196 protein-coding genes, 5 tRNA genes, 5 pseudogenes and 1 riboswitch (1 of these 207 cut by a window edge) are annotated in these 230686 nt (G+C 71.4%); of the genes and pseudogenes, 63 read left to right on the top strand and 143 right to left on the bottom strand.

Annotation, left to right across the window (positions count from 1 at the left end; all coding sequences use genetic code 11):
* On the bottom strand, positions 1–391 hold the 5' portion of the coding sequence (gene thyX / locus ACH4D3_RS32355; protein WP_398329518.1) for an FAD-dependent thymidylate synthase. It extends 350 nt beyond the left edge of the window; only the first 391 of its 741 coding nucleotides appear in the window; it begins with the start codon at positions 389–391; the stop codon falls past the left edge of the window.
* A gap of 205 nt (positions 392–596) precedes the next feature.
* On the opposite strand from thyX, the gene ACH4D3_RS32350 reads away from it, so the two are divergent.
* Complete coding sequence (locus tag ACH4D3_RS32350) at positions 597–836, top strand: hypothetical protein (protein WP_159330385.1); 240 nt, start codon at positions 597–599, stop codon at positions 834–836.
* Between the two features lie 116 nt (positions 837–952).
* On the top strand, positions 953–1507 hold the full coding sequence (locus ACH4D3_RS32345; protein ID WP_398329515.1) for a hypothetical protein: 555 nt from the start codon (positions 953–955) through the stop codon (positions 1505–1507).
* A 76-nt stretch (positions 1508–1583) separates the two neighbouring features.
* On the opposite strand, the gene ACH4D3_RS32340 is transcribed toward ACH4D3_RS32345, so the two are convergent.
* From ACH4D3_RS32340 to rpsO, 5 genes are all read right to left on the bottom strand, one after another.
* Positions 1584–2039 (bottom strand): hypothetical protein, encoded by a 456-nt coding sequence (locus ACH4D3_RS32340; protein WP_003973287.1) that lies wholly within the window; start codon positions 2037–2039, stop codon positions 1584–1586.
* A gap of 13 nt (positions 2040–2052) precedes the next feature.
* Complete coding sequence (gene dapB, locus ACH4D3_RS32335) at positions 2053–2805, bottom strand: 4-hydroxy-tetrahydrodipicolinate reductase (RefSeq protein ID WP_398329513.1); 753 nt, start codon at positions 2803–2805, stop codon at positions 2053–2055.
* Between the two features lie 39 nt (positions 2806–2844).
* Positions 2845–4224: a M16 family metallopeptidase gene (locus ACH4D3_RS32330; RefSeq protein ID WP_398329510.1), complete on the bottom strand. Its 1380-nt coding sequence runs from the start codon at positions 4222–4224 to the stop codon at positions 2845–2847.
* A complete protein-coding gene (locus tag ACH4D3_RS32325) occupies positions 4221–6440 on the bottom strand; it encodes a polyribonucleotide nucleotidyltransferase (RefSeq protein WP_398329507.1) in 2220 nt (739 codons plus the stop codon). The genes ACH4D3_RS32330 and ACH4D3_RS32325 overlap by 4 nt, the downstream gene beginning before the upstream one ends.
* 282 nt (positions 6441–6722) lie before the next feature.
* Positions 6723–7010, bottom strand: a complete 288-nt coding sequence (rpsO, locus tag ACH4D3_RS32320; RefSeq protein WP_003973291.1) for a 30S ribosomal protein S15 — start codon at positions 7008–7010, stop codon at positions 6723–6725.
* 398 nt (positions 7011–7408) lie between these two features.
* Here rpsO and ACH4D3_RS32315 point away from each other — a divergent pair, with 398 nt between their 5' ends.
* Positions 7409–7705, top strand: coding sequence for a DUF397 domain-containing protein (locus ACH4D3_RS32315; RefSeq protein WP_210918273.1), 297 nt, complete (start codon positions 7409–7411; stop codon positions 7703–7705).
* A gap of 83 nt (positions 7706–7788) precedes the next feature.
* On the opposite strand, the gene eccD is transcribed toward ACH4D3_RS32315, so the two are convergent.
* Positions 7789–9306 carry a type VII secretion integral membrane protein EccD gene (gene eccD, locus ACH4D3_RS32310; RefSeq protein WP_398329536.1) on the bottom strand — a complete coding sequence of 506 codons (1518 nt, stop codon included), beginning with the start codon at positions 9304–9306 and terminating at the stop codon, positions 7789–7791.
* A 322-nt stretch (positions 9307–9628) separates the two neighbouring features.
* Here eccD and eccCa point away from each other — a divergent pair, with 322 nt between their 5' ends.
* Positions 9629–13603, top strand: coding sequence for a type VII secretion protein EccCa (gene eccCa, locus ACH4D3_RS32305; RefSeq protein ID WP_398329504.1), 3975 nt, complete (start codon positions 9629–9631; stop codon positions 13601–13603).
* 143 nt (positions 13604–13746) lie between these two features.
* Here the strand turns inward: eccCa and ACH4D3_RS32300 are convergent, their stop codons facing one another.
* From ACH4D3_RS32300 to ACH4D3_RS32280, 5 genes are all read right to left on the bottom strand, one after another.
* Complete coding sequence (locus tag ACH4D3_RS32300) at positions 13747–14046, bottom strand: WXG100 family type VII secretion target (protein ID WP_136209272.1); 300 nt, start codon at positions 14044–14046, stop codon at positions 13747–13749.
* Between the two features lie 64 nt (positions 14047–14110).
* Complete coding sequence (locus ACH4D3_RS32295) at positions 14111–14458, bottom strand: WXG100 family type VII secretion target (RefSeq protein WP_398329500.1); 348 nt, start codon at positions 14456–14458, stop codon at positions 14111–14113.
* 55 nt (positions 14459–14513) lie between these two features.
* Positions 14514–15812, bottom strand: a complete 1299-nt coding sequence (locus tag ACH4D3_RS32290; RefSeq protein WP_398329497.1) for a S8 family serine peptidase — start codon at positions 15810–15812, stop codon at positions 14514–14516.
* A 24-nt stretch (positions 15813–15836) separates the two neighbouring features.
* Complete coding sequence (locus tag ACH4D3_RS32285; protein WP_398329494.1) at positions 15837–17531, bottom strand: WXG100 family type VII secretion target; 1695 nt, start codon at positions 17529–17531, stop codon at positions 15837–15839.
* Between the two features lie 2 nt (positions 17532–17533).
* Positions 17534–17983, bottom strand: coding sequence for a hypothetical protein (locus ACH4D3_RS32280; RefSeq protein WP_398329491.1), 450 nt, complete (start codon positions 17981–17983; stop codon positions 17534–17536).
* A 919-nt stretch (positions 17984–18902) separates the two neighbouring features.
* Here ACH4D3_RS32280 and ACH4D3_RS32275 point away from each other — a divergent pair.
* From ACH4D3_RS32275 to ACH4D3_RS32265, 3 genes are all read left to right on the top strand, one after another.
* A complete protein-coding gene (locus ACH4D3_RS32275; RefSeq protein ID WP_398329488.1) occupies positions 18903–19418 on the top strand; it encodes a hypothetical protein in 516 nt (171 codons plus the stop codon).
* 76 nt (positions 19419–19494) lie between these two features.
* Positions 19495–21804 carry a hypothetical protein gene (locus ACH4D3_RS32270; RefSeq protein WP_398329486.1) on the top strand — a complete coding sequence of 770 codons (2310 nt, stop codon included), beginning with the start codon at positions 19495–19497 and terminating at the stop codon, positions 21802–21804.
* A 35-nt stretch (positions 21805–21839) separates the two neighbouring features.
* Positions 21840–22343, top strand: coding sequence for a hypothetical protein (locus ACH4D3_RS32265; RefSeq protein WP_398329483.1), 504 nt, complete (start codon positions 21840–21842; stop codon positions 22341–22343).
* Positions 22344–22350: 7 nt separating this feature from the next.
* Here ACH4D3_RS32265 and mycP read toward each other — a convergent pair whose 3' ends face one another.
* Both mycP and eccB read right to left on the bottom strand, forming a co-directional pair.
* A complete protein-coding gene (gene mycP, locus ACH4D3_RS32260) occupies positions 22351–23622 on the bottom strand; it encodes a type VII secretion-associated serine protease mycosin (RefSeq protein WP_398329481.1) in 1272 nt (423 codons plus the stop codon).
* A gap of 29 nt (positions 23623–23651) precedes the next feature.
* Positions 23652–25178, bottom strand: a complete 1527-nt coding sequence (eccB, locus tag ACH4D3_RS32255; RefSeq protein ID WP_398329480.1) for a type VII secretion protein EccB — start codon at positions 25176–25178, stop codon at positions 23652–23654.
* A 144-nt stretch (positions 25179–25322) separates the two neighbouring features.
* Between eccB and eccE the strand changes: the two genes are divergently transcribed.
* From eccE to ACH4D3_RS32215, 8 genes are all read left to right on the top strand, one after another.
* Entirely contained in the window at positions 25323–26651 is a 1329-nt protein-coding gene (gene eccE, locus ACH4D3_RS32250; protein WP_398329477.1) for a type VII secretion protein EccE, read from the top strand.
* Entirely contained in the window at positions 26651–27361 is a 711-nt protein-coding gene (locus tag ACH4D3_RS32245; protein ID WP_398329474.1) for a hypothetical protein, read from the top strand. Before eccE ends, ACH4D3_RS32245 begins: the two co-directional genes overlap by 1 nt.
* A gap of 288 nt (positions 27362–27649) precedes the next feature.
* Positions 27650–30784, top strand: a complete 3135-nt coding sequence (locus tag ACH4D3_RS32240; protein ID WP_398329471.1) for an SCO5717 family growth-regulating ATPase — start codon at positions 27650–27652, stop codon at positions 30782–30784.
* 302 nt (positions 30785–31086) lie between these two features.
* The gene (locus ACH4D3_RS32235; protein ID WP_398329468.1) at positions 31087–32952 is read left to right on the top strand and encodes an ABC transporter substrate-binding protein; all 1866 of its coding nucleotides are present in this window, start codon (positions 31087–31089) and stop codon (positions 32950–32952) included.
* Positions 32945–33991, top strand: a complete 1047-nt coding sequence (locus ACH4D3_RS32230; protein ID WP_398329465.1) for an ABC transporter permease — start codon at positions 32945–32947, stop codon at positions 33989–33991. The genes ACH4D3_RS32235 and ACH4D3_RS32230 overlap by 8 nt, the downstream gene beginning before the upstream one ends.
* Positions 33988–34944 (top strand): ABC transporter permease, encoded by a 957-nt coding sequence (locus ACH4D3_RS32225; protein WP_398329462.1) that lies wholly within the window; start codon positions 33988–33990, stop codon positions 34942–34944. The genes ACH4D3_RS32230 and ACH4D3_RS32225 overlap by 4 nt, the downstream gene beginning before the upstream one ends.
* Positions 34941–36086, top strand: a complete 1146-nt coding sequence (locus ACH4D3_RS32220; RefSeq protein WP_398329459.1) for an ABC transporter ATP-binding protein — start codon at positions 34941–34943, stop codon at positions 36084–36086. The genes ACH4D3_RS32225 and ACH4D3_RS32220 overlap by 4 nt, the downstream gene beginning before the upstream one ends.
* A complete protein-coding gene (locus tag ACH4D3_RS32215) occupies positions 36083–37174 on the top strand; it encodes an ABC transporter ATP-binding protein (RefSeq protein ID WP_398329456.1) in 1092 nt (363 codons plus the stop codon). Before ACH4D3_RS32220 ends, ACH4D3_RS32215 begins: the two co-directional genes overlap by 4 nt.
* A gap of 40 nt (positions 37175–37214) precedes the next feature.
* Here ACH4D3_RS32215 and ACH4D3_RS32210 read toward each other — a convergent pair whose 3' ends face one another.
* The 9 genes from ACH4D3_RS32210 to rimP all read right to left on the bottom strand — a co-directional run bounded on the left by ACH4D3_RS32210 (position 37215) and on the right by rimP (position 49631).
* Positions 37215–38171, bottom strand: a complete 957-nt coding sequence (locus ACH4D3_RS32210; RefSeq protein ID WP_398329454.1) for a bifunctional riboflavin kinase/FAD synthetase — start codon at positions 38169–38171, stop codon at positions 37215–37217.
* Between the two features lie 144 nt (positions 38172–38315).
* Positions 38316–42227 (bottom strand): trypsin-like peptidase domain-containing protein, encoded by a 3912-nt coding sequence (locus ACH4D3_RS32205; protein ID WP_398329451.1) that lies wholly within the window; start codon positions 42225–42227, stop codon positions 38316–38318.
* A gap of 255 nt (positions 42228–42482) precedes the next feature.
* Positions 42483–43388: a tRNA pseudouridine(55) synthase TruB gene (truB, locus tag ACH4D3_RS32200; protein WP_398329448.1), complete on the bottom strand. Its 906-nt coding sequence runs from the start codon at positions 43386–43388 to the stop codon at positions 42483–42485.
* Positions 43385–43867 (bottom strand): 30S ribosome-binding factor RbfA, encoded by a 483-nt coding sequence (rbfA, locus tag ACH4D3_RS32195; protein WP_398329445.1) that lies wholly within the window; start codon positions 43865–43867, stop codon positions 43385–43387. The genes truB and rbfA overlap by 4 nt, the downstream gene beginning before the upstream one ends.
* Before the next feature lie 104 nt (positions 43868–43971).
* Positions 43972–44265 (bottom strand): DUF503 domain-containing protein, encoded by a 294-nt coding sequence (locus ACH4D3_RS32190; RefSeq protein ID WP_003973319.1) that lies wholly within the window; start codon positions 44263–44265, stop codon positions 43972–43974.
* Between the two features lie 153 nt (positions 44266–44418).
* The gene (infB, locus tag ACH4D3_RS32185; protein WP_398329442.1) at positions 44419–47487 is read right to left on the bottom strand and encodes a translation initiation factor IF-2; all 3069 of its coding nucleotides are present in this window, start codon (positions 47485–47487) and stop codon (positions 44419–44421) included.
* 174 nt (positions 47488–47661) lie between these two features.
* Positions 47662–47955, bottom strand: a complete 294-nt coding sequence (locus ACH4D3_RS32180; RefSeq protein ID WP_398329439.1) for a YlxR family protein — start codon at positions 47953–47955, stop codon at positions 47662–47664.
* A gap of 102 nt (positions 47956–48057) precedes the next feature.
* On the bottom strand, positions 48058–49080 hold the full coding sequence (nusA, locus tag ACH4D3_RS32175) for a transcription termination factor NusA (protein WP_011030401.1): 1023 nt from the start codon (positions 49078–49080) through the stop codon (positions 48058–48060).
* Positions 49081–49082: 2 nt separating this feature from the next.
* Positions 49083–49631, bottom strand: coding sequence for a ribosome maturation factor RimP (gene rimP, locus ACH4D3_RS32170; RefSeq protein ID WP_398329436.1), 549 nt, complete (start codon positions 49629–49631; stop codon positions 49083–49085).
* Between the two features lie 259 nt (positions 49632–49890).
* Between rimP and ACH4D3_RS32165 the strand changes: the two genes are divergently transcribed.
* Genes ACH4D3_RS32165 through ACH4D3_RS32155 form a run of 3 tightly spaced genes read left to right on the top strand, consistent with a single transcriptional unit; the run spans position 49891 to position 51918 of the window.
* Positions 49891–50466 (top strand): hypothetical protein, encoded by a 576-nt coding sequence (locus tag ACH4D3_RS32165; RefSeq protein WP_398329433.1) that lies wholly within the window; start codon positions 49891–49893, stop codon positions 50464–50466.
* 3 nt (positions 50467–50469) lie between these two features.
* A complete protein-coding gene (locus ACH4D3_RS32160) occupies positions 50470–50973 on the top strand; it encodes a ferritin-like domain-containing protein (RefSeq protein ID WP_398329430.1) in 504 nt (167 codons plus the stop codon).
* 39 nt (positions 50974–51012) lie between these two features.
* Positions 51013–51918 carry an aminoglycoside phosphotransferase family protein gene (locus tag ACH4D3_RS32155; RefSeq protein WP_398329427.1) on the top strand — a complete coding sequence of 302 codons (906 nt, stop codon included), beginning with the start codon at positions 51013–51015 and terminating at the stop codon, positions 51916–51918.
* A gap of 333 nt (positions 51919–52251) precedes the next feature.
* On the opposite strand, the gene ACH4D3_RS32150 is transcribed toward ACH4D3_RS32155, so the two are convergent.
* The 7 genes from ACH4D3_RS32150 to ACH4D3_RS32120 form a co-directional block, all read right to left on the bottom strand.
* A complete protein-coding gene (locus ACH4D3_RS32150) occupies positions 52252–53955 on the bottom strand; it encodes a proline--tRNA ligase (protein WP_398329424.1) in 1704 nt (567 codons plus the stop codon).
* 73 nt (positions 53956–54028) lie between these two features.
* Entirely contained in the window at positions 54029–54571 is a 543-nt protein-coding gene (locus tag ACH4D3_RS32145) for a GNAT family N-acetyltransferase (RefSeq protein WP_398329421.1), read from the bottom strand.
* A gap of 59 nt (positions 54572–54630) precedes the next feature.
* The gene (locus ACH4D3_RS32140; protein ID WP_398329418.1) at positions 54631–55479 is read right to left on the bottom strand and encodes a GNAT family N-acetyltransferase; all 849 of its coding nucleotides are present in this window, start codon (positions 55477–55479) and stop codon (positions 54631–54633) included.
* Positions 55480–55660: 181 nt separating this feature from the next.
* A complete protein-coding gene (gene ispG, locus ACH4D3_RS32135; protein ID WP_398329415.1) occupies positions 55661–56818 on the bottom strand; it encodes a flavodoxin-dependent (E)-4-hydroxy-3-methylbut-2-enyl-diphosphate synthase in 1158 nt (385 codons plus the stop codon).
* 195 nt (positions 56819–57013) lie between these two features.
* Complete coding sequence (locus ACH4D3_RS32130) at positions 57014–58306, bottom strand: M50 family metallopeptidase (protein ID WP_398329533.1); 1293 nt, start codon at positions 58304–58306, stop codon at positions 57014–57016.
* Between the two features lie 8 nt (positions 58307–58314).
* A complete protein-coding gene (gene dxr / locus ACH4D3_RS32125) occupies positions 58315–59571 on the bottom strand; it encodes a 1-deoxy-D-xylulose-5-phosphate reductoisomerase (RefSeq protein WP_398329412.1) in 1257 nt (418 codons plus the stop codon).
* A gap of 125 nt (positions 59572–59696) precedes the next feature.
* Positions 59697–61691 (bottom strand): acyl-CoA dehydrogenase family protein, encoded by a 1995-nt coding sequence (locus ACH4D3_RS32120; RefSeq protein ID WP_398329409.1) that lies wholly within the window; start codon positions 61689–61691, stop codon positions 59697–59699.
* A 292-nt stretch (positions 61692–61983) separates the two neighbouring features.
* Between ACH4D3_RS32120 and ACH4D3_RS32115 the strand changes: the two genes are divergently transcribed.
* A complete protein-coding gene (locus tag ACH4D3_RS32115; RefSeq protein ID WP_398329406.1) occupies positions 61984–62997 on the top strand; it encodes a LacI family DNA-binding transcriptional regulator in 1014 nt (337 codons plus the stop codon).
* An 8-nt stretch (positions 62998–63005) separates the two neighbouring features.
* On the opposite strand, the gene ACH4D3_RS32110 is transcribed toward ACH4D3_RS32115, so the two are convergent.
* Positions 63006–63467 (bottom strand): Rrf2 family transcriptional regulator, encoded by a 462-nt coding sequence (locus tag ACH4D3_RS32110; RefSeq protein ID WP_398329403.1) that lies wholly within the window; start codon positions 63465–63467, stop codon positions 63006–63008.
* Between the two features lie 125 nt (positions 63468–63592).
* Here ACH4D3_RS32110 and ACH4D3_RS32105 point away from each other — a divergent pair, with 125 nt between their 5' ends.
* Positions 63593–64330, top strand: coding sequence for an SDR family NAD(P)-dependent oxidoreductase (locus tag ACH4D3_RS32105; RefSeq protein WP_398329400.1), 738 nt, complete (start codon positions 63593–63595; stop codon positions 64328–64330).
* A gap of 29 nt (positions 64331–64359) precedes the next feature.
* Here ACH4D3_RS32105 and ACH4D3_RS32100 read toward each other — a convergent pair whose 3' ends face one another.
* From ACH4D3_RS32100 to ACH4D3_RS32080, 5 genes are read right to left on the bottom strand one after another with little or no spacing between them, the layout of a single operon-like run.
* Positions 64360–66594, bottom strand: a complete 2235-nt coding sequence (locus ACH4D3_RS32100; RefSeq protein WP_398329397.1) for a glycosyl hydrolase family 95 catalytic domain-containing protein — start codon at positions 66592–66594, stop codon at positions 64360–64362.
* On the bottom strand, positions 66591–68561 hold the full coding sequence (locus ACH4D3_RS32095; RefSeq protein WP_398329394.1) for a beta-galactosidase: 1971 nt from the start codon (positions 68559–68561) through the stop codon (positions 66591–66593). Before ACH4D3_RS32095 ends, ACH4D3_RS32100 begins: the two co-directional genes overlap by 4 nt.
* Positions 68561–69532, bottom strand: a complete 972-nt coding sequence (locus ACH4D3_RS32090; protein WP_398329391.1) for a carbohydrate ABC transporter permease — start codon at positions 69530–69532, stop codon at positions 68561–68563. The genes ACH4D3_RS32095 and ACH4D3_RS32090 overlap by 1 nt, the downstream gene beginning before the upstream one ends.
* On the bottom strand, positions 69529–70566 hold the full coding sequence (locus ACH4D3_RS32085) for an ABC transporter permease (protein WP_398329388.1): 1038 nt from the start codon (positions 70564–70566) through the stop codon (positions 69529–69531). Before ACH4D3_RS32085 ends, ACH4D3_RS32090 begins: the two co-directional genes overlap by 4 nt.
* Before the next feature lie 27 nt (positions 70567–70593).
* The gene (locus ACH4D3_RS32080; RefSeq protein WP_398329385.1) at positions 70594–72279 is read right to left on the bottom strand and encodes an extracellular solute-binding protein; all 1686 of its coding nucleotides are present in this window, start codon (positions 72277–72279) and stop codon (positions 70594–70596) included.
* Positions 72280–72528: 249 nt separating this feature from the next.
* Between ACH4D3_RS32080 and ACH4D3_RS32075 the strand changes: the two genes are divergently transcribed.
* Positions 72529–75381, top strand: a complete 2853-nt coding sequence (locus ACH4D3_RS32075) for a glycoside hydrolase family 3 C-terminal domain-containing protein (protein ID WP_398329383.1) — start codon at positions 72529–72531, stop codon at positions 75379–75381.
* A gap of 67 nt (positions 75382–75448) precedes the next feature.
* Here ACH4D3_RS32075 and ACH4D3_RS32070 read toward each other — a convergent pair whose 3' ends face one another.
* Both ACH4D3_RS32070 and ACH4D3_RS32065 read right to left on the bottom strand, forming a co-directional pair.
* The gene (locus ACH4D3_RS32070; RefSeq protein WP_398329380.1) at positions 75449–76141 is read right to left on the bottom strand and encodes a response regulator; all 693 of its coding nucleotides are present in this window, start codon (positions 76139–76141) and stop codon (positions 75449–75451) included.
* The gene (locus tag ACH4D3_RS32065; protein ID WP_398329377.1) at positions 76138–77352 is read right to left on the bottom strand and encodes a sensor histidine kinase; all 1215 of its coding nucleotides are present in this window, start codon (positions 77350–77352) and stop codon (positions 76138–76140) included. Before ACH4D3_RS32065 ends, ACH4D3_RS32070 begins: the two co-directional genes overlap by 4 nt.
* 142 nt (positions 77353–77494) lie before the next feature.
* On the opposite strand from ACH4D3_RS32065, the gene ACH4D3_RS32060 reads away from it, so the two are divergent.
* The 3 genes from ACH4D3_RS32060 to ACH4D3_RS32050 are packed head-to-tail and all read left to right on the top strand — an operon-like array spanning position 77495 to position 80314.
* Positions 77495–78625, top strand: a complete 1131-nt coding sequence (locus ACH4D3_RS32060; RefSeq protein ID WP_398329375.1) for a hypothetical protein — start codon at positions 77495–77497, stop codon at positions 78623–78625.
* Entirely contained in the window at positions 78622–79887 is a 1266-nt protein-coding gene (locus tag ACH4D3_RS32055; RefSeq protein WP_398329372.1) for a glycosyltransferase family 4 protein, read from the top strand. Before ACH4D3_RS32060 ends, ACH4D3_RS32055 begins: the two co-directional genes overlap by 4 nt.
* A gap of 13 nt (positions 79888–79900) precedes the next feature.
* Positions 79901–80314, top strand: a complete 414-nt coding sequence (locus ACH4D3_RS32050; protein ID WP_398329370.1) for a cytidine deaminase — start codon at positions 79901–79903, stop codon at positions 80312–80314.
* 9 nt (positions 80315–80323) lie between these two features.
* On the opposite strand, the gene ACH4D3_RS32045 is transcribed toward ACH4D3_RS32050, so the two are convergent.
* The 3 genes from ACH4D3_RS32045 to ACH4D3_RS32035 form a co-directional block, all read right to left on the bottom strand.
* Complete coding sequence (locus ACH4D3_RS32045) at positions 80324–81769, bottom strand: aldehyde dehydrogenase family protein (protein WP_398329367.1); 1446 nt, start codon at positions 81767–81769, stop codon at positions 80324–80326.
* A gap of 157 nt (positions 81770–81926) precedes the next feature.
* On the bottom strand, positions 81927–83597 hold the full coding sequence (locus tag ACH4D3_RS32040) for a PucR family transcriptional regulator (protein WP_398329364.1): 1671 nt from the start codon (positions 83595–83597) through the stop codon (positions 81927–81929).
* Positions 83598–83738: 141 nt separating this feature from the next.
* Positions 83739–85874, bottom strand: coding sequence for an ATP-binding protein (locus ACH4D3_RS32035; RefSeq protein ID WP_398329361.1), 2136 nt, complete (start codon positions 85872–85874; stop codon positions 83739–83741).
* Positions 85875–86127: 253 nt separating this feature from the next.
* Here ACH4D3_RS32035 and gabT point away from each other — a divergent pair, with 253 nt between their 5' ends.
* Entirely contained in the window at positions 86128–87462 is a 1335-nt protein-coding gene (gabT, locus tag ACH4D3_RS32030; protein WP_398329359.1) for a 4-aminobutyrate--2-oxoglutarate transaminase, read from the top strand.
* 437 nt (positions 87463–87899) lie between these two features.
* The gene (locus tag ACH4D3_RS32025; RefSeq protein WP_398329356.1) at positions 87900–88607 is read left to right on the top strand and encodes a phosphatase PAP2 family protein; all 708 of its coding nucleotides are present in this window, start codon (positions 87900–87902) and stop codon (positions 88605–88607) included.
* Here the strand turns inward: ACH4D3_RS32025 and ACH4D3_RS32020 are convergent.
* The 8 genes from ACH4D3_RS32020 to ACH4D3_RS31985 form a co-directional block, all read right to left on the bottom strand.
* Complete coding sequence (locus ACH4D3_RS32020; RefSeq protein WP_398329353.1) at positions 88546–90378, bottom strand: chitinase; 1833 nt, start codon at positions 90376–90378, stop codon at positions 88546–88548. The genes ACH4D3_RS32025 and ACH4D3_RS32020 overlap by 62 nt on opposite strands.
* Before the next feature lie 108 nt (positions 90379–90486).
* Positions 90487–90945 carry a hypothetical protein gene (locus tag ACH4D3_RS32015; RefSeq protein WP_398329350.1) on the bottom strand — a complete coding sequence of 153 codons (459 nt, stop codon included), beginning with the start codon at positions 90943–90945 and terminating at the stop codon, positions 90487–90489.
* Positions 90946–91067: 122 nt separating this feature from the next.
* Positions 91068–92495: an NAD(P)/FAD-dependent oxidoreductase gene (locus ACH4D3_RS32010; RefSeq protein ID WP_398329347.1), complete on the bottom strand. Its 1428-nt coding sequence runs from the start codon at positions 92493–92495 to the stop codon at positions 91068–91070.
* Between the two features lie 35 nt (positions 92496–92530).
* Positions 92531–93331 carry an ABC transporter permease gene (locus ACH4D3_RS32005; protein ID WP_136207684.1) on the bottom strand — a complete coding sequence of 267 codons (801 nt, stop codon included), beginning with the start codon at positions 93329–93331 and terminating at the stop codon, positions 92531–92533.
* Positions 93332–94267, bottom strand: a complete 936-nt coding sequence (locus ACH4D3_RS32000) for an ABC transporter permease (protein ID WP_398329344.1) — start codon at positions 94265–94267, stop codon at positions 93332–93334.
* Positions 94267–95442: an ABC transporter ATP-binding protein gene (locus tag ACH4D3_RS31995; protein WP_398329530.1), complete on the bottom strand. Its 1176-nt coding sequence runs from the start codon at positions 95440–95442 to the stop codon at positions 94267–94269. The genes ACH4D3_RS32000 and ACH4D3_RS31995 overlap by 1 nt, the downstream gene beginning before the upstream one ends.
* 5 nt (positions 95443–95447) lie before the next feature.
* A complete protein-coding gene (locus tag ACH4D3_RS31990; protein ID WP_398329341.1) occupies positions 95448–96695 on the bottom strand; it encodes a PotD/PotF family extracellular solute-binding protein in 1248 nt (415 codons plus the stop codon).
* A gap of 55 nt (positions 96696–96750) precedes the next feature.
* Positions 96751–98271 carry a gamma-aminobutyraldehyde dehydrogenase gene (locus ACH4D3_RS31985; protein ID WP_398329338.1) on the bottom strand — a complete coding sequence of 507 codons (1521 nt, stop codon included), beginning with the start codon at positions 98269–98271 and terminating at the stop codon, positions 96751–96753.
* A 178-nt stretch (positions 98272–98449) separates the two neighbouring features.
* Here ACH4D3_RS31985 and ACH4D3_RS31980 point away from each other — a divergent pair, with 178 nt between their 5' ends.
* The gene (locus ACH4D3_RS31980) at positions 98450–99091 is read left to right on the top strand and encodes an NADAR family protein (RefSeq protein ID WP_398329335.1); all 642 of its coding nucleotides are present in this window, start codon (positions 98450–98452) and stop codon (positions 99089–99091) included.
* A gap of 44 nt (positions 99092–99135) precedes the next feature.
* On the opposite strand, the gene ACH4D3_RS31975 is transcribed toward ACH4D3_RS31980, so the two are convergent.
* On the bottom strand, positions 99136–99585 hold the full coding sequence (locus ACH4D3_RS31975; RefSeq protein ID WP_398329332.1) for a DUF4190 domain-containing protein: 450 nt from the start codon (positions 99583–99585) through the stop codon (positions 99136–99138).
* 58 nt (positions 99586–99643) lie between these two features.
* Positions 99644–100336 (bottom strand): DUF4190 domain-containing protein, encoded by a 693-nt coding sequence (locus tag ACH4D3_RS31970; protein WP_398329329.1) that lies wholly within the window; start codon positions 100334–100336, stop codon positions 99644–99646.
* Between the two features lie 156 nt (positions 100337–100492).
* On the opposite strand from ACH4D3_RS31970, the gene ACH4D3_RS31965 reads away from it, so the two are divergent.
* The gene (locus ACH4D3_RS31965) at positions 100493–101554 is read left to right on the top strand and encodes an adenosine deaminase (RefSeq protein WP_164272066.1); all 1062 of its coding nucleotides are present in this window, start codon (positions 100493–100495) and stop codon (positions 101552–101554) included.
* 30 nt (positions 101555–101584) lie between these two features.
* On the top strand, positions 101585–102322 hold the full coding sequence (locus ACH4D3_RS31960; RefSeq protein ID WP_398329326.1) for a glycerophosphodiester phosphodiesterase: 738 nt from the start codon (positions 101585–101587) through the stop codon (positions 102320–102322).
* A gap of 12 nt (positions 102323–102334) precedes the next feature.
* Here the strand turns inward: ACH4D3_RS31960 and ACH4D3_RS31955 are convergent, their stop codons facing one another.
* The gene (locus ACH4D3_RS31955; RefSeq protein WP_398329323.1) at positions 102335–102874 is read right to left on the bottom strand and encodes an HXXEE domain-containing protein; all 540 of its coding nucleotides are present in this window, start codon (positions 102872–102874) and stop codon (positions 102335–102337) included.
* A gap of 185 nt (positions 102875–103059) precedes the next feature.
* On the bottom strand, positions 103060–104499 hold the full coding sequence (locus ACH4D3_RS31950; RefSeq protein ID WP_159329331.1) for a gamma-aminobutyraldehyde dehydrogenase: 1440 nt from the start codon (positions 104497–104499) through the stop codon (positions 103060–103062).
* A 165-nt stretch (positions 104500–104664) separates the two neighbouring features.
* On the opposite strand from ACH4D3_RS31950, the gene ACH4D3_RS31945 reads away from it, so the two are divergent.
* The 7 genes from ACH4D3_RS31945 (at position 104665) to ACH4D3_RS31915 (ending at position 111563) form a co-directional block, all read left to right on the top strand.
* Entirely contained in the window at positions 104665–105180 is a 516-nt protein-coding gene (locus tag ACH4D3_RS31945; RefSeq protein ID WP_007444925.1) for an Lrp/AsnC family transcriptional regulator, read from the top strand.
* A gap of 2 nt (positions 105181–105182) precedes the next feature.
* On the top strand, positions 105183–106556 hold the full coding sequence (locus ACH4D3_RS31940; RefSeq protein WP_398329319.1) for an aspartate aminotransferase family protein: 1374 nt from the start codon (positions 105183–105185) through the stop codon (positions 106554–106556).
* Positions 106557–106749: 193 nt separating this feature from the next.
* Entirely contained in the window at positions 106750–107526 is a 777-nt protein-coding gene (locus ACH4D3_RS31935) for an ABC transporter ATP-binding protein (protein ID WP_398329316.1), read from the top strand.
* Positions 107508–108947 (top strand): hypothetical protein, encoded by a 1440-nt coding sequence (locus tag ACH4D3_RS31930; protein ID WP_398329313.1) that lies wholly within the window; start codon positions 107508–107510, stop codon positions 108945–108947. Before ACH4D3_RS31935 ends, ACH4D3_RS31930 begins: the two co-directional genes overlap by 19 nt.
* 130 nt (positions 108948–109077) lie before the next feature.
* Positions 109078–109485 (top strand): VOC family protein, encoded by a 408-nt coding sequence (locus ACH4D3_RS31925; protein ID WP_398329310.1) that lies wholly within the window; start codon positions 109078–109080, stop codon positions 109483–109485.
* Positions 109486–109511: 26 nt separating this feature from the next.
* On the top strand, positions 109512–110702 hold the full coding sequence (locus tag ACH4D3_RS31920) for an LOG family protein (protein ID WP_398329308.1): 1191 nt from the start codon (positions 109512–109514) through the stop codon (positions 110700–110702).
* Between the two features lie 156 nt (positions 110703–110858).
* A complete protein-coding gene (locus ACH4D3_RS31915; protein ID WP_398329305.1) occupies positions 110859–111563 on the top strand; it encodes an LAETG motif-containing sortase-dependent surface protein in 705 nt (234 codons plus the stop codon).
* Between the two features lie 60 nt (positions 111564–111623).
* On the opposite strand, the gene ACH4D3_RS31910 is transcribed toward ACH4D3_RS31915, so the two are convergent.
* The 10 genes from ACH4D3_RS31910 to rpsB form a co-directional block, all read right to left on the bottom strand.
* Positions 111624–112424 (bottom strand): maleylpyruvate isomerase family mycothiol-dependent enzyme, encoded by an 801-nt coding sequence (locus tag ACH4D3_RS31910; protein ID WP_398329302.1) that lies wholly within the window; start codon positions 112422–112424, stop codon positions 111624–111626.
* Between the two features lie 43 nt (positions 112425–112467).
* A complete protein-coding gene (locus ACH4D3_RS31905; protein WP_398329299.1) occupies positions 112468–113496 on the bottom strand; it encodes an ABC transporter ATP-binding protein in 1029 nt (342 codons plus the stop codon).
* Positions 113497–113498: 2 nt separating this feature from the next.
* Positions 113499–115184: an ABC transporter permease gene (locus tag ACH4D3_RS31900; RefSeq protein ID WP_398329296.1), complete on the bottom strand. Its 1686-nt coding sequence runs from the start codon at positions 115182–115184 to the stop codon at positions 113499–113501.
* On the bottom strand, positions 115160–116254 hold the full coding sequence (locus tag ACH4D3_RS31895; RefSeq protein WP_398329293.1) for a thiamine ABC transporter substrate binding subunit: 1095 nt from the start codon (positions 116252–116254) through the stop codon (positions 115160–115162). The genes ACH4D3_RS31900 and ACH4D3_RS31895 overlap by 25 nt, the downstream gene beginning before the upstream one ends.
* Before the next feature lie 79 nt (positions 116255–116333).
* Positions 116334–116439, bottom strand: a riboswitch (TPP riboswitch).
* Positions 116440–116507: 68 nt separating this feature from the next.
* A complete protein-coding gene (gene rlmN, locus ACH4D3_RS31890) occupies positions 116508–117638 on the bottom strand; it encodes a 23S rRNA (adenine(2503)-C(2))-methyltransferase RlmN (protein WP_398329290.1) in 1131 nt (376 codons plus the stop codon).
* Between the two features lie 157 nt (positions 117639–117795).
* Complete coding sequence (locus ACH4D3_RS31885; protein ID WP_398329287.1) at positions 117796–118944, bottom strand: phosphatidate cytidylyltransferase; 1149 nt, start codon at positions 118942–118944, stop codon at positions 117796–117798.
* Entirely contained in the window at positions 118944–119501 is a 558-nt protein-coding gene (gene frr, locus ACH4D3_RS31880) for a ribosome recycling factor (RefSeq protein ID WP_059300879.1), read from the bottom strand. The genes ACH4D3_RS31885 and frr overlap by 1 nt, the downstream gene beginning before the upstream one ends.
* A gap of 178 nt (positions 119502–119679) precedes the next feature.
* Positions 119680–120438, bottom strand: coding sequence for a UMP kinase (gene pyrH, locus ACH4D3_RS31875; protein WP_054100839.1), 759 nt, complete (start codon positions 120436–120438; stop codon positions 119680–119682).
* Positions 120439–120644: 206 nt separating this feature from the next.
* Positions 120645–121481 carry a translation elongation factor Ts gene (gene tsf / locus ACH4D3_RS31870; RefSeq protein ID WP_104632535.1) on the bottom strand — a complete coding sequence of 279 codons (837 nt, stop codon included), beginning with the start codon at positions 121479–121481 and terminating at the stop codon, positions 120645–120647.
* Positions 121482–121575: 94 nt separating this feature from the next.
* Positions 121576–122499, bottom strand: coding sequence for a 30S ribosomal protein S2 (gene rpsB / locus ACH4D3_RS31865; RefSeq protein WP_398329282.1), 924 nt, complete (start codon positions 122497–122499; stop codon positions 121576–121578).
* A 271-nt stretch (positions 122500–122770) separates the two neighbouring features.
* Between rpsB and ACH4D3_RS31860 the strand changes: the two genes are divergently transcribed.
* A complete protein-coding gene (locus ACH4D3_RS31860) occupies positions 122771–123466 on the top strand; it encodes a murein hydrolase activator EnvC family protein (protein ID WP_398329279.1) in 696 nt (231 codons plus the stop codon).
* Here ACH4D3_RS31860 and ACH4D3_RS31855 read toward each other — a convergent pair.
* The 21 genes and pseudogenes from ACH4D3_RS31855 to ACH4D3_RS31755 form a co-directional block, all read right to left on the bottom strand.
* The gene (locus ACH4D3_RS31855) at positions 123420–123977 is read right to left on the bottom strand and encodes a TetR/AcrR family transcriptional regulator (RefSeq protein WP_398329527.1); all 558 of its coding nucleotides are present in this window, start codon (positions 123975–123977) and stop codon (positions 123420–123422) included. The two genes, ACH4D3_RS31860 and ACH4D3_RS31855, sit on opposite strands and share 47 nt — an antisense overlap.
* 128 nt (positions 123978–124105) lie before the next feature.
* A complete protein-coding gene (gene whiG / locus ACH4D3_RS31850) occupies positions 124106–124948 on the bottom strand; it encodes an RNA polymerase sigma factor WhiG (RefSeq protein WP_398329276.1) in 843 nt (280 codons plus the stop codon).
* Positions 124949–125230: 282 nt separating this feature from the next.
* Positions 125231–126550, bottom strand: a complete 1320-nt coding sequence (gene dprA, locus ACH4D3_RS31845; protein ID WP_398329273.1) for a DNA-processing protein DprA — start codon at positions 126548–126550, stop codon at positions 125231–125233.
* Positions 126547–127185: pseudogene (locus ACH4D3_RS31840) on the bottom strand (ATP-binding protein); the annotation flags it as partial. The pseudogene ACH4D3_RS31840 and the gene dprA, both read right to left, overlap by 4 nt.
* A gap of 108 nt (positions 127186–127293) precedes the next feature.
* A complete protein-coding gene (locus tag ACH4D3_RS31835) occupies positions 127294–127896 on the bottom strand; it encodes a DUF6262 family protein (protein ID WP_398329270.1) in 603 nt (200 codons plus the stop codon).
* Positions 127893–130532 (bottom strand): tyrosine-type recombinase/integrase, encoded by a 2640-nt coding sequence (locus ACH4D3_RS31830; protein ID WP_398329267.1) that lies wholly within the window; start codon positions 130530–130532, stop codon positions 127893–127895. The genes ACH4D3_RS31835 and ACH4D3_RS31830 overlap by 4 nt, the downstream gene beginning before the upstream one ends.
* Positions 130529–131722 (bottom strand): integrase, encoded by a 1194-nt coding sequence (locus ACH4D3_RS31825; RefSeq protein ID WP_398329265.1) that lies wholly within the window; start codon positions 131720–131722, stop codon positions 130529–130531. Before ACH4D3_RS31825 ends, ACH4D3_RS31830 begins: the two co-directional genes overlap by 4 nt.
* 124 nt (positions 131723–131846) lie before the next feature.
* Positions 131847–132833 (bottom strand): annotated as a pseudogene (locus tag ACH4D3_RS31820) (YifB family Mg chelatase-like AAA ATPase); the annotation flags it as partial.
* Positions 132833–133195: a YraN family protein gene (locus ACH4D3_RS31815; RefSeq protein WP_398329262.1), complete on the bottom strand. Its 363-nt coding sequence runs from the start codon at positions 133193–133195 to the stop codon at positions 132833–132835. The gene ACH4D3_RS31815 and the pseudogene ACH4D3_RS31820, both read right to left, overlap by 1 nt.
* Positions 133196–133283: 88 nt before the next feature.
* Positions 133284–133592: a DUF2469 domain-containing protein gene (locus tag ACH4D3_RS31810; protein ID WP_003993268.1), complete on the bottom strand. Its 309-nt coding sequence runs from the start codon at positions 133590–133592 to the stop codon at positions 133284–133286.
* A gap of 56 nt (positions 133593–133648) precedes the next feature.
* Positions 133649–134179 (bottom strand): NUDIX hydrolase, encoded by a 531-nt coding sequence (locus tag ACH4D3_RS31805; protein WP_398329259.1) that lies wholly within the window; start codon positions 134177–134179, stop codon positions 133649–133651.
* Positions 134169–134945, bottom strand: coding sequence for a signal peptidase I (gene lepB / locus ACH4D3_RS31800; protein WP_398329257.1), 777 nt, complete (start codon positions 134943–134945; stop codon positions 134169–134171). The genes ACH4D3_RS31805 and lepB (ACH4D3_RS31800) overlap by 11 nt, the downstream gene beginning before the upstream one ends.
* A 94-nt stretch (positions 134946–135039) precedes the next feature.
* Positions 135040–136050 (bottom strand): signal peptidase I, encoded by a 1011-nt coding sequence (lepB, locus tag ACH4D3_RS31795; RefSeq protein WP_398329254.1) that lies wholly within the window; start codon positions 136048–136050, stop codon positions 135040–135042.
* Positions 135941–137023: pseudogene (gene lepB / locus ACH4D3_RS31790) on the bottom strand (signal peptidase I); the annotation flags it as partial. The pseudogene lepB (ACH4D3_RS31790) and the gene lepB (ACH4D3_RS31795), both read right to left, overlap by 110 nt.
* On the bottom strand, positions 137016–137783 hold the full coding sequence (gene lepB, locus ACH4D3_RS31785; RefSeq protein ID WP_398329251.1) for a signal peptidase I: 768 nt from the start codon (positions 137781–137783) through the stop codon (positions 137016–137018). The gene lepB (ACH4D3_RS31785) and the pseudogene lepB (ACH4D3_RS31790), both read right to left, overlap by 8 nt.
* 45 nt (positions 137784–137828) lie before the next feature.
* The gene (gene rplS, locus ACH4D3_RS31780) at positions 137829–138179 is read right to left on the bottom strand and encodes a 50S ribosomal protein L19 (protein ID WP_016432403.1); all 351 of its coding nucleotides are present in this window, start codon (positions 138177–138179) and stop codon (positions 137829–137831) included.
* Between the two features lie 136 nt (positions 138180–138315).
* Positions 138316–139149: a tRNA (guanosine(37)-N1)-methyltransferase TrmD gene (trmD, locus tag ACH4D3_RS31775; protein ID WP_398329248.1), complete on the bottom strand. Its 834-nt coding sequence runs from the start codon at positions 139147–139149 to the stop codon at positions 138316–138318.
* Positions 139149–139715 carry a ribosome maturation factor RimM gene (gene rimM, locus ACH4D3_RS31770; RefSeq protein WP_398329245.1) on the bottom strand — a complete coding sequence of 189 codons (567 nt, stop codon included), beginning with the start codon at positions 139713–139715 and terminating at the stop codon, positions 139149–139151. The genes trmD and rimM overlap by 1 nt, the downstream gene beginning before the upstream one ends.
* A 113-nt stretch (positions 139716–139828) precedes the next feature.
* Positions 139829–140068 carry an RNA-binding protein gene (locus tag ACH4D3_RS31765; RefSeq protein WP_003973401.1) on the bottom strand — a complete coding sequence of 80 codons (240 nt, stop codon included), beginning with the start codon at positions 140066–140068 and terminating at the stop codon, positions 139829–139831.
* 2 nt (positions 140069–140070) lie between these two features.
* Positions 140071–140490 (bottom strand): 30S ribosomal protein S16, encoded by a 420-nt coding sequence (gene rpsP / locus ACH4D3_RS31760; RefSeq protein WP_007444852.1) that lies wholly within the window; start codon positions 140488–140490, stop codon positions 140071–140073.
* 255 nt (positions 140491–140745) lie between these two features.
* Positions 140746–141342: a hypothetical protein gene (locus ACH4D3_RS31755; protein ID WP_003973403.1), complete on the bottom strand. Its 597-nt coding sequence runs from the start codon at positions 141340–141342 to the stop codon at positions 140746–140748.
* Positions 141343–142014: 672 nt separating this feature from the next.
* Between ACH4D3_RS31755 and ACH4D3_RS31750 the strand changes: the two genes are divergently transcribed.
* The gene (locus tag ACH4D3_RS31750) at positions 142015–142902 is read left to right on the top strand and encodes an SAM-dependent methyltransferase (RefSeq protein WP_398329241.1); all 888 of its coding nucleotides are present in this window, start codon (positions 142015–142017) and stop codon (positions 142900–142902) included.
* Positions 142903–143052: 150 nt separating this feature from the next.
* Positions 143053–143670 (top strand): hypothetical protein, encoded by a 618-nt coding sequence (locus ACH4D3_RS31745; RefSeq protein WP_398329238.1) that lies wholly within the window; start codon positions 143053–143055, stop codon positions 143668–143670.
* Between the two features lie 40 nt (positions 143671–143710).
* Here the strand turns inward: ACH4D3_RS31745 and ftsH are convergent, their stop codons facing one another.
* The 6 genes from ftsH to ACH4D3_RS31715 all read right to left on the bottom strand — a co-directional run bounded on the left by ftsH (position 143711) and on the right by ACH4D3_RS31715 (position 153447).
* The gene (gene ftsH / locus ACH4D3_RS31740; RefSeq protein ID WP_398329235.1) at positions 143711–145657 is read right to left on the bottom strand and encodes an ATP-dependent zinc metalloprotease FtsH; all 1947 of its coding nucleotides are present in this window, start codon (positions 145655–145657) and stop codon (positions 143711–143713) included.
* A gap of 116 nt (positions 145658–145773) precedes the next feature.
* Complete coding sequence (gene ffh / locus ACH4D3_RS31735; protein ID WP_398329232.1) at positions 145774–147324, bottom strand: signal recognition particle protein; 1551 nt, start codon at positions 147322–147324, stop codon at positions 145774–145776.
* Positions 147325–147422: 98 nt separating this feature from the next.
* Entirely contained in the window at positions 147423–149909 is a 2487-nt protein-coding gene (locus ACH4D3_RS31730) for a [protein-PII] uridylyltransferase (protein ID WP_398329230.1), read from the bottom strand.
* 49 nt (positions 149910–149958) lie between these two features.
* On the bottom strand, positions 149959–150297 hold the full coding sequence (locus tag ACH4D3_RS31725) for a P-II family nitrogen regulator (protein ID WP_366531872.1): 339 nt from the start codon (positions 150295–150297) through the stop codon (positions 149959–149961).
* Positions 150294–151640: an ammonium transporter gene (locus tag ACH4D3_RS31720; protein ID WP_398329227.1), complete on the bottom strand. Its 1347-nt coding sequence runs from the start codon at positions 151638–151640 to the stop codon at positions 150294–150296. Before ACH4D3_RS31720 ends, ACH4D3_RS31725 begins: the two co-directional genes overlap by 4 nt.
* A 304-nt stretch (positions 151641–151944) precedes the next feature.
* Positions 151945–153447, bottom strand: coding sequence for a hypothetical protein (locus ACH4D3_RS31715; RefSeq protein ID WP_398329224.1), 1503 nt, complete (start codon positions 153445–153447; stop codon positions 151945–151947).
* A gap of 446 nt (positions 153448–153893) precedes the next feature.
* Here ACH4D3_RS31715 and ACH4D3_RS31710 point away from each other — a divergent pair, with 446 nt between their 5' ends.
* The gene (locus ACH4D3_RS31710; protein WP_398329221.1) at positions 153894–154565 is read left to right on the top strand and encodes a bifunctional DNA primase/polymerase; all 672 of its coding nucleotides are present in this window, start codon (positions 153894–153896) and stop codon (positions 154563–154565) included.
* Between the two features lie 89 nt (positions 154566–154654).
* On the opposite strand, the gene ftsY is transcribed toward ACH4D3_RS31710, so the two are convergent.
* Positions 154655–155863: a signal recognition particle-docking protein FtsY gene (gene ftsY, locus ACH4D3_RS31705; RefSeq protein WP_134112190.1), complete on the bottom strand. Its 1209-nt coding sequence runs from the start codon at positions 155861–155863 to the stop codon at positions 154655–154657.
* Between the two features lie 184 nt (positions 155864–156047).
* Here ftsY and ACH4D3_RS31700 point away from each other — a divergent pair, with 184 nt between their 5' ends.
* A complete protein-coding gene (locus ACH4D3_RS31700; RefSeq protein WP_398329217.1) occupies positions 156048–157529 on the top strand; it encodes a cytosine permease in 1482 nt (493 codons plus the stop codon).
* 124 nt (positions 157530–157653) lie between these two features.
* On the opposite strand, the gene ACH4D3_RS31695 is transcribed toward ACH4D3_RS31700, so the two are convergent.
* The 4 genes from ACH4D3_RS31695 to ACH4D3_RS31680 form a co-directional block, all read right to left on the bottom strand.
* The gene (locus ACH4D3_RS31695) at positions 157654–159072 is read right to left on the bottom strand and encodes a sugar porter family MFS transporter (protein WP_398329214.1); all 1419 of its coding nucleotides are present in this window, start codon (positions 159070–159072) and stop codon (positions 157654–157656) included.
* 188 nt (positions 159073–159260) lie between these two features.
* The gene (smc, locus tag ACH4D3_RS31690) at positions 159261–162869 is read right to left on the bottom strand and encodes a chromosome segregation protein SMC (RefSeq protein ID WP_398329211.1); all 3609 of its coding nucleotides are present in this window, start codon (positions 162867–162869) and stop codon (positions 159261–159263) included.
* A gap of 269 nt (positions 162870–163138) precedes the next feature.
* Positions 163139–163351: a hypothetical protein gene (locus ACH4D3_RS31685; protein WP_003973418.1), complete on the bottom strand. Its 213-nt coding sequence runs from the start codon at positions 163349–163351 to the stop codon at positions 163139–163141.
* A 378-nt stretch (positions 163352–163729) separates the two neighbouring features.
* The gene (locus ACH4D3_RS31680) at positions 163730–164011 is read right to left on the bottom strand and encodes an acylphosphatase (RefSeq protein WP_007444898.1); all 282 of its coding nucleotides are present in this window, start codon (positions 164009–164011) and stop codon (positions 163730–163732) included.
* 188 nt (positions 164012–164199) lie between these two features.
* On the opposite strand from ACH4D3_RS31680, the gene ACH4D3_RS31675 reads away from it, so the two are divergent.
* Complete coding sequence (locus tag ACH4D3_RS31675; RefSeq protein WP_398329207.1) at positions 164200–165390, top strand: CAP domain-containing protein; 1191 nt, start codon at positions 164200–164202, stop codon at positions 165388–165390.
* A gap of 20 nt (positions 165391–165410) precedes the next feature.
* On the opposite strand, the gene ACH4D3_RS31670 is transcribed toward ACH4D3_RS31675, so the two are convergent.
* From ACH4D3_RS31670 to ACH4D3_RS31655, 4 genes are read right to left on the bottom strand one after another with little or no spacing between them, the layout of a single operon-like run.
* Positions 165411–166652, bottom strand: a complete 1242-nt coding sequence (locus ACH4D3_RS31670) for a tyrosine-type recombinase/integrase (protein ID WP_398329204.1) — start codon at positions 166650–166652, stop codon at positions 165411–165413.
* Positions 166652–166846, bottom strand: coding sequence for a helix-turn-helix domain-containing protein (locus tag ACH4D3_RS31665; RefSeq protein WP_282089775.1), 195 nt, complete (start codon positions 166844–166846; stop codon positions 166652–166654). Before ACH4D3_RS31665 ends, ACH4D3_RS31670 begins: the two co-directional genes overlap by 1 nt.
* Positions 166843–168261, bottom strand: coding sequence for a replication initiator protein RepSA (repSA, locus tag ACH4D3_RS31660; protein WP_398329201.1), 1419 nt, complete (start codon positions 168259–168261; stop codon positions 166843–166845). Before repSA ends, ACH4D3_RS31665 begins: the two co-directional genes overlap by 4 nt.
* Positions 168258–168704, bottom strand: coding sequence for a hypothetical protein (locus ACH4D3_RS31655; RefSeq protein WP_398329198.1), 447 nt, complete (start codon positions 168702–168704; stop codon positions 168258–168260). Before ACH4D3_RS31655 ends, repSA begins: the two co-directional genes overlap by 4 nt.
* 273 nt (positions 168705–168977) lie before the next feature.
* Here ACH4D3_RS31655 and ACH4D3_RS31650 point away from each other — a divergent pair, with 273 nt between their 5' ends.
* On the top strand, positions 168978–169736 hold the full coding sequence (locus ACH4D3_RS31650; RefSeq protein ID WP_226486828.1) for a GntR family transcriptional regulator: 759 nt from the start codon (positions 168978–168980) through the stop codon (positions 169734–169736).
* Complete coding sequence (locus ACH4D3_RS31645; RefSeq protein WP_398329194.1) at positions 169706–170281, top strand: AAA family ATPase; 576 nt, start codon at positions 169706–169708, stop codon at positions 170279–170281. The genes ACH4D3_RS31650 and ACH4D3_RS31645 overlap by 31 nt, the downstream gene beginning before the upstream one ends.
* A 388-nt stretch (positions 170282–170669) precedes the next feature.
* Here the strand turns inward: ACH4D3_RS31645 and ACH4D3_RS31640 are convergent, their stop codons facing one another.
* Positions 170670–171071, bottom strand: coding sequence for a hypothetical protein (locus ACH4D3_RS31640; protein WP_398329191.1), 402 nt, complete (start codon positions 171069–171071; stop codon positions 170670–170672).
* 33 nt (positions 171072–171104) lie between these two features.
* Entirely contained in the window at positions 171105–171455 is a 351-nt protein-coding gene (locus tag ACH4D3_RS31635) for a hypothetical protein (RefSeq protein ID WP_398329188.1), read from the bottom strand.
* Positions 171456–171751: 296 nt separating this feature from the next.
* Here ACH4D3_RS31635 and ACH4D3_RS31630 point away from each other — a divergent pair, with 296 nt between their 5' ends.
* Positions 171752–172156 (top strand): winged helix-turn-helix transcriptional regulator, encoded by a 405-nt coding sequence (locus ACH4D3_RS31630; protein ID WP_398329185.1) that lies wholly within the window; start codon positions 171752–171754, stop codon positions 172154–172156.
* Here ACH4D3_RS31630 and mutM read toward each other — a convergent pair.
* From mutM to ACH4D3_RS31585, 9 genes are all read right to left on the bottom strand, one after another.
* The gene (gene mutM, locus ACH4D3_RS31625) at positions 172146–173006 is read right to left on the bottom strand and encodes a bifunctional DNA-formamidopyrimidine glycosylase/DNA-(apurinic or apyrimidinic site) lyase (RefSeq protein WP_398329182.1); all 861 of its coding nucleotides are present in this window, start codon (positions 173004–173006) and stop codon (positions 172146–172148) included. The genes ACH4D3_RS31630 and mutM overlap by 11 nt on opposite strands.
* A 108-nt stretch (positions 173007–173114) precedes the next feature.
* Complete coding sequence (gene rnc / locus ACH4D3_RS31620; RefSeq protein WP_398329179.1) at positions 173115–173963, bottom strand: ribonuclease III; 849 nt, start codon at positions 173961–173963, stop codon at positions 173115–173117.
* Positions 173964–173970: 7 nt separating this feature from the next.
* Entirely contained in the window at positions 173971–174144 is a 174-nt protein-coding gene (rpmF, locus tag ACH4D3_RS31615) for a 50S ribosomal protein L32 (protein WP_006139588.1), read from the bottom strand.
* Between the two features lie 2 nt (positions 174145–174146).
* The gene (locus tag ACH4D3_RS31610) at positions 174147–174800 is read right to left on the bottom strand and encodes a YceD family protein (RefSeq protein ID WP_398329176.1); all 654 of its coding nucleotides are present in this window, start codon (positions 174798–174800) and stop codon (positions 174147–174149) included.
* Positions 174801–174955: 155 nt separating this feature from the next.
* Positions 174956–176113 carry a cell division initiation protein gene (locus tag ACH4D3_RS31605; protein WP_398329173.1) on the bottom strand — a complete coding sequence of 386 codons (1158 nt, stop codon included), beginning with the start codon at positions 176111–176113 and terminating at the stop codon, positions 174956–174958.
* A gap of 133 nt (positions 176114–176246) precedes the next feature.
* A complete protein-coding gene (coaD, locus tag ACH4D3_RS31600) occupies positions 176247–176726 on the bottom strand; it encodes a pantetheine-phosphate adenylyltransferase (RefSeq protein ID WP_398329170.1) in 480 nt (159 codons plus the stop codon).
* 26 nt (positions 176727–176752) lie between these two features.
* On the bottom strand, positions 176753–177340 hold the full coding sequence (rsmD, locus tag ACH4D3_RS31595) for a 16S rRNA (guanine(966)-N(2))-methyltransferase RsmD (RefSeq protein ID WP_391907154.1): 588 nt from the start codon (positions 177338–177340) through the stop codon (positions 176753–176755).
* A 55-nt stretch (positions 177341–177395) separates the two neighbouring features.
* Positions 177396–179624 (bottom strand): ATP-dependent DNA helicase RecG, encoded by a 2229-nt coding sequence (recG, locus tag ACH4D3_RS31590; protein WP_398329167.1) that lies wholly within the window; start codon positions 179622–179624, stop codon positions 177396–177398.
* Between the two features lie 62 nt (positions 179625–179686).
* Positions 179687–181405 carry a DAK2 domain-containing protein gene (locus ACH4D3_RS31585; RefSeq protein ID WP_398329164.1) on the bottom strand — a complete coding sequence of 573 codons (1719 nt, stop codon included), beginning with the start codon at positions 181403–181405 and terminating at the stop codon, positions 179687–179689.
* A 266-nt stretch (positions 181406–181671) separates the two neighbouring features.
* On the opposite strand from ACH4D3_RS31585, the gene rpmB reads away from it, so the two are divergent.
* Both rpmB and ACH4D3_RS31575 read left to right on the top strand, forming a co-directional pair.
* Positions 181672–181857 (top strand): 50S ribosomal protein L28, encoded by a 186-nt coding sequence (gene rpmB / locus ACH4D3_RS31580; protein WP_003993230.1) that lies wholly within the window; start codon positions 181672–181674, stop codon positions 181855–181857.
* Between the two features lie 171 nt (positions 181858–182028).
* A pseudogene (locus tag ACH4D3_RS31575) lies at positions 182029–182534 on the top strand (hypothetical protein); the annotation flags it as partial.
* Here ACH4D3_RS31575 and thiD read toward each other — a convergent pair.
* Positions 182515–183315: a bifunctional hydroxymethylpyrimidine kinase/phosphomethylpyrimidine kinase gene (gene thiD / locus ACH4D3_RS31570; protein ID WP_398329161.1), complete on the bottom strand. Its 801-nt coding sequence runs from the start codon at positions 183313–183315 to the stop codon at positions 182515–182517. The pseudogene ACH4D3_RS31575 and the gene thiD sit on opposite strands and share 20 nt — an antisense overlap.
* The gene (locus tag ACH4D3_RS31565; RefSeq protein WP_398329158.1) at positions 183312–184280 is read right to left on the bottom strand and encodes a thiamine-phosphate kinase; all 969 of its coding nucleotides are present in this window, start codon (positions 184278–184280) and stop codon (positions 183312–183314) included. Before ACH4D3_RS31565 ends, thiD begins: the two co-directional genes overlap by 4 nt.
* Positions 184281–184525: 245 nt before the next feature.
* Between ACH4D3_RS31565 and ACH4D3_RS31560 the strand changes: the two genes are divergently transcribed.
* Positions 184526–184759: an Lrp/AsnC family transcriptional regulator gene (locus tag ACH4D3_RS31560; RefSeq protein ID WP_003973433.1), complete on the top strand. Its 234-nt coding sequence runs from the start codon at positions 184526–184528 to the stop codon at positions 184757–184759.
* Between the two features lie 178 nt (positions 184760–184937).
* Here the strand turns inward: ACH4D3_RS31560 and ACH4D3_RS31555 are convergent, their stop codons facing one another.
* From ACH4D3_RS31555 to ACH4D3_RS31545, 3 genes are all read right to left on the bottom strand, one after another.
* Positions 184938–186107 (bottom strand): D-alanine--D-alanine ligase family protein, encoded by a 1170-nt coding sequence (locus tag ACH4D3_RS31555; protein WP_398329155.1) that lies wholly within the window; start codon positions 186105–186107, stop codon positions 184938–184940.
* A gap of 92 nt (positions 186108–186199) precedes the next feature.
* Complete coding sequence (locus ACH4D3_RS31550) at positions 186200–187210, bottom strand: NAD(P)H-dependent glycerol-3-phosphate dehydrogenase (protein ID WP_398329152.1); 1011 nt, start codon at positions 187208–187210, stop codon at positions 186200–186202.
* Positions 187207–188001, bottom strand: coding sequence for a lysophospholipid acyltransferase family protein (locus tag ACH4D3_RS31545; RefSeq protein WP_398329149.1), 795 nt, complete (start codon positions 187999–188001; stop codon positions 187207–187209). The genes ACH4D3_RS31550 and ACH4D3_RS31545 overlap by 4 nt, the downstream gene beginning before the upstream one ends.
* Positions 188002–188144: 143 nt before the next feature.
* On the opposite strand from ACH4D3_RS31545, the gene cofC reads away from it, so the two are divergent.
* A complete protein-coding gene (gene cofC, locus ACH4D3_RS31540; protein ID WP_398329146.1) occupies positions 188145–188783 on the top strand; it encodes a 2-phospho-L-lactate guanylyltransferase in 639 nt (212 codons plus the stop codon).
* Between the two features lie 9 nt (positions 188784–188792).
* Entirely contained in the window at positions 188793–189044 is a 252-nt protein-coding gene (locus ACH4D3_RS31535) for a hypothetical protein (RefSeq protein WP_398329143.1), read from the top strand.
* Positions 189045–189161: 117 nt separating this feature from the next.
* Here ACH4D3_RS31535 and ACH4D3_RS31530 read toward each other — a convergent pair whose 3' ends face one another.
* The 4 genes from ACH4D3_RS31530 to leuC all read right to left on the bottom strand — a co-directional run bounded on the left by ACH4D3_RS31530 (position 189162) and on the right by leuC (position 192504).
* A complete protein-coding gene (locus ACH4D3_RS31530; protein WP_087807049.1) occupies positions 189162–189818 on the bottom strand; it encodes an HU family DNA-binding protein in 657 nt (218 codons plus the stop codon).
* A 137-nt stretch (positions 189819–189955) separates the two neighbouring features.
* Positions 189956–190186, bottom strand: a complete 231-nt coding sequence (locus ACH4D3_RS31525) for a hypothetical protein (protein WP_109036119.1) — start codon at positions 190184–190186, stop codon at positions 189956–189958.
* A gap of 288 nt (positions 190187–190474) precedes the next feature.
* The gene (leuD, locus tag ACH4D3_RS31520; protein WP_398329138.1) at positions 190475–191068 is read right to left on the bottom strand and encodes a 3-isopropylmalate dehydratase small subunit; all 594 of its coding nucleotides are present in this window, start codon (positions 191066–191068) and stop codon (positions 190475–190477) included.
* Positions 191069–191073: 5 nt separating this feature from the next.
* Positions 191074–192504, bottom strand: a complete 1431-nt coding sequence (leuC, locus tag ACH4D3_RS31515) for a 3-isopropylmalate dehydratase large subunit (RefSeq protein WP_398329135.1) — start codon at positions 192502–192504, stop codon at positions 191074–191076.
* A gap of 197 nt (positions 192505–192701) precedes the next feature.
* Between leuC and ndgR the strand changes: the two genes are divergently transcribed.
* Positions 192702–193418, top strand: a complete 717-nt coding sequence (gene ndgR, locus ACH4D3_RS31510) for an IclR family transcriptional regulator NdgR (RefSeq protein ID WP_011030305.1) — start codon at positions 192702–192704, stop codon at positions 193416–193418.
* Between the two features lie 69 nt (positions 193419–193487).
* Here ndgR and ACH4D3_RS31505 read toward each other — a convergent pair whose 3' ends face one another.
* Positions 193488–194060, bottom strand: a complete 573-nt coding sequence (locus ACH4D3_RS31505; RefSeq protein WP_398329131.1) for a DUF4188 domain-containing protein — start codon at positions 194058–194060, stop codon at positions 193488–193490.
* An 81-nt stretch (positions 194061–194141) separates the two neighbouring features.
* Here ACH4D3_RS31505 and ACH4D3_RS31500 point away from each other — a divergent pair, with 81 nt between their 5' ends.
* Positions 194142–194786: a MerR family transcriptional regulator gene (locus ACH4D3_RS31500; RefSeq protein ID WP_398329128.1), complete on the top strand. Its 645-nt coding sequence runs from the start codon at positions 194142–194144 to the stop codon at positions 194784–194786.
* Between the two features lie 60 nt (positions 194787–194846).
* Here the strand turns inward: ACH4D3_RS31500 and ACH4D3_RS31495 are convergent.
* The 10 genes and pseudogenes from ACH4D3_RS31495 to ACH4D3_RS31450 all read right to left on the bottom strand — a co-directional run bounded on the left by ACH4D3_RS31495 (position 194847) and on the right by ACH4D3_RS31450 (position 199320).
* Positions 194847–194919, bottom strand: a tRNA-Glu gene (locus ACH4D3_RS31495).
* Positions 194920–194963: 44 nt separating this feature from the next.
* Positions 194964–195035: transfer RNA gene (locus tag ACH4D3_RS31490), tRNA-Gln, on the bottom strand.
* A 20-nt stretch (positions 195036–195055) separates the two neighbouring features.
* A tRNA-Glu gene (locus ACH4D3_RS31485) sits at positions 195056–195128 on the bottom strand.
* A gap of 62 nt (positions 195129–195190) precedes the next feature.
* Positions 195191–195263 (bottom strand) — tRNA-Glu (locus tag ACH4D3_RS31480).
* Between the two features lie 39 nt (positions 195264–195302).
* Positions 195303–195374 (bottom strand) — tRNA-Gln (locus tag ACH4D3_RS31475).
* 92 nt (positions 195375–195466) lie between these two features.
* Positions 195467–196202: pseudogene (locus ACH4D3_RS31470) on the bottom strand (HAD family hydrolase).
* A 33-nt stretch (positions 196203–196235) separates the two neighbouring features.
* Positions 196236–196631: a RidA family protein gene (locus ACH4D3_RS31465; RefSeq protein WP_398329125.1), complete on the bottom strand. Its 396-nt coding sequence runs from the start codon at positions 196629–196631 to the stop codon at positions 196236–196238.
* A 110-nt stretch (positions 196632–196741) separates the two neighbouring features.
* Positions 196742–198226 carry a glutamate--tRNA ligase gene (gene gltX, locus ACH4D3_RS31460; RefSeq protein WP_398329122.1) on the bottom strand — a complete coding sequence of 495 codons (1485 nt, stop codon included), beginning with the start codon at positions 198224–198226 and terminating at the stop codon, positions 196742–196744.
* Positions 198219–199004, bottom strand: a complete 786-nt coding sequence (locus tag ACH4D3_RS31455; protein ID WP_398329119.1) for a fumarylacetoacetate hydrolase family protein — start codon at positions 199002–199004, stop codon at positions 198219–198221. Before ACH4D3_RS31455 ends, gltX begins: the two co-directional genes overlap by 8 nt.
* Positions 199005–199131: 127 nt before the next feature.
* Positions 199132–199320, bottom strand: coding sequence for a hypothetical protein (locus ACH4D3_RS31450; protein ID WP_398329117.1), 189 nt, complete (start codon positions 199318–199320; stop codon positions 199132–199134).
* Between the two features lie 602 nt (positions 199321–199922).
* Between ACH4D3_RS31450 and ACH4D3_RS31445 the strand changes: the two genes are divergently transcribed.
* The 8 genes from ACH4D3_RS31445 (at position 199923) to ACH4D3_RS31410 (ending at position 210727) form a co-directional block, all read left to right on the top strand.
* Positions 199923–203912, top strand: a complete 3990-nt coding sequence (locus ACH4D3_RS31445) for a nitrate- and nitrite sensing domain-containing protein (protein WP_398329114.1) — start codon at positions 199923–199925, stop codon at positions 203910–203912.
* Positions 203913–203921: 9 nt separating this feature from the next.
* A complete protein-coding gene (locus ACH4D3_RS31440; protein WP_003973453.1) occupies positions 203922–204335 on the top strand; it encodes a roadblock/LC7 domain-containing protein in 414 nt (137 codons plus the stop codon).
* Positions 204336–204446: 111 nt separating this feature from the next.
* The gene (locus ACH4D3_RS31435; protein WP_003973454.1) at positions 204447–204845 is read left to right on the top strand and encodes a DUF742 domain-containing protein; all 399 of its coding nucleotides are present in this window, start codon (positions 204447–204449) and stop codon (positions 204843–204845) included.
* Positions 204826–205401 carry an ATP/GTP-binding protein gene (locus ACH4D3_RS31430; protein ID WP_003973455.1) on the top strand — a complete coding sequence of 192 codons (576 nt, stop codon included), beginning with the start codon at positions 204826–204828 and terminating at the stop codon, positions 205399–205401. The genes ACH4D3_RS31435 and ACH4D3_RS31430 overlap by 20 nt, the downstream gene beginning before the upstream one ends.
* Positions 205402–205807: 406 nt before the next feature.
* Positions 205808–209074 (top strand): nitrate- and nitrite sensing domain-containing protein, encoded by a 3267-nt coding sequence (locus ACH4D3_RS31425; protein WP_398329110.1) that lies wholly within the window; start codon positions 205808–205810, stop codon positions 209072–209074.
* 10 nt (positions 209075–209084) lie between these two features.
* Positions 209085–209498: a roadblock/LC7 domain-containing protein gene (locus ACH4D3_RS31420; RefSeq protein ID WP_004983065.1), complete on the top strand. Its 414-nt coding sequence runs from the start codon at positions 209085–209087 to the stop codon at positions 209496–209498.
* Between the two features lie 94 nt (positions 209499–209592).
* Complete coding sequence (locus ACH4D3_RS31415) at positions 209593–210165, top strand: DUF742 domain-containing protein (RefSeq protein WP_398329107.1); 573 nt, start codon at positions 209593–209595, stop codon at positions 210163–210165.
* Positions 210146–210727, top strand: a complete 582-nt coding sequence (locus ACH4D3_RS31410; protein ID WP_030216560.1) for an ATP/GTP-binding protein — start codon at positions 210146–210148, stop codon at positions 210725–210727. Before ACH4D3_RS31415 ends, ACH4D3_RS31410 begins: the two co-directional genes overlap by 20 nt.
* Before the next feature lie 268 nt (positions 210728–210995).
* Here ACH4D3_RS31410 and ACH4D3_RS31405 read toward each other — a convergent pair whose 3' ends face one another.
* The 3 genes from ACH4D3_RS31405 to ACH4D3_RS31395 all read right to left on the bottom strand — a co-directional run bounded on the left by ACH4D3_RS31405 (position 210996) and on the right by ACH4D3_RS31395 (position 215279).
* Entirely contained in the window at positions 210996–211193 is a 198-nt protein-coding gene (locus tag ACH4D3_RS31405; protein WP_356862550.1) for an acyl-CoA carboxylase epsilon subunit, read from the bottom strand.
* Between the two features lie 17 nt (positions 211194–211210).
* A complete protein-coding gene (locus tag ACH4D3_RS31400) occupies positions 211211–212794 on the bottom strand; it encodes an acyl-CoA carboxylase subunit beta (protein WP_398329104.1) in 1584 nt (527 codons plus the stop codon).
* A gap of 154 nt (positions 212795–212948) precedes the next feature.
* Positions 212949–215279: a polysaccharide lyase 8 family protein gene (locus tag ACH4D3_RS31395; protein ID WP_398329524.1), complete on the bottom strand. Its 2331-nt coding sequence runs from the start codon at positions 215277–215279 to the stop codon at positions 212949–212951.
* A gap of 149 nt (positions 215280–215428) precedes the next feature.
* On the opposite strand from ACH4D3_RS31395, the gene ACH4D3_RS31390 reads away from it, so the two are divergent.
* Positions 215429–215986: a YceI family protein gene (locus ACH4D3_RS31390; RefSeq protein ID WP_398329101.1), complete on the top strand. Its 558-nt coding sequence runs from the start codon at positions 215429–215431 to the stop codon at positions 215984–215986.
* On the opposite strand, the gene ACH4D3_RS31385 is transcribed toward ACH4D3_RS31390, so the two are convergent.
* Positions 215973–216551 carry a cysteine hydrolase family protein gene (locus tag ACH4D3_RS31385; RefSeq protein WP_398329098.1) on the bottom strand — a complete coding sequence of 193 codons (579 nt, stop codon included), beginning with the start codon at positions 216549–216551 and terminating at the stop codon, positions 215973–215975. The genes ACH4D3_RS31390 and ACH4D3_RS31385 overlap by 14 nt on opposite strands.
* Positions 216552–216591: 40 nt before the next feature.
* A complete protein-coding gene (locus ACH4D3_RS31380; RefSeq protein WP_398329095.1) occupies positions 216592–217206 on the bottom strand; it encodes a TetR/AcrR family transcriptional regulator in 615 nt (204 codons plus the stop codon).
* A 75-nt stretch (positions 217207–217281) separates the two neighbouring features.
* Between ACH4D3_RS31380 and ACH4D3_RS31375 the strand changes: the two genes are divergently transcribed.
* Positions 217282–218262 carry a DMT family transporter gene (locus ACH4D3_RS31375; protein ID WP_398329092.1) on the top strand — a complete coding sequence of 327 codons (981 nt, stop codon included), beginning with the start codon at positions 217282–217284 and terminating at the stop codon, positions 218260–218262.
* Positions 218263–218277: 15 nt separating this feature from the next.
* Here ACH4D3_RS31375 and ACH4D3_RS31370 read toward each other — a convergent pair whose 3' ends face one another.
* The 7 genes from ACH4D3_RS31370 to ACH4D3_RS31340 all read right to left on the bottom strand — a co-directional run bounded on the left by ACH4D3_RS31370 (position 218278) and on the right by ACH4D3_RS31340 (position 227255).
* Positions 218278–219630 (bottom strand): hypothetical protein, encoded by a 1353-nt coding sequence (locus ACH4D3_RS31370; protein WP_398329089.1) that lies wholly within the window; start codon positions 219628–219630, stop codon positions 218278–218280.
* A 64-nt stretch (positions 219631–219694) separates the two neighbouring features.
* Positions 219695–221299: a citramalate synthase gene (cimA, locus tag ACH4D3_RS31365; protein WP_398329087.1), complete on the bottom strand. Its 1605-nt coding sequence runs from the start codon at positions 221297–221299 to the stop codon at positions 219695–219697.
* A gap of 434 nt (positions 221300–221733) precedes the next feature.
* Positions 221734–222822: a branched-chain amino acid aminotransferase gene (locus tag ACH4D3_RS31360; protein WP_398329084.1), complete on the bottom strand. Its 1089-nt coding sequence runs from the start codon at positions 222820–222822 to the stop codon at positions 221734–221736.
* A gap of 261 nt (positions 222823–223083) precedes the next feature.
* Complete coding sequence (locus ACH4D3_RS31355; protein ID WP_398329081.1) at positions 223084–224127, bottom strand: 3-isopropylmalate dehydrogenase; 1044 nt, start codon at positions 224125–224127, stop codon at positions 223084–223086.
* 75 nt (positions 224128–224202) lie between these two features.
* Positions 224203–224334 carry a hypothetical protein gene (locus ACH4D3_RS31350; RefSeq protein ID WP_011030289.1) on the bottom strand — a complete coding sequence of 44 codons (132 nt, stop codon included), beginning with the start codon at positions 224332–224334 and terminating at the stop codon, positions 224203–224205.
* A gap of 307 nt (positions 224335–224641) precedes the next feature.
* Positions 224642–226282 carry an L-glutamate gamma-semialdehyde dehydrogenase gene (pruA, locus tag ACH4D3_RS31345; RefSeq protein WP_398329078.1) on the bottom strand — a complete coding sequence of 547 codons (1641 nt, stop codon included), beginning with the start codon at positions 226280–226282 and terminating at the stop codon, positions 224642–224644.
* Between the two features lie 46 nt (positions 226283–226328).
* On the bottom strand, positions 226329–227255 hold the full coding sequence (locus ACH4D3_RS31340) for a proline dehydrogenase family protein (protein ID WP_087789452.1): 927 nt from the start codon (positions 227253–227255) through the stop codon (positions 226329–226331).
* 165 nt (positions 227256–227420) lie between these two features.
* Between ACH4D3_RS31340 and ACH4D3_RS31335 the strand changes: the two genes are divergently transcribed.
* Positions 227421–228662: a PucR family transcriptional regulator gene (locus ACH4D3_RS31335; protein ID WP_398329075.1), complete on the top strand. Its 1242-nt coding sequence runs from the start codon at positions 227421–227423 to the stop codon at positions 228660–228662.
* 122 nt (positions 228663–228784) lie between these two features.
* On the opposite strand, the gene serA is transcribed toward ACH4D3_RS31335, so the two are convergent.
* A complete protein-coding gene (gene serA, locus ACH4D3_RS31330; RefSeq protein ID WP_398329072.1) occupies positions 228785–230374 on the bottom strand; it encodes a phosphoglycerate dehydrogenase in 1590 nt (529 codons plus the stop codon).
* Positions 230375–230686: the final 312 nt, after the last annotated feature.

The following is a 230686-nucleotide window of genomic DNA, read 5'->3' as shown; positions in this document are numbered from 1 at the left end:
ACTTGCCGGGGCGGCCCTGCTGCACGAGCTTGCGCGAGGTGTCCGGGACGTAGAAGACCGGCTGGAGCTCCCGGTAGCGGCCCGACTCCTCGTTGTAGGACCAGCCGACGCGGTGCCGCATGAACTCCCGGAAGACGAAGATCGGGGCGCTCACGAAGAAGGTCATCGAGTTGTGCTCGAACGGGCTGCCGTGCCGGTCCCGCATGAGGTAGTTGATCAGGCCCTTGGAGCGCTCCGGGTCCTTCTTCAGCTCGTCCAGGGACTGCTCCCCGGCGGTGGAGACACGGGCGGCGAACAGCACGTCGGAGTCGGTCGCGGCGCTCTTGACCAGCTCGACGGTGATGTCACTGCGGAGGTCGATCTTGAAGTCGTCGGCGGGGGTGTCGGTCACGGTGTGGTGGGCCTTCCCATCTCGTCGCTTGGCGTCCATCGCGTCGCCCGGCGAGGCCACTCTACGACCCGCCAAGAGGCGTCGAATCGGGCGATCGGTGCCGTGCCGCAATCAAGTCGGCGAAACAGGGCACCTGAAGGGGCGTTCGTTCGTCTGTATGAGTAACAGCACTTCATTCCAGTCCCTGAAGGGAGACGCAGTACCTATGATCCGCCGGCGTGAACCCGTGCCGTTCGCCTTCGTCGCCGAGGCCGACAGGTTCCGCAGCAATGTCACACCCCCGCCGCGCGAGCGGGCGTCCTTCGGCCAGCTGGCCGGACGCTGGCTGCTCGGCGTCACCGTCGTCGCCGGTCTGGTCGGCTCCCTGGTGATCGGGATGCCCGCCCTGTCGGCCGACCAGCCCTCCTCGCACAAGCAGCCGTCGCAGGCGTCCGAGGGGCGCTAGGCGGGTCGGGCACGGCCGGCCCGGCTCCATCCGGACCCCCGAGGGTGGTGACCGGAGACACAGGTCGGTAGCCTCACCGGGCACAACACCTGCCTTGGAACGAGTGAGGACCAGCCGTGCCCCTGCCCTTCCTGACGGCCGACCGCGCCTTTGACACGGCCGACGACGTCGCGCTGCCGTACGACGACCGCGACCTCTGGCGCCGGCCCTACCGGCCGGGGCCGTGGCGCGTGGGGGCGGCGGCCCTGATGCTGCTGCTCGCCTCGTTCGTCCTGTTCGCGGCCGTCATCATCGCGGCGACGGGCGGGCCGTCCTCCGCCGGGGTGGTCTTCGGCCTCGCGGTCGTCGTCATCCTCTGCGCCCTGCGGATGCTGCGCATGGGCGCGTGGGTGAGCGCGCACGGAGTGCGTCAGGTGGGCTTCTTCACCACGCGGACGGTCGCCTGGCAGCAGGTCGCCAGCCTGCGCACGGTGCAGCAGCCGGTGCGCTGGCTGGGACTGCCGCGCACGGTGCAGGGGCAGGCGCTGCTGCTGGTGCGGCAGGGCCGGTCGGCGGAGCCCCTGTCCCCGCTGCTGACCTCGCACAACTCCGACTTCCTGGCCCGCGACGGCGCCTTCAACCGGGCGGCCGACGCGGTGGAGGCGTGGGCCGAGGAGTACCGACGGGGCTGACGCACCCGACAGCCGGACGCCGGGGCCCGGACCGCACAGCTGCGGTCCGGGCCCCGGCGTCCGGCGTGCGGTCCGCTCAGGCGGCCTCTACGTGCTTGCCGTCGTGCAGGGCGATCGCCCGCTGCATCGCCTTGCGGGCGCGCGGGGTGTCGCGGGCGTCGTGGTAGGCGACGGCGAGGCGGAACCAGCTGCGCCAGTCGCCGGGGGCGTCCTCGGTCTCGGCCCTGCGCAGGGCGAAGACCGCGTCGGCCGACTCCCGGTCGACGCGGCCGCTCGGGGTGCGCTTCAGCTCGTCGACGGGCAGTCCGCCCTCGGCGTCGAGTTCGGCGGCGAGCTGGTTGGCCCTGCGGACGAACTGGGTGTTCTTCCACAGGAACCACAGGCCGATCACCGGCAGGATCAGCACCGCGACGCCGAAGGTGACGGTGAGGAGGGTGCCGGTCTTGATGAGCAGGACGCCGCGGCTGCCGACCAGGAGGAAGTAGAAGACCAGGACGGCGGCCGTGACGAGATAGGTGATCTTCGCGCGCATCAGGGTGGGGGTCTCAGTTCAGGTCCAGGAAGTGTTCCAGGCCGAAGGTGAGGCCCGGGGTGGTGACCACCCGGCGGGCGCCCAGCAGGATGCCCGGCATGAAGCTGCTGTGGTGCAGGGAGTCGTGCCGCACGGTGAGGGTCTCGCCCTCGCCGCCGAGCAGGACCTCCTGGTGGGCGAGCAGGCCGCGCAGCCGGATCGCGTGCACCGGGACCCCGTCCACGTCCGCGCCGCGGGCGCCGTCCAAGGCGGTGGCAGTGGCGTCGGGCGCCGGTGCGGAGCCTGCCTTCTGCCGGGCCGCCGCGATCAGCTGGGCGGTGCGGGTGGCGGTGCCGCTGGGGGCGTCCACCTTGTTCGGGTGGTGCAGCTCGACGACCTCGACGGACTCGAAGTACGGGGCGGCGATCTGCGCGAACTTCATGGTCAGCACGGCGCCGATGGAGAAGTTCGGCGCGATGAGCACACCGGTCCCCGGGGAGGCGTCGAGCCAGCCGTTGAGCTGCGCCAGGCGCTCGTCGGTCCAGCCGGTGGTGCCCACGACGGCGTGGATGCCGTGGCGCAGGCAGTAGTCGAGGTTGTCCATCACCGAGTCGGGGGTGGTCAGCTCGACGGCGACCTGGGCACCGGACTCGGCCAGCGCCTCCAGGCCGTCGCCCCGGCCGAGGGCCGCGACCAGCTCCATGTCCTCGGCGGCCTCGACCGCCCGTACCGCCTCGGAGCCGATCCGGCCCTTGGCACCGAGGACGGCCACGCGCAGCTTGCTCATGTCACACGCTTCCTTCTCGAACTTTTCGCAACGGGACCGTCAGGCGACGGCGTCGTGCAGCCTGGACGCCTGCTTGTCCTTGATCGGGCCGATGACCGACAGGGACGGCCGACGGCCCAGGACGTCGCGGGCGACGGCGCGGACGTCGTCGGGCGTGACCGAGGCTATCCGGGCCAGCATGTCGTCGACCGACATCTGCTCGCCCCAGCACAGCTCGCTCTTGCCGATACGGTTCATCAGCGCGCCCGTGTCCTCCAGGCCGAGGACCGTGGAGCCCTGGAGCTGGCCGACGGCGCGGCCGATCTCGTCGTCCGTGAGTCCGTGCTCGGCGACGTGGTCCAGCTCGTCGCGGCAGATCTTGAGCACGTCGTGCACCTGGGAGGGCCGGCAGCCCGCGTACACGCCGAACAGCCCGCAGTCGGCGAAGCCGGACGTGTAGGAGTACACGCTGTAGGCCAGGCCGCGCTTCTCCCGGACCTCCTGGAACAGGCGCGAGGACATGCCGCCGCCGAGGGCGGTGTTGAGCACGCCCATCGCCCACCGGCGCTCGTCGGTGCGGGCCAGGCCCGGCATGCCGAGGATGACGTGGGCCTGCTCGGTCTTGCGGCCGATCAGCTCCACGCGCCCGGCGGCTCGGACGGTGCGCCGGCCGTCGCGCGGGGCGAGCGGCTGGGCCGCCGGGTCCTTGAGGGCGCCGGCCTTCTCGAAGGCGGCGCGGACCTGGCGTACGACCTTGTTGTGGTCGACGTTGCCGGCCGCGGCGACCACCAGGTGGGTGGGGTCGTAGTGCTTCTTGTAGAAGCGGCGGATGCGGTCGGCGGTGAGGGCGTTGACCGTGTCGACGGTGCCGAGGACGGGGCGGCCCAGCGCGTTGTCGCCGAACATGGTGTGCGCGAACAGGTCGTGCACGCAGTCGCCGGGGTCGTCCTCGGTCATCGCGATCTCTTCGAGGATGGCGCCGCGCTCGACGTCGACGTCCTCCTCCTGGATCAGCGAGCCGGTCAGCATGTCGCAGACCACGTCGATGGCGAGCGGCAGGTCGGTGTCGAGCACGCGCGCGTAGTAGCACGTGTACTCCTTCGCCGTGAACGCGTTCATCTCGCCGCCGACCGCGTCGATGGCGGAGGAGATGTCCAGGGCGCTGCGCTTGCGGGTGCCCTTGAAGAGCAGGTGCTCCAGGTAGTGGGTGGCGCCGTTCAGGGCCGGGGTCTCGTCGCGGGAGCCGACGTGGGCCCAGATGCCGAAGGTCGCCGAGCGGACCGAGGGGAGGGTCTCGGTGACGATGCGCAGGCCGCCTGGGAGGGTCGTCCTGCGGACCGTGCCGATGCCGTGCTCGCCCTTGATGAGGGTTTGGGTACGGGCGACGGCCCGCGCCTCCGAGGAGGTGCGGGCCGTCGCCGTGGCGCTACGGGACGTCACTTGTCGGCGTCGTCCTTCTTCTCTTCGCTGCCTTCCTCGCCCTCGATCACGGGGATCAGGGAGAGCTTGCCGCGGGAGTCGATCTCGGCGATCTCGACCTGGACCTTCTGGCCCACGCCGAGGACGTCCTCGACGTTCTCCACGCGCTTGCCGCCGGCCAGCTTGCGGATCTGCGAGATGTGCAGCAGACCGTCCTTGCCGGGCAGCAGGGAGACGAACGCGCCGAAGGTGGTCGTCTTGACGACCGTACCCAGGTAGCGCTCGCCGACCTCGGGCATGGTCGGGTTGGCGATGCCGTTGATCGTGGCGCGGGCGGCCTCGGCGGCCGGGCCGTCGGCGGCACCGATGTAGATGGTGCCGTCGTCCTCGATCGTGATGTCGGCGCCCGTGTCCTCCTGGATCTGGTTGATCATCTTGCCCTTGGGGCCGATGACCTCACCGATCTTGTCGACGGGGATCTTCACGGTGATGATCCGCGGCGCGTTCGGGGACATCTCGTCCGGCGTGTCGATCGCTTCCATCATCACGTCGAGGATGTGGAGGCGGGCGTCACGGGCCTGCTTGAGGGCGGCGGCCAGGACGGAGGCGGGGATGCCGTCCAGCTTGGTGTCGAGCTGGAGGGCAGTCACGAACTCCTTGGTGCCGGCGACCTTGAAGTCCATGTCGCCGAAGGCGTCCTCCGCACCGAGGATGTCGGTGAGGGCGACGTAGTGCGTCTCGCCGTTGATCTCCTGGGAGATCAGGCCCATGGCGATACCGGCGACGGGGGCCTTGAGCGGCACACCGGCGTTCAGCAGCGACATGGTGGAGGCGCAGACCGAGCCCATGGACGTCGAACCGTTGGAGCCGAGGGCCTCGGACACCTGGCGGATCGCGTAGGGGAACTCCTCGCGCGTCGGCAGCACCGGCACGATGGCGCGCTCGGCGAGGGCGCCGTGGCCGATCTCGCGGCGCTTCGGGGAGCCGACGCGGCCGGTCTCGCCGACGGAGTACGGCGGGAAGTTGTAGTTGTGCATGTAGCGCTTGCGGGTCACCGGGGAGAGGGTGTCCAGCTGCTGCTCCATGCGGAGCATGTTCAGGGTGGTGACGCCCAGGATCTGGGTCTCGCCACGCTCGAACAGGGCGGAGCCGTGCACGCGCGGGATGGCCTCGACCTCGGCGGCCAGGGTGCGGATGTCGGTGACACCGCGGCCGTCGATGCGCTTCTTCTCCTTGATGACGCGCTCGCGCACCAGGGACTTGGTCAGCGCGCGGTACGCGGCGGAGATCTCCTTCTCGCGGCCCTCGAACTCCGGGAGGAGCTTCTCGGCGGCGAGCCCCTTGACGCGGTCCAGCTCGGCCTCGCGCTCCTGCTTGCCGGCGATGGTGAGCGCCTGCGTCAGCTCGGGCTTGACGGCGCCGGTCAGCGCCTCGAGGACGTCGTCCTGGAAGTCCAGGAAGATCGGGAACTCGCCGGTCGGCTTGGCGGCCTTGGCGGCGAGGTCGGACTGGGCGCGGCACAGCACCTTGATGAAGGGCTTCGCGGCGTCCAGACCGGCGGCGACGACCTCCTCGGTGGGCGCCTCGGCGCCGCCCTCGACCAGCTTGATGGTCTTGTCGGTGGCCTCGGCCTCGACCATCATGATCGCGACGTCGCCGTCCTCCAGGACGCGGCCCGCGACGACCATGTCGAAGACGGCGTCCTCGAGCTCGGTGTGCGTCGGGAAGGCCACCCACTGGCCGCGGATCAGCGCGACGCGGACGCCGCCGATCGGGCCGGAGAAGGGCAGGCCGGCCAGCTGCGTCGACGCGGAGGCGGCGTTGATCGCCACGACGTCGTACAGGTGGTCGGGGTTGAGGGCCATGATCGTCGCGACGACCTGGATCTCGTTGCGCAGGCCCTTCTTGAAGGACGGGCGCAGCGGGCGGTCGATCAGGCGGCAGGTGAGGATCGCGTCCTCGGAGGGCCGGCCCTCACGACGGAAGAAGCTGCCGGGGATCTTTCCGGCGGCGTACATCCGCTCCTCGACGTCCACCGTGAGCGGGAAGAAGTCGAGCTGGTCCTTCGGGTTCTTGGAGGCGCTGGTGGCCGACAGCACCATGGTGTCGTCGTCCAGGTACGCCACGGCGGAACCGGCGGCCTGACGGGCCAGGCGGCCCGTCTCGAAGCGGATGGTGCGGGTGCCGAACGCGCCGTTGTCGATCACGGCTTCGGCGTAGTGGGTCTCGTTCTCCACTAGTGGTTTCTCCGATGCTTGTCGTCTTTTGTCCCGACCGCCCGTGTGGCGGAGGGGACGGTGCCGGAGAAGCGTTCCGTGCAATGCGGGCCGGTCTTCGATCGAAGCACCCGGGGATCTGCCCCCGGGGGCCACTACCGAGGACCGGCGGCGGCGGTGCGGTCCGCTTCTCCTCGTACGTCTTGTTCTTCTGTTACCACACTACAAAGGGGCGGCGACAGCGCGCACGTACAGCAAAGGGAGCGGCCCCCTTCGGACGGGAACCGCTCCCTTCACGGCGTACTAGCGGGCGCCCGCCGCACCGCGGCGGATGCCGAGGCGCTCGACCAGCGCACGGAAGCGCTGGATGTCCTTCTTGGCGAGGTACTGCAGCAGCCGGCGGCGCTGGCCGACCAGGATGAGCAGACCACGACGGGAGTGGTGGTCGTGCTTGTGGGTCTTGAGGTGCTCGGTCAGGTCGGAGATCCGACGAGACAGCAGAGCGACCTGGACCTCGGGGGAGCCGGTGTCGCCCTCCTTGGTACCGAACTCGGTGATGATCTGCTTCTTCACTGCGGCGTCGAGCGACACGCGTACTCCTCTGGGTCTGTGACTGGCCACCGAGTGCCCCCGGTCTACGTCTCGGGGGATCTTCCGTAACTCGGAAGGCGGGGATCCGCTGGGCGCGACCTCCAGGGCTCGGGGGCTCCGGGGGCGCGTACACAAACGGCCGTCACACAGGATACCAGCCGGGAGGTGCTGCCCTGCCCGTGCCATGCCTGTGCTCCGAAGGCATCCGGCTCGTACGCCGAGGTCCGTCCACCGTGCACCCCTGCCCCGGCGCTGTCCAGGAGTCGAGAGGTCAACGAGCCGCCGACGCCATCACTCCCTGCCTGGTGAGAGCGTGCGCGAACCGCGGATCGGGGAGGGGAGCAGCAAGTAGGCTGGCCGGACAGTTCGTTGGCACAGCAGGAAGGACCGGACCCGCGATGGCCGATGCCGAGGACAAGGAACTCCGAGCACGCAAGGACCGGGAGCGGGACGAGCTCTACGCCCTCGACATCTCGGGCGTCGAATGGCACAGCGCCCCCGGCACCGAGGCCCATGAGGAACGGGTCGAGATCGCCTACCTGCCGGAGGGTGCCGTCGCCATGCGGTCGTCGCTCGACCACGACACCGTCCTGCGGTACACGGAGGCGGAATGGCGGGCGTTCGTGCTGGGTGCGCGAGACGGCGAGTTCGACCTGGAGCCGGCCGCGGAGCGCTCCGGGGGCGACGTCGAGTAGGAGGGGAGGGTGTGCCGCACACCCTCCCCCGCTGCGCACGTAGGGGGCGGCGTCCGCGTTCCCCGTACGCTGCGCGAGCCGCCTCAGTCGCCCGTCATCGACCGCGCCGCCGAATAGACGTCGAACACGGCGAGAGCCAGGGGGATCAGCGTCAGGAGCACGAAGACTTCGGCGATCTCCATGAAGCGTCCCCAGAAGGGCGTCACACCGCGCCGAGGGGCGATCAGGCCGATCGCGGTGACCAGCGCCACAGCCGCGGCGACCGCCGCCGCCAACCAGACGCTGCGCATGTCCAGGGCGGCGGTCTCGCCCCGGAGCGCGTCCCGCACGTACTCCGCCGGGGGGTTCATGGCCAGTCCCAGGCCGAGGAAGACCAGGCAGGCCAGCCCGGCGGCCAGCGTGGCGGCAACCTGGGTGGTGTACCGGAACAGCTGCGCCCGCATCACCATCGCGACGCCGGTGGCGAGCGTCAGGAGCTGCGCCCACGCGTCGCCCGTGAAGCCGAGGACGACCGACGCCCCCACGGAGACCAGTGCGCAGCCGCCGACCAGTCCCGCGAGGAGCTCGTGGCCACGGCGGGCCTGCGCCGCGATGCGCCCGACGTCCACGGGTTCCGGCGCCTCGGTCTCGTCCGCCGAGTAGGAGCCGCGCGGCTGGTTGGGCGGTTCGAAGCCGATGGGCAGCCGAGCGAAGCGCAGCGACAGGCCCGGCAGGAAAGCGAGGGCGCACACCGACAGGACCGCGCAGACCGCGGCCGTCTCCATGGGCTCCAGGTCCGTCAGCATCGCCACGAACGTCGCGAGCAGCCCGACCACCGAAGAGAAGACAAACGCCACGAAGGCACTGTCACCGCTCGGTGACACCAGGGTGAGTACGACGGAGGCGACCAGGACCGCCGCGCACGCCAGCAGGAACTGGAGGCGCCCGATGCCCTGCCCCCCGGCGAGCGGAACCAGCCCTGAGCCCGCCACCGCGACGTTCGCCAGGGCGCCCAGGCCGAGGGCCAGGGCAGAGCCCCGATCCCCGTACACCCGCGCGCGCACGCACGCGAAGGTGACGAGCAGGACGCCGGCGACCGCGGCAATGATGCCCTGCACGCTGTGCATGTCGTGCCGGACCTGGGAACTCCAGGCCACGAACGCCAGCAGAACGGGGAACACGCCCGCTCCGACCAGGCAGGCGACGCGAGTGAGTGCGCCGTCCCACAGGGTGCGGTCGTGGACGACGGCGGAGGCGACCGCCTCCGAGACGTCGTCGAAGACCGCCGGAGGGAGGGAGTCGGCGAATGGCCGCAGCGTGAGCAGCTCGCCGTCCAGGATGCGCTGCGCCGCGAAGGACCGGGCGCTGTCGAGGACGGTCCCGTCACGGCGTACGAGGTGATACCCGACCGGCGCGCCCTCTGCCGGGCTCTGCTGGGAGAACCGCAGGATCTCCGGGTACAGGTCGGCGACGGGCACGTCGTCGGGCAGGGCCACGTCGATGCGGCTGTCGGGCGCCACGATCGTGACCCGGCAGAAGCCGAGCCCCGAACCGGCTGCGGCCGGGCCCCGGGCACCCGTGCCTGTTCCGCCTGGCGCGCCGGTCGGCGCGGAGGCCGTCATGCTCACCCGTTGTTCCCCCTCGTAGGTGATCTCGGCAAGGTACGGCACCGGCACGCCCTGCCGGTCGGTGGCGATCCTGCCCCGTTGTCCCGCGTCACCCCTCACCGCTGCGCGGCGCACGGAGGTGCTCGTATCGAGCGTGGTGCTCTCCGCGGGGTTGCACAGGGCCCCAGGCGGGTTCGCAACTGCTCACGCGTCTCACGGGCACCCTACCGCCCACTGGTGTCTCTGTGTGTCAGTAGGATCGCCCTTTGCGATCGACGTGCACCGGGAGACGGGCGGTGGGCGGAACAGGTCGGGCCGGCAAGGGAATTGGTGCGAAGTGAGCCACATCGTCGTCAAGCGCCCCCCACGGGCGCTGCCGAAGGACGTGCCCACGGAGGAGGTCCACCTGCAGTCACCGCCGGAGCTCCCGCGCGGGCAGCAGGAGGGCGCGTGGATGCAGCTCCTGCCCATGCTCGGCATGGGCGGGTCCGTGGTGTTCTTCTTCAACCCCTCGGCCCAGCCCATCATGAAGATCATGGGCATGGTGATGATCGCGTCCACGATCGCCATGGGCATCGCGATGCTGGTGCGCTACCGGCGCGGCAACCAGGGCCAGATGGCCGACACGCGCAGGGACTACCTACGCTATCTGTCGCAGACCAGGCGCACCGCTCACGAGACGGCGAAGGCCCAGCGTGACGCGCAGTACTACCTGCACCCTTCGCCGGAACAGCTGTGGGCGCTGGTCGCCGAGGGCAGTCGGCTGTGGGAACGGCGTACGGGTGACGAGGACTTCGCCCAGGTGCGCGTGGGTCTCGGCCCGCAGGCCCTGGCCACTCCCCTGGTGCCGCCCCAGACCGCTCCGGTGGACGAGTTGGAGCCGCTGACCGCGGGTGCCATGCACCGCTTCCTCGCCACGCACAGCACCCTTGAGGAACTGCCGATGGCGGTCTCCATGCGGGCGTTCTACCACGTGACGGTCAGCGGCGAACCGACGACCGTGCGGGGCACCGCCCGGGCCGTCACGGCCTCGCTCGCCGCACTGCACTCCCCCGAGGACCTGGTGATCGCCGTCGCCACCGGGCGGGAGTCGGCACCGGACTGGGAGTGGACGAAGTGGCTCCCGCATGCGCAGGCGGGCGACGCAGCCGACGGCGCGGGTTCCCGACGTCTGGTGACGGCCGACCCGACGGCCCTCGAAGAGCTGCTCGGCGCCCGTCTCGAGGGCCGCCCGAGGTTTCATCCGGCCGGCCGGCCGGTGCCCGACCAACCGCACCTGGTCATCGTGCTCGACGGAGTCTCCCTGCCGCCGACGTCGCTGCTGGCCAGTCCGGAGGGCCTGCAGGGAGTGACCGTCATTGAGGTGATCCCCGGCACCCTCTCCGCCGGGCGCGGGGACCTCTCGCTCGTCGTGCAGCCGAAGGAGCTGCGCCTGGAGGCGGCGCACGGTGCGGTCTACGAGGGCAATCCCGACGTCCTCTCCCAGGAGAGCGCGGAAGCGTTGGCGAGGCAGCTGGCGCCATTGCGGGTGGGAACGGGCGGGGACAACGACGAGCCGCTTCTGGCCAATCTGGAGTTCACCGATCTCCTCAACCTCGGTGACGCCGCTTCCGTCGATCCACGCCGGACCTGGCGGCCCCGCTCCCAGTCCGAACGGCTCAGGGTGCCGATCGGCGTCGGCGAGGACGGCCGGCCCGTGATGCTCGACCTCAAGGAGGCGGCGCAGGAGGGCATGGGGCCCCACGGCCTGTGCGTGGGCGCGACCGGTTCCGGCAAGTCGGAACTGCTGCGCACCCTGGTTCTCGGCCTCGCCGTGACCCACTCGTCCGAGACCCTCAATTTCGTGCTCGCCGACTTCAAGGGCGGTGCGACGTTCGCCGGTATGGCGCAACTGCCGCACGTGGCGGCCGTGATCACCAACCTCGCAGACGACCTGACGCTCGTCGACCGGATGGGTGACTCGATCCGCGGTGAACTCAACCGCCGCCAGGAGATGCTCCGGGACGCGGGCAACTACGCCAACATCCACGACTACGAGAAGGCCCGCGCGGCCGGCGCCGCGCTGCAGCCGATCCCCTCACTCGTTCTGGTGATCGACGAATTCAGCGAACTGCTGACGGCGAAACCGGATTTCATCGAGATGTTCGTGCAGATCGGCCGTATCGGGCGATCGCTGGGCGTCCATCTGCTGCTCGCCTCGCAGCGGTTGGAGGAGGGCCGCCTGCGCGGCCTGGAGACGTATCTCTCGTACCGGATCGGCCTGCGCACCTTCTCCGCGGCCGAGTCCCGGTCCGCGCTCGGTGTCCCGGACGCCTACGAACTGCCGAACGTCCCCGGCTCCGGTTTCCTGAAGTTCGGTACGGACGAGATGGTGCGCTTCAAGGCCGCGTACGTCTCGGGCGTGTACCGCACGAGTGCTCAGCAGGCAGCGTCCCCCGGCGGCCCTCGGCCGGTCGACCGGCGGCCCGTGCTCTTCACCGCCGCCGAGGTCCCTGTCCGGTACATGCCGGTGCCGCCGCAGCGCGAGGAGACTCCGGACGAGACGGGTGACGCCCTCGCGGACACCGTGCTCGATGTCGTCGTCCGGCGCCTGGAGGCGCAGGGTCCGGCAGCCCACCAGGTGTGGCTGCCTCCGCTGGACAGCCCGCCGTCGCTCGACACCCTGCTGCCCGGCCTCGCCCAGGTGGCGGGGCGCGGCCTGACCCAGCCCGGCTACGAGGGCGCGGGTCGGCTCGTCGTGCCCGTCGGCATCGTCGACAAGCCGTACGAGCAGCGCCGGGACCCGCTCTGGGTGAACTTCGGCGGCGCCGCCGGTCACATGCAGATCCTGGGCGGCCCGCAGTCCGGCAAGTCGACGCTCCTTCGCTCGGTCATCGCGTCGTTCGCGCTCACGCACACGCCGCACGAAGTGCAGTTCTACGCGCTGGACTTTGGGGGCGGCGGCCTGTCGGCCGTGGCCGGCCTGCCTCATGTCGGAGACGTGGCCTCGCGCCTCGACCCCGAGAAGGTACGCCGTACGGCGGCCGAGGTCTACGGCGTCATGACCCGCCGCGAGGAGTACTTCCGAACCGCCGGCATCTCCTCGATCGCGGAGTTCCGCGCACGCCGGGCGCGCGGTGACATCTCCGTGACCGACCAGCCGTGGGGCGACGTCTTCCTGGTCATCGACGGATGGGGGAACTTCCGCACGGACTACGAGGCGCTGGAGCCGGTCGTGCTGGACATCGCGGCACGCGGCCTCGGCTACGGCATCCACGTGATCCTCACCGCTTCACGCTCCATGGAGGTCCGCAGCAACCTCAAGGACCACCTGATGAACCGCCTCGAGCTGCGGCTCGGGGACACCATGGACTCCGAGTTCGACCGCAAGGTCGCGGCGAACGTGCCGACGGGTGTGCCCGGGCGCGGCCAGACGCCACAGAAGCAGCACTTCATGGCGGCGGTCCCGCGCATCGACGGACTGTCCTCGGACACCGACCTCGCCGAGGCGACACAGGCACTCGGGACCGAGGTCGCCCGGCACTGGCAGCAACCGGGGGCGCCCGCGGTGCGGTTGCTGCCGCGCGCGTTCCCGGCACACCAGCTTCCCCCGGGGGACCGCTTCCCCCGGCGGGGGGTGTCCTTCGCACTCGACGAGGACAACCTGGAACCGGTGTTCGTGGACTTCGAGCAGGACCCGTTCTTCCTCGTCTTCGGCGAGAGCGAGTCCGGCAAGTCGAACCTGCTGAAGCTCCTCATCCAACGGCTCTCCGAGCGCTACGACGGCGACTCCTGCAAACTGTTCGTCATCGACAACCGCCGCTCGCTGCTGGGGGTCACCCCGGCGTCGCACCTGGCCGAGTACGTTCCCATGTCGAACCAGATGCAGCACCACATGGACGCGCTGGCCGAGCTGATGCAGCGCCGGACGCCGACCGCCGACGTCACGCCGGAGCAATTGCGCGACCGCAGTTGGTGGCAGGGCCCGACGGTGTACATCATCATCGACGACTTCGATCTCGTCGCAACGTCGAGCGGCAACCCGCTGGCCGGCCTGACCGAACTTCTGCCCTTCGCCCGGGACGTCGGCGTGCGCTTCATCATCGCCCGCTCGACCGCGGGCGCGGGCCGGGCCGGCTACGAGGCCTTCATGCAGCGCCTCAAGGAACTCGGCGCCCAGGGCGTCGTCCTCAGCGGCGACCCGGCCGAGGGCGACCTGCTGGGCGGGGTGCGCCCGCGCCCGATGCCGTCGGGCCGGGGCGTGTTCGTGTCTCGGCGGCGGGGGAAGCCGTTGGTTCAGGTGGGGTTGGTGGAGGATGCCGACGAGCGGTGAGGAGGCCCGGCCGGGCCGCAGGACCGTCGCCGGCCGAACCGACCCGGACACGCAAGAGGGTGGGCATCTCCCGCGTACGCCCACCCTCGTCGCCGCGGCCGCTCGGGCCGCTGCGGCTGCTACCTCGCTTGCAGCATCTGCAACTACTGCAGGTACCTGGACGCAGCCAGGTCGCCCTCCATGTACGTACCGCCGGACGAGCCGACGACGTGTCCGATACCCATGAGGGCCTGGTGGATGTCGGTGGTTTCCTTGCGCCAGAGTTCCAGCTTCAGCGCGTAGGCCTCCTGAGCCTTGCCCGCCCAGTACTGCCTGCTGCTTTCCACCATCTTGGTGAGCTGCTGAATGTCCTCGTCGAGCAGCTTCGCCTCGTTGGCGAGGTTCGTCGCCGCGAAGTCGAGCCCGTCGTACGTCACTTGCAGGCCGTCGGCGTTACGGCTCATCTCTGCCTACCTCTTCTCGTTCGGAATGTGCTGCGGCTGTGGCTGCTGACGTCTGCCGCTCGCCTCAGAACGAACTGAGGGGCGACGACTGCACCGTGGGAGCGCCGTCGTTAACGTTGATCTTGTTCACGGCGGCGAGGACTTCGTCTTCCTTGCTGTCCTTGATGTTGCGCGTCGCGGTCATCGCCTCCACGACGTCCGCGAGGATGCGGCCCATGTTCTGCAGCGACGTGTTGATCTCGTACTGCTTCTTGTCGAACGCGGCACGGCCGATGCCCTGCCACTGACCCTCGAGACCGTCGATCACACCCTGCAGGTTGTGGACCCGCTTGCGGATGCTCTCGAACTTCTCGTACATGTCCTTCTGCAGCTTGACTACCGCTGCGTCTTCGAGCTTCTGGTCGACGGCCATGATCCGCCCCGCCCTCCCTGTTCCTTGTCTCCATACGACACCGACGACGCCGGTGTCAGTTCGCGCGCCGAGCCCGCAGCACGGCGAATGCGCCGCCACCGATCACGACCACGGCTGCGGCGGCGCCGAGTACGATCCACAGCGTGCTGCTGCTGTCGCTCGACGCGTCGGCCGCCACGGCCTCCGCGTCGTCCGTGCCTGCGGCCGCCTGCTTGTCCTCGGACGACCCTGCCGCGCCTTGTGACGAGGCCGTTGCGCCTGCGGAGGGCTCGGACGGCTTCGCGGATGCGGACGCCGGCGGAATCTCCGTGACCAGCTTCTCCCCCTCCTGCGTGTTCTCCTTCCGCAGTGGGTCGGAGTACGGCTCACCGGCGTCGTAGTTCGGGTCCGCCAGCACCGACCGGGGGCGGATGGTCCCGTAACCGGCGGTCGAGGTCGGCTCGTCCCTGGGCCACTTGCGACCGGCGGTGTCGATCAGCGCCCGGGTGACCTGGTTCGCCGTCCAGTCCGGGTGTGCGGACCAGATGAGGGCGGCTGCGGCGGAGGTGATGGCGGTGGCGGAGCTGGTGCCGGTCATGTCGCGGCAGTACTGGTCGAAGGTCGGCCTGCAGTAGCCAGGCATGTTCTCGCCCGGTGCCACCAGGTCAACGTAGTTGCCCGACTGGGCGAAGTCCGAAACGTGACTCTTCTTGTCGATGGACGACACACCGATGACGTACGGATAGGCAGCAGGGTAGCCGATATATCCGCTGTCCCGTCCCTCATTCCCCACACCCGAGACCAGCAGCTTCCCCTTGGACGCTGCGTACTCCACCACTTCTTCGAAGTCCGGCTCATAAGCGGGAGAGGTGAAGGACATGCTGATGATGCGTGCATCGCTGTCCGCTGCGGCCCTGACCGCTTCCATGGCGGTAGGAGCACGCTTTTCTTCCTCGGCGTCGAGTGAGCTACCCGTCGCGATGCGATACGGCACGATCTCCGCATCAGGCGCCAACCCCAGGATTCCCCCCTTTGCTCCGGTGCCGGCGATCAGCTCCGCCATTGTCGTCCCGTGCCCGTCGTAATCCTCAGTGGCACCGTACGCGACTTGCTTCGGAACTTCGTCAGCCAGGACCTGACCCTTGAGTGAAGGCGTGTCAGGGTTAACTCCACTGTCGATAACAGCGACCTTGATGCCCTCCCCCGTACTGGCCTTCCACATCTTCTCGGCCTGCATGGGTCCCAAATACCACTGCTCCGACTGCACGTCGGCCGCAGTGGCACCCGGAGCAAAGCTCACGCCGACGACAACCAGGGCACTCGCGACAGCGCCCCCCACGCGTACTCGCAGCCGGCGACGTGTTGCTGACTTCATGATGGGGTGAGTCCTCGCTCGCGCTCAGTTGACGGTCGGCGGCACATCGCGCCGCGGATTCGTAGGCAGGTGTGTCTCTTCGTCCTCGACCAGGTAGTCGGGTCGCTCGGCGCCTTCCTCCCTGCGTTCGTCGCGACGGCGCCCACGTCCTCCGGGACCGCGTACGAGCCCTGCACCACCGCGGGTCATACCGTTCCGTTCGGCACGGGTGGCAGACCTCGACCCCGTGGGCACACCGGTGATACCGGGCTTCGCCGTGGAGCGCCCCTTGCCCGACTGAGTCCCGGCGTCGGCCCCGACGACCGTGCCACGGGGGAGCTTCGGCCCACTCCGTCCCGTTGCACCTGTGGTGCTCGTCGGCCGACCGCCGACCACACCACCGGTCCGGCCGGCTCCGGTGACCGGTCCGCCTGCCGGTCTCGGCGCCATCGTGGGGTTGGGACGCGGTGTACCACCGCTCACCCCGGGCCCCATGAGGGACGGCTTGGTTCCTGACGTGAGCCCCTTCGCCACGGGCTGCTGCCCGGCAGGAGTCGGACGTCCCACCTGATTGAAGGGCCCCTGGTTGCCCGGACGCCCGGGGCCCGGGCCCCCACCCTGACCGGGAGGGGTCGCACGTCCCTGGGCCGGGAACGGCGCCCTGGTACGACCGGGTCCACCATCAACCCGGCCGGGGCGGCCAGAGGGCCCCGGAGGACCGAAACTCGGACCGAACGGGCCAGGCGGTCCTCCACCGTCGCCCGGAGGCAGCGTGGTCGGCAAAGTGGGACCGGGAACGGGAGAAGTGGGGGGTGTGGGCGTGCCAACACTGTCGATGGTCGTCGAAACAGGGATGTCAATGTCAACGAATTGTCGCGTTCTACCGTCTGGCGAAACAACCCCGTCGCCTGTGTTCCGCGGCTGGGACGGCCCTTCAGCACTTGTGCTTGAGTGGTCACCTGGGGGAACCCCAGTCCGGCTCCCGTCAACACCAGCAGTCGGCAGGGTTCCGTCCCCCTTGTCGACAAAACTCTGAGTGGGCTTCGGAATCCCGACGTCCGGCATAGTCGTGAACGTTGGCGGCTTCAATCGCGCCAGGAACTCTTCCGACACGGCGTAGTACGACGACAACCGGTTCATCTGGTTGATCGCCTCTTGGCGGTTCTTTTCGACGCGAACCGCTTCCACGTACTCGCTGTTGCCCTCGACCTGCATAGGCGTCGGGAGCTGCTCGGGCCGTAGCGCCTTGCTCGTCGGCCGCGAGTCACGTTCCGGCATGGCCGTGCGTACATTCGCCAGACCCACAGCCGCGGCGGTGATCTGGTCTCCCGCCCCGCCGGCGAAAGCACTCAGACCGTGCGTACTGGTGACGAGAGAACGCCCCCACTTGCGAAAGGCTTCACCCGCCTCGCCCACCCAGCGAACATTGCCGATGTGACCGTCCAGTTCCTTGGCGGCCTCCTTGATGGCGTCGCGCGCATCCCACAGCGCCTTGCCGGAGCTCTCCAGATCCTCCGGATTCGTCTGCTCGACGAGGTCGACCATCTCGTTGAGGTCGTGGTTCTCGAAGTTCGTCCGGCCGCGCATCGCCGAACCCAGCGGCGTCGACTCGACAGTTGACTTCAGCAACCCACCGAAGAGTCCGAACGAAGGCCGTTCCTCCAGGCCCCGCGTCAGGTCCGCAGCGGTGTTCTGCCGAGAGACTCGGTCGTAGTCCGCCTCGTGATGCTTGTCGGACATGTCTACAGGCCCCCGCTGACTGTCGATTCGGTGCGCTGCCTACCGCCGCTGTCGGCATCCTCGATCTGCTTGATCTCCGTCTGGATCTGTGCGAAGCGGCGGCGCTGCTCCTCTTCGAGGTTGTCGAAGCCCACGTGCGCACCCCTGACCGCGATGCCGATCGCCTCGATCTGAAGATGTAGCGTCTTCGAGAGGCTGGTGAGCTCTTCGTGGACCCGGTTGTACTGCAGGTACAACGCGTGGGCCTCCGGGAAGGCGGCCGTGCTGCCGCTGTTGAGGGAAGAGGGCTTGATCCTTTGTGCGCCGATGCGCGTCGGATCGCCCGCTGAGCCCTCGAGATTGCGAAGCGCGCCGTCCACCCGCTTCACGAACGTCGACAGTGCCTCGCCAGTGACCTCCAGGTTGGCCGCCCTGGCGGCGGACACCCCTCCCACCATTTCAGCTGGAAGCATGCTGCTACCTCCCCCGCGTCCCCGCACATCCATCGCCCGAGCTGGACCGACTCGCTCGCACGCGCAACTGATCGTAACCGCAAGAGATCGATACTGTAGCCACCGGGTAGGCGATGCCCAACCGCCATTCACGCCAGGCTTGTTGCTTTCACACACACTGGTTTCGACGTTCAACTATCGAGGCGGCATCCTGAACTCGCCTACGCTCCCTCCCCGCCCCACCGGTCGCCCAGCCGCACGCCGACCGCCCCAACAACGACGCTCCCGTTCATAATTGGCGTCCATGCCACCGGCGCAGAGATCTCATAGCCTGAAGACCCCACGCCAGGCCCACCCAGCGCCAAGGACAGCGTCCCGCAGAGGCTCGGTCGTCTCCCTCGTCGAAAAGCGGAACCCCTTCCCGTCCTGATACACGGCAGGAGCGTATCCACGCCCGTACTGCTCATTGCCCCCGCCGCCGGAACGCCACTCAGCGGGCAGGAGCCGCATCCTCGTCCAAGCGTGACCCCCACTCAAGGCACCCGGCACCCAAAACGGTGCCGGATCCCCGCCGAGGCCGAGCAGCGCATGTCGAACTTCCTCAACGGAGCGCGGAACAGTTCCGTTTACCAGCGAGCACGAACAGGAAGATCGTCAGCCCTGTCAGTTCTGGCATGCCCGGCCCCCCTCGTCCAACGTAGTTGCCGTGCACCGTGCCGAACCGCCCCAAGACCTCCCCCTCCGAGCGTCGCCGTCGCAGACGGTGTGGGACGGCGACGCTCGCCCCGCCGCCGGCGAAGGCGCGTACTTCTGTGGCTGGCCGAGGACCTACGTCGCCCAGTCCAGCCGTTGCTAGGTTATGGCAGAGTCCGGTCACCGTACGGCGCCCTCCGGTCCGCGACGGCGTCGGCGGTCCTGCACACGGGGAAGGTAGCCGTCCATGGCATGGGACGAGTGGGAGCAGCTCAAGGCCGACGCGTTGGAGCGGCAGCAGGGCGGCTCCGCGCACATGCAGTTGAATCAGCTGGACGGAAGCGGCCCCCTCAAACCGCCGAGCCGGTACGGGGACCTGAAGGTCAAGAACGACGCACTCACCAAGGTCAGCAAGGATGCCCACACCCTGTACAACCAGCTGTGGGACAAGGCCCGGGTTCACATCGTCAGCAGCGACAGCGCCGCAGGCGATCTGTCGAAGCAGGGCTTCGCACTGGGCGCCGGGCTCAAGCATGTGTCGACCCGTTGGGACGAGCAGTTGAAGTCCTTGATGGACGCCTGCGCACAGATCTCCAACCACATGCAGGTCACCAAGAAGACCCATGACGGTGACGAGGGCTACATCCTGCGTCAGATGAGCAGCATCGCGACGCTGGACGCGGGTTTCGACGAACGGGTCGGACCGCCTGGAAAGCACAACGACATCTACGGCGAGCAGAGCAAGGAGAAGAAGAAGGACTGACGCGCCCGCGTCCCGCTGTTGGGCGGGCGATCCCGGTTCTCTCTCTTCCCCCGACTCACGAGGAACAAATAGCTCCATGGAACTCGAAGCGCTGCGCGATGCCAACTTCAAGCTCGTCGATGATGCCCTGAAGGACTGGTCGACGCTGGTCGGCAGTCTCGCGGAGATGAAGAAGGATGCAGAGGACAATCTGCATCAGGGCGCCAACAAGGCGGACTGGGCCGGCGTGAACGCCAAGGTGTCCAAGGAGTTCATCGGGAAGACTGCGGGCGAGTTCGCTGACGCCCACACCCAGGCGAAAACTATCTACAAGATCCTCAACGACACCGTGGGCGAGCTGAAGGACTATCATCAGCAGCTTCTCGATGCCCTTGAAGGTGGTCGCAAGAAGAACCTCACGGCCATCGGCTTCGAGGGTGGTTTCACCGTCACCACGAACGCACCGCCCGAGGCCCGCAGCAAGATGGACCAGGACAACAAGGCCGACATCACCGCGCTGCGGGACCGGATCCAGGGCATCCTCAACAAGGCCACCGAGAGCGACGAATCGGCCAAGACTGTTCTCCAGGCCATCGCCGACCAGAGTTCGCTGGGCTTCTCCGATGCCGACTACAAGGACCGGGACTCCGCCGCGGAGGCTGTGAAGCAAGCCGAAGAGCTGGCGGCACTGGCGAAGAAGAACCCAGACGACCTCAGCGTCAAGGACTTCGACAGGCTAACCGCGGGACTGAAGAAGTACGCCGGCGACGAACTGTTCGCCGAGCGGTTCGCCACCGCGCTCGGCCCCAAGGGGACGCTGGAATTCTGGACCGGGATCAGCGATCCGCAGCGGGGAAACTGGGACTTGGGGCGTGAGCGCCTTGAGAGGTTCGACGACTTGCAGCGAAGTCTTGGCATGACGCTGGCCACCGCGACGCAGAGCGATTCGGCGGCGATGGGCACCTGGAAGCACACGATGATCGACATCGGTGACAAGCCGCTGTACGGCGAGCGTGGTGGTGGCCCGATGGGCTTCCAGGTCATGAGCAACCTGATGCGGACCGGCGACTACGACGACGGGTTCCTCAGGGATTACGGAACCAAGCTCATGGAGACCGAGCGGAAGCTCACAGGGAATGGGGAACACCGAAACCCCATGTGGGGCGTGAGTGGCGCCAGTTCGTGGCTCAACCGCATCGGGGAGGACAGTGGTACCGACCCGCTGACCGGTTACCTGAAGGGACTGTCCAACAGCCCCGCCGCGGCAACGGACTTCTTCAACCAGCAGTACGTGTCCAAGGACGACCCGGACAACCCCTTCGAGCGCACCGGGGACGACGGAAAGAAGGGCAAGGCCTCCTTGTCCAACTTCCAGTATCTGTTCGAAGAACGGGACTGGCCGCAGGAGTCGAACCTCAAGGGCGACGACCTGCATACCGGACAGAACAATCTGGCACTGGCGCTGGAGGCGGCGACCACAGGTCACGCTGCGGGTGAAATGCCCTCCGCGGATACGCCCCCTCACAACGCACAGCAGGCAAAACTCATGGAAAGTCTCGTGTCCTCTATCGCAGACAGTCCGGAACGTCTGACAGACCACGGTTACATGTCTGACAGTATCGGCCAGATCACTTCTGAGTATCTTCCCGACTTGAACCGCGCCATGAGCGATGAAGAACGAGGATCGGAAGATTGGAAGGACATCGAAAAGCTCTATCCAGTCGCTGGCACTGAGGCCAAGCTTTCACACACAGACGTTACCAAGCTCCTATTCACTGTCGGGCAGAATCCGGAAGGATACGCCGCGATCGAGGTTGGCCAGAAGGATTACATGGGGCGCCTTATGGACTATCACCTGAATCCTGATCTCCCATCAGATCGGCAAGCGTCTGACAACTACCAACTACTTGCCGAAAAAATCGCAGGGCGGTCGGGCGAGGTATCCGGAACCCTTGGACTCGGTGCGCAGGAGTTCATCGGAAAGGAAGCTTCAGATAAGGACAAGGGGTTTGAGCAAGCGATTTCCCAGCGAAAGAATATGATTTCTGGCGTGGTGGGTACCGCAGTCGGAGTGGGCACTTCCTTCATCGCGACGCCATGGGTGGGCGCCCTGGCGGGAGGGGGCGCAGGAACTGCGACGAGCGTTATCCTGGAGGAGCTTTTCCAGGATGCTGAGGGGAAGGCGAAAGCGGACGCTCAAATCACTGGCGGCCAGTACTGGCAACAAGGCCTGGTACGAGGGATGGATGTCACGCAGTTGGCCGTGCGCGAAGCGGCAGAGCGATATCACACCATAGACGCAAGTGACGCCGCATCGTCCGCCGGAGAGGCAAGTCGTCAGGGCTACATCAATGCTCGGGCGATCCTTGAGGGACTGGCGCCTGGAAGCATCACGGAGTATTCATGATTAGGCAAAGGAATCGCACATTCACTGCTTTCACTGTGCTCACCGGGCTGATTATGCTCTCAGGATGCAGTGACGAAGATGAAAAAGGGGAACGCGACTATGCGGTGCCCAGCAGCCTGTGTGGAACTGCAGTGAAATCCGACGAGATCAGCCCCTTCTTTCCCGCCGGAGCAGAGATCACAACACAAGAGGAAGATCACCTCGGAAGTGTAATCTGCAAGGTGATCGTCGATAAAAAGCTGATCCTTACTGCCACACAGGCATGGGTGGCAGAGGGAAAGACCACGGCCTACTTCGCTTCAGGACAGACCCTTGAGAAGATCAGCCACTCTTCCAATGCAGGTAAATACCGTTTTTCAGGGAACGAAGGTTTCGGAAAGACGGAAAATTGCGTTCGCAGTGACAACAGTCAAGAATTGTACACCGCGCTTCAATTCCAGGGGTCGAAGCACAATGACTCCGATGACATGAAGCATCTCATCACTTCCTACACCAAAGAGGTCGAGAGCTCCAGTCGGTGCACAACTGATGCATCGTGAGCCTCTGTCAGCCCTGATTCCTCCGCCGCCGTGAGTCCCGTACCGCCACCGCCGTCCCGCCGAGGCCGGCGGTGAGGAGCAGGGCGCCGACGGTCACGTACGTGGCCAGGCGGGTGTTGCGTTCCTCGGCGGTTTCGCCGAGGTGGAGCGGGGGGACGTCGGGGGCCTTGGCGTGGGTGGCGGGCTGTTCGGCTGTGGGGGATTCCACCGGGTGGGCGGGGTCCACGGCGGTCAGGGCCTTGACCGGGTCGATCACGCCCCAGCCGACGAGGCGGTCGTGACCGGGGATGGAGCGTTCGGCCGTCTGCTCGATCTGGGCGACGATCTGCTCGGCCGTCCACTTGGGGTACGCCGACTTCAGCAACGCCGCCACTGCCGCCACGTAGGGCGCGGAGAAGCTGGTGCCGTTGTCGGAGCAGTGGCCGCCACCGGGGACGGTGGAGATCATGTCGACGCCGGGGGCGGCCACGCCCACGAACTCGCCTGCCTGGGAGAAGGACGCGCGTTCGTTGTTGCGGTCGGAGGAGGCGACGGCCAGGACGCCCTCGTAGGAGGCCGGGTACGTTGTCTTGTCCTTGCCGCCCAGGCCGTCGTTGCCCGCCGAGGCGACGATCACCACCTCCTTGTCCAGGGCGTAGTCGACCGCCGACTCCAGGGTCGAGGCGGGTTTCACCGCCTTGGCCGTGTCCTGGGAGATGTTGATGACGTCGGCGCCCGCGTCCACGGCGTGCCGGATCGACGTCGCGAGGGTGTCGGCAGTGCCGTTGCCCTCCGCGTCGTTCTGCTTGATGGGGATGATCGTGGCCGCTGGGGCCAGGCCGACGAACCCGGTGCCCTTGGCGGGGCGGGCCGCGATGATGCCGGCCACGCGGGTGCCGTGGCCGACGGTGTCGGTGGTGCCGTGGGCGTTGCCCCGTTCGATCTTCTCGCCCTTGTCGTTCTTGTCCGGGAGGTAGTTCTTGCCCTTGGACGCGTCAACTGCGTCGGCGAGTTGGGGGTGCTTCGCGTCGACACCCGTGTCGATCACGGCGACCTGCACGCCCTTGCCCTTCGACTGTGCCCACAGCTCGTCCAGGTTGACGCGTTGGAGGGCCCACGGTCTTCCCTCGTACTTCTTGGAGGGGAAGGTGCACTGGCCGCCGTCCGCTGCCCGTGCCGCCGGGGCGGCGGGGAGGAGCGTGAGTACGGTCGGTGTGGCGAGCACGGTGGCGGCGAGCATTGCGGTCGCCAGGGTTCGAGGCGGGTGTCCGGTCGTCAGCTTCTGATTCGGCTTCCGCATCGTTTCGGTTCTCCGGGCGGCCATGGGCGTCACGAGCCCTGCGGCTGGCGTGCGGCTGCTTCGGACAGGCGGGGGCCGGTGGGCAGGAACGTCGACCACTTCGCCGGAACGGGTGAGGGTTCCACGTTCTCGTAGCCGAGCCTCGTTTGGGCGATCCGGGACTCGCGCAGTTCCTGCTCACGCTTCTTGTCGGACGTGCCGATGCCCTTGTCGTCGGTGGCGCTGTCGCTGTTGGACTGCAGGGCGTAGCGCAGTCCGGTGTCGGTGACCAGGAAGACGCCGCCCGCCTTCGTCTCGCTGCCCTGGAACTGGCGGTAGAGCTGCCCGGAGCCCGGGGTCACGTACGCGCTGGAGGAGCCGGTGGGCAGCTGGGCGGGGAAGTCGGTGCTCGCCCAGGTGGACAGGGTGGTGTCGCCGTTCTTGGCGTTCACCGAGCGCAGGACGTTGCAGACGGTGTTCCGGCCGGAGCCGGCGGAGGTGCCGTCGTTGACCGTCTTCGGGCGGTACGACGGCCAGGTCCGGCTGCCCGCGAACTCGACGCTGTCGACGACCGCGCCGGGGCTGACCTGCTGGGCCTCGCCGGCCTGTCCGACTTCGACGAGGGCGCCGCTGTTGAGGAGCAACGTGGCCGTGAACTCCGAGACGCGGGCCACGACGCCGCTCTGCACGACGTAGTACTGCATGCGCCGCCCGTCGTAGGCCTTGATGACCATGCCCACCTTGTCGTACTGCCCGAGCATGTCGGACGCGCCGGCGGCCGCGCCGGGAGTGCCCTTGATCTCCGGGATCGCGATCGGGTCGCCCTTGTGGAGCGTGTCCAGCCACTCCTGGGAGACGCGCTGCGGGGCCCGGCCCTGGGTGTCCAGGGCTTTGAGGAGTTCCTTGTCCGCCGGATCGGCCAGCGCGTAGGCGGAGCCGTGCGAGTCGACGACGTACTGGGATGTGCCGTCCGGACCGACGACGTACATCAGGTCGCCACCGGAGAGCCTGTTCTTGCCCTCCGTCCTGGACCAGTCCTTCTCCGCGAAGACGAACGCCGCCTTCTGGACGGCCCGGCCGCCCGGGCCGGGTCGTTCGCAGACGGCCCAGCGCTTGGCCTGCTCGGCGTCGTCGGGGCCGGGCAGGCGGTCGGGGGCGTAGGGAATGCCGATGGTGGCGCCGTGCGGTGGCTTGCCGCTGTCGAGGACGTTCTCGTCGACCGTGATGACGCTGTCCTTGTCGGGGTCGAGGAGGAGCTTGGCCGAAGCCATGTTGAGGACCGGATGCAGCTGCTTCTTCCTGTCGGTCTTCAGGACGACGTACCGTGTCGTGGAGTCGCTGGCCACGATCACGTGCCCGCCGGCCTCGTCCCAGCCCTTCGGTGCGGCAGGGCTGAACAGTCCGACCGCTCCGAACACGGCGAGCACCACGATGCCGACGACCGCACCGGGGACGATCGCGCGCAGCGGCCTGGGGGCGCCTTCCTCCGAACCGGAGGGGGACGGCTGCAGGAAAGACGCGAGTGTGCGGCGCTTCGCGAAGGTGTGGGCGTTCAGTTCATCGCGCCGTGATGCCATGTGTCTTCGTTCTCTCCCCGTACGAGTCAGACCCGGCCCCTACTATGCCTGTTGCCGGACGGTGCATGGGGCACCGGTAGGCTTCCGGAGCCTGCCGTGTGCTGAGCACAATATCTTCGGTGAGAGTTCGGGGGATTTGGAGTGATGGCTTCCGCGTCGCGGACCCGGTCACGCACGCATTCGGCGCCCCGTCGTACCAACGCGCCACCGGACAACGGGCGCACGACTTCGGCAGTCCGAGCCCCTGTCACCCCGCACCTGCAAGCGCGTCCGGCACGCGGCGGCTCCTCCGTCCTGCAGCGGCTGGTGCTGCTGGAGTTGGCCGCCGCGCTGGCGCTGTGCGGCTGGCTCCTCGGGCCTGTGGCGACCGTGCCGTCGGTCGCCGTCGCCGTGGTGCTGGTGCTCCTGGCCCTCGTACGTCGACGTCGGCGCTGGCTGCCTGAGTGGCTGGCCAGCCATCTCGCACTGCGGGCCCGCCGCCGAAACGCACCGCAGGTACAGGTGGAGCAGGGCATCGACGCCGGTCTGGCCCCGGCTGTGGAGTGCGAGCCGAGCCTGCGCACGTACAGCTTCGTCCACCGGGACGAGCACGACCGTCGGCCGGTGGGCATGGTGGGCGACGGAGGGTTCCTCACCGCCGTGCTTCAGGTGGAGGCCGACGCGGGGGCGCTGCGCGCCGAGCGCGGCCGCAGACCGGTCCCGCTGGCCCTGGTCCGGGACGCACTCGACGTGGACGGCATTCGCCTGGCGTCGGGGCAGATCGTGTTGCACACGCAGACCGCGCCCGCGCCCCACCTGCCGCGTCAGTCGGTCGTGGTGGCCAACTACGCGCAGTTGCAGTCCGAGGTCGCTGCCCCTGCCGTCCGCATCATGTGGATCGCGTTGAAGCTCGATCCCGAACTGTGCCCCGACGCGGTGGCCGCGCGGGGCGGTGGGCTGCCGGGGGCGCAGAAGTGCCTGGTGCGGTCGGCCGAGCACCTGTCGAGCCGGCTGACGGGTGCCGGCTTCCGGGTGAACCTGCTGACCGAGGAGGAGCTGTCGTCGGCCCTCGCCACCTCCATGTGCGCCAACCCGATGGTGACCGTCCAGTCCGGGCAGGGTGACACGCCCCGGCGACGGACCGAGGAGTCCAGTCGCAGCTGGCGTTGCGACAACCGGCGGCACACCACGTACTGGGTGCGTCGTTGGCCCCAGTTGGGCGGTCAGGGTGTCGGGTTGCCCCAGTTGGTGGCCCAGTTGACGGCAGTGCCCGCCCTGGCGACCACGTTCAGCCTCACCCTGACACCGAGCGGCCGCCACGACGTGGCGATCACCGGACACGTGCGGGTCACCGGTCGCAGCAGCACGGAACTGGCGGACGCACGCCGAAGCCTGGAGAACGTCGCACGCCAGGCGCGGACGGGTCTCGTGCGGCTCGACCGCGAACAACTGCCCGGCATGCTCGCCACCCTGCCCCTCGGAGGTGCCCGCTGATGGCCTTTACGCCGTCCACCGGCTTCGGTCTCCTGGGGCCCCGTCATCCGCGGCACACGCTCTCCATGGCTCAGGTCGACACGCTCGGCCTGCCCGTCGGGGACGACGGTGTCGTGGTGGGTGTCAACGGCGAGGGACAGCCCGCCGTGCTCGGGGTGAACCGCCCGACGCCCTTCGACATCCTGCTGATCGGCGGACTGTGGACCACTCAGGTCCTGGCGCTGCGCGTTGCGGCGACCGGCGCCCGGGTGGCCGTGGAGACCGGGCGCCCGGCGCACTGGGCACAGATGGTGCAGGCGGTCGGTGGCGGTCAGTCCGGCATGACCGTGCACGAGGTGGGGCGGGTCCCTCCGCAGGGAGCCTCGGCGACGGCACCGGTCCTGGTCATCCGGGACTGCGGCATGCGTCCGCCTCGCGGCCGGGTGGTTTCCGCGCCCTGGCAGTCGGTGCTGACGCTGCTGCCCTACCTGAGTCCGCTCGCGCCACGGTTGATGCGTCAGGCGCGCCTGGTCGGCGTGCAGCGCGTCTCACCGGACGAGGCGGTGGAGATCGGCCGGGTGACCGGCCTGCCACGCTCCGAGTACGAGGGGCTTCCCACCCTCGCCGACGGGGTCACCCTGTGGTGTACGGAACGGGACCGGCAGTACGTGATGACCCAGCCGACCGACGTGGAGGCCGGACTCCTGGGTACGCCCCGTCGGATGGACTGACTGAACCGCGCACGCCAGATCGCCCGATTACCTCCCATATGGCGTGAGAGCACATGTTTTTTGCGTCAGTTGTGACGTTGGGCACCGAGGTGGGCAGAGGTACGGGGGCCTGACGGGGTTGGGTCACTCGTGATTAGGCTGGTGTCGGGCGCGACACCAGAACCCGTGAGCGGGCGTCGGCGTCTCAGGGGGAGAACCGGTGGATCGGACGACCTCGGACAAATTCGGATGACAAGCAAGGGTCGCCCCAGCACGGCATGAGGGTGCTCGACCACACCAGGAGGAACTGTGAGCAGCGATCGGGACGGGATCCGCGGGGGCTGGGCTACACCCGGCGATGACCAACCCGACGCGGAGTCCTCCGTCGAGACGACCGGCGAGTTCACCATCGACTACGCGCCGCCCGCCTGGTACACGCAGAACGCGTCCGGCGACGGCGAGCAGGGGGAGGGCGAGGGGGCCGATCCGCCCGCCGGTTCGGCCGGTTCTCCCCCGGCTTCCGCTCCGACGGCTCCGCCCGCGCCTCGTGGTCCGGTTCCGCCGTTGCCGGGGCTGACTCCGCCGCCGCACGCGACGCCCCAGGGGGCTTCCTCCGCCCCGGCTCCCGCCCCGGGTGCGCCCTTCACGCCTCCGCCGCCGGCTCCGGGGGCCGCGTTCACGCCGCCTCCGCCGCCGGGGCCGGGTGCGCCGTTCACTCCGCCCGCGCCGCCGAGCGGGGGGCCGGCCGGGGTGCCCAAGTTGCCGGTGGGGAGTGGGTTCGAGCCGCAGCCGTCGTCGCCTTCGTCTTTGCCTTCGCAGCAGTCCGTTCCGCCTCAGCCCGAGCCGGAGCCGGAGGCCGTGACCGACCCGGCGCCTGCCGCGGATCTCGCGTCTCCCACTGCCCTGCCGACGTTCCCGGCCGGCGGGTTCCAGCTGCAGGCTCCCGCTCCGCCGCCGCCCGCCGAGGAGCCCGAGGCTGCGGCCGGGCCCGAACCTGAACGCGATCACGAGCCCGACACCGGCGACCTCGACAACGGCGACCTGGAAAGCGGCGCGACCATGCGCTTCTCGGCGGTCGCCCTCAAGCGTGAGATCGCCGAGCGGGCCGCCGCCGAGGACAGCGCCGGGGAGGGCCCGGCGGCCGGTACCGACGAGGTCCGTGACACGCCGGACGAGCCCCTCGTGAGCACGGGCTTCACTGACACTGATGCCGACGCAGACACCGACGCCGACGCAGACGCCGAAGTCGAAACTGACGTCGACACCGAGTCGGACTTCGAGTCGGTCTCCGACGAGACTCCCGGCGCGGTGTCCGGTGGCGGGCACGGCGACGTGGCCGACCCCCGCCTCGGTGGATCGGCCCCCGACGCCGAGCCGGAGCCGGAGCCGGTCGTCCCGGCGGCCGTCGCCGGGTCCGAGCCCGAGCCCGAGCCCGTGGACAGCGTCCCGGCGGCGGACGAGCCCGTGGACGCCGTGCCCGCGGACGCGGTGCCCAACGACACCCCGCCGCCGGCCGACAGCGTGCCGCAGGACGCCGTTCCGCAGGACGCCGTTCCGCAGGACGCGACGCCTCCCGCGCCCGAAGGGATGCCGCCGCTGCCTCCGTCGTACCCGCCGGTCGCGCCCGCGGCGGCCCACCAGTGGCCCGCACAGCCTCAGCCCCAGACACAGCCCCAGACCGCGCCCGCACCTCCCGAACAGCCGGGCGTAGCGGCGCAGCAGCCTCCCTTCCAGCCGCAGGCTCCGCAGCCAGCGCCCGCCGGATGGGACGCGCCGCCCGCGCCGCAGGCCGGTTACGGCTTCCCGCAGCCCGGTGCGCAGGCCCCCCAGCCACAGCCCCAGCCCCACTCCCCCGCCCAGCCGCCCGGCGGATACGGCTTCCCTCAGGCACCTCAGGCACCTCAGGCACCTCAGGCACCGCACGGGGGGCCGTCGCCGCAGCAGCAGCCGTATCCCGGTGTGCCGCAGCAGGCGCCGCCGCCTCAGGGCGGTGGTCAGGCTCCGCCCGCGCAGCCCGTTCAGCCCGGCCAGCCCGGCCAGCCGGGGCAGGCGCCCCACACACCCCAGGCACCCCCAGCGCAGCAGCCGGAGTACCAGGCGCAGCCCCAGCAGCCCCACCCCCAGCCGTACCAGCAGCCCGCCGATCCCCGTCTCGGGGCCGCCTGGCCGCAGCCGATGCAGCACGACCAGCGGCAGGCCACCAACCCGGGGGCGGCGCCGCTCGGTTACACGGCGGCCGTGGAGCTGTCGTCCGACCGGCTGGTGAACAACAAGCGGCAGAAGGCGAAGAGCAGCCGTCCGGCGGCCGGTGGTTCGCGGTTCAAGCTGGGCGGGAAGAAGGAGGAGGCCGAGCGGCAGCGGAAGCTGGACCTGATCCGCACCCCGGTGCTGTCCTGCTACCGCATCGCCGTCATCAGCCTCAAGGGCGGTGTCGGCAAGACGACCACCACCACCGCGCTCGGCTCCACGCTCGCCACCGAGCGGCAGGACAAGATCCTCGCGATCGACGCCAACCCGGACGCCGGTACGCTCGGCCGCCGGGTGCGGCGGGAGACCGGGGCCACCATCCGCGACCTGGTCCAGGCGATCCCGTACCTCAACTCGTACATGGACATCCGGCGGTTCACCTCGCAGGCGTCGTCCGGTCTGGAGATCATCGCCAACGACGTCGACCCGGCCGTGTCCACGACCTTCAACGACGAGGACTACCGGCGCGCGATCGACGTGCTCGGTCAGCAGTACCCGGTCATCCTCACCGACTCGGGCACCGGTCTGCTCTACAGCGCCATGCGCGGTGTGCTCGACCTCGCCGACCAGCTCATCATCATCTCGACGCCGTCCGTGGACGGTGCGAGCAGCGCCAGTACGACGCTGGACTGGCTGTCGGCACACGGGTACGCCGACCTCGTCTCGCGGTCGATCACGGTCATCTCCGGGGTCCGCGAGACCGGCAAGATGATCAAGGTCGACGACATCGTGGGGCACTTCCAGACCCGGTGCCGGGGTGTCGTCGTGGTCCCGTTCGACGAGCACCTGTCCGCCGGTGCCGAGGTGGACCTCGACATGATGCGGCCGAAGGTGCGGGAGGCGTACTTCAACCTCGCGGCGATGGTCGCCGAGGACTTCGTCCGCCACCAGCAGTCACACGGTCTGTGGACGTCGGACGGCAATCCGCCGCCGGTCGCCGCCCCGCCCATGCCGGGCCAGCAGATGCCCGGCCAACCGATGCCCGGTCAGCAGATGCCGCCGGGACAGCCGTACCCGCCGCAGCCCGGGCCCGGACAGCAGCAGCCGTATCCCCAGCCCGGTTACGGCCAGCCCTACGCCCAGCCCGGTTACGGATATCCGCAACCGGGACAGCAGGGACAGCCAGGACAGCCGGGGCAGCCGTCTCAGCCGCCGCAGCAGGGGCAGACGCCCCCTCCGCCCCCGCCCCAGCAGTAGCCCCACCATCTCCGAAGGCCCGCCCCGTCCTCGACGGCGCGGGCCTTCGGGCGTGTGCGAACGGCAACGCCCGCCCCAGCCGTCACGCTCTCACCAGGCAAGCGCCAGTGGTCTGCGCCAATGAGGGTCACGTATGGGTCAACTCCTCGTTTCCGCAGGCCACATGGGGTTTGACATACCGTTGACGCGCGCAGACTGCCGCTGGTAGACACACACTTCATTCCGCGTTCACCACCGTTCAAGCCCGCCTCACGCGAGGACGCCCGGCGTCTGCGCGTGCGATGACGCGAGGTCAGGTAGTCATGAACAGACACGATCAGCACGGCAGCGGACGTACCGCCCACCGGCCGTGGCGAACCCGTCTCCTCGCGGCAGCCGGCGCCGGTGCGCTGCTCCTCGCGTCGGGGGCGGTCGCACCCTCGGTCTCGGCGAAGGAGGGCGACGGGGGCGACGGCGGCGACAAGGTGCTCACCGTCGCCGTGGCGCAGAGCGTCGACTCGCTCAGTCCCTTCCTGGCGGTACGGCTGCTCAGTACGAGCATCCACCGGCTGACGTACGAGTACCTGACCAACTACGACGCCAAGGACAACCACGTCATACCGGGGCTCGCCACCGAGTGGAAGTCCTCGCCGGACAAGCTGACCTGGACGTACACGATCCGGTCCGACTCCAAGTGGTCGGACGGCGAGCAGGCCACCGCCGAGGACGCGGCGTGGACGTTCAACACGATGATGACCGACCCGGGCGCCGCCACCGCCAACGGCAGCTTCGTCGGCAACTTCGCGGAGGTCACCGCGCCCAGTCCGACCCAGCTGGTGATCCGGCTGAAGAAGCCGCAGGCCACGATGACGGCTCTGGACGTGCCGATCGTGCCCAAGCACGTGTGGGAGAAGGTCGACGACTTCTCCAAGTTCAACAACGACAAGGACTTTCCGATCGTCGGCAACGGGCCGTTCGTGCTCACCGACTACAAGCCGGACAGCTATGTGCGGCTGAAGGCCAACAAGGACTTCTGGCGCGGCGCCCCGAAGTTCGACGAGCTGGTCTTCCGGTACTACAAGGACCAGGACGCCGCGGTCGCCGCCCTGCGCAAGGGCGAGGTGTCGTTCGTCGCCGGGTCGCCGTCGCTGACTCCGGCCCAGGCCGACTCGCTCAAGGGCGAGGAGAACATCCGCGTCAACGACGCCCCCGGACGCCGCTTCTACGCCCTGGCCACCAACCCTGGCGCGCGGGCGAAGGACGGGACGAAGTTCGGTGACGGCGATCCCTCGCTGCTGGACCAGCGGGTGCGCAACGCGCTGTTCATGGCGGTGGACCGCAAGGCGATCGTCGACAAGGTGTTCCAGGGCCACGCGGTCGAGGGCGCGGGCTACATCCCGCCGCGTTTCTCCTCGTACTTCTTCGAGCCGTCGGCCCAGCAGAAGCTGGCCTACGATCCCGCGAAGGCGGCCCAGTTGCTCGACGAGGCGGGCTACCGGACGGACTCCGACGGCAAGCGCCTCGGCAAGGACGGCAAACCGCTGGACTACCGCATCCTGTGCCACGCCACCGACCCGAACGACAAGGCGGTCGGCAAGTACCTCCAGGAGTGGTGGGGCGAGCTGGGCATCTCGGTCACCCTCGACTGCCTGGACAACGTGACCGACCCGTGGCTGGCCGGCAAGTACGACCTCGCCTTCGACGGCTGGTCCGTCAACCCCGACCCGGACTTCGTGCTCTCCATCCACACCTGCGACGCGCTCCCGGCGACGCCGAAGGACACCGGGGCCACCGACAACTTCATCTGCGACAAGAAGTACGACGACCTGTACGCACGGCAGTTGGGCGAGTACGACGCCGGCAAGCGGGCGGAGATCGTCAAGCAGATGCAGTCCCGGCTCTACGACACCGGGTACATGAACGTCATGGCGTACCCGAACGCGGTCGAGGCCTACCGCACGGACCAGATCAAGTCGATCACCACGATGCCGTCCGACGCGGGCAACATCTACGGGCAGGACGGCTACTGGAGCTGGTGGTCGGCGGTGCCCGCGGACTCCGGTGACTCCTCGGGGAGTTCGTCGTCGACCGGGACCGTGATCGGGATCGCGGCGGGCGTCGTCGTCCTCGTGGGTCTCGGGGTGCTGTTCGCCGTCCGCCGGCGGGCGTCGGCCGACGACCGTGAGTAGCGCCACCGGCTCCGCCGTCGAGAAGCGGGCTCCCGCGGCCGCGGCGCCGCGGGGGCCGGGCCGCAGCGCGTACCCGCGGTACGTGGCGGGGAAGCTGGCGGGCGCGGCCGTCTCGCTGTTCGCCGTGCTCGTCACGAGCTTCTTCCTGTTCCGGCTGATCCCCGGCGATCCGGTGAAGTTCATGACCGGGGGCCGTCCGGTCTCGGCCGAGCAGCTCGCCGTGTACAAGGAGGAGTTCGGGCTCGACCTGCCGCTGTGGGAGCAGTTCACGGACTACTGCGCCAAGGCGCTGAGCGGGGACCTGGGCACGTCGTACCAGTTCCACGCACCGGTCGTCGACAAGATCACCGAGGCGCTGCCGAACACCCTGCTGCTCACCGGCACGGCCTTCGTGCTCTACACCGCGCTGGGCGTCTTCCTCGGCACCCGCTCGGCGTGGCGGCACGGCGGGCTCGGCGACCGGCTCAACACCGGGCTGGCGCTGACCCTTTACTCCATCCCGTCCTTCTGGCTGGGGCTGCTGCTCATCATCGTGCTGTCGGTGGGGGTGGACCCGATCCCGGGGCTGTTCCCGACCGGCGGCATGGAGTCGGGCCGCGAGGAGGGCTTCGCGTACGTGCTCGACGTGGCGCACCATCTCGTACTGCCGGTGGTGACGCTGGTCGCGGTGGAGTACGGGCAGACGCTGCTCGTCACCCGGTCGGCGCTGCTGGACGAGATGGGCAGCGACTATCTGACGACCGCGCGGGCCAAGGGGCTCAGGGACGATCTCGTGCGGCGCCGGCATGCGGTGCCCAACGCGCTGCTGCCGACGGTGACGCTGGTCTTCGTCAACCTGGGGCGGACCGTGGCGGGGGTCATCCTCGTCGAGACGGTCTTCTCCTGGCCGGGTCTCGGCGGGCTGTTCTACCAGGCGCTCAGTGTGCCCGATCTGCCGCTGGTGCAGGGCTTGTTCTTCGTCTTCGCCGCCGCGGTGATCCTCATGAACACCCTGGCCGACCTGCTGTATCCGATGCTCGATCCGAGGGTGGGCCGATGAGCGCCGAGACCACCGAGACCACGGAATCCACGTCCGGGCCGCCGGCGGCGAAGCCCGGTGAACCGGGTCCGCGGGCGCTCGCCCGTCGGCGGCGCCGCGCCTCCGTCGCGCGCTTCTGGAAGGAGTACCGCAAGCACCGGGCGGGGGTGTTCGGGCTGGCCACGCTGGTGCTGTTCGTGCTCGTGGCACTGACCGCGCCGCTGACCGTCGGGTCGGACGTGGACAGCGTGACCGACGCGCCCGGGCAGCCGCTGGAGAGCCCGAGCGGCCGGTTCCCGCTGGGCACCGACCAGTTCGGGCGGAGCCTGCTGGGCCTGCTGATCTGGGGCTCGCGCGTGTCGCTCATGGTCGGGCTGCTCGCGGCGGTGCTCTCGGTGCTGATCGGCGCGCTCATCGGGATCACGGCCGGCCACTTCCGCGGCTGGTACGCCACGGTGATGATGCGGATCACGGACTGGTTCCTGGTGATGCCGACGCTGGTGCTGGCGATCGTGCTGGCGACGGTGCTGTCCCGGTCGCTGGGCACGATCGTGCTCGCGATCGGCGTGACCACCTGGCCCACCACGGCACGCCTGGTGCGGGCGCAGACGCTGGCGGTGGAGTCGCGGCCGTACATCGAGCGTGCGAAGGCGCTCGGGGGCGGGCACTGGCACATCATGTCCCGGCACGTGCTGCCCAACGTCATGCCGCTGATCCTCGCGCAAACGACCTTGATCATCTCCTCCGCGATCCTGGCCGAGGCGACCCTGGCCTTCCTCGGGCTCGGGGACCCGGCGGTCGTGTCCTGGGGCGGGCTGCTGCAGGACGCGCGGGAGGCGGGGTCGGTGAGTTCCGGCGACTGGTGGTACCTGGTGCCGCCGGGCATCGGGATCGCGGTGGTGGCGCTGGCGTTCACGTTGTGCGGGCGTGCGGTGGAGGCCGTTCTCAATCCCAGGCTGGGGGTGTCCCGTTGAGTCTGCTCGAGGTGCGGGACCTGAAGGTGACGTATCCCGGCGGTGCGGCCGCCGTGCGCGGGGTCGACCTGGCCCTGGCGGCCGGCGAGAAGCTCGGCATCGCGGGCGAGTCCGGCTGCGGCAAGTCCACGCTGGCCCTGGCGCTGCTGCGGCTGCTGCCGCCGGGTGCGCGGGTCGGCGGGGAGATCCTGCTGGACGGCGAGGACGTGCTGACGATGAAGTGGGGGCGGGTGCGGGCGGTCCGCTGGGCGGGGGCGTCGATCGTCTTCCAGGGCGCGATGCATTCCCTGAACGCCGTGCACCGCATCGGCGACCAGATCGCCGAGCCGATCCTGCTGCACCGCCGGGCCACGCCGGCGGGGGCGCGCAGGCGGACCGGTGAGCTGCTGGAGCAGGTCGGTCTTCCGGCGGCGCGGGCGAGTGCCTACCCGCACGAGCTGTCCGGCGGCCAGCGGCAACGGGTGATGATCGCGATGGCGCTGGCCTGCGATCCGCGGCTGATCATCGCCGACGAGCCGACCACGGCGCTCGACGTGATGATCCAGGCGCAGATCCTGCGGCTGATCGAGGGGCTGGTGGGCGAGCAGGGCGTCGGCCTGATCATGATCAGCCACGACCTCGCCGTGCTCGCCGACACCTGCGACCGGCTCGCGGTGATGTACGCGGGCCGGGTGGTCGAGGAGGGCCCGGCCCGGCAGGTGTACGACGATGCCCGGCATCCCTACGGCCGGGCGCTGTCGGAGGCGTTCCCCACGATCGGGGACCCGGCCTCGAGGTTCGCGCCCCGCGGCCTGCCGGGCGACCCGCCCGACCCTGCGGCGGTGCCGTCCGGGTGCGCCTTCCATCCGCGCTGCCCGGTGGCGCTGGACCTCTGTGCCACCCAGGACCAGCCGCTGCGGGAGGCGGGCACACGGCGCCGGGCGGCATGCGTCCACGTGGGTTCGGACGGCACGGTGCCGCCGGACGGCGACGGGGCGACCGGCGCGACCGGGAAGGCCGCCGGGGGCGCAGCCGACGGCGGCAGCGACGGCGGCAGCGGCAGCGGGGCGGCCGACGGCCGCGGGAGTGGCGATGGACTTGGTGCGGGCGCGGGCGGGGTCGCGTCGGCGGAGGGCGACGGAGTGAGGAGCAGTGCCCCATGAGCAGCACCATGCCCGACGGCACACCCGGCGGCATGCCCGGCGGCACGCCCGGCGGCACATCCGACGGCACGCCCGGCCGCGCATCCGGCGCCGCACCCCCGTTGCTGAGCGTCCGGGGGCTGCACGTCACCTTCCCCGGCCGGCGCGGGGCATCCGCCGCGCGAGCCGTGGACGGGGTCGACCTCGACATCCGGCGGGGTGAGATCGTCGCGCTGGTCGGCGAGTCGGGCTGCGGCAAGACGACCCTCGCCCGTTCGCTGCTGGGCCTGGTCAGGCCCACCGGGGGACGCGTCACCTTCGACGGTGCCCCGCTCGGGTACTCCGCCCGGGCGCTCAAGGCGTACCGCAGGCGGGCGCAACTGGTCCTGCAGGATCCGAGCGGTTCGCTGAACCCGCGGCACACGGTGTACGACATCGTGGCCGAGGGCCTGCGCATCCACGGCCACGCCGGGGACGAGCGGACGGCGGTCGCCGACGCGCTGTCCCGGGCCGGGCTGCGGCCGCCGGAGCGGTTCTTCCTGCGCTACCCGCACGAGCTGTCCGGCGGCCAGCGCCAGCGGGTCGTCATCGCGGGCGCGCTGGTCCTGCGACCGGAACTGCTCGTCGCCGACGAGCCGGTGGCCTCCCTCGACGCGTCGGTGCGCGGCGAGATCCTCGCGCTGCTGCTGCGGCTGCGCACCGAGCTGGGGCTGTCCGCGCTGGTGGTGACGCACGATCTCGGTCTGGCCTGGAACATCGCCGACCGGGTCGCGGTGATGTACCTCGGCCGGATCGTCGAGACGGGCGCGGTGGAGCAGGTGCTGACGGCCCCGCGGCACCCCTACACCCAGGCCCTGCTGTCCGTGCTCCCGGAGGCGCCCGGAGCCCCGGTCGTGCTCACCGGCGAGCCGCCGGACCCGTCGTACATCCCCGGCGGCTGCCGCTTCCACGTCCGCTGCCCGGTGCTGGCGAGCGGCGAGGCCGGACGGGCCGGCGTCGCGGACGCCTGCCGGAACGGGGAGCTGGAGATCCTGCGCGGCGGCGACGAGTCCCAGGTCGCCTGCCATTGGGCCCGGGCGGAGCGGCCCGCCGCCGAACGGGCGGGCTGACCCCGACGGGCACGCCGACGCCGACGAGTGGAGGACGTCCTCAGGGCCTGGGGGCGTCCGCCGCGGTGATCTCCCGGCACCTGTCCACGTCCACGGCCATCTGCTCCAGGAGCGCGTCCAGCGTCTCGAACTTCGCCTGCCCGCGGACGAAGGCCACGAAGTCCACGGCGACGTGCAGGCCGTACAGCTCAAGGTCCACGCGGTCGATGGCGTACGCCTCGACCGTGCGCTCGGTGCCCTCGAACTGCGGGTTGGTGCCGACGGAGATCGCGGCCGGCATCGCCTCGCCCTGGGCGTGCAGCCAGCCGGCGTAGACGCCGTCGGCCGGGATCGCGGTGTGCGGGAGCGTCTCGACGTTGGCCGTGGGGAAGCCCATCTCGCGGCCGCGCTGGGCGCCCCGCACGACGACGCCCTCGACTCGGTGCGGGCGGCCCAGGATCTCCGCGGCGCCCGCCACGTCGCCCTCGGCCACCAGGCGGCGGGTCAGGGTGGAGGAGAACGGTTCGCCGCCGCCCGCGTCGCCGGTGACGTACAGGTCGACGACCTCGACCTCGAAGTCGTAGACCTTGCCCTGCTCGATGAGGAAGTCCACGTTCCCGGCGGCCTTGTGGCCGAAGCGGAAGTTGGGGCCCTCGACGACCGCCTTGGCGCGCAGCCGGTCGACCAGGACCTTGACCACGAAGTCGGCGGCGGAGAGCTTCGAGAACTCCTTGGTGAAGGGGAGGATCAGCACCGCGTCCACCCCCAGGTCCGCCATCAGTTCGGCCCGGCGGTGGTGCGGGGCGAGCAGCGGCGGGTGGCTGCCGGGGCGGACGACCTCACTGGGGTGCGGGTCGAAGGTGACGACTACGGCCGGGACGCCCAGCGCGCGGGCGCGGTCCACGGCGTGCCTGATGATCAGCTGGTGTCCGCGGTGGACACCGTCGTAGGAGCCGATGGTGACGACGCTGCGTCCCCAGTCCTCGGGGATGTCCTCCAAGCCACGCCAGCGCTGCACTGTGTCCGCTCCTCGGTGCTTCCGTGGTTTCCATGGTTTCCGTGGTGACCCTTACGCAGGTCTAAGGGTGCCATGCCGTCCGGCTCCGGTCGGCATCGGCATCGGTGCTGTGACCGGGTGCACCCCGCAACGCGCGCGGCCGGGTCAGGCGGGGACGCGGACGCCCGCCAGGTGCTCGATCGTGCGGCGGGTGCTGGGGCCCACCAGCGCGGCCCAGTCCTCGGGCGCGTCGGTGAGCCAGCCGGTCAGCCGGGGGGCGAACCCCGGAAGGTGCCGGGACAGGTCGACGAGGCCGCGGTCGAAGCGGGTGGCGCCCTCGGGGGTGCGGACGAGGAGCAGCCCGGTGCGGTGCACGAGGGCCCGCAGCTCCGCTCCGTCGCACCGGGCGGCGGCATGCAGCAGGGCGTCCAGGACGGCGGGTTCGTGCTCGTGGGCGAAGAGGTGCTCGCGCAGTGCGCGGCGCAGCGGGGCGCTCGCCGTCGCCCCGTCGGCGGCGAGGACTCCGGCCAGTGCGGCCCGCGCCGGCTCGGGGCCGTCGTCCAGGAGACGGGTGACCAGGGGGAGGAGTACGGCGCGGGGTGCCTGGTCCCGGTCGAGGCGCCGGTCGACGTACGCGGCCAGGTGCCCGGCGGTCTCGGGGCGCTCGGTCACGGTCCGGCCGACCAGGGCGGCCACCCGGTGGGTCAGCGGGGGTGTGGTGGCGTCGGCGAGCCTGCGCAGCGCCTCACCGGCGTCCGGGCCGAGCAGTCGGGCCCGGAAGGCTTCGAGGACGGGCTCGGGGTGGGTGGGCAGGGCGGCGGCCACCGCGCTCGGCGGAAGGTACGGATCGCAGGCGGCGAAGAGGTCGAGGGCCGCGGGGAGGTGGCGGTCGCGGCAGTCCGGGTCCTGGACGAGGAGGGCGAGCGCGCCGCCGCGCAGCGGGCTGTCGGACGGTCCGGCGAGCAGCACCAGGGCGGCGTGGCGGAGCAGGGTGCGGTCGGCGCCGGGGCGTGCGTGCGGGGCGGTGCGCAGGCCGTGGGCGACCGCCGCGCGCTGCCGCTCGGGGCGCTCGTCGCGCGCCCATCGCTCCACCGCGCGGCAGAGCGCGGACGGCTCCTCCTCGGCCAGGACGGCGAGCAGTTCGTCGGCGCGGCGGTGGGCGCTGTCGACGAGCACCTCGGTGAGTCCGTCCAGGCCGCGGTGGCGGTGGGTGTGCAGCAGCGCCTGCGCGGCCGTCGCCACGGTGGCGTGCGGGGTGGCGGGCAGCGGCCGTTCGTCGTCGAACCAGCGGACGAGGAGCGGCTGTACGGTCGTGGGGTCGGCGACGAGCAGCCCGGCCACGGTGTCCAGGTGGCGGGGGCCGGGTTCGTGCGGCGGGCCGTCCGCGAGGACGAGGCGGCGCAGCAGGTCCAGGCGGGTGGCCGCGGGCACGCGCGGCGCCGCCCAGAACCCGGGCCCGAAGACCCGGGGCGCCGGCTGCCCGTCCCCGGCCCGTTCCGCGATGCCGTCGGCGAGGAGCCGCAGCACCTCGGTGTACGGCGTGGCGTCGGGCACGCGGGTCAGCGCCTCGGCGAGCAGCCTGGCCGCCCACCAGGAGTGCGGGTCGAGGTCCAGGGCGTGCACCAGCTCTTCCAGGGTCAGGGCGAGCTGGGGGACGCCGTGCTGGCGGGCGAGGAGCAGCAGCGCCTCGACGACGGAGCCGATGCGGTGGTGCGGGACGGGGAGGGCGTGGGTGCCGAGTGCGGTGTCGCGCCGGTGGACGAGGGCGCGCAGGGCCTCGTCCAGGTCGAGGTGGGTGCCCTGGATCCAGTCGGCGAGCTCCTCGTGCGCGAAGCGGTAGCCGCTGCCCGCGGGTACGAAGAGGCCTTCGGCGAGCACGGCCGGTGCCCAGCCGGTACCGCCGCCCAGCCCGGCCGGGGCCGGTCCGCACGGGAACAGCGTCTCGAACGACTCCCGGTCCAGTCCGCCCTGCCCGGGCCCGAGACTGCGCCGGGCGGCCTCGTGGACCTGCCCGGAGACCTTCGCGGCGAGTCGGCGTACGGCGGTGCCGTGCAGCCCGTTCTCCCCGGCCAGGCGGGCGGCGACGCGCAGGCACATCAGGTCCAGGTACGCCGTGAAGACCGCGTCCCGGGTGACGGGCACGGGGGCCGGGGCCGGGGGGCCGGGGAGGGCGGCCCGGACCTCCGAGAGCAGACGGATCGTGAGGGGGTGCCCGGCATCCGGGCCGGCCAGGACGCCGTCCGGCACGCCGTGGCGGGCGCGCGCCTCCCGGGCCTCGTCGTCGCGCAGGTCGCCGAGGCGGACACAGGGCGGGAGCCCGGCCTGCCCGCGCCCCCGGGCGCCGCCCGCGGTCACCCGCTGTGCGGACGCGGGCCCGCCTTCGACGGCGCCCGTCCCGCCCGACGGCCCCGCGGCGGTCCCGGGTGCCGCATGCGGCCCGGCGGCGGTCCCGGGTGCCGCATGCGGCCCGGCGGTGCCCCCGGCGCGACTCGGCCACGCCGCCGCGCCGAAGGCCCCACCGCTCGCCCCGAACATCGGCACACCTCCGGCAGCGCCCGCCCCCGGCCCCGGCCCCCACAGGCCGATCCCGGGCGAGGACACGCCACCGGCCGCCTGCCGTCCCGGCCCCGGTGCCGTGGACACCGTCGGTCGTCGTGCCGCGCCCGAACCGGTCGGGCCGGGCGACGGCAGCCCGGGGTCCGGGTCGTGCAGCAGTTCCCTCGGGAACTCCGCCCCCGCGTGCTCCCAGCACTCCGCGCGGCAGGCCACCACGAGCCGTGTGTCCGTCTCCCGGAGCCAGGCGGCCGTGCGCTCGGTCCACTCGGGGAGGCGGTGGGCCAGGACGGGCGGCATCTCCTCCGGGCCGTCCAGGGTGACCAGGAGGGGCCGTCCGGCGGTGCGGGCCAGGTGGGCGAGGCGTTCGGGGCTGACGTCGCCCAGGCCGACGGGGCCCGGGTGGTCCGGGCGGGCCGGGTCCGGGCGGGCCGGGTCCGGGGAGGCGACGATGCGGGCGGCGCGGGCCAGCGTCCGGCGTGCCGCGTCCGCCAGCGACATGTCGTCGTCGTGCAGATCGGCCCCGCGCAGCCACAGCGTGGGGGCCGCCGCCGGTCCCCCGGAACGGCGGGCGGCGAGGGCCGCCAGCTCGGTCGTACGGCCGCTGCCCGGCGCGCCGACCAGGCCCAGGACGCGGGCGCCGCTCGCGTCGAAGGCGGCGAACTCGCGGGTCACCGCCGCTCGTTCGACCGTCTCCCGGAGACCGGGGCCGCCGTCCGGTCCGGTGGCGGGCCCGGCCTCCGCGACCGACGTCGCCGTGAGGGCGAGCACACCGGCCAGGTTGAGGTCGGCGCCGTGGGCCGGGACCGTCGCCGCGTTCTCGGCGAGGAGGTCGGCGAGCGGACCGGTGGCCGCGCGGCGCAGCGGCACGGCGAAGCCGACGTCGCTGTGGCCGGAGCTGAGGGCGGTGCCGAGGACGCCGAGGACGGCGCCGGTGGCCACGTCGAGCACCGGCCCGCCGGCCGCTCCCCCGCCCAGCCGGAGCGCGTCGCGCCCGCAGGTGCCGACGGCCAGTTCAAGGGCGTCGCCGAGGAGGTGGAAGCGGTCGGTGGCGGTGTAGGTGACGTCGGTGACGCCCAGCACCCGGGCCTCGCGCCAGCCCCCGGCGGCGATGCGGACGTAGGTCCCGGCCTCGACGCGGTCCCGCGTGCTCAGCGGCAGCGGGGCGGCGCCGAGGCCCTCGGTGCGCACGAGGGCCAGGCCGAGGGCGGGCAGCGGGACGACGTCGGCGGCGGCCACCACGCGGCGGCGGCCCCCGGCGGTGCTCAGGACCAGCCGGGTGAGGCCGTCGACCGCTTCGTGGCTGGTGAGCACCGTGCCGTGGTGGTCGGCGACGAATCCCGTGCCGCGCGGGCGGCCGGCGAGGTCGTGGACGCGGACGAGGGCGGCGTCGGGTCCGCCGTGCTCCGCCGGGTCGGCCGCCCGGACGGCCGGGGGGCCGCCTCGTGCCTCCCGGGAGCCGTCCCCGGGCCGCTCCCCCGCCCTGCCGCCCGTCGCCTCCCGGGACCGGTTCCGCGACGCCATCGTCGAACCTCCCCGCCGTACACCCGTGCTGTGTGTTCGACGGTAGGCGCGTGATGATCAGCCGGACAGAGCCTCTGGCGAACGCGCCCCCTTCCACTCCCCCGGTTCACTCCGAGCGCCTGCCCGGACGGGTGAACAGAAGGGGTGGGTTGGATACACCCTAGGGGGTGGGGGAACCGAGGGGGGACCGTGGAGCGGCGACAGTGGTAGTCCCCGTGTGCGCCGCTCCACGGGCGGACCTGACGGTGTGTGGGCTCAGCCGAAGACGGCCAGGCTCTTCGCCTTGCCCTTGTGTTCCTCGACGAGGGCGAGCAGGCGCCCCTCGGGATCGAAGACGGCGACGGCACCGGCGCCCGCGTACTGCTCGGGCATCTCCAGCCGTACGCCGTTGGTGAGCAGCTTGGCCCGCTTGGCGTCCACCCGCCAGCGCGGGAAGGCGGCGCCGGCCGCGTCCGCGACGGGCATGACGGTGAGCTCCTGCTGGAGCTGGTCCAGGGTCCGGGCGCCGTCCAGCTTGTAGGGTCCGACGCGGGTGCGGCGCAGCGCCGTGAGGTGCCCGCCGACGCCGAGTCCGGCGCCCAGGTCGCGGGCCAGCGCCCGGATGTAGGTGCCGGACGAGCAGGTCACCGAGACCACCAGGTCCAGGACCGGGGTGCCGTCGTCGGCGACGGCGTCCCGGACGTCGTACACCGCGAAGGAGGAGACGGTGACGGGGCGGGCGGGGATCTCGAACTCCTCGCCCTCGCGCGCCCGCTTGTAGGAGCGCACGCCCTTGATCTTGATGGCGCTGACCTTGGACGGCACCTGCATGATGGCGCCGCTCAGCTCGGCCACGCCGGCGTCGATCGCCTCCCGGGTGACCTTCGAGGCGTCCCGCGACCCCGTGATCTCGCCCTCGGCGTCGTCGGTGAGCGTGGTCTGCCCGAGCCTGATGGTGCCCAGGTACTCCTTCTCGGTGAGGGCGAGGTGCCCGAGGAGCTTGGTCGCCCGCTCCACACCGAGGACCAGGACGCCCGTCGCCATCGGGTCGAGCGTGCCGGCGTGCCCGACGCGCCTGGTGCGGGCGATGCCCCGCATCTTGGCGACGACGTCGTGCGAAGTGAAGCCCGACGGCTTGTCGACGATGACAAGGCCGTCGGGCGTGGTGTGCTTCTCGGTCATTTAGCGGTGTCGTCCGTCTCGTCGGCCTCGACGGCGCCTTCGGTGTCGGTCTCGTCCTCGCCCGGCTTGCGGTACGGGTCCGCGTCACCGGCGTACGCGGCGCCCGCGGACGCCTCGCGCACCTTCTCGTCGGACTGCCGCGCCCGGTCGAGGAGGTCCTCGATGTTGCGGGCGGTGTCCGGCAGGGCGTCCATGACGAAGGTCAGGGTCGGCGTGAACTTCACGCCGGCCGCCTTGCCCACCTCGGAGCGCAGGATGCCCTTGGCGCTCTCCAGGCCCGCGGTGGCGGCCTTGCGCTCCTCGTCGTCCCCGTAGACCGTGTAGAAGACGGTCGCCTCCCGCAGGTCACCGGTGACCCGGGTGTCCGTGATGGTGACGTGCGAGCCGAGCCGCGGGTCCTTGATCCCGCGCTGCAGCTTCTGGGCCACCACCTCTCGGATGAGGTCCGCCAGCCTTTTCGCCCGCGCGTTGTCGGCCACTGGTCCGTCTCCCGTTCTTTCTTCTCTTGCCCGATCCGGCTTCTCTTGCCCGATCCGGTCGATCCGGTCTTCTGCCCGGTCCGGTCAGTCGTCGTCAGTCGTCGTCAGTCGTCGTCGCCGTGGAAGCGCCGCCGCACCGACAGCAGCTCCACCTCGGGGCGGCCGGCCACCAGCCGCTCGCACCGGTCGAGCACGTCGCTGAGATGGCCCGCGTCGCCGGACACCAGGGCCAGGCCGACGACGGCCCGGCGATGGAGGTTCATGTGCTCCACCTCCGCCGCGCTCACCGCGTACTTCCGCTGGAGTTCGGCGACGATCGGGCGGACGACGGAGCGCTTCTCCTTCAGCGAATGTACGTCGCCGAGGAGAAGGTCGAAGGACAGCGTCCCCACATACATGTGAAACCGGTTCACCCGCCGGTCCGGGATCGATGGCCCCGCCGCGAACGGGCGGGATCATCTGAACCGTACAACGAACGGCCGGGGCCGATCGACGGATATTCGTGCTCCGCCGACCGGCCCCGGACCGGTCACTCCCGGAAGTCGCGGTACTTACACCCGCGGCTTCTCGCGCATCTCGTACGTCGCGATGACGTCGTCGACCTTGATGTCGTTGAAGTTTCCGAGGTTGATACCGCCCTCGAAGCCTTCGCGGATCTCGGTGACGTCGTCCTTGAAGCGACGCAGACCCTCGATGTTGAGGTTCTCCGCGATGACCTTGCCATCGCGCAGGAGGCGCGCCTTGGTGTTGCGCTTGACCTCGCCGGAGCGGATGAGAACACCCGCGATGTTGCCCAGCTTGGAGGAGCGGAAGACCTCGCGGATCTCCGCCGTGCCCAGCTCGACCTCTTCGTACTCCGGCTTGAGCATGCCCTTGAGGGCCGCCTCGATCTCCTCGATCGCCTGGTAGATGACCGAGTAGTACCGGACGTCCACACCTTCGCGCTCGGCCATCTGCGCGGCACGCCCGGCGGCGCGCACGTTGAAGCCGATCACGATGGCGTCGGAGCCCATCGCCAGGTCGATGTCGGACTCCGTGACCGCACCGACGCCGCGGTGCAGGACACGGATGTCGACCTCTTCGCCGACGTCCAGCTGGAGCAGGGAGGATTCCAGCGCCTCGACCGATCCGGACGCGTCGCCCTTGATGATCAGGTTGAGCTGCTGGACCTCGCCGGCCTTCAGCACCTTGTCCAGGTCCTCCAGCGACACGCGGCGCGTGCGCTTGGCGAACGCGGCGTTGCGCTCGCGGGCGGCGCGCTTCTCCGCGATCTGGCGGGCCGTACGGTCCTCCTCGACCACGATGAAGTTGTCACCGGCGCCCGGGACGTTGGTCAGACCCAGCACCTGGACCGGCGTGGACGGACCCGCCTCGGCGACGTTGTTGCCGTTGTCGTCGAGCATGGCGCGGACGCGGCCGTAGGCGTCGCCCACCACCATCGTGTCGCCGACCCGCAGGGTGCCTCGCTGCACGAGGACCGTCGCCACGGCACCGCGGCCGCGGTCGAGACGGGACTCGATCGAGATGCCCTGCGCGTCCTGGACCGGGTTGGCCCGCAGGTCGAGCGAGGCGTCCGCGGTGAGGACCACGGCCTCCAGCAGGGAGTCGATGTGCAGACCCTGCTTGGCGGAGATGTCGACGAACATGGTGTCGCCGCCGTACTCCTCGGCCACCAGGCCGTACTCGGTCAGCTGACCGCGCACCTTGGTCGGGTCGGCGCCCTCGACGTCGATCTTGTTGACCGCGACGACGATCGGGACCTCGGCGGCCTTGGCGTGGTTGAGCGCCTCGACCGTCTGCGGCATGACGCCGTCGTTGGCCGCGACGACCAGGATCGCGATGTCGGTCGACCGGGCACCACGGGCACGCATGGCGGTGAACGCCTCGTGACCCGGGGTGTCGATGAAGGTGATCTTGCGCTCTTCGTCGTTGACCTCGGTGGCGACCTGGTAGGCACCGATGTGCTGGGTGATGCCGCCGGCCTCGCCCGCGATGACGTTCGTCTTGCGGATGGCGTCGAGCAGTCGGGTCTTTCCGTGGTCGACGTGACCCATGACGGTCACGACCGGCGGACGGACGACCAGGTCCTCCTCGGAGCCCTCGTCCTCGCCGAACTCCAGGTCGAAGGACTCGAGCAGCTCGCGGTCCTCCTCCTCCGGGCTGACGATCTGAACCGTGTAGTTCATCTCGCCGGCGAGGAGCTGGAGCGTCTCGTCGGAGACGGACTGGGTCGCGGTGACCATCTCGCCGAGGTTCATCATGACCGCGACGAGCGACGCCGGGTTGGCGTTGATCTTCTCCGCGAAGTCGGTGAGCGACGCACCGCGCGACAGGCGAATGGTCTCGCCGTTGCCGCGAGGCAGCATCACGCCGCCGACCGACGGGGCCTGCATGGCCTCGTACTCCTGGCGCCTCTGCCGCTTCGACTTGCGACCGCGACGCGCGGGACCGCCGGGACGGCCGAAGGCGCCCTGCGTGCCACCACGGCCACCGGGACCGCCGGGACGACCGCCGAAGCCGGGACGGCCACCGCCGCCGCCGAAGCCGCCGCCACCGCCGGGACGACCGGCGAAACCGCCGCCGCCACCCGGACGACCGCCACCGCCGCCACCGGGACGACCGGCGAAGCCGCCGCCACCGGGACGACCGCCGCCGCCGGGACGACCGGCACCGCCGGGACCGCGACCGCCGCCACCGGGGCCGGGACGCGGGCCGGCAGCGGGACGCTGCGGCATCATGCCGGGGTTCGGACGCGGGCCGCCGCCGGGACGGGGACCGGCGCCGCCGCCCTGCGGACGCGGCATCGAGCCCGGGCTCGGACGGTTGCCGCCCGGAGCCTGGGGACGGGGACCGCCGCCCTGGCCGCCGGGACCCTGCGGACGGGGACCGCCGCCGGGAGCACCACCGGGACCGCCCGGGCGGGGCCCGCCCTGCGGACGGGGCGCCTGCGGGCGCGCCATGCCGGCGTTGCCGCCGGAGGTGAAGGGGTTGTTACCCGGACGCGGACCGCCGGGACGGCCGCCGGGACGCTGCGCCGGGGCACCGGGACGCTGGCCGCCGGGACGGCCCTGGCCGCCCTGCTGGCCACGGTCCTGACCCGGACCGGACGGACGGGCACCGCCGGGCTTAGGGGCACCGGGACGCGCACCGCCGGGCTTCGGACCGGACGGAGCCGGGGCCGGAGTCGACGGAGCGGCGGGAGCCGCCGGCGGAGCGGTGAACTCCGGCGCGGCCGGGGCCGGACGCGGCGCGGGCTTGGGGCCCGGCGTCGGACGCGGACCCTGGGAGGCAGCCGGCGCGGGGGCGGACGGGGCCGCGGGCTGCTCGGCAGCCGCGGGCTTGGGTGCGGCCGGCGGCCGCGGGGCAGCCGGACGAGCCGCCTGCGCCGGGGACGGCGCCGACGGCCTGGGGGCAGCCTTCTTCGGGGCCGCGGGGCGGCCGGCGGAACGGCCGTTGCCGCCACCCTGCTGGAATGCGTCGGTCAGCTTGCGTACTACGGGCGCTTCGATGGTCGAAGACGCCGAACGGACGAATTCACCGAGTTCCTGGAGCTTGGCCATGACGACCTTGCTCTCGACGCCGAACTCCTTGGCGAGTTCGTAGACCCGGACCTTAGCCACTTCGCTCCTCTGAGGTCCGGGTTGCGTCCGGACCGTCGCTAGTTCATGGGCGTACTCATCGCGTACTCATCGAGTGCTCATCGCAATCTCGACCTGCTTTCGACTCGCGAGGTACCAAGACGCGCGGGGTTCCGCGCGGCATGTCTTCCTTACCACGTTGCTCACATGCTGCTTTCAGCAACCTTGCTGGCAACCTTCTGCCTGCTCGACGTAGTGGCGCAACGCCTTTACATCGAGCGGACCCGGGACGCGGAGCGCCCGCGGAAACGCCTTGCGGCGCACCGCCTGGTCGACACAGTCCGGTGCGGGGTGTACGTACGCACCCCGGCCGGGCAGCGTACCGCGTGGATCAGGGGTGCAATGACCCTCGACCGCCACGGTGCGCAGCAGCTCGCTCTTGACCGCTCGCTCCCGGCACCCCACGCAGGTGCGCTCGGGGCATGCTCCGGTACGTGTCCGGCCAGACACTCCTAAGTCTACCTCCCCGGACCGACCTCACCCCTTCGGGGCAAGAATCGAACACGTGCCGCACGCAAAGCTGTCGTGATCTCAGCGGCGCGCGGCTTGGATCTATTCCCCGCGGCCGCCGGACGACTGCTCCGGCGACGCGTCGGAGGGCTGCTCGGTGTCCGGGCGGATGTCGATCCGCCAGCCGGTCAGCCGGGCTGCGAGCCGGGCGTTCTGGCCCTCCTTGCCGATGGCCAGCGAGAGCTGGTAGTCGGGCACGATCACGCGCGCGGAGCGGGCCGCCAGGTCCACGACCTCCACCTTGGAGACGCGGGCCGGGGAGAGCGCGTTCGCCACCATCTCGGCCGGGTCGTCCGACCAGTCGACGATGTCGATCTTCTCGCCGTTCAGCTCGCCCATGACGTTGCGCACCCGGCCGCCCATCGGGCCGATGCAGGCGCCCTTGGCGTTCAGGCCCGAGCGGGTGGAGCGCACGGCGATCTTGGTGCGGTGGCCGGCCTCGCGGGCGATCGCGGAGATCTCGACGGACCCGTCGGCGATCTCCGGCACCTCCAGGGCGAAGAGCTTCTTCACCAGGTTGGGGTGCGTGCGGGAGAGCGTCACGGAGGGGCCTCGTACGCCCTTGGCCACCCGGACGACGTACGAGCGCAGGCGCGCGCCGTGCGGGTAGGTCTCGCCGGGCACCTGCTCCTGCACCGGCAGGATGGCCTCCAGCTTGCCGATGTCCACCAGCACGTTCTTGGGGTCGCGGCCCTGCTGGACCACGCCGGTGACGATGTCGCCCTCACGGCCGGCGTACTCGCCGAGCGTCGCGTCGTCCTCGGCGTCGCGCAGCCGCTGCAGGATGACCTGCTTGGCGGTGGTGGCGGCGATGCGGCCGAAGTCGGACGGGGTGTCGTCGAACTCGCGGGCCGCCTGGCCCTCCTCGAGGTCGTCGGGGTCCTCCTTCGCCCACACGGTCACGTGTCCGGTGTTCCGGTCGAGCTCCACGCGCGCGTGGCGGCGGCTTCCCTCGGTGCGGTGGTAGGCGATGAGGAGGGCCGACTCGATCGCTTCGACCAGCAGGTCGAAGGAGATCTCCTTCTCCCGTACCAAGCCCCGCAGGGCGCTCATGTCGATGTCCACGGCTACGCCTCCTCCTCTTCCGTCTTGTTGTCGTTTTCCGTCTTGTTGTCGTTCTTGTCGCCGCTGTCCTTGGCGTCCTTGCGGTTGAACTCGACCTGGACGCGTGCCTTGTCGATGTCGCCGAAAGGCAGTCTGCGGGTGGTGGGCCTGCGGCCCTTCACTCCTGGTACTTCGAGGTCGAGTCCGTCCTCGTCCACGGCGAGGATGCGGGCGACCAGTTCGCCGCCCTCGTGCAGCTGGAAGCGGACCAGGCGGTCCGTGGCGCGCACGTAGTGGCGGTGCTGGGTGAGGGAGCGCTCGGCGCCGGGGGTGCCGACCTCGAGGGTGTACTCCCCCTCGCCCATCGCGTCGGTCTCGTCGAGCTTCGCCGAGAGCGCGCGGCTCACATCGGCGATCCGGTCGAGGTCCGCTCCGGTGTCGGAGTCCACGACCACGCTCAGCACACGCCTGCGGCCGACCGAGTCCACCGCGATTTCTTCGAGGTCCAGTCCCTGGGAGGCGACGAGCGGCTCAAGCAGCTCTCGCAGCCTCTCGCTCTGGGTGGTGCTCATCCGGGTGACTCCTCGGCCGCGTGTGCTGTTGTGGGTCGGTGCGCGTGTCTGGTCAAAGGGTATCCGGTCGCGGGGGGTGTTGCCGTCCACCCGGGTCCGGCGGTGCCGGTGAGTGGTGGGCGGGCGGGGCACGGGTACCGTGATCACGGGCGGGCGGGATTGCGGGTTTCCGGCTCTTTCATCGTTGGTCTGCCTCTCGTTCGTCGTCGCTTTGTCGTCTTGTCGTCGTTTCCGTACGAGCCTGTCGAGGACGTCTGCCGTGTCGCTTTCCCCATCGCCGCGCCCGCCCCGGGGGCCGCGCAGAAGGAGCCTGCTCGCGTCGGCCGCCGGGGCCGCTCTGCTCGCCGGCTGTACCGGAGGGTCGGGCTCCGGCGAGGCGGGGGCCGGGCCCTCGGCTGTCGAGCGGGCACGCGCGCGTGCGGCCCGGGACAGTGAGGAACTGGCCGCGCGGTACGCGGCCGTGATCGCGGTACATCCGGGGCTGGCGGAGCGGCTGCGGCCGCTGCGGGAGGAGGTCGTGCGGCACGCGGAGGCGTTCGGCGCGGTGCGGGCGGCCTCGCCGACGGTGTCGGGTACGACGGCGGGTACGACGGCGGGTACGGCTTCGTCGCCTTCGGCATCCGTTCGGGCTGCCGGGCCGACGAACGGCTCCGGTGGCTCCGATGCCGTGCCGGCGGACGAGAAGGGGGCCCTGGCCCTGCTCGCGGGGGCCGAGCGGAAGCTGGCCGGCCGGCGGGCCGAGGCACTGCTCGATGTGCCGGGTGAGTCGGCGCGGCTGCTGGCCTCCGTCGCGGCGGCCGGGGCGGCGCACGTGTTTCTGCTGACGGAGGGCTGACGGGTGGACAAGGCGGAGGACGGGCGGCTGGACGCCCTCCAGGCGGCGCTGGCCGCGGAGCACGCGGCCGTGTACGGCTACGGGGTCGTCGGCGGGCGGATCGGTGCGGAACGGCGTGCCGAGGCGCGGACGGCGTACGACGCGCACCGGGCGCGGCGGGACGCGCTGGCCCGCGAGGTGCGGGACCTGGGTGGCGAGCCGGTCGCCGCGGCGGCGGGGTACGCACTCCCCTTCTCGGTGCCGGACTCGGCGGCGGCGGTGCGGCTGGCGGCGGAGCTGGAGGACCGGGTGGCCGGGGTGTACTCCGACCTGGTGCGGGCGGCCGAGGGCGACGGGCGGGCCTCGGCGGCCGGGGCGCTGCGCGAGGCGGCGGTCCGCGCGGTGCGCTGGCGGGGCGGGAGCGTAGCCTTCCCTGGGCTCGCCGAGCGGGTCGGCGCGCCGGCCGGGCGGGGTGCCGCTCCGGATGCCTCCGACACGGCGACGGCGACGGCCTCACCGACTGCGTAACGCGTACGGCATTCCGTACGGGAAGGGAACGGCTCGCGCATGGCTTTCGAACCGCCGCGGCGTTTGGTCAGGGCGTTCGGCGAGACGGCACCGGAGGGTGACGACTGGTTGGCGACGCTGCCGGAAGTGGCGGAGCGGGCGGTGGTGCGGCGGGGGTTGGCGGTGGAGCGGGTGCAGGTGCCCGGGGGGCGCGGCAGCCTGGTGGTGCTGGTGCAGACGGCGGAGGGGGTGCCGGCGGTGCTGAAGCTCGCCCCGCGCCGGGCGCGGCCGGAGAGCGAGCGGGCCGCGCTCATGCACTGGGGTGGGCGGGGTGCCGTGCAGGTGCGGGAGGAGGGGGCGGCGGCCGAGGAGGGCGTGCTGCTGCTCGAGCGGCTGCATCCGGACGTGTCGGTGCGGTCGTTGCCGGAGGCGAAGGCGTTGCTGGAGGCGGCGGGGACGCTGCGGCGGTTGTGGGTGGAGCCGCCGGGCTCCCATCCGTTCGAGACGGTGGCCGAGCGGACGGGGCGGCAGGCCGAGGCGATGCGGGCGGGAGCGGCGGCGGACGCGGAGGTGGCGCCGTTGGTCGACGCGGCGCTCGCGGCGCGGGCGGAGTTGTTGGGCGGGCCGTCGGAGCAGCGGCTGCTGCACGGGACGTTCCGGCAGAGCAAGGTGCTCGCCGGGGATCGGATGCCGTGGCTGGCGGTGGGGCCCGATCCGGTGGTCGGGGAGAGTGCGTTCGATCTGGCGCGGCTGGTGCGGGACCGGGTGGAGGATCTGATCGCCCAGCCGTCGGGGGCGTCGACGACTCGGCGGCGGATCAAGCGGCTCGCGGAGTCGCTGGAGGTCGATCAGGAGCGGCTGCGGGGGTGGACGCTGTTCCGGGCGGTGGAGTCGGGGGTGCGGGCCCGGCGGGTGGGGCGGGAGCGGGACGCGGAGCTGTTGTTGGAGTTCGCGGGCTGGTTGTGACGGTGCGGGTGCCTGCGGCGCCTGTGCGGGTTCGGTGGGGGTGCGCCGTGCGCGGTGCGTGCGGTGGGTGGGTCGGGGCCGCGCCGGGGGGTGTCCGTCCTCGGAACGGCGCGGAATCGGTCGGCTACGGGGGTGCGGGGCGTTGACGCGCCAACCGCTGCGGGCGGACACCCCCCGACCCGACCCCTTCTCGCCGTACCTACCTAGCTGCGGGCAGTCGCCACGCCTCCTAGCGGCGGGCAGTCGTGCCGCTGGGGCGGCACGGGTGGGCGCAGCGGCACCCCGCTACGCCGGGCCGCGCACCCCACCCCGCGCCCACACCCACCCCGGGTGTCAGCTCGTGAGGCGGGTGAGGGCCTCCTCGACCGTTACCTCCTCGCGCTCCCCCGTGCGGCGGTCCTTCAGTTCGACGACGCCCTCGGCGGAGCGGCGGCCGGCCACCAGGATCTGGGGTACGCCGATGAGTTCCGCGTCGGTGAACTTCACGCCGGGCGAGACCCCCGCCCGGTCGTCCACCAGGACGCGGACGCCGGCCGCGGCCAGCTTGTCGGAGACCTCCAGGGCCAGCTCGGTCTGCAGCGCCTTGCCCGCGGCGACCACGTGGACGTCGGCCGGGGCGACCTCCTTGGACCAGACGAGGCCCTTGTCGTCGGCGTGCTGCTCGGCGAGGGCGGCCACCGCGCGGGAGACGCCGATGCCGTAGGAGCCCATGGTGACGCGGGCCGGCTTGCCGTTCTGGCCGAGGACGTCGAGCTTGAGGGCGTCGGCGTACTTGCGGCCCAGCTGGAAGATGTGGCCGATCTCGATGGCGCGGTCCAGGCGGAGACCGGTGCCGCAGTTGGGGCAGGGGTCGCCCTCGCGGACGACCACGACGTCGACGTAGGTGTCGACCTCGAAGTCGCGGCCCGCCACGACGTTCTTCGCGTGGGTGTCGGCCTTGTTGGCGCCGGTGATCCACGCGGTGCCCGGCGCGATGCGGGGGTCGGCGATGTACTTGACCTTCTCGCCCAGGCCCTGCGGGCCGACGTAGCCGCGGACCAGGTCGGGGCGGCCGACGAAGTCCTCGGCGGTGACCAGTTCGACGGCGGCGGGGGCGAAGTGGGCCTCGACCTTGTCCATGTCGACCTCGCGGTCGCCCGGCACGCCCACGGCGACGATGTCGCCGTCCACCTTGACGAGGAGGTTCTTGAGGGTGGCGGAGGCCTCGACGCCGATGGAGGCGGCCAGGGTCTCGATGGTGGGGGTGTCGGGGGTCGGGATGTCCTCGGCGGCGGGGACGTCCGTGGCGTCGACCGGCGTGAGGCGGTGGGTGATCGCCTCCGTGTTGGCGGCGTAGTCGCAGTTCGGGCAGTCCGCGAAGGTGTCCTCGCCGGCCTCCGCGGGGGCCAGGAACTCCTCGGACTTGGAGCCGCCCATGGCGCCGGCGGTGGCTGCGACGATGCGGTAGTCGAGGCCCAGGCGCTCGAAGATGCGCTGATAGGCGGAGCGGTGCAGGGCGTAGGACTCGGCAAGGCCCTCGTCGGCGACGTCGAAGGAGTAGGAGTCCTTCATGAGGAACTCGCGGCCGCGCAGGATGCCGGCCCGGGGGCGGGCCTCGTCGCGGTACTTGTTCTGGATCTGGTACAGGATGACCGGCAGGTCCTTGTAGGAGGACGCCTGGTCCTTGACGAGGAGGGTGAAGATCTCTTCGTGGGTGGGGCCGAGGAGGTAGTCGCCGCCCTTGCGGTCCTGGAGGCGGAAGAGTTCGGGGCCGTACTCGTCCCAGCGGCCCGTGGCCTCGTACGGCTCGCGGGGCAGCAGGGCCGGGAGCTGGACCTCCTGGGCGCCGATGGCGTCCATCTCCTCGCGGACGATGCGCTCGATGTTGCCGAGGACCTTCTTGCCGAGCGGCAGCCAGCTCCACAGGCCGGCGGCGGTGCGGCGCACGTAGCCGGCGCGGACCAGCAGCTTGTGGCTGAGGACCTCGGCGTCCGCCGGGTCGTCGCGCAGCGTCTTCGCCATCAACTTCGACATGCGCTGGACCGGTGCGTTGGCCATGGTTCTCGTGTCTCCTGCTGCGTAAGGGTGGTGCTAGGAGGTTAGCCGGGCGGTCCGGTGGGGTGGAAATCGGTTATCGACCGGGGGTGCGCCTCAGCAGGGGGAGCGTGGCGCCCATGACCGCGTACGGCTTGGGGGCGCTGGGGAAGAGGACCCGGCGGGCGAGGTCCTGGTACCCGAGGGAGCGGTAGAGGCCGCGGGCGGGGCTCTCGGTGTCGATCGCGGAGAGGATCGAGCGGGGCTCGGTGGCGGCGTCGGTGATCGTGGTGATCAGGGCGCGGCCCGCGCCGCGGTTCTGGTGGGCCGGGTGGACGTGGAGCTCGGTGATGACGAAGGAGTCGTCGAGCCAGGCGTCGGTGCCCTGGGCGCGGAGGTACGGCTCCACGACGGTGGACCACCAGTGGGTGCGGTCGTTGGGCATGCCGTAGACGAAGCCGACGAGGCGGCCCCGGACGGTGGCGCCGAGGGCTCTGGCTCCCGGGTGGGTCATGTGGCGCAGGACGATCTGACGGCGGACGGCCACCTCGTCGGGGCCGAGGCCGAAGGCGGCGGCTTGGACGGCCAGGGCCTCGTCCACGTGCGTGGAGAGGTCCAGTGGGCCGATCACGAGGTCCATGCCGGGAGCCTACAGGGGGGGTGGCGCCGGGGTGCCGGTGCAGGTGGTGCGGAGGAGGTTCAGAAGAGGACGCTCATGAAGGCGCCCACCTCGTGGAAACCGACCCGGAGGTACGTCCGTCGCGCCGCGGTGTTGAAGTCGTTGACGTAGAGGCTCGCCACCGGGGCGACGTCCGCGAGGGCGTAGCGCAGGACCGCCGCCATGCCAGGGGCGGCCAGGCCCTTGCCGCGGTACTCGGGGGCCACCCACACGCCCTGGATCTGGCAGGCGCGGTCGGTGGCGGCGCCGATCTCGGCCTTGAAGACGACCTTGCCGTCGGCGTCGAAGCGGGCGAAGGAGCGGCCGGAGCCGACGAGTTCGGCGACCCGGGCCTGGTAGAGCAGGCCGCCGTCGCCGGCCATCGGGGAGATGCCGACCTCCTCGGTGAACATCGCCACGCAGGCCGGCATGATCCGCTCCACCTCGTCCTTGCGGACGCGGCGCACGTAGGGGTCCGGGGCGATGTCGCCGGGGAGGCGGTCGGCGACCATGAGGGGCTGGTGGGTGCGGACCTCGCGGGCCGGGCCCCAGCCCGGTTCGAGCAGCCGCCACAGCTGGGCGGTCGGACCGGACGGGCCGACGATCGAGGAGCAGCGGCGGCCGGCCCGGCGGGCTCGGTCGGCGAAGGCGCGGACGGCGCGCGGGGTGGCGCAGATGGGTACGAGGTTGGCGCCCGCGTAGCACAGGGACGTGAGCATGCCGTGCTCGTACCAGCCCCACATCTCGCCGCCGAGGCGCCACGGGTCGAGACCGGCGATCTGGACGCGGGCGGTCACGAAGGCGTTCGCGACCGGGTCGCGGTCGAGGATGGCGAGCGCGGCGTCCAGGTCGCTCGGTTCGAGCACGCGGGAGGTGGTCTGCGTCAACACGTGCGGGGGCCTCACCCTGAGATCTGCTGGTCCCCGCACTGTACCTGCCGCGAATATGCCGCGCCGCCCCCCGGGGCGACGCGGCACCAGGGGGCGACCTTCGGATCAGGCCGGCCGCGGCCGACGGTGCCTTGTGGCCGACCCCGGCAAGATCCAAACGGCACCCCCTAGGGGGGGTGGATCAGCCCGCGATGGAGACTGAGGGTTCGCCGGAGGTGACGCCGTCCTTCTCCATCTGCTCGGCGATCTTCATGGCCTCGTCGATGAGGGTCTCCACGATCTTGGACTCGGGGACGGTCTTGATGACCTCGCCCTTGACGAAGATCTGGCCCTTGCCGTTGCCGGAGGCGACGCCGAGGTCGGCCTCGCGGGCCTCGCCGGGGCCGTTGACGACGCAGCCCATGACGGCGACGCGGAGGGGGACCTCCATGCCCTCCAGACCGGCGGTGACCTCCTCGGCCAGCTTGTAGACGTCGACCTGGGCGCGGCCGCAGGACGGGCAGGAGACGATCTCCAGGCCGCGCTGGCGCAGGTTCAGCGACTCCAGGATCTGGATGCCGACCTTGATCTCCTCGACCGGCGGGGCGGAGAGGGAGACGCGGATGGTGTCGCCGATGCCCTGGGAGAGGAGCGCGCCGAAGGCGACCGCCGACTTGATGGTGCCCTGGAACGCCGGGCCCGCCTCGGTGACGCCGAGGTGGAGGGGGTAGTCGCACTGGGCGGCGAGCTGGCGGTAGGCCTCGACCATGACGACCGGGTCGTTGTGCTTGACCGAGATCTTGATGTCCCGGAAGTCGTGCTCCTCGAAGAGCGACGCTTCCCAGAGGGCGGACTCGGCGAGTGCCTCGGGGGTCGCCTTGCCGTACTTCTGGAGCAGGCGGCGGTCGAGGGAGCCGGCGTTCACGCCGATGCGGATCGGGGTGCCGTGGTCCTTCGCCGCCTTGGCGATCTCCTTGACCTTGTCGTCGAACTGCTTGATGTTGCCCGGGTTCACTCGGACCGCGGCGCAGCCGGCCTCGATCGCGGCGAAGACGTACTTGGGCTGGAAGTGGATGTCCGCGATCACCGGGATCTGCGACTTCTTCGCGATGACGGCCAGCGCGTCGGCGTCGTCCTGGGTGGGGCAGGCCACCCGGACGATCTGGCAGCCGGACGCCGTCAGCTCGGCGATCTGCTGGAGGGTGGCGCCGATGTCGGAGGTCCGGGTCGTGGTCATGGACTGCACCGACACGGGGGCGTCGCCGCCCACCGCCACGGGCCCGACCTGGATCTGCCGGCTCTTGCGGCGCTCCGCGAGCCTGGTCGGAACGTCCGGCATGCCGAGAGAAATCGCAGTCATCTGCTGTGCAACCCCAAGTCGTGGATCAAGGTCCGGCCCCGTTCAGCGGCGGGCTCCGGCCTTCGAGATTACGGCACCGGCATGAACGCCGGGTACGCGGCGTACGGGAGATGCACCCTATGGCGTCCATCTGCCGGGCGAGGTGAGTGAAGCCCGGTCCGGAGGGACATGCTCTCCGGATCGGGCTTCACGTCGTCAGGTGATGCGGACCGGGTTGACGACGTCCGCCACCAGCACGAGCAGGGTGAAGCAGACGAAGACGCCCGCCACGACGTAGGCCACCGGCATCAGCTTCGCCACGTCGAAGGGCCCGGGGTCGGGCCTGCGCAGGACCTTGGCGGTGGCGCGGCGCAGCGACTCCCACAGCGCGCCCGCGATGTGGCCGCCGTCGAGCGGCAGCAGCGGGAGCATGTTGAAGAGGAACAGGGAGAGGTTGAAGCCGGCCACCAGCATGACGAACATGGCGAGCTGCTGGGTGGGCGGGATGTCGAGGGTGGCGATCTCGCCGCCGACGCGGGCCGCGCCGACGACGCCCATCGGGGAGTCGGCCTCGCGGGGTCCGTCGCCGAAGGCCGCGTCCCACAGGGCGGGGATCTTGGCGGGCAGGGCGGCGAGGTTGTCGACGGCGTCGCCGATCCGGTCGCCCATCCAGGTCACGGACTGGCCGAAGTCCTGTTGCACCACGCCGGTGGCGGAGCTGAAGCCGAGGAAGCCGGCGGTGACGTACTCGCCCTGGACGATCTGTCCGTTGGAGTCCTTCTTGGCGACCTTGTTGGTGGCGATGGTCGCGTGGAGGGTGATCTCCTCGCCCTTGCGCTCGACGACGACCGGCACGTCCTCGCCGGGGTTGGCGCGGATCAGGTCGGACAGCTTGTCCCAGTCGTCGGTGCGTACGCCGTCGAAGGCGAGGATCTTGTCCCCGGCCCTGAGGCCCGCCGCCGCGGCCGGGGAGGCCGGGTCGGACTTGGCGCAGGCGTCGCGGTTCTCGCTCTGCGAGATGACGCACTTCGAGACGGAGCTGACGGTGGTGGTCTGCTGGGAGATGCCGAAGCCCATCAGCACGGTGAGGAAGAGCACCACGGCGAGGATCAGGTTCATGAACGGGCCGGCGAACATCACGATGACGCGCTTCCACGGCTTGCGCGTGTAGAAGAGGCGCTTCTCGTCACCGGGCTGCAGTTCCTCGAAGGCGGCCGAGCGGGCGTCCTCTATCATCCCGCGCCAGGGCGAGGTGGAGCGTGCCTCCATGCGGCCGTCGGGGCCGGGCGGGAACATGCCGATCATGCGGATGTAGCCGCCGAAGGGGATGGCCTTGACCCCGTACTCGGTGTCGCCCTTCTTCCTGGAGAAGAGCGTCGGTCCGAAGCCCACCATGTACTGCGGCACCCGGATGCCGAACAGCTTGGCGGTGGACAGGTGGCCCAGCTCGTGCCAGGCGATGGAGAAGAGCAGGCCGACGGCGAAGAGGACTATGCCGAGGATGAACATCAGGGTCGTCATGCACGGGCCTCCGCCGTCTGTGCCGCCAGTTGCCGGGCCCGGGCGCGTGCCCAGGTCTCCGCTTCGAGGACGTCCGCGACGGTGAGCGAGGTTCCCGTACGGGGGGTGCCGTGCTCCTCGACCACCCGCGTGACGGTCTCCATGATCCCGAGAAACGGCAGCGCGCCGGAGCGGAACGCCTCGACGCACTCCTCATTGGCGGCATTGAACACCGCCGGGGCCGTGCCCGCGAGCTGTCCGACGTGCCTGGCCAGGTCGACGGAGGGGAAGGCCTCGTTGTCGAGTGGGAAGAACTCCCAGGTCGAGGCCTTGCTCCAGTCGAAGACGGGGGCGGCGTCGGGGACGCGTTCGGGCCAGCCGAGGCCCACGGCGATGGGCCCGCCCATGTCGGGGGGCGTGGCGTGGGCCAGTGTCGATCCGTCCGTGTACTCGACCATCGAGTGGACATACGACTGCGGGTGCACGACCACCTCAATGCGGTCGAAGGGAATGTCGTAGAGCAGGTGGGCCTCGATCACCTCCAGGCCCTTGTTGACGAGGGTCGCGGAGTTGATCGTGATCACCGGGCCCATGGCCCAGGTGGGGTGGGCGAGCGCGTCCTCGACGGTGACGGCGGCCAGCTGGTCCCTGGTCCGGCCGCGGAACGGGCCGCCGGACGCGGTGACGACCAGCTTGCGGACGTCGGCGCGGGTGCCGGCGGCCAGCGCCTGGAAGAGGGCGGCGTGCTCGGAGTCGACCGGGATGATCTGGCCCGGCTTGGCCAGCGCCTTGACCAGCGGGCCGCCGACGATGAGCGACTCCTTGTTGGCCAGCGCGAGGGTGCGGCCCGCCTCCAGGGCGGCGAGGGTGGGCGCGAGTCCGATGGAGCCGGTGATGCCGTTGAGCACGGTGTGGCAGTCGGAGGCGGCGACCTGGGTGGCCGCCTCCGGTCCGGCGAGGATCTCGGGGAGCGGCTCGCCCGCGCCGTACCGGTCGGTGAGCGCCTCCCGCAGCGCCGGTACGACGTCCTCGCGGGCGACGGCGACGGTCCGCGCCCTCAGCCGGTACGCCTGCTCGGCGAGGAGGGCGATCCGGCCGCCGTTGGCGGACAGGGCGGTGACCCGGAAGCGGTCCGGGTTGCGCAGCACGAGGTCGATGGCCTGGGTCCCGATCGACCCGGTGGACCCGAGGATCACCACGTCCTTCGGGCCGTCGCCCGCCACCGGGTCGTAGACGAGGTGGGGGTCGGCGAGTGGGGCTGGACTGTCGCTCATCCCCCCATTGTGTCCGCAACAGCCCTCCGGGAGGACAGCGCGTCCCTCGGTCGGGTGTCGCGGGCCCGCGCGGGAGATCGCCGGGGCGGCTCTCCCGCGCGTGTTCGGTCCGGCCGGGGCCCCGGTCAGCCGATGGCGCGGCGGACGTTCTCCCGCCGGGACGGGCCCGGGGCCGCTTCCGCGATCCAGGGGCCAGTGCCGGACGGGTCGACGACGCCCTCCTCCAGCCACTCGTAGGCGCCGCCCAGTACGCCCTTGACGACCTTGCGGTCCAGGTCGTCGGTGTTGCTCCACAGGCGGCCGAAGAGTTCCTCGACGCGGATGCGGGACTGGCGGCAGAAGGCGTCGGCGAGCTGGTACGCCTCGCGGCCGTGGTCGTCCTTGGCGCGCAGGTGCTCGGCGCGCACGCACGCGGCGCTCATCGCGAACAGCTCCGCGCCGATGTCGACGATCCGGCCGAGGAAGCCCTGTTTGGTCTCCATACGGCCCTGCCAGCGGGACATGGCGTAGAAGGTGGAGCGGGCGAGCTTGCGGGCGGTGCGTTCGACGTAGCGCAGGTGGGAGGAGAGGTCGGGGTGGCCCGAGGGGTGGAAGTCCGCGTACGAGCGCGGGAGTTGGCCGGGGCCCGCGACGAGCTTCGGCAGCCACTTGGCGTAGAAGACGCCGGCCTGCGCGCCCGCCCTCGCCTTGTCGGAGAGGGTCTTGTCGGGGTCGATCAGGTCGCCGGCGACCGAGAGGTGGGCGTCGACCGCCTCGCGCGCGATCAGCAGGTGCATGATCTCGGTGGAGCCCTCGAAGATGCGGTTGATGCGCAGGTCACGCAGGAGCTGCTCGGCGGGGACCGCGCGCTCGCCCCGGGCTTCCAGCGAGGCCGCGGTCTCGAAGCCCCGGCCGCCGCGGATCTGGACCAGTTCGTCGGCCATCAGGCAGGCCATCTCGGAGCCGTAGAGCTTGGCCAGGGCGGCCTCGATGCGGATGTCGTTGCGGTCCTCGTCGGCCATCTGGGAGGAGAGGTCCAGGACGGCTTCGAGGGCGAAGGTGGTCGCCGCGATGAAGGAGATCTTGGCGCCGACCGCCTCGTGCAGCGCGACCGGCTTGCCCCACTGCTCGCGCACCGCCGACCACTCGCGGGCGATCTTCAGGCACCACTTGCCGGCGCCGACGCACATCGCGGGGAGGGAGAGGCGGCCGGTGTTGAGGGTGGTCAGGGCGATCTTCAGGCCGGCGCCCTCGGGGCCGATGCGGTGGGCCGCCGGGACGCGGACGCGGTGGAAGCGGGTGACGCCGTTCTCCAGGCCGCGCAGGCCCATGAAGGCGTTGCGGTTCTCCACCGTGATGCCCTCGGAGGCGGCCTCGACCACGAACGCGGTGATGCCGCCCTTGCCGCCGCCCGCCGCGTCCTTGCCGCCCTCGGGCTTCGGGACGCGGGCCATGACCACGAGCAGGTCGGCGACCACGCCGTTGGTGGTCCACAGTTTCACGCCGTCCAGGACGTAGTCGTCGCCGTCCCGGACGGCCGTGGTGGCCAGGCGGGCCGGGTCGGAGCCGACGTCCGGCTCGGTGAGCAGGAAGGCCGAGATGTCGGTGCGGGCGCAGCGCGGCAGGAAGGTGTCCTTCTGCTCCTGGGTGCCGAACATCTTCAGCGGCTGCGGCACGCCGATCGACTGGTGGGCGGAGAGCAGCGCGCCGATCGCCGGGTTCGCGGATCCGACCAGGGCGAGGGCCTTGTTGTAGTAGACCTGGGTCAGGCCGAGGCCGCCGTACTTGGTGTCGATCTTCATGCCGAAGGCGCCCAGCTCCTTCAGCCCGGTGATCACGTCGTCGGGGATCCGCGCGTCGCGCTCGATCACCGCCCCGTCGATCTTCGTCTCGCAGAAGTCGCGCAGTTTGGCGAGGAACTCCTCGCCGCGCTGCACGTCCTGGTCGGCCGGGAGCGGGTGGGGGTGGAGGAGGTCGAGACGGAAGCGGCCGAGGAACAGCTCCTTGGCGAAGCTGGGCTTGCGCCAGTCCTGTTCGCGGGCCGCCTCCGCGACCTGGCGGGCCTCACGTTCGGTGACGGTGGGTCGGGAGGAGGGAGAAGAAGAGGAGGGGGAAGAGGAGGGGGTGGGTGGTGCGGACATGAGGCTCACCTCGCCACGATTCGTCCTGCACGAACTTGCGGACGTACGTTACTTGTCGGTGCTACCCGATCGTATGTACCCGATCCGGGGCGACCCAGCCACCCTTCGTGCGGCCGTTCGGCCGATACTGCGGGGGGAGGCCGGGAGTGGAGAACGCGGAGGACGAACGAGTCGAAGCGCTTCGACTGACTATGGACACCCATCGGTGCTGCGGCTAATGTCGAACCACCCTCGCCCCACCCCTACTGATCCCATGCGCTGTCGAAGCGCTTCACATAGCTTGGAGAGCCGGATGGTCACCCTCGCCGAGGTCGCCCAGCACGCCGGAGTCTCGGCGAGCACGGTGAGCTATGTCCTCAGCGGCAAGCGGTCCATCTCCACCACCACCCGGCAACGGGTCGAGGAGAGCATCCGGAAGCTCGGCTACCATCCGAACGCCGGCGCCCGTGCCCTGGCCAGCAGCCGGTCGAACATCATCGCCCTCATGATCCCGCTGCGCACCGACATGTACGTGCCGGTGATGATGGAGATCGCCATCGCGGTCGCGGCCGGTGCGCGCACCCACGGGTACGACATCCTGCTGCTCACCGGCGAGGAGGGCCCCGACGCGGTGCGCCGCGTCACCGGCAGCGGGCTCGCCGACGCGATGATCCTCATGGACGTCGAGCTCGACGACGAGCGGCTCCCCCTGCTGCGCGACACCCACCAGCCGTCCGTCCTGATCGGACTCCCCGCCGACACCGAGGGCCTGACCTGTGTCGACTTGGACTTCCGGGCGACCGGCGCGCTGTGTGTGGAGCACCTGGCGCAGCTGGGGCACCGCGACATCGCCGTCATAGGCGAGGCTGCCGCCGTCTACGAACGGCACACCGGATTCGCCGAGCGCACCCTCGACGGGCTGCGTACGCGCGCCCGTGAGCTGGGTCTGCGGCTGCTGCACCGGCCCTGCGAGGGCGGGTATGACGCGATGGCCGCGACGCTGGCCCGCATCTTCGACGAGCGCCCGGACACCACGGGCTTCGTCGTGCAGAACGAGTCGGCGGTCGAGCCGCTGCTCGCCCTGCTGCGCCAGCAGGGCCGGGCGGTGCCGGAGGACGTGTCGGTGGTCGCGGTCTGCCCGGAGCAGGTCGCCACCCAGGCCTCGGTGCGGCTCACCTCGGTCGTGGTGCCCGCGCAGGAGATGGGCCGGCGGGCCGTGGAACAGCTGGTCGCCAAGCTCGACGGCCGCGGCAGCGACGAGGTCGTGCTGCTCGCACCGGAGCTGACCGTCCGGGCCAGCTCGGGACCGGCGCCCGTCGGGTCCTAGCCCTCCCGTCACTCCCGCGCGGCGGAGTGGCGGGGTTGGCGAGGTGTCGCGAGTACGTTGCGGAGTACGTCGTCGAGCGTGACGCGGGCCAGCTCGTTCCTCAGGGTCTCCTCGATGCCCTCGTAGACGCCCTGCATCGCCGGCTGGATGCCGTGACCCACCACGCATTCCTGGTCCGGGGTGGTGCGGTGCATCGCGAACAGCGGGCCGGGCTCCACGGCCTCGTACACGTCGAGCAGGGTCATCGACCCCAGCTCGCGCGCCAGCGACCAGCCCGCGCCCACACCCCGCCGGGACTCCACGAGCCCGGCCCTGCGCAGCTCGCCGAGCAGACGCCTGATCACCACGGGGTTGGTGTTCGCGCTGCTCGCGATCTGCTCGGAGGTGGCGACCTCATGGCCCTGGCGCTGGTAGAGGCCGATCCAGGCCAGCGCGTGGGCGGCGATGGTCAGCCTGCTGTTGGCACTCATGAACCCCTCCTCTCGGCCGCAACGCCTTATGTTACGACGGCATTGTCGTAACAACGATGGTTGCGACAGTGCTGTCGTAACCATTACCGTTGCGACTACTGAAGCCGATCAACGAGGTGAGAAGAATGAGCGAGTCACTGACGGGCAAGATCGCCGTGGTCACCGGGGGCAGCAGCGGCATCGGGTTCGCCACCGCACGCGCGTTCCGCGACGAGGGTGCCAGGGTCTTCATCACCGGTCGCCGCAAGGACGCGCTCGACGCCGCGACCGCCGAGCTCGGACCTGCCGTGACCGGCGTGGTCTGTGACGTTTCGGTGCCCTCGGATCTCGACGCGTTCTACAGCATCGTGCGCGACCGGGCCGGCCGCATCGACGTGCTGGTCGCCAACGCCGGCGTCGGCACCGTGGCTCCGTTCGGCGAGGTGACGGAGGAGCTGATCGATTCGGTCTTCGCCACCAACGTCAAGGGCACGATCTTCACCCTGCAACAGGCGCTGCCGCTGCTCAGTGCCAACGCCTCGGTGATCCTCACGGGTTCGACCGCCTCGACACGGCCCACCCAGGGACTGGAGGTCTACGCGGCATCGAAGGCCGCCGTCCGCAACCTCGCCCGCGGTTGGGCGCTCAGCTCGGGCACGCGTGGCTTCCGGGTCAACGTCGTGTCGCCGGGCGGCACACGCACCCCTGGTCTGCTCGAACTGATCCCGTCCGAGGCTCTCAAGCAGGCCGAGGACGAAGTCCCTCTCGGCCGGCTCGCCGACCCCGCGGAGATCGCCGCCGTGACGACGTTCCTCGCCTCGGACGCGTCGAGCTACGTCAACGGTGCCGAGTTCTTCGCCGACGGTGGTTTCGCGCAGGTGTGAGTGCCCGCGGTGAGGCGTCCGCCCCGGTGTCACCGCGCCCTGACACTGATGACGCGGTCCTCCCCCGCGGCGAGGTCGAGCGGTTCGGCGCCGGAGGGGGTCCGGAGTTCGATGCGGCGGGTGCGGGCGGGGCGCAGGACGGCCCTCGCGCTGCCGTCGGGCTCCCAGGCGAGGTCGAGCACCGCCCCGAACCGGGTGCGCACGCCCCTGAGTTCGCCCCGCGGGCAGGAGGCCGGGAGCGCGGGGAGCAGGACCAGTCGGCCGGGGGTGGACTGCACGAGCATCTCGACGAGCACGGCGGGCAGGGCGTGCGCGGCGTCCGCGTTGTAGACGTCGCGGTGGGGGTAGTGCGCGCTCATCAGGGACGCGTGGAAGTAGTCGCCGCCGAGCACCTGCCCCAGTGCGTGCCCGACCCCGGCTCCGTCCCGGAGGCGGGCCGCGACCAGGGCGTGGTGGAGGTGGCCGTGGGCGGAGTCGTTCTCGGCGCCACGCAGGGTCAGGGCGCGGTGGGCCGCCCGGGCGAGGTCGGGGGTGTCGTACGGGTTGATCTCGTCCAGCGGCCAGACGCCGTAGAGGTGGCTGAGGTGGCGGTGGTCGTAGGTGTCCGCCAGGCCGGGCCACGCCCACTCCGCGAGGGCGCCGTCGGCGTTGACCCGGTGCGCCGGGAGGCGGCCGGCGAGGGCGCGCCAGCGGTCGGCGTGCTCGGGGTGGCGGTCGGCGGCGGTCAGCAGGGCGTGCCGGGCGGCGGAGAGGTCCATGGCCGCGTTCAGGGTGCCCCAGATCGCGCCCGTCGGACGGTTCTCGGGCGAGTAGGAGGGGACGACGACCAGGTGGCCGTGCTCGTCGGTGCGGTGGAGGAAGTCCTCGTAGAAGAGGGCGGCTTCGGCCAGGGCGGCGGAGGTGCGCGGGTCGTGGGCGCCTCGGGTCTCGTCGTGGTCGACGAGGGGCTTGAGCAGCCAGTCGGCGCCCGCGGTCCACAGGTGCAGCGGGTACTGGCGGCTGAAGTGGTACGTGTGGCCGCACTCGCCGTCGGTGTGCGAGGGCGCGACCACGCCCCGGGCGCCGAAGATCTCGCGGGCGTTGTCCCGCCAGTCGGGCAGTTGCCGGTGGACCAGCGCGGCATGGGCCTCGGTGACCTCGGGGAGGGCGGCGGCCGCGGCGGAGGCGGTCTGGAGGTTGAGGTTGGCGTTGGTGGTGAAGGCGCCGGACCAGGCGGTGTTCCAGTCGCCGGTCCACAGGCCGGTCAGGCGGGGCGGGAGCAGGCCGCTCGCCGACAGCAGGTGGTAGCGGCCGGCGGCGAAGAGCCGCTCCAGCAGGGCGGGGCCGCCGGGCCGGGCGAGCAGTTCCGAGCCCGGCAGGGCGCGTTCGGCGGGGTCGGCGGCGAGGTCGAGGGTGACGCGGTCGTACGCGGTGCGGTGCCGGGTCAGGTGCCGGGCGAGGAGGTCGTCGTAGGAGGCCGCGTACGGGGCGCCGTCCAGCAGGTCGCGCAGGGCGCGGCTCTCGGCGACCGTGTCCAGCTCGCCGGTGTGGCGGTGCACCCGGGTGAGGAGCAGCACCTCGGTGGCGCCCTCGACGAGGACGCCCGGCGGGACCAGCCGCACGGTGCCGCCGGTGACGGCGGCGAGGGTGACGCCGGTGTAGCCGAGGTCGCTGCCGGGATAGCGGGCGCGCAGGGTGAGCACGGCGCCCTCGGGGGCGAGTACGGCGCCGTGGCCGATGCGGAGTCCGGCGGGGGCGCCGGGGAGGCGGGGGTCGAGGGACAGGTCGAGGGTGAGGTGCGGGGCGGTGACGCGCTGGACGATCACGTCGTCGGCGCGGGAGACGAAGACGCGGCTGGTCCAGTCGCCGCGGGTGGCCGTGGTCTCGCCGGTGGTGAAGTCGACGGCACGGCGGTACGGGGCGTGGGCGTCGTGCGGCTGGTGAGTGGCGGTGCCCGGTGGTCGGTTCAGGCGCAGTTGGAAGGCCGGGTGGAAGGGGCGCACCCATTGCAGCGGGCGGTCGTCGGTGAAGTCCTCGGCGGCGGTGGCGTCCCCGGCCAGCAGGCGGTCCTGGAGGGCGGGGAGCCCGGCGGCGAGCGCGGGCGGGCGGCGGCGCCCGTCGTCGCCGTCGGGGCGGACGAGGGTGTGATGGGTGACGATCACCCGGTCGGCGTCCGGATCGCCGGACACGAGGGCGCCGTGGTGGCCGTTGCCGCTCAGGAAGGCGTCCTCCCAGCGGGCGGCGGGTTCCGGCTCCCAGGTGCCGTGGACGGGTGTGGCGCTCATGACTTCAGCACCGCCGCGCCGTAGCGGCCGAGGGTGATCCGGTCGGTGGCCGTGGTCTCCGTCAGCAGGTCGTGGTGGGTGCCCGGGAGGTCGACGGTGACCGGATCGCGGCCGTGGTTGAGCAGGAACAGCAGGTCACCGCGGCGGACCGCTTCGACGCCGTCCCGGAGCCCGTCGAGCACCGGCCGGACACCCGCGTCGGCGGCGGCCCGGGCCAGCAGTGCGCGCAGCCGGTCCGGCTCGGGGAGCGTGGAGAGGTACCAGGCGCGGCCCTTGCGCAGGACGGCCGGCAGTCCGTCGAGTTCTCCGCCCCGGTAGGCGATCGTCTCGTCGGCGGTGCCGTCGGGCTCCAGTTCCTCGGACCACAGGGTGCCGTGCAGGCCGCCCTCGCACTCGGCTCTCTCGCCCGGCCGGAGCGGCCACCACTCGTGCAGGGTGCGGATGCCGAACAGCTCGCGCAGCCGGACGTCCATGGCGCCGGGCCGTATCCGGTCGTCCTGGTCGGCGACTCCGGTCAGGAAGCCGCAGACGAGCGTGGCGCCGCCGCGCACGTGGGCGAGGAGGTTGTCGACGGCCGCGTCGGTGAGGAGGTAGAGCTGCGGGACGACCACCAGCCGGTAGCCGGTCAGGTCGTGGTCGGGATGGGCGAAGTCGGTGGTGAGACCGGCCTGCCAGAGCGCGCGGTGCCAGGCGCGCAGGACGTCCGGGTAGTCGACCTCGCGGGAGGGCCGGGCCTCCTGGTCGCCGGCCCACCAGGAGTGCCAGTCGTGCAGGACGGCGACGTCGGCGGCGACCGCGCCGCCGGTGACGTGCGGGGCGATCCGGGCCAGGTCCGCGCCGAGCTGCCTGACCTCCTGGAAGGTGCGCCCCCGCTCCCCCGCGTGGGAGACCATCCCGGAGTGGAACTTCTCGGCGCCCTGCCGGGACTGGCGCCACTGGAAGTAGCAGACGGCGTCGGCGCCGCGGGCCACCGCCTGGAGCGACCAGAGGCGGTTGAGGCCGCGCGGCTTGGGGTGGTTCACGCCGCGCCAGTTGACGGCACCGGCCGCCTGCTCCATGAGCATCCACGGGCCGCGGGCCTGGGAGCGGGTCATGTCCTGGACGAGGGCACCCTCCTGGGCGCCGAACGGGTCGCGCGGGTCGGGGTAGAGGTCGACGGAGACGACGTCCTCCTCCTCGGCCCAGCGCCAGGCGTCCTGGCCGGACCACAGCGGCATGAAGTTGGTGGTGACCGGGATGTGCGGGGTGTGGCGGCGGACGATGTCGCGCTCGGCGGTGCAGCACTCCAGGAGCATGTCGGAGGTGAAGCGCCGGAAGTCCAGGATTTGCGTGGGGTTCCTCAGGTAGTGGGCGCGGCGGGGCGGGGCGATCTCGGCCCAGTCGCCGTAGCCCTGGCTCCAGAAGGCGGTGCCCCAGGCGGTGTTGAGGGCGTCCAGGGTGCCGTAGCGGTCCTGGAGCCAGCGGCGGAAGCGGGTGGCGGCCTCGTCGCCGTGGTCGTGGGTGCAGTACTCGTTGTTGATGTGCCACATGGTGAGCGCGGGATGGCCCCCGTACCGCGCGGCCAGGGCCTCGGTGATGGCGGCGGCGTGGTGCCGGTAGGCGGTGCTGGAGTGCGAGAAGTGCTGCCGTCCGCCCCACCACTCGGTGCGGCCGTCCGCGTCGCGGGGCAGGGTGTCGGGGTGCAGGTGCCCCAGCCAGGGCGGGGGCGAGGCGGTGGGGGTGGCGAGGACGACGCCGATGCCGCCCTCGTGCAGCAGGTCCATGAGCCGGTCCAGCCAGCCGAAGTCGTGGACGCCGGGGCGTGGTTCGAGCTTCGACCAGGAGAAGACGCCCAGGGTGACGGAGTTGACGCCGGCCGCCTTCATCAGGCGTATGTCCTCGGGCCAGGTCTCCTCGGGCCACTGCTCGGGGTTGTAGTCGCCGCCGAAGAGGATGCGCCGGCGGGTGGCGTCGGACAGGTTTGGCATCAGCCCTTCACCGCCCCGGTGAGCATGCCCTTCCTGAAGTGGCGCTGGACGAAGGGCGACAGGACGGCGACCGGCAGCAGGGCCATGACCATCACGGCCATCTGCACGGCCAGCCCGGACAGTTCGCCGGTCTTGATGGCCTGGCCGAGGCCGACCGGTGCCTCCTGCTTCTGCACCAGCTGGATCATGACGTTCTGCAGGGGCAGCATGTCCTGGTCGTTCAGGTAGAGGGAGGCGTTGAACCAGGCGCTCCAGTAGCCGACGGCGTAGAAGAGGGTGATCACCGCGACGACCGCGCGGGACAGTGGCAGGACGATCCGCCACAGGATGCGCAGGTCACCGGCGCCGTCGATGCGGGCGCTGTCGATCAGTTCCTGGGAGATGCCCATGAAGAAGCCGCGCAGCACCAGGATGTTGAAGACGCTGATCGCGCTGGGGAGGATCAGCGCGAGGTAGCTGTCGGTCAGGCCCAGGGACTGCACCAGCAGGTAGGTGGGGATGAGACCGGCGCTGAAGAACATCGTGGCGAGCAGCACCATGAGGATCCAGCGGTGGCCCAGCGAGCCGCTGCGGGAGAGCCCGTAGGCGCACAGTACGGACACCGCCATGGAGAACAGGGTGCCGACGAGTGTGACGCCGATGCTGATGAGGGCGGCGCGGGTGACCTGGCCGCCGCTGAGCAGTTCCTGGTAGGCGACGAAGGTGATGTCCTTGGGGATCATCACCAGGCCGCCCGCCGCGTCGATGGACCTGCGGCTGGAGAGGCTGGTGACGACGACGATCCACAGCGGGAAGAGGATGCCCAGGCAGGCCAGGAGCAGCACGAGTGACTTGCCGGCGAGTCCGGCCCGGCTGGGCTTCTCCTCCCACACGGGGCGGGGCGGTGCCGCCCATGGGCGGGGCCGCGGCGCGATCGGGCCGCTCGCGGCGGCCGCTTCCCGTACGGCTGTCGCTTCGGGTACGGCGGTCATTTCTTGTACACCCCCTGCTCGCCCATGAGGTGGGCCACCTTGTTGGCGACCAGCACCAGGCCGAGGCTGATGACGCCCTTGACGAGCCCCGCGGCGGCCGCGTAGCCGAAGTCCTGGTTGCGCACGCCGTTCCACCACACGAAGGTGTCGAGGACCTCCGCCGCGCCCGGTCCCACGGCGTCGCGTTGCAGCAGGATCTGTTCGAAGCCGACCGTCAGGGCGTCGCCGACGCGCAGTACCAGCAGCAGGGCGATCACCGGGCGCAGCGCGGGCAGCGTGACGTGCCACATGCGGCGCCAGCGGTTCGCGCCGTCCATCGCGGCGGCCTCGTACAGGTCGGGACTGACCGAGGCGAGGGCGGCGAGGAAGACGATGATCCCCCAGCCGGCGTCCTTCCACACGCTCTGCGCGGTGACCAGGAACTTGAAGGTGTCCGGGTCGGTCATGACGCTGAGCCCGTCGTACCCGTGGTCGCGCAGCAGCTGGGACAGCAGCCCGGCGCCGCCGAGCAGTTGCTGGAAGACGGCGATGACCAGCACCCACGAGAAGAAGTGCGGCAGGTAGAGGATGGCCTGCGAGATCGCCCGCACCCGGGGCCGGACCACGCTGTTGATGAGCAGCGCGAGCGCGATGGGGATCGGGAAGTACAGCAGGAGCTGGAGCAGGAAGAGCACGAGGGTGTTGCGCACCGAGTTCCAGAAGGCGGAGTCCTCGAAGATCCGCTGGAAGTTCTCCAGGCCCACCCAGGGGCTGTGCAGGATGGAGACGATCCCGTTGTCGCTGATGTAGGGGTCGTACTCCTGGAAGGCGACGACGTTTCCGAGGATCGGCACGTAGTTGAAGAGCAGTACCAGCAGCACGGCCGGCAGTGTCATGAGCAGCAGCAGGCGGTCACGGCGGAACCGCAGCCGCAGGCTCGGCCTTCCCGGGTCCCGCTTCTTCCCGCGGGGGCCGGTGGCGTCGCCGGACGCCGCCGGGGTCTTCTTCGTCGCATCGGCCTCGGCCCTGGTCCGAGGCACCGTGCTGTGGGACACGGTGGTTCTCCTTGCCTCGGTACCTGGTCAGCCGGCCGCCGGACCGTTCTCGTCGAGGATCTTCTGGTACCAGTCGCGCAGCTTGTCCCCGCCCTTGCTCTTCCAGTCGGAGACGGCCTGCTGCATGTCGCCGACCTTCTTGCGGCCGCGGACGATGTCGTCCTCCAGCTGTTCGAAGTCGTTGGAGAGGTTGGTGTAGCGGGCGGGCTCGACGATCTGCATGCCGTAGAACGTGGGCTTCCTGGTGACGGCGCCGGTCCGCTGCTGCCACTCGACCTGTCCCTTGGCGACCTCGGGGAAGTCGGGGTGGGCGATGGTCGCCGCGGGGCTCGCCACCATCACGTAGGCGTTCATCACGTCGATGTTGCCCTGGTCGGTCTTGGTGGGCACGCCGTCCTTGACGGTGTAGTGGGTGCCCTCGACGCCGTAGTTGGTGGCCATGTACTCCTTGGTCCCGTACGGCGCCGCGGTGACGTTGGCGAGGGCCAGCACGTCGCGGATCACGGACTTGGACGCCTTCTTGTTGACGAAGGCGAAGATGCTGGCCGGGTTCTGCGCCCACAGCGTGGGTGCGCCGCCGTCGTGCCCGAAGAAGTCCATGCCCCAGATCTTGAACTCGGGATTCTGGGTGGCCTGTTCCGCGGTGCGGCTCCACCACTGGGAGATGTCCTGGTTGTAGATGAGGAACTCGCCGGCCGCGAACTTGGGACCGGGGTCGGCGGCGTTGGACTTGCCGAGCTTGGCGTCGGGGTGCACGACCCCGGCGGCGAACAGCTTGCGCGTCCACTCCAGCGCCTCGAGGTACTCGTCCGTCTCGGCGCGGTGGATCAGCTTGCCGTCGACCTGGTTCCAGCCGAGCGACTTCTCGTTTCCGGAGAGCACACCGAAGGCGTTGAAGGCGGTCCACTTCATGTCCAGGCAGGCCCAGCGCTTGGCCCTGGCGTTGGTGGCGTCCTTGGCCAGCGCCATGAACTCGTCGCAGGACCGGGGGACTTGGTAGCCCTCCTTGTCGAAGATGTCCTGCCGGTACAGCGGCACGATGCCGGACACGTACGAGGACGGCATCGGCAGGCCGAGCAGCTTGCCGCCGAAGATGGAGCGCCGCCAGGCGTCGGTGGGGATCGCGGCGAGGTTCGGGTACTCCTTGACCGCGTCGCCGGAGAGGTGGGGGCCGAGGTCGGCGAACTTGCCGATGATGGCGCTGGGTATCTTGCCGGTCATGTTCCAGCCGGGGACGACCACGACGTCGGGCACCTCGCTGGAGGCGAGGACCGCGCCGAGCTTCTGGTCGTAGGTGTTGCCGTCCTGGTTCTGCCAGACCACGTCGACGCCGATGAGGTCGTTCATCGCCTGGTAGTAGGCGTTGTCGTCCTTGGGCGGGGACCCCCAGAACGGCGACATGACGGTGACCCGGCCGCCCTTGCCGAGCTTCTCGGGGACCGAGGTCTTCAGGTCCGCGAGGTCGAGTTTGCCGGTGAAGCCGACCGCGGAGCCGTTCTTGCTCGGGATGTCGGGCGTGACCACGCTCGCCGCCACATAGGCCGGCAGCAGCTTCTTGGCGTCCTTGCCCGACGTGGTGCCGTCGCGCGAGCCTCCGTCGGATCCGCCGCAGGCGGCGAGCAGCGGCACCCCTCCCGCCACCGCTGCGGTGGCGACCGCCGTGGAGGCGAGGAAACTTCTCCGGCTGGGACCGGAGGCGGCGTTCGGCGTCATGTGCGTCAACCCTTCGTGCCTTCGTGGCACACCAAAACACCCGACGGTGGCCGTCGGCTGCGGTGTCGTGAGGGAACTGAACTCAGCTCGTGTCGAAGCGCTTCGATGTTGCAGCGAGGTTAAGTTAACCCCCCGGGGGGCACAAGGGTCGTTCCCAAGTTTGGTGCCCGTCTTGACACCCACCCAGGACTGCACTGAGCATCGAAGCGCTTCGACGTCTTGCCCGCACCATTGCAAGGGGACCCCCACGTGACCGCACCCACGCCGCCGTTCCGTGATCCGCGACTCCCGTTCGCGAAGCGCGTCGACGACCTGATGTCGCGGCTCACGCTCGACGAGAGGACCGCCTTCCTGCACCAGTTCGCGCCCGCCGTCGAGCGGCTCGGCATCGCCGCCTTCCGCACCGGCCAGGAGGCGCTGCACGGCGTGGCGTGGATGGGCCCGGCGACCGTGTTCCCGCAGGCCGTGGGCCTGGGCGCCACGTGGAACGAGGACTTGGTGCGGCGGGTCGGCGAGGCGGTGTCCAAGGAGGCCAGGGCGATGCGCGCGCGGGACGACCGCGTCGGCCTCAACGTCTGGTCCCCGACCGTGAACCTGCTGCGCCACCCGCTGTGGGGCCGCAACGAGGAGGGCTACTCCGAGGACCCGAGGCTCACCTCCGCCGTCGCCACCGCCTACACCCGGGGCCTGCGCGGCGACCACCCGACGTACTGGCGCACCGCGCCCGTCCTCAAGCACTGGCTCGCGCACAACAACGAGACCGACCGGGACACCTCCTCGTCCTCCGTCCGTCCGCGCGTTCTCCACGAGTACGACCTGCGGGCCTTCCGCGACACGGTCGAGGCGGGCGCGGTGGCCGGGGTGATGCCGGCCTACAACCTGGTCAACGGCCGCCCCAACCACCTCTCCCCGTACCTCGATCGGCACCTGCGCACCTGGACGGAGGACGAACTCCTGGTCTGCTCGGACGCGGGCGCGCCCTCCAACCTGGTCGACTCGGAGCACTACTTCGACACCCACGAGGAGGCGACCGCCGCCGCGCTGCGGGCCGGGGTGGACAGCTTCACCGACCACGGGACGGACTCCTCCAAGATCATCGCCCGCGTCCGGGGTGCCCTGGACGCGGGCCTGCTGACCGAGGCGGACGTGGACGCGGCCGTACGCCGTCAGCTGTCGGTCCGCTTCCGGCTGGGCGAGTTCGACCCGGAGCACGACCCGTACGCGGACGTCGACGCCTTCGACACTCCGGAGCACCGGGCGCTCGCGCGGGAGGCGGCCGAGCAGGCGGTGGTCCTGCTCAGGAACGACGGGGTGCTGCCGCTGGCCGCCGGGACCCGGGTCGCCGTCGTCGGACTGCTCGCCGACGAGTGCAAGCTCGACTGGTACAGCGGCTCGCTCATCCACCGCTCGACCCCGCTGGAGGGCCTGTACGAGCGGTTCGGCGCCGACCGCGTGAGCTTCGCGGAGGGCGTGGACCGGGTCCGGCTGCGCACGGCCGACGGCAGGTTCCTGCACGTCCTGCCGGCCGACGACGCCCCCGCCGGGGCACCTGGCGCGGAGGGCGCCCTGGACCCGGCCCTGCTCGCCGGCCGCACCGACCTGCCGCCGCTGACCACCGACGCCGTCGGCACCGAACTGGCGCTCATCGACTGGGGCGAGGGCGTGCTCACCCTGCGCGCGCCCGACGGCCGGTACCTGTCCGTCGCCGAGGACGGCTACGTACGCGCCTCCGCCGACCAGCCCGGCGGCTGGGTCGTGCGGGAGACCTTCGGGCTGGAACCCCATGGCGACGGTCACCTCCTGAGGCACGCGGGTACGGGTCGCCTCGTCCAGGTCGCCGCCGACGGCGTGAAGGTTGCCGCGCCGGGCGCGGACGCCGGGGACGAGGCGGACGCCGAGGTGTTCGAGCTGGTCGTCGTCGAGCGCGGCGAGGACGCGGTGACGCGGGTGGCGGCGGGGGCGGACGTGGTCGTCGTGGTGGCGGGCAACGACCCGCACATCAATGGCCGGGAGACCGAGGACCGTACGACGCTGCGGCTGCCCGCACAGCAGGAGCGGCTGCTGCGCGCGGCCCGCGCCGCCAACCCGGCGACCGTGCTGGCGCTGGTGTCCGCCTATCCGTACGCGGTCGGCGTCGAGACGCTCCCGGCGGTGCTGTGGACCGCGCACGGCGGGCAGGCGGCCGGGACCGCGCTGGCCCGGGTCCTCGCCGGGGACGTCTCCCCCGCGGGCCGGCTCCCGCAGACCTGGTACGCCGACGACGCCGACCTGCCCGACCCGCTCGACTACGACGTGATCGGCGGCCGCCAGACCTACCTGTACTTCGAGGGGACGCCGCTGTTCCCCTTCGGGCACGGCCTGTCCTACGCGTCCTTCGGGTACGGGGACCTGACGGCTCAGGTGCGGGACGGGAGGGTGGCCGTGTCCTTCACGGTCACCAACACCGGGGAGGTGTCCGCCGACGAGGTGGCCCAGCTGTACGTCCGGGCCGAGGCCCCGTCGGTTCCGCGCCCGCGCCGCGAACTGCTGGCCCACCGCCGGTTCACCCTGGCCCCGGGGGCGTCGGACCGGGTCTCCTTCGAGGTCCCGCTGTCCGCCCTGGCGTTCTGGGACGTCGCACACGGCCGTTGGCGGCTGGAGCCGGGGCCGTACGCGCTGCTGGTGGGTGCCTCCAGCGAGGACGTGCGCCTGTCGACGACCGTCACGCTCGACGGTGAGCCCGCCCTGCCGCGCCCGGTCGGCGCACGGGGCGTGGCGGCGGTCGACTTCGACGAGCAGAGCGGCACGGAGATCGTCGACCGGACCAGGGTGGTGGGCGACGCGGTCACGGCGGTCGCCGGGCGGACGGGCGAACTCCGCTACCGGGACTGCGACTTCGGCACCGGGGTGACCGGGGTGACCGTGTCGGTCGCGGGGGCGGGCTCGGTCGAGATCGCGCTGGACGGGGGGCCGTGGACGGCGGCGCTGTCGCCTGACGCGCCGACCGCGGGACCGTACGACTACGTGGACGCCGGAGGCGCCTTCACCGCCGTCGGCGTCCACGATCTCCGCATCAGGCTGCGCGGCTCTCTGCGGCTCGCGCACGTCGGCTTCTCCGGTTGAGGGTCCGGAGAAGTCCGGCACGGGGGCGGGGCCCGGCACCGGTGGCTACCGGTGCCGGGCCCTCGACTCACCGCCCGCCCGCCCGGACCAGGCCCAGCTCGTAGGCGACGATCACCGCCTGGGCCCGGTCGCGCAGCTCCATCTTGGCGAACAGCCGGTTGATGTGGGTCTTCACGGTGTGGTCGGTGATGGTGAGGCGCCCCGCGATCTCCGCGTTGGACAGGCCCCGCGCGATCAGCGTCAGCACCTCCGTCTCCCGGACCGTGAGGTCCCCGGCCGCCGGGAGGGGCAGCCGTGAGCCGCGCGCGTGCACGAACTCGGCGATCAGCCGCTTGGTGATCTCGGGCGCCAGCAGGGCGTTCCCGGCGGCCACCACCCGTACCGCGTGCAGCAGTTCGGGGAAGGTGGCGTCCTTGAGCAGGAAGCCGGCCGCCCCGGCCGCGAGCGCGTCGTACACGTACTCGTCGAGGCCGAAGGTCGTCAGCATCAGGACCTTCGTGGCGCCGCCGGACGCGGCGATGATCTCGCGGGCCGCCTCGATGCCGTTCTTGTGCGGCATCCGGATGTCCAGGAGGGCGAGGTCGGGCCGGGTCTCGCGGGCCGCCAGCACCGCCCGCGCCCCGTCCTCCGCCTCGGCGACGACCTCGATGTCCTCCTGGGTGCCCAGCAGGTTCACGAACCCGGTGCGCACGACCGCCTGGTCGTCGGCGACCAGTGTCGTGATCACGCGCGGCTCCTCCGCTCGTTCCGCGGATCTCATCCGCTCCCCCATGGCAGCTCCGCCTCCACCACGAAGCCGCCGTCCGGACCGGCCCCCGCGGTGAGCCGGCCTCCCACCAGCGCGGCCCGCTCCCGCATCCCGGTCAGGCCGTGCCCGGTGCCCGTACCCGGGCGGGACGCGGCGCCGGAAGCGGCCCCCGTGCCGGGGCCGTCGTCGCGGACGCGGAGGGTGAGCAGCCGGTCGGCGCCGTAGTCCACCTCGACCAGCGTACGGGCGCCCGGGGCGTGTTTGCGGGCGTTGGTCAGCGCCTCCTGCGCGATGCGGTAGGCGGACAGCTCCCAGGCGGCGGGCAGCGCCACCCGCTTCCCGGTGATGTGCAGTTCGGCCGTACCGCCTACCGCCCGGTGCTGGTCGACCAGTTCGGCCAGGTGGTCGAGGGTCGGCTGCGGGGCGGTGAGGGCGGTGTCGCCCTGGGGCGTGCGCAGGACGCCGAGCAGGCGGCGCAGTTCGGCCATCGAGGAGCGGGCGGTGCCGGCGATCTGCTGGAAACCGTCCCGGGCCTCGGGCGTGAGTCCGGGCGTGGTGTAGGTGGCGCTCTCGGCCTGCACGGCGATCATCGACACCGAGTGGGAGACGATGTCGTGCAGTTCACGGGCGATCGCGGCGCGTTCCGCCTCGGCGGCCTGCTGCCGCTCCATCGCGATCAACCGGTCCTGGGCCAGGCTCCGCTCGGTGCGTGTCTCCTCCCGGGAACGGACCGCGTCGCCCATCATCACCGCCCCGAAGACGACCACGGTCAGCAGGAAGGACTCGGCGAACAGGCTGAGCGAGCCCTTCTCCCACAGCGCGGGCACCGGCAGGTCCATCCGCGACCAGGTGTTGATGTGCACCAGGTTCACGCACAGGGCGCCGAGCGCGCCGCCGGCGACGGCGAGGGCCGGGTGCACCACCCGGTTGCGGCCCAGCGCGTAGCAGCCGGCCAGCCCGCTCACCATGATCGAGACATACAGGTTGACGTCCCCTGCGAAGCCGATCAGCCCCGCCGCGACCGTGAGCACCGCGACGGGCGGGAAGGAGCGCCGCCACATCAGCGAGGCGGCGGACACCAGCACTCCGACCGTGGTCGTCACCCCGCCCGGGATGACGATCAGCTCCACGACCGCGCCCGCCGTCACGGCGCCGCCGGTGATCCAGGGGTAGGCGGGTGCCACGATCCACTCGCGCAGCCGCTGTTGGGGCGACGTCCTCATGCGTCCATGATCCCGGCCGGGGCCGAGGCGCGCGTCACCGCCCGGGTGGAGTCTTCGGCCGGAGGTCGTACCACGGGTTGAGTCCCGGGTGCGGAGCCTCGGTTGACGCCCTTCGACCTGCGGATTCCTAGCGTCGACGGACATGAGGAAGTCCTGTGTGGAGCGGATCGCCCGGTACGCCGGGCGGCCCGGGGAACGGTACGTGTGGGCCGGGTGCGCGGCGGCGGCGACGGGCTTCGCGCTGGTGTCGGACCTGACGCCGCACCGGATGTGGGGGTGGTCGGCCGGGGCGGGGTACGCGCTCGCGGCGCTCCTGGCGTGGGGATCCGCTCCGCGCCGGGCCGCCCGGGCGGTCGCCGTGGCGGGGGCGGCCCTGCTGCCGCTCGTCGGCCTGGTGGTGGCGGGGGCGGGGCAGTCGGAGGTGGCCGTGATCGAGCGGTCGGGACAGGTGCTGGCCGCCACCGGGAGCCCGTATGTCACGGCTCCCGGGAGCGTCACCGACTTCAATCCCTACCTGCCGGGCATGGCCGTCTTCGGCGTACTGCCGGGCGATCCCCGCTGGTGGCTGGGCGGCGTGTTCGTCGCGACCCTGGCCGCCGCCCGCCCGCGCCGCGTCGGAGCGCTGCTCGCGTGCCCCCTGGTCGCCCTGCCCTTCGCGGTGGGCGGCGTCGACCTGCCGGTGGCCGGTCTGATGTGCCTCGGCCTCGCACTGGCGGGGCGGGGCCGTGCGGGCGGCGCGGGACTGGCGCTCGGGGCCGCAGCCGCCCTCAAGTGGACCGCCTGGCCCGCCCTGCCGGTGGCCCTGGCCCTGCTCGCGGTGCGGGAGGGCGGCAGGTCGGCACTGCGCTGCGCGGCCGTGGGCCTGGGCACCGCGACGGCGGTGGTCCTGCCCGCCGTCCTCACCGGTCCGGCCGGCTTCTTCCGCAACGTCGTCGCCTTCCCCCTCGGCCTCACCGCCACCGCCTCGCCCGCCGGCAGTCCACTGCCGGGACACCTGCTCGCGTCGTACGTCCCCGGCGGCAGGGTGATCGCGCTCGCGCTCCTGGCGGTCGGGGCGCTGCTGATCGGCGTCTCGCTCGCGGTACGCCCGCCGGGGACGCTGCGGGCGGCGGTGGGGCGGCTCGCGCTCGGCCTGGGCCTGGCGACCGCCCTGATGCCGGCGACGCGCTTCGGCTACCTGGTCTACCCGCTGCTCCTGGCCGCACTGGCGTACGAACCGGCGCACCGCGGTCCGGCGGCCCGGGACCGTACCGTCGAGAGGACCCCCGCATGACGAGCGACGCCCCCCTGACCACTGACGCCCGCCTGACGAGCGACGCCCGCGCCCGGGCCCGCACGCTGATCGTCACCAACGACTTCCCGCCCCGGCAGGGCGGCATCGAGACCTTCGTACGGGAGCTGGCCGACCGCTTCCCGCCCGACGAGGTGGTCGTCCTCACCTCGGCGTCCACCGGCACCGCGGGACCCGGCGAGGCCTTCCCGTACCCGGTGGTCCGCCACCCGTCCCGCGCCCTGCTGCCCACGCCCCGCGCGGCCGCGCACGCCGGGGAGGTGGCCCGCCGGTACGGCTGCGACCGGGTGTGGTTCGGTGCGGCGGCACCCCTCGCCCTGATGGCGGGACGGTTGCGCCGTACGGCCGGTGTCCGCACCGTCGTCGCCACCACCCACGGCCACGAGGTGTGGTGGGCCCGCACCCCGGGCGCCCGGGGCCTGCTGCGGCGCATCGGCGGGCAGGTGGACACGCTGACCTGGCTGGGCGCGAGCACCCGGGGTCCGATCGAGGCCGCCCTCGCCCCCGGGACCCGGACCGCCCGCCTCGTCCCCGGCGTCGACACCCGGGCGTTCCATCCCGGTGTCGACCCCGCCCCGGTCCGCACGAGGTACGGCCTGGGCCACCGCCCCGTGATCCTGTGCGCGGCCCGGCTGGTCCCACGCAAGGGGCAGGACACCCTGATCAGGGCGCTGCCCTGGGTGCGCAGGGCGGTCCCGGACGCCGTACTGCTCCTGGTCGGCGACGGTCCGTACGCGCCCGCACTGCGGCAACTGGCCCTGCGCGAGGGCGTCCTGGACTCGGTCGTGCTCGCCGGCGGCCACCCTCACCACGCGCTCCCGGCGTTCTACGCCGCCGCCGACGCCTTCGCGATGCCGTGCCGTACCCGCAAGGCCGGGCTGGAGGTGGAGGGCCTGGGCATCGTGTACCTGGAGGCCGCCGCGTCCGGACTGCCGGTCGTCGCGGGCGACTCGGGCGGCGCTCCGGACACGGTGCGCGAGGGGGAGACCGGGCACGTCGTCGACGGCCGTTCGGTCGCGGCGACGGCGGACCGGCTGATCAGGCTCCTGCGCGACCCGCTGCGCGCCCGCGCCATGGGCGACGCGGGCCGCCGCTGGGTACGTGCGGCATGGTCCTGGGACGACGCGTACACGAGGCTGCGGGACCTGCTGTCGGGCGAGGCGGCGGACTGTCGCACAGTGGGACCCTGCTCCCCGACCGCACACCGGCCGACGGCCCACGGCCCGACACCGCCCCAGACCTGACAAGGCGAAGACGATGACCTCGCAGACCAACCCCGTCGACCACGAACTCATCGAGGCCGCGGCGCACGTGGCCCGCACCCGTTGCCGGGGCGACCGGCACACGATGGCGGCCGCGGCCCGTGCCCGGGACGGCCGGATCGTCACGGCCGTCAACGCCTACCACTTCACGGGCGGCCCCTGCGCCGAGCTGGTCGTCGTCGGCGCGGCGGCGGCGCAGGGCGCGTACGAACTGGAGACGATCGTCGCCGTCGGCGACCGCGAGCGGGGGGTCGTCCCGCCGTGCGGCCGGTGCCGCCAGGTCCTGCTCGACTACTTTCCCGGGCTCAAGGTGATCGTCGGTGACGGCGACCGCGTGCGCGCGGTCCCCGTCACCGACCTGCTGCCCGAGACGTACGTCTGGGCGGACCACCAGCTCGACGCCGGATGAGACCGGACGTCAGAGCGCGAGTCCGGTGAGGACCAGCACCCGCTCGTAGGTGTAGTCGTCCATCGCGAACTTCACACCCTCGCGGCCGACGCCGGACTGCTTGGCACCGCCGTACGGCATCTGGTCGGCGCGGTAGGAGGGGACGTCGCCGATGACGACGCCGCCGACCTCCAGGGCGCGGTGGGCGCGGAAGGCGGCCTGGAGGTCGTGGGTGAACACACCTGCCTGGAGGCCGTACTTGGAGTCGTTGACGGCGGCGAAGGCCTCGGCCTCGCCGGTCACCTTCCGCACGCTGAGGACGGGGCCGAAGACCTCCTCGCGGGCGATCGTGGTCTCGGCGGGCAGCTCGGTGAGGACGGTCGGGGCGTAGGCGGCGCCGTCGCGCCTGCCGCCGGTGAGGAGCTTCGCGCCCGCGTCGACGGCCTCCCGCACCCACGCCTCCACGCGCTCGGCGGCGGCCTCGCTGACCAGCGGGCCGACGTCCGTCGCGTCGTCGTTCGGGTCGCCGTCGACCTGGGCCTCGACGGCGGCGACGATGCGGGGCAGCAGGCGGTCGTAGACGGCGGCGTCGGCGATCACGCGCTGCACGGAGATGCAGGACTGGCCGCCCTGGTAGTTGGAGAACGTCGCGATGCGCGCCGCGGCACGGTCCAGGTCCTCGTCGCTCGCCCAGTCGCCGAGGACGACGGCCGCGCCGTTGCCGCCCAGTTCCAGCGTGCAGTGCTTGCGCGGCACCGAGTCCATGATCGCGTACCCGACGGTCTCGGAGCCGGTGAAGGAGATGACCGGCAGGCGCTCGTCCTGGACGAGGGCGGGCATGCGGTCGTTCGGCACCGGGAGGACGCTCCAGGAGCCGGCCGGCAGCTCGGTCTCGGCGAGGAGTTCGCCGAGGACGAGGCCGGAGAGGGGGGTGGCGGGGGCCGGCTTGAGGATGATGGGCGCGCCTGCCGCGATCGCGGGGGCGATCTTGTGGGCGCACAGGTTGAGCGGGAAGTTGAAGGGCGCGATGCCGAGGACCACGCCCTTGGGGAAGCGTCGGGTGAGCGCGAGGCGCCCCTGGCCGCCGGCGTCGGTGTCCAGGCGCTGGGCCTCGCCGCCGTTGAAACGGCGGGCCTCCTCGGCGGCGAACCGGAACACGGAAACGGCGCGGCCGACCTCGCCGCGGGCCCACTTGACGGGCTTGCCGTTCTCGGCGGAGATCAGGCGGGCAATCTCCTCGGTGCGCTCCACCAGGCGGCGGCTGACGTGGTCGAGGGCGGCGGCCCGTACGTGGGCGGGGGTGGCGGCGAACTCGTCCCGTACGGCGTACGCGGCGGCCACCGCCTCCTCGACCTGGGCGTCGGTGGGCAGGCTCACCGTGCCGACGGTGGTGCCGTCCCAGGGGGACGTGACGTCGAAGTCGGACTCGCCGGTGGCCTGTCGGCCGGCGAGCCAGAAGCCGTGGGTGGAAGTCATTGTCGAGTCCCGGCCCTTCCGCGTTGGGGGTGGTGGTGTGTGCGCCGTGCGGGGTCCACGGTAGGGCGGAGCGGGTTGGCGAATGCTTGTCCAGGGTGTAGTGGTGGATGGGCGGTGTTCGACGCGGTGGCCAGGTGGGGGTACCGCTCCGGGGGCGCTACTCCGGCGCCGTCGCCTTCAGGGCCAGCCACAGCTCCATGCGGACGTCCGGGTCGTCCAGGGAGCGGCCGAGGATCTCCTCCACCCGGCGCATCCGGTAGCGCAGGGTGTGGCGGTGGACGCCGAGGTCGGCGGCGGCCGCGTCCCACTGGCCGTGGCGGGAGAGCCAGGCGCGCAGCGAGGCGACCAGGTCGCCCCGGCCGGTGGCGTCGTGCTCGTGCAGCGCCCGCAGCAGGCCGTCGGCGAAGGCGCGCACCGCGTCGTCGGCGAGCAGCGGCAGGACCGAGCCCGCCGCCACGTGCTCGTGCTCCACGCAGACGCGGCCTCGCCGGCGGGCCACCGAGAGAGCCTGCTGGGCCTGCTTGTAGGCGGCGGAGGCGGCGATGGGCCCGGACGGCGCCGAGAGCCCGACGACCAGGCTCTCCTCGTCGCCGCCCGCGAGGGGCTCGGAGGCCGGGCGGGCGGCCTCCAGCGCCGAGGCGTGCTCGACGCAGGCGGCGACGGCCGCGCCCCCGTCGGTGGCCAGCACCACCAGGCGTTCCCCGTCGGGGACGACCAGCACCGCCTCGCCGGAGCGGGCCGCCGCGGACTCCGCCGCTTCGGCGAGCGCGCCGAGGGTGCCGAGGGTGCCGAGCGGGTCGCCGCCGGGGTCGCCGCCCGTCCCGGCGGCGGTGTGCACGGCCGTGGCGGAGGCCCTGTTCCTGGCCGCCCCCGACTCGGCGACGATCATCCGGAACGGCGCGTCCAGCAGCCCGCCGTACAGGTCCCCGGCGACCGTGCGCGCGTGGTCGGGTTCACCGGCCAGCAGCATGCGCAGCACGGCCGCGTCGATGCGCAGTCCGGCCTCGTGCAGGGAGCGGGAGCGCTCCGTGGTGAGGGTCAGCAGGGCGATGGCGGAGTGGACGGCGTACCGCTCGGCGGTGCCGAGGGCCGCGGCGGTGCCGACGGCGAGCGCGGAGCGGGGCCTGCGGGAGGTGCCGAGGGAGTGCAGCTCGACCCGGTCGGCGTTCTCGGGGTGCTCGGTGTTCCCCGCTCCGCCGACCACCGACGAGGCCGGGGCGGGGCGCTCGCGCAGCCGCTGCACGTCCGCGGTGAGCCGGGCGGCCCTGCGGCCCGCCCACTCCGGTGCGGTGGCGACGACGGCGCCCGAGGCGTCGTACAGCGCCGCCCAGCCGTCGACCTGCGCGGCGAGCGCGGCCAGCAGCCCCTCCGGGCCCTCGGTGAGGGTCCGCCGGGTCAGCTCCCGCTGAGCGGCGAAGCCGGCCGTGACCGCGCGGTACTGGTCGGCGGCGATGGCGGCGGAGACGGCCTTGCTGATGGCGAGGAAGGGGGTGCGGCGCGGCACTTCGAGCAGCGGCAGCCCCTCCTGCCGGGCGGCGTCCACCAGCGCCTCGGGGACGTCGTCGTAGTTGACCCCGACGGCGAAGCCGAGGCCCACCACTCCCGCGCCCGCCAGCCGCTTGACGTACCGGTGCATCGCCTCGGGGTCCTCGGCGTCCAGCTTGAGGGCGGTGATCAGCAGCAGCTCCCCGCCCTCCATGTAGGGCACGGGGTCGGCGAGTTCGCTGACGTGGGCCCAGCGCACCGGCACGTCGAGGCGGTCCTCGCCGGCGCGCACGGTCAGCTTGAGCGCCGAGTGGTGGACGAGCGAGGCGAGCGTGGGGGGCATGGGGCCTGGGCCTTCGGGGTCTGCGTCGGGGGCGCGGGGCGGTGTGGAGTCTCTGTGATCTTTTGGCCGCCGCGTATGAACGACCTGTGTCGATTCTGCCTCACTGTACGGTCCCGGGTGCCCGCCCGTGGCCCGTACGGCTCACCCGCGCAGATCCACCAGCAGCGGCGGCGCGTGCTCTCCCTTGACGCTGGTCAGCGACAGCACCGCGTGCCCGGCCGGCACGGCGTGCGCCAGCTCGGAGGCCGACCATCGCTCCCGCTCGACCTGGCGGACGGTCACCGCGCGCGCGGTGGGCGCCTTGCCGGTGATCACCCGGCGGAGCATGTGCACGGCCTTGCCCGCCGGGGTCTCGGCGATGATCTGCCGGTCGGTGACGTCGCGGGCCTCGGTCCACTCCTTGCCCCACACCTCGGCGAAGTCCTGCCCGTCCCAGGGGGTGAGCCCGGACAGCGCCATCCGGCACCCGATGGCCCCGAGCAGCGGCCCGCGCAACGGGCGCGGTACGTCGTCCAGGGTGCGCAGGGTCAGGACCACGCCGGCACCGGCCGAGCGCAGCCGCTGCACGCCCCGCACCGCCTCCGGCGTCACCACGCCGCTCGCGTCGTCCAGCACCAGGCAGGCGAACAGCGAGCGGTCCTCCCGCACCGAGACGCTCGCCGTGAACTGGGCGAGCACCAGCCTCGCCAGCATCCGCGAGGCGTCGGCGTGGCCGCGCTGGGGCAGGTCGATGCGGACCCGCACCGGGTGGTCGAGGGCCTTGAGGGAGAAGGGCCGGGACTGTCCGGAGGTGTCGAAGAAGGGGGCGAAGGCGGGGCGGTCCAGGAGCGCCACCCGGTCGGCCAGGACGCCTCCCACGTCGCCGGGCCGGCCCTGCTGCCGCTCGCGCGCGTCCAGCTCGCGCAGCAGGGACTCCTGCCCGGCCGCGCGCAGTCCCTCGCGCAGCTCGGCCAGCGGTCCGGGCGCGCCGTCCAGCAGTTGCCGCAGTTCGGGCACGCCGGGGAAGCGGCCGTGGACCGCGCGGAAGGGGCCGAGCAACTGGGCGAGGACGGTGGTGGAGCGGCGGGTGTCGCCGCCCTGGTGCTGGTCGGTGAGGTCGCCGACCAGGGCCTCCGCGAGTACGACGGCGGCCTCGTCGGGGTCGGTGGTGCCGCCGTACAGGTCCAGGTCGTACACGGAGTCCGGGTTGCCGATGCGGACGACGACGTCGTAGGCGTCCGTCGGGCCGAGGTCCGCACCCGCGGCGCCGACCACGACGACCGCGGCGCGCCCGGCGAGCGCGTGCAGGCACAGCGATTCGGTGAGCGGACGCACCAGGCTGCCGGTCTTGCCGGAGCCCGCGGGTCCGACGGCGAGCAGCGAGGTGCCGAGCAGGTCGGGCCCGAGGGCGAGACCGGCGCCGCGGTAGGCGTAGGGGTTGCGGGCGTCGTCGGCGGCCGTGCCGATGCGCACCTGGCCGGTGACGAGGTCGTGCCGGGCCTGCCGGGCGGGCAGGTCGCGGGCGCCGGAGGGGTGCGGGCAGGCGGCGGAGCCGTGGCTGAGCACGGCTCCGGTGAAGGTGGCGAGGCTGTGCCGGCCGCGCTGCACGCCCTGCCAGGCGCGGGCGATGCGGGCGTGGTCCACGTCCCGCATGAGTCCCGAGCGGGCGTCGGCGGCGAGCCGCTCGGCGGCGTCGTGGGCACCGGCCGCACGGAGCGCGGGCCAGGCGGCGGGGTCCTCCTCGGCGGCGGGCGGGGGCACCGCGCGGGGGACGGCGCGGCGCCAGGCGGGCGGGCCGTAGCGCCGCCAGATCTCGCCCCAGCGGCCGAGCCGCCCGACGCCGACCATGATGATGCCGGCGATCAGGACGTAGTAGGCGTAGACGACCACGACCGAGGTGAAGCTGTGGGGCTCGGCCCAGGAGTCCGGGATCATCGCGTAGAGGGGCAGCAGCCACCAGCCGCCCAGGTAGCCGTTCCAGAGCAGCGACCAGATCAGCCAGCCGACCAGGAACGCGATCACCGCGCCGCTCAGCAGCTGCCGGCCCGGCACCCGCTCGGGCTCCTCCTCGGGCCGCGGCCGGTGTCCGAACCGCCACACGCCGGGCAGGGCCTGGGGGCGCGGGGTGCGCAGCCAGGTCAGGAAGGCCGAACCGTCCGAGGTCCCGGGTGCCCGCGCCGGCCGGGGCGGCACCGCGGGTGCCTCGGGGGGCTTCGCGGGCACCTCCGGGGGACCCGCCGGACGCGGCACCGGATTCGCATGCGTGCCCCGCGCGTCCCGGGTCCCGTCGCCGTCCATCGCCCTTGCCCCCTGACCTGCCGCTCCGTCCACCATCAGCGAGCCAATCTAACGCCCTTGCAAGGGGAGTTCACCGCTTACGCGGCCGGGCCCGCGCCGACGTGTCCATATGTCGCCGTTCCCGGCACCTGTCCATGTCGGACAAGCGGCCGTTCGGACAACGCCCACATGGAGCATGCCCACCCCACGGCACCGGTCCTAGCCTGCGAGAAAAGAAGTCAAGCGTTCGCCCGCACGACCCCAGGAGCCCCCCATGACCGCACTTCCGCAGGAGCGCCGCGTCGTCACCGCCATCCCCGGCCCGAAGTCGCAGGAGCTGCAGGCCCGCCGTACGGCCGTGGTCGCGCAGGGTGTGGGCTCCACGCTGCCCGTCTTCGTCGCGCGCGCCGGTGGCGGTGTCATCGAGGACGTCGACGGCAACCGCCTGATCGACTTCGGTTCCGGCATCGCGGTGACCTCCGTCGGCGCCTCCGCCGAGGCCGTCGTGCGCAAGGCGTCCGCGCAGCTCGCCGACTTCACCCACACCTGTTTCATGGTCACGCCGTACGAGGGCTACGTCGCCGTCGCCGAGGCGCTGGCCGAGCTGACGCCCGGCGACCACGCGAAGAAGTCGGCGCTGTTCAACAGCGGCGCCGAGGCGGTCGAGAACGCCGTCAAGATCGCGCGGGCGTACACCAAGCGGCAGGCCGTGGTCGTCTTCGACCACGGGTACCACGGCCGGACCAACCTGACGATGGCACTGACCGCCAAGAACATGCCGTACAAGGACGGCTTCGGTCCGTTCGCGCCCGAGGTGTACCGCGTGCCGGTCGCCTACGGCTACCGCTGGCCCACGGGTGCGGAGAACGCCGGTCCGGAGGCCGCCGCGCAGGCGATCGACCAGATCACCAAGCAGGTCGGCGCCCAGAACGTGGCCGCGATCGTCATCGAGCCGGTGCTCGGGGAGGGCGGCTTCATCGAGCCGGCCAAGGGCTTCCTGCCCGCGATCAGCCGGTTCGCCGCGGACAACGGGATCGTCTTCGTCGCGGACGAGATCCAGTCCGGCTTCTGCCGCACCGGTCAGTGGTTCGCCTGCGAGGACGAGGGCATCGTCCCGGACCTGATCACGACGGCGAAGGGCATCGCGGGCGGTCTGCCGCTGTCCGCCGTCACCGGCCGCGCCGAGATCATGGACGCCGCGCACTCCGGTGGCCTCGGCGGCACCTACGGCGGCAACCCGGTGGCGTGCGCGGGCGCGCTCGGTGCCATCGAGACGATGAAGGAGCTGGACCTCAACGCCCGGGCGAAGGCCATCGAGGCGGTCATGAAGTCCCGCCTGGCCGCCATGGCCGAGAAGTTCGACGTCATCGGCGACGTCCGGGGCCGCGGCGCGATGATCGCGATCGAGCTGGTCAAGGACCGCGGCACCAAGGAGCCGAACCCGGAGGCGACGGCCGCGCTCGCCAAGGCCTGCCACCAGGAGGGGCTGCTGGTCCTGACCTGTGGCACCTACGGCAACGTGCTGCGCTTTCTGCCCCCGCTGGTGATCGGGGAGGACCTGCTGAACGAGGGTCTCGACATCATCGAGCAGGCGTTCACCCGCGTCTGAGCACGAGTGCCGAACGCGCATCCGAGCCCCGTTTCGCACGCCTGGCGGAGCGAGCGGCAGAGCGTGTGAAGAACGTGTGCGGGGTGGATGTCAGGACGCCGATGGACCTGTCCTGAGCGCACCCCCTGCCGTAGGTTCTACGCAGATGAGAGATACACCCGCCCACAGGGGACTGTGGGCGGATCATCAGGACGAGGCTTCCCCGGCTTCGACCTGGTCGTGCCTCGCGCACACAACCGGAGCCCACGGGTTCCGGCTTCCTCACCGATCGGACGGTCGCCCGCCCCAAACCCCCCGGGGCGCGCGGCGTTCCGGTCAGGACGGCCGCCTCGGCACTCGGGACGGTGGTTCACCGAAGGGCCGACACACTCCCCCCCCTTGTGCCGGCCCTTCGGTGTCTCTTCGCACGCGACGGCGGGCCTGCGAAGCTGGGCGTCATGCCGGACTCCGCTCCTCCCCGCACCCTGCCCGCCCTCGTCGGGCTCGCCCTGCTTCTCTTCGCGCTGATCACCTGGCAGGTTCTCGCCGACGGCCCGCTGGTCGCGGTGGACGAGCGGCTGAGCAGGGTGCTCGTCGACCCCGACCGGTTCTCCGAGCTGCTGTCCGACCTGGGCAACGTGCCGGTGGCCGTGCCCGTTCTCGTCGTGGCGCTGGCGTACACGGCGTGGCGCGGGCGTGCCGCGGGGGCGGACCGCTGGTGGCTGCCGCCGCTGGCCGGGGCCCTGGCGATGATGCTGGTGCCCGCGCTGGTCGCCCCGTTGAAGGAGTGGACCGACCGCCCCGGCACCCCGGCGGTGCCGCCCGCGGTCGGCTACTACCCCTCGGGCCACACCGCCACGGCGGTCGTCGCGTACGGCGCGGCGACAGTGCTGCTGCTCGGGCGGCTGCGCGCGCCGGCCGTACGCCGGACGCTGGTCGTGCTGTGCGCCCTGCTGGTGCTCGGCACCTCCTACGGGCTGGTGCGGCGGGGCTACCACTGGCCCCTGGACGTGGTGGCGAGCTGGTGCCTGGGAGCGGTGCTGCTGAGCGGGGTCCGGCTGGTGGTCCGCCGGACCCCGCCCGGAAACCGGACCCCGCCGGACGTCAGCCGAAGTACGCGTCGAAGTTCTTCTGGAACTCCCAGTTCGAGTAGCGGTCCCAGTTGATCGACCACGTCATCAGGCCGCGCAGGTCCGGCCAGGTGCCGTGGGTGGCGTACGAGCCGCAGTCGGTCTTCTTGGTCAGGCAGTTCAGCGCCTTGTTGACCTCGGCCGGCGAGACGTGGCCGTTGCCCGCCTGGGTGGAGGCCGGCATGCCGATCGCGACCTGGTCCGGGCGCAGCGGCGGGAAGACGTTGTTCGCGTCGCCCGCGACCGGGAAGCCGGTGAGCAGCATGTCGGTCATGGCGATGTGGAAGTCGGCGCCGCCCATGGAGTGGTACTGGTTGTCGAGGCCCATGATCGAGCCGGAGTTGTAGTCCTGCACGTGCAGCAGGGTCAGGTCGTCGCGCAGGGCGTGGATCACGGGCAGGTAGGCCCCGGCCCGCGGGTCCTGGCCGCCCCACTTGCCGGTGCCGTAGTACTGGTAGCCGAGCTGGACGAAGAAGGTCTCGGGCGCCATGGTCAGCACGAAGCCGTCGCCGTACTTGGCCTTCAGGGTCTTCACGGCCGAGATGAGGTTGACGATGACGGGAGTCTTCGGGTTCTTGAAGTCCGTGTCGTCGGCGTTCAGGGAGAGCGAGTGGCCCTCGAAGTCGATGTCGAGGCCGTCCAGGCCGTACTCGTCGATGATCGCGGAGACGGAGGAGACGAACTTGTCGCGGGCGGCGGTGCTGGTGAGCTGCACCTGGCCGTTCTGGCCGCCGATGGAGATCAGCACCTTCTTGCCGGCCGCCTGCTTGGCCTTGATCGCCGCCTTGAACTCGGCGTCGCTCTCCACGTTCGGGCACTCGGCGACCGGGCACCGCTCGAAGCGGATGTCGCCGGAGGTGACCGAGGTGGGCTCGCCGAAGGCCAGGTCGATGACGTCCCAGCTGTCGGGCACGTCGGCCATGCGCGTGTAGCCGGAGCCGTTGGCGAAGCTGGCGTGGAGGTAGCCGACCAGGGCGTGGGCCGGGAGGTCGGAGGAGCCGCCGCCGTCGTCCGGGCGCTGGGCGGTGGTCGCGGTGACCGTGGCGGAGCGCGCCGACTCGCCCGCGTCGTTGACCGCGGTGACCTGGAAGGAGTACGCCGTCGACGGGGTCAGGCCGGACACGGTGGTGGAGGTGCCGGTGACCGTGCTGACCTTGGCGCCGTCGCGGTAGACGGCGTAGCCCGTCGCGCCCGGCACCGGTGACCAGGACAGGGCGACGCTGGAGGAGGTCACCGAGCCGGTCTTCAGGCCGCCGGGGACCGCCGGGGGCTGCTGCGTCTCGCCGCCCGGGCCGGTGAGGGAGATGTCGTCGGCGTGGTAGGCGCCGGTGCCGTACCAGCCGTGGGTGTAGATGGTGACCTTGGTGGTCGAGGGGCCGGTGCGGAAGGTGGTCGTCAGCTGCTGCCAGTCGGGGGCGGACTGGGCCCAGGTGGAGACGTCGGTGGTGCCGGTGCCGCTCGCGCCGAGGTAGACGTAGGTGCCCTGGACATATCCGGAGAGCGTGTACTGGGAGTCCGGTTTGACGGACACCGTCTGCGAGCAGCGGGCGTTGTCGGAGCCGGCCGGGGTGGCTTTCAGGGCCGACGTGCCGCCGTGCACGGGCGAGGTCACGGTGGTGCCCGCGGTACAGGTCCAGCCGTCGAGCGCGGATTCGAAGCCGCCGTTGCGGGCGAGGTCCGCGTCGGCCGCACGGGCGGCCGACGTGAGCGCGGTCAGGCCGGACGCGGCGAGGGCCGCGGCCGTGAGCAGGGTGACGAGGGGGCGGCGGGCGAGAGGTCTGGCGCGTTGTACGTGTGCGCGTTCCACAAGTACCTCCGGACATGGGGGAGATGGGGAGGGTGGAGCGCGCCCAATTTGGTCCAGACCAATTCTGTTGTCAACCCCTTGCGCACCTCACCTGTACCTCATCTGCCGCTACCCCTCGTTCTCCTGCACCGCGAGAGCCGCCGCCGCCTCGTGCATCGCCAGCTCCAGGAGCGAGGGGTCGGTGAGGGTCCCGGTCCCGTCCGGCGGGATCAGCCAGCGGGTGCCGCCGGACGACAGCCCGCCGGGGTGGGGCACCACGATCCAGGTGCCGAGCCCGGCGGTCCGGATGCCGGTGCCCAGCCAGCGGGCCGCCGTGCCGGCCGGCACGAAGAAGCCCGTGCGCGCGTCGCCGAAGTCGGCGAGCACCGGTCCTGGCTGGTCCAGGACGCGGGAGAGCACGTCCAGGGTCGGATAGCCGAGCCTGCTCGGCAGGATGAGCACGTCCCAGGCCTTGCCGGCGGGCAGCAGCGCGACGCCCGAGGGGTCGCGCTCCCAGTCCCGGCGGCAGGACCCGGGATCCGGTGCGACGGATGCCAGCCACGCGACCGCCGTCTTCGCACCAGGCATGTGAAACCTCCCTTTCACTCGTCGACGCGGGATGCGTCACGAGGGAGAGGGCGGTCGCCCGCCCGCATTACGCGGGTTGCGGTACATCGTTGGGGTGAACCGGATCACATGGGCGGCGGTCGCTAACTGTCGAAGCCCAGCCCCAGCTTGTCCATCGTCCGCAGCCACAGGTTGCGCCTCCCGCCGTGCGCGTCCGCGCGGGCCAGCGACCACTTGGTGAGCGCGATGCCGGTCCAGGCGAACGGCTCGGGCGGGAACGGCAGCGGCTTCGTGCGCACCATCTCCAGTTCCGTGCGCTCGGTGCGCTCCCCCGACAGCAGGTCGAGCATCACCTCGGCGCCGAACCGGGTCGCGCCCACACCCAGGCCGGTGTACCCGGCCGCGTACGCCACCCTGCCCCGGTGCGCGGTGCCGAAGAACGCCGAGAAGCGCGAGCAGGTGTCGATGGCACCGCCCCAGGCGTGGGTGAAGCGGACACCCTCCAGCTGCGGGAAGCAGGTGAAGAAGTGTCCGGCGAGCTTGGCGTAGGTCTCCGGGCGGTGGTCGTACTCGGCGCGCACCCGGCCGCCGTAGGGGTAGACGGCGTCGTAGCCGCCCCACAGGATGCGGTTGTCTGACGACAGGCGGAAGTAGTGGAACTGGTTGGCACTGTCGCCGAGTCCCTGCCGGTTCTTCCACCCGATCGAGGCCAGTTGTTCCGCACCGAGCGGCTCGGTCATCAGCGCGTAGTCGTACACGGGGACGGTGTACGGGCGCACCCGCCGGACCAGGTTCGGGAAGACGTTGGTGCCGAGCGCGACCGTGCGGGCGCGGACCCCGCCGTAGGGGGTGCGTACGGCCATGCCGGCGCCGTGCGGCTTGAGGGTGAGCGCGGGAGTGCGCTCGTAGACGCGTACGCCGAGCGCGAGGCAGGCCCGCTTGAGGCCCCAGGCCAGCTTGGCGGGGTTGACCATCGCCACGCCCCGCCGGTCCCACAGGCCGGCCCGGAAGGTCGGTGAGTCGACCTGCTCCCGTACGGCCTCGGCGTCCAGGTACTCGATGCCCTCGGCGAGGCCCTTGGCGCGGATCTCCTCGTACCAGTCCGCCAGTTCCCGGGCCTGGTGGGACTCGGTGGCGACGTCGATCTCGCCGGTGCGCTCGAAGTCGCAGTCGAGGCCGTGGCGGGCGACCGCCGCCTCGATCGCGTCGAGGTTGCGGGCGCCCAGCTCCTCCAGCCGGTGGATGTCGTCCGGCCAGCGGGTGAGGCCGTTGGACAGCCCGTGGGTGAGGGAGGCCGCGCAGAAGCCGCCGTTGCGGCCGGAGGCGGCCCAGCCCACCTCGCGGCCCTCGATCAGCACCACGTCCCGCTCCGGGTCGCGCTCCTTGGCGATCAGCGCGGTCCACAGCCCGCTGTATCCGCCGCCCACGACCAGCACGTCGCAGGTCTCGGCGCCGGTGAGGGCGGCCTCGGGGCGGGGACGGCCGGGGTCGTCCAGCCAGAACGGGACCGGCTGGGCGTCGGAAAGGGATTTCGTCCAGTCGTTGCTGCGGCTCATGGCGCCAGGGGCCATGATTTCAACTCCCTACGAAGACAAACCGATGTGCTTCATGCCTTGCGGCGGTTTCGGCGGTTGCCGATGACCATGGAGACCAGGACGAACAGTACGGCGATCACGAACATGGCCGTACCGACGACATTGATCTGAACGGGCGTTCCGCGCTGGGCCGATCCCCACACGAACATGGGGAAGGTGACGGTCGAACCCGCGTTGAAATTGGTGATGATGAAATCGTCGAAGGACAGCGCGAAGGCGAGCAGCGCGCCGGCTGCGATGCCGGGTGCGGCGATGGGCAGCGTGACCCGCACGAAGGTCTGGAAGGGACCGGCGTACAGGTCCTGCGCCGCCTGCTCCAGGCGCGGGTCCATCGACATCACGCGCGCCTTGACGGCCGTCACGACGAAGCTGAGGCAGAACATGATGTGGGCGATCAGGATCGTCCAGAAGCCCAGCTGAGCACCCATGTTGAGGAAGAGGGTGAGCAGCGAGGCGGCCATCACGACCTCGGGCATCGCCATCGGCAGGAAGATCAGCGAGTTGATCGCGCCCCGGGCGCGGAAGCGGTAGCGGACCAGCGCGAAGGCGATGGCGGTGCCGAGCGCGGTGGCGCCCAGTGTCGCCCAGAGGGCGATCTGGAGGCTGAGCGAGAGCGAGCCGCACAGCCCGGCGACCCCGCACGGGTCCTTCCAGGCGTCCGTGGAGAACTGCTGCCATTCGTAGTTGAATCGCCCGTTCGGTTTGTTGAACGAGAACACCGTGACGACGACATTGGGCAGCAGGAGATACGCGAGCGTCAGCAGCCCGGCGATGACGACCACATGGCGCTTGAACCAGTTGACGAAGGCCATCTAAACCAGATCCTCCGTCCCCGACTTGCGGATGTAGAAGGTGACCATGGCGAGAATCGCCGCCATCAGAATGAACGAGAGCGCCGCCGCCGTCGGATAGTCCAGCACCCGCAGGAACTGCGACTGGATCACGTTTCCGATCATTCCGGTGTCGGCCGAGCCCAGCAGGGAGGCGTTGACGTAGTCGCCGGTGGCCGGGATAAAGGTCAGCAGGGTGCCGGAGACGACGCCCGGCATCGACAGCGGGAAGGTGACCTTGCGGAAGACGGTGGACGGCTTGGCGTACAGATCCCCCGCCGCCTCGTGCAGCCGGCCGTCGATGCGCTCCAGGGAGGTGTAGAGCGGCAGGATCATGAAGGGCAGGAAGTTGTACGTCAGACCGCAGACCACCGCGAGCGGCGTGGCCAGCACGCGGTCGCCGGAGGTCCAGCCGAGCCAGCTGGTCACGTCCAGGACGTGCAGCGTGTTCAGGGCTCCGACCACCGGCCCGCCGTCCGCGAGGATCGTCTTCCAGGCCAGGGTGCGGATCAGGAAGCTGGTGAAGAACGGCGCGATCACCAGGATCATGATCAGATTGCGCCAGCGGCCCGCGCGGAAGGCGATGAGGTACGCGAGCGGGTAGCCGAGCAGCAGGCACAGCACGGTCGCGGAGGCCGCGTAGGCGACCGAGCGCAGGAACTGCGGCCAGTACTCGGAGATCGCGTCCCAGTAGGTCACGAAGTGCCAGGTGACCTTGTAGCCCGCCTCCAGCGAGCCCGTCTGCACGGAGGTGGAGGCCTGGTAGAGCATCGGCGCCGCGAAGAACACGACCAGCCACAGGATGCCGGGCAGCAGCAGCCAGTACGGCGTCCAGCGGCCGCGTTTGCGCGGGGGCCTGTGCTCGGGCGCGGCCGGGGTCGGAGTCGGGGGCGGTGGCGCCTCGGTGAGGGTGGACATCAGGCGGCCTCGCCCTCGGAGATGCCCGCGTCGATGTCCTGTTCGGCGTCGAGCCCGAAGGTGTGCGCCGGGTTCCAGTGCAGGACGACCTCGGCGCCGGGCGCGAGACGGGGGTCGCGGTCGATGTTCTGGGCGTACACCTCGAACTCGGGGCAGGCGGCGCAGTCGACCACGTACTGGGTGGAGACGCCGATGAAACTCGTGCTGCCGATCCTGCCGGTGACGCGGTTGCGGCCCTCGGGGATGGCGCCCGCGTCGTCCGCGTGGGTGAGGCTGATCTTCTCGGGGCGGACCCCGACCAGGACCTTGCCGCCCGTCTTCGCCGGGGCGGAACACCGGGCGCCGGGCAGGACGAGCTTGTCACCGGCCGCCTTCACGACGACGTCGTCTCCGCTGCGGGTGTCGACCTCGGCCTCGATGAGGTTGGAGGTGCCGAGGAAGTTGGCGACGAACGTGGTCCGCGGGTTCTCGTACAGGTCGGCGGGGGCGCCCAGTTGCTCGACGCGGCCCGCGTTCATCACGGCGACCTGGTCGGCCATCGTCATGGCCTCCTCCTGGTCGTGGGTGACGTGCACGAAGGTGATGCCGACCTCGGTCTGGATGCGCTTGAGCTCCAGCTGCATCTGGCGGCGCAGCTTGAGGTCGAGGGCGCCGAGGGGTTCGTCGAGGAGCAGCACCTCGGGGTGGTTGATCAGGGCGCGGGCGACGGCGACGCGCTGCTGCTGGCCGCCGGAGAGCTGGTGCGGCTTCTTGCGTGCCTGCTCGCCGAGCTGCACCAGGTCGAGCATCTCGCCGACCTGCTTCTTCACGCTCTTGATGCCACGCCGGCGCAGACCGAAGGCGACGTTCTCGTAGATGTCCAGGTGCGGGAAGAGGGCGTAGGACTGGAAGACCGTGTTGACCGGCCGCTTGTAGGGCGGCAGCGCGGTCACGTCCTGGTCGCCGAGGTGGACGGTGCCGCCGCTCGGCTCCTCCAGTCCGGCGATCATGCGCAGGGTGGTGGTCTTGCCGCAGCCGGAGGCGCCGAGCAGGGCGAAGAAGGACCCCTGGGGCACGGTCAGGTCGAGCGGGTGCACGGCGGTGAAGGAGCCGTAGGTCTTGCTGATGCCGGTGAGGCGGACGTCGCCGCCGCCGTCCGTCGCGGCCGTCTGGTTCTTCGTCGTGTTGGTCGTCATCGTCGTCACGCCCCGGTGAGCTTCGCGAACTTCTCTTCGTATGCCGTCTCTTCCTTCGAACTCAGGGAGCGGAAGGAGTGCGACTTGGCCTGCATGGCCTGGTCGGGAATGATCAGCGGGTTGTTCGCCGCGGCCTCGTCGATCTTCGCCAGGTCGTCCTTCACGCCGTCGACGGGGCAGACGAAGTTGATGTAGGCGGCGAGTTCCGCGGCCGGGCCCGGCTCGTAGTAGTAGTCGATGAGCCGTTCGGCGTTGGTCTTGTGCCGTGCCTTGTTGGGGATCAGCATGTTGTCGCTGGACGTGACGTAGCCGCTGTCCGGGATGACGAAGTCGATGTCGGGGTTGTCGGCCTTGAGCTGGACGACGTCACCGGCCCAGGCCAGACAGGCCGCGAAGTCGCCCTTGCTGAGGTCGGACGTGTAGTCGTTGCCGGTGAAGCGGCGTATCTGACCGCGGTCGACGCCCTTCTGGAGCCGGGCGATCCCCGCGTCGTAGTCGTCGTCGGTGAAGCGGGCCGGGTCCTTGCCCATGTCGAGCAGCGTCATGCCCATGGTGTCGCGCATCTCGGTGAGGAAGCCGACCCGGCCCTTGAGCTTCGGGTTGTCGAGCAGGTCGGAGACGGACTTCACCTCGACGCCGTCCAGGGCCTTCTTGTTGTAGGCGATGACGGCGGAGATGCCCTGCCACGGGTAGGAGTAGGCGCGGCCGGGGTCCCAGTCGGGGGTGCGGAACTGGGGCGACAGGTTGGCGAAGGCATGCGGCAGGTTGGCCGGGTCCAGTTTCTGGACCCACCCGAGGCGGATCAGACGGGCGGCCAGCCAGTCGGTGAGGACGATGATGTCGCGGCCGGTCTCCTGGCCCGCGGCGAGCTGCGGCTGGATCTTGCCGAAGAACTCGCTGTTGTCGTTGATGTCCTCGGTGTACGTGACCTTGACGCCGGTGCGCTTGGTGAACGCCTCCAGCGTGGGGTGCCGCCTGCCGCTCTCGTCGACGTCCATGTACTCGGTCCAGTTGGAGAAGCGGACCTGCTTCTCCTCCTTGGAGTGGTCCTCGGCGGACACGCCGCCCTCGGACTTGCCGGCCGCCGGGATGCCGCAGCCGCTCAGCAGGCCCAGTCCCCCGACCGCGAGCGCGCCGCCGGTGGAGGCGCGCAGCAGCGAACGGCGGGTGAGGGCGGCCCTGCCGCTCCTGAGTGAGCGCCGCACGGCGGCCACTTGGGCCGGGGACAGGCGGTCTGGCTCGTACTGCTCCATGCGCGTGGTTGCCCTTTCGGGTGGGTCGGCCGTGGTCGGCGGCCTCTCGTCGTGACTATCGGTCCCCGAAGACGGTGCGGTGCCAGTCCTTGGCCGCCACCGCGGTGTTGTCGAACATGACGTGCTTGACCTGCGTGTACTCCTCGAAGGAGTAGGCGGACATGTCCTTGCCGAAGCCGGACGCCCGGTATCCGCCGTGCGGCATCTCGCTGATGATCGGGATGTGGTCGTTGATCCACACGCAGCCCGCCTTGATCTCGCGGGTGGCGCGGTTCGCGCGGTACACGTCCCGGCTCCAGGCGGAGGCCGCGAGCCCGTACGGCGTGTCGTTGGCCAGCCGGATGCCCTCGTCGTCGGTGTCGAAGGGCAGCACGACCAGGACGGGTCCGAAGATCTCCGACTGGACGACCTCGCTGTCCTGGGCGGCGTCGGCGATCAGGGTGGGCCGGTAGTAGGCGCCGTCCTTGAGGTCGTCCTGCGGGGCCTCGCCGCCGGTCACCACGCGCGCGTAGGAGCGGGCGCGGTCGACGAAGGCGGCGACGCGGTCCCGCTGGACGTGGCTGACCAGCGGGCCGAGGTCGGTGCCGGGGGCGAAGGGGTCGCCGACGCGGACGGTGTCCATAAGAGCGGCGGTCTTCTCGACGAACGCCTCGTAGAGGGGGCGCTGCACGTACGCGCGCGTGGCGGCCGTGCAGTCCTGGCCGGTGTTGATGAGCGCGCCCGCGACCGCGCCGTGGACGGCGGCGTCGAGATCGGCGTCGTCGAAGACGAGGAAGGGGGCCTTGCCGCCGAGTTCCAGGTGGAGCCGCTTGACGGTGGCGGTGGCGACCTCGGCGACGCGCTTGCCGACGGCGGTGGACCCGGTGAAGGAGGTCATGGCGACGTCGGGGTGGCCGACGAGGTGCTCGCCGGCCTCCCGTCCGGTGCCGCTGACGATGTTGATCACGCCGTCCGGAATACCGGCCCCGGTAGCGGCCTGGGCGAACATCAGGGAGGTCAGCGGGGTGATCTCGGCGGGCTTGAGCACGATGGTGTTGCCCGCGGCGATCGCCGGGAGGATCTTCCAGGCGGCCATCTGGAGTGGGTAGTTCCACGGCGCGATCGACCCGACCACGCCGATCGGCTCGCGGCGGACGCCGGAGTACTCCCCCGCCGACTGCCCCTGGAGGTGCCGGGCGGCTCCGGCGAAGAAGGCCGCGTTGTCGACCGTGCCCGGCACGTCGAACTCGCGGGTCAGCTTCAGCGGCTTGCCGCACTGCAGGGACTCCGCGCGGGCGAAGTCCTCGGCGCGCTCGGCGAGGACGGCGGCGAACCGGTGCAGGGCGTCGGAGCGCTCGCCTGGGGTGGCACCGGCCCAGCCGGGGAACGCCGCCCGTGCGGCGGCGACGGCCGCGTCGACGTCGTCGGGTCCGGCGAGCTCGTAGGTCAGGACGTCCTCGCCGGTGGCCGGGTCGACGACGGTGTGCGTCCGTCCGGAGGTGCCCTTCGTGAGACGGCCCGCGATGTACTGGGCCCCGTCCGCGAAGCGGTCCTGGGCCGGGAATCGGTCCGGGGTGGCGTTGCCCGGGTTGTGCATGTCGGCTCTCCTCGGTCTCCCCGTGGCGGGGGCCGGCGTGGCTCAGGCTCGATGTGAGTGCCGATCCTGACAGAGCACTAGGCCTCCAACAAGTGATTCCGTTGTTGCCATTTGGTTACGCGACGGAATCTGTCGACCAGGTGTCGAGTCGCCACGGAAAAGGCCGGACGGACTGTCAGTGGTGCGTGCCACACTCGCGTGCATGGAGAAGATCACGGGGGCGGCGCGGAGCACGGAGGCGCGGGAGAGCGCGGGGACAGCGGTGGGCGCGGACAGCCGGGAGGCGCTGGTCGCCCGGGTCCGGGCCGGCGAGCGGATCAAGTACCTGTGCTTCTGGGGGCACCGGCCGCTCCCGGACGGCAGGCTCGGGCCGAGTTGTCTGAGCCAGTGGTGGCCGTCGCCGTTCACGGTGGCCGGGGTGGAGTACGCGACGGCCGAGCACTGGATGATGGCGGGCAAGGCCCGGCTCTTCGGGGACGCGGAGGCCGAGCGGCGGGTGCTGGCGGCCGCTCATCCCGCCGGGGCGAAGAAGGCGGGCCGGCTCGTGCGCGGTTTCGACGAGGCGGTGTGGGAGCGGGAGCGCTTCCGGATCGTGGTGGAGGGCAGTGTCCACAAGTTCGCCGCGGACCCGGCGCTGCGTGAGTTCCTGCTGGCCACGGGCGGGAGAGTGCTCGTGGAGGCGAGCCCCGTGGACCGGGTGTGGGGCATCGGCCTCGCCGCGGACGACGAGGCGGCGGCGGACCCGGAGCGCTGGCGGGGACCGAATCTGCTGGGCTTCGCGCTGATGGCGGCCAGGGAGCGGCTGCGCGCGGGCGGGTGAGTGAGTGAGGGGGCGGCCCCGGGCCGCCCCCACCGGCGCCTGGCTCAGGCCACGCTCATCAGGCTCGCGAAGGCGAGGAAGCCGAGCAGCGGCAGGATCACCGTGGCCGTGATGCCGAGCACGAGACCGGCGGTCGCGGAGCCCTTGTTGGTGGCCTCACCGCGGGTGGCCTTCCCCCGGCCGATCGTGCCGAAGATGATGCCGAGGATGCCGAGGATCACGCCGAAGAACCAGAGGAAGAAGGTCAGGCTGCACACCACGCCGATGATGCCAAGGACCAGTCCCGTGGTCCCCATGCCGTTGCTCGGCTGCATCGGCATGCCGTAGCCGGGCCCCTGCGGGTAGCCCACCGGCGGGGCGGCCGGGTACGCGGCCCCCTGGTTCGGATAGCCGTACCCGGGCGCGGACTGCGGGTACGCGTAGCCCCCAGCGGGCTGCTGCCCCGGCTGCGGCGGCGGCCCGTATCCCCCGGGTCCGGGATTGGAGTACGACATGAACTGCTCTCCCCTCGTTGGAACTTGACATCGTAGAGGCAACCCTGCGAGGAGGAGCTCAGCTCTCCGCCGCCACGGAGACGGGCACGGGGCGCGAGGAGCCGTAGTAGGGGTCGTCGTAGTCCGAGTCCTCGTTGATCGCGGCGGTGATCCCGATGGCGATCAGCACGATCACGGCTACACCGAGCACGATGCCCACGATGCCCATGACGAATCCGGCCTGCGCCTGCCCGTGGTTGTTGGCCAGGCCGCTCTCCGCCTTCCGGCGGCCCTTGATGCCGAAGACCACGGCGAGGATGCCCAGTACCACCGAGACCACGCCGTACAGGCAGAACAGCGCGCAGGCGAGGATGCCCAGCACCATCGACGCGGTGCCGAGCCCGTTCTGCGGGGGCATCTGCATGCCGGGCCAGCCGTAGCCCTGGCCGTATCCGGGGTAGCCGTACCCGCCCGGGGCACCGGGGCCACCGGGCGCGAGGGGCGGCGGCGGCACCGCGGACTCGGGGCCGGTGAACCCGGCGCCGGGCATCGACGTGACCGTGGCCTGGTCGTGCACGCCCGGCGGCGGCTGCCAGGGGGGCGGCGCGTCCGAGGCGGGCGGCTGCGACTGCTGGGGCGGCTGCTGCGGCTGCCCGGCAGTGGCACCGGCACCGGCACCGGGGCCCTTGTCCAGGGACGGCCCGCTCTCCGGGGGCGCCCAGGGGTCGTTCCCGCCGGAGGACTCCCCCTCCGGCCTTGTCGCGTCCGTCATGTCCTGTCCCCCCAGGTCGTTCGTGCCGCCATGCTACGGTCCCGGGCCGCCGGGCGTGAGACCGGCCTACGATGATCCCCGAACGACCGATCAGCCGATCACCCGTGCCCCACCGCCGCCCCGCGCGGCCCGGGGCACCGCCCTGGGGAGGAACCCTTGACCGAGCACCTCGTCGACCCCGACGTCCCGCGCGATCTGCACGCCTTCATCGCCGGACTGCCGAAGGCCGAACTGCACGTCCACCACGTCGGCTCCGCCTCCCCGCGCATCGTCTCCGAACTGGCCGCGCGCCACGCCGACTCCAAGGTCCCCACCGACCCCGAGGCCCTGGTCGACTACTTCACGTTCACGGACTTCGCGCACTTCATCGATGTGTACCTGTCCGTGGTCGACCTGATCCGCACCCCGGAGGACGTCCGGCTGCTGACCTACGAGGTGGCCCGGGACATGGCCCGGCAGCAGGTGCGCTACGCCGAGCTGACCATCACACCGTTCTCCTCCACCCGGCGCGGCATCGACGAGGGCGCCTTCATGGACGCGATCGAGGACGCCCGCAAGGCGGCCGAGGCCGAGTTCGGGACCGTGCTGCGCTGGTGCTTCGACATCCCGGGCGAGGCCGGTCTGGAGTCCGCCGAGGAGACGACGCGGCTGGCCACCGACGACCGGCTGCGCCCGGAGGGCCTGGTCTCCTTCGGCCTCGGCGGACCCGAGATCGGGGTGGCCCGCCCGCAGTTCAAGCCGTACTTCGACCGCGCGATCGCCGCGGGCCTGCACTCGGTGCCGCACGCCGGCGAGACGACCGGCCCGCAGACCGTGTGGGACGCCCTCACCGACCTGCGCGCCGAACGCATCGGGCACGGCACCAGCTCCGCCCGGGACCCGAAGCTCCTCGCCCACCTCGCCGAGCGGCGCATCCCGCTGGAGGTGTGCCCGACCTCCAACATCGCCACCCGCGCGGTGCGCACCCTGGACGAGCACCCGATCAAGGAGTTCACCCGCGCCGGCGTCCTGGTGACGATCAACTCCGACGACCCGCCCATGTTCGGCACCGACCTCAACAACGAGTACGCCGTCGCGGCCCGCCTCCTCGGCCTCGACGAGCGCGGCCTCGCCGACCTCGCGAAGAACGGGGTCGAGGCCTCCTTCCTCGACGCGCCGGGCAAGGCCCGGATCGCCGACGAGATCGACACGTACACCGCCGCCTGGCTCGCCTCCTGAGAATCTCGCCCACCGAGAGTTGCCCCCACCATGGACACCCCGCGCGCCCTGACCGCCGTCGCCCACCGCGGCGACCCCTACCGGCACCGCGAGAACACGCTCGGCTCGCTGCGCTCCGCCCTGGAGCGCGGCGCGGACGCGGTCGAGACCGACGTACGCCTCACCCGGGACGGGGTGCCGGTGCTGCTGCACGACGAGACGCTGAAGCGCCTGTGGCAGCAGGACCGGCCGCTGCGCTCCCTGTCGGCCGAGGAGGTGCGCGGGCTGACCGCGGGCGGCGTGCCGACGCTCGCCGAGGCGCTGGCCGCGACCGAGGGCAGCCGGCTGATGCTGGACCTGCCGGGCGGTCCCGGCGAGCGGGCCGTGCGGCGCGTCGTGGACGTGGTCCGCGAGTGCGGCGCGCGGGACCGGGTGTACTACACGGCGGGCGCCGCCGCCATGCTCGCCGTACGGGCCGCCGACCCCGCCGCCGAGATCGCCATGACCTGGACCACGGCGGCCCCGCCCCGGCCCGCGCTGCTCGCGGCGGTCCGGCCCCGGTGGCTCAACTACCGCTTCGGACTGGTGGACCGGGCCCTGGCCGAGCGCGTCCACCGCGACGGCTTCCTGCTCTCCGCCTGGACCCCCGACACCCGCCGCACCATGCGCCGGCTGCGCGCCGCGGGCGTCGACTCGATCACCACCAACCGCATCGACGTGCTGTGCGCGCTGCGCGACCGGGGCGCGGCCGGGGTGGGGTCCCCCCTCACCCCGGCCGCGCCGCGGTAGCCGGGCGGGCCGTCAGCCCCTCGTCAGCCGTCGCGCCACCGCGTGCGACGCGACGGTCGCCGCCGCCGCGAAGCCCAGCCCCACAGCGAGATCGCGCGGGCGGGTGGCGCGCAGGACTCCGGCGCGGCGCAGGCGTCGGCGGGCCCAGAGGGTGAAGGGGACGACGATCAGCGGCGAGGTAGCCGACCCCGGCGTGTAGCCGCGCACCAGGCCCGCCTGCGCGAGGTGGACCAGGCCGTGCAGGCCGAAGGCGTTGAGCGCGGCCTGGTACGTGGCCGAGCGGCCGCCGGTCAGCCGTCCGGCCACGGACGCGGAGGCCACGACCGCGGCCATCGCGCCGACCGCCACCGCGAACTCCCGCCCGTCGACCGAACCGGCCCGCCGCCACACGGCCTCCGGCACGGTCGGGTACCGCTCGCGCAGGGCGGGGAGGTTGCGTCGCCACCAGCCCGGCACGGTGGTCAGCTCTTCGAGGTCGTGCAGGACCCAGGCGGCCAGCAGTCCCAGCGTGACCGCGCCCTCGACCCCTTCATCACTCGATGAATTCATCACATGATCAGTCTGCTACACCCCCACGATCCCGTTCCACCGCTTCGCGGACTCCGTCGGCCCCCCGGACGGGTCGACCGCGCACGCGCCGCGGCCCCGGACGGAGACCGGGGAGGTCCGTCCGGGGCCGCGCGCACCGCGTGGGGTCACATGCGTGGGGTCACATGCGTGGGATCACATGTGTGGGGTCACATGTCCAGCGACGTCATCACGTGCTTGATCCGCGTGTAGTCCTCGAAGCCGTAGCCCGACAGGTCCTTGCCGTAGCCGGACTTCTTGAAGCCGCCGTGCGGCATCTCGGCGACCAGCGGGATGTGGGTGTTGATCCACACGCAGCCGAAGTCCAGCCTCTTGGACATCCGCATCGCGCGGCCGTGGTCCTTGGTCCACACCGAGGAGGCCAGCGCGTACTCCACGCCGTTGGCCCACTCGACGGCCTGGTCCTCGTCGCGGAAGGACTGGACGGTGATGACCGGCCCGAAGACCTCCTGCTGGATGATCTCGTCGTCCTGCTTGAGGCCGGAGACGACGGTCGGGGCGTAGAAGTAGCCCTTGTCGCCGACCCGGTGGCCGCCCGCCTCGACCTTGGCGTGCGCGGGCAGGCGCTCGATGAACCCGGAGACCTGCTTGAGCTGGTTCGGGTTGTTCAGCGGGCCGTACAGCACGTCCTCGTCGTCCGGCTGTCCGGTCTTGATCTCGGACGCGGCCTTGGCGAGCGCGCTCACGAACTCGTCGTGGACCGACTCGTGCACCAGCACGCGGGTGGCGGCGGTGCAGTCCTGCCCGGCGTTGAAGTAGCCCGCCTCCGAGATGCCCTCGACGGCCTTGGGGATGTCGGTGTCCTCGAAGACCACGACCGGCGCCTTGCCGCCCAGCTCCAGGTGGACCCGCTTGAGGTCCTTCGACGCCGACTCGGCGACCGACATGCCCGCCCGCACGGAGCCGGTGATGGAGGCCATCGCCGGGGTCTCGTGCTCGACCATCAGGCGGCCGGTGTCGCGGTCGCCGCAGACGACGTTGAAGACGCCCTTGGGGACGATCGAGCCGATGATGTCGGCCATCAGGGCCGTGGAGGCCGGGGTGGTGTCCGAGGGCTTGAGGACGACCGTGTTGCCCGCGGCGAGGGCCGGGGCGAACTTCCACACGGCCATCATCATCGGGTAGTTCCACGGCGCGACCTGCGCGCAGACACCGATCGGCTCGCGGCGCACGAAGGAGGTCAGCCCCTCCATGTACTCGCCGGCGCCGCGGCCCTCCAGCATCCGCGCCGCGCCCGCGAAGAAGCGGATCTGGTCGACCATCGGCGGGATCTCCTCGGAGCGGGTCAGCCCGATGGGCTTGCCCGTGTTCTCCACCTCGGCCGCGATCAGTTCCTCGGCCCGCTCCTCGAACGCGTCCGCGATCTTCAGCAGGGCCTTCTGCCGCTCGGCCGGGACCAGGTCCCGCCAGGCCGGGAAGGCCGCCGCGGCGGCCGCCATCGCGGCGTCCACATCCGCCTCCCGGGAGAGGGGGGCGGTCGCGTACGCCTCGCCCGTGGCGGGGTTGACCACTTCCGTGGTCCGTCCGTCGGCGGCGTCCCGGAACTCACCGTCGATGTAATTGCGCAGACGACGCAGCTCGGTGCTCACTGCCGGCCCTCCAAGTTCGGGTGTCCATTGACTGAGACACCCACCCTAGACGGAGTGCCGACGTTTTCAACACCCCCGCTCCCCTCAGCGTTGCGATATCCGCAGATTGAAGCGACTCAGACAACGAATTTCATCGATCCGGCCTTGCGAAACTGTCGATACGTCGTGCACAGTGAAGCCGTGGCCAGTCGAAGCGCAGACCAGAAGGACTCCCGCGAGTCCAGGAACGGCGGTCCCCAGTTGGACGCCGTCTCCCTCGCCATCATCGAGCAGCTCCAGGAGGACGGCCGCCGGCCGTACGCCGCCATCGGCAAGGCCGTGGGCCTGTCGGAGGCGGCCGTGCGCCAGCGCGTCCAGAAACTGCTCGACCAGGGCGTGATGCAGATCGTCGCCGTCACGGACCCGCTCACGGTGGGCTTCCGGCGCCAGGCGATGGTCGGCGTCAACGTCGAGGGCGACGTGGAGTCGGTGGCCGAGGCGCTGTCGGCGATGTCCGAGTGCGAGTACGTGGTGATGACCGCGGGCTCCTTCGACCTGATGGTGGAGGTCGTCTGCGAGGACGACGACCACCTCCTGGAGGTCATCAACCGACGCATCCGGGCCGTGCCCGGCGTGCGCTCCACCGAGAGCTTCGTCTACCTCAAGCTCAAGAAGCAGACCTATATGTGGGGAACCCGATAATCGTGAGCACCGACAGCCCCAAGGACCTCAGCAAGGCCGCGTACGACCACCTGTGGATGCACTTCACCCGCATGTCGTCGTACGAGAACGCCCCCGTCCCCACCATCGTCCGCGGTGAGGGCACCCACATCTACGACGACAAGGGCAAGCGCTACCTCGACGGTCTCGCCGGCCTGTTCGTGGTCCAGGCCGGACACGGCCGCCAGGAGCTCGCGGAGACCGCCTCGAAGCAGGCGCAGGAGCTCGCCTTCTTCCCGGTGTGGTCCTACGCCCACCCCAAGGCCGTCGAGCTGGCCGAGCGCCTGGCGAACGAGGCCCCCGGCGACCTCAACAAGGTCTTCTTCACCACCGGCGGCGGCGAGGCCGTCGAGACCGCCTGGAAGCTCGCCAAGCAGTACTTCAAGCTGACCGGCAAGCCCACCAAGTACAAGGTCATCTCCCGCGCGGTGGCCTACCACGGCACCCCGCAGGGCGCCCTGTCCATCACCGGCCTGCCCGCCCTCAAGGCCCCCTTCGAGCCGCTGGTCCCCGGCGCGCACAAGGTGCCGAACACCAACATCTACCGCGCCCCGCTCTTCGGCGACGACCCCGAGGCCTTCGGCCGCTGGGCCGCCGACCAGATCGAGCAGCAGATCCTCTTCGAGGGCCCGGAGACCGTCGCCGCGGTCTTCCTGGAGCCGGTGCAGAACGCGGGCGGCTGCTTCCCGCCCCCGCCCGGCTACTTCCAGCGGGTGCGCGAGATCTGCGACCAGTACGACGTGCTGCTCGTCTCGGACGAGGTCATCTGCGCCTTCGGCCGCCTCGGCACCACCTTCGCCTGCGACAAGTTCGGCTACGTCCCGGACATGATCACCTGCGCCAAGGGCATGACCTCGGGCTACTCCCCGATCGGCGCCTGCGTCATCTCCGACCGCCTGGCCGAGCCGTTCTACAAGGGCGACAACACCTTCCTGCACGGCTACACCTTCGGCGGCCACCCGGTCTCCGCCGCGGTCGGCATCGCCAACCTCGACCTCTTCGAGCGCGAGGGCCTCAACCAGCACGTGCTCGACAACGAGGGCGCCTTCCGCGCCACCCTGGAGAAGCTGCACGACCTGCCGATCGTCGGCGACGTACGCGGCAACGGCTTCTTCTACGGCATCGAGCTGGTCAAGGACAAGACCACCAAGGAGTCCTTCGACGAGGAGGAGACCGAGCGGGTCCTGTACGGCTTCCTCTCCAAGAAGCTCTTCGAGAACGGCCTGTACTGCCGTGCCGACGACCGCGGCGACCCGGTCATCCAGCTCGCCCCGCCGCTGATCTCCAACCAGGAGACCTTCGACGAGATCGAGCAGATCCTGCGGGCCACGCTGACGGAGGCGTGGACGAAGCTCTGATCATCCTTTGAGGTGATCATCACCGGCCCCGGAGCGGTCCGTTCGAGTGAGAACGGCGGCCCGGGGCCGCGTGCTGTCCGGCTTCCTCCGCGGCGACTCCTTACGGTGCCCAGTGACCGATCGGCCCCGCCTTCGTTCCCCCGGAAGGGGGACAGGACCGGGGAAATACGGATCAGAACCGAGGTGTACGCCCATGGAGGCCCCGCCGGACAACGACGTGCTCTGGGCCCGCGCCCTGCACTTCCAGCACCACGACGGCTCCCCCGCGCTGCAAGGAGTGTCGCTCGGCGTGCGCGAGGGCGAGATCCTCGCCGTGAGCGGCCCGCGCGGCAGCGGCAAGACCACCCTGCTGCGGTGCCTGTCCGGACTGGTCAAACCGCAGGACGGCGAGGTGTGGTTCAACAGCGTGCCGGTGCACACCATGGGTCCCCTCGGCCGCGAACGGCTGCGCCGCGACCGCTTCGGCTGGATCGACCCCGCCCCGGCGCTCGTCCCGGAGCTGAACGCCTGGGAGAACGCCGCGCTCCCCCTCATGCTGCGCGGCACCGGCCGGCGCCGGGCCAAGACCGCCGCCCTGGAATGGCTGGACCGCCTCGACGTCGGCGGCAAGGCGCGCCGGCGCCCGCACGAACTCCAGCAGGCAGAGCGGCAGCGCGTCTGCATCGCCCGCGCCCTCGCCGTCACCCCGGCGGTGCTCTTCGCCGACGAACCGACGGCCCCCCTGCACCGCGCCGACCGCGCCCACGTCCTGCGGACGCTCACCACGGCGGCCCGCTCGCACGGCATCACCGTCCTGCTCGCCACGCACGACGCGCAGACCGCCGCCCTGGCGGACCGCGCGGTGGCGCTCCTGGACGGACGACGGGTGCGGACCGTGCACCTGCCGCCGCTCGCCGAGACCACGGTGGCCACGGGCGCCGCCGGGACTCCCGGAACGGAAGGCCGGGCGGCGTGCTCGCTCTCCGCCTGACCCGCACCGCCCACCTCGCCGTCCACCTGCGCCGCCTGCTGGTCGCGCTGGCCTCGGCGGGCACGGGTTTCCTGCTGCTGTGCGCCCTCGGCCACGCGCTGGGCCACCCCGACGCGCCCGGCGCCTCCGCCCTCCGCCTGGCCTGGTGCGCGGCGCCGCTGGCCGCCGCGGTGTACCTCGCGGTCGCCGTGGCCCGCACCGATCCCGGCACCCGGCCCCGCTCGGGGCTGTCCGCGATCGGCCTGGGGCCGGGCCGGCTGATGGCCGTCTCGGCGACGACCACGGCCCTGTCCGCCGCGCTCGGGTCGGTGGCGGCCCTGCTCGCCTTCCTGTACCTGCGCGGCAGCCTGACCGGCCGCCCGCCCTCCGACCTCGTGGCGGCCGACGCCCTGGCCGTCGGCCAGTCCCTCCCCGCCCCGGCCGTCCTGACCCTGCTGGTCCTCGTACCGGCCCTCGCCTCGGCGGCCGTGGCCCACACGCTGCGGCCCCGCGATCCCCGGCCCACCGCGGCGGCCGCCCCCCGGGGTTACGGCCGCTTCGGCGCGTACGGCTTGGGCAAGGCCCGCGAAACCTTCGGCGCCTACGGCCGCTTCGGCGCCCGCGTCGCGGTGACTGCGGGCAGTCGTGCCGCTGGGGCGATGGGGGTCCCCCCGCTCGAGCGAAGCCGAGAGTGGGGGAGGGTGGGCGCAGGCGGCGCCCTGCAAGCGCAGGCGAGTGATCCCCACCCCCCGGCTCCGACGGACGTCGCCACGCAGACGCTGGACGCCGCTCCCCCGGCCCCGGCCCCGGCCCCGGCGGACGCCACCCCGCCCGAGCCGGCCCCCCGCCCCCAGAACACCACCGCCCTCCCCTGGGGCATCGCCGTACTCACCGCGGGCCTCACCGTCGAGACCTACACCGGCAACGCGGCCGCCGCCCCCGCCCCCGGCACCGCCCCCTCCGCCGGCGTCCTGATCGGCTGGGCCCTCACCGCCCTGGGCCTCGCCCTGGCCGGCCCCGGCCTCACCCACCTGTGCGGCCGCCTGCTCCAGGCCGCCCGCCCCGGCGCCCTGCGCCTCCTGGCCGGCCGCGTCCTCATGGAGGAGTCGCAGCGCGTCGGCCGCCCGCTCGGCGTCGTCGCCGCCGTCGCCGCCGCGGCCTACGTGGCCACGACCGTGTACGACGGGGACGGCCCCGCCTTCGGCCCGCTCGGCACCCTGGGCGCCGTCCTCGTGGCCGGCTGCACGGTGGCCACCCTGCTCACCGCGGCCGTCGAGGCCCGGCACGCCCGGGCCGACACCACGGACGCCCTGCTGCGGCTCGGCGCGCCCCCGGCGACCCTGCGGGCCGCCGCCGCGGTACGCGCCGCCGCCCTGCTCGTCCTGTTCGGTCCCCTGGTCCTGATCGTCGCGGTGCTGGCGGCGCTGCCGCTGGACCACTGACCGGCGGAAATCTTTTCGAGAAAGTCCGCGCGACGGCGATGAGTTCCGGGGCCGCCTCCCGTCTACCTCTTCGAACGGCACGGCACACGCACCGCACCGCGACAGCGGCGCACCGACGGGAGAGGCCCCCATGTACCAGCAGATGATCTTCGTGAACCTGGCCACCGACGACCTCGACGCCGCCAAGAAGTTCTTCACCGGGCTGGGGTGGGAGCTCAACGCCCAGTTCAGCGACGACAGCACCGCCTCGTTCCCGGTGAGCGACACCATCGTCGTGATGGTGCACACGCCGCAGAAGTACCGCGAGTTCACCAAGAAGGAGATCGCGGACTCGACGAAGACCAGCGAGGTGCTGATCGCACTGAGCGCCGAGAGCCGCGAGAAGGTCGACGAGCTGGTGGACAAGGCGGTCGCGGCCGGCGGCTCGGTCTCCGGCGAGACCCAGGACCACGGCTTCATGTACGGGCGGGCCTTCGACGACGTCGACGGCCACACCTTCGAGGTCGTGTGGATGGACCCGGCGGCGGTCGAGGGCTGATCCGGACGCGTGCCTAGCATGGGCGGGTGGATCCGACATCCGATCAGACACCCGCCCAGCGCAAGGCCCGGTCACCGCACGGGTCACCGTCACCGTCACTGTCACAGTTCCAGTCCCACCACGCTTCCCACGACCGGGAGATCGAGAGCCTCGACGAGTTCGACCGCGTCGTCTCCTCGCCCGGCTCCCTCGCCCATCACCGCGTCCAGGCCGTCGACCTGACGGACCGTACGGACGCCCTGCTGGCCGCCGATCCCACGGGCGCCGTCTTCCTCGGCTGCCCGATGGACCCCGGCGCCGCGGCCAGGGTGCGCGCCGCGGGCGCCCTGGTCTTCCCGCCCATACCGGGACTGCCCTTCGACCCCTACCGGGGACGCCTCTACTCCCCCGACGAGCTCTACGCCCGCCTCGACGAGGACTACGCGGCGACACCGGACGCCCTCGCCTACGACTGGTTCCAGCAGACCAGGGCCGACGGTGACGTGTTCGCCTCGATGCTGCGCGCCGTCCACGACGACGCCGTGTCGGACGCGCTGGACGAACTCGTCGCCGGTGTCCGGGTGGTGGGCGTCATGGGCGGCCACGCCATGGCCCGGGGCACCGCGGAGTACGCGGGCGCCGCGCGCCTGGGCCGTGAGCTGGCCCGCGCCGGGCTCACAGTGGCCACGGGCGGCGGTCCGGGCGCGATGGAGGCGGCGAACCTCGGCGCGTACGCGGCCCCGTTCGACGACGGGATGCTGGACGACGCCCTGATGCTGCTCGCCAAGGTCCCGTCGTTCGCGCCGTCGATCACCGACTGGGCCCGGTCCGCGTTCGAGGTGCGGGAGCGCTGGCCCGGCGGCGGTGCCTCGATCGGCATCCCGACCTGGTTCTACGGCCACGAGCCGCCCAACGCCTTCGCCGGGCACATCGCGAAGTACTTCGCCAACGCCACGCGCGAGGACGGTCTGCTGGCCCGGTCCACGGCGGGCGTGGTGTTCCTGCCCGGAGCGGCCGGGACCCTGCAGGAGATCTTCGACAACGCGACGCCGAACTACTACGAGTCGCGCGGCGGACCCACGCCGATGGTGCTCGTGGACCGTGAGCACTGGACCCGTACGCTGCCCGCGTGGCCGCTGCTGCAGTCGCTCGCGAAGGGACGGCCGATGGAGTCCCGAATCGCTCTTGTTGGCCGAATCGATGAGGCTCCCGATGCGCTGAAACGTCTCGGCGGTTAATAAGACGGCAAAGTCAACGGCCGTGGCAGGCATATGCGTTGACACTTCTTACGGCCCGCTTATAGACCAGTGAGGCTCATGGGTGTGCTGATGCCGTGTCATCGAGCGTCGGCACCCTCTCCACCCCCCGCATCCGCGCTCCCGTAAAGGACAAACGTGGCAGTCCTGTCCATAATCAGCCGCACGGCATCCCGCCGCGGCGTCCGCGCCCTCGGCGTCGTCGCCGCCTCCGCGGCCCTGGCGCTCAGCGCGTCGGGCAACGCCCTCGCCTGCGACATCAGCGAGTTCTCCGCCGAAGCCAAGTGCGACGGCGACAACGGTGTCATCACCGTCACCGACGTGGACCCCGCCGGCATCCCGGCCACCGTCACCGTCTACCTCAAGGACGGCGACAAGCAGGTCGGCCAGCAGACGGTCAAGGGCTCCAAGGACGGCACCACCGTCTCCTTCCCGGTGGACTGGCAGCCGAACACGACGTACCGCATCCACGTGAAGGCCGACAGGTACGTCGACGAGGACATCCAGCCGGACGTCACCACCCCGTCGACCCCCTGCAAGAGCGAGGACACCCCGACCCCGACCCCGTCGGAGAGCTCCTCGACCCCGTCGGACGAGACCGAGTCCCCGGCGCCCGAGCCGTCCACGTCGGCGCCCGCGCCGTCGCAGCCGGAGAGCACCGCCCCGGCGGCCGTGCCGAACGACAACGCCCCGTCCCCGGCGGCCGGTGACTCCAACCTCGCCGAGACCGGTGCCAACTCCAACACCGGCATGATCGCCGGTATCGCGGCGGCCCTGGTCGTCGTCGGTGGCGGCGCCGTCTTCTTCGGCCTGCGCCGTCGCGGAGCGAACAGCAACAGCTGACGCCCGCGCCGACCGTTCACGGCGGTGGCCCGTCCCGTACCGGGGCGGGCCACCGTCGTGTCAGCCGAACGTCGCCTTCTCCCGCCAGAGTTCGAGCAGCTTGCGGTCGCCGAGCACCTCAAGTCCCGGCGCGTCCAGCGGAAGCCGGCCGTAGAAGGCCAGCAGCACGTCGGTGAGCGGGCCGCGCAGCGCCACCGTCGCCTTCTCGTGCCCGCGGCGCCAGGTGATGCCGTCGTCGGGAAGCTCGATCAGCCACTCGGCGTTCAGCCCGGCCGGAGCGTCGGTCGCGTGCAGGTGGAGGCTGCTGCCGGGGGCGCGCAGTTCGTTCGCCGCGGCGCCGGGCAGGGCCCGCTGCACGAACCGCACGATGTCCAGCCACTCGTCGATCGCGTCGGCCGCCACCTCGGGTGCGACCGCCTGGTGGGGCAGGCCCGCCGCGAGGGCCGCGTCCGCGCCGTGGACGACGAGTTCGTGGGCCATCCGGCGCGCCCAGAACCCCGCCGTGTCGACACCGGCCCACGACCACGCCCGCGCGTCCGGACCGGCCTCCCGCAGCGCGCCGACGACCACCTCGCCGGACTCCGCCAGCCACGCGTCCAGCGCCGCCGCGTCCCCGCGGACCGCGGGTCCCTCGGATCCCGGCGCGCGGTCCACCGGGACGTCCTGCTCGGCGCGGGTGCCGACGATCAGCCCGGTCCAGCGCAGGGCCCGGCCCACGTGCCGCACCAGGTCCTCCAGGGTCCAGTCCGGGCAGGTCGGCACGGTGGCGGTCAGGTCCGCACCGGAGGTGACCACGGCCCCGAGCCTGCCCACCTGGTGAACGATTTCGTCGCAGTACCGGTCGTGTGCGAGGAGTGTCATGCGATCACCCTACGAGCACGAACGATCACCGGTGACCACATGATCAGCCAAGCACGACGACTTCCGCCGCGTCGAACTCCACCCCCACCGCGTCCCCGACCTCCGGCGCCGCCCGCAGCGCGCAGGCCGCCTCCAGGCGGGGCGCGTCCTCGGGCTTCAGGTGCACGGCGACGTGCGTACCGCGGAAGGTGCGGGCCGTGACCGTGCAGCGCAGGCCCTCGTCGACGGGGACGACACGGACGCCGGCCGGCCGCACGAGCACCGTACGCGCGCCCTGCGGGGCGTCCTCGGGGACCGGCACCTTGCCCCACGGGGTGTCCGCGGCCTGTCCCGCGACAGACGCCTCGGCCACGTTCTCGAAGCCGAGGAAACGGGCCACGAACGCGTCCGCCGGCCGCTGCCACACCTCCAGGGGCGTTCCCGACTGGGCGATCCGCCCGTCCCGCATCACCACGACCCGGTCGGCGAGCGCGAACGCCTCGCCCTGGTCGTGCGTCACGGCCAGCACGGTGGTGCCCAACCGCCCGAACAGCTCCCGCAGTTCGACCACGAGGCGCTCCCGCAGCGAGCGGTCCAGCTGGCCGAGCGGCTCGTCCAGCATCAGCAGCCGGGGCCGGGGCGCGAGCGCGCGGGCCAGTGCCACCCGCTGCTGCTCCCCGCCGGAGAGCGCGGCGACGGACCGGCGGGCGGCGCCCGGCAGCCCGACCAGTTCCAGCAACTCCTCCACCCGGACCCGCTGATCGGCCCGGGACGCGCCGCGCATCCGCGGCCCGAAGGCGATGTTCCCGGCCACGTCGCGCTGCGGGAACAGCTGGTGGTCCTGGAACATCAGCCCGAGCTCGCGCTTGTGCGCGGGCACCCCGGACTGGTCCCGCCCGTCCAGCGTCACCCGCCCGGCATCCAGCGGCTGGAGCCCGGCGACCGCCCGCAGCAGCGTCGACTTGCCGCTGCCGCTGGGCCCGAGCACGCACACCACCTCGTGCTCGGCGACCCCCAGGCCGACGTCGTCGAGCACGGCCCGCCCGCCGAAGCGGACGGTCGCGCCTTCCAGGCTCAACAGGCTGGGCGGCATGTCTAGAACTCCCCGCTCCGGTCGGTCCGCAGCCGCTCCAGCACCACCAGGGCCACCGCGCACACCAGCATCAGAATCGTCGAAAGGGCCATCGCCTGGCCGTAGTTCATGTCCCCGGGCCGGCCCAGCAGGCGCGCCACGGCGACCGGCAGCGTCGGGTTGTCGGGCCGTGCGATGAACACGGTCGCGCCGAACTCCCCCAGCGACACCGCGAAGGCGAACCCGGCCGCCACCAGCAGCGCCCGCCGCACCATCGGCAGGTCCACCTCGCGCCACACCCGCCACGGCGACGCGCCCAGCACCGCGGCCGCCTCCCGCAGCTGTCCGTCCACCGCCCGCAGCACCGGCAGCATGGTCCGTACGACGAACGGGACGCCCACCAGCGCCTGCGCGAGCGGCACCAGGATCCAGGAGGACCTGAGGTCCAGCGGCGGTTCGTCCAGCGCGATCAGGAACCCGAAGCCGACCGTCACGGCCGACACCCCGAGCGGCAGCATCAGCAGCGCGTCGAACCCGCGCACGAAACGGCCCGCGTCGCGCCGGGTGAGCGCGGTCGCGGCCAGCGCGCCGATCACCACGGCGATGGCGGTGGCGGCGACGGCGTACTGGAGGGAGTTGCCGATCGCCTCGATCGGCGGGACGAGGAAGGCGCCGCCGTCCTCGCGGGTCAGCGCCCGGTAGTAGCCGAAGCCGGACGCCCCCAGCGACCGCTGGACCAGTACCGCCAGCGGCAGCACCAGCAGGACGGCGATGACGCCCAGGACGCCGGCGAGCAGCGCCCACTGCCCGGCTCCGCGCGGCCGGCGCGCGGTCGTGGCCGCGTCCACGAGCCGCAGCGCCGTCTCCCGCCGCCGCACCGTCCAGGCGTGCACGGCGAGGACGGCGACGACCGCCGCGAACTGGATCAGCGTCAGGACGGCGGCCGTGGACAGGTCGAAGACCTGCGAGGTCTGGCGGTAGATCTCCACCTCCAGGGTGGAGAAGGTGGGCCCGCCGAGGATCTGGACGACTCCGAAGGAGGTGAAGGTGAACAGGAAGACCATCAGCGCGGCGGCGGCCACGGCGGGTGCCAGCGCGGGCAGTGTGACCTGCCGCCAGGCCCGCAGCCGGGAGGCCCCGAGCATCCGCGCGGCCTCCTCCTGCCGCGGGTCGAGCTGCGCCCACAGTCCGCCGACGGTGCGGACGACGACGGCGTAGTTGAAGAAGACGTGCGCGAGCAGGATCGCCCACACCGTGGTGTCCAGGCGCAGGCCCCACAGCTCGTCGAGCAGCCCGCCGCGCCCGACCAGCGCCAGGAACGCCGTACCGACGACGACCGTCGGCAGCACGAACGGCACGGTCACCACGGCCCGCAGGACCTGCTTGCCGGGGAAGTCGAAGCGGGCGAAGACGTACGCGCCGGGCAGCGCGACGAGCAGCGTGAGCCCGGTGGACGCCAGGGCCTGCCAGGTGGTGAACCACAGCACGTGCCGCACGTCCGACTGTGCGAGCACGTCCCCGATCCGCCCGAGCTGCCAGACCCCGTCGACCTTCAGTCCGCGGGCCACGATGGCGGCGACGGGGTAGGCGAAGAACACCGCGAAGAACGCGACGGGCACGGCCATCAGGCCGAGCCGGGCCGCGCTCCCGCGGGCGGTCCGCGCCGCCTTCCTGCCCTCCCGGCTCACTTCAGTACGAGCGAGGTCCACGACTTGACCCACTGGTCGCGGTTGTCGGCGATCTTCGCCGGGTCGAGGGTCTGCGGGTCCTTCGCCTGCGGCCCGAACTTCGAGAACACCTCGGGGACCCGCGCGCCCTCCCGCACCGGGTAGACGAACATGTTCAGCGGCATGTCCTCCTGGAAGGACTTGCTCAGCAGGAAGTCGAGGAGGGCCTTGCCGCCCTCGGGGTTCTTCGCGTTGCTGAGCAGACCCGCGTACTCGACCTGCCGGAAGCAGGTGCCGTCGGCGACGCCCGTGGGGGCGGTGTCCGGCTGCGGGTCGGCGTAGACGACCTCGACGGGCGGGGAGGAGGCGTAGGACACGACGAGCGGACGGTCGCCCTTGGCCTTCTTGCCGCCGGCCGAACCGGAGAACTCCTCGTTGTACGCCTGCTCCCAGCTGTCCACGACCTTGACGCCGTTCGCCTTGAGCTTCTTCCAGTAGCCCTCCCAGCCGTCGTCTCCGTACTGGGCGGCGGTGCCGAGAAGGAAGCCGAGGCCGGGCGAGGAGCTGCCCGCGTTCTCGGTGACGAGCAGGTCCTTGTACTCGGGCTCGACCAGGTCGTCGAAGGACTTGGGCGGGGTCAGCCCGTGCCGGTCGAAGTACGCCTTGTCGTAGTTGACGCAGATGTCGCCGGTGTCGACGGGCGTGACCCGGTGCTTGTCCTGGTCGGCCCGGTACTCGGGCCGGACGAGGTCGGCCCCCTTGGCCTCGTACGGCTGGAACAGGCCGTTGTCGAGGGCGCGGGAGAGCAGGGTGTTGTCGACGCCGAAGAAGACGTCGCCCTGCGGGTTGTCCTTGGTGAGGACGGCCTTGTTGACGGCCTGGCCCGCGTCGCCGTCCTCCAGGACCTTGACCTTGTAGCCGGATTCCTTCTCGAAGGCGGCGATGACGTCCTTGGACGCGGCCCACGAGTCGTGGCTGACCAGAGTCACGGTCTTGGAGCCGCCGGAGCCGCTGCCGTCGCCGCCGTCGTCGGACGACGATCCGCAGGCGGCCAGCGTGCCGACCATGCCGAGCCCGACGGCCAGGACACTGACCTTCTTGGTGATGCTCACTGAATTCCTCCTGGGTGACCAGGAGAAGACGCGGCCCCGCCCGGGACCCCTGGCGAGGGTCCCGGGCAGGGCGCAACAGCTCGAGTGGTGACCGATCTCCCTACCCAGAATGACCTGGGCCAGGTTCGGAGGGTCTGCGGCCGGTGCCGCACTCTCAGCGCTGTGGCGCTCCCCTGTCGGAATATGAAGATGTGACGACTATGACGATGTACTGGGCGTGCTGGATGTACTACTGATACTTCCGCCGGTCAGGTTACCGCTCGCTCGCGGCGAGCTGACCACACGCCCCGTCGATCTCCTGCCCACGGGTGTCCCGGATCGTCACCGGCACACCGTGCGCCGCGATGGCCTCCACGAACGCCTTCTCGTCCTCGGGCCGGGACGCGGTCCACTTGGAGCCGGGCGTCGGGTTGAGCGGGATCAGGTTGACGTGCACGGGCCTGCCCTTGAGCAGCCGCCCGAGCCGGTCGCCGCGCCAGGCCTGGTCGTTGATGTCGCGGATCAGGGCGTACTCGATGGACAGCCGGCGCCCGGACTTCGCCGCGTACTCGAACCCGGCGTCCAGCACCTCGCGCACCTTCCACCGCGTGTTGACGGGGACGAGGGTGTCGCGCAGCTCGTCGTCGGGGGCGTGCAGCGAGATGGCGAGGCGGCACTTGAAGCCCTCGCCGGTGAAGCGGTGGATCGCCGGGACGAGACCGACCGTGGAGACGGTGATGCCGCGCTGGGAGAGTCCCAGCCCGTCGGGCTCGGGGTCGGTGAGCCGGCGGATGGAGCCGACGACGCGGTTGTAGTTGGCGAGGGGCTCGCCCATGCCCATGAACACGATGTTGCTGAGCCGGGCGGGGCCTCCCGGGACCTCGCCGTCCCTGAGCGCCCGCATGCCGTCCACGATCTGGTGCACGATCTCGGCGGTCGACAGGTTGCGGTCCAGGCCGGCCTGGCCGGTGGCGCAGAACGGGCAGTTCATCCCGCAGCCCGCCTGGGAGCTGATGCACATGGTCACCCGGTCCGGGTAGCGCATGAGCACCGACTCGACGAGCGTCCCGTCGAACAGCTTCCACAGCGTCTTGCGCGTGGTCCCCTGGTCGGTCGACAGATGCCGCACGACCGTCATCAGCTCGGGCAGCAGCGCTTCCCGCAGCCCCTCGCGCGAACCGGCGGGGATGTCGGTCCACTGCTCGGGGTCGTGCGCGTACCGCGCGAAGTAGTGCTGCGAGAGCTGCTTCGCGCGGAACGGCTTCTCACCGATCGCGGCGACAGCCTCCTTGCGCTCGGCAGGCGTGAGATCGGCAAGGTGCCGCGGCGGCCGCTTCGCTCCGCGGGGTGCGGCAAAGGTGAGCTCACCGGGGGCTGGACGGGCCACGGTCGGACAACTCCTCATGACGGCGGGCCTGTGGCAACCCCCCGCTTTCTGCGGGGACAACGGCAGGGCCGTGCCGAAGCCAGGAGACCTCACTGGGACACCCCCGCGTCGGCGGGGACACACGGAAGGGCCCGCGGCAGACGCCGCAGGCCCTTTCCATGCTACCGGATGACTGTCAACCCACCCCGACGAAGATCACCAGCAGCAGCCACACCACCGGCGCCGTCGGGAGGAGGGAGTCCAGCCGGTCCATGATGCCGCCGTGGCCCGGCAGGAGGGTGCCCATGTCCTTGATGCCGAGGTCTCGCTTGATCATGGACTCGCCGAGGTCGCCCAGGGTGGCGCTGACGGCGACCACGAGGCCGAGCAGCAGGCCCTGCCACCAGGTGCCGTCGTCGATCAGGAACTGCATGCACAGCGCACCCGCCACCATCGCGAACGCGACCGCTCCCAGCAGGCCCTCGCGGGTCTTGCCGGGGCTGATGCGCGGGGCGAGCTTCTTCTTGCCGAAGCGCCAGCCGACGGCGTAGGCCCCGGTGTCGCTGACGACCGTCAGTATCAGGAAGACCAGGACGCGCCAGGCGCCGTCGTCGGCCGCCAGCATCATGGCGACGAACGTGGCCAGGAACGGCACGTAGAACGCGGCGAAGAGGCCTGCCGTGACGTCCTTGAGGTAACCCTCCGGCGGCTCCGTCATCCGCCAGACCAGGACCGCGAGCGCGGTGAGGGCCATGGCCACCCACGCGCCCTCGGCGCCGCGTGCGTAACCGGCGACGACCATCGCGGCGCCGCCGATCGCGAGGGGTACGAGGGACGCCTTGATGCCCTTGCGCTCCTCCAGCCGCTTGGTCAGCTCCCACAGCCCCACCACGACGGCGACCGCGATCACACCGACGAAGACCGCCTTGACGACGAACAGCGACGCGACGATCACCACGCCGAGGCCGACGCCGACCCCTATCGCCGCGCCCAGGTCACGCCCCGCGCTCTTCTTCTGCGGCGGCGGCTGGGACTGCGCCGGCTGCGGGGCGTCGGGCATGGGCTCCGGATTCTGCGGCACCGCCGCGTACGGCTGCGCCGACGGGTTCTGGTCGTGGAACGGCTCGTCCCGGAACAGGGGACCGCTCAGCCGAGCGGTCCCCTGGTCGTCGTCCTGGTCTCCGCCGTGTTCGGGTACGTCGGGCACGATGGGCATGGGGCGAGTCTGCTGCGCGTAGTGCGCATCGTACGCGGGACCCGCCGGGCCGGCGCCCTGGACGGGTCCCTGGTCGGACGGCCCCCAGCACCCGGCTTGTGGCGGCGCTCCCCAGGAAGAGTCGTTCATCAGACCTCGAGCAGCTCCGCTTCCTTGTGCTTCAGGAGCTCGTCCACCTGTGCGACGTACTTGGCGGTGGTGTCGTCGAGCTCCTTCTCCGCACGGCGGCCCTCGTCCTCGCCGACCTCGCCGTCCTTGACCATCTTGTCGATGGCGTCCTTGGCCTTGCGGCGCACGGAGCGGATCGAGACCTTGGCGTCCTCGCCCTTGCTCTTGGCGACCTTGATGTACTCGCGGCGGCGCTCCTCGGTCAGCTCGGGGAACACCACCCGGATGATGTTGCCGTCGTTGCTCGGGTTGACGCCCAGGTCGGAGTCGCGGATCGCCTGCTCGATGTTGCGCAGGGCCGTCTTGTCGAAGGGGGTCACCACGGCCATGCGCGGCTCGGGCACGGAGAACGAGGCCAGCTGGTTGATCGGCGTCGGCGCGCCGTAGTAGTCGGCCACGATCTTGTTGAACATCGCCGGGTGCGCACGGCCGGTGCGGATCGCGGCGAAGTCCTCCTTGGCGACCACGACGGCCTTCTCCATCTTCTCCTCGGCCTCGAGGAGGGTCTCTTCGATCACCACTTGCTCCTGCGTGTCTTGAGTAGGCCCGGCTGCGGTTCCCTGGGGGCGGCGGCCGGCTGCGTCGCGTTCTTCCTGCACGGTTCCCGACCGTCGGGACATTGTCCATCCCCCGGTCCGGCCCCGTCCCGTCCGTCCCCCGGACAGGTGGCGTCCGCGGACAGGGGGTGTTCTCCGGTCAGTCCCGGCTGCCCTGGTCACCCACAAGCGTGCCGATCTTCTCACCCTTGACGGCGCGGGCGATATTGCCCTCCTTCAACAGCTCGAAGACCACGATCGGGAGGCTGTTGTCGCGGCAGAGCGTGACGGCCGTGGCGTCGGCGACCTTCAGGTCCCGGGTGATGACCTCGCCGTACCCGAGCGCGTCGAACTTCACGGCGTCCGGGTTGGTCTTCGGGTCGGAGTCGTAGACCCCGTCCACGCCGTTCTTGCCCATGAGCAGCGCCTCGGCGTCGATCTCCAGGGCGCGCTGGGCGGCGGTGGTGTCGGTGGAGAAGTAGGGCATGCCCATACCGGCGCCGAAGATGACCACACGGCCCTTCTCCAGGTGGCGCACCGCGCGCAGCGGGATGTAGGGCTCGGCGACCTGGCCCATGGTGATGGCGGTCTGCACGCGGCAGTCGACGCCCTCCTTCTCCAGGAAGTCCTGGAGGGCCAGGCAGTTCATCACGGTGCCGAGCATGCCCATGTAGTCGGAGCGGGCGCGGTCCATGCCGCGCACCTGCAGCTCGGCGCCGCGGAAGAAGTTGCCGCCGCCGATGACGATCGCGATCTGCGCGCCGTCGCGGACGACGGCCGCGATCTCGCGGGCGATGGCGTGCACCACGTCGGGGTCGACGCCCAGGCCCCCACCGCCGGAGAACGCCTCTCCGGACAGCTTCAGCATGAAGCGGCCGCTCACTTTGCCGTCGTCGCTCTTCTCGGCCTTGGTGGTCATGGAGATCTCGCCTCTTTTACGTGGGTCACACACACGAAGAAGGCCACTGCCGGTGGGGGCGTGTTTCGCATCCCATACGCGGCAATGGCCTCCTCGTCAGATCTGCTGTCGTCCGCCGCCACGCGCGCGTGCGCCACGGCATGCGCGTACGGCGCCGACGACTTGCGTCGACCCTACCGGGGTCGCGCGTCCGTCGCGGTACGGACTCAGATGCCGACCTTGATGCGCGAGAAGCGCTTCAGGCTGACACCGGCCTCTTCCAGCACCTTCTGGACGGACTTCTTGTTGTCCAGGGCGTAGGGCTGGCCGAGCAGGGTGGCGTCCTTGAAGAAGCCGTTGAGGCGACCCTCGACGATCTTCGGCAGGGCGGCCTCGGGCTTGCCCTCGGCGCGGGTGGTCTCCTCGGCGACGCGGCGCTCGGACTCGACGACCTCGGCCGGGACGTCCTCCTTGGAGAGGTACTTCGGCGCGAAGGCGGCGATGTGCTGGGCGACGCCCTTGGCGATCTCGGCGTTGGGCTTGTCCAGCTCGACGAGGACACCGATCTGCGGGGGCAGGTCGGGCATCGTGCGGTGCATGTACGCGGTCACGAAGCCGCCGGAGAACTGCGCGAAGCGGTCCAGGACGATCTTCTCACCGAGGTTGGCGTTGGCCTCGTCCACGTACGCCTGGACGGTCTTGCCGGGCTCGATCTCGGAGGCCAGCAGGGCCTCGAGGTCGGCCGGGGCGGCCTTGGCGACGTGCTCGGCGATGGTCTTGGCGACGGTCTGGAACTTCTCGCCCTTGGCGACGAAGTCCGTCTCGCACTTCAGCTCGACGAGGACACCCGAGGTGTTGTCGTCGGCGATGATCGAGACGACGGCGCCGTTCTCGGCAGAGCGGCCCTCGCGCTTGGCGACGCCCTTCTGGCCCTTGATGCGGAGCGCCTCGACGGCCTTCTCGACGTTGCCCTCGGCCTCGTCCAGCGCCTTCTTGCAGTCCATCATGCCGGCGCCGGTGAGCTCGCGGAGCTTCTTGACGTCGGCGGCGGTGTAGTTCGCCATGATTCCGGAATCTCTCTCGAAGTCTGAAGATCTACGGGCCGGACGGCGGGGGCTGTGCGGCCCCCGCCGTCCGGCACCCGAAGGTGGTGAGGGGTCAGGCCTGCTCGGCGTCCGCGGCCGGGGCGGCCGGGGTCTCGGCGGGCGCCTCGGCGGCGGGGGCCTCGGCGGGGGCGGCCTCGGCAGCCGGAGCCTCGGCGGGCTTCTCGGCGGCCTCGGCGTCGTCCGTCTTCTCGGCCTTGTCGGCCTTCTCGCCCTCGAGCAGGTCGCGCTCCCACGCGGCGAGCGGCTCACCGGCGGCCTTGTCGCCCTTGGCACCACCGGCGGCGCCGGAGCGGGCGATGAGGCCCTCGGCGACGGCGTCGGCGATCACGCGGGTGAGCAGGGTGACGGAGCGGATCGCGTCGTCGTTGCCCGGGATCTTGTAGTCGACCTCGTCGGGGTCGCAGTTGGTGTCGAGGATGGCGACGACCGGGATGTTGAGCTTCCGGGCCTCGCCGACCGCGATGTGCTCCTTCTTGGTGTCCACGATCCAGACGGCGCTGGGCACCTTGGACATCTCGCGGATACCGCCGAGGGTCTTCTCCAGCTTGGCCTTCTCGCGGGAGAGGACCAGCAGCTCCTTCTTGGTGAGGCCGGAGGCGGCCACGTCCTCGAAGTCGATCTGCTCGAGCTCCTTCAGGCGCTGCAGGCGCTTGTAGACGGTCGAGAAGTTGGTGAGCATGCCGCCCAGCCAGCGCTGGTTGACGTAGGGCATGCCGACGCGGGTGGCCTGCTCGGCGATGGCCTCCTGCGCCTGCTTCTTCGTGCCGACGAACATGACCGTGCCGCCGTGGGCGACGGTCTCCTTGACGAACTCGTAGGCGCGGTCGATGTACGACAGCGACTGGAGCAGGTCGATGATGTAGATGCCGTTGCGCTCCGTGAAGATGAAGCGCTTCATCTTCGGGTTCCAACGGCGGGTCTGGTGACCGAAGTGGACGCCGCTTTCCAGCAGCTCCCGCATCGTGACGACGGCCATGGCCGTATCTCCTTGATTTTCTCGGTTGTGCCGCGTGAGCCGGACGGCTCCCGCGCCTGACGCCCGCGACGCGCCTGCCACTAGGGACCGAGGGGCGCTGACACGAACCTGGTAGGGCCTCGTGTCGGGGCGTGCGAAGTCGACCCGGTGACCCGGATCGCCACCAGAAGTGTACGGGACCCACGGGGTGCCGGGTGACGCGGCTGTCCACAACCGGAGCGCGGTCCACAGGGCCGGGCGGCGGTCGGCCCTGGTGCGGGACCGTGCCCGTATGCGAACGAGGCGATGGATGAGGGCGTGGGCCCGAGTGGTGGTGCTGCCGGGCGTCCTGACCGTCCTGGCCGTCCTGACCGCGCCGGCCGTCCGGACCGCGGGGCTGCCGCGTCCGACGACGGCGGCGGCGGTGTGGGCCCTGCCGGACGCGGTGGGCCCGGCGGGCCCGATGGACCCGGCGGTGCCGCCCGTGGCCCGGTACTGGCCGGTCGGCACGCGGCCGGCCGTCCTGCGGGGCTGGGACCCCCCGGCGAACCCGTACGGACCTGGGCACCGCGGCGTGGACCTCTCCGCGAGCACCGGGGCGCCGGTGCGCGCGGTGGCCGCCGGGCGGGTGTCCTTCGCGGGGCCGGTCGGGGGCCGGGGCGTGGTCTCGGTGGAACTGACGGGCACGGGCGAACCACCCTTGCGGACGACGTTCGCCCCCGTCGAGACGGCCGTGCGGAAGGGTGACGAGGTCGCGGCCGGGGAGCTGCTCGGCACGGTGCAGCCGACCGGTTCGCACTGCACGGCCTGTCTGCACTGGGGTCTGCTGCGGGGCGAGGTCTATCTGAACCCGCTGTCCCTGCTCCCGCCGTGGCTCCTTGACGCGGGTCCGTCGCGGCTGCTGCCGGTGGCGGGGGTGCCGTTGCCCGGCCGCGGGAAGATCAGCCCCGTACGCCGCGCAACGCCATGGAGACCGCCGCCTGGGTGATCGCCCCGGGCTCCTCCGCCGCGCCCAGTTCGATCCGCCGTACGGCCGCGTCCACGACGCCCTGGAGGAGCATCGCCGCCAGCCGCGGCTGGTCGTGCCCCATCTCGCCCAGCGCCTCGACGATCATCGCGACCAGGCCGCCGTGCGCCGCCCTGATCTTCTCGCGCGCGCCGGCGTCCAGCTCGCTCGCGGAGATGGCCACGACGGCCCGGTGCCGCCGGTCCCCGACCAGGTCGAGCTGCTTGCGCACATACGCCTCGACCTTGGCGTCGGGGGCCGTCTCGCGCTCCATCGCGGCCTCGACCTCGGCGGCCCAGACAGGGAAGTCGACGGCGCACAGCTCCTCGACCACCGCCGCGCGCGACCGGAAGTACTCGTAGACCGACGAGCGGGCGAGACCCGTCCGTTCGGCGAGGGCGGGGAAGGTCAGCGCCTCCGTTCCACCGTCGGACAGCAGGGAGCGCGCCGCGTCCAGCAGGGCGGCACGCTGCATCGACCGGTGCTCGGCCACAGAGGCCGCTCGAATCCTTGGCACGTCACCACTTTACGGACGCGGCACCCCGTACGGGAGTCACTCGGCCGGCCACCCGTTCGCCGACCGGGCCGGGGGCGGGGCAGGATCCGTGCCGTAAGACCAGGTCAGCGGCCGAAACCCGCCAGTTTGGCGCGCAGTTGCAGTACCGACTTGGTGTGGATCTGGCTGACCCTGCTCTCGGTCACGCCCAGCACGTTGCCGATCTCGGCGAGTGTGAGGCCCTCGTAGTAGTACAGGGTGACGACGGTCTTCTCGCGCTCCGGCAGTGTGTTGATCGCCCGGGCCAGGAGCCGGCGCAGCTCGCGGTCCTCGGCGACCTCCACCGGGTTGTCGGCGGCGGTGTCCTCCAGGGTGTCCATCAGGCTCAGCCGGTCGCCGCCCTCGCCGCCCGCGTGCAGCAGTTCCTCCAGGGCCACCACGTTGGCCAGCGACAGCTGGCTGAAGACCGCGTGGAGGTCCTCCACCGCGATCCCCATCTCCGCCGCGACCTCGCTCTCCGAGGGGGTGCGGCGCAGACGTGCCTCCAGCGTCGCGTACGCGCGCTCCACGTTGCGCGCCTTCTGCCGCACCGACCGCGGGATCCAGTCCAGCGCCCGCAGTTCGTCGATCATCGCGCCCCGGATCCGGGTGATCGCGTACGTCTCGAACTTGATCTCCCGGTCGACGTCGAACTTCTCGATGGCGTCGATCAGCCCGAACACCCCGGAGGAGACGAAGTCGGCCTGCTCGACGTTGGGCGGCAGTCCCACGCTGACCCGGCCCGCCACGTACTTCACGAGGGGCGAGTAGTGCAGGATCAGCTGCTCCCGCAGCCGCTCGTCGCCGGTCGTCTTGTACGACCGCCACAGCTCGTCGAGCGTCGAGGGGGCGGACGGTCGCACGCTGCCACCGTCGCGGGCGGCTGGGGGGATCGCCGCCCGGTCGGACCCGGAGGTGTGCTGGGGCATTCGTCGCCTAGTGCCGTTCTGCCGTGATGTGGATCTGCCTGAGGCCGCCGGTCTGCTTTCTGGTTGTCGCCTGCTGTCGGCCGTCTGCGTGGGGGTCATCGTGAGCGTAGCGTGACTGGGCCGTCGCGGTGTGCGAAGGAGCGGGTGGGCACCCTACGCAGATACGTTCCGCCGAACGCTCTACAGGGGGGACGATGATCGCTCTGGGTGATCACTCGAATACCTCAACTGCCGGAAACCCCACGGGCGTCGGGGTTCCCCCGGACGGCCGAACACGGTGCGTCAGCATGGGCCGCGACCACCGCGAACCGAGATCATCGCCTGGCGTGTCAACTTCCAGCCGTCGCCGTGTCGTTCGACGTAACCGAGTGCTCGAAGCTCGTACAGCCTCGCGACCGCGTCGTCCTGGGTGGTCTGGGCGCGCAGCGCCACCTCCCCCGCCGTCGCCGTTCCCCGCCCGGGGAGCCCGGCCAGCACCTGGCGGGTCCGGGACTCCAGCAGATCGGTGGGGAGGACGGGCCCGCGCCGCTCCGGCGGCAGCTCGCCCATGGCGCCGACCAGCTCGACCACCTCGGCGGCGTCGCCGACCAGCACCGCGTCGCCGCGCAGCATCTCGTGCACCCCCGCGGAGAGGGCGCTGGTCGCCGGTCCCGGCACACCCATCACGTGCCGGCCCAGCCGCCGGGCCGCCCGGGCCGTGACCAGCGAACCGCTGCGGTGGGCGGCTTCGACGACCACGGTGCCCCTGGTGAGCGCGGCGATGACCCGGTTGCGCAGGATGAATCTGCTCGGCGTCGGGTGATCCCCCGGTGGCAGCTCGCCGACCACCAGGCCCTGGTCGGCGATCCTGGTGATCAGCGCGGCGTGCCCGGGAGGGTAGGGGCGGTCGACCCCGCAGGCGAGGACCGCCGCGGTGGCTCCGCCGGCGCCGAGGGCACCGCGGTGGGCGGCACCGTCGATGCCGTAGGCGCCGCCCGACACCACGACCCAGCCGCGCTCGGCCAGGCCGGCGGCGAGGGTGGCGGCCATGTGGGCGCCGTACTCGGTGCAGGCGCGGGCGCCGACGACGGCGACCGACCTGAGCGCCCACATGCGCAGACTGGGCCCGCCCCGCACCCACAGTCCGAGCGGCCGGGCGTCACCGAGGTCGTCGAGCTGCCCCGGCCATTCCCCGGTCCCGGGGACCACGAACCGCGCCCCCGCGGACCGGGCGACGGCCAGGTCACGCCGGGGATCGGCCCGGCCCGCCCGAGCGCACAGCCCGGCCCACCGCTTCTCACTCGCCCCCGGCAGTGCGCGCCCGCCCTCGCGCAGGCGCCGCACCACCTCCGGGACACCGCGCTCGCGCACCCACCGCCCGCCCGTCTCGTCACCGGGCTCGAGCACCCGGGCGAGGAAGACCCTCCCGAGCAGCTCTCGGTCCTCCGGTCCCCCGTCCCTCGCGCCTCCCCCGGCCACGGCCTCGCCCCCGACCCCGACCCCGAGGTCCGGCCCGGTCCACCTCGCTTCTCCGCCGTCCGGGCCGTCCCCGCCGCCGGGAGGCGTCACCGCCTTGCCCTCGGCCGGGCTTCCGCCGCCCGGTGGCCTGGTGTCCCCGCTCATGCCAGTGCTCCCAGGGCCATCGGCACGCCCCGCGGCACCCCGGTGCGCAGTTGCAGCGCCAGGGCGACGTCCCGTGCGTCGGGGCGGTCGTGGCCGACGAGGTCCGCGACGGTCCAGGCGACGCGCAGGACCCGGTCGAGTCCGCGGGCGGTGAGCACGCCACGCTCCAGACTGCGCTCCGCCTCGTCCAGCGCACCGGCCGCGGCGCGCCAGCGGCTGCGCAGCTCCCGGCCGGGCACCTCGCTGTTCGACCGCCACGGGGTGCCCGCGAGGCGTGCGGCCGCCCGGTCCCGGGCCGCCCGCACCCGGTCGGCGACGGCCCGGGTGGAGTCGCCCCGGGGACCGTCACCGGCCAGTTGGCTGCGGGTGACCCGCTCCACCTCGACCCGCAGGTCGACCCGGTCGAGCAGCGGTCCGGACAGCCTGGCCTGGTAGCGGCGGATCGCCGAGGACGGGCATTCGCACAGCTCGTCGGTCCGCGAGAACCGCCCGCAGGGGCAGGGGTTGGCGGCGAGCACCATCAGGAACCGTGCGGGGAAGCGCACCACGCCCGCACTGCGCGCGATGACGACGTGCCCGGCCTCCAGCGGTTGGCGCAGCGCGTCGAGCGCGTGGCTGCTGAACTCCGGGGTCTCGATGCGCTTAGGGAGTGCGCAAGCGTCAGTGTCGGCGCTGACCTGCGATGACACGTCGCGTATGTGTCCGGGACGTGTCACCGCACGGTTCCTCAGTCTTCGGCCCCTTCAGCCCCTGACGGGTGCGCTGGCCGGGGCGGCCTGCTGGAGTTCGAGGAGCTGCACTTCGAGGTCGGCGATGCGCTTGTCGGAGAAGCGGAGGTTGGTGCGGGCTCCTTCGAGACGTTCTTGGAGCTTGCGGTGCTCCTGCGTCACCTGCTGCAGGCGGCGCTTGAGGGTGGTGTTCTCGGTGGTGAGGTGCTGGACGGCCTCGCCGGGGACCATGCCATCGGCGTCGCGAAGCTGGCCCATGAGCTCGCCGATCCGCTGCCGCTGGACCAGGACCTCGTTCTGGGTCCGAGTGAGTTCGGCCTCGGCGTTCAGGGCCCGCTCGCGCCAGGACGCCTCGATCTGGTCGTGCTTCTCGCCGGTGCGCCGGTCGTGGCGGCTCTTGCTGTCGACGACGGCCTGCTGGACGAGAGCACGGGCATCGGAGTTTTCGTAGAGGAACGTGGGAGACACGTCCGCCCGCTCGGCGATCGCCCGCACTGCGAGCCGGCCGCGTTCGCGGCGGAGCTGACCGATGGCCTTCTCGACGCGGGTGAGTTTGTCCTGGGTCTGTTGACGCCGGGCGGCGATGGCCGCCGCGGTCTGGCCGGGTCCGGAGGTCACGGAGTCACCCCATCCTCGTTGTCGTACTCGTCGTCGAAGTCGGTGTCGCCGAGGTCCTCGAGCTGGGCGAGCTCGTTGGCGCGGAACGCGGTGGCCCAGACTCGGCCGAAGTAGTCCTGCGGGCGTCGCAGGTCCAGGGCGAGGGCTTCGTCGAGGAGACCGACGGCCGCCAGGGCCTTCTCCAGGCCGTCGATCGCGCGGGCGGTGGGCTCGAAGAGCTGGTGGAGGTATTCGGTGACCTCGGGATTGCCGGCGCGTTCGGCGAGCATCCGCCAGTGCTCGCGTTTGCGGTGCCAGTAGACGAGGTCGGCGCCGGACATCACGAACTTCTCGCAGTTGTGGCAGTCCATCTGCCAGGGGCAGGCGCCGCCGTCGACCACAACCTGGAAGGTGCAGAAGCCGCCCTCGGCCGGGGTCGACTTGCGGGTGAGGTCGATCATCATCGCTTCGGCCTGCTCGCGAGACATCGGTTCGCTGCCGGTCAGCACCATGCCTGGTTCGATGGCGCCGGGGCCGGTGACCCAGATCGCGTTCAGGGCGTCCTCGAGCTGCCTGTCGGTGTTGGCGATGTGGACGTAGTGCTCGGCCATCGCCTCGGACACTTGCCCGAGGTAGCGCTTGACCTGGGTGAGGTTCGCTCCGTTCTTGAGCAGGTTGGTGGCCAGGGTGTGACGGGCCTGGTGGGTGACGACGTGGATGTTGGTGAGCGAGTCGATCCATGTGCGGAACTGTGTGTTGAACCAGCCGTAGCTGACGCCCTTGACGTGCTGCCGGTTCGAGTTCCGGCTCGGGAACAGTGCGATCTTCCGGCGTTCTTCTCCGGTCGGCTCGCGGCCTTCGCGTTCCAGGAACCTGTTGATCGTCTTGGCCTGGCGCTGTTGGATCCGCTCGTAGAGGCGCTCGGGGATGCGGATGGCCTCGTCGTAGTTCCCGACCTTGGTTGCGTCGTACCAAAACATCGGAAGCCCGCCGAGGCGACTGATGCACTCCAGCCGTAGTTCCAGCACCTCGCGGCAGCGGCGGCCGGTGAGGACCAGGGCCTCCCAGCTGTCTCGCAGTCCCCGGTCATCGACGTCCAGGGCGTCGAGCGCCTGCAGGTTCGTCTCGTTCGCGACGGCCTTGGCAACGTCGTCGGGGAAGGGGCGGCGGCGTCCTTTGGAGCGTTTGCCTCCGGGGACGGCGAGGACGAACGCCCGGTCCAGTCCGAGGCGTTCGACGTCCCCGGTTTCCAGGGCCTTGCGCAGGGGACGGCGGACCCCGTCGAAGAATCCCGAGACCATGCCCGCCGTGACGGGGTCGTTCTGGTCGTAGCCGCCGCGGCGTCGGCTCGCCGCCAACGGGGGCAGCCCGTTTTGGGCCCGGTGCCGACAGTCGGTGACGAAGTCGACCATGTGGCGGCCTTCGAGGAGGCGGGGATCGTGCCCTCCGCCGGGTGCCCGAACTTCCAGGAACGCGCTGAGCTCCGCGCATCCCCGCCGCATCAGATCGAAGGGCATGGTGCTGCGGGGTGGGTCGGTCAGCAGCCGGTTCGCCATCTGGTCCCAGACCATGTTCCGCAGCCACCGCTGGGAGATGCCGGTCAGATCGATCTGCCCGCCGTGCGTGCCGAATCTGACCCCGAAGTGGTCGGTCTCGATGTAGCCGGCGTCCCTGGTGTCCTCGCGGGTGAAGTAGACCAGCCGCAGCATGCGGAGCATGGTGCGGCTCACCTGCCTGGACAGGTTGCGCATCGCGTCGAGTTCCAGGTCGGCCAGCGAGTTGACCTTGAGTTTTCGGCAGTCGTCGGCCAGATACTGGATCCAGGGCAGTGGCCAGTGCCCGGCCTCAACCTTCAGCTGTGTCCGCTGGAACATGCACCACTGGATCTCGGCCTTGACCAGCGGTCGTAGCCCGAGCAGGGACACCGTGCCGTTCATTCGGTTGGCCGGGTCCGCCTCCGCGCACCACTTCCGAAACGCCAGCTCGTCGTCGTAGAGCACCGGGATCGGCTTGTTCCGGTCGGCGAGCCACCGGCCCCATTGGTGCGGCAGCCGGGCCCGGCCGGGTGAGCCGGCCTTCTGGTAGCGGGCGATGTGGCGCCGACACAGTCCCACCGGGTTCTCTGCGAGGCTCGGGCAGGCCAGCACCCGGCACTCGCCGAAGGGCACGAACGGCTTCTGCTGTGCGAGCCACTCGTCGTAATCCGGCTGCAGCCCGGCGTCCTTGTTCCTCCAGTACTTCCTGTGTGCCTCCCACCTCTTGGTGTGCAGGAAGCACAGGGGTGACTGTCCCGAGGCGGGGATATCGGGGCAGATGGTGCAGTCCTCGGGCTGATACCAGGACACCGGCTTCAGCGGCTCGGCAGTCCGCATGAAGTCCCCCAGCAGCCCGCCGGCCTCCCGCTGCTTGCGCCACTCGACCTCGTGGTTGCAACAGAATGACCGATACGGCTCGAGAGCCCGCTCGCACTGCGGGACGCTGCAAATCCATCCGTATGCCTCGTGGTCCTCCGGGATGCGGATCACATCCTGATGGAACAGAGAGTCGAAGCCGGGCGCCCGCATCAGTGCGTGCAGCACTTCCAGCCGGTCGCCGGTGGTGCGGCTCGGCTGGTCGGGGGTGACGACGGGCAGCAGCTTCCGGACGGGCTCGCTCACTCCGGCTCACCCCAGACCGTCTTCAGCGCGGAGACGAACTCCGGGGAGTGCATGTCTGGATGCCCGTAGACCTCCTCGACGGTCTGCACCGACGCCCAGTGGCCGGCCTCCTTGGCCACCCAGCTGTTGTTGTTCGTGACGTCGAGGATCTTGTTGGTTGTCGTGTGCCGGAACGCGTGCGGCTTGATCCGGCCCGGGAGCTCGGCCCGCCGGCCAGCCCGCCGCAGCATCCCGCGGGCCGCATCCGGAGCCCACGGCTCGCCGATGTTCGGCCCAGACAGCTGGATCAGGAGCATGCCGTGCCCCGTTGCGTGCTTCGCGTACTCGGTCGTCATGTACTTGAAGTAGGAGCTGACCATGGCCGGGCTCGCCCGGTAGATCTCCCCGCCGGTGATCACGCCGTCGACCAGCTTCCAGTCCTCCTTCTTCTTCGCCCTGGCCCGGTTGGGGTTGCCCTGTCGATGGCAGACGTGGACGTGCGGAGCCTTGTCCTCGCCGCAGTCCGCGTTCTCCCGAAGGTGCAGGTCGACCAGGTGCAGGCCGGTCAGGCCGCCGATCCGCAGGGTCGTGTCGGACAGCCAGGTCACGACCATCTCGTCGCGGGCGGTGTTCACCGCGCCCATCAGCTCCGGCCTGGCGCCGTCGGGCAGCATCTTCGGATGCCTCCGTCGCGTGCCCTGTCGCGGTGCCAGCGGGTTGGTCTTGACCGACGTCATCGTGTGGCCCAGGAAGGCCCGATTCTTGTCGGCCTTGGTCGGTAGCCTCTCGACGTCCAGCTCGGCGCGCAGTTGCCCGTTGATGCCCCGAGTCACGCATTGGTGCAGGTAGAAGCCTTTCAAGACGGTCGCCGAGAGCGCCAGTGCCGACGTGCCGTAGGGACGCTTCGGCGGCACCCGCCACGGTTGCCCGTACGGCATCGCCACCTGTGCGCCGACCGCCCCCTGGTAGCGGCGGAGGTCCAGCATCGTGATCGTCTCTGTGGTCAGGCCCTCGCGGATGCGCCACCGCAGATGGTCGACGAGGTAGTACGCGTAGGGCTCTTGCGACCCCGACCCTTCGTAGAGACGCAGGTACCCCTCTGCCTCCTCGTCGGCCGAGTAGTCCGGCCAGAGGATCGCGTACGACCAGCTGCCGTCAGCTCGCTTGATCTTCTGTACCCGTAGGTCGTCCAGCACCAGCGTGCTTCGCACCAGGCCCTCTTCCTGTTCATCCCGTATAGGGCGAACAGAAGCAAACCGTTAGCTAAACACCCACGCGACGCGGCCGAAGTGCGTCTCAACGAGCGACATGATCACGGAATTGGTGGTCGCTAAAGTCCAGGAACAGGACGCCCCGGTGCGCCAGCGACACCGCTCCGGGCCGCGCGATGCCGGGGCCGCCGCCGACGAGTGCCTGCATCGTGGCGGAGTGGTGGGGAGCGCAGTAGGGGGCCACGTCGATCAGGGGCTTGCCCGGCGGCAGCAGCCCCGCCACCGAGTGCACGGCGGTGACTTCGAGGGACTCCGCCCGGCAGAGCCGGGGCAGGATGGCGGGCAGCCGTTCGGCGAGCATGGTCTTGCCTGCGCCGGGCGGGCCTTCCAGGAACAGGTGGTGGCGACCGGCCGCGGCGACCTCCACCGCCGTGCGCGCCGACTCCTGGCCGACGACGTCGGCGAGGTCGTGCCCGTGGTCGTGCTGCGCCGCTCCCATGCTGTGCATTCCGGTGGCCGCGCCGGTTCCGGGCATGCGCAGACCGGCCATGAGCGGGTCGGGGCGGCCCTGAAGGTCCTGTTCCTCCTCCGGCACGGGTTCGTCGGCCAGGACGGCGATCAGCTGGCGCAGGCTGCGCACTCCGAGCACCGACACGCCTGGGACCAGGGACGCCTCGGCCGCGGCGCACTCCGGCACGACCACCTGTTCGTAGCCGGCCTCGGCCGCGGCCAGGACCGCCGGCAGGATGCCGCGCACCGGCCGCACCCGGCCGTCGAGACCCAGCTCTCCGATCATCACGATGTCGGCCAGCACGCGCGGGTCGGTCCGCTCCGCCGCGCCCAGGACGCTCGCGGCGACGGCGAGGTCGAAGCCGCTGCCGCTCTTGGGCACCGAGGCGGGGCTGAGACCGACCGTCAGCTTCTTCTGGGGCCACTCCGCACCCGAGTTCACCACGGCGGCCCGTACCCGGTCCCGGCTCTCCGTGAGGCTCTTGTCCGGCAGTCCCACCAGCGTGAAGGCCGCCACGCCCGGCTCCAGGTCGGCCTGGACCTCGACCACCACGCCCTCGACGCCGACGAGCGCCACCGAGCAGGTACGTGCGAATCCCATCACGCCACCCCCCTGGCGTGCTCGACCACCGGTGCGCCGCGCTGCGGGAGGAGCACGCCCACCAGATCGATCCGGACACCGCCGGGCGGGGCTCCTCCGTGGGTCTGGATCCAGCGCTCCGCGAGCCGCCGCAGCCGCTCCGCCTTGTCCGGGGTCACGGCGGCCATCGGGTGCTCGAAGGAGCCGCCCCTGCGCGTCTTGACCTCGCAGACGACCAGGACGTCCCCGTCCCGGGCGACGATGTCGATCTCGCCGGTCCTGCCGCAGCGCCAGTTGCGCTCCAGGACGGTCATCCCGGCTCCGGTCAGCCGGCGGGCGGCGAGTGTCTCGCCGTACCTGCCCATCGCACTTCGTGCGTTCATGTCGGCACCACCTCCGGCGCCAACGATCACGCAAACGGGCGGATCCCGTCACTCACGGTGAACTACTCACCGGTTGTGGAAAACTCCGTCACCCGCTGGGAAGCTCCAGGTCGCTCTTGTTCAGCTCCTCGATGTTCACGTCCTTGAACGTCAACACCCGCACCTGCTTCACGAACCGGGCCGGCCGGTACATGTCCCACACCCAGGCGTCAGCCATGGAGACCTCGAAGAACACCTCGCCCTGCACCGAGTGCACCTGCATCTCGTAGTCGTTGGTGAGGTAGAAGCGCCGCTCGGTCTCGATCACGTATTTGAACAGACCGACGACATCGCGGTACTCCCGGTAGAGCTTGAGCTCCATCTCGGTCTCGTACTTCTCGAGGTCCTCGGCGCTCATGGCATGTTCCCCTTCAGCCGTGCGGTCCCACCATTGTGCGCCAGTCCCGTGCGGCCCTAGACGATTTCGGTGTCCAGGGTCACCGGCCCGGCCGGGGGACCTTCGTCGAGCAGCGTGGTCAGCAGCTCGGCGAGTCTGGTCGGATACACCGTCTCACGTGCCCGGGTCAGTTCCTCACACGTCCACCAGCGCGCTCCGGCGACGCTGCGCCGCTCCAGTTCGGTGAGGCCGGGGCCGACCGCCTCGGTGGCGGTCCGGGCGGTGCGGGCCAGGTAGTACCACTCGTCCTGGTCCCAGCGGCGGCCCGCGAAGGGGAAGGAGCACCTGCGCCGCCACAGCACCGGGCCGAGTTCGACGTCCGTGATGCCGGTCTCCTCCAGCAGTTCGCGCCGGGCCGCCTCCGCACGGGTCTCGTCGCCCTCCACACCGCCGCCGGGGGTGAACCACCAGTCGTCGGCCGGATCGTCCGGTTCGTGGCCGTGCAGCAGCAGGATGCGGTCCTCGGGGTCGAGCAGCACGACCCGGGCGACCCGGCGCAGCCCGCCCTCGTAGGTGTCCTGTCCCCCGGGCGTCACCTCAGCGTCCACCGGCCGGCTCCGCTCCCTTGCGGGCCCGGGAGGCCGCGGCCCGTTTGGCGAAGGGACCGTAGGCCGCGCCGCCCAGGATCAGCACGGCCCCGGCGATCACCAGGACGACCACGGTCCGCAGCGGCCCCGGCGAGGAGAGGTCGCCCAGCGTCTCGAAACCGGTGGGCCGCTCCAGCATGCCGTTCATGGGCCAGGCCACGGCGTCCACGCGGCCGTCCACGGCACCGCGCGACACCGTGCCGCCGGCCGCGTCGGTCAGGTGGGCGGTGGAGTCCACGGAGTTGTCCCGCTCGTCGCCGAGCAGGAACAGGCGGCCCTCCGGGACGGTCACCGTCTGGAAGTCGCTGATCTCGGCCGGGGTGCCGGCCGGCAGGTACGGCTCGTCGATCACCTTGCCGTTGACCTTCAGCTTGCCCTTCTGACAGCAGGAGACGGTGTCCCCGCCGACGGCGACGACCCGCTTGACCATGGGGGCGTTCGCCCAGGTCGCGTCCTTGAACACGACGACGTCGCCGCGGCGGACGTCGGCGCCGTCGATGCGCTGCGCCAGGACCCGGTCACCGGCGTCGATCGTCGGCGTCATCGAGCTGGTCGGCACGGTGTAGGGCCGGTAGACCACCGCTCCCCAGGCGAAGCCGCCGAGGAACAGCACCAGGCCCAGCGCCACCGCGATGCCGGACAGCCGCTGTCCGGTCCGGCTGCCCACCGGGCCCTTGTTCGCTCCGCCGCCGCGCGGGACCGTACGTGTCGTGCTCTCGCCACCCATGGAGCGGCACCTTACCCGGCGGTACGCCAACGGGGCAGCCCCCTCCCGGAGGCCGGAAGGGGGCTTGTCGAACCGTGGCGGGCTACGCGGGGCCTCAGCGGGTCCCGGCCGGGGCGGTGCGACGACGGCGCCACCACACGAACGGGACCACACCGGCGACGGCCAGCCCCTGGGGCGCGACCGACAGCGCGGCGGCGGCCGAGGACCGGGCCTGCAGACCGTCCTGGTCGAAGGTGTCGGGGACCGGCAGGGTGCCCCAGCGGTTCATCGGCCAGGCGACCACGATGGCGCGGCCGACGACCTCGTCCACCGGGACCATGCCGCCGTTCTTGTCCGACTGGTTGTAGCGGGAGTCCCGGGAGTTCTGCCGGTGGTCGCCCATGACCCAGATTTTGCCCTCGGGCACGGTGACCTTGAACCGCCCGCCCTGGTCGTCGTCCGAGCACGGCGTGTTGCCGGGGTAGACGTAGGGCTCGTTCAGCGCCTTGCCGTTGACCTTGAGCGGGCCGGTCTTGTTGCACTCGACCGTGTCACCGGCGACTCCGATCACCCGCTTGATCAGGTCCTTCTCTTCCGCGGACGGCATCAGGCCGATCCAGCTGAGAACCGTCTGCAATGCGTTCGGGTCGGGTGTCGGCTCGCCCGCCAGCCAGTCGGCCGGGTCGTGGAAGACCACGACCTCGCCGCGCTCGGGCTCCGAGCCGAACCAGGGGGTCAGCTTGTCGACCAGGACCCGGTCACCGATCTGAAGGGTGTTCTCCATCGAGGAGGAGGGGATCGAGAACGCCTGCACCAGGAACGTCTTGATCAGCAGGGCGAGCACCAGCGCGATGCCGATCAGGATCGGCAGCTCCTTCCAGAAGGAGCGCTGCTTCTTGGCCGCGGGAGGGGTCGCGGGCGGCGTCCCGCCGACTCCCTCGTCCTCCGTCCCGCCGTTGTGTCCGTCCTGCCCGCGCTGTCCGTTCGTCACCCTGCCGTCCTCGGTTCCGGAGCCGTATCCGGAGTCGGGGGCGCCGACCTCGGCCGGACCGGACCTCTCCTCGGGGCGTCCGCGGTTCTCCTCGCCGTCGTGACCGGACCGTGCGCCAACCGCCACATCCCCCACGCCAACTCCTCACTCTCTGCCGCCGCCTGCCCCGGATACGGCGCAGGCCCACCACTCCCATAACGAGCGGGAGTTCCGCAGGGGTCGGGAGTTCCATCATCGCGTTCGGATCGTAGGGGGCAACCCTATGCGACAGCTCGGGAGCGGCGGTCGAACCGGAGGCCGCGTCGGACACGGACGCGTACGTTTTCGGCTCGTCCAGGGTGGTCCAGTGACCGAACGGCCACGCGATCACCATGGCCCGCCCCACCACCTCGTCCTGGGACACGGTGCCGAAGTCGGTCTCCTGGTGGGCGCGGGAGTCGGCGGAGTTGGACCGGTGGTCCCCCATCACCCACAGCCGCCCCTCGGGGACGGTGACGTCGAACGGGGTCCGGGACGGGGTGTCGCCGGGGTACAGGTAGTCCTCGTTCAGGGGAACGCCGTTGACGGTGACGCGGCCCTGTTTGTCGCAGCACTTGACGTGGTCGCCGCCCACGCCGACGACCCGCTTGATGAGGTCCTTCTCGTCGTCGGACGGCAGCAGTCCGATGAAGGCGAGGCCTTCCTTGACCTGTTTGACGACGACGGGGTCGTCCTTCTTCGTGGTCTGCTCGCCCTGGAGCCAGCCGCCGGGGTCCCGGAAGACGACGACGTCCCCGCGCTGCGGCTCGGACCCGAACCAGGGGGTCAGCTTGTCCACCAGGACCCGGTCGCCGATCCGGATGGTCTGCTCCATGGAGCCCGACGGGATCACGAAGGCCTGGACGAGGAAGGTCTTCAGCACCAGCGCTATGAGGACCGCGACGCCGACGAGGAGCGGGATCTCCTTGACGGCGCCGCGTCTGCGCCGCCGTTTGACCTTGCGCTGGAGTTTGCGGCGCTCGGCGCGCGAGCGGCCGCCGGACGGCGCGGCGGTGCGCCTGGACCCGGTGGGCAGCAGGTTCTCCGTGGGGCTGCTGGGCGCTCCCCGCGGCTTGCCCCGGCTACCCATCGGCGTCCCCGGCGGGCGCGGCTCCCGCCCGGGCGCCGGATCCGGTCCCGGCGCCCGCCTCCGCGTCCGGCACGCGCGCGTAGGCGTCGGGGCGGTCGAGGCGGGTGGCGTGGCCGAAGGGCCAGACGATCCAGTCGGCGCGGCCTATCACGTCGTCCAGCGGAACCATCCCGCCCCCCGGGGAGCCCAGGTGGTCGCGGGAGTCGCTGGAGTCGGCCCGGTGGTCGCCGAGGACGAAGAGGGTGCCGTCGGGGACGACGACGTCGAAGGGCACCGTGGACGGGCGGTCACCGGGGTACAGGAACGCCGACTCGTCGACCGGCTGCCCGTTCACCCGGATCCTCCCCTCCTCGTCGCAGCACACCACGTGGTCCCCGCCCACACCGACAACGCGTTTGATGTAGTCACCGTGCCCGAAGCTCCCGGTGCCGTCGAAGACGACGATGTCTCCCCTGCGCGGCCGACCGTCGAAACGGTACGCCAACTTATTTACGAGAACCCGGTCACCGATCCTCAATCCGCGCTCCATCGATCCACTGGGGATCTGGAACGGCTGCAGGACGAAGGTGCTGACCAGCAGCAGGAACAGCAGGAGGATCAGCAGGGTCACGGTGATCCGGCCGCCCGGCACCCAGTCCCTGATCCGCCCCGTGAACGCGGAACGCGACCGTTCCTCCGGGCCCTCCGGATCCGAGGGCTGCTCGGAGTCGGAAGGGCGGGAGGAGCGGTCGCGCTCCGTGTGCTGTGTTTCGGTGTCCATCGGGGCCAGATGCTATCCGGCCCCGGCGCGGACCCCTGAGGGCGCTCAGCTCTCGCGCTTCTCCTTGATCTTCGCGGCCTTGCCGCGCAGCTCGCGCAGGTAGTACAGCTTGGCGCGGCGGACGTCACCGCGGGTGACGAGCTCGATCTTCTCCACGATCGGGGTGTGCACCGGGAAGGTGCGCTCGACGCCGACGGAGAAGGAGACCTTGCGGACCGTGAAGGTCTCGCGCACGCCGGCGCCCTGACGGCGGATGACGACGCCCTTGAACTGCTGCACACGGGAGCGGTTGCCCTCGATGACGCGCACGTGGACGTTGACGGTGTCGCCGGGGCGGAAGGCCGGGACGTCGCTGCGCAGCGACGCGGCGTCGACGGAGTCGAGCAGGTGAGACATTTCGTCTGCTTTCCTCGCCGATGCCACAGGTCATCGGCGGAAACTAGGTGTTTCGGAATCAGGGTCGTGCGGGTCGGGACGGGCGTCGTCTCCCCCTGTGGCAGGGGCGCGCTCCGGACGGACGCACAACAGCCGCCTATTCTTCCATGCCCGGGGTCCTGCGCCAAAATCGGCCGTACGGTTCCCCGTCCGGGTCGGGCTGCCAGCCGAGGATGGAGAGCATCTCGCGGTCCTTCTTGTCGAAGGCGGCGGGAGCGCACCGTTCGATCAGGTCGGGCCGGTTGGCCGTGGTGCGGCGCAGTGCCTCGTCGCGCCGCCAGCGGGCGATCCTGCCGTGGTGCCCGCTGAGCAGCACGTCCGGGATACCGCGCCCGCGCCACTGCGGCGGCTTGGTGTGGACCGGGCCCTCCAGCAGGTTGGCCATGGCGCCGGGGGCGAAGGAGTCGTCCCGGTGGGACTCGGCGTTGCCCAGCACGCCGGGCAGCAGCCGGGCCACGGCCTCGGTGACGACGAGTACGGCGGCCTCGCCGCCGGCCAGGACGTAGTCGCCGATGGACACCTCGTACACGGGCATCCGGGTCGCGTACTCGTCGACGACGCGGCGGTCGATGCCCTCGTAGCGGGCGGGGGTGAAGATCAGCCAGGGCCGCTCGGAGAGGTGCACGGCGAGTTCCTGGCTGAAGGGCCGGCCACTGGGCGTGGGCACGATCAGCGCCGGTTCGCCGGAGCCGCTCTCGTAGCCGTCGGCCAGGACGGCGTCCAGCGCGTCGCCCCAGGGCTCGGTCTTCATGACCATGCCGGGGCCGCCGCCGTAGGGGGTGTCGTCGACCGTGTTGTGCCGGTCGTAGGTCCACTCGCGCAGGTCGTGCACGTGGACGCCGAGCTGTCCACGCGCGCGTGCCTTGCCGACCAGGGAGACGTTCAGCGGTTCCAGGTACTCGGGGAAGATCGTGACGACGTCGAGCCGCATTACGCCTCGTCCCCGGCGTCCTCGGCAGCGGCGTCCCGCGCGGAGGCGATCTCGGCCCGGTCGTCGATCAGGCCGGGGGGCGGGTCGATGACCGCGCGCTGCGCGTCGAGGTCGATGTCGGTGACGATCTCGGAGACGAACGGCACGTAGACCTCGCTGCCGTCGGGGCGCTCCACCACGAACAGGTCCTGCGTGGGCAGGTGGGAGATCTCGGTGATGCGGCCGACCTCGGTGCCGTCGGCGGTCACCACGTCCAGGTCGATCAGCTGGTGGTCGTAGTACTCGTCCTCTTCCTCGGGCCGCTCGTCCGGGTCGACGTCGGCGATCAGGAGGGTGTTGCGCAGCGCCTCGGCGCCGGTGCGGTCGTGGACGCCGGCGAAGCGCAGCAGGAGGCGGCCGCTGTGCACCCGGCCGGACTCGATGGTGAGCGGTCCGGTGGTGGCGGGGTCGGTGGTCAGTACGGCACCGGGCCCGAGCCTCAGCTCCGGCTCGTCCGTGCGGACCTCGACGGTCACCTCGCCCTTGATCCCGTGGGCGCGGCCGATGCGCGCGACTACCAGCTGCACTGTGCTTGATCTCCTGTCGGAACTGCGACGAGCCCGCACGACGGGCTCATACGACTGCGGGCCGGGGACGGCCCAGTGGCCTTCCCCGGCCCGAGCCGGTGCTGCGATTGGCGTCAGCGGACGTGGTCCACGTCGACGAGGTCGACGCGGACACCGCGGCCGCCGATGGCGCCCACGACGGTGCGCAGCGCGCGTGCGGTGCGGCCGTTGCGACCGATCACCTTGCCGAGGTCGTCGGGGTGGACCCGGACCTCGAGCACCCGCCCGCGGCGCAGGTTGCGCGAGGCGACCTGCACATCGTCGGGGTTGTCGACGATGCCCTTCACGAGGTGCTCGAGAGCCTCCTCGAGCATGCTCAGGCCTCGGACGCGGAGGACTCGGCGGCGGCCTCGTCCTTCTTGTCGGCCTTCTTCTTCTGGGTGATCGCCTCACCCTTGCCCTCGTCCTCGCCACCGATCGCCTCGAAGGACGGGCGGGCCGCCTTCTCGGCCGGCTGCAGCAGCGGAGCCGGGGCGGGCTCGCCCTTGAACTTCTGCCAGTCGCCGGTCTTCTTCAGGATGGCGAGCACGGGCTCGGTCGGCTGGGCGCCGACACCGAGCCAGTACGCGACACGCTCGGCGTCGACCTCCATCACCGACGGGTTGTACGTCGGGTGGTACTTGCCGATCTCCTCGATGGCCCGGCCGTCACGGCGGGTACGGGAGTCGGCGACGACGATGCGGTAGTGAGGCGAACGGATCTTGCCCAGACGCTTCAGCTTGATCTTGACTGCCACGGGAGTGGGTTCTCCTGGTTTTGACGTGGTTGGGCACGGCGAGAGAGCCGCGTGGGGTTGCGGTACCCGAGTGCCCGATGGACGCGTCAGCCGGAGGAGAGAGGGGTCCTGTGCGACTGTCGAGTACAGCTAGCCATTGTGCCACACGCGGGCAGGCCCGTCGGACGGCGGGCTCCGGGTCCGCCCGGCGGCGGACCACTCGCCTCCGGACGACGGCACCCGGCCCCGGTCCGGCTGCCACGAGCAGCCGGACCGTCAGCTCATTCCCGCGCCGACCACCTCCGGGATCCGGAACGGCTTGCCGCAGCCGCCGCACATGATCGGCGCCTGGGCCAGCACCGACGGGACGACGCGGACGTTGCGCCCGCAGTCGCAGACCGCCTTCACGCGCACCCCTCCCCCGGAGGAGCCGTGCCGGGCGGCCGGACCGCGGAAGCTGCGGGCCGTGTCGGTCGCGGTGGCGACGGTGTGGGCCTTCAGCGCGCGCTGGAGGCGTTCGATCGTCGGCCGGTACCGGCGCTTCGCCTCGGGGGTGAGCGTGACCAGCGAGAAGCCGCTGCTGGGATGCGGCTCCTCGGGGTGGTCCAGGCCCAGCTCCTCGGCGATCGCGAGGAATCGACGGTTGTGGTAGCGCCCCGCGCGGGAGGTGTCGCGTACTCCGCGCGCGGCGGCGATGCCGTGGACTGCCTCATGAAGCAGTCGCTCGAAGGAGAGCTCGTGCCCGCAGGCGGACGACGACTCTCCGATCAGGGACTCGGGCGCGGCAAGATCGGGCAGCTCGGTGTGGTGCCGCTGAATGTCGGCCCACGCCTGCGCCAGCTCTGCGGCGAGAACAGGTGGTGTCGTGCTCACGTAATGACAACGAGCCGGGGTGCCGCTGTGTTCCTATTCCGGGGCATCCCAAATAATTTGCACGTACCAGTCAGTTGCCGCTGATGCGTCCCGACGAGGGCGGGTGCGCTGATCTGCGGAGAAGCCTCACAGCTCGTACCAAGCTGGTGCGTAGTCCGACGTACGCACCGGCGCGTAACCGCCGTCCACGCGCCGGAGTGCGAGGGGCTCGCGTGTGCGCAAGGGGCGTTTCGGCCGCTGTCGCCCCGGAGGGGCGCCGTCCGAGTGGACACGTCGACGGACGCGACGTTACCGGGTGCGCCACCGGCGTGCGGCACCGCCCCGCCCCCCCGGCGCATCCGGGCACCGCGCGGCGGCCGTCGGCCCGGCCGACCTTGGCCGGAATCGTGCCGTCGGTGCGGCGGCCACCCACGGTCATCGTCCGGCGACACGATCCGGCCATCCGGGCCGGGGCCCGGGACGGGGATGTCCCGGGTACCGCACGGCCAGGCCCGTGTTGCCGGGAAGTGAAATCTCGCCACGGTGCCGGGGATCGGGCAAACCGGGCCCCGCCACCACTGGACGCCACGGCGAGCCCGGAGTTACCTGGCATACGGGGGGAGTGCGAGCGCACTGCACGGGGGCCACGGAATCGGGCACGGCGGCAACACTCGGCGATTGGGGCACTTTCCTATGACACCTACGCTCGTGCGGCAGCACTCGTCCCACGCGCAGGCGACGCCTCACGTGGACCTGCGTGCACGCGCGCGTGACTGGTCCGAGATACAGGAGCGGATGCTCGTACCGCTCTACGAGGCCGTCTACGAGCGACTGGACGTGGGCGGCGACACCCGGATGCTGGGCCTGGGCTGCGGTTCCGGACTCGCGCTGCTGATGGCCGCCTCGCGCGGCGCGGCGGTGACCGGGGTCGACTCCCGCTCTCCGGAACTCCTGGACCTGGCCCGTCGGCGCCTGCTGCCCGGGACGTCCGAGGACCCCGGGGCGGACGGCACGGTGGGCACGCGCACGCGTGGCGACGCACCTCGGATCGTCCAGGGCCCGCCCGGGGACGCGGCGGACCCCACGGCACCGGCCTTCACCCTGGTGACCGCCTTCGAACCCGGCGGGTGCCGCGCCGGCGGCTCCGAGGCGCTCGGTGACCTGCTCGCCCGGGCGACACCGCTCGCCGCCCGCGGGGCGGCCGTGGTCCTGGCCGGCTGGGGCCCGCCCGAGCGGTGCGCCACGACGTCGGTGCTGCGGGTGGCGGCCAAGCTCACCGACCCGACGCGCGGCACCGGCGGCTGGCGCCCCGCCCTGCGCGACGACCTGGAGGAGGTCGCCCAGCGGGCCGGGCTCAGGCCGGACGGCTCGGGACGGGTGGCGTGCCCGTTCGGTTACGCCGACACGGGCAGCGCGGTGCGCGGCCTGCTGTCGACCGGGCTGTTCGACGCGGCGGTCGCGGCCACCGACCGGGAGCAGGTCGACAAGGAGCTGACGGAGGCGCTGCATCCGCACCGGCGGCCGGACGGCACCGTGTGGATGCCGAACGTGTTCCGTTATCTGATCGCCCGGGTCCCTTGACGACCGGTTCGGACCGGCTTCTTTCGATGCGGGTGTGAATGGTGTGAAGAATGCGGCCGGGGGCTCCCGCAGTTTCCCCCGGTGGATCATGGACCTCTACGCTGATCCACCGTTCGGGGGAACAGACACATCTGCATACAGGAGCCTGTAGTGCCGCACCGCAAGACCGCACTGCGCCTCGCCGCGCCCGTCGCCGTCCTCGCCCTGGCCCTCACCGCGTGCGGAGGCGGGGACGACGACTCCGGCGCCGACGCGAAGGGCGAGGCGGCCACCGAGGCGACCACCGAGGCCTCGCCGTCCCCCTCCCGGCCCGCCTCGGGCGGCGACATGGCGCAGGGCGAGAGCGCGAGCGGAAAGGTCGCGGAGGACCCCGGCGAGGTCACCTACGACGTCCTGGCGCAGAAGGTCGAGGTGGGCACCGAGGCGGAGGCCGCGAAGGCGGTGGCGGACGCCGCGGACGCCAAGGGCAAAGTGCTGGCCACCGCGCACATCAAGTACACGCACAAGGCCGGGCCCGCCCTGACCGAGGGCTCCGACGTGCACGACGGCACCACGGTCTTCGCGGACGGGCAGCGCGGTGGCATCCTCATCGGCGCCGCCGAGGACGCGCCGGGCTGCGAGGACCCGTACGACGTCGAGAGCTGGAAGCAGGGCGAGAGCCATGTCTTCTGCGAGACGTACGTGATCCCGGCCGGCGCGACCAGCGTGGAGGTCCACTGGTCCGAGGAGGACGGCGAGCCCTACGTCTGGAAGTTCCCGCAGAAGTAGGCAGTTGTAGGCAGCAGCAGACAGCCCGCGAAGGGGGCGCTCACGCGTCCGGATCGTCCTTCGTCAGCCGGGTGATCCCGGCGATGCGGTACGCCTCCGCCTCGTCCAGCGTCTCGCTCGCCAGCAGCGACTCGGCGAGCGCGTCCAGCTGCCCCCGGTGGTCGCGCAGCTTGCGCACGGCCTCCTCGTAGCAGGAGTCCACGACCCGCCGCATCTCACCGTCGATCGCGTCGAGCGTCTGGGGTGCGGCGGCGAGGCCGTACGCCTGCTGGGCGTCGCCGGGCAGGGCGGAGAGCCTGCCGACCCGCTCGCTCATGCCCCACCGCGCGACCATCCCGCGCGCGATGTTGGTGACCTGTTCGAGGTCGCTCTCCGAACCGGTCGTGATCACCCCGTAGACGACGTGCTCGGCCGCCATGCCGCCGAGCGCCCCGATGATCCGCCCGCGCAGGTACTCCTCCGTGTACGCGTACTTGTCCGCGTCCGGCGTCGACAGCGTCACCCCGAGCGCCCGCCCGCGCGGCACGATGGTGATCTTGCGTACGGGGTCGGCGCCCGGCTGCAGCATGCCCAGCAGGGCGTGACCGCTCTCGTGGTAGGCGGTGCGCCGGCGCTCCTCCTCGGGCATCACCAGCGGACGCTCGGCCCCCAGCTGGACCTTCTCCAGCGCCTCGGAGAGGTTCGCCTGCGTCACCCGCTCCTGCTTCCGCTTCACCGCGAGCAGCGCCGCCTCGTTGGCGAGGTTGGCGAGCTCGGCGCCGGTCATGCCCGGCGTCGTACGGGCGACCTGGGCGAGGTCGACGTCCGGGGCGAGCGGGATCTCGCGGGTGTGGATCTCCAGGATCGCCTTCCGGCCACCGCGGTCCGGCGGCGAGACGCTGACCACCCGGTCGAAGCGGCCGGGGCGGGTCAGGGCCGCGTCCAGGATGTCCGCGCGGTTGGTGGCCGCGATGACGATCACGCCCTCCGAGCCGGAGAAGCCGTCCATCTCGGTGAGGATCTGGTTCAGGGTCTGCTCTCGCTCGTCGTGGCCGCCCATGCCGGAGCCGCCGCCGCGGGCCCGGCCGATGGTGTCGATCTCGTCGATGAAGATGATCGACGGCGCCACCTTGCGCGCCTCCGCGAACAACTCCCGCACCCGGGAGGCGCCCACGCCCACGATCATCTCGATGAACTCGGACGCCGACGCGGAGAAGAACGGCACGCCCGCCTCTCCGGCCACCGCGCGCGCGAGAAGCGTCTTTCCGGTGCCGGGCGGGCCGGTCAGCAGCACGCCCCGGGGCATTTTGGCGCCCATGCGGCGATAGGCGTCCGGGTTCTTCAGGAAGTCGACGACATCACTCAGCTCGCCCTCCACCTCGTCGATCCCCGCGACGTCGGCGAAGGTGGTGCGCGGTTTTCCGGCCTCCAGCTCGACCGGCTTGGGCGGCGCCTTGCGGCCCAGCATCCCGCCCGCCCCGCCGCCCAGGGCACCCCGCATGCGCCGGGCGATGAAGATCCACAACACCACCAGGAGCAGCATCGGGGCCAGCGCGATCAGCAGGTTGACCAGGAAGCTGCGGTGCTGCACGACGGGCTCGGCGGTGACCGTGACCTTGTTCTTGGTCAGGTCGGCCCAGAGCTGGTCGTCCGCGAAGGTCGGCCGCTCGGTCGTGAACTTGGTGTACGTCCCGTCGCCCTCGGGATTGTCCCGGGCCTTCTTCAGCTGGCCCTGGATCGCGTCGCCCTTGGCGTAGATCTTGCTGACGTTGCCCTCGTCGACCTGCTTGCTGAACTCCGTGTAGGAGATGGTCGGCTCGTCGCCCTCGTTGAAGAAGGAGAGCACGAGGTTGGCGATGAGGTAGACGATCAGCGCGGCCAGGATCAGGTTCCACCAGCCGCCGCGCATCCGTCGGCCACCGGACGGCGGCTTGGGCGGCTCGTCCGGCGTGCCCTCGGTCCGCCAGGGCGGCTCCGGTGCCTTGCGCGGCGGGGACGGATTGGTCATATCCGGACGCTACGACAGGAAAGCCGCGCGGGCATGTGGGTGTATCGGACGCACGTCGCCGGGGCGCCCCCTGCGACAGGAGGCGCCCCGGCGACGCGCTGCATCCGAACGGGCGGTCAGCCCATGAACTTCTTGAACTCGTCCGGCAGCTCGAAGTCCTGCCCGCCCTGCTGCGGCAGCCCCAGCGCGCCCCCGCTCTGCGCGGCGGCGGCGCGGCGGGCGGCCTCCTCCTGCTCCTGCTGCTTGCGCTTCATCGGGTTGCCCGAACGCTGCTTGCCCTTGGCCTTCTTCTGCTGCTTCTTCTGCCGGCCGGGGCCGCCACCCATGCCGGGCATCCCCGGCATACCGGGCATGCCGCCGCCCTGGGCCATGCGGGACATCATCTTGCGGGCCTCGAAGAACCGCTCGACCAGCGACTTGACCGCGCTGACCTCGACGCCGGAGCCCTTGGCGATACGGGCACGGCGCGAGCCGTTGATGATCGTCGGCTCCTGGCGCTCGCCCGGGGTCATCGACTTGATGATGGCGGCCGTGCGGTCGACGTCGCGCTCGTCGAGGTTGTTGATCTGGTCCTTCATCTGGCCCATGCCGGGCAGCATCCCCAGGAGCTTGGAGATGGAGCCCATCTTCCTGACCTGCTCCATCTGGGCCAGGAAGTCGTCCAGGGTGAAGTCCTGGCCCTTCTTGGACGCCAGCTTGGAGGCCATCTTCTCGGCCTCTTCCTGGCTGAACGTCTTCTCCGCCTGCTCGATCAGGGTGAGCAGGTCACCCATGTCGAGGATGCGGGAAGCCATCCGGTCCGGGTGGAAGGCGTCGAAGTCGTCCAGCTTCTCGCCGTTGGAGGCGAACATGATCGGCTTGCCGGTCACCGAGGCGATCGACAGGGCCGCACCACCGCGGGCGTCGCCGTCGAGCTTGGAGAGCACCACGCCGTCGAAGCCGACGCCGTCGCGGAAGGCCTCGGCGGTGTTGACCGCGTCCTGACCGATCATGGCGTCGACGACGAAGAGGATCTCGTCCGGCGAGACCGCGTCGCGGATGTCCGCGGCCTGCTGCATCAGCTCCTGGTCGATGCCCAGGCGGCCGGCGGTGTCGACGATGACCAGGTCGTGGACCTTGGCCTTGGCGAACTCGATGGAGTCCTTGGCGACCTTGACCGGGTCGCCCACGCCGTTGCCCGGCTCGGGGGCGTAGACCGCGACACCGGCGCGCTCGGCGACGACGCTCAGCTGGTTGACGGCGTTGGGGCGCTGGAGGTCGCAGGCCACGAGCAGCGGGGAGTGGCCCTGCTCCTTGAGCCAGTGGCCGAGCTTGCCCGCGAGGGTGGTCTTACCGGCACCCTGGAGACCGGCCAGCATGATCACGGTCGGCGGCTGCTTGGCGAAGCGCAGGCGGCGGGTCTCGCCGCCGAGGATGCCGACCAGTTCCTCATTGACGATCTTGAGGACCTGCTGGGCCGGATTCAGCGCCTTGGAGACCTCGGCGCCCAGGGAGCGCTCCTTGACCTTCTTGATGAAGGCGCGCACGACGGGCAGGGCCACGTCGGCCTCAAGCAGCGCGATGCGGATCTCGCGGGCCGTGGCGTCGATGTCCGCCTCGGTCAGCCGCCCTTTGCCCCGGAGGGATTTGAAGGTGGCTGACAGGCGGTCGGAGAGAGTATCGAACACGGCGGCGTAGGTCCTCGCGTCGGCGTTGGTGTGGGTCGCCCTCCAGGGTATCCGGCCCGGCAAGCAAAGTGTCCCCGCCCGCTGCACAGAGCGGACGGTCACCCCCGCAGCGACTCCTCCAGCTCCCGGGCCACCGACGCCGCCTCGTCCCCGGGCAACGGCACCCCCTCGCCCCGCGTCACATAGAACGCGTCCACCGCGTTCGCCCCCAGCGTCGACACGTGCGCGCTCCGTACCCGCACCCCCGCCGCCTCCAGCGCCCGCCCGAGCCGGAACAGCAGCCCCGGCGCATCCTGGGCGCGGACCTCGATCACGGTGGCCAGCCGGGACGCGGCCGGGGCGACGGTGACGCGGGGCGGGGGCGGCTCCACGCCCCGGCGCCGGGGGTGGGCGGCGTCCCGTTCGGCGAGCCGTGCGGCGATGTCCAGGGTGCCGTCCAGGGCCCTGACCAGGTCGGCGCGGAGCCGGGCGGCCTGGGGCAGGGAGCCGTACTGGGCGGCGACCCGCCAGTCGAGGAGCAGGACGGAGCCCTCGACGCCGTCCGGCAGCGGAACGGACCGCAGCTCGGCGGTGCGGACGGTCAGCCGGTGCACGGCCAGGACCCCGGCCACCGCGGGGAGCACGCCCGCCTGGTCGGGCACGGCGATCAGCAGCTCCACGCCGAGGGGCTCTGGACCGTCGGCCGAAGAGGAAGGGGAGGGAGCCGGGGCGGACTCGGCGGGCGGCTCCGTCTGGGCCCGCAGCGCCAGTACCGGACCGCCGGTGCGGAAGGCCTCGACCGCGAGCCGCTCCTGTTCGGCGGTGGGCGCGGCGGTCTCGGCCTCGGGCTGCGGCTCCCCGGCCAGCACTCCGGAGACCCGTTTCACCAGGTCGGCGACGAGGGAACCGCGCCAGGACGACCAGGCGGCCGGCCCGGTGGCCAGCGCGTCCGCCTCGGTCAGCGCGTGCAGCAGCTCCAGCGTGTGCTCGGTACCGACCGCCTGCGCGACGGCGCGCACGGTGGCCGGGTCGTCCAGGTCGCGCCGGGTGGCGGTCTCCACCAGCAGGAGGTGGTGGCGTACGAGGGTGGCCAGGACGGCCGTGTCCGCGCCGTCGAAGCCGATGCGGGCGGCGACGTCCCGGGCGATGGTCTCGCCGGCCACGGAGTGGTCGCCGGGCCAGCCCTTGCCGATGTCGTGCAGCAGCGCGGCGACCAGGAGCAGGTCGGGGCGGTGCACCCGGCGGGCGAACCCGGCGGCGCGGACGGCGGTCTCGATCAGGTGCCGGTCCACGGTCCACAGGTGCACGGCGTTGCGCTGCGGGCGGCAGCGGACCCGCTCCCAGTCGGGCAGCAGCCGGGTGACCAGGCCCTCGGCCTCCAGTGCCTCCCAGACCTGCACCGTGGGCCGGCCGGAGCCCAGCAGGGTCACCAACTGCTCACGCGCCTCGGCGGGCCAAGGCGTGGGCAGGGGGCGCGCGGTGGCCGCCAGGCGCCGTACGGCGTGCCGGGAGAGCGGGAGTCCGGCCTGCGCGGCGGCGGCCGCGGCGCGCAACGGGAGTACGGGGTCGCGTTCGGGGCGCGCGGTGCGGGCGAGCACCGCCTCGCCGTCCTGCTCCACGACGCCCTCGGCGAGCGGGGAGCGCTCGGCGACCGGTTTCCCGGCGTTCCTTCCGTTCCTCGCGTTCATCATGGCGCGCAGCCGCGGCCGTACGGCCCGTGAGCGGAGCACGCGGGTCACCTCGCGCCAGGTGACGTCGCCCGCGTAGGAGATGACGCGGGCCGCCTCGTACACCTGTCGCAGCAGCGCGTCGGCGTCCAGCAGGCCCAGTTCGGCCGCCACCTGGTCCTGTTCCTGCAGCGCCAGCCGGTCGGTCGCCCGGCCCGTCGCCAGGTGGAGGGCGTCGCGTACGTCGAGCAGGCGCCGCCGGGCCTCGGCGAGTCCCTCGCGCGGGGCGTCGGCGAGCCAGGACGCGGCGACGGCACGCAGCGCGGTGGCGTCGCGCAGGCCTCCGCGGGCCTCCTTGAGGTCGGGTTCGAGCAGGAACCGCAGCTCGCCCTGGCGTTCGGCGCGCTCGGCGCACAGGTCGCGGAGTTCGGGGAGGCGCTTGGGGGCCTGGTTGCGCCAGTCGGCGAGGACGGCGGTGCGCAGCGAGGCGGTGAGGCCGAGGTCTCCGGCCAGGTGGCGGGCGTCCAGGAGGCCGAGGTGGACCTTCAGGTCCTCGCCCGCCGTCTTCCGGGCCTGCTGCGGGGTGCGTACGGAGTGGTCGAGGTCGATGCCGAGGTCCCAGACCGGGTACCAGAGCCGGTCGGCGAGTGCGGCGACGGCCTTGTCGTCCCGGCCGTCGTGCAGCAGGAGCAGGTCCAGGTCGCTGCGCGGGGACAGCTCGCCGCGCCCGTAGCCGCCGACCGCGACGAGCGAGACCCCCGTGTGTCCCTGGGCGGCCGCTCCGAAGAGGCCGGCCAGCCAGCCGTCCGTGAGTTCGGCGAGCGCCCTGCGGCGCGGCGGCCCGGACCGCGCCCCCTCGGTGAGGAGGCGCAGCCGGGCCGCCGCGTAGCCGCCGGGTCCCGAGCCCTCTGCTTCGTCCGTCACGCCCGTACTCGTCACCCGGCGACTCCCGTTCCGTTGTCGTGCTGCGGAGCTGGCCCAGAGCTGCTCAGAGCGCGTCGGGTCCGCGCTCGCCGGTCCTGACCCGTACGGCCGTGTCGACCGGGACCGCCCAGACCTTGCCGTCGCCGATCTTGCCGGTGCGGGCCGCCTTGACGACGACGTCGATCAGCTGCTCGGCGTCGTCGTCCTCGACCAGGACCTCGACGCGGATCTTGGGCACCAGGTCGACGGTGTACTCGGCACCCCGGTAGACCTCGGTGTGTCCGCGCTGGCGGCCGTAGCCGCTGGCCTCGGTGACGGTCAGGCCGTGGACCCCGAAGGCCTGGAGGGCCTCCTTGATCTCGTCGAGCCGGTGCGGCTTGACGACGGCGGTGATGAGCTTCATGCGTCCACCTTCTTGCTCGGGGCCGAGGCGGCCGTGGAGGCGGCCGGCGTGGCGGCCGTCCGGGCGGCACCGCCGCCGGCGCCGCTGAAGTCGTATGCGGTCTCGGCGTGCTCGGCCTGGTCGATGCCGGCCACCTCGACGTCCTCCGGCACTCGCATGCCGATCGTCTTGTCCAGCAGGAAGGCGAGGACCGCGGAGACGACCAGGGAGTAGGCGAGGACCCCGAAGACGCCCGCGCACTGCTTCCAGAACTGGTCGAGGCCGCCGCCGTAGAAGAGGCCCTCGACGTCGGACTGGCCCTTGCCGCTGGCGAAGAAGCCGATGAGCAGCGAGCCGAGGATGCCGCCGACGAGGTGGACGCCGACCACGTCGAGGGAGTCGTCGTAGCCGAACTTGTACTTCAGGCCGACGGCCATGGCGCACACCACGCCGGCGATGAGGCCGACGGCGATCGCGCCGAGCGGGGAGACGGCGCCGCCGGCCGGAGTGATGGCGACCAGGCCGGAGACGGCACCGGAGGCCGCGCCCAGGGTGGTGAAGGCGCCGTGCCGGATCTTCTCGTAGGCGAGCCAGCCGAGGATCGCGGCGCCGGTGGCGACCTGGGTGTTGACGAACATCAGCGCGCCGACGCCGTCGTCGTTGCCGAGCCACGACCCGGCGTTGAAGCCGAACCAGCCGAACCAGAGCAGGCCCGCGCCGAGCATGACCAGCGGGAGGCTGTGCGGGCGCATCGGGTCCTTCTTGAAGCCGACCCGCTTGCCGATGACCAGGATCACGCCGAGCGCGGCGGCACCGGCGTTGATGTGCACGGCCGTGCCGCCGGCGAAGTCGATGACGCCCAGTTCGAAGGCCCAGCCGCCCGCGCCCCACACCCAGTGGGCGACCGGGAAGTAGACGATCGTGGCCCACAGGGCGATGAAGAGTGCCCAGGCCGTGAACTTCACCCGGTCCGCGAGGGCGCCGCTGATCAGGGCGGGGGTGAGGACGGCGAACATCAGCTGGAAGACCAGGAAGACGAAGACGGGGACGGTGTAGCCGTCCCACAGCTCGGTCAGGCCGATGTTGCTCAGGCCCACCCAGTCGGAGTTCCAGCCGACGACGCTGCCGGAGTCGGTGCCGAACGCCATGGAGAAGCCGTACAGCACCCACAGGACGGTGACGATGCCGAGGCTGATGAAGCTCATCATCAGCATGTTCAGGGTGCTCTTGACGCGGACCATGCCTCCGTAGAAGAAGGCCAGGGCCGGCGTCATGAGCATCACCAGGGCGGAGCAGATGAGCATGAAGCCCGTGTTGGCGGCAGAGAGCTCCGTCTCTGCGGCGAGCGTGATGGCTGGAGCCATCGGCGTCTCCTCGTCGTTGGTACGGCCCCGTGCGGGCGAAGCCTGGGCGGGCGGTGAGGGGTGGGCCGGTTATGCGCCATGAGATTGGCGCAGCGCGGTTTCGGTGGACGCCCCTCGTTGTTTCGCCGCCGTGACGAAGGCGCTGTGCGTGTTACGCGTGGGTGAACGGCCGGGGTGGCCGTCGTCGTGACCGGGCCGCCCGGGCCGGGACGCGAACCGGCCGCGGCGGCCTCCGAATGACCTGGCATGGGGGAGCCGAGTCGGGCAGTTCGGGAGGGCCGGCCGCGGCCGGGGCTGGTGGGGGTCAGACCGCTTCGGCGGTCTCCGGCAGCTCGACGGCGAGCCGCTGGGTGAGGTCGACGACTTCACCGAGGTCGCCGAAATCGCGTACGGCCGTGTCGACGGTCTTGCGGATGCGGGTGTTGACGCGTTCGGAGCGGACCTTCTTGGCGATGCCCATGGCCTCCACGGCCAGGACTGTGCTCTCCTCCGGCTCGCGGCGCAGCAGGTGGACCGTGGCCATGCCGATCAGGTTCAGCGCGTAGGAGCGCTGGTGCTCCTCGTCCTTGGCGAACAGCTCCACGGCCTTGCGCATCAGGGGGTCGGCGAGGGAGGCGTAGGCGGGGCTGCGGCCGGCCACGTAGGCGAGGTCGCGGAAGGAGTGGCTGTTCTCCCCGTACAGCTCGGCCTCGGAGAAGAAGCGGATCCAGTCGGGGTCCGGCTCGTCCCACTCGTCGGCCTCGGCGAAGATGTCCTCCGCCATGCGCACCGCGCGCTTGGTGCGGCCGGGCTGGCCCATGTTGGCGTAGGCGCGGGCCTCCATCGCGTACAGCATCGACTGGGTGCGGGGGCTGGCGCAGTCCCGGCTGCCGTACTGGGCGAGGTGGATCAGCTCCAGGGCGTCGTCGGGCCGGCCGAGGTGGATCATCTGGCGGCTCATGCTGGACAGGACGTACGAGCCGAGCGGCCGGTCCCCGGCCTCCTTGGCGGCGTGCAGGGCGAGCACGAAGTACTTCTGGGCGGTGGGCTGGAGCCCCACGTCGTACGACATCCAGCCGGCCAGCTCGGCCAGCTCGGCGGCGACCTTGAAGAGCTTGGCGCGGGTGGTCTCGGTCTGGGGTTCCTGGAGCAGGTCGGTGACCTCGTGCAGCTGGCCGACCACGGCCTTGCGGCGCAGGCCGCCGCCGCACTGGGCGTCCCAGCGGCGGAACATCACGGCCGTGGACTCCAGCAGGTCGAGCTCCGGCCTGGACAGGCGGCCGCGCGCGCGGGTGGCGGGTGCCGCGGGCTCGGGTCCGGCCGCCTGCGGGGTGGCGGAGGGCGTGGGGACGAGCCAGCGCTGCATGGGTTCGATGAGGGACGGGCCCGCGGAGAGGGCCAGCGAGCTCCCGAGGAAGCCGCGCCGCGCCAGCATGAGGTCGCTGCGCGAGAACTCGCTGAGCAGGGCCACGGTCTGCGGGCCCGTCCAGGGGAGGTCGACGCCGGTCGCGGAGGGCGTGGGGCGGGTGGAACGCAGGCCCAGGTCCTCGACGGAGACGACGACACCGAAACGCTCGGAGAACAGCTCGGACAGGATCCGCGGGATCGGCTCGCGCGGGTTCTCCCCGTCGAGCCAGCGGCGCACGCGTGAGGTGTCGGTGGAGATGTGGTTGGCGCCCAGCTGGCGGGCCCGGCGGTTGACCTGGCGGGCCAGCTCGCCCTTGGACCAGCCGCTGCGGGCGAACCAGGAGGTGAGCAGCTCGTTCGGGCGCTTGTCGGCGTGCGACGCGCTCCCCGCGCTCGTACCGCTTCCGCCGTTGCCACTCACTGGAACGCCCCCATCCCTGAGACCACCTGTCGCCGAGTGCGCCAAGCCCTATCAGAATGCCGGTGGCCCGGGCCCTCCGTCCGGTGATTGACACCCTTCGAACGGAAAGCCGGGTTGCCTCCGGCATACCCACAAGTGCATGTGCCCCAAGGCTCCATGCACACAAAGTAGTCCTACGATCACTCGTCCAGCCATGGCGATTGCGGAATCGCCACCATTCGCCACCCCTTCGAATGAACTCGCGGTGGCCGGGACGCGATTCACTTGACATAGGCCAACCGGGAGTCGGTGCAACGGTGCACACCAGGGCGCGCACCGTCGGACTCACCACCCCTGAATGCCTCCGGACGCTGTCTGAACCGCGCCGGACTGGGGATTTGGAAGCAGAGAGTCACGTTTCACGTCCGCTGCGTAACCGCCGCTGCGTCGGACCCGTTGGAGGGGGCATGGGCTTCACGATCGGCATCGGCAGCAGTCGGGGCATGCGCGAGATCCGGTCCGGCGCGCGTCGCCGCGGCCGTGCCTCGGAGTGCACCGTCGTGGCCGAGTTCACCGGGCTGTGGGGCTGGGACGTGGTGCCGGGCGCCCGGACCGCCCAGGGCGCCTGCTCGTGCGGCCTGCCCGACTGTCCGGCGCCGGGCGCGCACCCCCTGGACTTCGCGCCCCGGGTGCCCGCCGGGGCGACCCTGGACGAGGCGAGCGAGGCCTGGGGCCGGTTCCCCGGGGCCGCGGTGATGCTGGCGGTCGGGCGGACCTTCGACGCGATCGAGGTGGCCGAGCCGGCCGGGCTGCGGGCGCTGGCCCGGCTGGAGCGCATGGGTGTCCCGCTCGGGCCGGTCGCGGCGACCCCGCAGGGCCGCGCCCAGTTCTTCGTCGCTCCGGGCGCCGCGGCCGAGCTGCCCCGGCTGCTGTACCGGATGGGCTGGGACGACCCGTCCGCCCTCGACCTGCGCGGCCTCGGCCCCGGTACGTACCTCACGGCGCCGCCCTCCGACCGCGGCGGCCGGGGCCCGGTGCGCTGGCTGCGCCCTCCGGCGCTCGACTCGGCCACGAAGCCCCCGGCGGCCCGGCTGCTCCTGGGCACGCTGGCCTACGTGGCCCACCGGTCCCGGGCGTAGCCCTCCGCCGACGGCGAAGCGCCCGTCCCCCGGTCGGGGAGGCGGGCGCTTCTCGCCTGGGTGCGGGCGCGGGGCGCCGGCAGTCGGTGTCACTCGCCGATGAGGGCGTCCACGAAGGCCGCGGGCTCGAACGGCGCCAGGTCGTCCGCGCCCTCGCCGAGTCCGATCAGCTTGACCGGCACGCCCAGCTCGCGCTGGACGGCGACCACGATGCCGCCCTTGGCCGTGCCGTCCAGCTTGGTGAGCACGATGCCGGTGATGTTGACGACCTCGGCGAAGACCCGGGCCTGGATCAGACCGTTCTGGCCGGTGGTGGCGTCGAGCACGAGCAGCACCTCGTCCAGCGGCGCGTGCTTCTCCACGACGCGCTTGACCTTGCCCAGCTCGTCCATGAGGCCGGTCTTGGTGTGCAGGCGGCCGGCGGTGTCGATGAGCACGACGTCCGAGCCCATCTCCTTGCCCTCCTTGACCGCGTCGAAGGCGACGGAGGCGGGGTCGCCGCCCTCGGGCCCGCGCACGGTGTGGGCGCCGACCCGCTCGCCCCAGGTCTGGAGCTGGTCCGCGGCGGCGGCCCGGAAGGTGTCGGCGGCGCCGAGCACGACGCTGCGGCCGTCGGCCACCAGGACGCGGGCGAGCTTGCCCGTGGTGGTGGTCTTGCCGGTGCCGTTCACACCGACGACCATCACGATGCCAGGCTTGCTCGTGGCGGGCTCGGTCTTGACCTCGCGGTCCATGTCGGGGCCGACCAGGGTGATCAGCTCCTCGCGCAGCAGGGTGCGCAGCTCCTCCGGCGTGCGGGTGCCGAGGACCTTGACCCGTTCGCGGAGCCGCTCGACCAGTTCCTGGGTGGGCTGCACGCCGACGTCGGCGGTGAGGAGCGTGTCCTCGATCTCCTCCCAGGTGTCGTCGTCGAGGTGCTCCCGGGACAGCAGGGTCAGCAGGCCCTTGCCGAGGGCGTTCTGGGAGCGGGAGAGGCGGGCACGGAGCCGGACCAGTCGGCCGGCGGTGGGCTCGGGAACCTCGATCTGCGGGATCTCGAGCTCTTCGACGACGGGCGGCTCCTCGACGGTGGCGGTGCCGCCGTCCGGGAGGTCGACCTCCTCTATCGTCCGGCGCGTTTCGTCGCGCGGCGTCTCGGCCTCGTCGCCGACGTGCGGCTCGGCCGGAGGGGCGGTGATGTCGGGCGTGGCGGGGGGCGGCTCGGGCAGCTGCTTCTTGCGGCGGCTGCCGACGACCAGCCCGCCGAGCGCGCCGATCACGACCACGGCGATGACTACAGCAAGGATGACGATTTCCATAACGGGACCAGTATGCGTGACCCCCGGCACGGCCCCCCGCTATCGGTCGCTTGTGGTTTCCACCAAGGGACAAAGGCCCCTGGAAGGAACGAGTCGGAGCAAAGTACGATGGAGGAGGCCGCGTCAACGCGCGTAGAGTCCCGACCGCCCCCTCTTCCCCACGATCGAGGCACGGACCCCCCACATGAGCAAGACCGCCGAGAACGAAGGCGCCCTGGAAACCCGCGGCATCGAGCAGGTGCCCGACCACGAGCGCACCGCCCGGACCCGCGAGCTGTTCCCGACCTGGGTCGGCGCCAACATCAGCGTGCTGCTGCTCACGATGGGCGCGAGCCTCGTCGTGGCGTACCGGCTCAACTTCTGGCAGGCCCTGGTCGTCGCGGCGGCGGCGCCCGTCGTGTCGTACGGCCTGGTCGGGCTGATCGGCATCGCCGGCAAGCGGGGCGGCGCTCCCGGCATGGCACTGTCCCGTGCCGTGTTCGGGCAGCGGGGCAATCTGCTGCCCGGCTCGCTGATCTGGGTCGCCCGCTGGGGCTGGGAGACGATCAACGCGGTGACCGGTGCCTACGCGCTGCTCACCGTGCTGGACATCGTCTTCGGCATACGCGCCAACAGCGTGCTGGACATGGTGACGCTGCTCGCCTTCGTGGTGGCGACGTTCGCGATCTCGGGGCTGGGCATCAACGCCGTGCAGAAGTGCAACAAGTACGCGGCCTACCTCTTCGGCGCCTTCTCGGTGCTGGTCCTTGGCTACCTGGTCGTCGACACCGACTGGTCCGCGGTGTTCGACCGGTCCGCCGGTTCGGTGGCCGCGATGATCACGGGTGTCGGCCTGATCGCGGCGGGCGGCGTCAGCTGGATCCCGTCCGCACCGGACTTCACCCGGTACCTGCCGCGCACGGCGTCCTCGAAGGGGATCGTGGGGGTCACGGTCGGCGGTGCGGGCATCGTCGTCCTGCCGATGGTGCTGATGGGCGCGGTCATGGCGGTCTCCACGCCGGATCTGGCCTCGGCCGCCGACCCGGTCTCCTTCCTGGGCGAGATCCTGCCCACCTGGATCGCGGTGCCGTACCTGCTGATCGCGCTGATCGGCATGCTGCTGATCAACTCGATGTCGATGTACTCGGCCGGGTTCACCGCGCAGACCCTGGGCTTCAAGGTCCCGCGGCACTGGGCGGTCTCGGTCAACGCGGTGATCTCGCTGGTCTTCGGCGGCGTGCTGATGCTGGTGGCGACCAGCTTCATGGGGTCCTTCATCGCGTTCCTGTCGCTGCTCGCGGTCGCCTTCTCCGCCTGGGTCGGCGTGTTCGGCGCGGACATGCTGCGCGGCCGGGAGTACGACGGCGAGGCGCTGGCCGACACCGGCCGCACCAGCGCCTACTGGTACCGCGGCGGCTTCTCCCCCGCGGCCGTCGTCGCCTGGGCGGTCGGGCTGGCCGCCGGTCTGATGTTCACCACGTCCGACTGGTTCACCGGTCCCCTCGCCACGAACAACTTCGTCGGCGAGTACGGGCTGGGCTGGGTGGCCACGGTCGTGATCTCCGCCCTGCTGTACGCGGTGCTGCCGAAGCCGGCGCCGGCCGCCGTCCCGGGAGCGCGCGCGGAGCGGGCCGGGCAGCCCGGGACCGCCGAGCGGCCCGAGGCCGCCGAGACCGTGGCCGTCTGACGTTCGCCGAGCCCCGGCGCACCGCCGCCCCGCCCGGAAAGTGACCGGGCGGGGCGGCGGACGGTGCGGGGAGAGGGGCAGCGGGGACTTGGCCCTCCTCCCCGGGTTCGGGGCCGGGCAGGGGTCAGCCCATCTCCTCCAGGGCCTTGCCCTTGGTCTCCTTCACGAACTTGAGCACGAAGGGGATGGAGAGGGCGGCGAAGATCGTGTAGATCACGTAGGTGCCGGAGAGGTTCCAGTCGGCCAGTGACGGGAAGCTCGCGGTGATGGCCCAGTTGGCGATCCACTGCGCGGAGGCGGCCACGCCCAGGGCGGCGGCGCGGATCCGGTTGGGGAACATCTCGCCGAGGAAGACCCAGACGACCACACCCCACGACAGGGCGAAGAAGAGGACGAAGAGGTGGGCGGCGATCAGGGCGACCCAGCCCTGGGTGGCCGGGAGCTTGCCGTCGACCAGGTCGAAGGAGAAGGCCCAGGCCTCCAGCGCCAGCCCGATCACCATGCCGACGGAGCCGATCAGGGCGAGCGGCTTGCGGCCGATGCGGTCCACGAAGATCATCGCGATCACGGTGCCGATGATGTTGATGATCGACGTCGTGAACGAGTAGAAGAACGAGTCGGCGGGGTTGACGCCGACCGACTGCCACAGCGTCGAGGAGTAGTAGAACGCGACGTTGATACCGACGAACTGCTGGAAGACCGACAGGCCGATACCGATCCAGACGATCGGCTTGAAGAAGAAGCTGCCGCCGAGGAGGTCCTTGAAGGAGGACTTCTCCTCGCTGTGCATGGCGTGCTCGATCTCGGTGACGCGGGCGTCGAAGTCCACGTCCTTGCCCTCGACCTCTTCGAGGATCTTCTTGGCGCGCTCGCGCTTGCCCACGGAGATCAGGAAGCGGGGGGACTCGGGGATGGCGAAGGACAGCAGGCCGTACAGGACGGCCGGGATCACCATGACGCCGAGCATGACCTGCCAGGCCTCCAGGCCCATCAGCTCGCCGCGCTGGTCACCGCCGGCGGCGTTCAGCAGGCCCCAGTTGACCAGCTGCGACACGGCGATGCCGATGACGATCGCGGCCTGCTGGAAGGAGCCGAGCCGGCCGCGGTAGGCGGGCGGGGAGACCTCGGCGATGTAGGCGGGGCCGATCACCGAGGCCATGCCGATGGCGAAGCCGCCGATGACGCGCCACATGGCGAGGTCCCACAGCGCGAAGGGCAGTGCGGAGCCGACGGCGCTGACGGTGAAGAGGACCGCCGCGATCTGCATGCAGCGGATACGGCCGATGCGGTCGGCGATGCGGCCCGCGGTCGCGGCACCGATGGCGCAGCCGATCAGAGCCACGGCGATGACCTGGGCCAGCACCGCGGAGCCGACGTCGTAGCGGTCCCGGATGGCCTCGACGGCGCCGTTGATCACGGAACTGTCGTAGCCGAACAGGAAGCCGCCCATCGCGGCGGCCGCCGCGATGAAGATGACGTGCCCGAGATGATCGGGGTGAGCCGTCCGGGCTCCTGGACTGGGTGCCTGCGATGTGCTGGCCACGTGTACTCCTCGGGCTACCGGCAACGCTGCCGGGGCGGTTCACCCTTCGAGGCACCGGCGAAGGAACCTGAAGGTAAAAGCAACGTTGCAGAGACTATGCCTTCAAGTATCGAAGTCAAGAGGGCGAGAGCTGTGAACTTCAGGGGAGCCCGAAGTGGTTATGTGTTCAAGTCTTGAAGAACAAGTGTTCAGGACTGACGCAGCCGCTGGCTGATGACCTTCGACACACCGTCGCCCTGCATGGACACGCCGTAGAGCGCGTCGGCGACCTCCATCGTGCGCTTCTGGTGCGTGATGACGATCAGCTGCGAGGCCTCCTGCAGCTCCTGCATGATCCGGATCAGCCGTTGCAGGTTGGTGTCGTCGAGCGCCGCCTCGACCTCGTCCATCACGTAGAACGGACTCGGCCGGGCCTTGAAGATCGACACCAGCATCGCCACCGCGGTCAGCGAGCGCTCCCCGCCGGAGAGCAGCGACAGCCGCTTGACCTTCTTGCCCGGGGGCCGGGCCTCGACGTCCACGCCGGTGGTGAGCATGTTGTCGGGGTCGGTCAGGATCAGCCGCCCCTCACCGCCCGGGAACAGCCGGCTGAAGACGCCCTCGAACTCCCGGGCGGTGTCCCGGAAGGCCTCGGTGAAGACCTGCTCGACGCGCTCGTCGACCTCCTTGACGACCTGGAGCAGGTCGGCGCGGGTCTTCTTCAGGTCCTCCAGCTGCTCGCTGAGGAACTGGTGCCGTTCCTCCAGCGCCGCGAACTCCTCGAGCGCCAGCGGGTTGACCTTGCCGAGCTGCTGGTAGGCGCGCTCGGCGGCCTTCAGCCGCTTCTCCTGCTCGGCGCGGACGAAGGGGCGGGGGCGGTTGCGCGGGTGCTCCGGGTCGGCTGGGAGCTCTTCGCCCTCGGCGGGGGGCGAGGGCGGCACCTCTTGATGGGGGCCGTACTCGGCCGCGAGCCCCGCCGGTTCCACACCGAGTTCCTCCAGCGCCTTGGTCTCCAGCTGCTCGATGCGCAGCCGCTTCTCGGCGCCGAGTACCTCGCCCCGGTGAACTGAATCCGTCAACTTGTCCAGCTCCGCCTTGAGGTCGCGCCCGGCGGTGCGCGCGGCGGTCAGCTCCTGCTCGCGCCGGGCCTTGGCCGCCTCGGCGAGGGTGCGTTCCGCGTCGGCGCGGGTCAGCGAGACCTCGACGTGGGCGAGCAGCTGCCGGGCGCCGGCGGCGACCGCCTCGGCGACGGCCGCCTCGTGCCGCAGCCTGGCCCGCCGCTGCTCGGCACGCGCGCGTGCCTCGCGTTCGGCGCGGGCGGCCCGGTCCAGGGAGTCGGCGCGTCCGGCCAGTCCCTTGACCCGCTCCTCGTGCGTACGGACCTGGAGACGGGCCTCCATCTCGGTCTGGCGGGCGTTGGCACCGTCGGCGGCGAGCCGGTCGCGGGCGGCGGTGTCGGGCTCCTCCTCGACCGGCATTTCCTCGGCAACGGCCAGCCGCTCCGCCAGTTCCTCGACCTCCATGAGCGCCTTGTCCAGCGCCTCCTGCGCCCGGGCCGCCGCGGCGGCGGACCGCTCCGCCTCCCCGGCAGCGCCCCGCGCCTGTCCCGCGAGCCGCCCCAGCTGCTGGGCGACGGACGACTTCTCCCGGTCGGCGGCCCGGCGCCGCTCCCCCAGTTCCTCGACGAGCGCGGCGCACTCCCGGCGCCGTGCGACGGCCGCTTCCTGCGCCCCGGCCAGCTCCTCGCACCGCACGCCCAGCTCCGCCAGCTCGGCGGCGGCCTGGTCCACGGACGCCTGCACCTCCAGGAGGCTGGGCGCCCCGGCGGAACCGCCCTGCGCGAAGTGGGCGCCCAGCAGGTCCCCCTCGGCGGTGACGGCGGTCAGCCCCGGGCGGGCGTAGACGAGGTCCTCGGCGTCCTCCAGGGTGGCGACCACGACGATCCCGCGCAGCAGCCGCCGTACGGCGGGCATCAGGTCGGCGGGGCCGTGCACCAGGTCGGCGGCGTGCGGCGGTCCGTCGCCGGGCGTGTCGTGCGGTCCGTCGCCGCGCGTGTCGTGCGGTCCGTCGCCGCGCGTCTCGTGCGGTACGTCGTCGGGGGCGCCGGCGAGCAGCAGGGCGGCCCGGCCCGCGTCCTGCTTGCGCAGCAGGCGGATCGCGTCGGCGGCGGCCGCCGGGGAGGTCACCGCGAGGGCGTCGGCGGCGGCGCCGAAGGCGGTGGCCAGGGCGGTCTCGTGGCCCGGCGTCACGGTGAGGAGTCCGGCGGCGGGGCCGAGCAGTCCGGTGAGGCGGTCCTTGGCGGCGAGTAGCGCTCCGGTGCCGTCCTTGCGGCGCAGGCCCAGGGCGAGTGCCTCGTGCCGGGCCTGTGTGGCGGCGCGCTCGCGTTCCGCCGCGGTGGCTGCCTCACGGGCTGCGCTCAGCGCGGCCTCCGCCTCGGTCAGTGCGAGTCTGGCGGCGTCGTGCCGCTCGGCGAGTTCCTGGTCGTCGGCGTCGAGCCCGTCGACCTCGGCCTGGAGCGCCTCGTACTCCTCCTGTGCGGCGGCCGCGCGTTCCCCGGACTCGTCGCGCGCCTGGGCCAGCCGCTCGATCTCGGCCTGGGCGGCGGCGGCACGGGAGCGGGCGGCGCCGACCTGGCCGCCGAGCCGGGCGAGGTTCTCGCGGCGGTCGGCGATGGCGCGGGCGGCGTCCTTGAGGCGGCGTTCCTCCATGGCCAGTCCGCGTTCGAGGTCGGCGCGGTGGGCGGCCGTGTCCTCCAGGGCGTGTTCGGCCGCTTCCAGGGCCGCTTCGAGTTCGGCCTCCTGCTCGCGGACGCGGGCGGCCTCGCGCTCCAGTTCCTCCGGGTCGCGGCCCCGGCGCTCCTCGGGCGGGGCCGAGGTGGCGCTCTTCACCCGCGCGTCGGCCAGCGAGATGGTGCCGCGCACCCGTTCGGCGAGCTGGGACAGCTCGTACCAGGTCTGCTGGGCGCGCTGGAGCCGCGGGGTGAGCCGGCGCACCTCGTCCTCCAGGTCCGCCTCGCGGCGCAGCGCCTTGCCCAGCTCCTGTTCGGCGGCCTCCTTGCGCTCCTTGAGCGCGGCCTCGTCGGCGACCTCGGCCCGGAGTGCCTCGCGCATCCGTACGAGGTCGTCGGCGAGGAGCCGGAGCCGGGCGTCCCGGAGGTCGGCCTGGATGACGGCGGCCCTGCGGGCGACGGCGGCCTGCCGGCCGAGGGGCTTGAGCTGGCGCCGCAGCTCGTCGGTGAGGTCCTGCACGCGCGCGAGGTTGGCCTGCATCGCGTCCAGTTTCCGCAGCGCCTTCTCCTTGCGCTTGCGGTGCTTGAGGACGCCTGCGGCCTCCTCGATGAAGGCCCGGCGTCCCATCGGGTCGGCGTGCAGGACGGAGTCGAGCTGGCCCTGGCCGACGATGACGTGCATCTCGCGGCCGATGCCGGAGTCGGAGAGGAGTTCCTGGATGTCGAGGAGGCGGCAGGTGTCGCCGTTGATCTGGTACTCGCTGCCGCCGTTGCGGAACATGATCCGCGTGATGGTGACCTCGGCGTACTCGATGGGCAGGGCCCCGTCGGAGTTGTCGATGGTCAGCGACACCTCGGCCCGGCCCAGCGGCGGGCGGCCGGTGGTGCCGGCGAAGATGACGTCCTCCATCTTGCCGCCGCGCAGCGACTTGGCGCCCTGCTCGCCCATGACCCAGCTGAGCGCGTCGACGACGTTGGACTTGCCCGAGCCGTTCGGGCCGACGACACAGGTGATGCCGGGCTCGAACCGGAGCGTGGTCGCCGAGGCGAACGACTTGAACCCGCGGAGGGTCAGGGCCTTCAGGTGCACGCCGTCGGACTCTACCTTTCGGGTCTGTCTCACTCCACGAACCGGTGAACCGACGCGGTTTCACCGGTGAACGTGCAGGGCACATCAGACGTTGAAGAGGGTGAAAGGTTGCGCGGGGACGGACACACGGCGGGCGAGACGGGGGGCGGGAAAGAAAGAAGGGACGCCGAAGCGTCCCTTGCAGACTCTGGCACCTGAGCGGTGGTACGAGCGGGCCCGACCACTGCCGTGCCGTGGTGGAGCGATGCAGTGATCAAGCGATGCAGTGATCAGGTGAGCGCAGGCTCCGCCTGGTGTGCGTCAACGCTCTCCATGCTCTCCATGATCCTGTCGTGAGAAGCGGCAGCCGCCAGCGCGTCGTTCTCCGCCTGGATTCGTCCGAGCTCGGATTCCAGGTCCTGGACGCGCTGCTGGAGCCGTCGCATCTCGGCGAGGAGTCGAGGGTCGGAGCCGCCGACGTAACCGAGAAGCGCCTTTGCCATGATGGATGGTCCTCCACAATGAGTGACCGACCGAAGCGGTGTGGGTCGTGAGGGAATCGCACCCGCGGTGCTTGGCACTTTGGAGTTTTTGCTGCCGTTCAACCATGCCAAACAGCTAAGGTGCGCGGGGCTTTCAGCGTCTCACCAAAAAGTTTGACGGTCAACACGATCACGCCCCGTATCGGCGGGCGCCCGGGGGCATGCGGCCGGCGAACGGTGCCGCTGCGACTCCTGCGGGCCCCTCGGGGGGTGGCGATCATTTCGCGTGCGGAGCCTCCCACGAGCGGCCGCCCTTGGCAACCACCTGCCCGTTTTCGCCCCGGCCACCCCTGCGGGGAGGGTCGCTTCCGGCGCCGCGGGCCCTCGCGCAGTGGGTTGTCAGCGGATGGCGAAGCCGTCGTACCCCCCGCGGGGTGTGTCCCAGATCTCCGTGACTCCGTCCACTCGTCCGGGCGTGTCGTCACCGCGCAGCCAGTCGAGCAGTCCCTCGCAGCGCTCGCGCGGGCCCTCCGCGACGACCTGCACACGGCCGTCGCCCAAATTGAGAGCAAAACCACTCATCCCGCCGAGTTCCAGTGCCCTGGCCCGCGTGAACCAGCGGAAACCCACGCCCTGGACCTGTCCGCGCACCCACGCGACCAGCCGTACATCCTCGCTCATGACTGCAACCTAACCAGTCAATGTCACGCGGGACACTTCACCCCCTGGCGCCATGCGGTACCGTCCCGACCCAGTGAATCTCACTTGAAACTCACTCGATCGTGTGAGTTCCGTGTTGATCGTGAGCACAGTCGACCGCAGGGCACGCCCGGCGCGAGGACGAGGACGAGGACGAGGAAGGCCAGGACATGGGACGCCACCGACGCTCCGCCGCCGGCCGCGCCGCGGAGGGCCACCAGCCGGACGGTACGGCGGGACGGCGCCGCGATCCGCTCGCTCCGGACGCGGACGAGGCCCCCACGATGGGCATCGCTCCCTACCTGAACCCCGAGGCGTACGCCGAGGTCCGCGCCAAGAGCGACGCCTACCTCTTCGCCGACGCCCCGGACGGCGAGGGCCCGCAGGCCGGCCGCACCGTCGCCTTCCCCCGTGACGGGTACACCCCCGCCGGCAGTTCGCAGCCCGGCGGAGGGCGCCGTCGCCGCCGCAGGAAGGCGGCCACCCCGGTCCGCACCGGCCTGCTCGGTGTCTCCGCCGCGGTCGCCATCGGCACGGTGGCGGTGGCCACGGGCGTGGTGCCCGGCCTCGACAACTACCGGATCGGCGGCAGCAGCAGCGGGGGCGACCGGGTGCAGGCCCAGGACACCCCGACGAACAGCCCGTCCCAGCAGGGCGGCACCTCGGGCAGCGCCGACACCGGCCGGGGCGGCGACGCGGCCACGAGCCGCGGCACCGACCGCTCCCCGTCGTCCGCCCCGTCCTCCCCGTCCGCCCAGTCCCCGTCGAAGGACGAGTCCGCCAAAGACTCCCCGTCCTCTTCCCCGTCCTCGGCCTCCCCCTCCACCTCGGCACCGGCCTCGAAGCCCGCCGCACCGGCCGGGACACCGTCGAAGACCAAGAAGCCGAAGGCGCCTCCCAGCGCCGAGCCGAAGCCGGCTGCTCCCTCGCGCCCGGCCGCCAAGGAGCCCGCGAAGCCCAGCGCGCCCGCCGCGGTCTCCGAGGAGGCCGTCGCCCAGGCGCAGGTGCTCAAGCTGGTCAACGACGAACGGGCCAAGGTCGGCTGCAGCCCCGTGGCCGCGAACAGCGCGCTGCGCGAACTGGCCGAGGACTTCAGCCGGGCCATGGCGACCCAGGGCTTCTTCGACCACACCGACCCCGGCGGCGCCACCCCCTGGGACCGGGCGTCGGCAGCGGGCATATCCGGCCTCGGCGGCGAGAACATAGCCCGCGGCCAGGCCGACGCCCAGGCCGTGATGGACGCCTGGATGAACAGCCCCGACCACCGGGCCAACATCCTGAACTGCGACTTCCAGACCCTGGGAGTCGGCGTCCACTTCGGCTCCGGCGGCCCCTGGTGGACCCAGGACTTCGGCTACTGAGATAACCGCAGGTCAGACGGCTAGGCACCCTCGTGGGCCGTGTCCGGGCCGTCAGCGGCAGGCTCCTCGTCAGAGAAGACGCGGTCCACGGCGGCCCGGGTCCGGGTCCCGCTCGACGGCATCAGGTGCGTGTACGTCCGCAGCGTGAAGCCTGGGTCGTGGTGCCCCAGGTACTCACTGAGAGCCTTGATGCTCTCCCCCGCGTCCAGGAGCACCGAGGCGTAGAAGTGCCGCAAGGCGTGCATGCCGTTGTCCCGACCGGTCTCAACACTCGCGGCCCGAAGTGCCGGCCGCCAGACGCGATCGTTGAAGCGGTTCCGGTCGAGCGGCAACCCAGCAGGACCGGTGAAGATGAGCGACGCCGTGACCGGCGGACCGTCGAGGTTCTTCCAGGGCAGCGTGATCCGCGTCGCGGGGTGGCTCTTGAGGTGAGCGGCCAGGGCGAAGGCGACGGACTGAGGCAGAGGAACGTCACGCTCCTTGCCACCCTTCGGCGGAGCGAACACCGGCCGGTGCAGACGCAGTAGCTTGACCTGCCGGACGACGTGGACCACTCCCCCGAGGAAGTCGACGTCTTCCACGGCCAGGCCGAAGACCTCTCCTTGGCGCAGGCCGCACCCGGCAGCGACGTTGACGAGCGCCTGGTAGCGGTCCGGCAGAGCCGAGCGCACATCCATGATCCGCTCAGCAGGCCACGGCTTGACCTTGCGAGGCTCCAGACGCGGCGCACGCACGGACCGAGCGCTACACGGGTTGGCGCGGATGATCCGGTCTTCCACGGCGGAGGTGAACACCGTCGACACGTGGGCGAAGATGCCGCGTCGGTACCCCGCCGAGAGCCCACGATCTTCCAGCGTCCGCAGCCAGACCCGCAGATGCGACGGTGTGAAGGACGCCAGAGGCCGCGTGCCCAGGTACGGAATCGCGTGCAGACGGAGGCGACTCTCCACCGACTCACGGGTCAGAGGGTCAGTGATCTGCGAGGCCATCCACTCAGTGGCGTACTGCTCGAACGTGACCTTGCCTGCCACGGGGTCCACGTAGTCCCCGCGAGACATGTCGGCCTCGATGTTGGCCAACCACTGTTCTGCCTTGCGCTTCTGCTTGTCCGGGAAGCTCTTGGACTTCTCGGAGCCGTCGGGGCCGACATAGCGGGCGCGGTAGCGCAGTCCGACGCCGAAGCGGTCGGTCTTGACCTTGACGGTCTTGCCGTCGGTGCCGGTCTCGACCTTGTACCAGCGGTCTTGCACGTGTCCGGCCATCAGGCGGCCCTCTCCATCTGGGACTCGACCCAGACGCGAACGTCTTCGGGGTCGAAGCGAAGGTGTCGACCGACGCGGAAGCCGCGCGGTCCGGTCTGCTTGCGGCGCCACTGATAGACGGTCTCGACCGGGATGCCTAGCAGGTCGGCCAGGTCGACCGGGGTCAAGTAGCGGTCGGGCAGCGAGCGCTTCATGCCCACACCTCCACGTCGTCCAGGTCGGCGAGCGCTTCGCGTGCTGTCTCTCGGTTCGTACGGATCTCCTTTGCGATCGTTGCGGCGAGCCAGGATTCGCCGGGGGTGTGGCCCTGCCCGGCGTAGGTCCAGTGGGCGAGCACGAGCGTGGAGCCCTCCGTGTCGTCGAGGTCTTCGGAGAGCCCGCGTTCGCGGCGTTCCTGGCGGGCGCGGTAGTCGGCGCGGACCTGGCGGAGGGCGCCGAGGGTGGTGGAGTACTGACGGCTCTTGGTCGAGAAGTGCCCGCGGAATCCGAGCATGTGAGCCCAGCGCGCCAGCATGCGATCCGGGTAGGCGTCGTCCAGGTCCCAGCACGCTTCGATGAGCCGTCGCGTGTGCGCGGGCAGCGGCAGCTTGTCCAGCTCGGAAAGCTCCCCGATCCGGCGGTCAACGGTGCCCGTGGTCTCGGCTGCTTTGGTGGCGTACTTGGCGACGTAGGAGGCCACGGCCTGTTCCGTCAGCTCCTCGTGCCCGAGGGCGCCGATGGGCTGCACGTCGACCTGCTCACCCCACCGCAGCGTGCGGGCGGGGAAGTCGCCGGACGCGGGGACCGGTACGGAGACGCGGGCGGCGGCGGCACGGATCGAGGCATCCAGGAGAGCGACCGTGGCCCATGCCGGCGGGGCGGTGTCGGGTCCGTCGGGTCCGTCGAGGCGGACCACGGCGTGGAAGTGGACGGAGCCGCGTTTCTGGAACTCGGCGACCTTGCCGAAGGAGACCCGGCACACCTCCTTCATGGCCGCTTGGGTGATCCCGGCGTGCGCGGCGATCTCGCGGCGTAGGTAGATGGTGAAGCGGCGCCACAGGTCGGAGGCGAAGTTGTTCCACAGCACCGCGCCCGCGTAGTCGTACCGCTCCGGAGCGAGCGCCGTGCCCAGCTCCGGGGCATCCTCGGCATGCGTGTGCCCGCAGCGGCAGCGCCCAGAGTCCGGCCGGTTGTGCACGGCCCCGAAGGAGGGGGCGGTGAGGGTGGCGAAGACGCGGGGGTGATCCCGCACGGTGGCGGGCACGTCCTTGCGTTCGTCGCCCGTGATCCCGGATCGGATCAGGTGGTAGGTGTCCCCGGCGTAGGTCCAGGCGCAGGCGGGGCAGCGGGAGGCACGGCGGTTTCCGCAGGCGACCCGGAGGGCGCCGCCCGGCTCATGCTCGGTGCTGTAGGAGTAGAGCACATCACCGGTCGCGCGGTCGCGGGTGACGGTCTGGCCCATCAGGCGGATGGGGTGCGAGCAGCCGCCCGTGCGGCGAATCTGCTCCTGCCAGCGGTCGAAGCCCGGAGAGTTGGCCACGCGCAACAGGTCGGCGAGAGTCACGGGGTCGGTACCCATGGAGGCCGCAGCACCGGCCACGGCCTCCGGGGAGACGGGGAAGTCCGTCATGCGTACACCCGCCTCGGGGTCTGCATGAGCCCCTTGGGGTTGTGGCCGGGGCACGCCACCAGGGCCGAATCCGTCGGCTCATCCGGGTCGAAGCAGAACTCGGACCAGCCGGTACCACCGCAGAGGCAGGCCCCCTCGACCTGGACACGGCCGTTCCGCTCACGAGCCCCGTCACTCACCTCGATCATGAGGAGGGTGAGGGAAGCCAGGCTCTCGGCGCGGTTCAGCCTGGCCGCCTGCGGGAAGCGCGCACGGTGGGCCTTCTTCTGCTCGCTGGTCGCGACGTGGGACAGCATCCGGAAGCCGCGCAGGAACGCAGCCGACTGGTAGAGGTCTTCCAGTCCCATCCGGAGGGCGCCCTGAACGATCCACGCCTCGACCTGCGCCTCGTCACCGCGCTTGTAGGCGTACTTGGTGGGCTTGTCCGACGCGTACAGCGCCACCGCCCGTTCTGCGTTCGATAAGTCCCTAACGCATACGGCGGGAGTGGTCGGGGCAACGTGCTCAGCAACCAGAGTTGCGGGCATGATGGGACTTCCCTTCCAGGGAGCCAGGGGCGGCGGTTCTTCTTGGCGGTTGAGCGCCGCCCCTGGGCAAGGCTTAGTGGTGCCGGGATGGTCCGTACAGCAGGTACATCCCTAAGGTTCCCTAGGGCACCTTAGGGTGTCAAGGGGTACGCTAGGGATGTAGTCAACTGAGACGAGGAGATGACCCCCATGGCAGACCAGGCCGACAATCGAGCGCCCTATGCGCAGATTGCCGCCCACTACGCGGAACTGATCACATCCGGTGAACTCCAGCCGGGCACGCTTCTGCCGAGCATCAAGAACCTGTCGCAGGAGTGGAGCGTCAGCACTGCGACTGCCGAGAAGGCTCTGCGGAAGCTGCGCAACGAAGGCCTTGTCAGGGGCATCCATGGCATCGGAACCGAGGTCTTGGACCGTCCCGCTCCTATGTCCTCCGGGTCTCAGCGCCAGGACCGAGGTCGCCGCACCGGGTCCAGTTGGGGAACCGGCGAACGGTCGGACTCGCATCAGGCCTCGGTGGTGCCGGCGCCCGCAGAAGTGGCCCAGGCACTGGACCTCAAGCCCGGCTCGAACGTGATCCGACGCAGCCGGGTCTACCGCGACCGACATGGCATCGTCGCGCACTCCACGTCATGGATTCCCGCCCGGTATGGAGAGCTGATCCCCCAGCTCACGAGCAGCGAGCGACTTACCGGAGGAACCTCCCTGCAACTCATCGCGCAGGCAACCGGCCGCCCGATCACGCACCGGTTCGACACCGCATCCGCTCGGCTGCTCACTCCGGATGACGCGAAGCTGCTGGAGCTGGACCCCGAGAAGGCCCCGCGGGACCCGGCAGTCGTCATGACTGCGCGGTTCGTCGACAGCGAAGGCGCAGTCGTTGAGTACGGCGTCGACCTCGGCGGCCCTGGGCGCACGTGGCAGACGGAATCGGAAGTCACTCAGTGAACCGCGCTCGCCAACCGTTCTGTGTCCTCATGGTGGGACTTCCCGGCTCAGGGAAGACGACTCTGGCCCGTGCTCTGACAGCACGGGGGTTCGTCAGGCTCTGCCCGGACGAGGAGATGTTCCGTCGTCATGGCGTGTACGGGGTCGACTTTCCCCGAGGGACGTTCCCGGCCCTTGAGCGGCCGATCCTCGAAGAGACTGCCGTGCAGCTCCGCGAGGAACTCCAGGCCGGTCACGACGTAGTGGTCGACCACGGCTTCTGGACGCCGGAAGACCGGGCCCACTGGCGATCGATCGCTACCGAAGCTGGCGCGATTTCGGTGGTGGTTTACCTGGAGGCCAGCCACGAAGAGCTGTGGTCTCGCGTCAGCAAGCGCAATGCTCGGCACGAGGACGACCCGAACTCGATCTACTTCGCCGAAAGCGACCTGCTCCGCTACCGCAAGCGTTTCGTTGCCCCGGAGCCCGGTGAACCACACATCGTCTACAGCGGCGATCCTGAGTCGGTTCTCAAGACCCTGCAATCAGAGCAGACCAGCCCATAGTCCGAGAGCGCAGGCACCCAGCCGACACAGGCACGAGTTACAGGTTTCTCTACCTCATCAAGCCCCGGCTGCGCTCCGCTCCGCCGGGCGCGCTTCCCGGCTCCGCTCCGGGCGCCGCTCCTGCCTTCGGCCCGCTCCGCCCGCGCTGCGCCGACGCGCGCCCTGGTAAGGGTTGGCCGTTGGCATGAGGTCAGAACACGTCGTGGCTGGGGCGGTCGACTCCACGGCTTTAGGCAGCCACTTTGGGGCGAGCCTCTAAGATCTTGGCCCCAACGTCGTGCTTTAACGGGCAGGTCCACAGACTGCCCGACTCGCCATCAGCTTACGGGGCCAAGATCACTCGCCCCAAAGCAGCTCCAGCCCAAAGCCGCTCCACCGACCTAGAGTGCTAGCGTTCCCGTAGCAGCTCTCTCAAGATTCGGTCAGCCTCCGGTTCCGTGATCTCCCACCGATCGAAGTCCCCAGTGATCTTGTAAAAGGGTTCAAGCGCTGAAAGGGCGACCTTAGCCTCATGCATGGCGTCTATGAACCGATCGACCCCACGTTCACGCAGGCGCTGGTTGTACGCCTCGACGGTCTCCGGGCTGCCTCCCACGTACGAGGCAGGAACGCCGTTAGGGAAGTGCCTGGCTACCTGAGCGATGCGCAGCGCGGAGATAGCTTGATTGAAGGCTTCTTTGCGAGCCCGCCTCCACGAGAGATGAGACGTCAGCCAAGGGGAAAGAGACGCCCCCACGAAGGCCCCGACTAGGCCAGCAATTGGCGTCAGCCACGTGACCGGACCAGCCATGATTTCTCCCCGGAGAGTTGATGGCGCCCGATCTCACAGCCACAATGACAGAACACTGCCGAGCGCACTCAACAGGACGCCTGCCACGGTCAGGAGCGCCGGCCACTTCAATCCCTCAGCGACCAGCGTCAGGGCGTTGAGCTGAGCGTGCTCATCGAAATACTCCACCATCCCCCAGTTACCGTGAGGCACGCGAACCGCATGCCTCAGCGCCGTCTTCTCGTCCTCCGGTATGGACGCGTCATGAGCTATGTCATCCAACCGCTGCAGGTCGGACTTGAGCGTCCTGTAGTTCCTCAGTGTCCCAATGGCCCCCCAGTAGACACCCGCGACGGAGAACGCCGCACCCACACACACCACAGCGACAGTGATCGAAAAGAGCACAGCGCAACGCTACATTGACGCACCTGGCTTGAACGGAAGATCACCCAACTTGCGCCCGCTCCTGGGCCGTCTCCGGGCCGTACGAGGGCGCCCAAGGGCGACCAACACTGACAACCGTTGACGGGTCAATCGCAGGTCACAGCATTGATCGCTTACAAAGACGCACGTCAGCGAGACGCCCCCGCACTTCTTCGGCTACTGACCCTCCCGGGCGGGGCTCCCCCGACACTGCTTCCGCGCTCTCTCCCGCTCAGCGCGGTCTGCGGGGCAGCGCTGTGCTCGCGTAGGCTGGAGGCATGTCGACCACGCAGGAGCGCACGGCGGAGCAGGATCTGCCGTTTGACGTGTTCTCCCGGGCCTGTCCCTCGCGCGGCACCCTGGAGCACGTCACCGGGCGCTGGGGCGCGCTGACGCTCGGCGCCCTGTACGAGGGGTCCTTCCGGTTCAACGAGCTGCGGCGCCGGGTGGACGGTGTCAGCGAGAAGATGCTGGCCCAGACCCTGCACGCGCTGGAGCGCGACGGACTGGTGCACCGCGAGGCCCAGCCGACCAACCCGCCCCGGGTGGACTACGAACTCACGGCGCTGGGCCACGAGGTGGCCGGGCGGCTGCTCGCGCTCATCGAGTGCGTCGAGGGGCGGATGGACGAGGTGCTGGCCTCGCGCGAGCGGTACGACGAGCAGCGGATGCCTACGGCGTGAGCCGTGGCGGGCGCTGGCACTTCGGGCAGAAGTAGCTGGAGCGGTTCATCCACGGCCGGCGCCGCATCGGTGTGCCGCACCGGCGGCAGGGCAGGCCCTCGCGACCGTACGCGTCGAGCGAGCGTTCGAAGTAGCCGGACTCGCCGTTGACGTTGACGTAGAGGCTGTCGAAGCTGGTGCCGCCGACGGCGAGGGCGGCGTTCATCACGTCCCGGACGTGGCCGAGCAGTTCGGTGGTGCGGGGGCGGGTGAGGGTCGCCGTGGGGCGTTCGTAGTGCAGGCGGGCGCGCCAGAGGGCCTCGTCCGCGTAGATGTTGCCGACGCCGCTGATCAGGGACTGGTCGAGCAGGGCCCGTTTGACCGTGGTGCGCTTGCGGCGCAGGGCGTGGTGGAAGGCCTCGTCGTCGAAGAGGGGGTCCAGCGGGTCGCGGGCGATGTGCGCGATGACGTCGGGCAGCCCGTCGGCTGACGTGTCGTGCAGGGAGAGGCCGCCGAAGGTGCGCTGGTCGACGAAGCGGAGTTCGGTGCCGAGGGCGTCGGCGAAGCGGACCCTGATGCGCAGGTGCTTCTCGGCGGGTGTCTCGTGCGGCTGGACCAGGAGCTGGCCGCTCATGCCGAGGTGGGCGAGGACAGCCTGGTCGGTGTCCTCAAGGGGCAGCCACAGGTACTTGCCGCGGCGGCTGGGCGTGCCGATGCGGTGGCCCTTGAGGCGGTGGGCGAAGTCGTCGGGACCCGCGATGTGCCGGCGTACCGCGCGCGGGTGCAGCACCTCGGCGTCGGCGACCGTCCGGTGGGCGGCCCAGCGCTCCAGGCCGCGCCGGACGACCTCTACCTCGGGCAACTCGGGCATGGCTTCCCCTCGGGCGGGCCGGTCCGGCGGTCCGGGCCGGTGGATGTGCGAAGAGCCTAACGCCCGCCCCGGCAAAGGGGCGGGCGCTGGGACCGTGTGGTGGACGGGTCAGGCGGAGGCGGACGCCTCGTCGGGGTCCGCGTCGGCGTCGGGGTCCGCGTCGACGGCGTCGGCCGTCGCCTTGGCGCGCTCGTCCGCCGCGGCCCGGATGGACCGCCACGCGGATTCCGCGGCCTGCTGCTCCGCCTCCTTCTTGCTGCGGCCGGTGCCGGTGCCGTACGAGACGCCTCCGACGCGGGCGGCAGCAGTGAAGGTCTTCTCGTGGTCCGGGCCGGTCTCCGTGACCAGGTACTCGGGGACGCCGAGTCCTTCGGTCGCGGTGAGCTCCTGGAGGCTGGTCTTCCAGTCCAGGCCGGCACCGAGGTTCGAGGACTTCTCGATCAGCGGGTCGAACAGGCGGTGCACCAGTTCGGAGGCCGCGTCGAGGCCCTGGTCGAGATAGACCGCGCCGATCACCGCTTCGAGGGTGTCGGCGAGGATGGACGCCTTGTCCCGGCCGCCCGTGCCCTCTTCACCGCGGCCGAGCCGGATGAAGGAGCCGAGTTCGAGCCCGCGGCCCACCTCCGCCAGCGCACGCGAGTTGACCACCGCGGCCCGCAACTTGGCCAGCTGGCCTTCGGGCAGGTCGGGGTGGGTGCGGTACAGCGTGTCCGTGACGACGAGGCCGAGCACGGAGTCCCCGAGGAACTCCAGCCGCTCGTTCGTCGGCAGACCGCCGTTCTCGTACGCGTAGGAACGGTGGGTCAGTGCACGCACCAGAAGGGCGGACTCGAGCTGATAGCCGAGCCGCCCTTCCAGAAGCGTGTGGGACGAGGCCTGGGTGTCCGCCTTCTTCTTGGCGGGTGGGTCCGCCTTGGCGTCTTCCGCCTTCTTGGGGACTGACACAGTGCCTCTCACCAGCCGCTCAGACCTCGAGGACCTGGCGCTTGTTGTAAGTGCCGCAAGCCGGGCACGCGATGTGCTGCAGCTTGGGCTCGTGGCAGCGCTCGCACGCAACCAGGGTGGGGACCGCAGCCTTCCACTGCGACCGGCGGTGGCGCGTGTTGCTGCGCGACATCTTCCGCTTCGGAACAGCCACGGCTACTTCTCCTGCTTCTCGGCGGCGTCCGCGGAATCCGACCCGTCGCCGCTCATCTCGTCCTTCTCGCCGTCTCCGAGTGAACCGGCGAGTCCCTGCAATGCCGCCCAACGAACGTCGACGGCGTCATGGTGGTGGTCCGGGTCGTCCGACAGGCGCACTCCGCACTCGGAGCACAGACCCTGGCAGTCTTCCTGGCACACCGGCTGCATCGGCAGTGCGAGCACCACCGCGTCACGCAGCACGGGTTCGAGGCCGATCAGTCCGTCCTCGACGAAGAACCTGTCCTCGTCGTCCTCGGCGTCGTCGCCCGGTTCCGCCACGGGGCGGCCACGGTCGTCGGCGTCAGGGTACGAGAACAGCTCCTGGAAGTCCGCTTCGAGCTGCTGCTCCAGCGGCTCCAGACACCTTACGCACTCCCCCTCGGCCCTGGCACGGGCGGTGCCTGTGACGAGCACCCCTTCCATGACCGACTCGAGCCGGAGATCGAGCTCCACCGGGGCGCCTTCCGGCACTCCGATGACTCCCTGGAGACCGAAGTCCTTGGGAGCGTCGACCGTGCGGGTCAGGCGCTGGAGCGCACCGGGCCGCCGTCCCAGCTCGTGCGTGTCGAACACGAGGGGGTCGCGGTGGTCGAGGCGCGCGTTCAGAACCATTCCTGCTTTCGGTCTTCGTGGGTTGAGGGTGCCGCCCTTCGGTGTTCCCGGGCAGCGGCGATCGCGGACGTACGCGCGACCGAAGAGCCAGGATACTGGACCATTCGCTCTCGGCCCAATCCGGCCCGGGAGGCCCCCTCGCCCCCGGCGCGGTCCTACAGGCCGCGGCCCTGCTCGTACGCCCGCAGCTGTTCGGCGCTGATCATGCTGGTGTCGAAGAGGCTGGTCTCGTCGAGCGCCTGCGGATGGGCCTGCGGGGGGTGCGGGGGCTGCTGCGGCTGCGGGGGCTGGCCGTAGCCCTGCTGTGCGTCGTATGCCTGCTGCCCGCCGTCGTACTGGTAGGCGTACGGGTCGGCGCCCTGCTGCTGGTAGCCGTACGGGTCCGGTCCGCCGTCGTAGGTCTGCTGGTAGGCCGCGTACGGGTCGGGCTGCTGCTGGGAGGCGTAGCCGTACGCCGGTTCCTGGGACGGCATCTCGGGCACGGCCTGCGCCGGCATCTGGACCGGCAGCTGTGCCGCCACGGGCTGCTGCTCGCCGTACTGGGGCTGCCCCTGCTGCTCGGCGGAGGCGGGGGCGGGGGCGGGAGCCGGCACGTCGGCGAGGCCCGCGAGGTCGGCGAGGTAGTCGGCGTCGCTGGAGTGCTGGACGGTGGTCATGTCGTCCGCGAGGGCGCCGAGGTCGTCGGTGGCGATCCGGCCGTGCAGCTTCTGGCGGCCCCGGCCGACCGCGTCCAGGGTCTTGGCCAGCACGGCCTCGAAGGCGCCGAGCTTGGTGTCGACGTAGGCGTCGGCGTCGCGGCGCAGGGTCTCCGGGTCGTGGCTGCGCTCGGGGGCGTCCTCGTCCTCGTAGCCGTTCTCGTCGAGTCCGGGTCCGGTGCCGAGGAGCTTCTCGCGGCCGCGGCCGACGGAGCCGAGGGTCTTGGTGAGCACGACCTCGAAGTTGGCGAGCTTGGAGTCGACGTAGTCGTCGGCCTCGGCGCGGACCTCCTCGGCCTCCTGGCGGGCCTCGGTGAGGATCCGGTCGGCCTCGGCCTGGGAGCGGCGGGCGACCTCGGTGTCGGCGATCAGGGAGCCGCGCTCGGCGTGCGCGCCCTCGATGATCCGGTCGGCCTCCTGGCGGGCCTGCGCGACCATCTGCTCGCGGTCGCCGATCAGTTCCTGGGCCTGGGCGAGGGAACCGGGCAGCTCCGCGCGCAGCTCTTCCAGCATCGAGAGCAGTTCGGCGCGGTTGACCACGCACGAGGCCGACATGGGCATGGCGCGGGCGCCGGAGACCATCGCGGTGATCTCGTCGAGCTTGTTCTGCACGTCCACCGTGTGCTCGCCACTCTCTACAGCTGTGTTGGAGACGGACGGGACGACTGTACGACCCCGGGGTGTCCGGGGGACACCGGGTGACGGGTTGTCAGTCCCCGGGGGCTGCGGCGGTGGCCGTGCGACCGGGCGGTCAGCGGTTCCTCAGACGCTCCGTGAGGGCGTCGAGGACCAGCGGCGGCACCAGGTGGGCGACGTCGCCACCCCAGGTCGCGACCTCTTTGACCAGGGAGGACGACAGGAAGCTGTAGGTGGGGTTGGTGGGGATGAAGAGGGTCTCCACACCGGAGAGGCCGTTGTTCATCTGGGCCATCTGCAACTCGTAGTCGAAGTCGCTGACCGCGCGCAGGCCCTTGACGATGGCCGGGATCTCGCGCTGCTTGCAGAAGTCGACGAGCAGGCCGTGGAAGGACTCCACGCGGACGTTGCCGTACTCGGCGGTGACCCGGCGGATGAGGTCGATCCGCTCCTCGATCTCGAACAGGCCCTTCTTCGCCTGGTTGATCATCACGGCGACGTAGACCTCGTCGTACAGGCTGGAGGCCCGGGCGATGATGTCGAGGTGTCCGTTGGTGATCGGGTCGAACGACCCGGGACAGACGGCACGGCGCACTTGAGTTCCCTCGCTCTCCGGTCCGGTCATCGTGCGTCTTCGCACGTAGAGGCGGCGCGACCGTACCAAAACGTTCCCTCGCCGTAGCGACGGGCCCGGATGGCTTCGAAGCCGTGCGGCCAGCGGAATTCGCCGCCCCTGGTGCTGCGCTCCACGGTGACGAGCGCTTCCGTCCCGAGCCACCCCTCCGTGCGGAGTGTGAGCAGGATCTCCCGAAGATCGTCGTCCGAGACGGCGTACGGCGGGTCCAGGAAGACGACGTCGTAGGGCTCGGCGGGGGCCGGGGTGCGGATGATCTGTTCCGCTTTGCCCGCCCGGACCTCGGCGCCGGGCAGACCGAGGGAGTCGACGTTCGCCCGGACCGTGCGGGCGGCGCGGGCGTCGGCCTCCACGAGCAGGACGTGCCCGGCGCCGCGGGAGAGCGCCTCCAGGCCGACGGCGCCGGAACCCGCGTACAGGTCGAGGACCCGCTCGCCGTCCAGCGGGCCCCCGAGCAGGGACTGCCAGGTGGAGAACAGGCCCTCGCGCGCACGGTCGGAGGTGGGGCGGGTGCCGGTTCCCGGCGGGACGGCCAGTCGACGTCCGCCGGCCTTGCCGGCGATCACGCGGGTCATTTCTGGGTCCTTGTCGGTGTGCTCGGGTGGACGGACGGTGTCCGTTGCCAGTCTCTCAGCCCTTCTCCAGGTACTGCTCCCGCTCGTCGTCCAGCAGCGCCTCCAGGGCCGTGCGCAGCCCGGGCAGGCCGGTCAGCTCCGGGTCGGCGGCGACGACGGCGGCCGCCTCCTGCCTCGCCTCCGCGATGATCTCCTCGTCCTCGATGACGGCGAGGACGCGCAGGGAGGTGCGGGCGCCGGACTGGGCCTGGCCGAGGACGTCGCCCTCGCGGCGCTGTTCGAGGTCGATGCGGGAGAGCTCGAAGCCGTCGCGGGTGCTCGCGACCGCGTTCAGCCGCTGGCGGGCCGCGCTCGCCTCGGGCATCTCGCTGACCAGCAGACACAGGCCGGGGGCGGAGCCGCGCCCGACCCGGCCGCGCAGCTGGTGCAGCTGGGAGACGCCGAAGCGGTCGGCGTCCATGATCACCATCGCGGTGGCGTTGGGGACGTTCACGCCGACCTCGATGACGGTGGTGGCGACCAGGACGTCGGTCTCCCCGGCGGCGAAGCGGCGCATGACCGCGTCCTTGTCGTCGGGCTGCATCCTGCCGTGCAGGACCTCCACCTTGAGCCCTTGGAGCGGGCCCTTGGCGAGGCCCTCGGCGACGTCGAGGACGGCGAGCGGGGGTCGTTTGTCGGCGTCGCCCTCCGGGGGCTGCTGGGACTGCTTGGCGCCCTTCTTGGGGTCGTCGTCCTCGTCGCCGATACGGGGGCAGACGACGTACGCCTGGTGGCCGTTGGAGACCTCCTCGCGGACCCGTTCCCAGGCCCGGGCGAGGAAGTGCGGCTTGTCCGCGGCCGGGACGACATGGCTGGCGATCGGGGACCGGCCGGCCGGGAGCTGGTCGAGGACGGAGGTCTCCAGGTCTCCGAAGACGGTCATGGCGACGGTGCGCGGGATGGGCGTGGCGGTCATGACGAGCAGGTGCGGGGGCTGCTTGCCCTTGCCGCGCAGGGCGTCGCGCTGCTCCACGCCGAAGCGGTGCTGCTCGTCCACGACGACCAGGCCGAGGTCGTGGAACTGCACCTTGTCCTCGATCAGCGCGTGCGTGCCGATGACGATGCCCGCCTCGCCGGTGGCCAGGTCGAGCAGGGCGTGGCGGCGGGCGGCGGCGCCCATGGAGCCGGTGAGCAGCACCACCTTGGTGGCGTGCTCGGCGCCGCCCAGCATCCCGCCCTCTGCCAGCTCGCCCATCATCTCGACGACCGACCGGTGGTGCTGCTGGGCGAGCACCTCGGTGGGCGCCAGCATCACGGCCTGCCCGCCCGAGTCGACGACGGCGAGCATGGCGCGCAGGGCGACCATGGTCTTGCCGCTGCCCACCTCGCCCTGGAGCAGCCGGTGCATCGGGTGGTCGGTGGCGAGGTCGTCGAAGATCTCCCGGGAGACCTTCCGCTGGCCGTCGGTGAGGGTGAAGGGGAGCCGGTCGTCGAAGGCGGTGAGCAGCCCGTCGGCGCCGGGCTTCCTGGGGACGGCGGGCAGCTGCGTCTCGGCGTGCCGGCGGCGGGCGAGGGCGACCTGGAGGACGAAGGCCTCGTCCCACTTCAGGCGGGCGCGGGCGTCCTCGATGTCGGCCTTGGTGTGCGGGCGGTGGATCTTGAGGAGGGCCTCGGGCAGGGAGACCAGGCCCCGGCCCTCGCGCAGGGAGCCGGGGAGCGGGTCGACGGCCTCCTGGGCGCTGGGCAGCACCGTCTGGATGGCCTTGGCGAGCTTCCAGGACTCCAGCTTGGCGGTGGCCGGGTAGAGGGGGATGAGGGCGCCCGCCCACGACTCGACGCTCTCGGCCCCGTCGCCTTCGCCGTCACCGCCGCGCAGCAACTCGTACGCCGGGTGGGCCAGTTGCAGTCGGCGGTTGAAGACGGAGACCTTGCCCGCGAACATCGCGCGGGTGCCCGGCAGGAGTTCCTTGTGGGGCTTGTGGACGCCGTTGCCGAAGAAGACCAGTTGGAGGCGGCCGCTGCCGTCCGTGATGGTCACTTCGAGGCGCTGCCCCTTGCCGCGCGGGGCCTTCGAGGAGGCGAAGGTGTGCAGGCGGGCGTCGGCGACCTGGGCGACCACCGTGACGTGCTCGTCCATGGGCAGGTCGGCGAGGTGGGTGAGCTGACCGCGCTCCTCGTATCTCCGGGGGTAGTGGTGGAGGAGGTCGCCGACGGTGTGCAGGCCGAGGTGCTCGGCCATCACCTTCGCGGTGGCGGGGCCGAGCACCTTCTTCAGGGGTTCTTGCAGTGCGGGCACGAGATCCATTGCACACCACGCCACTGACAACGGCCCGGGGGGAGCGCCGTAAACGGCCCCGCGCTCCTCCGCTACTCCACGCCGACCAGCAGCAGGGCGCCCTGCCGGCCGCCCCGGTAGACCACCGTGTCGACGGCGAGGTAGGCCTCCCGGACGCGGGCCTCCAGCCGGTCGGCGACGGCCCGCGGCGCCTCGTCGCCGAGGACCAGGGTGACCAGCTCGCCGCCGGCCGACAGCATGCGGTCCAGGACGGTCGCGGCGACCTGGGAGACGTCCGCGCCGATCACGGCCACGTCGCCGTCGATGAGGCCGAGCACGTCACCGGCCTGGCAGATGCCGGCCGTGGTCCAGGACTGGCGTTCGGCGACGGTGACCTCGGCGTGGCGGGTGGCGCCGGCCGCTGAGGTCATCGCCACCACGTCCTCGTCGAAGCGCCGCTCGGGCTCGTGCACGGCGAGCGCGGCGATGCCCTGGACCGCGGAACGGGTCGGGATGAGGGCGACGCGGATGCCCTCGGTGCGGGCCTGCTCGGCCGCCGCGGCGGCGGTGTGGCGCAGTTCGGCGTCGTTGGGCAGCAGTACCACTTCGCGCGCGTGCGCCCGCCGGACGGCCTGGACCAGCTCGCCGCTCGCGGGCGGCTCCCCGGGGCGCGCGAGCAGGGTGGTCGCGCCTGCCTCGGTGTACAGCCCCGCCAGGCCCTCCCCCGGTACGACGGCCACCACCGCGCGCTGGGCCCGTTCCCGGGGCGGGCGCTCGGTCCCCGCGGTGTGCGCGTCGCCGTGCCCGAAGTGGGTGATGCGGATCCGGTACGGCCGGCCGGCCTCGATGCCGGCCTCCACGGCGGCGCCCGCGTCGTCGACGTGCACGTGGACGTTCCACAGCCCGTCTCCGCCGACCACGACGAGCGAGTCCCCGAGGGCGTCGAGCCGCTGCCGCAGCCGGGCCACGGCCGCGTCCTCGGCCTCCAGGAGGTAGATCACCTCGAAGGCGGGACCGCCCTCGCCGCCGTCCTCGGCGCACTCCCCCGTGGACCGCTCCTCCGCGAGCCTCTCGCCGCCACGCTCCACGCGTGCGTGCGGCACGGCGACCGGGCCGGGCGCCCGGCCCGTGAACGTCTCCACCAGGGCGGCGAGGACCGTCACCAGGCCGTGGCCGCCCGCGTCGACCACTCCGGCGCGCTCCAGGGCGGGCAGCTGGCCCGGCGTGGCGGCGAGTGCCGCGCGGGCACCCTCGTAGGCGGCGCGGGCCACCTCGGCGCAGTCGCCCTCGGCCCGGTCGGCGGCGTCCGCGGCGGCCGAGGCGACGGTCAGGACGGTGCCCTCGACCGGGTGGGCGACGGCCTGCCGGGCGGACGCGGCGGCGTGCCGCAGGGCCCGTCGCAGACCGGAACCCTCGGCGCGGTCGCCGTCGCACCGCGCGGTGAGCACCTGGGCCATGCCGCGCAGCAGCTGGGCGAGGATCGTGCCGGAGTTGCCCCGCGCGCCGATCAGCGCGCCGTGCGCCATGGCACCCACGGCGTCGGCCAGCGAGGGGCCGTCGCCCGTCTCCCTCGGCGACTCGCTCGCGCCCCGCGCCCCCGCGTCCAGCTCGTGTGCCGCGAAGACGGCCTCCACGGCCGCGGCCGCCGACTCGACGGTCAGGTAGAGGTTCGTGCCGGTGTCCCCGTCGGCGACGGGGTAGACGTTGATCGCGTCGATCTCCTCGCGCGCCCGGCCCAGCGCGCGCAGCGACAGACCGCACCAGGTACGCACCGCCAGAGCGTCGAAGAACCTCTGCGGCACCTGCGCCACCTGCGCCTCCCTGAGCTGCGGACGTGGCAGGCAGCGTAGACCTTGACCGGCCTGTCCAGCGGAAGAGGGCCGGGGCGGGCCGCTGAGCTGCCGTGGTAGTTTCGTTGTACGGGAGCAGCCGTTGTATGCTGCTCCGGTTGCCCGATCCCGATCGGGCCATCCCCCTGGCACCGCCACTCAGATCCCGGCCCGTTCGCGAGTCCGAGAGCTTGATCCCGGCATGCCGGGATCAACCGTAAGTGCATCTGAAGTCTTTGGAGTGACCCGTGGCTGCCAACTGCGACGTCTGTGGCAAGGGGCCGGGCTTCGGCAACAACATCTCGCACTCGCACCGCCGTACGTCCCGTCGCTGGAACCCGAACATCCAGCGTGTGCGTACCGTGGTGGGCGGGACGCCGAAGCGCGTGAACGCTTGCACCTCGTGCATCAAGGCCGGCAAGGTCTCGCGCTGACGCGTCTCAGCTGAGCGCGCGGCCACTGCCTGGTCCGCTGTAGGGAGCCGGTCCACCTCGTGTGGACCGGCTTTTTGCCGTGTCCGGACCCGTCCGGATCCGCCCAAATCCGTCCGGAGCCCTGGTCCGCGCCGTTCCCCACCGTGCCAGAATCCCGGGAATGCGCCGCACACCCGTCGACTGGTCTTCGGCGACGAGTCCCGCTACCTGCGCTTCCAGGACCACTACGTGGTCGGCTTCGGCATCCCCAACCACCTGGGCCTCGACCGCGCCGGCCGCCTGTACAGCGAGCCGGACCGCGCGGTCTGCGTCGGCAACTACGACGGCGACCCGGAGCGCGCGGGCTCGGCGACGCCGGGTACGGCGCCACCATGGGCGGCATGGGCACGGGCGTGGCGATCGTCGGCGCGTACGTGCTCGCCGGTGAACTCGCCCTGGCGGACGGCGACCATCGCACCGCGTCCGCCGAGTACGAGTCCCGGATCCGGGACTTCGCCAAGGGCTGCCAGAAGGTCTCCGGCAACGCGGGCCCGTTCTTCGCCCCGCCCACCGAGCGCCGTATCCGCAGCCGCGACCGCGTGTACCGGCTGCTCGCCCACCGTCTGATGGCCGACTTCTTCAAGCGGCTCACGGAGAAGGCGGCCACGGGCATAGAGCTCAGGGAGTACCCGGCCTGAGCGCCCAGCCGTGGTCCACCGGTCCGATGCCGTCGCCCAGCGCGAAGCCCGCCGCGATCGCCCCGGTGACGTACTCCTTGGCCGCCCTCACCGCCTCCGGCACCGACCGTCCCTTCGCCAGCCCGCAGGCCACGGCGGAGGCGAGGGTGCAGCCCGTGCCGTGCGTGTGCCGGTTGTCGAGGCGGGGGGCGCGCAGCCAGTGCTCCTCGGAGCCGTCGGTGAGCAGGTCGACGGCGTCGCCGGCCAGGTGGCCGCCCTTGATCAGCACCCAGCACGGTCCGAACGCGAGGACGGCATCCGCGGCCCGGCGCAGATCCGTTTCGGACTCGACGCGTACGCCGGTGAGTTGCGCGACCTCGTCGAGGTTGGGTGTGGCGACGGTGGCGACCGGGAGGAGCCTGGTGCGGACCGATTCCAGGGCGGAGGCGGCGAGCAGCGCGTCCCCGTGCTTGGAGACGCCGACCGGGTCCACGACGGCGGGGGCGTCGGTGCCGGCGAGCAAGTCGGCGACGGTCTCCACCAGTTCGGCGGAGGAGAGCATCCCGGTCTTGACCGCCTGCACGCCGATGTCGTCCACGACGCTGCGGTACTGGGCCCGCACCGCCTCCACGGGCAGTTCCCAGGCGCCCTGCACGCCGCGGGAGTTCTGCGCGGTGACCGCGGTGAGGACGCTCATGCCGTGGGTGCCGAGGGCGAGCATCGTCTTCAGGTCGGCCTGGATCCCGGCGCCGCCGCCGGAGTCGGAGCCCGCCACGGTGAGGACCAGCGGCAGTGCCGTCACGACTCCACGTCCCCGCCGAAGTGGTCCCAGCCGCCCTTGCTGGTCCAGGGGGCACCGTCGACCGTCACCTGGGGCAGTGCGGAGGGGTTGAGGACCTCGCCGATGACCTTCCAGCGGGCGGGGAGCTTCACGTCCGGCGGGAAGGTCGCCACGATCGCGTGGTCCTCGCCCCCGGTGAGGACCCACTGCATGGGGTCGACGCCGACGGCCTGCCCGATGTCGTTCATCTGGGACGGGATGTCGATCTGCCCGGAGCGCACGTCGATCCGGACCTTGCTGGCCTCGGCGATGTGCCCCAGGTCGGCGATCAGCCCGTCGCTCACGTCGCACATGGCGGTGGCGCCCAGGCCCGCGGCGGCCGGACCCGCGTGGTACGGCGGCTCGGGGCGGCGGTGGGCCTCGACGAAGGCGCGCGGCGAGCGGAAGCCGCGGGACAGGACGGCGAACCCGGCGGCGGACCAGCCCAGCCAGCCGGTCACCGCGACGAGGTCGCCGGGCTGGGCGCCGGCCCGGGTGACGGGTTCCTGGTTGCGCAGGTCGCCGAGCGCGGTGATGGACACGGTGATGGTGTCGCCGCCCACCACGTCGCCGCCGACCACGGAGGCGCCCGCGACCTGGCACTCGTCGCGCAGCCCGTCCATCAGCTCGGTCGGCCAGGTCACCGGCAGTTCGGCGGGCACGACCAGGCCGAGCAGCAGTGCGGTCGGCACGGCCCCCATGGCGGCGATGTCGGCCAGGTTCTGCGCCGCCGCCTTGCGGCCCACGTCGTACGCGGTGGACCAGTCGCGGCGGAAGTGCCGCCCCTCGACGAGGATGTCGGTGCTGGCCACCACCCTGCGGTCGGGCGCGGCCACCACCGCAGCGTCGTCGCCGGGACCCACCCGGACCGCCGGGGTGGTGGTGAGACGGGAGGTGAGCTCCCTGATGAGCCCGAACTCCCCCAGCTCACCAACAGTGCCCTTCATCGCCTTGGCTCCCCTTCTGTCCCAGTCCCTGTCCGTGCCCGTGTCCGTGCCCGGTCGCGCGTCATCTCTGTCCTCGTTACGGTCGGAATGACCGTCGCCACGGTCGGCGTGATCGTCAACTCGTGTCCTCCCGGCACCCCGACGCGCGAGGCCCGCGGCCCGCGGGTCTCCCCTCGGAGAGCGGCTACGCGATACCGTGGCGTTCCTTTTCCCCACATGATCCTCGTGGCCGCTCTGGAGGTTCCGTGGTACAGGCGTACATTCTGATCCAGACCGAGGTCGGCAAGGCATCGACCGTCGCCGAGACGATCAGCAAGCTCCCCGGCGTGATCCAGGCCGAGGACGTGACAGGACCTTACGACGTCATCGTCCGCGCCCAGTCGGACACCGTCGACGAACTCGGTCGCATGGTGGTCGCCAAGGTCCAGCAAGTGGACGGCATCACCCGCACGCTGACCTGTCCGGTCGTCCATCTCTAGCTCCTGCCCCCTCTCCGCCGCTCGGTCCCGTCCCGTTGATCGCCGCCGCGTGCTGTTCCTCAGCAGACGACGGCAAGTGGACGACGGTTCCCGGACCGGACAGGAAACCCGCTGATCATACTGCGAGAAGGCGACCCCCGAGGGAGTCGCCTTCTGCGTGGTCACGGCGCGAAACGCGTCAGCGCAGTCCCGTGGACCGCCGCAGCGCCGCCTGGACCAGCCGGTCCACCAGCTCCGGGTAGCTCACACCGCTCGCCTGCCACATCTGCGGGTACATGGAGATCGGCGTGAAGCCGGGCATGGTGTTGATCTCGTTGATCACGAACTCGTCGTCCTCGGTGAGGAAGAAGTCCGCGCGCACCAGCCCCTCGCAGGAGGCCGCGTCGAACGCCGCCACGGCCAGGCGCTGGACCTCGGCGGTCTCCTCGGCCGTGAGCGGGGCCGGCACGATGCCGGGGGTGGAGTCGATGTACTTGGCCTCGAAGTCGTAGTACGCGTGCTCGGAGGGCGGCGGGATCTCGGCCGGGACGGAGGCCCGGGGGCCGTCCTCGAACTCCAGCACCCCGCACTCGATCTCCCGGCCGCGCAGCGCCGCCTCGACCAGGATCTTCGGGTCGTGGCGCCGGGCCTCCTCGATCGCCTCGTCGAGGCCGGAGAGGTCGTCGACCTTGGTGATGCCGATCGAGGAGCCCGCGCGCGCGGGCTTCACGAACAGCGGCCAGCCGTGCTCGCCGGCGAAGTCGACGATCTTCTTGCGGGCGCCGGAGCGGTCCTGCTCCCACTCGCGGGGCCGGATCACCGCGTACGGGCCGACCTTCAGCCCGTAGGAGGTGAAGACCGCCTTCATGTACTCCTTGTCCTGACCGACGGCGGAGGCGAGCACGCCCGCGCCGACGTAGGGCACGCCGGACAGCTCCAGCAGGCCCTGGAGGGTGCCGTCCTCGCCGTACGGGCCGTGCAGCACGGGGAAGACGACGTCGACCTCGCCGAGCGCCTTGGGCACCGAGCCCGGTTCGCTGTAGACGACCTCGCGGTTGGCGGGGTCGACGGGCAGCAGCACTCCGCCCTCGGTCGACTCGGCCAGTTCCTCGACGTCGGGCGTACGGCGTTCGGTGATCGCCATGCGTTCCGGTTCGTCGGCGGTGAGGGCCCAGCGGCCGTCGCGGGTGATGCCGATCGGCAGGACGTCGTAGCGCGTCCGGTCGATGGCCGCGAGGACGGCGCCGGCGGTGACCACGGAGATCCCGTGTTCGGAGCTGCGCCCGCCGAACACGACGGCCACCCGCGGCTTGCGGGGCGGCCGCTGGGGGCTCTGCTCAGGGTTCTGGGGGAGGTTCTCGGTGCTCATATCGCGTTGAGAGTACCCGCACGCGGTGCCGTGAGTCAGCGTCCGCGGGGCCGCGTGGCGTCCGGTTTCCGCGGCGCCCCGGGCGGTGTCGCTCAGCGTCGTTCGGGCTTCGCGCTGCGCGACATCAGTTCCTTCACGGCGACCACCGGGGACTTGCCCTCGTGCACGATGGCGACGACCGTCTCGGTGATCGGCATGTCGACGCCGTGCCTGCGGGCCAGGTCCAGCACCGACTCGCAGGACTTGACGCCCTCGGCGGTCTGCCTGGTGACCGCGATGGTCTCCTCCAGGGTCATGCCCTTGCCGAGGTTGGTACCGAAGGTGTGGTTGCGGGACAGCGGCGAGGAGCAGGTCGCCACCAGGTCGCCGAGTCCGGCCAGGCCGGAGAAGGTCAGCGGGTCGGCGCCGAGGGCGACTCCGAGGCGGGTGGTCTCGGCGAGGCCGCGGGTGATGAGGGAGCCCTTGGCGTTGTCGCCGAGGCCCATGCCGTCCGCGATGCCTACGGCGAGCCCGATCACGTTCTTCACGGCGCCGCCCAGTTCGCAGCCGACGACGTCGGTGTTGGTGTAGGGGCGGAAGTACGGCGTGTGGCAGGCGGCCTGGAGGCGCTGGGCGACGGACTCGTCGGGGCAGGCCACGACGGCGGCGGCCGGCATGCGGGCGGCGATCTCGCGGGCCAGGTTGGGTCCGGTGACCACGGCGATGCGCTCGGGGCCGACCTTGGCGACGTCCCCGATCACCTCGCTCATCCGCATCGCGGAGCCGAGTTCGACACCCTTCATGAGCGACACCAGGACGGTGCCGGGCGCCAGCAGGGGCGTCCAGTCGGCGAGGCCCGCGCGCAGCGTCTGGGAGGGGACGGCGAGGACGGTGAAGTCGGCGTCGTGCGCGGCCTCGGCGGCGTCGGTGGTGGCCCGCAGGTTCTCGGGGAGTTCCACGCCGGGCAGGTAGTCCGGGTTGGTGCGGGTGGAGTTGACGGCGTCGGCGAGTGCGGCGCGGCGCCCCCAGAGGGTGACCTCGCAGCCCGCGTCGGCGAGGACCGTGCCGAAGGCGGTGCCCCAGGATCCGGTGCCGAAGACGGCCGCCTTGACCGGCTTGCTCACGTGCTCTGCCCTTCTGCCTGTGGTCCACGGGTGCGCGGGGGCACCGGCCGCGACTTGGCCTGCTGGGTGCGTTGCCGCTGCTCGATCCGCTCGCGGCGCGGGTCGTAGGGGGTTTCGGGTGCCTTCTCGCCGCGGATCTCCTCCAGCTGGCGGGTGACGGCGGCCATGATGACCTCGGTGGCCTCCTTCAGCACCTCCGTGGTCATCTCCCTGTCGTAGAACCGCGACAGGTCGACCGGCGGGCCGGCCAGCACCTGGTGGGTCTTGCGCGGCAGGAGGCTGGGCTTCTTGGCGTACGGCGGCAGCAGTTCGTTGCAGCCCCACTGGGCGACCGGGATCACCGGGCACTTGGTCTGCAGGGCGACGCGTGCGGCACCGGTCTTGGCGGTCATCGGCCAGCCGTCCGGGTCGCGGGTGAGGGTGCCCTCGGGGTAGAACGCGACGCACTCGCCGCGCTCCACGGCGTCGATCGCGGCCCGGAAGGCGCTCAGCGCGTCGGTGCTCTCACGGTAGACGGGGATCTGTCCGGTCCCCCGCATCGCGGCGCCGACGAAGCCCTTCTTGAAAAGGCCGCTCTTCGCCAGGAATCGCGGGACGCGTCCGGTGTTGTACTGGTAGTGCGCGTACGCGAAGGGGTCCACGTGCGAATTGTGGTTCACGGCGGTGATAAATCCGCCGTCGGCCGGAATGTTCTCCATTCCCCGCCAGTCCCGCTTGATCAGAACCACCAGCGGCGGTTTGCAGATCACCGCGGCCAAGCGGTACCAGAAGCCGATTCTGCGGCGGGGCACGCTGACACCTTTCCTCCAGGGCCTGGGGCCGGACAAGTGTCGCCCCGGGCCGCCCGTCTGTCGAGAACACCGTACGCCCCGAAGAGTGAACCGCCAGGTCTCGCAGGTGACAATGACGGCGACGAGAGAAGGACGGAACGCTCGTGCAGTGGACCTTGGTCGTACCCGTGAAGGCCCTTGCCCGGGCCAAGAGCAGGCTGTCGGACACCGCGGACGACGGGGTGCGGCCGGGGCTCGCGCTGGCGTTCGCACAGGACACCGTGGCGGCCGCGCTGGCCTGCCCGGCGGTCGCGGATGTGGCAGTCGTCACGGACGACGCGCGGGCCGGCCGGGAGCTGGCGGCGCTCGGCGCGGGCGTCGTCGCGGACGAGCCCGGCGGCGGCCTGAACGCCGCGCTGGCGCACGGGGCGGTCGTGGTACGGGCGGCCCGGCCGAAAAGCCCGGTGGCCGCGCTCAACGCCGATCTTCCCGCGCTGCGGCCGGCCGAATTGGCGCGGGTCCTGGCCGCGGCCGCACAATTCCCCCGCGCCTTTCTCCCGGACGCGGCCGGAATCGGCACCACCTTGCTGGCCGTGGCGCCGGGCCGGGAATTGGCGCCCGCATTCGGCACGGATTCACGGGCCCGCCACCGGGCGTCCGGCGCGGTGGAACTGGGTCTCGACGCGGTGGATTCCGTACGGCAGGACGTCGACACCGGTGGTGATCTGCGCTCCGCGCTGGCGCTCGGGGTGGGTCCCCGTACGGCCGCGGTGGCGGCGCGGTTGCTGATCGCCGGGCAGTAGGCTGCCGGCATGCAGGCCACCGCGTACACGTACGACCCCGAAAGCCGCAGCGGGCAGGTGCTGCTCGCCGACGGGACGCCCGTGCCCTTCGACGCGGCGGCGTTCGACGCGGGGGGCCTCAGGCTGCTGCGGCCGGGCCAGCGGGTGCGCATCGAGACCGAGGAGACGGGCACGGACGCCGACTCGGGCGCGGGCACCGACTCGGGTGCGGGTGCGGGCGCGGGGCGCCGGATCACGCTGGTGACCCTGCACACGTTCTGACCGGCGGGGCCCGTGCGACGGGTCCCGGACACGCCGCGGGCCGGACTCCGAGAGGGAGTCCGGCCCGGCGCGTGAGTGCCCTGTGCCCGTTCGCCCGCCGGCGCGGGGTGCCGCCTGCTACTTCTTGCGGGCGGTGGCCTTCTTGGCGGTGGTCTTGCGGGCCGTCGACTTCTTGGCCGGGGCCTTCTTGGCGGTCGCCTTCTTCGCGGGAGCCTTCTTGGCGGCGGTCTTCTTCGCCGCCGCCGTGGTGCTCTTGGCGGCGGACTTCTTGGCGGTGGTCTTCTTCGCCGTCGTCTTCGCCGCGCCGGTGGTCTTCTTCGCGGTCGTCTTCTTCGCCGCCGCCGACGTCTTCTTGGCCGCGCCCGTGGCCTTCTTCGCGGCGCCCGTGGCCTTCTTGGCGGCGGCCTTCTTGCCCGCGGCCTTGGAGATGGTGGGCGGCGGGCCGGACAGGCTGCCCTTGGGGGCCTTCTTGACCGCGATGTCGTTCTTCGGAAGCTTCTTCGAGCCGCTCACCAGGTCCTTGAAGCCCTGGCCCGCGCGGAAGCGCGGCACGGAGGTCTTCTTGACCCGAACCCGCTCGCCGGTCTGCGGGTTGCGGGCGTAACGGGCCGGGCGGTCGACCTTCTCGAAGGAACCGAAGCCGGTGACCGAGACCCGGTCGCCCGCGACGACCGCACGGACGAGGGCGTCCAGGACCGCGTCGACAGCGTCGGCGGCCTGCTGCCGGCCACCGAGCTTGTCGGCAATCGCTTCTACGAGCTGCGCCTTGTTCACGTCTTCCCCTTCGGAGACATCGCCAGAACGAATGTGTTCAAGCTTTTTCGCACGTTAGGCAGATATATACCGCAAATCAAACACGAAACGGGCTAATCACCCTTGTGCCGCAACGGACTCGGGCTGTCCCGGCCGGTTCAGCCTTCCTCTTCGGGGAATCGACCCGCGTCGAGGTCGGCGGTGAACCGATCCAGGCGCCTTGCCGCACCGGCGAGATCGTGTTTGGCCGCGGCCGTAATGACCAGCAGCTTCCGGGTCAGCGCCATGCGTACGCCCTCCGGGACTTGCAGTGCGCGCACTCTTGTGTGCGCTTCCTTGAGCCGGGACGCGACCGCCGTATAGAGCTCGAGTTGGCCGTCGTGTTCCATGCACAGATTGTGCCATCTGGGGCGAGTTGTCGCCTGCGCAGGGGGCAACTGCCGCCTCGAACGGCCTTCCTGGCACCTTCGGGAGCCGGTCCTCAGAACCTTGCGTACCCCGGCAACCACGCCTCTAACGTGGGAAGTTGTGCGTCACGGGCGGCCGCGGACGGATCCGGAAACGGCCGTACCCCCGATCGGGCTGATCGGGGGTACGGCGGGTGTGTTGGGTGGCCGAAACTCGACCTTGCGGAGCCCCGGGGAGGGCCGTGGCGGGCCCTTGGGCGCTCCGGGGGGTCAGACCTGGACGGTCTGCGGCTTGAACGACGGGCGCTTCGCCTCGTACGCGGCGATGTCCGCCTCGTTCTGGAGGGTGATCGAGATGTCGTCCAGCCCGTTCAGCAGGCGCCAGCGGGAGTTCTCGTCCAGCTCGAAGGAGGCGGTGACGCCCTCGGCGCGGACCTCGCGGGCCTCCAGGTCGACGGTGATCTCGGCCTGCGGGTCCTTCTCCACCAGCTCCCACAGCGCGTCCACGACCTTCTGGTCGAGGACCACCGTGAGCAGGCCGTTCTTCAGCGAGTTGCCGCGGAAGATGTCGGCGAAGCGGGCGGAGATCACGGTCTTGAAGCCGTAGTTCTGCAGGGCCCAGACGGCGTGCTCGCGGGAGGAGCCGGTGCCGAAGTCGGGGCCCGCGACCAGGACGGTGGCACCCTCGCGCTCGGGCCGGTTGAGCACGAACTCCGGGTCCTTGCGCCAGGCCTCGAAGAGCCCGTCCTCGAACCCGTCCCGGGTCACCTTCTTGAGCCAGTGGGCGGGGATGATCTGGTCGGTGTCGACGTTGCTGCGGCGCAGCGGGACGGCCCGGCCGGTGTGCTTGGTGAACGCTTCCATGACTCTCAGACTCCAGCGGGCGTGGGGGCGTCGGCGGCGGACAGGTCGGCCGGGGAGGCGAGGTGGCCCAGGACCGCCGTCGCGGCCGCGACCTGCGGCGACACCAGGTGGGTGCGGCCGCCCTTGCCCTGGCGCCCCTCGAAGTTGCGGTTGGAGGTGGACGCGGAGCGCTCACCCGGGGCCAGCTGGTCCGGGTTCATGCCCAGGCACATCGAGCAGCCCGCGTGCCGCCATTCGGCGCCGGCCTCCTTGAAGACCACGTCCAGGCCCTCGGAGACGGCCTGCAGACCGACCCGCGCCGAGCCCGGGACGACCAGCATGCGTACGCCGTCGGCGACTTTGCGGTCCCGGACGATCTCGGCGGCGGCGCGCAGGTCCTCGATGCGGCCGTTGGTGCAGGAGCCCACGAAGACCGTGTCCACGTTGATGGAGCGCAGCAGCTGACCGGCCTCCAAGCCCATGTACTCCAGGGCCTTTTCGGCGGCGAAGCGCTCCGAGGCGTCCTCGTACGAAGCCGGGTCGGGGACGGCGGCGGAAAGCGGTGCGCCCTGGCCGGGGTTGGTGCCCCAGGTGACGAACGGTGCCAGCTCGGCGGCCTCGACGACCACCTCGGCGTCGAACTGGGCGTCGTCGTCCGTGCGCAGCGTCTTCCAGTACTCCACCGCCGCGTCCCAGTCGGCGCCCTCGGGGGCGTGCGGGCGGCCCTGGAGGTAGGCGAAGGTGGTCTCGTCGGGGGCGATCATGCCCGCGCGGGCGCCGGCCTCGATCGACATGTTGCAGATGGTCATGCGGGCCTCCATCGAGAGCTTCTCGATGGCCTCCCCGCGGTACTCCAGGACGTAGCCCTGGCCGCCGCCGGTGCCGATCTTCGCGATGATCGCCAGGATCAGGTCCTTGGCCGTGACGCCGTCGGGCAGTTCGCCGTTCACGGTGATCGCCATGGTCTTCGGGCGGGCCATCGGCAGCGTCTGGGTGGCCAGCACGTGCTCGACCTGGGAGGTGCCGATGCCGAACGCCAGCGCGCCGAAGGCGCCGTGCGTGGAGGTGTGCGAGTCGCCGCAGACCACGGTGGTGCCGGGCTGGGTCAGGCCCAGCTGCGGGCCGACGACGTGCACGACGCCCTGCTCGACGTCGCCCAGCGGGTGCAGCCGGACGCCGAACTCCGCGCAGTTCTTGCGCAGCGTCTCCAGCTGGGCCCGGGAGACCGGGTCCGCGATGGGCTTGTCGATGTCGAGCGTCGGGGTGTTGTGGTCCTCGGTGGCGATGGTCAGGTCGAGCCGCCGCACCGGGCGGCCGCTCTTGCGGAGGCCGTCGAAGGCCTGCGGGCTGGTCACCTCGTGCAGCAGGTGCAGATCGATGAAGAGGAGGTCGGGCTCGCCCTCGGCGCGCCGGACGACGTGGTCGTCCCAGACCTTCTCCGCGAGTGTCCTACCCATCGCTTTCCCTTCGGTCGGCGACGGAGCGCCGACCCAACTAGAGATCTTGGGGAAGCGGTGCCCGCACCCCTGTGCTTCCGGGCAACCGCCACCAGGCCCTTTGGTCACGGGCCGTTGTGACTTCCTGCCGTCCAGGGTGGCGCGTTCCATGGAAAATTGAACTTGCGTTTCACAGAGTGAGACGGGAGTATCGTGTCATGGACAACAGTAGCGGCGTCGGCGTTCTGGACAAGGCGGCCCTCGTCCTGAGCGCTCTGGAGTCCGGCCCGGCCACCCTCGCGGGGTTGGTCGGTGCGACCGGACTGGCACGACCCACGGCCCACCGCCTGGCCGTGGCGCTGGAACACCACCGTATGGTGGCGCGCGACATGCAGGGCCGTTTCATCCTCGGCCCGCGCCTGGCCGAACTGGCCGCGGCGGCCGGCGAGGACCGCCTGCTCGCCACGGCGGGCCCGGTCCTCACCCACCTGCGCGACGTCACGGGCGAGAGCGCCCAGCTCTACCGCCGCCAGGGCGACATGCGCATCTGCGTGGCCGCGGCCGAGCGTCTGTCGGGCCTCAGGGACACGGTCCCGGTCGGCTCCACGCTCACCATGAAGGCCGGCTCCTCGGCGCAGATCCTCATGGCCTGGGAGGAGCCCGAGCGCCTGCACCGCGGCCTCCAGGGGGCCCGCTTCACGGCGACGGCACTGTCCGGTGTGCGGCGCCGCGGCTGGGCCCAGTCCATCGGCGAGCGCGAGCCCGGCGTCGCGTCCGTCTCCGCGCCGGTGCGCGGCCCCTCCAACCGCGTGGTGGCCGCGGTGTCCGTCTCCGGGCCCATCGAGCGCCTCACCCGCCACCCCGGCCGCATGCACGCGCAGGCGATCATCGACGCCGCGGGCCGCCTCTCCGAGGCGCTGCGCCGCAACGGCTGACCGCCGTCCCCCGACACTTCTGACCGGTCACGGGCCCGCCTCAACGCCGCGGCGGGCCCGGCGCCGTTCTCAGGCCCCGTCCGGAGCCTTCCCCGGGTCGACGACCCGCTTCTGCGCCCGCTGCTCCGTCGCGTCCGCCGTCTTCCGCGACCGGTACGCGAAGCGGTCCCGCGCGCGTTTGCCGCGCCGCTCCAGAGGCACCTGTCCGTGTGCCGCCGCGAGCCCGAACGCGGGCATGTCGGCGTAGATCGACTCGTACGACCCCTCGGGCACGACGTACGCCTCGTGCCACAGCCCCACGTGCCCACGCACCTTGCCCTTGCGCTCCTTGCGGTTGATGATCGCCCACGCGCGGTGGTGGAACATGTCGGGCGAGTGCGCGTACCGGTAGAGCTTCTCCTTGGACTCCCAGTACTGGACGACGTAGTACGTCCGCGGCGAGGCCGTCAGCAGGACGTGGCTCAGGAGTCCGCGCTCCGGGTCCTTCGCCAGTTCGCGGAGCATGCGCGGCATGGCGAGGAAGACCGGCAGCCAGTGGTGCACGGCCCAGAAGTGGTTGATCCGCATGCCGATGAGCAGGACGGTCACGTCCCCCTCGGCGGCGGCGGTGGTGCGGGTCGCGGTCGCCTTCTTGCCCGGCATGACGCCTCCCCCTGTTGGCGAGCTGCACTGTCCAAGTGGTGCTGCTTAGATAGTGGCGCTATCCGAGGAAGGGCGCAAGGGATGCGACTGGCCGACCTGAGCAAGCGCAGCGGGGTGTCCACCGCGACGATCAAGTACTACCTGCGGGAAGGGCTGTTGCCTCCGGGGCGGCAGGTCAACGCGACCACCGCCGAGTACGACGACGGCCATCTGCGCCGGCTGCGGCTGGTACGGGCGCTGATCCAGGTCGGCAAGGTGCCGGTGGCGACGGCCCGGGAGGTGCTGGGGCACGTCGACGACGAGTCGCTGGGCCGCACCATCCGGCTGGGGGCGGCCCTGTGGGCGCTGCCGCAGGACGCCGAGCCGGACAAGGCGGACCCGGCGGTGGCCGCCGCGCACGGCGAGGTGGACCGGCTCCTCGAACTGCTGGGCTGGGAGACCGCCCGGGAGCTGGCGCCGCTCTCCCCCGTGCACCGCTCCCTGGTGGTGGCGGTGGCCGCGCTGCGCCGCCTCGACTATCCGTGGGACGCGGAACTGATGGCGCCCTACGGCGAGTTGATGATGGAGGTGGCCCGGCGGGACCTGGACTTCATGGAGACCCACGCCTCGGAGGCGGAGCAGGTCGAGATGGCGGTCGCGGCGGCGGTGCTCTTCCAGCCGGTGCTGCGGGCCCTGCACCGGCTGGCCCAGGAGGAGGAGTCGGCGCGGCGGTACGGCATCGAGTAGGCGTCGGGGGAACGCCGAAGGGGGCTCCCGCCTCGGCGGAAGCCCCCTTCGGACTTCGAGTACCCCCGACCGGATTCGAACCGGCGCTACCGCCTTGAGAGGGCGGCGTGCTAGGCCGCTACACAACGGGGGCGTGGATCTTGCGGGCGTTTCATACTGCATCGCCGCAGATCCGAGCTGGTCTACCAGGACTCGAACCTAGACTAACTGAACCAGAATCAGTCGTGCTGCCAATTACACCATAGACCAATGTGGTTTAGACCAGTTCGTACCCCCGACCGGATTCGAACCGGCGCTACCGCCTTGAGAGGGCGGCGTGCTAGGCCGCTACACAACGGGGGCCCTAGCGATCCTGCATCAAGGACAGCGGGAGCGACCCGAACTGTCCTCGCGGGAAGGATCTGTACCCCCGACCGGATTCGAACCGGCGCTACCGCCTTGAGAGGGCGGCGTGCTAGGCCGCTACACAACGGGGGCTTTGCGGATGTGCTCCGCGGCGCAGATAAGCTCTGCGAGCTGGCCTACCAGGACTCGAACCTAGACTAACTGAACCAGAATCAGTCGTGCTGCCAATTACACCATAGGCCACTGGAACGCAATCCCCAGCGGGGTTCTTGTTCTAGCGTTGCGCTTCCGGTTCCCGGCCCTTCGGCCCGCTCTCCGGCGGCGCAGGAAGAACATTACCTGAAGGTGGACGGGGCTCCAAAACGGGTATCGGCGCCGAGGAGCGCGGGAAGTTCGGAGAGCGAGGCGATGCGGCGCGGTCCGGCCGGCGGGTCGACGGTCGCGTAGACGCCGCCGCGGTCGATCCACACGGAGAGCAGCCCCGCGTCGGCGGCACCGCGTCCGTCGATCTCCGGATGGTCGCCGACGTAGGCGACCTCGGCCGGACCGAGGGCGAGGGCGTCGCAGGCCGCGAGGAAGGCCCCGGCCTCCGGCTTGGAGACGCCCAGCTCGGCGGCGCACAGGATGGCCTCGAAGCGGTCGTGCACGCCGAGGACACGCAGCTTGCGGTCCTGGACGGTGAGGCTGGAGTTGGAGAGCACGGCGTGCCGGTGGCTGTCGGCGAGGGCGTCCAGGACGGGCAGCACGTCCGGGAAGAGGGGACCAGGCGGCCTCGTAGTGCGTGACGTACCGCTGGAACCAGTCGTCGGCCTCGGCGTCCGTCAGCTCCGGCCGGCCCAGGAAGACCCGGGTACGGTCGCGCCGCTGTGTGACGAAGTCCACCTCGCCCGCCGAGAAGCGCGCCCACTGCTGGTCGGTGATCTCCCGCCAGCGCACGAGGGCCTCCTCGGCCGACCCGTATCCGGCGAGGAGCCCTTCGGCGACCAGATGGGCACGCATGCCCTCGCGGTCGGCGGTGGTGTAGTCGAAGAGCGTGTCGTCGACGTCCCAGACCACGGCTTTGATCGGCATGGGGCCCAGCCTAGGGGGCGGCCGTGGCTCCGCCTACTGCGCGGCCAGGCCCTCGATCTCGACCAGCATCCGCGGGTCGGACAGGGCCCGGACCTCGGCCAGGAGGCTGGCGGGGCGGCAGTCGGCGGCGGCCAGCTCGTCCAGTACGGCGTCGTAGTGGGCCGTCACGGCCTCGATGTCGACGGTGAAGATCCGGATCTGGACGAGGTCGCTCAGGGCGAAGCCGGCCTTCTCGAGGGTTTCGGCCAGGCGCCGGAAGGTCAGCCGGAGCTGGCCGCGGACGTCGCCCTCGGCGGCGATGCCGCCCTCGTCGTCGCGGGCCTCGTGACCGGCGACCACGAGCCAGCGCCGGGGCTGTTCGACGAGGACGGCCCGGTTGTAGGCGAGCCGGTCTCCGAAGAAGCGTGGGTCGATGTCCTCGCGGCGCATGCCGTCAGTCTGCGGGGGCCGAGCCGACGGCGCCGGTCGGAGGGAGCCGGGCGGGGTAACGGAAAAGGGCGGCGCCCCATGCGGACGCCGCCCTTCACACGTGCTGCCGGTTACGCCGCGAGCCGCGCCAGCGCCGCGTCGATCCTGGCCAGTGCCTTCTCCTTGCCCAGGACCTCCAGGGACTCGAAGAGGGGCAGGCCGACGGTGCGGCCGGTGACGGCGACGCGGACGGGGGCCTGGGCCTTGCCGAGCTTGAGGCCGTGGGCCTCGCCGGCGGCCAGGACGGCCTCCTTGAGGGACTCGGGAGAGGTCCAGTCGGCGGCGTCGAGCTTCTCCCGGGCCGTGCCGAGGAGCGCGTCCGAGCCCTCCTTCATCGCCTTGGTCCAGCTCGCCTCGTCGAGGACCGGCTCCGGCAGGAACAGGAAGTCGACGTTGTCGGTGATCTCGGAGAGGACCTTGAGGCGGGTCTGCGCGTGCGGCGCGATCGCCTGCCACTTGGCCTCGTCGAAGTCCTCGGGCGCCCAGGGGGCGACGGGGGCCTTCAGCCAGGGGCGGCAGCGCTCGGTGAAGTCCTTGACCTCCAGCAGGCGGATGTGGTCGCCGTTGATCGCCTCGCACTTCTTCAGGTCGAAGCGCGCCGGGTTGGGCTGGACGTCGGAGACGTCGAAGGCCGCGACCATCTCCTCGATGGTGAAGATGTCCTGGTCGGCCGAGAGCGACCAGCCGAGGAGGGAGAGGTAGTTGAGCAGGCCCTCGGGGAGGAAGCCGCGCTCGCGGTAGAGGTTGAGGCTCGACTGCGGGTCGCGCTTGGACAGCTTCTTGTTGCCCTCGCCCATGACGTAGGGCAGGTGGCCGAAGGCGGGGATCTCCTTGGCGACGCCCAGCTCGATCAGCGCCTTGTACAGGGCGATCTGGCGCGGGGTGGAGGAGAGCAGGTCCTCGCCGCGCAGGACGTGGGTGATCTCCATCAGGGCGTCGTCGACCGGGTTGACGAGCGTGTAGAGGGGCGCTCCGTTGGCGCGGACGATGCCGTAGTCCGGGACGTTCTCCGGGAGGTAGGTGATCTCGCCGCGGACCAGGTCCGTGAAGGTGATCGCCTCGTCGGGCATCCGGAAGCGGACGATGGGCTCGCGGCCCTGGGACGTGTACTCCTCGACCTGTGCGTCGGTCAGGTCGCGGCAGTGGCCGTCGTAGCCGGAGGGCTTGCCGGCGGCGCGGGCGGCCTCGCGGCGGGTGTCCAGCTCGTCCTGGGAGCAGTAGCAGCGGTAGGCGTGGCCGGCGTCGAGGAGCTTGGCGGCGACGTCCTGGTAGATGTCCATGCGCTGCGACTGGCGGTACGGCGCGTGCGGGCCGCCGACCTCGGGGCCCTCGTCCCAGTCGAAGCCCAGCCAGCGCATCGAGTCGAGCAGCTGGTTGTACGACTCCTCGGAGTCGCGGGCCGCGTCGGTGTCCTCGATGCGGAAGACCAGCGTGCCCTGGTGGTGGCGCGCGTAGGCCCAGTTGAACAGGGCGGTGCGGACCAGGCCCACGTGGGGGTTACCGGTGGGGGACGGACAGAAACGGACGCGTACGGGGGAGCCGGATGCGCTAGCCACGCTTGACAACCTTGTTGGTGAGAGTGCCGATGCCTTCGATGGTGACGGCGACCTCGTCGCCGACGTTGAGGGGGCCGACGCCGGCCGGGGTGCCCGTGAGGATCACGTCGCCGGGGAGCAGCGTCATCGCCTCGGAGATGTTGACGATCAGGTCCGCGATGGAGTGGATCATCTCGCTGGTGCGGCCGAGCTGGCGCTGGGCGCCGTTGACCGTGAGCTGGACGGTGAGGTCGCCCGCGGCCGCGAGGTCGAGGTCCGTCTCCACCCAGGGGCCGAGCGGGCAGGAGGAGTCGAAGCCCTTGGCCCTGGCCCACTGCTTCTCGCGGCGCTGCACGTCGCGGGCGGTGATGTCGTTGGCGCAGGTGTAGCCGAAGATGACGTCCTGGACGCGCTCGCGCGGGACCTCGCGGCACAGGCGGCCGATGACGACGGCCAGTTCGGCCTCGTGGTGCAGTTCCTCGGTGAAGGAGGGGTACTGGATGGCGTCGCCGGGGCCGATCACGGAGGTGGACGGCTTGAAGAAGGCGAACGGCGCGTCGGGCACCTCGTTGCCGAGTTCGCGGGCGTGCTCGGCGTAGTTGCGGCCGAAGGCGACGACCTTGTTGGGGAGTACCGGCGGCAGGAGCCGCACCTGGCTCAGGGGCACCTTGGTGCCGGAGAGCTCGTAGTCCGCGAACGGGATGCCCTTGATGATGTCGAGGACGAGCTGGTCCGGCTGGTCGCCCTCGACCGCGCCGAAGGCGACGTTCCCGTCGATGGAGAACCTGGCGATGCGCACGGGTTGCTTGGCCCCTTGACTGAGCTGACTGGAGTCTGACGCTCCAGGCTATCGCGGTGGGCCTGAACCGCCGGGCAGGCCCAAGGGGCCGGGGCCACCGCTGAACGTGGGGCGACCCGGCGTCGTACTACTCTGCGACCGACGCCGTGACCGGGGCCTCCATGAGGATGGTGCGGCGGGGGTTGGCGGTCTGGGTGGGGAGCTCGACGGCGTGCTCCGGCTGCTCCGGCGTCCGCAGTTCGTCGGCGTCCTGGAGGTGCGCCAGCGTCGTGCGCCGCGGGTTGGCGATCTTGTGGAACATCATCGTCGTCTTCACGGTTGTACGTGGCCCTGTCGTGTCCGGGCGCCCGAGGGGCGGCGAAGGCCGCTGCGAGGGCGCGGGTTGTCGGTTTTGCCTTCTCTGTAAAGCGTCAGGCTAAACACGCGATTCCCCGTGAACCGCGGAGGAGTCCATGATCCGGATGTGAGTTTGCTCACTTATCAAGGGTCAAACCGGTCAATTGCGACGCCCAGCACACTCCGACTAAACCGACATTGCACATCTGAAGGCATCATTCCGCTGCTGATCATGTCGACTGGGACACCCTCCACGCCTCGGCGACTCGCGGGCATACGCCCGGTTTGCGGGTGATCACCTTCTACGTCCGGTGACCCGGCCCTCACGTGCTGTCACGTATCTCACGCCCTGCCCCACGGGCCTTGTTGGAGATCCTGCACTGTGCTGGAATTCCACGGACCGCCGCGGGATCGAGCCGGCGCACAGGGGGCGCACACCAGCGCCGAGCGGCGGCGAGAAGGGGGAACCAGCGCCGGTCACTCACGACCAACACAGGGGCGTATTCAGGGCGCCCCTTTGACGCCGACACCGTGCCCGGCCGTTCACGCGGCGGGGCGCCTGGTCCAGAGGTTGCGACGCTAGTGCAGGGACGTTTCAAGAGGGATGGCAGCGCTTCGGCGGAGCCGGAGCCGCAGGGCGGGACTGGCCCCAAGGCCGTCAGCTCCTCGCCCCAGCACGCCCAGAACCCGGGCCAGACCCAGCCCGGCGACAGCGGGGAGCGCGCCGGTCAGGCGGCCGGCTCGTCCGCTCCCGGCCAGCAGTCGCCCACCAAGCCGGCCAAGGGCTCGACCGGCCCCGGCCCGCGAATAGCCCTGCGCAACTGGCGGATCTCCACCCGTCTGGTGTCGCTGCTGGCGCTTCCGGTGGTCGCGGCGACTTCGCTGGGCGCGCTGCGCATCAACCAGTCGATGGACGACATCCAGCAGCTCGAGAACATGAAGCTGCTGACCGAGATGACCAAGCAGGCCACGGAGCTGGCCGCCGCGCTCCAGGAGGAGCGCGACCAGTCCGCCGGTCCGCTGGCCCACGGCTCGAAGTCCAGCGCGATCGCCGTCAAGGGCGACCGCGAGCAGACCGACCGGGCGCTGAAGAACTTCCTCGACAAGTCCGAGCAGATCGACGCGGCGAGCAAGGACGGCAAGCTCGTCGGCGTGCGCGACAGCCTCGTCGGCATCGCGAGCGACCTGAACGACCTGACCAAGATCCGCAGCACGGCGTACACGGCGAAGGACAACTCGACCCAGACGGTCGAGGCCTACCACCGCCTGATCACCCACCTGCTCGACCTCTCGCAGGACATGGCGGAGGCGACCAGCAACCCCGACATGATCCAGCGCACGCGCGCCCTGTCGGCCTTCTCCTCGGCCAAGGAGTACGCGTCGATCCAGCGCGCGGTCCTCGCCGCGGCCCTCCCCGCGAACAACACCAGCAAGGGCGATCTCGCCGAGAACGACCGGCTGTACGCCCAGTCCGCGCTGCAGAGCCAGACCTCCGAGATCCGCAGCTTCACCAGCATCTACGGCGACGGCGCGGAGGACCTGCTCAAGCCGATCTCCGAGGGCAACCCGGTGATCGAGGCGTCCGACCAGTACGCCGGGCGGGCACTGGGCCGGGTCAACGGCCTGGCCGGCCTGAAGTCCCGGTCCTACCAGGACTGGCTGGACGACAGCTCCACCAAGATCCAGCAGATGAAGAACATCGAGCTGAAGCTGCTGGAGGACATGGAGCAGCAGGCCCGTGAGCTGCGCAACGAGTCCGAGCAAGAGGCCATCATCTCCGGTGTCCTCATCCTGCTCGTGCTCGGCGTCTCGCTGGTCGGTGCGTTCGTCGTGGCGCGGTCCATGATCCGCTCGCTGCGCCGCCTGGAGGACACCGCGACCAAGGTCGCCCAGGACCGGCTGCCCGAGCTGGTCAAGCAGCTCTCCGAGACCGACCCGCAGGACGTCGACACCTCGGTGGAGTCGGTCGGTGTGCACTCCCGGGACGAGATCGGCCGAGTGGCCGCGGCCTTCGACGACGTGCACCGCGAGGCGGTCCGCCTCGCCGCCGAGCAGGCCCTGCTGCGGGGCAACGTCAACGCGATGTTCACCAACCTCTCGCGCCGCTCCCAGGGCCTCATCCAGCGCCAGCTCTCGCTCATCTCCGAACTGGAGTCCCGCGAGGCCGACCCGGACCAGCTGTCCTCGCTGTTCAAGCTCGACCACCTCGCCACGCGTATGCGCCGTAACGGTGAGAACCTCCTCGTCCTCGCGGGTGAGGAGCCCGGCCGCCGCTGGACCCGACCGGTGCCGCTGGTCGACGTGCTCCGCGCCGCCGCCTCCGAGGTGGAGCAGTACGAGCGCATCGAGTTGGCCTCCGTGCCGAGCACCGAGGTCGCCGGCCGCGTGGTCAACGACCTCGTGCACCTGCTCGCCGAGCTGCTGGAGAACGCGACCTCGTTCTCCTCGCCGCAGACCAAGGTCAAGGTCACCGGTCACGCCCTGCCCGACGGCCGGGTGCTGATCGAGATCCACGACACCGGCATCGGCCTCTCGCCGGAGGACCTGGCCGCGATCAACGAGCGCCTCGCCTCGCCGCCCACCGTGGACGTCTCCGTCTCCCGCCGCATGGGTCTGTTCGTGGTCGGCCGCCTCTCGCAGCGCCACGGCATCCGGATCCAGCTGCGCCCCTCCGACTCCGGCGGTACGACCGCGCTGGTCATGCTGCCCGTCGACGTCGCCCAGGGCGGCCGCAAGCCGCAGCCGAAGCCGGGTCAGCCCGGCGCGGGCAACGGCGGTCCGGCCGCCGCGCAGGCGGCCGCCGGTGTCGCCGCGGCCCGCCGTGGCGGTCAGGGCGGCGGTGCCCTCGCGGGCGGCGGCGCCTTCGGCGGTGGAAGTGGCGGCGGTGCCCTCGGCGCCGGTGCGCCGGGCGGCCGGCTCGGTGCCGGCCAGGGACCGCGGGCCGCACTGCCCGGGCGCGACGCGGGCGGCCGCCCGGGTGCGCAGGGTGGACCGCGCGGGCCCCAGTCCCCGGCGGGTCCGGGCCAGCAGAACCGCCCGGCCCCGGCCGGCGCGGGCGCCGGTGCCGGTCAGGCACCCGGTGCTCCGCAGGGCCTCCAGGCCGCGGGCATGAACGCGCCGCAGGGCAACGCACCGGCGAGCGACGCCTCGCAGGGTCAGGACATGTTCGGCGGGAACCGCACTCCCGGCGCACCCGCGCAGCGCAAGCGGGGCGGCAACGGCGACGCCGAGCAGGGCCGTCGTCCGCAGCTGCCGCCGCGCGGCGGTCCCCGAGCCGAGCTGCCCGGCGGCAACCCGCAGCCGCGGGTGCCCAGCTGGAGCGACGAGAACGCGCAGCCGCCGGTGCCGCGGGCCTCGCTGGACGCCCCGCGCGGCCACGACGAGCCGGACAGCTCCCGCACCGACCGGACGCCGCGCCTCGACGAGCGTCAGGGCCCGGGCTCGACCGCCGAGATGCCGGCCGTGCCCCGGTTCGGCGAGCCCCAGTCCCCCGCCGCCACGGCCGAGTTCGCCCGCCCCGACTTCGACGCCCCGGCGCCCCGTCGGGACCAGTCGCAGGACACCGGCCAGTTCGCCCAGCCCGGCCAGAACCAGTACGACGCGCGGAACGAGTACGAGGACCAGTACGGGCAGCAGGACCAGTACGGTCAGCAGGGCCAGTACGGGCAGGACCAGTACGCGCCGGGCCAGTACGGTCAGGCCGGGCCCGGCCAGGACCAGTACGACCGGGCTCGGTTCGGCCAGGACGCCCCGCAGAACGACCAGTTCGCGCGACCCGAGCCGGCCGCCCCGCAGCAGGACGGCGGAGCCTTCGTCCGCTCGGACGTCTTCGGCGGTCAGCCGGCCCCGAACGGCCAGGCCCCGGCCGACCGGTTCGCAGCCGCTCAGGGCTACGACAGCGGCTCGACCGGTCAGCACGACCTGCCGGGCCGTCAGAACCCGGCCGTTACCGGGCAGTTCGAGCGTCCGCAGGTGGGTGGCACGCAGGGCGGGAACGACTTCGGCGCCCCGCGCCCGCCGGCCCCGCAGCGACCGGTTCCGCAGGAGCCCGCGGGTCAGAACACCAACGGAACTCCCGCGCAGCGGCCCGGAGACGGCTGGGCCCTGCCCCCGGCCTCCGGTCCCGGTGACGGACGTACGCCGCTGTACGACACGCTGGAGACCAACTGGTTCCACGGTGACCGCGAGGCGAGGGCGCCGCAGGCCGCCCCGGCCGCGTCCCCGGAGCCGCAGGCCGCCCAGCCCCAGACCCCGGCGGCCCCCCAGCGGCCGGCCACCTCGGCCTGGCGCAGCTCGCCGAACGACGATCTCGTCCGGCAGGCGGAGCGCGTCAGGCAGCCGGCCGCGGGTGGGGTCACCACCTCCGGCCTTCCGCGCCGGGTCCCCCGGGCCAACCTCGTCCCGGGGACGGCTCAGCAGCAGTCGCACCAGAGCGGTCCGGCGGTTTCGCGTGCGCCCGACGACGTGCGCGGCCGGCTGACCAATCTCCGTCGGGGAATCGCACAGGGCCGTCAGGCCGGTACCAACCAGACCGGCAGCTACCCGCGGCCCACTCACCAGCAGGAGCGTTAGTTGAGCCCGATGAGCCAGGCGGCACAGAACCTCAACTGGTTGATCACGAATTTCGTGGACAACACCCCGGGGGTGTCCCACACCGTCGTCGTGTCCGCCGACGGACTTCTCCTGGCGATGTCCGAGGGCTTCCCTCGCGACCGCGCCGACCAGCTCGCGGCCGTCGCCTCGGGACTGACCTCACTGACCGCCGGGGCGTCCCGGATCTTCGAGGGCGGCAACGTGGCACAGACGGTCGTGGAGATGGAGCGGGGGTTCCTCTTCCTCATGTCCGTCTCCGACGGCTCGTCCCTGGCCGTCCTCGCGCACCCGGAGTGCGACATCGGCCTCGTCGGCTACGAGATGGCGCTCCTGGTCGACCGCGCGGGTGCGGTCCTCACACCCGACCTGCGCGCCGAACTACAAGGCAGTCTGCTCCACTGATCGGCCCCGGCACCACCCGTGTTACCAAATCACCGTCCGGCCGCCACAATCCCCCCACCGGCCTCGTCAGACGGCTTGACTGACCGACTTGCTGTCCCGCCCGGAGGATTCATGACCCCGCCCACCGCCTCTCATGATCCGTACGCGGAGCCGTACGAGGACGAGGGCGACCAGCCGCTGGTACGTCCCTACGCGATGACCGGTGGCCGGACCAGGCCGCGCTACCAGCTCGCCATCGAGGCGCTGATCAGTACGACGGCCGACCCGGCAGCGCTCATGGGGCTGCTTCCCGAGCACCAGCGGATCTGCCACTTGTGCCGCGAGGTGAAATCGGTGGCCGAGGTGTCGGCCCTGCTGGCGATGCCGCTCGGTGTGGCGCGAATCCTGGTCGCGGACCTCGCGGAGGCAGGACTCGTCGCCATTCACCAGCCTGGCGGAGACGAGAACAACGGCGGTGCGCCTGACGTGACACTGCTCGAAAGGGTGCTCAGTGGACTTCGAAAGCTCTGACGGAGGGCGGGCGACCACCTCCGCGAAGATCGTGGTGGCCGGCGGCTTCGGCGTCGGCAAGACCACGTTCGTGGGCGCCGTCTCCGAGATCAACCCCCTGCGCACCGAGGCCGTGATGACCTCGGCCAGCGCCGGGATCGACGACCTCACACACGCCGGGGACAAGACGACCACGACGGTCGCCATGGACTTCGGCCGCATCACGCTCGACCAGGACCTGATCCTGTACCTGTTCGGCACACCCGGCCAGGACCGGTTCTGGTTCATGTGGGACGACCTGGTGCGCGGTGCCATCGGCGCGGTCGTGCTGTGCGACACCCGCCGGCTGGCCGACTGCTTCCCGGCCGTCGACTACTTCGAGAACAGCGGTCTGCCGTTCGTCGTCGCGCTCAACGGCTTCGACGGCCAGCAGCCCTACTCGCCGGACGAGGTGCGCGAGGCGCTGCAGATCGGCCCGGACACCCCGATCATCACGACCGACGCCCGGCACCGCGCCGACGCGAAGTCGGCTCTGATCACACTGGTCGAGCACGCGCTGATGGCGCGTCTGCGGTAGGTCCACCGACCGCCGCAGCCAAGTCGGCAGGGGTCTACGGCACTTGTCGTAGACGGTTCGGAGCCGACTGTGTCCTTTGACACGGTCGGCTCCGCTGTTCATAACGTTTCGGCAGAGGAATCGGGTGGTACCGACACGCGACGCGGTCGACTGGTCTCGCTGCGCGCACGAACGCCTCGTCTTTTGACGGACCTCGCTCTTTATGACCGTTTTACGTGGGGCTTACATCACGTGCAACCCCCGCGTTCCACTGTTTGGAAGAGCGCTGGTCGCCGTGCTGGAATGCCAGAACTGCCCCATGGTCTAAGACGTACTCAGCAGTAGCGCGTACTCGATGACTGACGGAGTGGGTTCTGAGACACAGCGGCACGACACAGGTGCCGACCGCCGAGAGGTTGTTGGTCGAGTGAGGCGAAGCAAGAACAGTCCCGAGCCATCGGCCCGGGGCAACTTCACCCCGCCGCCGCGCACAGCGGCGCCCGCCCCCGCCCCCGACGCGGAACCCAAGGCCGAGCCGCCCGCGCCGAGCGGTGGCCGTTTCACGCCGCGCAACTGGCGGGTGACCACCCGGCTGAACGCGATCCTGCTCATACCCGTGCTGGTCGGCCTCGTCATGGGCGGCTTCCAGGTGAAGAGCTCGATCGACACCTGGCAGGACGCCGAGGACGCCGAGAGCACCGCGCGTCTCGTGCGCGCCTCCCTCGGCTACGCCAACGCCCTCTACAACGAGCGCGACATCACCGCGGCCCCCCTGCTGCAGGGCAAGGGTGAGAAGGACACCACCGTCGCCGCGGCCCGCCAGGCCACCGACGAGGCGGCCGACGCCTTCGACGCGGCGGCCCAGGGCATGCCCGGCAAGGCCGGCCTGGAGCGCCGGCTGAAGGTGTTCCGCGAGCAGGAGCCCAAGCTCCAGACGCTGCGGGCGGCCGCGTACACCTCCAAGCTCAAGGGCGTGGAGACCGAGGAGGGCTACACCGGTGTCGCCCACCCCCTCATGGAGTTCGCCAACGAGCTCGGTCTGGGCACCGGCAACATCACCTCCTACGGCCGTACCGTCTACGCGATCTCCCTGACCAAGGCCGCGCTCTCGCTGGAGCGCTCCATCGGCATGCACATGCTGGTCAAGCCGGGTCCGGAGCCCGGCCACCTCGCCAGCCAGCGCGTCGCGCTCTCCTCGTACGCCTACCTGGAGCGCATCGCGGTCGAGGAGTACATCGGCGGCGGCACCGAGGCGGACGCGCAGAAGCTCGAGGACGCCGAGGCGAAGCTCAAGGAGGACGGCGCGGCCATGGCCAAGGAGGCCAAGGCCAAGGACCCGGACTACGTTCCGCCGCCGTCCAACCCGACGACGATGATCTCGGAGCTGGCCGGACTCGAATCCACCGACACCAGTGATCGCGCGGAGCTGGCCCAGCAGGGCATCACGCCGGAAAACTGGTGGGCGGTCAACACCCTCAAGTTCGACGCGTACCAGAAGATCGAGTCGGACCTGGCCGACAAGGCGGTGTCCGAGGCGTCCACGATCGCCGACGACGCCGAGCGGGACGCCTACATCACGGGTGCCGCGGTCGTGATCGCACTGCTCGCCGCGTTCATCCTGGCCGGCATGGTGGCCCGCGGCATGAGCCGCTCCATGCGCCGGCTGCGCAACGCCGCCTTCGGCATCGCCGAGCAGCGGCTGCCGATGCTGGTCGACCAGCTCTCCCGCACCGACCCCGGCCGGGTCGACACCCGGGTGCAGCCGATCCCGATCACCTCCACCGACGAGATCGGCGAGGTCGCCCGCGCCTTCGACCAGGTGCACCGCGAGGCGGTCCGGCTCGCCGCCGAGCAGGCCCTGCTGCGGGGCAACATCAACGCGATCTTCACCAACCTGTCGCGCCGCAACCAGTCGCTGATCGAGGGCCAGCTGAGTCTGATCACCGACCTGGAGAACAACGAGGCCGACCCGGACCAGCTGGAGAACCTCTTCCGCCTGGACCACCTGGCCACCCGTATGCGCCGCAACGGCGAGAACCTCCTGGTCCTCGCCGGCGAGGAGCCCGGCCGCCGCTGGGACCAGCCGGTCCCGCTGGTCGACGTGCTGCGCGCCGCCTCCTCCGAGGTGGAGCAGTACGAGCGCATCGAGCTGTCCGGGGTGCCGGAGGCCGAGATCCACGGCCGCGCCGTGACCGACCTCGTGCACCTGCTCGCCGAGCTGCTCGAGAACGCCACCACGTTCTCCTCGCCGCAGACCAAGGTCCGCGTCACCGCGACCCGGCTGCCCGACGGCCGTGTGATGGTCGAGATCCACGACAAGGGCATCGGCCTGACCGCCGAGGACTTCGCCGACATCAACCACAAGCTGGCCAACCCGCCGACCGTGGACGCCGCGATCTCGCAGCGCATGGGCCTGTTCGTGGTCGGCCGGCTGTCCGACCGGCACGGCATCCGCGTCCAGCTGCGCCCCTCCGGCGAGCAGGCCGGCACCACCTCGCTGGTCATGCTCCCGGACGCCATCACCCATGGTGGCGGCGGCGAGCAGCAGCAGCGCGACGAGTTCACCGTGTCGCAGATCATCCCGGAGCAGAACTTCCAGGGCGAGAACTTCGGCCAGGTGGGCCAGGTCGGGCAGCCCATGCGCACCGCCGCCGAGCTGGGCTTCGACGACAGCCGGTACGCCGAGATCCCCGACGACATACGTGAGCTGGACCCGGTGGGCCGCTCGCTGATGCGCGAGGAGCGCCGCGCGGCCCTGGAGGCCCAGTCGCACCCCGAGCTGCCCGGTCCCGCGGACCAGGGCGTCGCCGGGAACGACGGGGCCATCGGCTTCCAGGACCAGTTCACCGGACAGCAGCCGGGCTACGAAGGCCGGCAGCCGGGATACGACCAGTCCGCCGACGGCTACCAGCAGCAGCCGAACGGCGCCTACCAGGAGTCGCCCGGCGGCGCGTACCCGCAGTCGCCGAACGGAGCGTACGACCAGCAGTCGGCGTACGCCGACCCGCAGCAGGCGTACCAGGAACCGCGGCAGGCGTCGTACGACGAGCAGTACTACGCGCCGAACGGCGGTGGCCCGGAGTCCGGGAACCACTCGCCCTTCGAGCAGCGGCGCCACCAGGACGACTGGCCGCAGCAGGACGGATACCAGAACGGATATCCGGACCAGTACCCGACCGGTGCCCCTCAGGCGCAATCCGCCGAGGCCGCTGACGTGACCGAGGCGGACCGCGTAGGCTTCGAGCGTCCGGGGCCGGCCCCCTCCGCCGCCCACGAGCTGACCGACGCCGGTCTTCCCCGCCGCGGATCCACCGCGAGCGGCGCGGGCAATGCGGGGCACGTGGGCCAGGAGACGCCGGCCGCCGCACCGGGGACGGGCGGCGAGGACACCTGGCGGTCGGCCAACGACGACCGCTGGCAGCAGGCCTCCTCGCTGCGCAAGCCCAAGGCGGGCGGGGTGACCTCCTCGGGCCTCCCGCGCCGGGTACCCAAGGCCAACCTGGTCGAGGGCGCGGCCGAGACCACTCCACAGGGAGGCCCCCAGGTCTCCCGCGCTCCGGAGGACGTCCGGGGCAGGCTGAGCAACCTGCGGCGCGGCGTCGAGCGAGGCCGCAACGCAGGCAGTGAAACGAACGGCCAGGACACAGGGAATGAACACCGTGGTCCTGACAGCACCTACAACCAGGAGCGTTAGTGTGAGCCCGATGAGCCAGGCGGCGCAGAACCTGAACTGGTTGATCACCAACTTCGTGGACAACACCCCGGGGGTGTCCCACACGGTGGTGGTCTCCGCCGACGGACTCCTTCTGGCGATGTCCGAAGGGTTCCCCCGCGACCGAGCCGATCAGCTCGCGGCCGTCGCCTCCGGCCTGACCTCGCTGACCGCCGGTGCCTCGCGCATCTTCGAGGGCGGCAGCGTGAACCAGACGGTTGTGGAGATGGAGCGCGGATTCCTCTTCATCATGTCCATCTCCGACGGCTCGTCCCTCGCGGTTCTCGCACACCCCGAGGCGGACATCGGTCTCATTGGGTACGAGATGGCCCTTCTGGTGGACCGTGCCGGTACGGTTTTGACCCCCGATCTGCGGGCTGAGCTCCAAGGGAGCCTTCTCAACTAAAGGACAGACGGTGCGTTTTGGCGTCCCGTGGCCGTAAAGTTTCGGGACGCGGCTCCACAGCGATGGGTGCCAGGCACAGTCGGAGGAGGAAAAAGTGGGAACACCCCCAGGCGGTCCGTCATCGGGCAACTGGTCGTACGGCCCTGGTCAGGGCCAAGGCGACGGCTCGGCGAACGGGTACGGCTACCCCTCCGTGCCGGGCCACCGGCAGCCGTACGCGCCGCAGGGCCCCGGCCCTTCGCCGTACGACCAGCCGCATGCTCCGCGCATCCAGCCCGTGCAGCCGCAACGCCGCACCCCTGAGCCGGCGCCCGCCGGGGCGTCGAACAACCCCCTGGTGCGCCCGTACGCCATGACGGGCGGCCGCACCAGGCCCCGGTACCAGCTCGCCATCGAGGCGCTGGTGCACACCACCGCGCAGCCGCACCAGATGCAGGGCCAGCTGCCCGAGCATCAGCGGATCTGCAACCTCTGCCGGGAGATCAAGTCGGTGGCCGAGGTCTCGGCCCTCCTGACGATCCCTCTCGGTGTGGCCAGGATCCTCGTCGCCGACTTGGCGGAGGCGGGACTGGTCGCCATCCATCAGCCCGGCGGCGACGAGAGCGCCGGCGGCCAGCCAGACGTGACACTGCTCGAAAGGGTGCTCAGTGGACTTCGCAAGCTCTAGCGGCGGTCCTTCCCGCTCCACCACTTCCGCGAAGATCGTGGTGGCGGGCGGCTTCGGCGTGGGCAAGACCACGTTCGTCGGCGCTGTCTCGGAGATCAACCCGCTGCGCACCGAGGCCGTGATGACATCCGCTTCGGCGGGCATCGACGACCTCACCCACACGGGGGACAAGACGACCACGACGGTCGCCATGGACTTCGGCCGCATCACGCTCGACCAGGACCTGATCCTGTACCTGTTCGGTACGCCCGGCCAGGACCGGTTCTGGTTCATGTGGGACGACCTGGTGCGCGGCGCCATCGGGGCGATCGTCCTGGTCGACACGAGGCGGCTGGCCGACTGCTTCCCGGCCGTCGACTACTTCGAGAACAGCGGTCTGCCGTTCGTGATCGCGCTCAACGGCTTCGACGGCCAGCAGCCGTACCAGCCGGACGAGGTCCGCGAGGCCCTCCAGATCGGCCCGGACACGCCGATCATCACGACGGACGCGCGGCATCGGGCCGACGCGAAGTCGGCACTCATCACTCTCGTGGAGCACGCACTGATGGCGCGGTTGCGCTAGCACGCCGCCCAGCCTGCGGGCAGTCGTGCCGCTGGGGCGGCACGGGTGGGCGCAGGCGGCACCCCGTCAGCGCCGGGTTGCGCGACGCCCCCTGCGGCCACTGGGCTGCCGGGGGCGGTTTCGTTGCCGGGTGCGGGCAGTACGTGGCTGGTCGCGCAGTTCCCCGCGCCCCTGGGTTAGTTGCCTGGCCCGGCGTCGAGCAGAGACCCGGCATACAGGTCGAGGCCCCTCCGTTGTGGAGGGGCCTCGACCTGTATGCAGGCTGAGCTCAGCGCCAGCTGTGCGGCGCTCGGAAACCCGGCTCGCGCTCCAGGCGGCGCCAGCCCGCGCGGGCGCGGCCGCCGCCGTGGGTCGGGGCGATCTCGGCGGGGCGGGCGGCGGCTCGGGCCAGGAGGAGGGCCGTGATGGCGGCGACTTCCTCGGGCTCGGCGTGGCCCTTCTCGACGCGGATGTCGGAAGTGGACATGGAAGTGGCTCCTCGGGTCACTGCGGCGGGTTGCCGTGCTTGCGGGAGGGCAGGTCGGCGTGCTTGGTGTGCAGCATCGCCAGGGACCTGATCAGTACCTCGCGGGTTTCGGCGGGGTCGATGACGTCGTCGACCAGGCCGCGTTCGGCCGCGTAGTAGGGGTGCATCAGCTCGGACTTGTACTCCTTGACCATGCGCGCCCGCATGGCCTCGGGGTCCTCGGCGTCGGCGATCTGACGGCGGAAGATGACGTTGGCGGCACCCTCGGCGCCCATGACGGCGATCTCGTTGGTCGGCCAGGCGTAGGTGAGGTCGGCGCCGATGGACTGGCTGTCCATGACGATGTAAGCACCTCCGTACGCCTTGCGCAGGATCAGCGAGATCCGGGGCACGGTCGCGTTGCAGTAGGCGTAGAGGAGCTTGGCCCCGTGGCGGATGATGCCGCCGTGCTCCTGGTCGACGCCGGGCAGGAACCCGGGTACGTCCAGAAGGGTGATGATCGGGATGTTGAAGGCGTCGCACATCTGGACGAAGCGGGCGGCCTTCTCCGACGCCTCGATGTCCAGGACGCCGGCCAGGGCCTGCGGCTGGTTGGCGACGATGCCGACGACCTGCCCGTCGAGGCGGGCCAACGCGCAGATGATGTTGCGGGCCCAGCGCTCGTGGACCTCCAGGTACTCGCCCTCGTCGACGAGTTCCTCGATGACCTTGGTCATGTCGTACGGGCGGTTGCCGTCCGCCGGGACCAGGTCGAGGAGGGTGTCCGAGCGGCGGTCCGCGGGGTCGGAGGACTCGGCGCGGGGCGGGTTCTCCCGGTTGTTCTGCGGGAGGAGGGAGAGGAGGTAGCGGACCTCGGCGAGGCAGGTCTCCTCGTCGTCGTAGGCGAAGTGGCTCACGCCGGACGTCTCGGCGTGCACGTCGGCGCCGCCCAGGCCGTTCTGCGTGATCTCCTCGCCGGTGACCGCCTTGACCACGTCGGGGCCCGTGATGAACATCTGCGAGGTGTCGCGGACCATGAACACGAAGTCGGTGAGGGCGGGGCTGTAGGCCGCGCCGCCCGCGCACGGGCCGAGCATCACGCTGATCTGCGGGATGACGCCGGACGCCTTGGTGTTGCGCTGGAAGATGCCGCCGTACCCGGCGAGCGCGCTGACGCCCTCCTGGATACGGGCGCCGGCGCCGTCGTTCAGGGAGACCAGCGGGGCACCGGCCGCGATGGCCATGTCCATGATCTTGTGGATCTTCGTGGCGTGGGCCTCGCCCAGCGCGCCGCCGAAGATCCGGAAGTCGTGGGCGTAGACGAAGACCGTGCGCCCCTCGACCGTGCCCCAGCCGGTGATGACACCGTCGGTGTAGGGCTTCTTGGCCTCCAGACCGAACCCGGACGCCCGGTGCCGGCGCAGCTGCTCGACCTCGCGGAAGGAATCGGGGTCCAGGAGCAGCTCGATGCGCTCGCGTGCCGTCAGCTTGCCCTTGGCGTGCTGAGCCGCCGTCGCCTTCTCACTCGGCCCGGCGAGCGCCTGCGCACGGATCCCGTGCAGCTCGGCCACGCGGCCACGCGCGTCCGTCGGCTCGCCCGGCGCCTCATCCAAAACGGTCATGTAGCGACTCTACGAAGCCGACCAAGGATTGCGAGCCGTCGACTCCGTACAGTCTCCGGCCCGTTTTCCTGGTAGCACTGAACAGAACCCCCACCGCATGCAGCCCTTTCGACTGCTCAGGGGGCCTCATGCTTGTAGGGGTCGCACAAAGCCGTCAGCTGAGAGTCACCTCACATTCATGGGTGGTACATACCACCCCTGGAGTGACGCGCAGGTGCAGTCGGCGGCCCGCCGCGAGGATCTCGACCGTCTCGTCGGCCCGCAGCACCGCTCCCACCGGGTGGTCCCAGACGATCTCCAGGGCCTCTCCCGTGCGCGGCGGTTCGCTCACGCAGAGGGTAGCGGTACGGCCCCGGCGGCGGACCAGCACGCTCGCCCCGGCCGTGGTGGTGAGCGGGCCCGCGGTGCCGGCCTGCCAGAAGTTGGCGGCCGTCAGACCGAGGGAGGGGACGGTCACCGCCTGGCGGTGGTCGTCGTTGGCGAGGACCTTGAGCCAGTGGCGGTCCGCGGCGCGGCGGGCGAGGGCCGCCCGGGAGGCGCCCGGCATGACGGTGTAGACGTAGCCGGCGTCGGCCGGGTCGGTGCCGTGGTCGAGCCACAGGGTCTGCCAGCGGCGGGTACGGCGCTCGGTCGTGCTGGTGGTGTTGATGTCGGACCAGGCGCCGGTGCGGTCCTCGCGCAAAGTCCGCAGGGCACCCTCGGGCACGATCCAGCCGCCGTGGCCCTCCAGGTGGGCCCAGTGCCGGCCGCGTACGAGGGTTTGGGTGCCGCCCTCCCCCAGGTTGCGGTTGTCCACGACCGTCTCGACCGGTACGCCGTCCGCGCACGTGATGCCGGCGCCCAGGCAGACCACGGCGTCGTCGAGGAAGAACCAGGACTTGCGGGCCTCCAGGGTGGAGCCGAGCCCCTTGAGGTGCTGGCCCACGGCCGCGTACTCGCCGTCGGTCGCGCCGCCGACCCAGCGCACGTCCGGTTTGGGTTCGCCCCACTCGCCGCCCGCCCGGTCGGCCAGGCGCTTGGTGGAGACGGTGGTGCCGGGCAGCCGGTACCAGTCGACGGTGGGCCAGTACCAGTCCGTGTACTGATCCGCCGTCGTTCCGTTCGCCCACCAGGTGAGCATGCCCGCGCCGGTGTGCCAGCCGCGCGGGTTCTCGCCGTTGCCGCACTCGTAGTGGGCGATGCGGTCACTGGCCATGGCGAGGCCGGCGGTGAAGGCGGGGCGGCGGTGGACGGCGCGGTCCATGGCCGCGAAGAGGTGGTGCCCCACGGGTTCGGGGGCGGCCTCGCCGGGGGCGTCGGCGATCGCGTGCAGCCGGGCCAGGTCGGCGACCGGGAACTGGGGCGCGGTCAGGATCGGGGTGACCGTGTCCCGCTCGGTCCAGCCCTTGATCCGGGCGTACCAGCGCTCCCGCTCGGCGTCGCTCGCCCCGCCAGCGAGGACGGCCATGGCGGCGACGAGCTGCTGGCCGTGGAAGTGGTCGCTGCGCATGACGTGCAGGTCGTCGCTTTCGAGGTAGCCCCGGCTGATGGCCCGCCCGTTGACGATGTCCATGACGAGGCCGTCGTGGATCAGGGGTGCGTAGGCGTGTTCGACGCTGTCGAGGACGAGCTGCTTGCCCGGGTCGGTCACCTCCCACTCGGAGCCGGCCAGCAGGGTGAACAGCCGGCCGAGGCCGTCCAGCATGACCTGGCCGTACGTCCCCGAGTAGGCGACCCAGGTGTGCTGGACGAACGAGCCGTCGGCGTAGAGCCCGTCCCCCTCGGTGACGTACGGGAAGACCGGCGAGAGGGCGTCGCGGGCCAGGGCGAGCTTGCCGGGGGCCCGGCCCAGGACGCCGCGCAGGGCGACGGAGCGGCACAGGTCGACGCGGTTGGCGCCGGTGGAGGTGCCGGTGTAGTCGCCGAGCATCGCATCGGGGACGAAGTGGTCGACGGCGGCGCAGGCGGCGGCCACCCGGTCGGCGCCGAGGTGGTCGTGGAGGGCGGCGGTGATGTCCATCAGCAGCCGGGGACTGCCGATCTGCCACTCCCACCAGTTGCCGTAGCGGGTGGTGGCCGGGTTGTAGACGGTGGCCGAGAGATGGTCGAGGCCGCGCAGGATGTCGGCGAGGAGGGCGGGGTCGCCGGTGGCGCCGGTGCCCTCCTGCACGTACGCCTCGGTCATGGTCCACAGGCGGCCGTAGGCGAAGGTGATGCCGGCCGGCGGGTCGAAGGGGTGGCCCGGCCACAGGGAGGTGGGGGCGGGGGCCATGGTGGCGCGGTGCTCGCGGGCCCGCTCGCCGGTCTCGGCGAGGCGGGAGGCGTACGGCTCGGCGGCCGGGTCGTAGCCGGTGCCGAGGGTGATGTCGAGCCAGCGGCGGCGGAGGGCGTCGTAGGGGTCGGCGGTGGCGGCCGCGGCCCGGGGCACGGACGTGAGGGCGGCGGCCGCGCACGCGGCGAGCAGGACCGCGCGGCGGGTGGGAGCGGTGGGGCGCTGTGGGGTCATGCTCATGCCGTCTATCACGTTGGCGACGGGAGGGGAACGGCGCCGCGACACGCGGTGCGAAGCGGTTGATGGCGGAGTGGAATAGGTCTAGAGTCGAGCCCGTTGGACTGGTTGAACATTCAACATCAAGGCCTTCCCCGGAGGACACCATGACCACGACCCCCGACCTCTCCACACTGACCGGCGACTACACCGTCGACCCCGCCCACACGACGATCGGCTTCACCGCGCGCCACGCGATGGTCACCAACGTCAAGGGCAAGTTCCTCGACTTCACCGGCACGCTGCACCTCGACGGCACCGACCCGTCCCGCTCCACGGCGTCCCTGGACATCACGATGGACAGCATCGACACGGGCTCCCCCGACCGTGACGGCCACCTGAAGAGCTCGGACTTCTTCAACACGGGCGAGCACCCGACGATGACGTTCCGCTCCACCAGGGCGGAGTCCCTGGGCGGCGACGACTACCGCATCACCGGTGACCTGTCGATCCTCGGCACGACCAAGCCGCTCACCATCGACCTGGAGTTCAACGGCGCCGCCAAGGACCCGTTCGGCAACGAGCGCGTCGGCTTCGAGGGCAAGGCGGAGATCAAGCGCTCGGAGTGGGGGCTCACCTGGAACGCGGCCCTGGAGACGGGCGGCGTGCTGGTCTCCGACAAGATCAAGCTGAACTTCGACATCTCGGCGATCAGGCAGGCCTGACGTCCCGCGCCCCTTCGGGGGCGCCGAATTCCACGTCGGCGGCGGCCCGGACCCGGATACGGCGGCCGGGCCAGCCGATCGTGCGGTAAATGGCGTTGTACTGCGCGATCGAGCGGTCCGCCGGAACGAGGTCGTCGCTGTCCGCCCCGGTCCGCACCGAGGTGGTGTGCCCGTCGGCGACGACGACCAGGTCGTACCCCCGGCTCAGCGCCTGCCGCGCCGTGGTGTCCACGCAGACCTCCGTGGCGAACCCGGTCACGATCACCTCGGTGACACCGCGCGCCGCGAGGACCGCGTCCAGGCCGGTGTCCAGGAAGCTGTCCGGGGTCGTCTTGTCCACGACCGGCTCCCCGTCCCGCGGGGTCAGCTCGGGCACCACCCGCCAGCCCTCGGTCCCGGGCACCATGCCCGCGTCCTGCTGGCGCACGGTCACCACCGGCACCCCGGCCGCCCGGGCCCGTTCGCTCAGGCCGGCGATCACGGCGACCGTCTCGGCGGCCCGGTGCGCCATGGCGACCGTGGTGTTCTGCATGTCGATGACGAGGAGTGCGGTGGTGGGCGGCATGCGCTCACCGTAGCGCCGCCGCCCACGCCCGCCGCCCGTTTCACCCGTCCAGCAGCTCCCGCACCCGGTCGAGGGCGGCACCGAAGGGGTCGGGGAGGACCCCCACCCCGTGCGAGACCAGCGCCCCCTCGTGCAGCAGCATGAGCGTCCGCGCCAGCCGGTCGGCACCGGCCGCGTCGATCTCCCGGGCCAGGCCGCTGAACAGGTCGAGCATCCACCGCTTCTGCCCGGTGATGACCGGGTACGCCGGATGGTCCGGATCGCTGATCTCCGCATGTGCGTTGATCATGCTGCACCCCTTGGCCCCGTACCGCTCCGACCATGCGCGCGACGCCTCGAAGACGGCCACCACCCGGGCGGCGGGGGCCTCCCCCGCCGCCGCCAGCCGCCCGGCGAGCAGTTCCCGCCAGCGCTCGTCGCGTCCGGCCAGGTACTCGACGACGATCTGCTCCTTCGAACCGAAGCGGTCGTACAGCGTCTTCTTGGTCACCCCGGCCTCGGCGGCGATGGTGTCCACGCCGACGGCGTGGATGCCGTGCGCGTAGAACAGCCGCTCGGCGGCCTCCAGCACCCGTCGCGCGCCGGGCGTCATCCGCACCCGGCGCGGCTTGTCCTCCGGGCCCACGACCTCTGCACCCACGACCTCTGCACCCATGACGACAAGTATACCGGTCTGTATAGTGGGCACCCTGAACGAGTAAACCGATCTGTCTACTCTGCTGGGGTCGACGTGCACGTCATACTCTCGGCCGCCTTCGTCCTGTGCTGGAGCTCCGGCTTCATCGGCGCCAAGCTCGGTGCGGAGACCGCGGCCACACCCACCCTCCTGATGTGGCGTTTCCTGCCGCTCGCCGTGGCCCTGGCCGTCGCGGCGGCCGTCTCCCGGGCCGCCTGGCGGGGCCTGACACCGCGGGACGCCGGCCGGCAGATCGCCATCGGCGCGCTGTCGCAGAGCGGCTACCTGCTCAGCGTCTACTACGCCATCGAGCTGGGCGTCTCCAGCGGCACCACCGCCCTGATCGACGGCGTCCAGCCACTCGTCGCCGGTGCGCTCGCCGGTCCCCTGCTGCGCCAGTACGTCTCGCGCGGGCAGTGGCTCGGACTGTGGCTGGGGCTGTCGGGTGTGGTCACGGTGACGGTCGCCGACGCCGGGGCGGCGGGCGCGGAGGTGGCCTGGTGGGCGTATCTCGTCCCGTTCCTCGGCATGCTGTCGCTGGTGGCGGCCACGTTCCTTCAGGGCCGCACACGGGTGCCGGTCGCGCCCCGCGTCGCCCTGACGATCCACTGTGCGACCAGCGCCGTCCTCTTCTCCGGACTGGCCCTGGGCCTCGGGGCGGCGGCACCGCCGTCCGGTTCCTCGTTCTGGCTGGCGACCGCCTGGCTGGTGGTCCTGCCGACCTTCGGCGGCTACGGCCTGTACTGGCTGATCCTGCGCCGGTCCGGCATCACGGAGGTCAACACCCTCATGTTCCTCATGGCCCCGGTCACGGCCGTGTGGGGTGCCCTCATGTTCGGTGAGCCCTTCGGCGTCCAGACCGCCCTCGGCCTGGCGGTCGGCCTCGTGGCCGTGGTCGTCGTCCGGCGCAGGGACGGCGCGCGCCGGGGGCGGACAGTGCGGTCCGGCGCGGAACGTCCGGCGGCCGGGGAGCGAACGACGGACAGGCCGACGAACAGACCGACGGCGGACAGGCCGACGGCGTACAGGCCCTGAGCCCCGCCGCGCGCCTCAGAAGCCGCCGCCGAAGTCCCCTCCGCCGCCGAAGCCGCCGCCACCGCCGAAGTCACCGCCGCCGAAGCCGCCCCCGAAGTCACCGGGATCGAAGTCGCCGCCCGAGACGTCGCCGCCCTCGTAGCCGCCGAAGTCTCCGTACCCGGTGCCGTAACCGGCTCCGTAGGCGGGGCCCGCCATCATGCTGCCGAGCATGGTGCCGACCAGCAGGCCGGGCAGGATGCCGCCGCCGAAGTAGCCGCCCGCCCAGGGGCCGTAGGCCGGGCCCGCGTCCCAGTAGGGGCGGCGGCCCTGGTCGGTGTCCACCTCGCGGATCATCGGGTCCCGCCCGTCGGACAGCCGGGCCTGGTCGGCGGCGCAGACCGGGACCTGGCGGGTGGTGCCGCCGGGCGGGGTCCAGGTGGCGTCGGCGACCGACGGGCCGTGGCGCGGGTCGAAGAAGCAGGGCGGACGGCGTTCGGGCAGCGGCCTGCCCTCGCGGCGGGCGGCGAGCTGCGCCAGCGAGAAGCGGCCGTCCTCCACCGCCTGGGTGACGGCCCGCACGTCCTCGGGTTTGCGGGCGTCGGCCATGTACGTCTTGGCCTGTTCGTAGGCGTCCAGGGCGCGTTCGTAGTCGGCCCGCATCGCGTCGTCGGCGCCCGGTTCCGCCGGGTGGAAGTCCAGGCGGTCCAGCTCCTCGCCGAAGGCCGTGATGTCCTCGTCGACCACCACCCGCAGCCGCTCCAGCGCCGCACGCTGCTCCGCCTCGCGGCGGTGGCGGCCGCGCCGGGAGACCGCGTAGACGCCCGCGCCGCCGATGACCACCACCGCGCCCGCGGTGATCAGGGCGCCGGTGGGCGCGGAGCCGCCGCCGGAGTCCCAGGACGAGGGGGCGGAGCCGCGCACGCTGCGCAGCGCGTCGTCGACGAAGTCGTTCAACTGGGCCTTGGGATCGCCCGCGCCCTGGACGGCGGTGACCAGGTTGTGCACGCCCTGGCGGCTCAGCACGCTGCTGTCGGCGCGGGCGTCGAAGCGGTCGCCGAGGCGGACGCCGTACAGACCGGTGATGCCGGTCTCGGTGCGGAGGTTCTGGAAGAGGTTCTCGGTCGGGTAGCCGGCCGGGAGGACCGCCACGAAGACCGGCTCGCCCGCGTCCTCGATCTTGTCGGCCAGCGCGTCCGCGTCCGACTTGGACAGCAGGTCGGAGGCGGCCGGGTCCACGTACACCGGACTCTCGCGCAGCGCCGCGCCGATCTCGGAGACGCCGGTCTCCGCCTGCGCGCCCGGCGCACCGGCCAGCAGCACCGCCAGCGCGGCGACGACCGGCGCGACCAGGAGGCGTATGAGGACTTGCACACGAACGCCCTTCATACGTTCGAACGTACCCGAATGGACCTCAATCAGACATAAAGCGCGGATCCATTGGCCGCTCCGCTCACTCGGCGGGCGCGACCCCGGCCCGCAGCAGCCCGTACGTGTACGCGTCCTCCAGGGCCTGCCAGGAGGCGGCGATGACGTTCTCCGCGACGCCCACCGTGGCCCACTCCCCCGTGCCGTCGGACGTGGAGATGAGGACCCTGGTGGTGGACTGGGTGCCGTGCACGCCCTCCAGGATGCGGACCTTGTAGTCGACCAGGTCGAGCTTGGCCAGCTCCGGGTAGATCTTCTCCAGGGCGACGCGCAGCGACCGGTCCAGGGCGTTCACCGGGCCGTTGCCCTCGGCGGTGGCGACGATGCGCTCGCCCTTGGCCCAGAGCTTGACCGTGGCCTCGTTGGCGTGGCTGCCGTCGGGGCGGTCCTCGGTGATCGCGCGCCAGGACTCGACGTCGAAGTACTTCAGCGGCCTGCCCTCGGCCTCGGCGCGCAGCAGCAGCTCGAAGCTCGCGTCGGCGGCCTCGTAGGTGTAGCCCGCCAGTTCGCGCTCCTTGACCCGCTCCACGACCCGGCCGACCAGTTCGCGGTCGCCGCCGAGGTCGATGCCGAGCTCCTTGCCCTTCAGCTCGATGGAGGCGCGTCCTGCCATGTCGGAGACCAGCATCCGCATGGTGTTGCCGACCAGCTCGGGGTCGATGTGCTGGTAGAGGTCCGGGTCGACCTTGATCGCGGAGGCGTGCAGGCCGGCCTTGTGCGCGAAGGCGGAGACGCCCACGTACGGCTGGTGGGTGGAGGGGGTGAGGTTGACGACCTCGGCGATGGCGTGGGAGATCCGGGTCATCTCGCGCAGCCGGCCCTCGGGCAGCACCTGCTTGCCGTACTTCAGCTCCAGGGCGGCCACGACCGGGAACAGGTTGGCGTTGCCGACCCGCTCGCCGTAGCCGTTGGCCGTGCACTGGACGTGGGTGGCGCCCGCGTCGACGGCGGCGAGGGTGTTGGCGACGGCGCAGCCGGTGTCGTCCTGGGCGTGGATGCCGAGCCGGGCGCCGGTGTCGGCCAGCACCGTGGCGACCACGGCCTGGATCTGCGCCGGGAGCATGCCGCCGTTGGTGTCGCACAGGACGACGACGTCGGCTCCTGCCTCGGAGGCGGTGCGCACGACCGACTTCGCGTACTCGGGGTTGGCGCGGTACCCGTCGAAGAAGTGCTCGCAGTCGACGAAGACCCGGCGGCCCTGCGCCTTCAGGTGGGAGACCGTGTCGGCCACCATCGCCAGGTTCTCGTCCAGCGTGGTGCGCAGAGCCAGTTCGACGTGCCGGTCGTGCGACTTGGCGACCAGGGTGATCACCTGGGCGCCGGAGTCGAGCAGCGCCTTGACCTGGTGGTCCTCGGCAGCGCTCGCGCCCGCGCGGCGGGTGGAGCCGAAGGCGACCAGCTGGGCGTGCTGGAAGTCGATCTCCTGCTGGGCGCGGGCGAAGAATTCGGTGTCCCGCGGGTTGGCGCCGGGCCAGCCGCCCTCGATGAAGCCCACACCGAAGTCGTCCAGGTGCCGTGCGATGGCCAGCTTGTCCGCGACCGTGAGGTTGATGCCCTCGCGCTGCGCGCCGTCGCGCAGGGTGGTGTCGAAGACGTGGAACGAATCGTCGAGTTCGCTGGTTGCGGTCATGATCTGAAGGCTCCTGTTGGGGATCTCGGTCTACCGGAATGACCGGTTCCACCGTTCCTCTATGATCCCTCGCGCTCTCTTCCCGGCTCGGGGTGGGCCAGGAAAGCGAAAAACCTCTCGCGGGTGCGAGAGGTCTGCGCGCGGGTCGAGGACGACGGTGTCCACCCGTACCTGGTCGTACGTGGTGGTCACTGCGGACCGGCGCGCCTGCTGCCAATAATCATGGCGAACGAGAGCACGGGGGCAGTCTGGCACACTCCGTCCCCCTGTCCACCGCCTGTCTCAGGATGCGAACGGCAGCCGTCCGCGGCCGCGGACGTCGTGCTCGGGTGGCTGTTCGTCTCTTGTCCGACCGAGTCGGGTGGTGGGCGGGCACAGACCGGGGGCCCGGGGCGGAGCCCCCGGCACGGCGTCCCGCCCCCACCCGGGGCGGATCACGCCAGCGTGTGCATCCACCCGTGCGTGTCCTTTGCGGTCCCCCGCTGGATGTCCAGCAGCGCGTCCCGCAGCCGCTGCGTCACCTCGCCCGTCTCGCCCCCGCTCTGCTGCCACTCGGCGCCGGTCCGCTTGACCGTGCCGACCGGCGTGATCACGGCGGCGGTCCCGCACGCGAAGACCTCGGTGAGCGTGCCGTTCTCCGAGTCGCGCTGCCACTGGTCGACCGAGACACGGCCCTCCTCGGCCTCGTAGCCGAGGTCGCGGGCGACGGTGAGGAGGGAGTCACGGGTGACGCCCTCCAGGATGGAGCCGGTGAGCGAGGGCGTGACAATCTTGTCGCCGTACACGAAGTACAGGTTCATGCCGCCCAGTTCCTCGACCCACTTGCGCTCGATGGCGTCGAGGTAGCAGACCTGGTCGCAGCCCTTGGCGGCGGCCTCGGCCTGGGCGAGCAGGGAGGCCGCGTAGTTGCCGCCGGTCTTGGCGTCGCCCATGCCGCCGGGGACGGCGCGGACCCGGTCCTCGGAGACCCAGATGGAGACGGGCTTGACGCCGCCCGGGAAGTAGGCGCCGGCCGGGGAGGCGATGACGATGAAGAGGTACTCGTTGGCCGGCCTGACGCCCAGGCCGACCTCGGTCGCGATCATGAAGGGGCGCAGGTACAGGGACTCCTCGCCGCCGTGCGCCGGGACCCACTTCTCGTCCTGCCCGACCAGCGCGTCGCAGGCCTCGATGAAGGTGTCCACCGGAAGCTCGGGCATGCCGAGGCGGCGCGAGGACGCCTGGAAGCGGGCGCCGTTCTTCTCCGGGCGGAAGGTGGCGACGGAGCCGTCGGGCCGCCGGTAGGCCTTCAGTCCCTCGAAGATCTCCTGCGCGTAGTGCAGGACCATGGTGGCCGGGTCGAGGGAGAGCGGGGCGTACGGCACGAGCTGGCCGTCGTGCCAGCCGCGGCCCTCGGTCCACTTGATCGTCACCATGTGGTCGGTGAAGTGGCGGCCGAACCCGGGGTTGGCCAGGATCGCCGCCCGCTCGGAGTCCGAGAGCGGGTTGGCGGAGGGCTTGAGCTCGATCGTGGGCGTCGTCATGGGTGGCTGTCCTTCACCGGTTCGTATTGTGACGGGCCGCGGTCACGCCCGTACGGCCGGTGGCCGGTGCTAGGACGTCCGAGCATTCCCTCAAGTCGCGGCTTCGCGTTCGATTATCGCGCGCGGCCCGCGACGGGTGAAACGGGGTGAATGCGGCCCAGGATTCGATGGTCGCACCTGGCGGACGCAGGAGAAAGCCGCCGGGTGCCTTGTTTTTCGGACCCGGCGGCTTCGAAAGGTTGGATTTCGAGTGCGCCGGGGTCAGCCGGCTACTCGTGCGGCGAGCGCGTCGCCGATCTCGGAGGTGCTGCGGGCGGGCAGGCCACCGCGTTCACCGAGGTCGGTGGAGACGGCTTCCTCGATCCGGGCGGCCTCGTCCTCGTACCCGAGGTGGCGCAGCAGCAGGGCGACGGACAGGACCGTGGCGGTGGGGTCGGCCTTGCCCTGGCCGGCGATGTCGGGCGCGGAGCCGTGCACCGGCTCGAACATCGAGGGGAAGTCGCCGGACGGGTTGATGTTCCCGCTGGCGGCGACGCCGATGCCGCCGGAGACGGCCGCGGCGAGGTCGGTGATGATGTCGCCGAAGAGGTTGTCGGTGACGATCACGTCGAACCGGGCCGGGTCGGTGACCAGGAAGATGGTCGCGGCGTCGACGTGGATGTAGTCGGTGGTGACCTCGGGGTACTCCGCCGCGACCTTGTTGAAGATGTTGGTCCACAGGTGGCCCGCGAAGGTCAGCACGTTGTTCTTGTGGACCAGCGTGAGCTTCTTGCGGGGGCGGGCCTGGGCGCGGGCGAAGGCGTCGCGGACGACGCGCTCGACGCCGTAGGCGGTGTTGACGGAGACCTCGGTGGCGACCTCGTGCTCGGTGCCCTTGCGGATGGTGCCGCCGTTGCCCGTGTACGGGCCCTCGGTGCCCTCGCGGACGACGACGAAGTCGATCTCGGGCTGGCCGGCGAGCGGGGTGGCGACGCCGGGCAGGAGCTTGCTCGGCCGCAGGTTGACGTGGTGGTCGAAGGCGAAGCGGAGCTTGAGCAGGAAGCCGCGCTCCAGCACGCCGGACGGCACCGAGGGGTCGCCGATCGCGCCGAGCAGGATGGCGTCGTGCGCCTTGAGGGCGTCGAGGTCGGCGTCGGTGAGGGTCTCACCGGTGGCGTGGTAGCGCCGGGCGCCGAAGTCGAATTCCTTGGTCTCCAGCTTCACATCCTGCGGAAGTACGGCGGAGAGGACCTTGAGACCCTCGGCCACGACCTCCTGGCCGATGCCGTCACCGGGAATCACTGCGAGATTGAGGCTGCGAGACATGACGGCACCCTATCGCTCGTCCCACGGGATGACATGAGGCGTCCGCCATGCGGACGCCACTGTCGTCCGCGCGGCTCAGTGGCCGGTGGCGCCGCCGTTGTCCCGGCGGTCGAGGGAGCGCTGGAGGGCGGCCGCGGCGTTCTTGCGGTCGGAGTCGCTGGTACGGGAGAGGTGGCGGACTCGGCGGCGGACGGTCGTCTCGGCCATGGGAATCGACTCCTTCGGCACAAGGGGAGCGCGGAAAGCGAGGGTGGGGAGAGACGCCGGAAGGGGCGGGGAGCGCGGTGCCGCAGGGGTTGCCTGCACGGGCACGGGCTCACGACCGCCATTCGCTCGATCGAGCGGGACGTTCGGCTCCTACAAAGCTAAGGGAGTGCGGAGCGTCTGTCTCCACAATTACTCGGACTTCCTACTATCTGAGACGGCGCCTCGACTCACACCGCTGCGACCTGCGGAAAAGCCCGGCGGGGCCAGGTCGGTCGACCTGGCCCCGCCGGGCTTTCGCGCCTGGGCGTCAGCCCATGTGCGGGTAGGTGTAGTCGGTCGGCGCGACCAGCGTCTCCTTGATGGCGCGGGTCAGCGTCCAGCGCATCAGGTTCTGCGGGGCACCGGCCTTGTCGTTGGTGCCGGAGGCACGGCCGCCGCCGAAGGGCTGCTGGCCGACCACGGCGCCGGTCGACTTGTCGTTGATGTAGAAGTTGCCGGCCGCGTAGCGCAGCTTCTCCATCGTGTACGCGGCCGCCGCACGGTCGTTGGAGACGACCGAGCCGGTGAGCGCGTAGTCCGACACCGACTCCATCTGGGTCAGCATCGCGTCGTACGCGTCCTCGGCGCTGTCGTCGTACACGTGCACGGCGAGGAAGGGGCCGAAGTACTCGGTGCGGAAGACCTCGTTCTCCGGGTCGGTGCACTCGACGACGGTCGGGCGGACGAAGTAGCCGACCGAGTCGTCGTAGGAGCCGCCCGCGACGATCGTGCAGGTCTCGTCCTGCTTGGCACGGTCGATGGCGGCCTTGTTCTTGGCGAAGGACCGCTCGTCGATGACCGCGCCGATGAAGTTCGACAGGTCGGTGACGTCACCCATGGTGAGGTAGTCGACCTCGGCGGCGAACTCCTCCTTGAACCCGTCGTTCCAGATGGACGCCGGGATATAGGCGCGCGAGGTGGCGCTGCACTTCTGGCCCTGGTACTCGAAGGCACCGCGGGTCAGCGCGGTCTTGAGCACGGCGCGGTCGGCGCTGGGGTGGGCGACCAGGAAGTCCTTGCCGCCGGTCTCGCCTACCAGGCGCGGGTAGGTGCGGTACTTCTCGATGTTGTTGCCGACCGTCTTCCACAGGTGCTGGAAGGTCTTGGTCGAGCCGGTGAAGTGGATGCCCGCGAGGTCCCGGTGCTCCAGGGCGACCTTGGACACCTCGATGCCGTCGCCGGTGACCAGGTTGATGACGCCCTTGGGCAGCCCGGCCTCCTCCAGCAGCTGCATCAGCAGCACGGCGGCATGGGTCTGGGTCGGGGACGGCTTCCAGACCACCACGTTGCCCATCAGGGCGGGGGCGGTGGGCAGGTTGGCCGCGATCGCGCTGAAGTTGAACGGCGTGATCGCGTAGACGAAGCCCTCCAGCGGGCGGTGGTCCATGCGGTTCCACACGCCCTGCGAGTTGGCCGGGGGCTGCTCGGCCAGGATGTTGCGGGCGTAGTGGACGTTGAAGCGCCAGAAGTCGATCAGCTCGCAGGGGCTGTCGATCTCGGCCTGCTGGGCGGTCTTGGACTGGCCGAGCATGGTGGAGGCGGCGATGGTCTCGCGCCACGGACCCGACAGCAGCTCGGCGGCGCGCAGGATGATCGCCGCGCGGTCGTCGAAGGACATCGCGCGCCACGCGGGGGCGGCGGCCAGGGCGGCGTCGATCGCGTCCTGGGCGTCCGCCTGCGTGGCGTTGGCGTACGTGCCCAGGCGGGACTTGTGGTTGTGCGGCTGCACGACGTCGAAGCGCTCGCCGCCGCCCATCCGCTTCTCGCCACCGATGGTGCAGGGCAGGTCGACGGGGTTGTCGGCCAGCTCCTTGAGCTTGGCCTCCAGACGGGCACGCTCGGGCGAACCGGGCGCGTAGCCGTGCACCGGCTCGTTGACGGGGGTGGGGACCTGGGTCACAGCGTCCATGGGTTCCGTAACTCCTTTAACTGAGCGGTCTTGCGAGAGGGTGGGCTCAGCCCTTGCTGACCATCGAGCGGGCGAAGAACCGGAGGTTGGCCGGCTTCTCCGCCAGACGGCGCATGAAGTAGCCGTACCAGTCGGTGCCGTAGGCGGTGTAGACGCGCATGCGGTGGCCCTCGGCGGCCAGCCGCAGGTGCTCGTCGCCGCGGATGCCGTACAGCATCTGGAACTCGTACTCGTCGAGCTTGCGTCCGGCCGTGCGGGCCAGCTCCTGTCCGATGGAGATCAGGCGCGGGTCGTGCGACCCGATCATCGGGTAGCCCTCGCCCTCCATCAGCGTGCGCAGGATCCGCACGTACGCCTTGTCGATCTCGTGGCGCTGCTGGTAGGCGACCTCTGCGGGCTCCTTGTAGGCGCCCTTCACCAACCGTACGCGAGAGCCGCTGTCGGCGAGGCGGCGCGCGTCGGCCTCGGTGCGGAAGAGGTAGGCCTGGATGACGCAGCCGGTCTGCGGGAAGTCCTTCCGCAGCTCCTCGTGGATGGCGAACATCGAGTCGAGGGTGGTGTGGTCCTCGGCGTCGAGGGTGACGGTGGTGCCGATCTCGGCGGCGGCCTCGACCACCGGGCGGACGTTGCCCAGGGCCAGCTCGTGCCCGCCGTCCAGCGCCTGGCCGAACATGGACAGCTTCACCGACATCTCGGCGCGGGTGCCCAGCTCCAGCGGCTTCAGCCGGTCGATCAGCTCCAGGTAGGCGTCGCGGGCGGCCTCGGCCTGCGCGGGGGTGGTGATGTCCTCGCCGACGACGTCCATCGTCAGTTCCAGGCCCTGATCGGTGAGCTCCCGGACGATCGGCACGATCTGGTCGACCGTCTCGCCGGGGATGAACCGGTCGACGACCGGCTTGGTCACGGGCGCGGCCGAGACGAGACGACGCATCCGGTCGCTGCGCGACGCGGCGAGAATCACGGGACCCAGCACGGGGCACCTCCACTTACCAACCAACACAGGGGCCGCTGCCCGACGAAGGGGGAACGGCACGGAGAACCACCGTGAAATCTAAGGATCCTCCCGATCGTCGGCCATCGACAGCTGTCACGCATCCGTGCCGCGGATCTCAGACAGATGTATGAAGGGCGCGCGCATATGCGGCAGAATGCCCGGGTGATGTCGGATTCCAGAGGTTCCACAGGCTCGGGCAGTACGCGCGGTGACTACCAGGAGCTGGTCGACGAGCTCTCCGAGCTGCTGGGCGCGCCCGCGACCCTGGAGAACCGCGACTTCGAGCTGATCGCCTTCGGCGCGTACGACAGCGAGGGCGACCTCGATCCGTCCGCCCTCGACCCGGTGCGCACCCGCTCGATCCTCACCCGGCGCTCCACCGCCGCGGTCCGGGCGTGGTTCGAGAGCTTCGGCATCACCCGCGCGACCGGACCGGTCCGCATCCCGCCGACCCCCGAGGCGGGGGTGTACCGGGGACGCACCTGTCTGCCGGTACGCCATCGGGGTGTGGTCCTCGGCTATGTGTGGCTGCTGGACACCGACCCGGGGCCGACCGAGCGGCAGCTGGCGGCGGCCATGGAGGTCACGGCGCGGATCGGCGCACTGCTCGCCGACGAGGCACAGCACGGCGCCGACCTGAGCCGGGAGCTGCGGGCGGTGCTGACGGCGGAGCGGGACTGGCAGCGGGACATGGCGGTGGCGGAGCTGCGCAGCGCGCTGGGCGCCCGCGCCGAGACCCCGCACGCGGTGGTGTGCGTGGCGCCCTGGCCCTCGGCCGATCCCGACGACGCGCCCTCGGTCCGTACGGTCCCGGGGGCGACGGCACTGTGCACGGTGCCGTGGGGGGTCTCGGCCGTGTCGCTGGCGCTGCTGGTCCGGCTGCGCTCGGCGGAGGTGCAGACACCGGCCACGTCGGCGGCGGGGCGGCTGCTGGAGCGGGCGGGGGCGGCCACGGCCCGGGGCGGGCCGGCGGGTGGCGCCGCGGCCGGGGTCTCCGCACCGCGGACGGGTCTCGCCGATCTGGGGGCGGCCTGGTCGGAGGCGTCGGCGGCGGCCCGGGCGGCGCGGGCGGAGGAGCGGTTCGGGCCGGTCGCGCAGTGGACGTCGATCGGCGCGTTCCGCCTGCTGACCTCGCTGCCCCCGCGCTCCGCCGACGATCCCGCCGTACGGGCGCTGCTCTCCCCCGCCCACCGCGAACTCGCCCGCACCGCGGAGGTGTATCTGGACTGCGCGGGCCAGGCCGGCCGCACCGCCGCCGAGCTGGGCGTCCACCGCCAGACGCTGTACTACCGGCTGTCCCGCGTCGAACAGCTCACGGGCCTGGACCTGGACGACGGCGAGGACCGGCTGCTGCTGCACATGGCACTCAAGGCGCGTCGCCTGTAGCGGCCCCGATCACCCGGCGCAGGCCCTCGGTCGGCGCGTCGGCTTCGGGGGGCCGGAGGTCGGCGGTCCGGAGGTCGGCGGTCCGGAGGTCCCGGGGGCGGCAGCCCCCGGGTACGGCCGCCTCAGACGAGGTTGACGGACCGGGCGGACGTGGCGCCGATCTCCGCCGAGACCTCCGCCAGAACCCCGGAGGGCACCGTGTCGTCGACGGTGAGGACGGCCAGCGCCTCGCCGCCGACCGTCGCGCGGGCGACCTGCATGCCGGCGATGTTGAGACCCGCCTCGCCGATGATCCGGCCGACGGTGCCGACGACGCCGGGACGGTCCTCGTAGCGCAGGACGACCATGTGGTCGGCGAGGGCGAGGTCCACGTCGTACTCGCCGATGGCGACGATCTTCTGGAGGTGCTTCGGGCCGGCCAGCGTGCCGGAGACCGACACCTCCTCGCCGTCCGCGAGGGTGCCGCGCACGGTCACCACGTTGCGGTGCTCCGGGGACTCCGAGCTGGTGGTCAGCCGGACCTCGACGCCGCGCTCCTGGGCGAACAGCGGGGCGTTGACGTACGACACCGTCTCGTCGACGACGTCCTCGAAGACGCCCTTGAGGGCGGACAGCTCCAGCACCTTCACGTCGTGCTGGGTGATCTCGCCGTAGACCTCGACGTCGAGGCGGACGGCGACCTCACCGGTGAGCGCGGTGAAGATGCGGCCGAGGCGCTCGGCCAGCGGCAGACCGGGCTTGACGTCCTCGGCGATGACGCCGCCCTGGACGTTGACCGCGTCGGGGACCAGCTCGCCGGCGAGGGCCAGGCGCACCGACTTGGCGACGGCGATGCCGGCCTTCTCCTGGGCCTCGTCGGTGGAGGCGCCGAGGTGCGGGGTGCAGACCACCTGGTCGAACTCGAACAGCGGCGAGTCGGTGCACGGCTCCTTGGCGTACACGTCGAGGCCGGCGCCGGCGACGCGGCCCTCCTTGAGCGCCGAGTACAGCGCCTCCTCGTCGACGATGCCGCCGCGGGCGGCGTTGACGATGCGGACGCTCGGCTTGACCTTGCGCAGCGCCTCGTCGCCGATCAGGCCGAGGGTCTCGGGGGTCTTGGGCAGGTGGACGGTGATGAAGTCGGAGACCTCGAGCAGCTCGTCCAGGGACAGCACCTTGACGCCCATCTGCGCGGCCCGCGCGGGCTGCACGTAGGGGTCGTAGGCGACGACCTTCATGCCGAAGGCGGACATGCGCTGCGCGACCAGCGCGCCGATGCGGCCGAGGCCGACGACGCCGAGGGTCTTCTCGGCCAGCTCGACGCCGGTGTACTTGCTGCGCTTCCACTCGCCGTTCTTCAGCGCGGCGTTGGCCTGCGGGATGTTGCGGGCGGTGGCGACGATCAGGCCGCAGGCCAGCTCGGCGGCGGTGACGATGTTGGAGGTCGGGGCGTTGACCACCATCACACCGGCCTTGGTGGCGGCGGAGACGTCGACGTTGTCCAGGCCGACCCCGGCGCGGGCGACGACCTTGAGCTTCTTGGCGGCGGCCACGGCCTCGGCGTCGACCTTGGTGGCGGAGCGGACCAGGATCGCGTCCACGTCGGCGATGGCGGGGAGCAGTTCGGCCCGGTCCGCGCCGTTGCACTGGCGGATCTCGAAGTCGGGGCCGAGCGCGTCCACGGTCGCGGGCGACAGCTCTTCAGCGATGAGTACGACGGGTTTCGAGCTCACGTGAGTCCTCACAAGTCCAATGCGGACGGCCGTCCCGACGGCCGCATGCGGAGGGTTGCTAGCCGCGTGGAAGACGCACGACGCTGTGGGCCTGACGCGTATGTGTTCAGCAGTCTAGTGGCGTGGCGGGCAGTGTCCTGCGCCGCTGCGGAAGCATCACCCGGAAGTGGATCCCGCGGGGGTGCCGGGCGCGCCGGGCACCCCCGCGGGGCAAAGACCTACGCCTCTTCGTCGACCCAGCTCATGAGCTTGCGCAGCTCCTTGCCGGTGGTCTCCAGGAGGTGCTCGGAGTCCTGCTTCTTGTACTCGTTG

Origin of the sequence: Streptomyces sp. NPDC018026 (assembly GCF_044327745.1) — a bacterium.
In the GTDB taxonomy this organism is placed as follows: domain Bacteria; phylum Actinomycetota; class Actinomycetes; order Streptomycetales; family Streptomycetaceae; genus Streptomyces; species Streptomyces rubrogriseus.
Note: the sequence above shows the minus strand (reverse complement) of the source record. Positions and strands in the feature narration are given on the sequence as shown.

Excerpts from the sequence above, each read along its gene's own strand:
- ACH4D3_RS32110 (WP_398329403.1), bottom strand. The coding sequence starts at position 63,467 with ATGAGTGCCAACAGCAGGCTGACCATCGCCGCCCACGCGCTGGCCTGG.
- repSA (WP_398329201.1), bottom strand. The coding sequence starts at position 168,261 with ATGACGGACTTCCCCGTCTCCCCGGAGGCCGTGGCCGGTGCTGCGGCC.
- pyrH (WP_054100839.1), bottom strand. The coding sequence starts at position 120,438 with ATGACCACCAAGGCCGAGAAGAGCGACGACGGCAAAGTGAGCGGCCGC.
- ACH4D3_RS31935 (WP_398329316.1), top strand. The coding sequence starts at position 106,750 with ATGGAGGCCCCGCCGGACAACGACGTGCTCTGGGCCCGCGCCCTGCAC.
- recG (WP_398329167.1), bottom strand. The coding sequence starts at position 179,624 with ATGGATCTCGTGCCCGCACTGCAAGAACCCCTGAAGAAGGTGCTCGGC.
- ACH4D3_RS31385 (WP_398329098.1), bottom strand. The coding sequence starts at position 216,551 with ATGCCGCCCACCACCGCACTCCTCGTCATCGACATGCAGAACACCACG.
- ACH4D3_RS31435 (WP_003973454.1), top strand. The coding sequence starts at position 204,447 with ATGACCCCGCCCACCGCCTCTCATGATCCGTACGCGGAGCCGTACGAG.
- ACH4D3_RS31370 (WP_398329089.1), bottom strand. The coding sequence starts at position 219,630 with ATGAAGGGCGTTCGTGTGCAAGTCCTCATACGCCTCCTGGTCGCGCCG.
- ACH4D3_RS31390 (WP_398329101.1), top strand. The coding sequence starts at position 215,429 with ATGACCACGACCCCCGACCTCTCCACACTGACCGGCGACTACACCGTC.
- lepB (WP_398329251.1), bottom strand. The coding sequence starts at position 137,783 with ATGGACACCGAAACACAGCACACGGAGCGCGACCGCTCCTCCCGCCCT.
- ACH4D3_RS31650 (WP_226486828.1), top strand. The coding sequence starts at position 168,978 with ATGGCAGACCAGGCCGACAATCGAGCGCCCTATGCGCAGATTGCCGCC.
- rpsB (WP_398329282.1), bottom strand. The coding sequence starts at position 122,499 with ATGGCCGTCGTCACGATGCGGGAGCTGCTGGAAAGCGGCGTCCACTTC.
- ACH4D3_RS32190 (WP_003973319.1), bottom strand. The coding sequence starts at position 44,265 with ATGTATGTGGGGACGCTGTCCTTCGACCTTCTCCTCGGCGACGTACAT.
- rsmD (WP_391907154.1), bottom strand. The coding sequence starts at position 177,340 with ATGACCCGCGTGATCGCCGGCAAGGCCGGCGGACGTCGACTGGCCGTC.
- ACH4D3_RS31750 (WP_398329241.1), top strand. The coding sequence starts at position 142,015 with ATGACACCTACGCTCGTGCGGCAGCACTCGTCCCACGCGCAGGCGACG.
- ACH4D3_RS31420 (WP_004983065.1), top strand. The coding sequence starts at position 209,085 with ATGAGCCAGGCGGCGCAGAACCTGAACTGGTTGATCACCAACTTCGTG.
- pruA (WP_398329078.1), bottom strand. The coding sequence starts at position 226,282 with ATGGACGCTGTGACCCAGGTCCCCACCCCCGTCAACGAGCCGGTGCAC.
- eccD (WP_398329536.1), bottom strand. The coding sequence starts at position 9,306 with ATGACGGCCTCCGCGCCGACCGGCGCGCCAGGCGGAACAGGCACGGGT.
- cimA (WP_398329087.1), bottom strand. The coding sequence starts at position 221,299 with ATGACCGCAACCAGCGAACTCGACGATTCGTTCCACGTCTTCGACACC.
- ACH4D3_RS32015 (WP_398329350.1), bottom strand. The coding sequence starts at position 90,945 with ATGCCTGGTGCGAAGACGGCGGTCGCGTGGCTGGCATCCGTCGCACCG.
- ACH4D3_RS31710 (WP_398329221.1), top strand. The coding sequence starts at position 153,894 with ATGGGCTTCACGATCGGCATCGGCAGCAGTCGGGGCATGCGCGAGATC.
- ACH4D3_RS31565 (WP_398329158.1), bottom strand. The coding sequence starts at position 184,280 with ATGAAGGGCACTGTTGGTGAGCTGGGGGAGTTCGGGCTCATCAGGGAG.
- ACH4D3_RS32225 (WP_398329462.1), top strand. The coding sequence starts at position 33,988 with ATGAGCGCCGAGACCACCGAGACCACGGAATCCACGTCCGGGCCGCCG.
- ACH4D3_RS32155 (WP_398329427.1), top strand. The coding sequence starts at position 51,013 with ATGGCTTTCGAACCGCCGCGGCGTTTGGTCAGGGCGTTCGGCGAGACG.
- ACH4D3_RS31665 (WP_282089775.1), bottom strand. The coding sequence starts at position 166,846 with ATGAAGCGCTCGCTGCCCGACCGCTACTTGACCCCGGTCGACCTGGCC.
- ACH4D3_RS31720 (WP_398329227.1), bottom strand. The coding sequence starts at position 151,640 with ATGGCTCCAGCCATCACGCTCGCCGCAGAGACGGAGCTCTCTGCCGCC.
- ACH4D3_RS31440 (WP_003973453.1), top strand. The coding sequence starts at position 203,922 with ATGAGCCAGGCGGCACAGAACCTCAACTGGTTGATCACGAATTTCGTG.
- ACH4D3_RS31700 (WP_398329217.1), top strand. The coding sequence starts at position 156,048 with ATGAGCAAGACCGCCGAGAACGAAGGCGCCCTGGAAACCCGCGGCATC.
- ACH4D3_RS31810 (WP_003993268.1), bottom strand. The coding sequence starts at position 133,592 with ATGAGCGCCGAGGACCTCGAGAAGTACGAGACCGAGATGGAGCTCAAG.
- ACH4D3_RS32275 (WP_398329488.1), top strand. The coding sequence starts at position 18,903 with ATGGCATGGGACGAGTGGGAGCAGCTCAAGGCCGACGCGTTGGAGCGG.
- ACH4D3_RS32045 (WP_398329367.1), bottom strand. The coding sequence starts at position 81,769 with ATGACTTCCACCCACGGCTTCTGGCTCGCCGGCCGACAGGCCACCGGC.
- ACH4D3_RS31905 (WP_398329299.1), bottom strand. The coding sequence starts at position 113,496 with ATGCCGCCCAGCCTGTTGAGCCTGGAAGGCGCGACCGTCCGCTTCGGC.
- rlmN (WP_398329290.1), bottom strand. The coding sequence starts at position 117,638 with ATGAGGAGTTGTCCGACCGTGGCCCGTCCAGCCCCCGGTGAGCTCACC.
- ACH4D3_RS31925 (WP_398329310.1), top strand. The coding sequence starts at position 109,078 with ATGTACCAGCAGATGATCTTCGTGAACCTGGCCACCGACGACCTCGAC.
- ACH4D3_RS32095 (WP_398329394.1), bottom strand. The coding sequence starts at position 68,561 with ATGCCAAACCTGTCCGACGCCACCCGCCGGCGCATCCTCTTCGGCGGC.
- whiG (WP_398329276.1), bottom strand. The coding sequence starts at position 124,948 with ATGCCCCAGCACACCTCCGGGTCCGACCGGGCGGCGATCCCCCCAGCC.
- ndgR (WP_011030305.1), top strand. The coding sequence starts at position 192,702 with ATGGACAACAGTAGCGGCGTCGGCGTTCTGGACAAGGCGGCCCTCGTC.
- ACH4D3_RS31555 (WP_398329155.1), bottom strand. The coding sequence starts at position 186,107 with ATGAGCACCGAGAACCTCCCCCAGAACCCTGAGCAGAGCCCCCAGCGG.
- ACH4D3_RS31535 (WP_398329143.1), top strand. The coding sequence starts at position 188,793 with ATGCAGGCCACCGCGTACACGTACGACCCCGAAAGCCGCAGCGGGCAG.
- ACH4D3_RS31995 (WP_398329530.1), bottom strand. The coding sequence starts at position 95,442 with ATGACGACCAACACGACGAAGAACCAGACGGCCGCGACGGACGGCGGC.
- ACH4D3_RS31465 (WP_398329125.1), bottom strand. The coding sequence starts at position 196,631 with ATGCGCCGCGAGGACATCGACCCACGCTTCTTCGGAGACCGGCTCGCC.
- ACH4D3_RS32035 (WP_398329361.1), bottom strand. The coding sequence starts at position 85,874 with ATGGACGGCGACGGGACCCGGGACGCGCGGGGCACGCATGCGAATCCG.
- ACH4D3_RS32285 (WP_398329494.1), bottom strand. The coding sequence starts at position 17,531 with ATGTCCGACAAGCATCACGAGGCGGACTACGACCGAGTCTCTCGGCAG.
- ACH4D3_RS31630 (WP_398329185.1), top strand. The coding sequence starts at position 171,752 with ATGTCGACCACGCAGGAGCGCACGGCGGAGCAGGATCTGCCGTTTGAC.
- ACH4D3_RS31670 (WP_398329204.1), bottom strand. The coding sequence starts at position 166,652 with ATGGCCGGACACGTGCAAGACCGCTGGTACAAGGTCGAGACCGGCACC.
- ACH4D3_RS32080 (WP_398329385.1), bottom strand. The coding sequence starts at position 72,279 with ATGACGCCGAACGCCGCCTCCGGTCCCAGCCGGAGAAGTTTCCTCGCC.
- ACH4D3_RS31680 (WP_007444898.1), bottom strand. The coding sequence starts at position 164,011 with ATGAGCGAGGATGTACGGCTGGTCGCGTGGGTGCGCGGACAGGTCCAG.
- ACH4D3_RS31500 (WP_398329128.1), top strand. The coding sequence starts at position 194,142 with ATGCGACTGGCCGACCTGAGCAAGCGCAGCGGGGTGTCCACCGCGACG.
- ACH4D3_RS32100 (WP_398329397.1), bottom strand. The coding sequence starts at position 66,594 with ATGAGCGCCACACCCGTCCACGGCACCTGGGAGCCGGAACCCGCCGCC.
- ACH4D3_RS31505 (WP_398329131.1), bottom strand. The coding sequence starts at position 194,060 with ATGCCGGGCAAGAAGGCGACCGCGACCCGCACCACCGCCGCCGCCGAG.
- ACH4D3_RS31860 (WP_398329279.1), top strand. The coding sequence starts at position 122,771 with ATGCGAACGAGGCGATGGATGAGGGCGTGGGCCCGAGTGGTGGTGCTG.
- ACH4D3_RS31355 (WP_398329081.1), bottom strand. The coding sequence starts at position 224,127 with ATGTCTCGCAGCCTCAATCTCGCAGTGATTCCCGGTGACGGCATCGGC.
- eccE (WP_398329477.1), top strand. The coding sequence starts at position 25,323 with ATGGCTTCCGCGTCGCGGACCCGGTCACGCACGCATTCGGCGCCCCGT.
- ACH4D3_RS31970 (WP_398329329.1), bottom strand. The coding sequence starts at position 100,336 with ATGACGGACGCGACAAGGCCGGAGGGGGAGTCCTCCGGCGGGAACGAC.
- ACH4D3_RS32350 (WP_159330385.1), top strand. The coding sequence starts at position 597 with ATGATCCGCCGGCGTGAACCCGTGCCGTTCGCCTTCGTCGCCGAGGCC.
- leuC (WP_398329135.1), bottom strand. The coding sequence starts at position 192,504 with ATGGGTAGGACACTCGCGGAGAAGGTCTGGGACGACCACGTCGTCCGG.
- eccB (WP_398329480.1), bottom strand. The coding sequence starts at position 25,178 with ATGGCATCACGGCGCGATGAACTGAACGCCCACACCTTCGCGAAGCGC.
- ACH4D3_RS31350 (WP_011030289.1), bottom strand. The coding sequence starts at position 224,334 with ATGGCCGAGACGACCGTCCGCCGCCGAGTCCGCCACCTCTCCCGTACC.
- ACH4D3_RS31975 (WP_398329332.1), bottom strand. The coding sequence starts at position 99,585 with ATGTCGTACTCCAATCCCGGACCCGGGGGATACGGGCCGCCGCCGCAG.
- ACH4D3_RS31765 (WP_003973401.1), bottom strand. The coding sequence starts at position 140,068 with ATGCTCGAGGAGGCTCTCGAGCACCTCGTGAAGGGCATCGTCGACAAC.
- ACH4D3_RS32010 (WP_398329347.1), bottom strand. The coding sequence starts at position 92,495 with ATGGCCCCTGGCGCCATGAGCCGCAGCAACGACTGGACGAAATCCCTT.
- leuD (WP_398329138.1), bottom strand. The coding sequence starts at position 191,068 with ATGGAAGCGTTCACCAAGCACACCGGCCGGGCCGTCCCGCTGCGCCGC.
- ACH4D3_RS32245 (WP_398329474.1), top strand. The coding sequence starts at position 26,651 with ATGGCCTTTACGCCGTCCACCGGCTTCGGTCTCCTGGGGCCCCGTCAT.
- ACH4D3_RS31685 (WP_003973418.1), bottom strand. The coding sequence starts at position 163,351 with ATGGCAAAGGCGCTTCTCGGTTACGTCGGCGGCTCCGACCCTCGACTC.
- ispG (WP_398329415.1), bottom strand. The coding sequence starts at position 56,818 with ATGACTGCGATTTCTCTCGGCATGCCGGACGTTCCGACCAGGCTCGCG.
- ACH4D3_RS31910 (WP_398329302.1), bottom strand. The coding sequence starts at position 112,424 with ATGACACTCCTCGCACACGACCGGTACTGCGACGAAATCGTTCACCAG.
- ACH4D3_RS32025 (WP_398329356.1), top strand. The coding sequence starts at position 87,900 with ATGCCGGACTCCGCTCCTCCCCGCACCCTGCCCGCCCTCGTCGGGCTC.
- ACH4D3_RS32070 (WP_398329380.1), bottom strand. The coding sequence starts at position 76,141 with ATGAGATCCGCGGAACGAGCGGAGGAGCCGCGCGTGATCACGACACTG.
- ACH4D3_RS32270 (WP_398329486.1), top strand. The coding sequence starts at position 19,495 with ATGGAACTCGAAGCGCTGCGCGATGCCAACTTCAAGCTCGTCGATGAT.
- lepB (WP_398329257.1), bottom strand. The coding sequence starts at position 134,945 with ATGGGTGGCGAGAGCACGACACGTACGGTCCCGCGCGGCGGCGGAGCG.
- ACH4D3_RS32130 (WP_398329533.1), bottom strand. The coding sequence starts at position 58,306 with ATGTTCATCCTCGGCATAGTCCTCTTCGCCGTCGGCCTGCTCTTCTCC.
- ACH4D3_RS31960 (WP_398329326.1), top strand. The coding sequence starts at position 101,585 with ATGGACACCCCGCGCGCCCTGACCGCCGTCGCCCACCGCGGCGACCCC.
- trmD (WP_398329248.1), bottom strand. The coding sequence starts at position 139,149 with ATGCGGCTCGACGTCGTCACGATCTTCCCCGAGTACCTGGAACCGCTG.
- ACH4D3_RS32090 (WP_398329391.1), bottom strand. The coding sequence starts at position 69,532 with ATGACCGCCGTACCCGAAGCGACAGCCGTACGGGAAGCGGCCGCCGCG.
- ACH4D3_RS32060 (WP_398329375.1), top strand. The coding sequence starts at position 77,495 with ATGAGGAAGTCCTGTGTGGAGCGGATCGCCCGGTACGCCGGGCGGCCC.
- ACH4D3_RS31725 (WP_366531872.1), bottom strand. The coding sequence starts at position 150,297 with ATGAAGCTCATCACCGCCGTCGTCAAGCCGCACCGGCTCGACGAGATC.
- ACH4D3_RS31400 (WP_398329104.1), bottom strand. The coding sequence starts at position 212,794 with ATGACCGTTTTGGATGAGGCGCCGGGCGAGCCGACGGACGCGCGTGGC.
- ACH4D3_RS32280 (WP_398329491.1), bottom strand. The coding sequence starts at position 17,983 with ATGCTTCCAGCTGAAATGGTGGGAGGGGTGTCCGCCGCCAGGGCGGCC.
- ACH4D3_RS32315 (WP_210918273.1), top strand. The coding sequence starts at position 7,409 with ATGGCCGATGCCGAGGACAAGGAACTCCGAGCACGCAAGGACCGGGAG.
- ACH4D3_RS32055 (WP_398329372.1), top strand. The coding sequence starts at position 78,622 with ATGACGAGCGACGCCCCCCTGACCACTGACGCCCGCCTGACGAGCGAC.
- ACH4D3_RS31405 (WP_356862550.1), bottom strand. The coding sequence starts at position 211,193 with ATGTCCACTTCCGACATCCGCGTCGAGAAGGGCCACGCCGAGCCCGAG.
- ACH4D3_RS32295 (WP_398329500.1), bottom strand. The coding sequence starts at position 14,458 with ATGGCCGTCGACCAGAAGCTCGAAGACGCAGCGGTAGTCAAGCTGCAG.
- tsf (WP_104632535.1), bottom strand. The coding sequence starts at position 121,481 with ATGGCGAACTACACCGCCGCCGACGTCAAGAAGCTCCGCGAGCTCACC.
- ACH4D3_RS32115 (WP_398329406.1), top strand. The coding sequence starts at position 61,984 with ATGGTCACCCTCGCCGAGGTCGCCCAGCACGCCGGAGTCTCGGCGAGC.
- ACH4D3_RS31360 (WP_398329084.1), bottom strand. The coding sequence starts at position 222,822 with ATGACGACGCCCACGATCGAGCTCAAGCCCTCCGCCAACCCGCTCTCG.
- ACH4D3_RS32065 (WP_398329377.1), bottom strand. The coding sequence starts at position 77,352 with ATGAGGACGTCGCCCCAACAGCGGCTGCGCGAGTGGATCGTGGCACCC.
- ACH4D3_RS32050 (WP_398329370.1), top strand. The coding sequence starts at position 79,901 with ATGACCTCGCAGACCAACCCCGTCGACCACGAACTCATCGAGGCCGCG.
- ACH4D3_RS31990 (WP_398329341.1), bottom strand. The coding sequence starts at position 96,695 with ATGGAGCAGTACGAGCCAGACCGCCTGTCCCCGGCCCAAGTGGCCGCC.
- ACH4D3_RS31610 (WP_398329176.1), bottom strand. The coding sequence starts at position 174,800 with ATGGTTCTGAACGCGCGCCTCGACCACCGCGACCCCCTCGTGTTCGAC.
- ACH4D3_RS32215 (WP_398329456.1), top strand. The coding sequence starts at position 36,083 with ATGAGCAGCACCATGCCCGACGGCACACCCGGCGGCATGCCCGGCGGC.
- ACH4D3_RS32150 (WP_398329424.1), bottom strand. The coding sequence starts at position 53,955 with ATGGCCAACGCACCGGTCCAGCGCATGTCGAAGTTGATGGCGAAGACG.
- ACH4D3_RS32290 (WP_398329497.1), bottom strand. The coding sequence starts at position 15,812 with ATGAAGTCAGCAACACGTCGCCGGCTGCGAGTACGCGTGGGGGGCGCT.
- ACH4D3_RS31525 (WP_109036119.1), bottom strand. The coding sequence starts at position 190,186 with ATGGAACACGACGGCCAACTCGAGCTCTATACGGCGGTCGCGTCCCGG.
- ftsY (WP_134112190.1), bottom strand. The coding sequence starts at position 155,863 with ATGGAAATCGTCATCCTTGCTGTAGTCATCGCCGTGGTCGTGATCGGC.
- ACH4D3_RS32145 (WP_398329421.1), bottom strand. The coding sequence starts at position 54,571 with ATGGACCTCGTGATCGGCCCACTGGACCTCTCCACGCACGTGGACGAG.
- mycP (WP_398329481.1), bottom strand. The coding sequence starts at position 23,622 with ATGCGGAAGCCGAATCAGAAGCTGACGACCGGACACCCGCCTCGAACC.
- ACH4D3_RS32120 (WP_398329409.1), bottom strand. The coding sequence starts at position 61,691 with ATGTCCGCACCACCCACCCCCTCCTCTTCCCCCTCCTCTTCTTCTCCC.
- ACH4D3_RS31380 (WP_398329095.1), bottom strand. The coding sequence starts at position 217,206 with ATGGGTGCAGAGGTCGTGGGTGCAGAGGTCGTGGGCCCGGAGGACAAG.
- ACH4D3_RS31675 (WP_398329207.1), top strand. The coding sequence starts at position 164,200 with ATGGGACGCCACCGACGCTCCGCCGCCGGCCGCGCCGCGGAGGGCCAC.
- dxr (WP_398329412.1), bottom strand. The coding sequence starts at position 59,571 with ATGAGCGACAGTCCAGCCCCACTCGCCGACCCCCACCTCGTCTACGAC.
- ACH4D3_RS31985 (WP_398329338.1), bottom strand. The coding sequence starts at position 98,271 with ATGCACAACCCGGGCAACGCCACCCCGGACCGATTCCCGGCCCAGGAC.
- ACH4D3_RS31885 (WP_398329287.1), bottom strand. The coding sequence starts at position 118,944 with ATGAACGACTCTTCCTGGGGAGCGCCGCCACAAGCCGGGTGCTGGGGG.
- ACH4D3_RS32340 (WP_003973287.1), bottom strand. The coding sequence starts at position 2,039 with ATGCGCGCGAAGATCACCTATCTCGTCACGGCCGCCGTCCTGGTCTTC.
- ACH4D3_RS32205 (WP_398329451.1), bottom strand. The coding sequence starts at position 42,227 with ATGGCGTCGCGGAACCGGTCCCGGGAGGCGACGGGCGGCAGGGCGGGG.
- truB (WP_398329448.1), bottom strand. The coding sequence starts at position 43,388 with ATGACCGAGAAGCACACCACGCCCGACGGCCTTGTCATCGTCGACAAG.
- ACH4D3_RS31815 (WP_398329262.1), bottom strand. The coding sequence starts at position 133,195 with ATGAACGCACGAAGTGCGATGGGCAGGTACGGCGAGACACTCGCCGCC.
- rimP (WP_398329436.1), bottom strand. The coding sequence starts at position 49,631 with ATGAGCACCACCCAGAGCGAGAGGCTGCGAGAGCTGCTTGAGCCGCTC.
- mutM (WP_398329182.1), bottom strand. The coding sequence starts at position 173,006 with ATGCCCGAGTTGCCCGAGGTAGAGGTCGTCCGGCGCGGCCTGGAGCGC.
- ACH4D3_RS32300 (WP_136209272.1), bottom strand. The coding sequence starts at position 14,046 with ATGAGCCGTAACGCCGACGGCCTGCAAGTGACGTACGACGGGCTCGAC.
- ACH4D3_RS32105 (WP_398329400.1), top strand. The coding sequence starts at position 63,593 with ATGAGCGAGTCACTGACGGGCAAGATCGCCGTGGTCACCGGGGGCAGC.
- dprA (WP_398329273.1), bottom strand. The coding sequence starts at position 126,550 with ATGAGCGGGGACACCAGGCCACCGGGCGGCGGAAGCCCGGCCGAGGGC.
- dapB (WP_398329513.1), bottom strand. The coding sequence starts at position 2,805 with ATGAGCAAGCTGCGCGTGGCCGTCCTCGGTGCCAAGGGCCGGATCGGC.
- ACH4D3_RS31640 (WP_398329191.1), bottom strand. The coding sequence starts at position 171,071 with ATGGCTGGTCCGGTCACGTGGCTGACGCCAATTGCTGGCCTAGTCGGG.
- ACH4D3_RS32040 (WP_398329364.1), bottom strand. The coding sequence starts at position 83,597 with ATGCCCCCCACGCTCGCCTCGCTCGTCCACCACTCGGCGCTCAAGCTG.
- rplS (WP_016432403.1), bottom strand. The coding sequence starts at position 138,179 with ATGTCTCACCTGCTCGACTCCGTCGACGCCGCGTCGCTGCGCAGCGAC.
- ftsH (WP_398329235.1), bottom strand. The coding sequence starts at position 145,657 with ATGACCAATCCGTCCCCGCCGCGCAAGGCACCGGAGCCGCCCTGGCGG.
- ACH4D3_RS32005 (WP_136207684.1), bottom strand. The coding sequence starts at position 93,331 with ATGGCCTTCGTCAACTGGTTCAAGCGCCATGTGGTCGTCATCGCCGGG.
- ACH4D3_RS32000 (WP_398329344.1), bottom strand. The coding sequence starts at position 94,267 with ATGTCCACCCTCACCGAGGCGCCACCGCCCCCGACTCCGACCCCGGCC.
- ACH4D3_RS31395 (WP_398329524.1), bottom strand. The coding sequence starts at position 215,279 with ATGACCCCACAGCGCCCCACCGCTCCCACCCGCCGCGCGGTCCTGCTC.
- ACH4D3_RS31335 (WP_398329075.1), top strand. The coding sequence starts at position 227,421 with ATGCGGCAGAATGCCCGGGTGATGTCGGATTCCAGAGGTTCCACAGGC.
- ACH4D3_RS32235 (WP_398329468.1), top strand. The coding sequence starts at position 31,087 with ATGAACAGACACGATCAGCACGGCAGCGGACGTACCGCCCACCGGCCG.
- gabT (WP_398329359.1), top strand. The coding sequence starts at position 86,128 with ATGACCGCACTTCCGCAGGAGCGCCGCGTCGTCACCGCCATCCCCGGC.